Source organism: Effusibacillus dendaii (genome assembly GCF_015097055.1).
Taxonomy (GTDB): domain Bacteria; phylum Bacillota; class Bacilli; order Tumebacillales; family Effusibacillaceae; genus Effusibacillus; species Effusibacillus dendaii.
Genome location: NZ_AP023366.1, coordinates 2,418,233 through 2,648,918, shown reverse-complemented (window position 1 = coordinate 2,648,918; position 230,686 = coordinate 2,418,233). Strand labels below are relative to the sequence as shown.

Genomic DNA, 230,686 nt, shown 5'->3' with positions numbered 1-230,686 from the left:
AACAGAAAATGAAGACATATTACCAAAATATACACATGCAGTAAAACAAAAATATCAAACTAAATTGGGCCGGACGCATTAAGTAATTCAGAATATAGAAAATATCCGATTCCAGTGACTAAAAAAAGGTGTACCTATCCCGTTTTTCATATTGATGAGTGTGATTTTCTCCTAACCCAAACTTCTTTTAATAAAAACTAACCAAGGTTCGTCTTGATGTGCTGAAGCAGCCGGATCTGATACAGCAAGAGTATCCGTGTCACAAAATATTTGCGGCCCATTTATGGCTTATTCGCTTTGCGACAAGGTAAAACTTTGAAATACAATTAGATAAAAAACATGAGTGGAGCTATCAAGAGAAATACCCATATTAGCCAACGATTCTTGTTGAAAAGATTACGTTTTCTAGCATGAATACCTCCATTTGTTAATGAACATATCTACTTAACTATCTCACAGGAACCCCTAACGAAAAATCCTCTCGATCTAGTGTTAAGTTCGGATTGTAGAACGGGTCATTTAATAGAAGATCACCCCATCGTTCTTTCATAAGGTCAATCTCTTTCCGAAATCTCAATTGTTTTTCCGGGGTATCTTCGTGTCCCCTACTTTTGGATTCATAGTGATAAAGTCGAACATGAGGTAACCATACATTATAAAGTCCCTTTTCACTTAGTTTCAAACAGAAATCAACATCGTTAAAAGCTACTGCCAACTCCTCATCCAATCCTCCTATCTGTTCAAACACTTCTTTTCTTACCATTAAGCAAGCTGCTGTAACTGCGGAATAATTTGTTACTAAACGCAAGCGATAAAAGTATCCAGGACTCTCAGCGTCAAAATGTTTATGACTGTGGCCAGCAACACCACCAACCAGTATTACACCCGCATGTTGGATCGTTTTATCCGGGTAAAGTAACATCGCCCCAACAGCGCCAACACTTGACCGTTGAGCTTGACCTGCCATTTCCTCCAGCCAGTCAGGAGAAATGACTTCCACATCATTATTTAATAGTAAGATCAACTCACCTCTCGCCAACTTAACCGCCAAATTATTTAATCGTGAGTAATTAAAGGGTATCTCCATACGTTCTACCCGTACACGTTCCGGTTCCCTTTCAATCCATTTTTCAAAAGTATCAAATGTTTGTTGTTGCTCGCTGCCGTTATCAATAATGATAACTTCAAAATTTTTATAGGTTGTCTTTTGAAAAATAGAACTCAAGCATATATCAATGACATCAGCCATATCTCGAATCGGGATTAAGATTGAAATGAGGGGCACTCCCTTTGGACGGTGATGAACCCGATAAACATTCGGAGTATCTTTCACCGCTTCTACCCACCCGTCAATTTTTCTGCGAACCAAGGCCTCTTCAATAGCACGCAAACTGGCGTCTTGAGTATATCCTTTTGAAACAGCGCTTGACGCCGTTGATTGAGGAATAGTTCTCCAATGATATAAGATTTTAGGAATATGAAAGATTCGATCGGTCTTCTCAGTCAAACGAAGGACCAAATCGTAATCTTGGCTTCCCTCAAATCCTTTACGGAACCCTCCTACACTACGAACGAGACTAGTCCGATACACCCCTAAATGGCAGGTATACATCTGAGACAAAAATGTATCTGGTGACCAATTAGGCTTAAAAAACGGTGAATGCCTTAGTCCATCTGGACTAATCTTATCTTCATCACTGTAGATCATATCTGCATCAGGGTATCGATTAAGTAAAATAACATTTTCATAAAGAGCATCAGGAGTTAATTCATCATCATGATCCAATAAAGCAACGAATTCTCCTGTTGCAAGTTCTAAAGCTGAATTGGAGGCCTCTGAAATGTGTCCGTTAGCTTCCCGAAAGACCACCTTTATACGGGGGTCTTTTGTGGCATATTCTTTTAGGACTTTCTTTACGTGAGACTTAGGAGAAGCATCGTCAGCAATGCACAATTCCCATTTAGGATAGAGTTGGTTTCGTACCGATTCAATACATTTTCGCAACCAACGTTCTTCCACGTTATAAACGGGTACAATTACAGAAATCAAAGGTTGATATGGCAATGTTGCAATATCATCCAAAATCTCTTGTCTTTTCTCGTTTGTCAGCTTCGTTAATTTCAGCCACTGTTCATAGTCTTTAAACTGATCCCTTAGTATGTCACTTTTTGAAGGACACTTGGCCCTATTCCAAAGACCACGAATCCCCTCATTCGAATAAATTCTTAACGCTTTTTGAACAAGGTTGATGAGACTGGAAAATGAACTTCCGTGTATCCGCAAATATGATTTCAAAGATTTCTTAACAACATGTAACCGACTAATTTTGACTATTGTTATATCCGATAACATGAATTGGCCTGGTTCTTCCCCAGGATCTAGTCTAAGAGACTTAGCCATGGGACTTAAATTGACGTATGCAGATTGAACATTTCCTTCTGGCAAGATTGAACCAAGATTTAGGCTCTGACTTTCATTGATACCCGCACCCTCGTCCCAGTATATCTTTAAAGGTATTAAAGAATCCGCCATTGAAACCCACGAAATTTCTACCCACCCAACCGGGAAACTTCCCTGAAGAAGAAACTGAGGGTCATTCCCAACCGATTGCCAAACGCCCGCCTGACTCCCAGGTTGCAATTGATTAACGGGTATAAGTTGCAAACGATACTTTCTACGGAGAAGTATTTGAAGACTGTTTTTGGTTGCCTGCTTCATCTTTCGGGCTTTGGTACCCAGCCAACGGAAAGGAGCGGTAGCCTTCCATGAAGTAGAACCAAGCAGGTCATCTAGCTGATGGCCTTTTTTCTGCAAGTCAAATTTTAAACTCGACAATTCATTAGTTAGATGAGACAACTGATCTTCTTTTTCCGTCAGTTTCATCTGTATTCTCGATAACTCATTGGTTTGTTCAAGCAACTGTTCTTCTTTTTCCGTCAGCTTCATCTGTATTCTCAATAACTCATTGGTTTGTTCAAGTAACCGTTCTTCTATTTCCGTCAGTTCAATCATCATTTTCGACAACTCAACGTCCTGTTGACTTATCTGCTTTTGTTTATTCACTAACTCTGCAGCATATTGATTTAATTGTGTCTTCTGGTTATTGAGCTCACTTTCCAACAGTTTTGTTAAATCAGAGGAAATTTGTTCCTCTGCTTTCATGACCAGTCGTAGTATTACAGGTCCCTTATCTAAAATCGTGACCCCATTAATAAAAAGTTGAGGATCCTCATTTATTGAAAGGAATTTGAATGTGCCCTTGGTTGTCAGTGGCAATACACCAGTCCCTGCAGATAATCCTTCAAAGTTATTGTCTGAAGAGCAGTTTTTCAATAACTCAAGTTTCTCTACTTTTTGAGTTTCTTTAAAAAGTTCTATTGATTTGATCTCAACAAACGCAGGGAAGTTAACTGGATCTATTCGTAACGAACCTATTACACTGGATGGTAGAGATAATTCATAAGTATGCAACATGCCATCAGGATTCACACTGACGATTTTAGATTTTTCTTCTGAATACCCACCGTTATCGTTCCAATAAATTTGCAAACTTTGATGTATATTATTTGTAGGATTAAAGCTCGAACTTATCATTTTAGTATAACCGACATACTCATTGAAAAGCTTATGTATATTATTTTTGAATTCAGCTGATTGAAGCACAGGATGAGTCTTTTCTGCTTCAAGACAGTAACGGTAAGTAGATAGTACTGAACTTGGGACTTTCTCATCTTCCATTAACTTTTCGACATTAGATTGACTATGTCGGAGACTGGGCTTAAGAAATTTCTTCATCTCGTCTCTCAATTTAAAGTCATCTTCAGGCCAAGGAATATTACAAACTGTCGCGACATCCTTTAAAGTGGAATTCCAGTCCTCCAAAAACCGATCATAGTGAATTACGATACGATCTGAGTCGTTCGAATACATTAGGGAGGATAAAGTATATAAAGTCCAAATTCCTAAAGACTTTTCTTTCGAAAAACCGTCCCTCTTTTCAAGAGAAGCCGCCACATCTAATGGGTTTCTCAACGTTATGACATAGGAGACATCAATATTCAACTCTTTAAATATCTCTTTCCAAAGAGGCAGTAACAAACAAGATCTTGGATCTTTCCACACCCATAAGGGATACTGTAAAAACTCATTATGAATTAAGTTAACCAACTCGTCTTTAAGAGGTTGAATTTCTGGCAGTTCCCACCACTTGTCTGGAAGTGGAATAGTTGTATCCCAATTAGAGGATAATCTATGAAGTATCTGTTCATGGATTTTTACTATCCCCATATGTTCCCAAAAACCTTCTGGATTGTTACCTTCCTTCGGCGGCATTAATTGTTCATGTTTACCAATATAAGCTCCAATTAAATTTAACGCACGAGTAATTGTGGATGTTCCACTTCGATGCATACCTAAAACGCATATCGCTTTTGATCTTTGAACACTCATGAAGTGTAAACCTCCCAGTTTACGTAATGGGGGGGAATTTGATAAAGTTCCACCACGACTTGTTATTTCTTGAATTATTTTTAACATTCATGCAAGGAGTGCAGAAAACCTTCGATTTTACTTTCTGGAATATCTGGACCGGCTACTTCTATAACTTCAGGAACTACGCTAAAGTCTACTATGGATGTCATTAAAGAATCTTCATTATGGAGTATTTTGAATGCAGCCAAATCAATTCCTCTATCAAGATAAACTTCACCTTCTTCAGTTAACCCCAATACTCCCCCATTTAGAAAATAGGTTCCCGTGTTTAATCTAGGCGTAAAGGTAAATTCAACTTTAACTATATCCCCACTTTGTAAAAAAGATACCCCCTCACCCGAGAACGATGAAACAGATCCGCCTAACTCAAAGCCACTCGCTGTCTTAATCAACATCCCAAACCGAAGGTTTTGACACGGTTTGTGAAATTTGACATAGTAACGCCAGATATATCTATCGCCTGGAATTAAAAGATTTACTTTTTCCCCGGTTAGAGTCGTGATTTCGGGATTATATATTTTAGCTCCACGGGATTCATATTGGAGTGTTTCTTTAGGAACCAAAAATGGATCGTACATAGCTCTCTGGCGAACTTGTTTTGCTTCTGAACTTTGTTCAACACGTTCTGCTCTCTTTTGAGTGCCAGCCAATTGTACTTTAGTATTCACTTCACCCGAAAACTGTTGAGATTGTTCTATCATCTCTTGACGTATTAATTCTTTTTTCGAAGCAGGTGCATAGATATATTTCTGATACAAGTTTACGACTCTTTTGCTTGGACCTATTAAGAGAGACTCACCAGAATCAAGCAACATGGCACGGTCACAAAGCTCAATGATCGTTGAACCGGAGTGAGAAACGAAAAGAATCGTGCCGCCTTGTCGCTTAAACTCTTCGATTTTGGCGTAACACTTACGTTGGAATAGTTCATCACCCACTGCAAGAGCTTCATCGACGATAAGGACTTCTTTGGGGATCATAGCTTGTACTGCGAAGGCCAGCCGAACTGCCATACCACTGGAATAGGTCTTGACTGGTTGATCGATGAAATCACCAATGTCTGCAAAGGCTACTATATCTTCAAAGAGAGAATCTGTATCTTCCTTGCTTAGACCAAGAATAGCACCGTTCATAAAGACATTTTCCCGCCCCGTGAACTCGGGGTTAAATCCGCTACCCAGTTCCAAAAGAGCGGCAACTCTTCCGTTCACCTGTACTTCCCCCTCAGTAGGGCTCAGAGTGCCGGCTATAATCTGTAATAATGTACTTTTACCGGATCCGTTGCGACCGATAATCCCTATAGTCTCTCCTTTTTTAACTTCGAATGACACATCCTTTAACGCCCAGAACTCCCGGTAATATTGCCGGCGACCTCGAAAAATACTTTGCTTTAAACGATCCTGCGGTCGATCATAAATTTGAAAACACTTACCAACATTTTTAACCGAAATGGCAATATTACTGGTAGCGTTTATATCAGCCGATTTTTCCGCTTGTTTAGTACTATTCAATTGATCAACTACTTTCACATCAGAGGACATCCGCAAACCCCCCTCTTGTACGCTGAAACCAAACATATCCCAAAACAGTAAACAGTCCACCAAGCAACGTACCAAACAATAACCAATTCCAATCCGGAAACTGTCCCCACACCAAAATTCTTCTCATATCCTCGACCACAAAACTTATCGGGTTCCAATAAAAGAACTCCTGAAACTCCTTAGGAATGGATGAAATCGGATAAAAAATCGGGCTCATAAACATCAAAATTTGAATGGCCACACCAATGACTTGCCCGATATCCCGAATATAAACACCTAAAGATGCAAGAAACCAAGCAAACCCCGTTGTAAATAAAACCAATGGCAGCAAAACCAACGGTAATAACACAATGGTCCAATGAAATGTCTGCAACAGAATTGCCAAACCCACGATCAAAATTACCAAACTAATCGCAAGGTTCACTAACGCCGAACCCAATGCCACTACAGGAAGAATTTCCAACGGAAACACGACTTTCTTCACATAATTCACGTTAGCCAGAATCAAACTGGGTGCCCTTGAGACCACTTCCGAAAACAAATTATAAGTAATAAGCCCACAAAACAAAACAAGTGCAAACTCCGTCTTGCTATCGCTTCCGACACCCCACTTCGCTTTAAAAATAACGCTAAATACGAATGTGTAAATCACGAGCATCAATAATGGGGTAAGAAACGACCAAGCTATCCCTAGATAGGAACCTTTGTAACGAGCTACCACTTCCCGTTTTGTTAATTGTTTAATTAATTCCTTATGTTTTATCAGGTTTGAAATTATTGAGAGCGGGTTCCAAACTGCTTGTTTTTGTTTGGCCACCTGAAGATGGGTTTGCATATGTTCCTCCAAATATAATGAAAATCGACTATACCCGCACACTTCGACACCATTCTACCATTCTTTTTCCTTGTATTCGATAGAAATCAGTTAACATAACAGGAATTTTCAAACAAACACCGAAGTTTTTGTTTCCTCCACAATCTTTTCATGCGTCACATAGCATGGATTGACCAAGTTTTATAAAATGGAAGTTTCCAAGTAATCAGAGTCCTTTTCATTGGTATCCATCAATTCATTCTCCAACATAAACCGCTCGCTCTGAGCCAACTCATCTACTAACTGAAACAAACCAGAAGAGCCTGCCCCGAAGTGAAGAATAGGCTCTCGCTTATTTTTCCGGCTTGCTCGGTCGCTTTCTAAAGTTCGTTTTCCAATAGGTCAATCACCCGTTTTTCCCACCAACCTCAGTACTCCAGTACAATGAACCCATAAGGTGAGACACAAGGAGGCGATAAATAAGTTATACTCAAGTTTGAAACGACACACAAAGGATTAGCCCATAATCTTTTGGATTAAGGGATTTCCTTGATTTCCCTGCCACTACACTCTTTCCTGCCATGTATCTGTCATTACTCTTGGCGGGGCTTGGGTTCCAATCGCCACAAAGGCTGCATTCGCTTCACCATGAAGTTCCGTGCGAATGATTTGCTCTTGACCTTCTACACGGATGAGAGATGCCTTCATCTGGCTGACATCGTGCAAGACATCTTTGACACTCGTGGTGCATCCCGTTTCTTTCAGACGCAACGCAAGATACGATTCCATGACCAAAGCGAAAAAACACACCATGATGTGCCCCCGAATCCGGCTTTCCCGGCGATGATACATCGGTCGAAGCTCCAAATTGTCTTTGAGGTTGCGAAAGGCTTGTTCCACTCGCCACAGTTCTTTGTACACCAACGCCGCCTCATCCGGTGTCAGCGACGAATTCGTGCGAATCGCATATTTGCCGTCGAACTTGGTATCTTCTTCGACTTTTGTTTCGTCGATTCGGGCGGATGCTTTGTCGATGGTGAGATATTGGGAGTACGCCCTGTTCTTTACAAGGCCGGAAGGCCCCAATTGGTCCAGCTTGCTTTGCAATTTCTCCAGGATCACTTGCCGGGAGGTCTCATCTCGTAGGGCTGCATCCGGATTATAGCAAAGAACATAGGTCTCTCCGTTGATTTCCTTCGACTTGATTTCGAGGTTCTTCCGGATTTTTTTGAACCGGCCGCGGATAGAAAGGAGTTCTTGCGCCTGTTGTGATTTGCGGAGTTTGACACCCACCACATATTCCATGCCCAGGGTACGGATTTGTTCCCGGTTGGCTTCACTCACCATTCCCCTGTCTCCCACAAGAATCACTTTTCGAACGGAGAACCGTTTTTTCAAATCCTCGATCACCATGCCAAAGGTTTTGGTGTCATGCAGGTTGCCCGGGAATACCTGATGGGCAATCGGAATCCCTTGTTTGGTCATGAGCAGGCCGATGACGACCTGCTTCCGATCCCCGCGATGATCCTTGGAATATCCGTATTGGGCAAGGTCATCGGTTTCCTCGCCTTCAAAGTAAGTGCTGGTCGTGTCATAAAACACCAAATCGAGGTCCAGCGTAGTGAGATCGGTGAGCCTGCCGTAAAGCTGCTGTTCAATCAAATCTTTGTGCTCAGTCAGAAAATCCAGAGCACGATAATAGTGGTGCAATGGGATGTCATCGAATCCCTGCGCATAGACCGTCTGTACCCACTGCCGAAAGATACGGTACTTGCTGAAGGGATCCATCAAGCGATTGAGGACCATGGCAAAGGTGGCTTCCTCGTACTGGACCGGAATCTCGGCATCATCCAACAGTTTCCGCAGGAATCGCCCCATCCCAAGTTGCTCCCAGATCTTGCGAAAGAGATACGCCGGTCCAAACTCTTTCGTCCACAAGACAGCGACGGAAGAGGCCCCTTGCCCATGAATCCGTTGCGCATAACGCTCTGAAAATTTGGCCAACCCCTCGATTAGGGTATCGAGCGAGCCCTGTTGTAAATCTTCCAGCCTCCCGAGAGTCAAGAGCGTTTGCTGACGAACTTTCTGATCGACACGGAATGTCTGGCAAAGTTGAAGATATTGACGGATGGAACCATCCTTGTTTTTCTGTTTGTTGATTCGAATAAACATAGCATCAATTGAATACCATTTATTTCAATAAAAAGAAACACAAAAGTTATCCACATAACACTACAAAGATGCTATAAAAAACAAAAAATGTGGATAATCCTTGTGCTTATCACACTCCGTTATCCACAGGCAGTGGTTTGGTGTCAAACTTGAGTTTAAGAATTAGGTAATATATAAGGCGACCGAAATTAAGCCGCCTTGCGTACACTAAGCCGCTTGCCAGATGAGATGGTAAGCGTGTTACTTCTTAGAATTTGACTTCAAATTCTCCGTATAATTTGTATAGAATGCCATCGCAATAACTGTAGACAAATAATCTTTTTGTACTACTCGGTATCTCCTTTTTATCAATATATATTTCCCAACCAGATATATTCATTTCAGCGCTATTATATGCTTGACCAACATCCTCACGTACAACGTCTATCTTTGTTTGGGAAATTATTTGGTGATTTTCATTTGTTACGATTACTTTTTCTGATGGTCTTTGAGTAATTGGATTCCTCGACCAACCACGTAATATATATTTTCTTCCGAGTAAATGCATAGAATCGAATGACCCAACAGATTCATTGTGCTCATCTATAAATTGATCCACTTTTATGAGTGGTAATTGTTGTCTTGTATCTGTTATGAGTTTATACGTAGGATCGGGTACTTCGTTATTGTTATCCTTATGATAAAATAAGCTCCAAGTTTGGCCATTTGGGTGAGGCCAATCTATAATTTTAAATTCCAGACCGCTTGCATTAGCAAGTTTGGCCATTGTTTTTTCTGTATAGTCTACACATCCAGGATACACCCATTCTGTTCCATCATAATCAGTGTCGCCTGAGATAAATGTTGCCGCAAGAATACCATGCGGAGCTAAACATTTCTTGACTTGATCTAAACATTGTGAAATCTGTTGTTGACTAGCATGGGAAAAAATAGATTGAGCGATTGCATAATCAAATACAACACCGAATTCACTTGCAGGGAAATCAGTTCTATATAAAAAACTTGGTAGTTTTAATTCTATTAAATCATCGCCTAATTGTTTTATTCCTTCCTTTACTAACCACTCCTCAGGTTCTATTCCGAAATAATTACCTGGTAAAAGATATGGCAATAACAATCTCCCAACTCTTAAGGAACCGCATCCAATATCTAATAGACGATGATGTTCCCTCAAACCTAAAAAAGTAAGCAGGTTAAATTGCATTGCCGAAACAATATCATATTTTTCCGGTGGACCAACAAAAGCGCGATAATGCTTTTCCCCTGCACTTAATCCAATACCTAATTCTTTTTTTGAAGTCAAATTCATTTCCAAGTATACTCCTCCCTCAATAAATTAATGTTTTCTACGTTTTTCTCGCACTCTCACAATATTTCACCTTTGATCTAAAGATCCCCAGATAACATATGCGTCAGCTGTTTACCCAACCTTGTATCTCCACTTCGACACCATTCTACCATTCTTTTTCCTCTTGTTCGATAGAAAGTAGTTAACATAACAGGAATTTTCAAACAAAAACCCGGAGAGTTCACCGCATCCGCCGCCAAAATAGCAGAAACGAAACACTCCGAGCACCTTATAACTCCATCCCCAAATTAATTTCCTCATAATCCGTTCAATACCGATCTGCCTCCGCCCCCTGCGGCGGCACCCTTTGTCCTTACCTAATGAGATCTGCTCTTGCCCTCCGTATCATACAGATCCCTTTTCCCTTACGTCTTAATGCTGTTCTCAATCCCATTCCACTTAAACGATCTCCAATCTCCCCATCCCCGCTTCTCATCCGCAAACACCCGAACCTCCGTTGCTTCTGGCACCCATCATTTTTCGAAGCAGCCGCATTCCAGACCACCGATACGTGATCGCCTGCTTTCAGGTCTGCCGCTGTAATCGTTTTTCCGCCTGCAAGCAGCAAGGTATGATCTGTGATGTTGACAGTCACTTACTGTCAGTTCCGTCCGCCCGGTTAGTAACCGAATCCAGTATCGTATTCCACATGTCTTGTACCTGATTCCCGTTGCCTATATCGACAACCAGCTGTTTGCCATCGTTTCGTACCTCTTTCACTTGTCCTTCAACCCGCACAACAACCGCTTGCTCATCTATTTGGGCCTGACTGGACAGGTAATTCCTTTTCCTTTCGCTTGGTCCACGATCACGTCAATTGTCCGCACGGTCGTCGATTGGAGAGAAAACCGTCCGTTGTCTGCCGGATACCCTACAATCGTCCATGCTGTACCGCTACTTGCACAGAAGGAGCCGCCCACGCGGGAATATCAGCCGCATCCACAAAAGAAAGCCGTGGATACTGAATCGCCTTCGCATCTTCTTCATATCCCAACACCCTTACCAGCAGGACGGCTGCCTCTGTTCGTGTAACCGCGTCGTTCGGGCGAAAACTGATGCCGTCGCCTCCCACCATAAGACCAAACCCGTTAACGATTTTAAGATAATTCAACTGTGATTCCGATAAATTTGCCAAATCTTTAAATGCAAGCGATTGATTCACCACATCTTTAGCGGAAAGCAGCGTTTGCAATCCAAGACCTTTGACCAACATAATCGCCACATCGAGGCGGCTCATTGGCTGGTCCGGCCGGAACGTCATATCCAAGAATCCGTATGCAATGTTTTGTCATCGCTCCCACTCTCCTTTGCATCTTATGTAACTTGGCTTCGCCAAGCCAAGCCTCTGGCGTAGGCGTGCCTTAGTTTCCCTTCTCCCCCACGCTACATGGTTTCGGAAATCTCTGGAAACTTGTGTCCGTACCCCCTCACATGATTCTCTCATTCAAAATTAATAAAAGCTTCATAATAGTTTTTTATACTAATAGTGTGTCAAGCTTTGCCCTGAATGTGACATCAAACGTGCAAAGTTCCCGTATCATGTTTCATACAATCGTTTTGAAATTTGATGTGAAAATTTGGTAGCATAGAAGTAACAGGGAGGAGAGGGTTATGACAGATTCTTTGTCGAGTAAAAGAATTCTGCTACTGTCCTCGAATTATGGAGACGGTCACCAGCAGGCAGCAGCCGCCCTACGGGAGGCGATTCGCTTGGGAAATCCGGATCACAAACCGATTATGTTGGATTTCATGCGTTGGTTCCACCCTTACGTCTATCCGATCAGTCGTTATGTGTTTCTGCGCGGTGTCCAGAAATTCCCTTCAGTCTACGGATACCTGTTTCAAAAAACACGCGGCGTTCATTCGTCCGCCATACTGAAAACGTTCAACCTGCTCAGTATTCGCCGAATGGTGCGGATGATTGAAGCAGTGAGGCCATCTGTCATCGTCAGCACGTTCCCCCTGGCAGCCGCAGCCGTATCTCTGCTTAAAGAACAGGGGTTGATCGATCTGCCGACTGTAACGGTCATTACCGACCATACGGATCATAGTTACTGGATCCACCCGTTTACGGATCAGTACATCGTAGGTTCTGAACCGGTTCGCCGAGCCTTGATCCGCTCCGGAGTCGAGCCGTCCAATATCTCGGTTACGGGCATTCCGATTCGGCCTGAATTCTCGCGATTACAGCCTAAGAAAACGATCCGGGAAAAACTCGGTCTGGATCCCAACTTGCCCACTGTGCTTATGATGGGCGGCGGAGTTGGAATTTTGGGTGAAGGTTTGATCGACCTGGCATCCTTTAACCATCTTCCGCATAACATTCAACTGATTATCGTATGCGGACACAATCAAAAATTGCTTCATCGTTTGGAGGAACAGCTTCCCGCCTCCAGACATCGGGTGATTCTCACGGGTTACATCGATTATGTTCATGAGTTAATGAACGCATCCGACCTGTTAATCACAAAAGCAGGCGGATTAACTACTTCGGAAGCCGTTGCCCAGCAACTTCCGATGCTGTTTTACAAGTCGCTGCCGGGACAGGAACGGGACAATGCCAAGTTCTTTCTGAAAGCGGGAGTCGCCACCGAAGCAGCAGATGATCGTGATCTGTTGGAAAAACTGGCGCATATTCTCAGTAACCCGCAAATGCTTTGGAAAATGGAACAAAATGCTCTCCGCTTCAACACGAAACGGTCAGCATTCGATGCAGCAGACATCATCCTGCAGGTCGCACGCAGACCGCAGACTCCATACTATTCGAATCAGGAATGGATTGCACAACTATGAATGATTCTCGCATATTGATTCTGTCATCCAGTTACGGTGACGGGCACTCGCAAGTATCACACGCATTACAGGCCGAATTTCAGGAAAAAGGAATCGCATCGGTAACCGTAGTGGATTTATTCGGGGAGGCGCATCCATGGATTAATGCCTGGGTGCGTCTTGCTTACTTGAAAAGCTATACGCTTGCCCCATCCCTCTATGGAGAGGTCTATGACAGAACGAAAGACCTGCCCTACGACGCACTTTTTTTTAAATGGTTGCGGTTATTTGGCAAGCGGAAATTGCAACATGTAATTCATAACGAACGCCCGGATGCTGTAATTCATACGTTTCCGATTCAAACGTTGGCCGCCATGCGGGACCGACTCGGCTTCCCGCTTTATCTTTACACGGTGATCACCGATTTCTCCCTGCACCAACGCTGGCTGCATTCGGGCATCGACCGATTTTACACAGCAACAGATGATTTACGGCAGAAGATCATGGATCGCGGGATACCGTCCGATAAGATTTATGTAAGCGGTATCCCGCTGCGCAAGGCATTCACGTCCATTGCGGACCCTAACATGATTTACCAAAAATACGGTTTGGCCCCCGCCAAAAAGACGATCCTCCTGCTGGCCGGGGCCTACGGTGTGATGCAGGACCTGGAAACTGTGATCGAGACAATCATACAAATCAGGGATTTGCAAATCATAGTGGTATGCGGTAAGAACCGCAGCCTGCTGGAGCATCTCAGGAACCGTTATGCGAAGCACCCTTTCGTATACCTGTTCGGGTTTACGGATCAAATACATGAACTCATGCAAATCTCGACCTGCATTTTTACAAAAGCAGGCGGCGTCACCCTGGCGGAAGCGATGGCGGTCAGTGTACCGGTCATTATTTTTCAACCGGTTCCAGGGCAAGAACGCGATAACGCGGAGTATTTGTCCCAAAAAGGAGCCGCCTGCATTATTCAAAACATATCGGAAGCCCGGAATAAACTGCCAGTTTTATTATCCGATACACAGCTTTTATCTGAAATGAAAGCGGCTGCCAGACAGCTTCAGAAACGGAACGCCAGTCAGTCCGTAGTGGAAGATATCTTGCAAATGATGGAAAGGCGTTGATTATGAGTATCACGATCATTCTGTTTCTCGTTGAATTTGTACGCGGCGCCTATCTGATCGCCTTTCTGCCGACCTATTCGGTGGATGAGCTCGGATTGCCCATATCAATTGCCGGTACGGCTATAACAGCTCATTACCTGACAGACACGGTTTTTAAAATTTGGATCGGCTACCTGCTCGACCGTTTTTCGGCGCGGACGATTGTGTTCGCAGGATTACTCCTGTCGGCAATCGGTTTATTTGCCACACAGTACGCACATCTTGCCTGGATTCTAATACTGTCCTCTGCCTTGTTTGGAATCGGGGCTTCTCCCATCTGGATCGTCTGTCTCAGCCAGGTCAGGCAGAACGAGCGGGCAACCAGAATGGGGATGCTCTATACGTTATGGTTAATTGGCCTGGGTGCGGGGCCGGTAGCTATTAATTTTCTCATAGATTATAGTTACTCGCTTTCCTTATTTGTCCTAATCGGTCTCTGGCTCATCGCCTGGCTGATTTCATTCCGTCTTTCTGACGAACGGATTTCAACAGGAGACACACCCTCGTTTGGGCAACAGTTGAAACGTCTCTGGGACCGCCTGAAAAAATTAAAACCTCTGCTGCCCGGCATGGTTCTGCAGACAGCGGCAGCCGGCATGCTGGTTCCCGTCATGCCTACATTTACAACAAAAGTTCTCGGCTTTTCTCATGCTACGTATTCCTATACAATGATTGCAGGGGGTGTTTTTGCAGTCGCAGGATTAATCCCGATGGGAAAGCTGTCTGACCGATTCAATAAAAAATGGTTTCTGGTTCTGGGTTTTGGTCTGTTAGCTTTCTCCCTGTACGCACTGCTGTTCGTCTCCCAATTAAATCAGGCGCTCTTTCTGGCCGCCGTAATGGGATTGTCCTATTCGGCTGTACTCCCTGCCTGGAACGCCCTTTTATCCTATCATGTACCGGATGACCAGCAAGGCGTTGGATGGGGGATTTTTTCCAGCGTGGAAGGAATCGGCGTCATGTTCGGGCCAGTGATTGGCGGTTGGATCGCTGACTGGCTGTATGAATCGGCAACGATCGCAATCAGCGCCGTATTGCTGTTAGGCATCTCTATTTTCTATCTGCTGTACCCGTTTCAACGTCTGTTGCCGCCGAAACCCTAATACGGGGAGGAGAATCGGATGACAGGTCTATTTGTAAGTGGACTCGTCCTTATGTTTCTACTATACGGGCCGATCCCGACTGTACTTGTTCGATCCTGCAATTTCATCCGTTTTCGCAAACGAACCAAAAACGGACGCACCGTGGCATTTACGTTCGACGATGGGCCGCATCCTCAATATACACCGATGCTGCTTGATCTTTTGAAGGAACACCATGTGCAGGCCAGCTTTTTTGTCGTGGGCGAGAAAGCAGCCCGCTATCCGGAAATCATTGAAAGAATCCACCGGGAAGGTCATCTGATCGGAATTCATAACGAGAAACACCAATCAAACTGGTTGCTGACTCCCTGGCAAGTACGCAAACAGGTCCGCACAACGGCCGACACGATTGAGCGGATTACGGGGCTGCGGCCTGTTTACTATCGGCCGCCCTGGGGCATGTTGAACCTGTTCGATTTCACTTTGCGACAACACTGCCGGATTGTGTTATGGTCGCTTCTGACTTATGACTGGAGCCGAAAAACAGGTTCTGAATCGATCAAAAACAAATTGCTGACTGGAATCACGGACGGCTCCGTGATCCTTTTGCATGATTGCGGAAGTACACCTGGAGCCGACCATGACGCACCGGAACAGATGCTGTCGGCCCTCCAACAGGTGTTGCCGCAAATCCTCTCAAAAGGGTTTGTCCCGGTTCGCATTGACGAAATGATAAAAGCGCCTGGCCGCCTGTCACCCGGCCGACTGGCGCTCAGTTACCCAAAACGGCTCCTTGTCTCCGTCTGGATGAAGTGGGAAAGGCTTTTTGATAAATGCTTTCATCTGCAGCCGATTGATCCGTCCAATCCACTGTTGAAGGTACGGGTTCGCACGTATCGCGGACAGACCATCCGCTTTGAAAACGGGGAAGAAATTCATACGGGGGACCGTGTGGCGGAGCTTCATTTAAACAACGAGATTCTCTTTAAATATGGGGCGCATGCCCGTTCCCCGTTGCAGTTGGCGATTCGCTTGGTGCGCCTGACGGAACAGGTGATGCCGAAAGCAGCTCAATTGTTAAAACACCCGCGCTTTCAAGATGTAAAGGGATTTTACGGCATTTCTTTGATCAACCGGGGACCCGATCAGTTTGGCTTCCGGATTCTTGATCTGCCAAAAGGGGTGTTTACGTTCGCCACCCGCATCTATTTAAAGATCTTGCTGTATGTGATGCACCCGCAAGGAAAGCAACGGATTCAAACGAAAAAAGAGTTATTAATTCCCAAATTGATCGTCATCTCCACTAAAGAGTTGCGGGAAAAATATTCAAAAATGGGTTAGATATTCTCTTGGGTGGACAGTTTACATTAATTTGGAGAAAATAGAAATCTACCAAAATTGTTTGTAAGTTACGTGCCCGCCGTGAGGCGGCTTTTTTACTGGCTTTGCAGCAGTTTACCAGAATTTACAGGCTGAAATCCGGTTGGAAACTATGGTAAGGTTGTCACAACAGCCGAAGCCCAGAAATCGGGCGCGGGGGAACCAGTTATCCGGGGTGAAACCAATTTTGGTCGGGTAAATCCCTTCTATCCGAACCCGTCAGCTAACCTCGCAGGCTTCACAAGGGAGGTATTTCATGTTTAAAAAGAAAGTTGTTTCTTTGTTGGCCATCGGAATGCTTAGCGCAGCGTTTGTCAGTCCGTCTTTTGCGGCTACGCGCCATATGGCGACGCACCAGGGAGCAGTGACTAGCCATACGGCGGCAACCCGGTCGGCATCATTCAATCTGCCGCCGGGTGTCACATATGACCAGTCGGTTCAACCACAAGCGCCGCTCGACGCAACGCGGCAGGACAAAACAAATGCGGTACTGATGGTAGCAAGAAGCCAGCTGGGTACTCCTTATATCTGGGGAGCCAGCAAAGACCGGGGGGGAAGTGGATTTGACTGCTCAAACTTTACCGCCTATGTATATCACCATGCACTGGGCTACAAAATGAGCGGAGCATCCAGAGTACAGGCATCTTCGGTCGGGAACCCTGTCCCGAAAAGCCAGATGCAGGTCGGCGACCTTGTCATTTTTAACAACGGAAGCCATGTCGGGATTTACGCGGGCAACGGACAGATGATACAGGAAGGCGGCGGACTTGGGAAAGTCGGCTACCTGCCGCTGAAACCAGGTTCTTACTGGTACAACCATATCACTTCGGTCAAACGAATGTATTAATCTGCAAACGGGTTTTTTAGAATCGTGAAATCCCTCAGGATGGGCTTATCAGCCCCTGGGGGATTTTGCTTATCCCTTAGTCGAAAAATGAGAGAATTTTCATCTGGCTCTCAGAGATTTTCTCACTCCCGGTGATACAATATAAAGAAAACTTGGCTTTCGCCAAGCCTCTGGCGGAGGAACCGATGAAAAACATTTTGGTCATTGAAGATGAAAAAAATCTGGCCCGGTTTATCGAGCTGGAACTTCAGCATGAAGGATTTGTGGTGACATTGTCCTATGAAGGTCGGGATGGTTTGCAGAAAGCGCTGAACGGCCAATGGGACCTCATATTGCTTGACCTGATGCTTCCCGGCTTAAACGGTCTGGAAATCTGCCGGCGAGTCCGCAGTGTCAAGGATACGCCCATTATTATGCTTACAGCCCGTGACTCTGTGATGGATCGGGTTTCCGGATTGGACAGCGGGGCAGACGATTATATTCCAAAGCCGTTTGCGATTGAAGAGTTATTGGCGAGAATGCGGTCGCTCAGCCGCCGAATTGAAAAACCAAGCCACACCGCTTCTTTCCTGCAAATGAAAGATTTGATCGTGGACCTAGAATCGCACAGCGTCAAGCGCGGCGATACGCCGATCGAGCTAACCAAACGGGAATATGACCTGCTCGTCACCTTTCTGAAAAATATCAACCGTGTTCTCACCCGAGAAATCCTGCTTGATCTCGTATGGGGGTACGAGTCGGTGGTGGAAACCAACATTGTCGATGTATATGTGCGGTATCTTCGAAACAAAATTGACCGCCCCGGCGAAGACAGTCTGATCCAAACCATAAGGGGCGCCGGATATGTGATGAAATCATGAACCGATTACGAATACACCTCTCCCGTCTGCCGATTCAATTTAAACTGACTGTCTGGTCTTCCCTGCTGCTCTTTGTTTTGTTTATCGCATACAACTTCGTTCAGTATTTGGTGGTCAACAACTGGATGTTCCACCAAGAGCAAGTTCGCATGGAACAGGTCCGGACGGAAGTTCTAAACTATTTGTCAAAACAGGGCCCGCTTTTGAATCGGGGTAACCTTGATAAAACCCGCGAGTTTTTGAGTATACGGACAGATCCGAATCAAATGATTCGGATTTTGGACAATCAGGGCCAGCCCGTGCTGACCGTATCCAATCAGTTTTCTGCAGAACAGGTGAAGCCTCAGGTTGCAACATCCGCACAAACCGCAATGACCGAACAGTATGATGGGAACTTACTCATAAGCCGTATTCCCTTGCAGAGCGCTTCTTTCTCAGGAACCCTGGAGATTGTTTGGGCTTTGAAAAGTTTTGATCAATTGGTTGAATTGGCATTTGCCATTATGGTGATCGGCGGCGGTGTAGCAGTGGCCATCAGTGGTTTCGGTGGATACCTGCTGGCCAGGCAGCTCGTGAATCCGGTCAAGACCATAACGGCTACGATGAGGAAAATACGGGACAACGGCTTGGGCGAGCGGGTACAGTTCCATGATAACGGGGATGAATTGTCTGAACTGGCGCTGATTTTTAATGAAATGATGGATCGGTTGGAACGCTCATTTCTGCAGCAGAAACGATTTGTGGAAGACGCTTCTCACGAGCTGCGGACGCCCATCTCAATCATCGAAGGTCATCTTTCCCTGCTCAATCGGTGGGGAAAGAACGACCCTAATATTCTGGAAGAATCGCTCGCTTCTGCCACTCAAGAAGTGAAGCGGCTCAAACTGCTCGTGATGGAACTGCTCGATTTGAGCAAATCAGACTCATTGCCTTCTCTATCCGAAGTGCCCGCCATTCAGCCGGTTGATATAATCCAACGGACGGTTGACAGCATGCAATTCTTGCATGAGGATTTTACCTTTGATTGTGAACTATCGGCAATTGGAACGGCCACCATTCGAATCAAACCGAATCACTTGACACAAATTTTGTTGATCCTCTTGGACAATGCGGTTAAATATTCGGATAAAGAAAAGAAAATTGTGGTTCACGGTTCACGTGCGAATCATTTTCTTTCCTTGCAAATCCGTGATTTCGGAGAAGGGATTCCGGAATCCGATCTGCCTTACGTGTTTGATCGTTTTTATCGGGTGGACAAGTCACGCAGCAGAGAAAAAGGCGGCAACGGATTGGGACTGTCAATTGCGAAGCGGCTTGTCAGTCATTACCATGGCGATATTCGGATCGAAAGCAAGTTGGGCACAGGAACGACGGTAACCATGCTGTTTCCTATCACCCAGGATGAAAAGTGATCATAAACTGTTCATGACCATATCAAAAAGAAGGGACGTCCTTGAAACATAAGAAATGTTTTGCCATTGTGACGACCAGTGTTCCGAGCCGAACTTCAAAACGTTCCCAATTTCGCCCAGGTTATGCATTCCGAATGATGGCTTTGGAAGGAGAGAAACGGGAACTGCTTACCGTTTTGGTTCATCCGAAAGATTTCGACTGGGAGACCCGACGTATTTTCGGGTGGGTAGGGCTACAGATTGGAACCGAAGCTGAATCCTGGAAACAAGTGAAGCTTCGTTTGCCTGACGTCGTCTATGACAATGTGTATGTTCATTTGGTGAACAAAGGAATGACTCGAACCATCCGAAATAACTGCCGGCGTTTGTGCATTCCACTGTTCAACCCTTTCGTCCCGAACAAATTGCGTGTAAACCAGTTTTTGATTGGCAAAGAAACGGTAAAGTCCTATATACCGGAAACAAAGTACGCCCGTAAGCCGCAAGACGTTTTTACCCTGTTGGATCGTTTTCATTCGGTCTACGTCAAACCAACAGGTGGTTACGGAGGCAAAGGTGTAACTCGAATCTCCCATGCAGGCACCGGACTGTATCATCTTAGAGCGGACCGTTTATCTGACAAACAGGGTCACTTTGAACGTACGATGAATCGTTCCGAATTACAAAGTTGGCTGAGTCACCGCTTACAAATCCGCCACATTGTCCAACAGGGCTTGAATCTGATTCAAGTGGACGGCGGTCAAATCGATTTTCGCGTAGTGGTACAACGGAACGATCAGGGAAAATGGCAGCTTGTCGGCATCATACCCAAAATTGCCGCCGCCGGAGGGGTCGTTACCAACCTCATCGCAGGCGGGCGCAAAACATCCTTTCAGGAACTGATGCTAGGCCATCCTGAACTGAGCCATGTAGGCCCTTTGTTGGAGAAGGCAGCGATCGAGATCGCGCAGGTACTTTCCATACGCTACCCCACTCTTTGCCTCTTGGGATTTGATATGGGTGTTGACCGTGAGGGAAAGGTCTGGATGATCGAATTGAACTCGAAACCGGCACGCTCGTTGTTGGCTCCTTCCATGCAAAGACTGTCCAGCCAACTGGTGACCGCTTTTGCCGATTATTTGTAAGCAAAGCCGATGTTTCTTTTTTAGAGGATCATCGGCTTTTACTTGTTATGACCATATTTAACCGTATTTTCATCAATTTCTCATGGTCTTCTCCGTTCCATTTCATGTTAATCATGCACAATACAAAATGTAAGGCAAAATACAAAAGGAGGAAGTACAAATGAAAAAAGCATGGATGGCACCTGCATTCGCACTCACTCTGGTAGGGAGCGGGATTGCCGGAGCGCTTACGCTTGCACACGCGCAAACAACTGGCACAAATGCGGTACAAGCCCAAGACGCAGACCAAGAAACGGCTGACGACCAGGCAACAGCGGACAATAACGCCCAGGATCAAGAAGTAAATGATCAGACCGAACAAACCCAGGCTCAACCGGCTACTGCAATTACACAACAGCAAAGTACTGATAATCAGTCGGACGGCGAACAGCCGGACGATGCATCAAACAACCAGTAATTTCTATGGGCCTCCTAAGGAGGCCTTTCTATCTTTCTCATCCAATTCTCATTTTTCTTTCCCTGTCTTTTCAGATACAATGGGCATAATAGAAATTGTACACAATATCCCTAACCCCCAATGTGGCAGAGCCCCATCCTCAGGAGGGGCTCCCTTGCACGATCGGGAAAGGAGACGCTGTAAAAATGAAACTCTCCGCCCTTGACTATTCATTCGATAAACTGCTGTTTCTTTCCAAATTTGTCCGTTCCCCACGTACGGTGGGCAGCTTGGTGCCCAGTTCCCGGTTTTTGGCCAACGCCGTTCTGGCCCCCATCAACTGGGACGAGATCTATTCGATTGCGGAACTGGGTGCGGGCACGGGCGCTTTTACCCGTTGTATTGCGGAAAGAAGAAGATCAAGCTGCATATCCCTTATTTTTGAAAGGGATGACGATATGCGCGCACGACTTCAATTTCAGTATCCCGCAGAAAATTACTTTAAAGAAGCAGTCAATCTGTCCCACGCGCTGGACGAATTCCATTTGAAATCTGTCGATTGCATAGTATCGGGACTCCCGTTTGCCAATTTTACACAACAGAAACGGGCTGAAATCCTGCAGCAAGTCAAATCCAATCTAAGTTCCGGCGGACAGTTTATTACGTTTCAATATTCCCTTCAAATGAAACAGCAATTGTCCGAAACGTTTCGTTCTGTCAAAATCGGCTTTGTGCCTTTTAATTTTCCGCCTGCTTTCGTGTATTATTGTCGTAAATAGGTTCTGCAGGAGGTCCTATGTTCCACCTGATACGGCATATACTCGATCAATACGGCTATATTGTGCTTTTTGTATCTTTGCTGCTGGAACTGTTGGCTCTTCCGCTGCCGGGAGAAGTCCTGATGAGTTACTGCGGATTTCTGGTATTCAGCGGCCAATTGAATTTGTATGGCAGTATCCTGTCAGCAACCGGCGGAGTGGCCGTGGGTATTACACTATCCTATCTGCTTGGCGCCAAATTGGGGTATCCGTTTTTCCGCAAATACGGTCCTCGAATACATTTGTCACCCGAAAGATTGGATATGACATCCCGCTGGTTTGAACGATACGGGAATAAACTGCTGCTGTTCGCTTATTTTATTCCGGGCGTCCGCCATTTTACAGGTTATTTCAGCGGAATTACCCGCATCCCCTACCCTGCGTTCGCTTTATATTCCTATCTCGGGGCCCTTATCTGGACGAGTACATTTATCCTGTTAGGAAGGACGCTGGGTCCAAAATGGCAGGAGTTTGAAGGAGCCGTTTCCCATTACCTGGTGATTGGCGGCGCTGTACTGGTTGTCGCTTTGCTTTTGTTTCTTCTTTACCGCAGCTATAAGCAACAGATTTATGCCAAAATCGGCCAGATACTTGAAAAAGCTCTTAAGGCCCTGCAGTCACTTGGTAAACTGGAAGCCCTCCTACTGGGGCTGGGTCTTCTTTTCATCGTACTGTCAGGCCTTATGATCGGCTTTATGACAGAGTATCTGGAAAAGGATTTGATCCGCTTCGACACGATTGTGCGATACGTGGTATCCGCCTTATTCGGACCTGAATGGACTGAATCAATGACCTTTTTCACCCGGCTGGCCTCTGTGCCCGCACTGGTAGGGGTGACCGCTCTTGCATGGGTCTGGATTGTCGTGAAAGGTTCGGATCGTGTTCTGGAGACCGGCTTTCTGTTGTTTACGATTGTGGCAGGCGAACTTCTGGAAGAAAGCTTTCATCGATTTTTCCATCGGGTCGGGAGCCCTTCCGGACTTGCGCCACCCGAATGGGGCATTCCTTCCGAACAATCGATGGTTGCACTCTACGTTTATGGATCGGCCGTATTCCTTCTGATGCGGCACTCCCGGCCAAAATGGATTCGTCCAATCGCATCCCTTGCCTTGCTCGTGATCCTGCTGTTGACCGCCATCAGCCGCATCTTCCTGAACATTCAACTGCCTAGTGACATCGCAGCAGGAATGGTGCTTGGCGGTACCTGGTTGCTTTTTAACTTGATACTGCTGGAAATCTTTCGTCGTTTGCGTCAAATTGGGTCAAATAACCTTACGGGAAACAGGTGAATCTAATGAACTTCGATTTTCAACTTTTTCAAATGATAAATGGGATAGCTGGCCATAACCACGCGTTGGATCGGTTGGTTGCCCTTTTTACAACGTATGGGCCGACACTATTCGGTTTGCTTCTGGTATGGATCTGGTTCAGCAGAAAGGGAAACCTGATCAACAACCGCAAGACTGCGATACTGGCCGTTTTGGCTGCCTTAGTGGCTCTTGCCATAAACCAGTTGATTGGAAGCATCTATTCTCGTCCTCGGCCTTTCGTCAATCATACTGTCAATCTGCTTGTAAGCCACAGTGCGGACTTCTCGTTTCCCAGCGATCACTCGGCTGGCGCCTTCGCCCTGGCGTTCGCCCTGTTGCGGTTACGTAACCGTTTCGCAAAACCGCTGCTTGTGCTGGCCGTGCTGCTCGGACTGTCTCGCATTTACGTTGGCGCCCACTACCCGACCGATGTGCTGGGCGGTGTTGGAACAGCGGCTATCGCCAATCTGCTCGTCTCTTGGCAACAGGAGCGTCTGCAGCCTGTAGTCCGGTTTCTGCTGAAGATTTGGGATCGGTTGTTCGGTCGTTTTTCTCCTTCCGGGAAAACGCCTTCCGATTATAAGAATGAGGATTATCGGGCGTGAGTGACGAAAAAAAACTTTTGGTATATACTATGTATAAACAAAGAGGTGAGTAGAATGCAAACCTATGTAACAAAATGGGGTAATAGCTTAGGGATTCGCATCCCTGCATCGATGGCGGAACAGGCTCACATCGAGAACGGGACACCCATAGAAATTCAAATCAAAGATGACATGATCATTATTCGTCGCCAAACCTATACGTTAGAAGAACTTTTGGCGCAAATTACCCCTGAAAATTTGCATGACGAAGTAAATACATCAGATCCGATAGGTAACGAGATATGGTAAGCAGTACACCACATGCGTATATACCAGAGCGGGGAGATATCATTTGGCTTCAGTTTAACCCCCAAGCCGGGCATGAACAGGCTGGAAGGCGACCGGCTTTGGTGGTTTCCCCCATAGGATATAACCAAAAAGTCGGACTAGCCATTGTCTGCCCAATAACGAATCAAATAAAAGGCTATCCTTTTGAAGTGATCCTACCCACTGACTTGCCAGTCACCGGTGGTATCCTTGTTGACCAAATTAAAAATTTGAATTGGAGAGTAAGACAAGCACAATTTGTTTGTAAAGTACCTCCTGAAACGATTACCGATGCACTCCTCAAATTAGGTACACTCCTAAAATAGGCCCTACCTTTAACTTATCGCGAATTTGATAGTACCTGGTTCACTTCATGTACCGTTTAAGTTCCTTGTAAAAGTTTTCCCGAGTTCCGGCCATCATTACCACGACAATTTCACCCTCGTCATTCTCCGTCAATCGGTAAGCCAGTTCATAGTTCGTCTTTTGGTGGTAAATGTCATAGGAATAGATCCCGGCCAACTCACCTGTTTTGGCATCTCCTACGGTCGGATCCGAACAGATCTCCCGGATGGCTTCGAAGTATTTCTTTTTGAGCTGCTTGTCTTTTAATTTTTTGAAGTATTTTTCGGCTGGGGGCAAATAGTCGACTCGTAACACACTCAATCCTCCATGACATCACCAAAGATCTCTCGCGTCTTTTCAGTTCCGGTTCCTGACGTCTTTTGTGCAATACGGTCGGCTTCTTCAATCATCCGGACAACAGCGGGACGAACCTTAGAACTCATCTTGATAAACTCTTGGACAAGTTCTTGTCCTTGAAATCCTTGATTCACCAGATCCTTTAAAATTTCTTCAGCAAACTCATTAGTCCGGATTGGGCGAATTACCAGCTCGTCGCCGCGAATAAAACAATCTACTTCACTACCAATTCCCAATTTTTCAAAGAACTTTTGCGGTATAGTGATCTGTCTCTTAGCGGACACACTAATTCTTTTTGTTTCGAAGTCCATTGTATGGATTCCCTCTCTTTTTACAATTTGGGTACCCATAGTATATTCCCTCCCGGAAAAAAGTATTCTTTGTCTTCATAATTTCTGTGTTTCCTTGTTTCTTTGTTAATTATAGCATTTTATAATGAGAATAAACAGAGCACTGACGGAGATTCAAAAACTCCACATAAATCAATAAATTTAACAAGGTCCCTTATCGTTATTGTTTGGCTATTTTCCGATAACGTATTTTAACTGCCTGCTATAGAATATCATGCGCTCTTGTTTCAAAATTAGAATGAGGAACCTTGAAAGGGGAGTCCAGATATGCAGTGGTCCGAAGTTTGCAAACTGTATCCGGATCAATGGGTACTTGTGGAAGAATTAAAATCATACGAAAAAAATGACAAGATATATGTTGAAGAGGTTTCCGTAATCAAACCGATCCCGGATTCAAAAGAAGCCATGAGAGAACTCATGATTGCTAAAGGTGATCGATTTGTGTATCACACATCTAAAGAACAGATTGTAATGGAAGTTAGGACAAAGCCTTCCATCAGGAGGCACGCCAATGGTAATTGAGTTCATTGATGGACTCTTATTTACTTCTATCACCCTCATGCACCAAGGAAAATTTAAAACACTGGAGAATGTCGTTATCGACACCGAGCCACAAAATCGATCATTTCCGCAGATGCTGTAGAAGAGCTGAACATTGGTCCTGAAAAGGATGATAAAATCGTAGTAATGCGTGGAATCGGTGGAAAACAACGTTCTCTCCGTAAGAAAGTTGATGGGGTTCGTTTCGGAAGTTTTGAGATTAATGAAATGTATGTGGATTTTGGGCTTTTGGATTCTGACATTGACGGACTGATCGGATTAGACATTCTCTTAAGTGGACGGTTCATAATTGACTTGGCGAATATGGAGATTTATCGAAATCGTTCATGAGTTTATATGGAAAAAGGGGCTTGTCCATTCACCTTGGACAGGCCCCTTTCGTCTTGTATAGTTTTATTGCAACGGTTCCAGTTTCGCGAGTCCCTCGAAATATTGTTTCAGCTTTGGATCCGTCAGAGTCGGCGCCAACAGGTTCAAGTCAACCGACTGCCCTTGTCTCTTCTGGATAGCTGCCAACATCACTTTCGCACGATTTTGATCCTGCTGCTGTGCCGCAGTCAACAAAGGTTCGAGAACCTTCTTCGCTTCCTCATACTTTCCGAGGTACACGTTGGCTTCCCCGTAATACAGCTTCATTTCCGGAGTAATGCTGTAATCGTATTCCGGTTTCAGTACAGACGGCAAATTCTTGAAATCAGCGATACGCTGCTCAATATTCTGGTACGTACTAATAATGTCAGCAAAAAACTGTTTTGACTTTCCTTTGTCTTTACTGTACTCCTCTGCACCATGACTGCCTGCCACGCGCATATAATTTTGTGCGAAGTCCATGGCATAGGGGTCATTTTCCCACGCTTGTTTTGCCAAATCGACCGCTTTCACTGGATCCCCGAACCGTGTGTAATAATCGGAGGCTCTAACCAGATTATCCGGCTGGTACGGGGCTTTCGCCACCGCGCTATCCACGTTTTCCTTAATCTGTGCAGCGAGCTTTTGATCCTGATTGTCTTTATAAAGCTGCGTCTGAAAATCTGCCAGCTTCAAATACGCTGCTGGACGGTATGGTGCAAAAATGGTAGCGTTTTGCGCCGCCTTCAGACCGACATCCGGTGTTTTGGCTGCATTCGCTATCGCCATCTCACGATCGGACAGCAGGAACCCGCCAGCTATTACAGCACCGATTACCGCTACGACAACTCCTCCGTAATTCCAAGTTGTTTGTGAGGAGGATATTTCTACATTCCGCGTAAGAATGCTTGGAAATTTAACTGTAAACGGCGGAACCAACATCCCCAACAAAGCCCACATTAAATAATTGTTCGTTCCATAGGACATATCAAAGTCAATCAAAGAGTGCCCCAGCAACCCAACTAATCCACAGAAGATCGCACTCTGCATAACCCGGTTTTTAAAATCGAACATGCGCAAGGATTTAATCCCCTGCCAAATCGCCATACCGATCATCGTCAACCAGACTAATGTTCCCAGCACCCCTACACTCATAATAATATCGATCAGGTAACTGTGCGACTCGTTACTGATATAGGGATAGGACTGGTAGCGGAGATGGATGGCCTTCCATGCATCCCATCCGGCTCCCAAAACCGGGAAATCATGCAGCACTTTTAAGCCGTCTTTGTAAAAGAGAAAGCGCTGCACAACTGAAAACTGCTGCAAGTTAATGGACGAAATACGTTCTGCCAGATTTTGCGGAAGTCCCACTTTCAGAACGACTCCGGCAACCGCCAAAACAGCCACCAATCCAACTACTGCTGCCACTGTTACACGCTGCTTCTTATTGAGTCGGTTCGTCAATTTACGTATTGCCGCTTCAAACAGCCAAGACACCAAAACAGCAAGAATAGTTCCGGACATTGTAATTTCCCATCCAAAGACCGATTGCTTCTGCAATACCGCTTTTGAAAGAAAGGCGATAGTAGCTGCCAATCCAACCAATGGAACCGCTGTTTGAATCACAACTCGACGTCTTGTTCCTTTCGGATAAATCAGGAATAACAACAGGACCATTCCGGCAAGTACGAGCCATGTACCGCGTGAATATGTCAATATAACAGACGAAAGGAGAAGGTAGGCAACTGCCGGATAGATCCGTTTCATAATTTTTCCCGTTTCGACGGTGGAGGCGGCAACGGCAATGACAAACAATACCGCCTGATAAATAGCGAACGCGTTTGGATATTCAAAGTTTGACGCTAACCGCCGCAAGTTTTCATCAAAAATGGTGCCGTTCACATTCAAGGTACCAAATCCGTTCGCCAGACCGTAGAGGCTGAATACCACACCTGACAACAGCAATCCGTTTAACAGCGATTGCCTGTTTCGGTCAATGCTTGTAATCACCCGCACGATCAGATAAACCAGCGTATAATCAAACTGACGGATCAGTCCCGTTACTGCGTATTCCTGATTGGCAGGGGTAAATGTGGTCAACAGCACCATTAAAAAATACCCGCCGACAAACAGGTCGGTCATTTGCCAGCCGCTTACCTGCGCTCTCGACATGCGCAGCCATGCCAAGACTACAATCGAAACTGCGCTGACATACAGTGAGGAGATCATAAACGACGGGTTGAAAAACAACCCGTTCTTGAATGAAAAACCCACAAACAGGATTGTCATCAGCAAGTAAAACAGTTTATTTGTTCGATAGGCTTGTGCCGTCTCTATGTTGACACGCGCCCCTATCACTCCGGTCAATTGTGTCATCGATCTGTTTCCTCCATTATTTCTTCTCTATTATGGTTCTACATAACTATCCTCAATTGTAACAACCTCCCCGACAAAAATCGATAGAAACTTGTTCCTCTCTATACAGTATCGATCATCCAAACAAAACAGCAGATCGGCAAATCTGCTGTTATTGGCAAACTTAGATTGTATACACCGCATCCAATTTCCATATTCAAAGCTTGCTTACGATCTTTTCAATCCTTTGTTTATATGAGGCTGGACAAGCAGCCAAAACTTGAAGGTAATGCTTTTTCGCTTTATCTGTCTCTCCCGACAAACGATAAAGATCCGCCAGAAGGAGATCGGCTTTCCACTTTACAATGTCACTGTTAGGGGAAACCAAACCCCGATATTCTGCAAATAACGCTTTCGATTTCTTTAAATTTTCTTCGACTTCTTTATAGAATTGTCTTCCCTTTTGAATTTGAATATACCCCAAATAGTAATAACTGTCAGGGAATGTCGGATTCGCTTCCACCATTCGGTCACATACCTTTTCCGCTTCCGACAATTCACCTTTTGCCAGATAGGCGGACACTAACAAATTTAGAACCTCGATAAGAGACCCAAATCCCCGAAACGTTTTCGCCTTCTCTTCCGCTTTCCGTAAGGCTTGTATTCCCTTATCCAAATCTCCTTTGTTTAGCGATTCACGCCCAAGATACAACCACCAGGTCGGATCATCTGGCTCATCCTGAGTCATGTTCTCCAAAAGTTCGATATTCCGTCGTAATTTTCTCTCCATATTCGTTTTTTGAGGATCATATCCGTCATGAAACAATCGAATCCGCACAAAAAAATCATGTGTCCCGAGGTCCGTATACCGGTTCCCCCGGATGGGACCCAGTTGTTCATGGATTCTCCCATAATACCGTAAATGGCCTCTTATGGGAAAGAACCGAGGTAATCCATAATTGATGGAAATCCGATCCCCCATTTGATTTAGCATCATGATATGCAAAAGAGGGTGCGGCTCATAGTCAGCCAATAAGGAAGCGGTATAGTGAAGAAGAGGGACATCATCCGGGTGCAAATGTTTATCCGCATCCACCCACAAAACCCAATCGCTCTCCATTTGTGACATGCCAAAATTGCGTGCTGCTGAAAAGTCATCACACCATGCAAAATGAACCACTGTTGTTTTCGGAAACGATTTCGCAATTTCGATTGTCCGGTCCGTTGACCCTGTATCGACAACCAGGATCTCATCCACCGCATGAACCAAGCTTTCCAAACATCTGCCAATACAGCTTTCTTCGTTTTTAGCTAGGATAGCCGCACCAACTGAAGTCTTGTTGCGAACCTTGAGCAAGTCCTCGACCTCTTCTTTTATGATTCCTTTCGGCACGCTCTCAAGCGATTTTAATTTCTGATCGATCCATGTTGCTTGTGGATGGAATAAACAAGCACGCGTATACACTTTATGAGCCATCAACCCGCACCCTTGATAATAAAGAGAATCCCCCAACAAGATCCAGGCTTCCTCAAATAGCGGGTATCTTCTTACAATATCGGATGCCAATCGTTCCGCGAGCAAATAGTTGTGATCCTGAATCGCATATTGTACGGGTTGAAGTAGGGTGTTTGAGTCCTGCATGTCCATCATCCCCATCATTAAATATCTTTAGGACGACTTACTGTTATACCTAATTTTTGAAAATCCTTTATATTGAAGGTTGCAACGTGATCTGGCGGATTCGCACGGCTGTGCGCTGCCATATAAGCATCAGTAAAATCAATCCCATGTGCTGCATAATTCTGTAAGGACTCTAAAATGACACTTTTCTCGTCTACTTCAATGCCATCCGCATAAATAAGATGTGTCAAAGTAGTAGCAATGTCAGATGGTGTATATCCAAAACGAGGCCCTTCTAAAACCCAACAACACTCAGCAATAACAATTGACGGTACTTTTAAAGTAACTTCACCACTTTGGACTTTTTCCATCAGCTGAGCCGCTTCGATGCCATTGGAGTCTTTAGTTAAAAAGCTAATAATTACATTTGTATCAACCCATACTTTATGCGCCAATTATAAACCTTCTCCTTTAGAGAATCTCTTCTCTGTCATCGAATAACGGGCTTGCCTGCGAATCTCTTGAAAGTCCATTTCTGGTTGATTTGGACGTGCCGACAAAGCTCCAAACAATGACATTAAAGGCTTAGTTCTTATCACCCGAACACGTAAAGTGCCCTGGTCAATTACCTCAAATGCGAGACTATCGCCCTCCTCCACCTTAATGGCCTTTCGAATTTCTGCAGGGATAACAACCTGCCCTTTCGATGAAACTTTAGTAGTGACCGACATATTTTTACTCCCTCCGAATGACACATGCTCGAAGGGACTAAAGCAGTTCCCCTTCTGATTTACGGGTTTCAATCCCTCTTTCATATTCCTCATCGTCATCCCCCAACTCCCCCTCTTTCAATTTTATCTTACTTTATACAATATGTAAAACATTTTATTTCGTCTTACCTAATATAATTGACTTACCTCCAGTTTTATATACGGGCAGAGACAACATTTTAACGGTTTTATACGTTTAAGCAACTTGTGGACACGTAATCGCCCCGATCCTGTCCGCCTTATCGGGCGACTTAGAGTATGAAAAAAACGACTGTTCATGTGTCGAATCCTCCTTCACGAAGAAGGATTAGTGAAGCTTGAAGACAACGCCAATAAATATACCTTTGTCCGGAAGAGATCTACCCTAAAGTATGATCAAAAGCTGGATGAGAAGTTCCATCAGATAGCCTTTCCCATGTCGGGGCCGTACCAAAGAGGATGAAGAAACCAAACGTCAGTATAAAGATGCCACGAGCGATGACAGGCAAAACGAAACGGTCTTAGTCCAATCGAATTTAGGACCAAGACCGCCTAACTGATTTTTATTATTTGTACTGTCTACTTGACGGGGTGCCAGTTCACTTTTTGGGACAGCCTCTTACACGCTTCGGATCTATCTATTGACCGCCGCCTGATGCAGCCCAGGGCTTATCAAATGCCATCAGGTTGTTGTCATGCTGTGCAGCCAAGCTGAGCATCTGTTGTTTGATCTGTTCAACAGCCAATTGTGCGGCTACCACATCAGCCTGGATACCCGTTCCGTTATCATACTTCACTTTCGCAACGCGAAGGTTGTCTTCGGCAGCCTGCAGTTTGCTTTGCAACCCTTTATATTGGTCTTCCTCTTGCTTAATCGCGTTGTAGAGAGAACGAACTGTTTTTTCCAACTGATCTTTCAGTTGACCGACCGAAAGCTTCGCTTTTTCCACATCGATCTCTTTGGCCTTGTACGGATCAGCAGATGGATCGTTAAACGTATACAGATCGACCCGGAGCTGAGCCAAATTCACATTCTGCTCCGCTTGCCAAATGTTTGGACTGTCATTGATGACCTGATTCACTTTCACATCTGCATCAATCGAGCTGTTAGTCATCTGGGGTACATCCACCAGACTTGGGCGTGCATCAACTGGCAGGCCCAACAATTTATCCAGCTTTTGGTACGCGTCATCCATCGCTTTTTTCGCCGCAGATAATGAAGTATCGGCGTTTTTAAAATTGTTTTGTGCCTGAAGCTGATCATTTGTGCTCGCCATTCCCTGTTGGAACTTGGCTTGTGTGATCCGGTTTTGCTGATCGGCGTTTTGATAGGCGATCTGTGCCAAGTTTAAAGCTTCCTGTGCCTGGAAGACACCATTATACGCCTGTTTCACCGCATAAGCAATCGCGTCCTGCGCCATTTCATAACTTTTCTTCGACATCAGGTAACTGGTCTGAGAAGTGGCGAATGAGGAATACAATTTCGCAGCTGACGCGTTATCCCCCGATGCCGGGATCCATTTCACATCATCCGAAACATTGTCCATCACTTCTTTAGAACGCTCGATATCTTTGGCGGCATTTTTCAAAGAGTAACTGCTGTTCATTGCCATGGTGACCGCCGCGTCATACGTCAGCTGGTTCGTATTGCTGCTATCGGCAGACGTACCATTCGAAACTGCGGCAGTCTGTGTGGTATTGCTTGCAGAAGTGTTCCCAGCCGTGTTGGACTGTGATGCACTGCCCGCCGGGTTAGTCGCCGAAGATGCACTATCTGTTGAGTTGGATACAGATGAGCCTGGAGTCAAGTTTGCAGATGATGCAGCCGCAGTATCGGACGTGATCACGGCGGAACGATCATTTGCGTTCCAGTCCACTTTCGCACCCAGCGATTCACTTACAAAACGAAGCGGGACCATCGTTCGATCATTGATGATTTTGGGCGGAACATCCAGATTGATAGAAGTCCCGTTCTTGGTAGCAACCAGCGAATTGATCTGAAGGTTGACCTGCAGATTGGCTTTTGTAGCCGTTACCGTTTGTGTGGCATCATCCCAATTGACCTGCGCCCCAAGTGCCTCAAAGATCCCCCGCATCGGCACTAACGTCCGGTCGTTGACAATCACCGGCTGCTGATCAAATGTTCGGGTCTGACCATTAATGACTACCTGAATTGCTGATTCCGCCGCAGACACGGTACTCGCTGCACTGGTCAACAACAAAGTCGCAAAAAAGACCGATAGTTGTCTCTTCACGAGAAACCCTCCACATTCTTTTCCCATTGTGGGGAAACATACTTTTTAGAAAAAGAGACCCCCTTGCGGGGGTCCCAAATTCTTACTCGAGAGAGCAATTACTTAACGGTTACAGTTTGAGCTGTTGCATCCCACTGTATGTCTGCACCGAGTGCCTGACCAACCGCGCGGATCGGGAGCATGGTACGACCGTTATTGATTTCCGGAGCTGCATCAATCGTTACAGCTACGCCGTTTACATACATGACGTTGCTGTCGATCGTCATTTTAACAACCCGGTTGTTTTGGAAGATCGTTACAGAACGATCAGCGTCGCTCCACAGGATGTTGCTGGACGATACGCCCAGAGCTTGTGCTACATAACGGATCGGCAGGTACGTACGATCGTTTTTGATGTACGGAGCTGCATCCATCGTTTGTTCCGAACCATTCACGGTGTAGGAAGTAGCACCGATCTTGAATACAGCGTTGCCTCTTTGATCGGAAGCTGCCGGAGTAGCAACGGTAGCGATGTCAGCTTTAGCTGCCGTCGTATCGTTGGTCCAGTCAGAGTACTTGGAAGTGTAAGCAACCGGTTGACCTTTAACTTTCAAGGTAATCGGGCCTTCAGCAACCGTACGGTCTACTTTCAGCTTGATGTTCGAAACCTTGATCGTAGACGGAGTTGTGCTTTCACCAGTAACTTCGAATGTTACACGGTTGTCGCTTGTTCCGTTGTCAGCAGCCGTTTGGATGTTGTCGATCGTCAGGTCACCAGAAGTAACTTGAATGGTCGGCTTGCCGTCGAACGCTACGCCATCCGGCAGGTCAAGGATTACTTGGTTGTTGTCATGCTTGCTGTCTTTGCTGAATCCACCAGCGATTTGTTCTGTGATGGTGAAGTCGCCAGCTGTTTGACCAGCAGCACCGATATTTACTTTCGGAGTTGCAGAAGAAGAAGCTTTAATAGAACCAGCTGCTTTTGCAACTACTACTTCGCCGGTTACAGATGCGCTGCCGCCAACTTCAACCTTAACATCACCGGTAAAGGTCGGGTCAACTGCGATTTGCTGATTCTTGATCGTTACTTTACCCGGATCTTTGCTGTTTGAAGAATCACCGGTAACTGTGAATTTAGCAGTCCGGTAGTTCGTTCCTTTGTAACCAGTGAACGTGAGATGCAGCCCGTTTTCACTCGTGGTGGTTGCATCGGTGGATGCACTTGCCGGATCAGTAGAACTGAGTCCATCCGTATCTGCTTTGAATTCCGGCTGCCATCTAGCACCTTCCGGCAGTGTCAATTCAACGGTACGGCCGGAAACCAGAGCGCCCGGAATTCCTTCTTGGATAGTGATATCCGCGATATCCTGCTCATCCTGACCGGAGATTACATTGGTCGGAGTAGCAGCCGTTACGGTAGCATTGTAATCGCCATAGCGGCCAACTACGATGTTGCTTACATCTGTATCGGATTGACCGGATACAGTAGCAGTAATATCACCGTATTTTGCTGTATTACTGTCATCCACGTAGAAGTTCAGTACCAGTTCAATCTGAGTTGCCTGCGAACGAGTACCGGCTGCAGTCTCATTGTAGCTGACTCTCAATTCTTGATCGTTCGGAACAATGGTTAAAGCATTAGCGGTAACTTTATTAGTGTTGGGATCGATGATTGTACCATCAACAACACCCGAATCCCCGTACAATACAGATGCCTTATTACCAGTAGAGCTCCACTTATAGCCAGAAGGCAGTTTGAACTTAACCGTATCTCCGTTTCGGAACGCACCTGCAACATCTTCCGCCAGGTCAATTTTAACTTGGAACTTGTCGTTCGAAGACTGCGTGTCAGCTACAGCAACGGAAACGGTACCGCTGTTAGATATTTTCGCAGCCGTTACTTTACCATTCGGGAAACCGCTGTTGGGAGAAGCATCAAATACAACATCCAACGGACCGCCGCTTGCACCCGTAACGTCTACGCCGTACAGTTCAACGTAGAATACAGCGTCGAACGGTTGTACAGAGCTTACCGCTTTTCCATTGAGGGAAGCATCAGCACCCGTGTTTCCGCCGTAGAGAAGATCTTGGCGCACCGTAATTTGGAGGCGGTCATCTCCTAATTGTTTTACACTAAAGATCCCAGTATACGGACTTATATTAGAGGCAGCGTTCGGACTAATGTTTTGATCTGGAGTGCCGGTAGGATCATTGGTTCCAACAAAACCGTTCTTATCACCTGCGTTGTTGATGATGGTCGGAACCGACACAAAGTTTTTGTAAGTTTTACCACCTACAGATGCAGAACTACCACCAGATTGAACCGATTGCGGAGCTACTGAGTTATCCGGCAGTTTCACACCGCTCGGAAGTTTAACCGTTACCACGTTGCCCGCTTTCAAGGAACCTGCAGCAACCGAAACTTTAATTTTCCCAAGAGCTTGGTCAGTGGTAGCTTCCGTCGAAATCGTCGGAACCGTTACTGCAGTGATGGTGCCTGCGCCAGCAGCGAATACGGAAGAAGCAGCCGGAGCTACAACTGCTACCGGAGTAGCGATTGCGGTTGCAGAAAGAACCGCAAGAAGTTTTGTGCTCTTTTTCATAACTCTTATTTCTCCTCCTCTTAAATCCTTTAGTACTTACTGATAGGTTGTGTGTTGTAATTCAGAGCCAAACCTTTCCCTATATATGTTCAACCCCACTCAGTCTCTGCCCAACATGCTTGAATTTCGATTCTGCGACCTTCCCAATTCCCGTTCCCTAAGGTTCGCATGACGAATTCCACGCAATTCGCTGAGCCTCTGCCCAAGCAGGACAACATCACTCCCTTCAGTGAAATTCACCTTTACAGTCGGTGAAGCTGGAATTTCACATTAAGTATACGACACAAATCAAGCAATTCCTCTTATATGGATTCGAAATTTGTCGGAAAACTATGAGGGTCGTTCCAACTTGTCTATCGAATCTATGAATCTTTTGTTTGGCTCATGAACCGATTATACTTGCCTGCAAATAGAAACGTAAAGTAGTAAAGATTTCTTGCTTTGCCATCACTTTGCCATCCATATGCGCAACGTCTCGGTTTTATACCTGCGGTTTTTATAGCTTACAGAATGGCTTTAAACGTGTAATGGTTTGTTTTACACTATGATAGACGTAACGAAACATAAAAAGGTTACACCCGATTCATCATTTTTTTATAAATTTCTTCGGTTTCCTGTACAAGACGTTGGAGAGAATAGTATTGAAATACTTTTTGCTGCCCGGTTTGCCCCATTCTCTTCATCTGTTCGGGAGTCGATAACGCGGACTGGATGGCGCTGCAAAGCGCATCGGCATCCTGTGACGGGACGAGCATTCCGTCTTCGCCCTCCGCTACGACCTCCGGATTTCCACCCACCGCGGTGGCAATCACGGGCACTCCTGACATCATAGCCTCCAATAATGCAATCGACAATCCTTCCGAGACGGAAGGAAGCACAAACAAATCGAACTGCGGCAGCAATTCGGCTACATCCTGGCGTACGCCAAGAAAATGAATGCGCTGCTGCAACCCGGCCTCTATTGCCGCCTGTTTTAACTCCGCTTCCAGTTCGCCGCCGCCGATCCAGACATAGTGTACATCCGGAAACTGATTCTGCAGCATTCCCGCCGCACGCATCAGGTAGGAATGGCCTTTCACCTTATGGAGCCGAGCCACGGTTCCGACCAGCACCGCGTCCTGTGGCAGTTGCAATTCTGCGCGAAGCCGGGAAAAGGACGGTCTTGCGGGAGGCTGGTCCGGCAGGCGAATCGCATTGTGAATCACACTCGTCCGGTTTTGCGGCAATCCTTTCTGATAAAGTGTTTGCTGCATGGCGCGGGACACCAGAATAAAATGGTCGACCAGAAACCAGGTGCGCTTCTCAAGAAAACCGAAAATCGCCCGTTTCCAGGGCACCGGATAGTCCAGTTCGAGAACGCTGTGAATGGTAGTGATGAGTTTAAATCCGGACGGCAAGGACAGTTTCGCAAGTCGTCCCGCCAAATTGGCACGGACTCCATGCGTATGCACAATATCCGGGTGAATCGCACCAATTAATTTACGAACGGCCCGCAGACCAAACAAGGTTCGGGCTGTCTGAAGCGAGATCACCGAAACTGGAATTTGCAGTTGTTGCAGCCGTTCCGCTAATTCCCCCTGGTAAAACACAATAACATGAGGTTCCCATTGCTCCCGATCCAGTGATTGTATCAGTCCGAGAAGATGCTGTTCCGCCCCGCCAAACTCGCCGCCGCCAATTATGTAAAGGATTTTTGCTGGAGCTGCCATCTGCATCCCTCCACGGACCCTTTCGGTCATCTTCATTTATTTATAATAACAAAAAGCAAGATTCGCTTACAATCATGTATCCGAACGGGATTGCCGCCAGAACGCAAGTCCGGTTCGCAGCGATTGCCAAATCGATACGAGAGCCACACCGATTGCCAGATAGAGAAACGGCATCAAAGGCTCGTTATACCGCCCGAAAACAAAGTAAACGCTGTACACCACCGTAAAATAGCCCAGCAGACTGAAGAGCAGGAACAACTCTTTCCTGCCTTTCCTATTTAATAAGAAGGAAAGCAGGAAAGCCAGCAGCCCGAATTTGACAATCCGCCACTGCGCTGCATGTACATCCGCTTCCTTTATATGAAAGATCTCCACCCAATAAAACGAATCTTTCCATAAAATCTTCGGTTTCAACCAGGCATAGCTTTCAATAAACGAATTCCGGTCGGTTTCCCACCACAATTTAATTCGCTGTTTCGCAACCTCGGCCTGTATCTTCTGAAACTCAAAGGAAGTTACGTTTGCATATTCCGCTTTCAAATTCTTCATAAGTTCATCCTGCGGAGGACGATTCGGATACCCTTTTCCCTGATAGGAACCCAACAGCAGAGGATTCCCCTCACCCGCCGTCAGAGGAATAAACGTATGATAATGCACATAATTGCGAATCCACCAGGGAGACAGCACCATCAGCATGACGGCAGCCGCAATCGCCGCCTGTTTCATCAGCAAGCGAAACGGATATTTTTGCAGCAGCAAGTAAATCAGAAGCAGGACCGGATAAAGCGCGACGGTTGTTTTGAACATAAGAGCCGCCATATAACACAGCAGCAAGCTGTAGAAATGAACCGGTTTCCGTTCACGCGCCAATCGAACGGAGAAGTAAACCAGAAACACAAGGCTTGCAAAAAACGGCGTTTCTGTCAGCAATAAGTTGTCGGTTACAATATGCTCGATGGAAACAGCCAGCAAAAAAGCGGCGATCACTCCAACAGCCGTTCCCCAAATATAACGGCCCAGCAGATAGATTCCATAAATGCCAAGCAACCCGATTCCGATCATAACGATCTTCGCCGCGTACATTCCTAGCGTTCCCGATCCGAACAGCAAAAAAACGGCCGCCAGCAGAAGCGGCTGACCCGGCATAATTTTGACAGTCGGTTCAGTTGCGAAATGGGCCGGTTCCGTAGGCCCTTTGTACGTTAACATCCCCGTTTCCAATAACCGAATGGCACCATTCGTATAGCCTACGTCATCGCTATGCAGGCTGAGGTGATCCAAGCCATATATCGCCAGCGCGGAAAGCCTGAGCAGAAGCGCGATCAATAAAACCGTTCCGATCCACATGCGGTGTTTTGGCATCGTATAATTTCCTTTTTAATAAATGGAGTTGTAATAATCCGATGGTACAGTGGTAATTATAAACAACCTTGCCGTTATTGGACAAGTCTGTTTCGATTCGGATTGGGATGGTATAATTTTGGCGTTGGAAACGTTATGTCCTGGAAGGAGAAAACAAGTTGTGATACTAAACATCAGGAAATTCGAAAGGTTGCAGATGTGGGCATTGATTTCACTTGCCTGCTTTCCCATCGTTGACTACGTACTTCGGTTGCTGCCTATTGTCGGTTCCATCTGGGACAAGTTGATTTTGCTCGGTCTGGCATTGATCGCCGTCTATCGATTTGTGGCGGGAGACCGGTTTGAGCGGTTGCCGTACCACCGGGTCATGATTGCATTTCTTGCACTGGGCGCCGCCTATGTGGCGATCGATCTTCCTTTTTTTGCGGCCGATTTCGAAGGGTTTCGCGCCGTTTACTGGTACATGCTGTTCGTTTTTGTTCTGCCGTTTGTAGTTCGGGAGCGGGAAACAGCGCTTCAACTGGTGCGCTTTTCACTATACGCAGGTCTCTTGATCAGTTTGCACGGGATCTACCAATATATTGTCAAAACGCCGATCCCCCCCAATTGGATAGATGCGGGAGAAAGTTTACGGACACGCGCCTTTTCCTTATTCGGCAGCCCCAATATTATGGGCAGCTATATGATTCTGCTGTTTCCCACAGCGGTCGGAATGGCCTGGTCGGCCTCCAGCTGGAGGCAGCGGATTTTGTTTGGCGGAATCGCGCTTGCCGCTATGATGGCCTTATTGTTTACTTTCACACGGGGCGCCTGGCTCGCGTTGTTTGTAGCTCTGGTTATTACCGCTGCGCTGATTGACCGCCGCCTGCTGATCCTGATTCTGGTCGCTGCGGTCGCCGCCTTTTTCATTCCGAAAATCCACACCCGTGTAACCCAACTGTTTGATCCGCTCTATTGGATGAAAGCGGCAAAAGACGGACGCGTCTACCGCTGGCTGCTGGCTTATGACGTAGTCCGCAACAACCCGTTTTTCGGAACGGGGTTGGGACATTTCGGTGGCGCCGTGGCAGCCCGCCGTTTTAACGCCATGTATGTGGACAACTATTACGCCAAGACTATCGGAGAAATGGGGCTTGTTGGCCTGTTTGCGATGTTGGCGCTTTTCTGGACCGTGATGCAAAACTTGTACAAGCGAATTTTCAAACCGCTTCGCAGCCGTCCCAACTGGCCGTTGCTGGCAGGCATGTTCGCCGGTCTCCTGGCGCTTTTGGTGCAAAATGCGGTGGAAAACGTATTTGAGGTACCGGCGATGAACTTTCTCTTCTGGTTTTATGTTTCATTACTGGTTATTCTGACCCGAACCGGGGATACCCACACAGTCGATACGAGTCTTACAAGGGAGGAATATACAACATGAGGTATGTAACAATCGCTCTTTACTCCCTGTTCCTGACCGCGATCTATCAGTTGGTGGCGATTCCGCTCGTACTTGATTTTTCTTATTATGGGTTCGCCGTTTTGATAATCGGTGCGTTATTAGGCTATTTCTGTGTGCCGAAACCGCAGCGCCGATTTGTGTTTTTGCTGTCTTTGCTGATTTTGCTGCTAAGCTATGGGGTGCAGCGAATCTATCTCGACAGCCTCGCGTGGCGGTTTATCGAGTTCCCTTTCTTGTTCCTGCTGCTTGGCGCCCTTGCCGCCTGGTACGGAAAAATCCGCTGGCGTGACTTTACGGTTGTATTTCTCGCACTCACACTGTTTCTTCAATGGATGCCGTTTTCCAGCCTTGCGTTTTATTCGCAATTTCAACTGGTTTACAATAGCGCAGCGTTGGACCGTTTCCCGACATTTCCTGTATATCCTATCGTAAACCGGGGGACGGATCTTTATACGCTGGGAGATTTGAAGCCGCTGACCGACGATGAACTGAAAAAAGCAACAGTCGGTCCGGACGGAAAAGGAAATCTGCTTGCTGTATTCGAACTGCAAAAGCGGCTGCTGGAAGGCGTTGATATTCTCCGTTTTTCGCAGAAGGACGGATACCTGAAACATCCGGCTACGAAAGAAGAAGTCGCAGCCCTGCCGTTCCCATCGCTCGCTTTGACCGGTTTCCCATACTATATTTCGAGCTGGACCGTGAACAACGAAGCCGTTCGCCAGCACTTTACACCTAGTGTAGATCCAAAGCGGGTCTTGACCAGTTTTTTTAATCCGTTGTCCATTACGGCAGCCATGGATAAACAGGCGGAAGACGCGTTATCCGCCACCCGCAAAAACTGGTCCGATGCGTTCGGGCGTTCCAATTCCCCCGCCATTCCAAACGGCGCCCTGGTGGGCAAAGGTAAATTCATGCCCGGCAACGACTCGCAACTGGTAGTTGTCAAAAACAATGAAGTGCAGTTGATTGACGGAAACAACCCTTCCGAAACACCGATTGCCGCTTATAAAGGATCTTGGGATGAGCCGGTCACTTCCAATTTGGTGATTGGAGACGTCGATGGGGATGGGATCGACGAACTTTTATTGAACACGATTCCCGCCAGGATTCTTAAACTGAACGCAAACCGTACATGGAATACGATATGGGAAAGCGGGACGGATTCCCTGCGCTTCGAGTTCGTTCAGCCGGGCGTGAAAGCAGGCTCGAAACCGATGATCGTCACAAACGACCCCAGTCTGGTGCGGGACAAACCGGATCGTTATTTGACCGGGTATACATGGCAAAACGGTCAGTTGATTCGCGATTGGCGCGTATTCAAAACCAATCTGCTGTTCCCGTTTCCGATTGACAACCAAACTTGGGCCAGCGGATTTTACGGCACGCCTAATCTGTTTGTAATCAGGCCGCTGCCCGTTTCCTTGCAGACTGTTCTGGCAGGCATGTATGCGCTGCTTATCGTCGGCGGATTCGGCTATCAGCTTTTGAAACGGGGGAGACTTCATGAATAAACGATTCATCGCCGCACTCAGTTTAGGGTTGGCATTGCTTATGTCCGGCTGCAGTCTGCCCCTTTCGGCGCCGAACAGCACCGCAACTCCTGCCAAACCGGAAGAGAAAACGATGGATCCAGACGGCTGGAACCAAATTCTTGATTCGGTAGACAAAAACCAAACGGTTACCGACTTCGGCATCCAAGCCAGCTTGGAAACGTTTGAGCGGAACAACAAACATGCAGCCCGGTTATACGGTGATATTATCTTGCCGGATCAGGCAGTAATATCCCAAACGATCGACAACCAGTCCTATTACCTGTATCAGGATAAAAAAACGGCCTATTACAGGGAACTGGGGGTTTGGCGACCGACAGAACGGGTAGCCATCCCGAATGTGTGGCAATCCTTGTTGTCTTTAAAAAAGTTGCCTGCGCCACCTGTTTTCCGGTTGCCTGATCTTTCCCTCCTGACCAATAAGGACACGGAAGTGTACCAGTTTGAAGCGGATGCGATTCGATTTGCCGATTGGCTGCCAACAGCGAATAAAACGATTCCCAGCCGCTACACCATTTACGTCGACAAAAAAACACGCTACATCCGACAGATTGATATTGTTTCCACCAGTTCCGTATCTGACATCGGAACGATGGTATCAAACGCTTCCATTAAGTTTTTCAATCTCGGCAACAAGCAAACGAAAATCGAGATGCCGGAAGGATTGAAACAGCAGCTGAAAAATCAGCAGCTGAGCACGCCCAGTCAATGATCGTGTGATGTGCTGTATATTGACAAGGGGCTGTCCCAAGCGGGTAGCGCCGAATAGTCACACCCCAAATCGGGCTAAAAAATACCCCGTATCCCTATTAAAAGTGGTACGGGGTAACTGCTTTTCATACAAATTTAATTACTGGGCGGCTATAAATTTGAGAAAATGACTGTTGGAACAGCTTTAAAACCTAACAGACTTTTTAAGGATCTCAATTTCTTCTGTGTTTTCGCTAATCTTATTCGCTGAAAATCTAAGCGCATTTCTATTCGGCTCAAGCGATCTTTAATCTCAAGTTGTCCATCTTTAAGCGATTTAACATCTTCTTTTATTGAAGTAATATCCTCTTTAAGCGATTTAACGTCCTCTTTTAGCAATTTAATATCTGCGCTTGTTTCTTCAAGCCTTCCCAAAATCGCTTTTAATAGCTCCTTTGTTTCGTCCATATGAATCCTCCCTCAGATTCGATTATAAACGACTTTCCGATGGCGTTATCAAAAAATTTTTATGGACCACCGATTTGCCAAAATGGAAAATTTTTTTATATTTAACCCTAGTAAATTGGCTATTTCTAGCGAATTTTATAGTAGATAGTGTAGGATTTGCTCAATTTTTGTCGAAGTTCTACATAATGCTTTTATTGGGAGGATGTAGAAACGTGAAAATGCCAGTACCCTCACGCCGACGCCTGTCGCGCAAAGCCCTTTCGGGCACCATCGCAATTTCGCTGCTTGCCCCGCTTCCGCTGCTGCCAACCGCTTACAGCCAAACGGCTTTGGCCGCTGCTGCCAAATCCGACTCGCAATCACAGGGCCAATATACTGATGTGCCACCGGGACATTGGGCGTTTTCCGCCGTTCAGACATTGTCAAACATGGGAATCGTACGGGGGAAAGCCACGAATTTGTTTGCCCCTTCCGACACGATTACCCGGGCCGAATTCGTAACCCTGCTGTTACGCGCTTTAAAGACACCGCTTGACCCGGACAGCACTCCGGTTTTCGATGACGTTCCAGCTTCCTATTTTGCCTTTAAAGAAATTCAGACCGCCTCGAAACTGAAAGTGTTTGGCGATGCGTCCGTCACCTCTTTTCAACCGGATCAGCCTATTACGCGCCAGGATATGGCCTATTTTATAGCCAATGCTTTACAAATTCCTGCCGTTTCTGACGCAGTTTTAAAAAGCACCGGTTCATTCGCCGATGCGGACCAAATTTCGCCTGACGAGCAAAAAGGAGTGGCGATCGCCAGCCAGTTAAAAATCATCAACGGTTATCCCGACAGTACGTTTAAACCGCTTGCTACCGCTACCCGTGCAGAAGCGGCCGGCATGATTTATAACCTGTTGCAAGTACCTGCCGCAAAAATTAACGATCTTAAAACCAGCGTACAGGTAAGCCGAATTCAGATTACACCCGATCAAGTGAAGTTGGTCGCGGGAGAAACCCTCTCCCTGACTGCGCAACTGTTCAATAAGGCGAACTCTACCGTTTCGGGTATACCCGTTGTATGGAGCGTAGATGGGCTCGTGGGACAGATTTCATCAGACGGGGTTTTCACCGCGCTGGTACCTGGCAGCGGAAAAATAACCGCGACTGTTCGCCAGCCCGGGCAATCCCCTGTTACAGCAAGTGTCAACGTCACTGTTGAGGCACCTAAACATTTGGCGTTCTCGAATGACGATTACGGTTCACACAAACCAACCGAAACGATCAATTTGACCGTTAAGGTCAATGACGAAAACGGGAAATTCCTGCAGACGGACAATCTCCGTGCAGTTACATTTACGATAACGGGACCGGATGGGACGTTCACCACGCAAGCATCTACCGTTAATGGCGTCGCTCAGTTGCAGACTTCCAAAACCAAAGCAGGAACATACACGGTTACAGCGTCTGCCAGAGGCACCATCTTGGATAAACCGGCCACATTTGTTGTAACGCCAGGCGATCTTGCGAAACTGGATGTTCACGCGGCTCCTTCTACATTTGTCCGTCCCGGTCAGGATGTACAGATCAGCGCCAAGGGACTGGATATGTGGGATAATGAGATTTCCACTTTCCCCGTTACGTTCAAGGTCAACGACAGCCGGTTGGGTTCAATTTCTTCGAATAGCAATTCGCCCATTGGAACCCTGAAGGTGGGCAATACGCAAGGAAGCTACACGATCACCGCACAGTCGGGATCCATCAGCGCCACTCAACAACTGACCGTATATACATCAGCTGCTGATCTGTCGAGCGGAAAAGGAGAATGGATGATGTACAGCGACTGGAAAAACTATCCGGTCGATCAAACCATTCAACGGTTAAAGGATGCCGGGGTTACACATGTGTATATGCTCAACTCGACGACAACAGACGGGTTCTTTGGACAAGACGCGATTGACGATTTCCTGCCGAAAGCCCATAAAGCCGGAATTGCCGTAGTGGGCTGGATTTATGCGGCAAACAATGATCCCTGGAAGGATGCCGGTCAAACCATTCAAGTCATTAATTATACGACTCCTACAGGTGACAGATTCGACGGAATTGCAGCCGATATCGAAGAAAACCTGGCGGCCTATCAACAAGAGGCATTTGCAAAAGGAATCCGGGATGCCACAGGTCCCAACTATCCGCTGTTTGGAGTCATTTATCCGGCTACTTGGAAGCCAAACCAGCCGTGGAGCGTCTACTCCAAATATTACGATGTATTGGAACCGATGGTCTATTGGCATTTCAAGTCAAAACCATACACCTACAAAGAAGCGTACGACAGCATCGGTGCTGAAATCACAAAACTGCGCCAGTTGACCCGACAAGACATGCCGATTAAAATCGTCGGCCAGTCCTATAACATGTTCCCCGGTGACGCAGGACAGTATCCGCAGCCTTATGAAATTCGCGGCGCCATGCAGGCTGCTAAAGATTACGGCGCAATCGGCTATTCGACCTACCGGGGCAGAACGGCAACACCGGCCGAATGGAACGAATTCGCGAGTTTTAACTGGTAATCCTCTCTTAGTAAACAATCAGCCTCTTGTCCGATTGGATGAGAGGCTGATTCGTTATTTAAGGAATTCTATGGCGTTTCGGCAAATACGATCCTGTTTTTTCCGCTCGACTTGGCTCGATAGAGCGTTTGGTCCGCCAATCGTACCCATTTGCTGGCCAAGTGAGCAGACGACACACCCGTAACGACTCCCATACTGACCGTCACCCCCTGCAGCACTCCCGCTTCCGTATCGATCGTCAATTCTGCCAACGATTGCTGTATAGAAACCAGCAGTTTCTGTACCTGCTCCTCCGATTTGTCAAACAGCAAAATCCCAAATTCCTCTCCCCCGTATCGGGCCGCTATATTCGGAGCCACCAGCCGTTCGCGGAGCAGCAAACCGATTTTGCGCAGTACTTCGTCTCCCACCAGGTGCCCGTACATGTCATTAATCTTTTTAAAATCATCAATGTCTGCCAGTATGATCGTAAGCCGAGAGATTCCGGTATCTTCCAGCGACTGTATGAGGGTTTGATAAAAATAACGATGATTGTAGAGCCCTGTCAACCAGTCGACCTTCGATTCGATGCGATATCGGTTGCTGCGGGCCACGACATATAAAACCGAAAACGAAATGAGCACGAACAGGGTTCCGGTTAATACGGTCTCAAAGAAAGCGTCTGTTGCGCTGACAGTCCCTCCTGCATAGGAAACCATCAGTCCGCTGAAATAAAAGATCAGTATGGCAATCGTCAACAATACCCCAGCCATGACTAACCCGCCACTGAGAATACCAATCAAAACCACCAGCAGATAATAGCTGTTGAAATTAAAAAGGTCCATTGTCAACCGTGCCATCACTGACATGCTGCCAACTATGAACAGCTCGATAATCCGCAGCATGCAGGAATAGGATTTAGACCAATTCTTCGTATTCCGCAACAGGAAGTAAACGATTCCGTTGTAGATCGCCAGCACGGACATGGAGACAAGCATCGGGACGAAGTACGCTTGTCCCACCCACATATAGTAAACCGGCGGAAACAGGAACATGATCCATTTGCCGTAGAGGAAAGCCGCTTCCAGCTTCGGAAGATCCCGTGATTCCAGAAGTCCGTTCCCTCCATACTGAACAATCAGTTTCCAGATGAACCGAATGCTTTTTGTTGCGTCGCTCATTTTCATCACCTTTAAATATTCCGAATCGTCCTATCATGCGATACATGGGTAAATTTTTATTGAAATGTGATACAATCTAGAACGAACAAGGAGGGCGAACCATGCTGTCAAGTTATAAAACGATCAAAGGCTATGGGGAAGACATGTTAACGATCAAAAAATCCCGCTTCATCAGTTATGCGCAGCCAGTCGAAACAGAAGAAGCGGCGATTTCCTTTATCGAGTCGATCCAGAAAAAGCACTGGGACGCTACTCATAATTGTTATGCGTATCAGATTGGTCCGCACGACGAGATTCAGAGGTCGAACGATGACGGCGAACCTTCCGGTACCGCAGGAAAGCCTATTTTGGAGGTAATCAAAAAAGAAGGACTTAAAAACGTGGCCATTGTAGTTACCCGTTATTTTGGCGGCATCATGCTTGGCTCGGGAGGTTTGGTACGAGCCTACGGGCAAGCAGCGACAGCCGGATTGCGTGCCGCCGGGATCGTGACCCGTTCCCGCTTCCAATCGTTTGCCGTCAAAATTGACTATACATGGCTGGGAAAGTTAGAAAATGAGCTGTTACAACAGGGATACTTTATCGTCAATACCGAATACACCGATCTGGTCTGTTTAACGGTGCTTGTCCCAGCAAATGAAACGGAACATTTCCGGACGTTGGTGACAAACGCGACCCATGGACAAGCGAGCCTGCAAGAAGGAGAGGTCGTTTATGCAACCATTCAGGACGGCAAGGTGATCAGTTAGTCGCCCAGAGCGAACATCAATTCCGCCTCGCAAGCTACTTTATCGCCTACCATAGCCACTGCTTTCCCCTTGCCAATATTCCGTCTGAACGAAAGAATCTCGACTTCCATGTGAAGCGTATCACCCGGTCGGACTTGTTGTCGAAAGCGGGCACCGTCAATACCGGCAAAAAACGCCAGCCGCCCTTTGTTTTCCTCGACCGACAACAAAGCAACCGCGCCGACCTGTGCCATCGCTTCAATCACCAAAACTCCCGGCATGACCGGATACTCAGGAAAATGCCCGGCAAAAAACGGTTCGTTTGCGGTCACGTTTTTGATTCCAACAGCCCTTTTTCCCGCTTCCACTTCCAAAATTCGATCAATCAGCAAAAACGGATACCGATGTGGGATAATCTCTTTGATTTGATCAATGTTTAACATAATTCCCTCCGTAGTGAGACCTGCCCCGCGTACTATCGATTGAGTGCACGGATTTTACGCAGATAGACAATGCTGGTAAGAAAAGAAAAGGCGATTGTGATCCAAAGCAACCAATCGGATATGGCCCATTTGAACAGAATGCTGATTACCATTGCATAGTACAAAACGGTGGTGAACTTTCCCCACCACACGGCCGGCACAATCTGCTTGTCGCGAAAATGAAAAAAAGCCGAGCCCACAATCATCGCAACGTCACGAAACACAAGCAGAATGGCTGCAATCCAGGACATTCGTTCGGACAGTATAAAAGACAGGATGACAGACAGCATCATCAGTTTATCAGCCAAAGGGTCAAGAATTGTGCCGAGCGGGGTAATCAGATGGTACTTGCGCGCCAAATAACCGTCCAGCAAATCCGTCAATCCAGCCGCTACCAAGATCGCAAACGCATATCCCATATTCCAATCGCTATCTGAAAAAAACGCCAGAAAATAGCAGGGTACAAGGCATAACCGCACTGCAGTCAGTATGTTGGGCAATTGCTTCAATCGGATACCCCCTCTGCTGCACTAATTCCAATCATAGCATCAAATGGAAAGCAAAAAAAGAGGCCGCTTGTTCGACCCCTTCGGCATATACCCGTTGTTACGATCGCAGATTATTTGCCAGTCCCATCATCGTGTCGATCGTTGCAACTGATCGCGCATTAATCTGATAAGCCCGCTGGACTTCCATCAAATCAGCCATTTCCTTCGCAAGGTCAACGTTTGCCATTTCCAACGCCCCCTGCCGGATTGTCCCGATTCGATCCAAATCGGATTTTTGAGTTAGTTTGCCGAGCGAATCATTTAAAGGATTATAATTGGTTCCGGGTGCTATACGGTACAGATTGTCTCCGACTTCCTGCAGATTTTCTTCCGGATTCCGAACCAGTACCAGATTAACCGTATCGACATAGGCCGGTCCATTCCCGCTATCGGCCAAAATTTGCCCATCGGTCTTCACCGACATCGATTGTCCATCTACCCCGGCTGGCAACCGGATCGGTTGTCCCGACTGATTCAAAAGGGGGTATCCCTCATCCGTCACCAACATTCCATTCCCATCCACATGAAAATTCCCGGACCGGGTGAACGCCGTCTGGTAAGGCGAACCGGAACCGTTCGAGGGAATGCCGATCGTAAAGAACCCTTCCCCTTGAACCGCCAAATCGGTATTGTTGCCTGTTGTCTGAATGCTGCCTTGCGAAAAAATCTGCCCCAAATGAGCCGCATAAGACCCGTTTCCGATCCGTAATCCGGCTGCGGAAGCTCGGCCCTGCAATTGAAATTCATCCGGCTGCGTAAATTCAGAACGCAGCATCTCAGCAAATTGACTTTGTTTCTCTTTAAACCCTACCGTATTTAAATTTGCCATATTATGACTGATCACATCCAGCCTGGTTTGCTGTGCGGTCAAGCCGGATGCTGCCGTATAGAGCGCTCTCATGTTGCGGTCTCCTTTCCTGTTAGATCCGTCCTAATGAATTGACCGCCTTATCCAAAGTACTGTCAAGCGTCCGAATCATTCGTTGATTTGCTTCATAACTGCGCATTACAGCCATCATATCGGTCATCGCCTGGGCTACATCCACGTTCGACGTTTCCACAAACCCTTTCTTCAGTTCACCGGTTCCCGTAGCCACGGACGCGGGGTTGTACCGGTATGAACCGGTTCCCGCCTGCTGCAATTGATTGGTATCTTGTATATCAATGATTTTGAACTGTAAATTCGTATTCAATTGAAACCCTCCGACACCCACTGCCATGCCAGCTACCAAACTTCCCGATTGCTCGTCGAACTTGACACGGGAATTGGGTATCGGTTTACCGGTCGCGTCAACTGCCTGCACAAAGAACCCGGCAGAATTGACAAGATACCCTTGTGTGTCCAAATGAAAGTCACCATCCCGCGACACATAGGAATTGCCCTGTGCGTCTTCCATCGGGAAAAACGAAGCACGCCGCGGTTCTCCCGGATGCTCCACATCCTCAATCGCATACCCATATTTGTTATCGGTGGCTTTTAAAGGGCCTTGCGAAAAACGGGTAAGTACCTCTTCTAAAAAGGCACCCGTCCCAACACTGCCGATATTCGGCATGCCCGGACTGATCGATTGAGGTCCGCTGCCCGTATGGTCATTCAAAGAATACAACAGCATCTCGGGGAACGAACGCATTATGCTGTCATCTTTTTTGAATCCGATCGTATTCACGTTTGCCAAATTGTTTGAAATCACATCTTGCCTGCGTTCTCCGGCAACCATTCCGGACGCTGCCGTATAAAGCCCACGGATCATTTCTGTTCACCTACTCCTTAGAGGTCTTTTGCCCGTTGTCCGTATCACTTGCGACAAGTTGTCCAAGACCATTCCCGTTCCACGCGCCACACACGTCATGGGATCGTCTGCAATATGAACGGGGATTTGCAATTCTTCCCGCATCAGCTTGTCCAAACCGAACAACAAGGCACCGCCACCCGTCAACACAACACCTTTGGTATAAATATCGGAAGCCAGTTCAGGGGGAGTCCGCTCCAATACACTTCTCGCCGCCGAAATCAGTTGCGCTACAGGTTCTTCCATCGCCAACCGGATCTCTTCCGAGTTGACCTCAATCGTTTTGGGAAGGCCGGTCACCATATCGCGGCCCCGGATATCCATTTGTTCATGGCGTGCATCCGGGTAAACCGATGCAATTTGCATCTTTATTAGTTCTGCCGACCGTTCACCAATCAGCAGATTGTGTTGTTTTTTGATATAGCGAATGATCGATTCATCAAACTTGTCCCCCGCAACTCGAATAGAAGAGGCGGTGACGACGTCTCCCAACGAGAGTACCGCAATGTCCGTCGTACCTCCGCCAATATCCACCACCATCGATCCACTCGGTTGAAAGATGTCCAGTCCAGCACCGATCGCGGCAGCGCGAGGTTCTTCAATTATATATACATCACGAGCCCCCGTGCGTTCTGCTGCTTCACGCACCGCTTTCTGTTCAACGGACGTAATGCCAGCTGGCACACAGATCACGATTCGGGGCCGCATCAGGATTCCTTTTCCGACCGTTTTGTTTATAAAATGACGAAGCATCATTTCCGTTACATCGAAGTCTGCGATGACACCCTCGCGAAGTGGGCGAATGGCGATAATGTTTCCAGGGGTGCGCCCAAGCATTTGACGAGCTTCTTCTCCAATTGCCACCACTTTTTTGGTTTGGCTTTCTATAGCTACTACGGACGGCTCATTAAGTACAATTCCTTTCCCTTTGACATGGATCAGGACATTGGCCGTTCCTAGGTCTACACCAATATCTCTACTGAACATTTAAAACGTTGTCCTCCTTCGTATCCGATCTCCAGGCTTCTATAACCGATATATGATACGTGCTGTATGAAAGAATAGTGGTGTTTCCCTACGGCCCCATTCCACGTTAAAAAAATTCCGGATTTTGTTATTAGTAATATTCTACAGTGTCGTAGAAACTCCTTTTTCCACGCCGACATTTTTTGACAATTTCCGTTTTGGTTCCTCTCTATGATATTTCTTCTTGGTTGCTTCTCCACCCCTTAAATGGCGTATAGACTTGTGGTATTCGAGGATTTCTTTCACACGGTTCGCTAAATCAGGGTTAATATCAGGCAGACGTTCGGTCAGGTCTTTATGCACCGTGCTTTTAGAAACACCAAACTCCCTTGCGATTGTGCGGACGGTATTCCTCGTTTCAACGATATACTCGCCAATCTTTAGGGTGCGCTCCTTGATGTAGTCGTGCACTCCCTTTCGCCTCCCCCATCCTTCAAGTGTCTGATACATTATATGAGGGTGTGTACCACATATGCCTAAATTGGCCCACTGACAAGCCTAAGGTCTGTTTTTCCTGATTTTTCTCTTTTTTTCTCAACTTGACAAGCTCATGCTTGACATACTATTGGAAGTAAAAAGACAAGGCATATCCTCTCTAATGGAATGAAAAGAGACAGTGTGAAAGACATCTGCGTTTTGAATTCTGAAAGAGGGGGGCTATTTCTTTTTCTGAAGGGAAAGGAGCAAGATGTCAGTCAAACGGCTGACACGCGGTGGCTTTACCGCAGAACAAAGAGCCTCTTTTGCAAGAGACTCTTTCACGCGACTTCGACTTTGAACTTATTGGCCGCGAGGCGGTAGAACGCTTTGCGGATTGATGTATTTGGAATCTTTCTTCACTTCAAAATGAAGATGATTCTTTTGGTCCGCCTCCAGTTTGTTGTTTCCCGACTGGCCAATCGGTTGGCTTTGTACCACTTTGTCTCCCTGCTTGACTTGCACATTTTGCAGAGACGCATAGTAGGTTACATAGCCGTTGTCATGCGCAATCTCGACAACCTGTCCCATTAACGGATCATTTTCCACACGGGTTACTGTACCGGATGCCGCTGCCACGACCGAGAACGGTTTATCGTCCTTTCGCCCAATTACCACACCGTTTTGCGTGTAGAAATTGTTGTCAAATCTGACGATCGAATTCGCTTTTGTTTTCTCGTCTTTCGAATCGTCGTAGAATGACATGGTGACTTGTGCATCTGTACCGTCTGCCGCCATAGGCCAGATCAGATTTTGGCCGGCGGTTACCGGTTGTGTGTCTGTGCCTGCGCTCGGATCAGTCAGCACGTTCCCTTGCGGAGCCGGTGTCGCGCCTTCCTGGTGTTTGTACTGGGTTCCTGCTACCACGATACCGATAATGACTGCTGCTGCGCCAAGATAAAGTGCCGGAAACGTCCACCGTTTGGCAAACAAAGTCTTCCAGAATCCCGGCTTTTTCTGACTCCGAGGAGCCAAATTTTGCAACTGGTTTTTTTCTTCATTCATCTTCTCGATCACCTCATTCCCCATTCTCGCCATGAATAAGAAAGCTTATACAGGGAATACTCAGTTGATCGGAATTTTTTATAGTACATTCATTTAGATTGATAGTTTGCAATACTTGTTCCTTGATAGTAATATGCAAGGATATCCTCTGCCCGCTTGCCTTCCTTCGCCATTCCTTCCGCTCCGTATTGGCTCAGGCCCACTCCGTGCCCATAGCCGTGTGTGGTAAATATAATCGAGTCTCCGTCTATCTTCCATGAAAAATCAGTCGAATACAGCCCGAGTTTTTCTCGAAAATCAGGGCCGGTCATCACCTGATTCGCCACTTTGATTTTCTTGATGCGGTTGGTTTGTGAAGTTTCCAGAACTTGCAGCCATTGGCCGTTGCCAGCCGATGCAGCTACCGCATTGATTCCCAAGAGCTTGCTCATATCCTTCAAAGGGATCGTTTTCGTATCCGTTGCATGTTTGGCCTGTTTGTCCCAGGGACTGTCCACGGTACGCAGGTAAGGCAGCGCCCTTCCAAAATAATCCTGCGCATTTTCTGTTTTCCCGTTTGATGTGGAGAAAAACAGTGCCTCAATCGGCTGCTGCTGATAGGTCAAAATCTTTCCCCTTGTCTCGTTGACCGCCTGCATGATTTTACTCATATTCACTTCATAAGAAAGCATGCCCCAGCGTTGTTTCAATTGTTCATCGGTGCTATACGCCTGAATCTGCCGGTAATCGTCCGTTACATTGGCGCCTTCCGGCGTTAATGTATGGCTTTCGATTTTCTTGACCGCGTTGGTTCGGGCCGCAATCGCCTGTGCTTTCAATGCTTCCAGCGGAAATGTCACCGGCATCTCAGCGGCCACCACTCCTTTGACATATTCTTCAAGCGGCATTTTCACAATCTGTTTGGTTTCTTTCAGGTATACGTTAATGGACGGTTCATTTGCGTGGATAGAGGGAACGGTTTTCGTCGGTTGGCCATGGGACATGAGACGGATAAGACCTGCAGGAAGTACCATCATCAGCACAATCGTTAGAGCGAATAACAGCAATATTGGTTTTTTGGACATTGCGGCTTGGTTCAATACTGCTCCTCCTCCGTATGACTTGGCGCTTTCACAATACGGTGCCAGTACAAGATGTATATGTTCCGCAGCCAAAAGTCATGTCCCCAGGAAAAGAAAACAGCAGCCGTTTCCAACGATTGCTGTAACTTCTTAATCGATTCTTTCTATATCGGCACCAATCAGCCGCAATTTTTCTTCCAGTCGGGAATATCCCCGATCAATATGATGCAAGCCCTGGACTTCCGTTTCCCCCTGCGCACCCAGTCCGGCAATGACAAGCGCCGCCCCGGCCCGCAGGTCGCTGGCTGTTACGCCGGCCCCTGACAGATAGGGAACACCGGTAATCAAGGCTGTTCGACCTTCTATCTTGATGTCAGCTCCCATTCGCTGTAACTCGCCTACATGCATATACCGATTTTCAAATACGCTCTCCGTTACCAAGCTGTTACCCGGCAGAACCGTCAGCAGCGCCATCATCTGCGCCTGCATATCGGTTGGAAACCCCGGATAAGGGAGTGTCTTCACATCAAGCGGTTTGCTGCCCGGGCCGCCGCGCGCCCGAACCCCGTTAATATCTTCCAGTATCTCAACGCCAGCTTCTTTCATTTTGGCAAGTATCGGCTTAAGGTGGTCGGAAATGGCTCCCTCCACGTAGACGTCTCCACCAGTCATTGCAGCAGCAAGCAAAAATGTTCCTGCTTGTATGCGGTCCGGAATCACAGTATGGTTGGCACCGTGCATCCGGTCGACGCCTTCGATCCGGATAACATCTGTTCCGGCTCCGCGTACATTGGCCCCCATTGCGTTCAAATAGTTCGCCAAATCAACGATTTCCGGTTCCTTAGCAGCGTTTTCAAGGACCGTTCGTCCTTCTGCAAGACAAGCCGCCATCATGATATTCTGAGTGGCTCCCACACTTTGAATATCCAGATAGATTCGGTTCCCCTTTAACCGTTTCCCATTTGTGCGGACTTCTACATGCCCGCGACCAATTTCTACTGCGGCACCAAGTGATTGAAAACCTTTTATGTGCTGGTCTACAGGCCGCGCGCCGATCGCACAACCACCGGGCAGCGACACGCGCGCTTGTCCCATACGGGCCAATAACGGGCCCATGACAAGAAAGGAGGCTCTCATTTTTCGGACAAGCGATTCCTGAGCCACCCATTGATTTACATTTCGGGAGTCAACAAATAATGTGCTGGAGCTTTCCCGCCGAACTTCAGCGCCTAACGCGCTAATCACTTCACTAATCGTTTCCACGTCTGTCAGCCAGGGAACATCTTCAATCAGACTGGTTCCTTCCGAAGCCAATATCGAGGCCGCAAGAATCGGCAGAACCGCATTTTTTGCACCTTCCACTTTTACGCTACCCGACAGGCGATTCCCGCCACGTATTAAAAACTTCGACAATGTTGCAACCTCCGGAAACGGGCATTCGCCCTAATTGAGAAATTCTTAATACTCGATAGTAATGATGGGCGATCCGATAAGAAAGCGGGTCTCGTTTCGGTATTCATCCGGGTAGACCGCTATTTGCAGATTCATTTGCTGCTTACCGGTTGTAATCGTATCTTTGACCAAGTAAGAACGGCCCGATACGCTGGTCAGGGACTGTGTATGTATCCCTTCAATTTCTGACGCTTGCACCGCCGCAAATACCTGTTGTACAAGCATATCACGATTGTTTGTTTCAATTCTATCATTGAAAAAACCCTTGATACAAGTGCTAATATGTGCCGTTGCACCAATCCTGTTTACCGTATTCTTAACTTTCTCTACCGATTGGCCGATATCCTGCAATCGGTTTGTCTCTCCTTTTATTTTAATTACCATGACAGTGCTCGGTTTCTGATTTTTTATTTTTATGGAAGTCAAAAGCAGCGACGTCTGCGTCTGACCTCCCCAATTTCCGTTGATTTGATAAGTCCTTTTTTCGCTGTCCTCTCTTTGTTCCGCAACAGAATCTTGGATCTGAATCGTTTTATTTAACCGGTCGGCCATTTCGGCAAGCTGCCCCATATCCATCACTTTATCATTCAGGATTGACCAATTGTGCACTTCATACCCCTCAAGCTTTGCACCCGATATCTGAAATGCGCGAATCAACATCTCGTCTGGCTGCATGTCTCTTCCTGCCAACGAATCGGCCGGCAGGGCCGCAGCCGTTCCTAAAAAAACGAACAGAGTCAAAAGCAAAACGGTCCAACGTTTCATCCCTGTTTCCTCCCAAAGGCAAATCTAGTACGTTATCAACCAGTTTGGCCAAATTGAGAGGATCTATACAAAAAACCGGCGTTGGAAAACGCGTTCCACGCATTTTCCGACAACCGGTTCTAAAGAAAACTTGGTTTTCGCCAAGCTGTTAAAACAGATTTTTCAATAAGAGTGATGCATTTAGGTACTGTAAAAAAAATTGTCCGACGAGAAAACCGACTGTAATAGCCAGCAACAATCGCAATACCAACGCCTGCCCGGTTCGGTGATTCCGGAGGAACAAATCCCATTTCACACTGCCAAGGCCGTACCAGGCCACCACAATTGTGATCAGGAAGATCAGCAACTGCATCAAGCTGTAAATTCCTGTCAAAGTGGAAAGTGAAGGGTTCGGATACATGTTACGCTGTCGGGCCGAACCATTTCAGATTTTGAAGTACAGTCAGCAGGACATTGGGTACAACTCCGAGGCCAAGTATCCCGATTAACGCAACTCCGATTAAAAATGACAGATTGCCCGGCGTCCGCATAGGTAACGAAGTTCCGTTCGAAACGCTTGTAAAAATCGCTCGCATGACTCCAAAGTAATAGTAGAAGGAGATGACGGAAGCCGCGAACATAATTCCAGCCAACCAGAATGACTGCGCATGGATGGCACCAAGGATAATTATAAACTTGCCAAAAAAACCTGCCGTAATGGGCATTCCTGCCATCGACAGCATAAAAACGGTCATTGCAATCGCCAGAAAAGGCGATCTCTGATACAATCCGCGAAACGAATCAATATCTTCTGAACCGGTTTGCCGTGTGACATACGAGATTACCGCAAAAGCCCCCATCGTCATTAACACATAAACCCCTAAGTAGAATACCAGTTCTGACATCGACTGCAGCAGATTTAACAATGTTTCGGATTTTCCCAATACCGCTATCGGCACCAGCAGATAGCCGGCCTGCGCAACGCTGGAGTAAGCCATCATCCGCTTGATATTTTTTTGGGTGAGAGCCGCTACGTTTCCGATCACCATGGTTAATATCGCGATCACAACAATGATCATGTACCATTCTGAAATAAACCCGGAATAGAGGAACAAGAGAACCCGGAACAGAATGGCTAATGCAGCCGCTTTGGAAACGGCAGACAGAAAGGCGGTGATCGGTGTGGGCGCCCCCTCATAAGTATCGGGCGTCCACATATGAAACGGTACAAGCGATAGCTTGATGCCAAGTCCCGCCACAATCATTACCAGGGACAGCAGGAAGAGAAAATGAAATTCTCCCCAAAGCGCTGAAAACGATTGAATGGCTGCTGAAATATTGGTGGTGCCTGTCAGCCCGTAAACAAATGACATTCCATAAAGCGTTAAGGCAGTAGAAATTCCGCCAATAACCAGATATTTCATGGCGCCTTCCGTTGATTTTCCATAATTTCGGCGAATGCCTACCATTACGTAAGAAGCGATTGACAACAGTTCCAGCCCGACGAACAACGTGATCAAATCTAATGAAGATGCCATGACCATCGCGCCGACTGTGGCAAACAGCAGCAAGTATGTGTATTCTCCACGCGGAATCTGTACTTGTTTCAGATAATCGACCGACATCAAGAGCGTGAAGAACGTTCCCATTAACACAATCAGTTTAAATATGTTCCCATAGTCGTCTACGATATAAAGGAAATCTGACAATGCTTTTATGTCTTTGGCCGATTGCAGGTGCACCATGTTCGCAATCACCAGTCCACCTGCCACAAGCACCGCCAGCATTCCGAGCCAAGGAAGCACCCTTTTTTGCTGTTCTTTCAGGAACAAATCGATCACTAACAGAATGAACCCGCCAAGCACCATAACCACTTCAGGCGCCATTACATTCCACAACGAAACAAAGTTGATCATTTGCACAGTTGTCTGTTGCATCGTCTACCCCCCTATCCTTGCGACCAATTGGGTCAAGGCCGGATTTATCAGGTCGCCCAAAATGGACGGATAGACACCAATTAGTACAACGGTCGCCAGAAGCAGCACCATCGGAATGTATTCGGCTGCCTTCGCATCCTGTATTCCCTCAGCCGCAAGGGCTGTCGGGCCAAACGTCGTTTTCTGCATCGCCCAAAGCATATAAACGGCTGCCAGGATAATGCCGGATGTTCCAACAACGGACAGAACAGGAAACTTTTGAAACGACCCAATAAACGAAACCAGCTCCGATACGAATCCGCTCATGCCAGGCAAACCGAGCGATCCCAGTGCACCCGCCAGCAAAAACCCGGATAAAACAGGCATCTGTTTGGAAATGCCGCCCATCGCATCCACGAATGTTGTACCGGTGCGTTCTTGTATCGCACCCACCAGGAAAAACAATAAGGCGGAAAGAAGACCGGACGAGATTGTCATGAAGACCGCCCCCTGTAATCCGGCAACTGTCAGCGAAGCGGTACCTAACAGCATAATTCCCATATGGGAAATGGTTGAAAATGCCAACAAACGCCGCCAGTCTCGCTGCACCATCGCAACCAACGCTCCGTATACGATGTTGATGACGCCTATGACCGCCATCCATTTGCCAAAATAGGCCACCATGTCCGGCATAATTCCGACTCCAATCCGGAACAGGATGTACGCCCCCACTTTCATCAAAACGCCGCCCACAATCATCGATACCGCCGGTGTCACTTGCTCATGGGTATCGGGCATCCACGTGTGGAACGGAAAGAATGCTTCTTCGATCAGAATCGCAATCAATAGAACCGCAAAAATCCATCGTTTGATTTCTAACGGAATTTGCGATGCAATATGGCCGAATGAAGCTGCAATCTGGCTCATATTGAAGCTCATCGAGCCGCTTCCGTAACCGGCAAAGTAGGCTAACGCAATAAACGAAACCAGAATTCCGACTGAGGCCAGTCCCCGATAAACAAGAAACTTGACAGCCGTTTGCCGGCCTTTTTCAGCTCCCCAAATGCTGATCAGGAAATACATCGGGATCAACGTCAGTTCAAGGAACAGGAAGAACAGGAATAGATCAAGGGACACAAACACGCCATACAATCCGGTAAGCAGCAGCAGATACCAGACGAAGTACTCTTTTGTACGAAGCGATGTGCGCCATGCAGCCAACATGGCTAAAACGCTCACGATGGCTGTCAACAGAACGAACGGGAGCGACAAACCGTCCACGCCAAAATCGAGTCCGATCCGCAAGGGGCCATCTGTGTATGCAAACGGCACCGCGATCCAATTTTTCGAGAACAAATATTGCATGCCGCCGGTCGTCTGGAAACCGCTTGCGATTACAATTGCAGCCAAGGCAGGCAACAAAGTTGCCAATAAGGCGACTGCCTTAATTTGTGAATTGGCGTTGCGTGGCACAAACAGCAGCAAAATCGCTCCAATTAACGGCAGGAGAGGTAAAGCGACCAGTAAACCGTTCATTGCAACACCCCTCCTATATAAAGACTGATTGCTACCAGCAGCAATACTCCAAGCGATGTGACCAATCCGTATGTTTGAATCTGACCGTTTTGCGCGTTCCGCAGAATGAGCGATGCGGATGCTCCCATCCGTCCAACGATCATTACGATTCCGTCAATCACCCACCGATCGACAAAATCCAACCCTTTTCCGATCAGAACAACCGGTGTCACAATGATTCCTTTGTACAATTCATCGATAAAAAATTTGTTGAAAGACAAATTGTACAACGGACCGCTCGCCTGCCGCACGGAACGGGGATTCAGCACGCCTTTTCCATACATCAGATAAGCCAACAGTATGCCCGCCAGTCCTACTACTACGGAAATAACAGCCGTTTTCGCATCAAACGAATAGACGGCGCCGATTTCACCCGTCCCTTGCAAGAAATGTTCGAACGGACTTCCCAAGAAAGGCGCATTCACAAATCCACTGACAAGCGCTAAAATCGCCAGCAGGACCAGCGGAATTGTCATCACGGCACCGCTTTCGTGCGGATGCACTTCCGGATTTCCCCGATAATTTCCGGTGAACGTCAGGAAAAACACCCGGAAGATATAAAACGCCGTAAAAAATGCAGCAATAGTTGCCAATACGCCTAACGTTACATGACCACTGCCATATGCGGCCGTCAATATTTCATCCTTTGACCAGAAGCCGGCAAACGGCGGAATTCCCGATAAGGCAAGCGCACCAAACAAAAACGTCCATGTAGTTACAGGCATCTTCTTCCACAGCCCGCCCATTTCGCGGATATCCTGTGTCTGTACGGCGTGGATAACCGAACCCGCACCCAGGAACAACAATGCTTTAAAGAAAGCATGTGTCATCAAATGGAAAACGGATGCCGCATAGGCGCTTACACCGAGCGCCAACATCATGTACCCTAACTGGGACACCGTGGAATAGGCGATCACACGCTTGATATCGTTTTGCGTCAGGCCAATTGCCGCCGCAAAAATCGCGGTAAAGCCACCGACTATGGCGACAACCGTCAATGCGGCAGGCGCTGCGGAAAATAACGGAAATGTGCGAGCTACCAAATACACTCCGGCGGCCACCATCGTCGCCGCGTGGATCAACGCCGAGACCGGTGTCGGACCTTCCATTGCATCCGGCAACCAGACGTGCAACGGGAACTGGGCCGATTTTCCAACCGCTCCGATAAAAATCAGAATGGCAGAAACGGTAACCAGTTGCTCCGGACTCATACCGAACGGAGGGTGGCTCGCAAACCATACGGCAGACTGCGGCGCACTCGAATACTGAGCCACATAACCGGCAAATTCGAAAATCGGCTTGTATTCAAAACTGCCTGTTGATAAAAACAGCAGAATGATGCCGATAAACAAACCGACATCGCCAATCCGGGTCACCACGAATGATTTTTTGGCTGCGGAAGCTGCTTCCGGCTTGAAATACCAAAAGCCCACCAACAGGTACGAACAGAGTCCGACAAGTTCCCAGAATACGTACAGCTGCATCAAATTTGGCGAAATAACAAGACTCAACATGGAGAAAACAAACAAACACAAGTACTGGTAAAACACCCTGAACCGCTCATCTCCGTGCATGTATCCTTTGGAGAACAGAAGCACCAGTGTGCTTACAAAGCTTACCACCACCAGCATGATGGCATTTAGCTGCGTCACTTCAAAACCAATCGATAATGTCGCGCTTCCAAATTGTAACCAGCGGAAATTATAGGTTCCACTATAACCGTTCGCTGCTACATCTCCAAATATCAACAAAGAGACGATCAACGATAACAGAGTGGCAATTACTCCTAGAGCGGCAACAATACCCTCCTGCCCGCGACGGCCAAACAGGAATAACAGCGCATATGCTGCTAACGGAAAAAAAGGAACCAGCCAAGCATAAGCTACCAATCCGATCACCTGCCCCGTTACCATTTCGTAAGATTCATATCTTTAATATCGCTGGAACTGCGATTGCGATAAATTGCAATCAAAACTGCCAAACCGACCGCTACTTCACAAGCTGCTATTACCATAACAAACAATGCGAATATTTGACCGTTTATATTGGGCGATAAACCAAGCCTTGAAAATGCGACCAAATTAATATTAACCGCATTCAGCATCAACTCGATCGAAACCAGCACGATGATAATGTTCCGTTTCCATAAAACCCCGAACAGCCCGAGGCAGAACAAAACCGCCGCCAACAGGAGATATCGAACAATTGTCGGTTCCATCATTCTTCCCCCTTTCGAGCAAGAATGACTGCCCCAACTAACGACACGATCAAAACTACCGAAATTAATTCAAACGGAATCACGTAACTGGTGTAGATTGCATTTCCGATCGCCTGCACCGAGTTGTCTCCCCAAACAGGATTGGGAGTCTTCGGGGACAACTGATTCCATTTTGACCAGTCGATGCTGTTGAATCCCCAGTACAGCAAGACAAGCAGACCTCCCGCCGAAATGACGGCAAAAACGGTATGCCCTTTTCCCTGTTTCTCGTTTTGCTCCCCATGATGGGTCAACATGATCGCAAACAGCATCAAGATCGTAATCGCGCCCGCATAGATCAGTATCTGGGCGAACCCGACAAAATCCGCATCAAGCAAAATGTAGATCGCGGCTGCACCGATAAAAACGCCGCCGATCAAGAGAGCCATATAGATTACTTTTCTGGAAAACAGCATAGCGACCGCCGAACCAATCAGTACCAAACTGATCAGAATGAAAGCAATCATTTGACCATTAAGGACAGGCAACATCATTCGGCGTCACCCGCCTTTTCTGCTTGATTTTGCGGTGTTTCTGCAGGTTTGGATTCTGCTGCCGGTTTCGCAGCCGGCTTAGCGGCACCCTCCGCTTTCGCTCCACCTGCGGCTACCGGTGTGGTGGACCCTCTCAACGTACGGGAATTACTCAGCATCGCCGGGGTAAATTGAGCGGCAAACTCGTCTCCAGGCGTATCCTGGTCATATCCTTTCCGTTTGTCATACTGTTTCCCATTTTCTGTCAGCCAATCGATTGTTTTATAAAGCGCATCTCGATTGTATTCGGCCAATTCAAACGTATCGGACATCTGAATCGCTTCCGTCGGACAAACTTCTGTGCACAAATCGCAAAGAATGCAAATTTCGAAATTAATGTCGTACGTTTCGATGTGCAGCTTTTTGTCCTCTCCGCGGCTGCCTGACAATGAAATACAGCTTGTCGGGCAGATGCGCGCACATTGGTTGCACACGATACAAAGCTCCGGGTAAAACTTGTGGATGCCGCGAAAACGATTTGGCCATTCCGGCTTTTGTTCAGGGTACATCAGGGTGTATTTCTTTTTGGGAATTTGGCTAAGCGTTACGCTTAACCCTTTCAGCAGTCCAAACATCGTATCACCCCTTACATCATGGCGATCTTAATGATCGCAGTCAGAAAAATATTTAGCAGCGCCAATGGGATCAACACTTTCCAACTGAACCCCATCAGTTGGTCATTCCGCACACGCGGGTAAGTGGCCCGCAGCCAGAACATCAGGAAAATAAACGCGCTTGCTTTAATCGCGTACCAAAGCCATCCTGGCAGCAAAGGTCCTGACCAGCCGCCAAAAAACAGCGCGGCTGCCAACCCGGCCATTGCGGTGATGTAGACATATTCAGCTAACATATAGAAGGCAAAACGAAAACCGGAATATTCGGTGAAGTACCCGGAGACCAGCTCCGACTCTGCTTCCGGCAAATCGAAAGGCGTGCGGTTCAATTCCGCTGTAGCGGATATAATAAACACAACAAAACCAAGAATCTGCGGCACGACATACCAAACATACGGAAAATTCTCCTGTGCCTTGACAATATCGATCAGGTTCAGGGAACCCGCCATCAGTACCACGCCCAACATCGACAATGCGAGCGGGATTTCATACGAGATCATCTGCGCAGCCGAACGAAGTCCGCCAATCAACGAATACTTGTTGTTTGATGCCCATCCACCCAATACGATCCCTATAATGGAAATCGAGGACAACGCAATATAGTAGAGAATCCCAACGTTCAGTTGTGCGGTAAACCAATGCTGCGCCGTGTAGGGGATGACAGCCAACACCATAAATGAAGGGACATATGTGATCATCGGCGCCACCAGAAACATCAGGCGATCCGCTTTTGCCGGAACAATGTCCTCTTTAATCAACAATTTCAGAATATCGGCGAATGATTGGAACAATCCAAATGGTCCTACCCGGTTAGGCCCAATCCGTCCCTGCATCCAGCCAATGATTTTCCGTTCAAAATAAATGCTGTAGGTTACTACGCCAAGAACGACCGCCAGAACAACAACAGCACCGATAATCATAAAAAGCGCTGAAGTGGCGGTTAAAGGCTGATCAATCCATCCCCAAAGCAGGTTCCACATTATGCATCAACCTCCCCCAGCACAATATCAACCGCTCCGAGTATTGCAATGAAGTTCGCCATATTCTGTCCCTTTAGGAGACTCGGCAAAATTTGCAAATTGACAAAAGAAGGCCGTTTTATTTTGAGACGATACGGTTTGTCTTTGCCATCCGAGACAATGTACACTCCCAATTCCCCTTTGGCTCCTTCCACTGCCGCATAATATTCGCCTGCCGGGACGCGCAGGATTTTCGGTACTTTCCCCAAAATCGGACCTTCCGGGATCTGTTCCAGCGCCTGTTCGACGATTCGGATCGACTGCTCAATTTCCAATACATGCAGATAGAAACGGTCGAAGCAGTCACCGTTCTGGCCGACTGGGATTTCAAAATCAAATCGATCATAAATCGAATAGGGTTTGTTTCTGCGCAGGTCCCACTTGAAGCCGGTACAGCGCAAGTTGATGCCCGACAACCCGTAATTGATTGCCGTTTCACTGTCGTACACGCCAATCCCTTTAACCCGGCTGAGGAAAATTTCATTTCCTGTCACCAGATCGTTATACATTTTCATCTTTTCCCGCAATCGGGGCAAATACGCTTTCAGATTGTTCAGCCAGCCGACCGGAGCATCCCATTTCACGCCGCCAATCCGCATATAGTTGTATGTAAGTCGGGCGCCGCTGATTTCGTTAAACATTTGGCAGATCGTTTCCCTCTCCTGAAACGCATACAAAAACGGACTCATTGCGCCAAGATCCAACAGATAGGCTCCCAAAAACAATAAATGGGAGGCAACCCGGTTCATCTCGCCCACAATAATCCGAAGATATTCGGCTCGCTCCGGCACCTGCACATCCATTGCCTGTTCAACAGAATTGACAATTGCATGGTTGTTAAGCATCGCCGCCAAATAATCAAGCCTGTCAAAGTAAGGAATGATCTGCGGATACTGCAGATCTTCCGCCAGTTTTTCCGTTCCCCGATGCAAATACCCGATTACAGGGGTAGCATCCGTTATCATTTCACCGTCGATTTTAACGACTACCCGAAACACTCCATGCGTACTGGGATGTTGAGGGCCGACGTTCAAAAGCATTTCTTCTGTTCGAATTTCAGCCATTGTTCCCCTCTACTCCTTCCATACACTGAAGTCTTTCCGCAGCGGATATCCCTCATAATCTTCCGGCATCATAATTCGTCTCAGATCCGGGTGATCGGTAAACGTAACTCCCAACAAATCATAGATCTCCCGTTCCTCCCAATTGACTCCGCCATAGATCGGAGTTACAGAAGGAACTTCCGCATTGTCGCGAGGGGCACGCGTCTTCAATGTGACAAAATAGCCATGCTTCATCGAATACAGATACAGAACAACCTCGATATAGCCTTTGTCCGGATAGTCGGTTCCCGCCATCACTTCCGGATAATCAAACAGCAAGCTCTCGTCAAACCGGAGATATTCTATCACATTCCGCCAATCTTCCCGTTTGATTACAAAGGTAGGTTGGTATTTGGCGAGCACTGCTTCTTCTAATACGGATTCCCCGAATTTCGCCACAATCTGCTGTCGAAAACGGTCCAACTCTTTCTGCGCGGCTTCTTTTTTCGGATCCGGTTTCTGAGGCGCCGCTTCTTTGGCTGCGGCCGGTTTCTCAACGGTTGGTTTGGCAGCGGCCGGTTTTACAACCGGTGTCTGTTCCGACGCTGCCGGTGACACCGGTTTTTCCGATGCTTGTTTTTTCGGATCTGCTTCCTCCGAAGTTGGCTGATTGTTCGTCAAATCCACATTCTTGTTTTCATCCGTCATGTACGAGGCACCTTCTTCCCTTTGGCCTCCAGGCGGATTTTTTCCTGCAGTTTGTTAAGGCCATAGATCAACGCCGGCGGCGATGGCGGACAGCCTGGAATATATACGTCAACCGGAATATACTGGTCAACCCCTTTGACAACGGAATAAGAGCGTACATACGGTCCGCCGGCCGTTGCACAAGATCCCATCGATACAACCCATTTCGGATCGGGCATCTGTTCATACAAACGTTTGATCAAGGGTGCCATTTTCTTTGTCACCGTACCGGAAATGATGATACAATCCGATTGCCGGGGCGACGCGCGAAAAATGATCCCAAACCGGTCCAAATCATAATGGGAGGCACCTGTTCCCATCATTTCAATGGCGCAGCATGCCAAACCAAACGTCATTGGCCATAATGAGTTGCTTCGTGCCCAAGCCTTAATCTGTTCCAGGCCGCCAACAAAAACGCCAGCCTGCTGCAGTTCCATCGACTCTTCCGGTGTAAACCCTTCAAATTCTACACGAGGCTGTTGACTATAGCCATTGATTACGTCCATTCCAACACCTTCTTCTTCCAGGCATAGGCCAATCCGATGACAAGCAGTACGATAAAGATAAATGCTTCCACCAGCCCAAATGCGCCCAGTTTCATAAATGACACTGCCCAAGGATACAAGAAGAGAATTTCCACGTCAAACACAACAAATAGTAGGGCAAACAGATAATACCGAATGTTGTAACGAACCTGTGCTTCTCCAAATGGCTCAAGACCGCTTTCATATGTTGACAGTTTCTCGGCGGTGGGTTTTTTCGGACGCAAAAGAGGCCCGAGCACCATGAGCGAGCCAACTGGAAGTGCAATGCCCAGCAAAAGGAACAATGTTACGAATAAATAACTGTTCCAATACGTGAACAAGCGGCATTCCTCCAATATTGAGAAAGTTTTCACACAAACGTATTATAACATACTTGCTAGACTGGCGATACTTTCCACTTCACCAAAAATATGTAGGATACAAAATAAAAACCCTGTTTGAACCGCCTTACTCAAGGTAAAATCGGTTTCAAACAGGGGTTTATTTACCTGCGGACGTTCCCTTTCGCCACTTGCAAACGGGTCAATGCCCGCTGCAACGCAAGTTCTGCACGTCGATAGTCGATGTTTTCCGCGCCGCTTTGAGCCAGTCGCTGTTCGGCACGTTCACGGGCCCTTTCCGCCCGGTTCACATCAATATCTTCCGGCATTTCGGCCGTTTCCGCCAAAACCGTTACATGTTCCGGTTTGACTTCCATAAAACCGCCGGAAAGCGCCACATGTCGCTCGCTGCCATCCTGCATTTTGATCCGCAAAGCGGATATTTTTAAGGTGGTCACAAGCGGAGTATGCCCCGGAAGTATACCGAGATCGCCAGCGCCACCGCGCGCGATGACCATCTGTACATCCTCCGCAAACACTTTCCGTTCCGGTGTTACAATTTCCAAAGGCACAGTTTTCATATTCTTTCCCTCCTACAGCCTCATGGCCTAGGATTACATTTTCTTCGCTTTTTCCACCGCTTCGTCGATCGTTCCTACATAGAGGAAAGCACCCTCCGGAAGATCGTCATGTTTACCATCCAGGATTTCTTTAAACCCGCGAACGGTTTCTTTCACAGGAACATAGGCGCCCGGCGTACCGGTAAACTGTTCCGCCACAAAGAATGGCTGCGACAAGAAACGTTGGATTTTCCGCGCCCGAGCAACAGTCAATTTGTCTTCGTCGGTCAATTCATCCATACCCAAAATCGCGATAATATCCTGCAGTTCACGGTAACGCTGCAGAACTGCCTGAACACCGCGCGCCACCTGATAATGTTCTTCGCCAACAATGTCAGGAGACAATGCACGGGAAGTGGAAGCCAATGGATCCACCGCAGGGAAAATCCCCAATTCCGCAATTTTCCGTTCCAGGTTGGTCGTTGCATCCAAGTGAGCAAACGCAGTCGCTGGCGCCGGGTCGGTATAGTCGTCGGCCGGAACGTAAATCGCCTGAATCGATGTGATCGAACCTTTTTTAGTCGACGTAATCCGTTCTTGCAACTGACCCATTTCAGTCGCCAAGGTCGGCTGATAACCCACGGCAGAAGGCATCCGTCCAAGCAGAGCAGACACTTCGGAACCTGCCTGCGTAAACCGGAAGATGTTGTCAATAAACAGCAGAATGTCACGGCCTTCCGTATCACGGAAATATTCAGCCATTGTCAGACCGGTCAATGCCACACGCGCACGGGCTCCCGGCGGTTCGTTCATCTGACCGAACACCATCGCTGTTTTATCGATAACGCCGGAATCTTTCATTTCATGGTAAAGGTCGTTCCCTTCCCGGGTCCGCTCTCCAACGCCCGCAAACACGGAGAAGCCGCCGTGCTGCTTCGCAATGTTGTGAATCAATTCCTGCATCGTAACCGTTTTACCAACACCAGCACCGCCGAACAGTCCGATTTTACCGCCCTTGATGTACGGTGCGAGCAAATCGATAACTTTAATGCCTGTTTCCAGAATTTCCACTTTCGTCGAGAGATCTGTATATTCCGGTGCCGGGCGATGAATCGGATGTCTTTCCTCTGTTCCCGGATCGCCAGCTTCGTCAATCACTTCTCCCAATACGTTGAAAATTCGGCCAAGAGTGGCTTGCCCTACCGGAACGGAAATCGGGGCACCCGTATCCACCACTTCCATACCGCGTACCAATCCGTCCGTAGAAGACATCGCAATCGATCGCACCACATTGTCTCCCAAATGAACAGCCACTTCACAAGTCAGCTTAATGTCGACTTCTTTCTCATTTTGCGCCTTATAGTTTATGGTCAAGGCATTGTTCAGTTCAGGTAATTGCCCTTCCGGAAACCGGACATCCACCACAGGACCCAATATCTGAACCACTTGTCCCCTGTTCATCGTTTTCCCTCCAATCGTCAAACTACTTTAACGCTTCCGCCCCACCGACAATTTCCGTAATCTGCGTGGTAATGGCCGCCTGTCGAGCTCTGTTTAACGCCAATGTCAATGACGAGATCATGCTGGATGCATTGTCCGTCGCATTGCCCATCGCTGTCATTTGGGCTCCATAGAAAGAAGCTCTTGATTCAAGTAACGCAGTGTAAATCAGCGTTTCTGCATATTTCGGGAGGAGTACGTCGAGTACGCCTTCCTCCGACGGTTCGTAGAGGTAATTGGCTTTCGTTGCGGTTGCCGCTTCTCCGCCAACATCTTCTAACGGGAGAATCTGCTTTGTTACAGGAACTTGCGAGATCGCCGAATTAAACTTGTTATAAATCAAATGCACCTCGTCATAGGTTCCTTCTTCATACATTTTCACAACAGATTCTGTCACCCGTTTAATATCCGCAAATGTAGGGAAATCGGGCAGCCCGGTAATTTCGCCAACCACCGGATATCCCCGCTTCACGAAGAAGTCACGGCTTTTCCGACCAATCGCAAAGATTACATATTCATCTTTTGACTTGTTGTGAAACTCGTTTAACGCGTGTCGAACCAACTGCGCGTTGTAGGAACCCGCCAGCCCTCGATCTGATCCGATCACAACATAACCGATTTTTTTCACCGGACGCTTGACCAGCATAGGGTGCCGCGCACCCCCCGCTTTCGCGATGCTGCCGATTACCTCTTCCAGCTTTGCCGCATACGGGCGTGCCATTGTAGCCCGTTCCTGGGCACGCCGCAACTTCGCCGCAGCAACCATCTTCATCGCCTTTGTAATCTGCTGCGTGTTTTTCACACTGCGGATCCGCCGACGTATGTCACGTATATTAGCCACTTCGTTTCACCACCTTGCAGGAAAGATCAATTCTACCATTACGCAAAGGTTGCTTTAAACTTGCTGACCGCTTCTTTCAGCAAACCGATCGTATCATCGGAAAGATCTTTCGTTTCCGCAATCGTTTTTGGAATCTGCGGGTAGTTTGTATCGATATAGGCAAGAAAATCTTTTTCAAAGCGGCGTACATCTTCTACCGCAACGTCATCAACCGCACCATTGGTTGCCGCCCAAATGGAAATGACCTGTTTTTCAACCGGCATGGGTTGATATTGGCCTTGTTTCAAAATTTCCACCAAACGCGCACCGCGATTCAAACGAGCTTGCGTCGCTTTATCCAAGTCGGAACCGAATTGGGCGAACGCTTGCAGTTCGCGGTACTGGGCCAAATCAAGCCGCAGCGTACCAGCCACTTTTTTCATCGCTTTGATTTGCGCCGAACCGCCTACCCGGGATACGGACAAACCGACGTTAACAGCCGGTCGGACACCGGAGTAGAACAAATCGGATTCCAAGAAAATCTGACCGTCCGTAATGGAAATCACGTTGGTCGGAATATAAGCGGAAACGTCACCCGCTTGTGTTTCGATAAACGGCAACGCGGTCAAAGAACCTGCACCACGTGCGTCAGACAGTTTGGCAGCACGCTCGAGCAAACGGGAGTGCAGATAGAACACATCACCCGGGAACGCTTCGCGTCCGGGAGGACGGCGCATCAACAAGGACATTTCACGATAGGCAGCCGCTTGTTTGGAGAGGTCGTCGTAAATGCAGAGAACGTGGCCGCCGTTATACATGAAATACTCACCCATTGCGCATCCGGCATATGGAGCCAAGAAAAGCAGCGGCGCCGGATCCGATGCAGAAGCAGTTACCACAATGGTATATTCCATCGCGCCATGCTTACGCAGCGTTTCCACTACCTGTGCAACGGTCGATTGTTTTTGTCCGATAGCTACGTAAATACATACAACGCCTTGCCCTTTTTGATTGATAATCGTATCGATCGCAACCGCTGTTTTACCCGTTTGACGGTCACCGATTACCAGCTCCCGTTGCCCACGACCGATCGGAATCATTGCATCGATAGCTTTGATACCCGTTTGCATCGGTTCATGGACCGACTTACGATCAATTACGCCAGGTGCAGGAGATTCAATCGGACGAAACTCTTTCGTTTCAATCGGACCACGTCCATCAACCGGTTGACCGAGCGGATTTACCACCCGTCCAATCAGCGCTTCTCCGACCGGAACCTGTGCGATTCTGCCGGTACGCTTGACCGTATCTCCTTCTTTAATACCGACAACGGTACCCAATACCACACAACCGATATTGTCTTCCTCTAAGTTAAACGCCATCCCGACCTGACCGTTCGGGAACTCGAGCAACTCGCCGGCCATCGCCTTTTCCAAACCATGAATCCGCGCGATACCGTCACCTACCTGAATTACGGTGCCGACATCATACACTTGGATATCAGACTGATAATTCTCAATCTGTTGCTTTATCAACGCACTGATTTCCTCAGGACGAATGCTCATTTTTTCACCCCTATCTACCGTACTTGATTCCGTTTCAACGTCTCACTGAAATGAGCCAGCTTGCCTTGCACGCTCGCATCGATGACGCGATCGCCAATCGTCAGCCGGGCACCTGCAATCAAGCTTGAATTTACGGAAGCTGTAAGATCTATTTTTTTGCCAAATTGAGTGGTCAAACGATTATTCAATTCTTCCAGTTCGGTTTCCGTTATCTGTGCAGCCGTCTCAATGTGAGCTTTAATACGACCGCTCGCCTCGTCTACCAGACGGGAATATTCTTTATAAATCCCCGCCAATTGGTTTTCACGATGGCGATCCAGCAACAAACTCAGGAAGTTGCTGACAACGCCGGAAACGACTTGTCCGAAAACTTCCTTTGTTTGCTTCTTTTTGACTTCAACTGAAATAGCGGGATGCTGCAAAATCCGCTTTAACTGCGGATGTTCCTCCAGCGCATTTACAATCAAAGAAAGCTCGCTTTTGATTTCATCCAGCTTGTTTTGCTCTTTTGCGATCGAGTAAAGCGCATCCGCATATCGCTTGGCTACGGCACCATCTATCATACGCGTTCACCCATCTCTTTTACCGCTTCTTCTAACAGTGCTTTATGCTTGGATGAATCAATTTCTTGAGCAATGATTTTACCAGCCAACTGTACAGACAATGCGCCGACTTGCTCACGCAATTCCGCAATGGCCTGTTCTTTTTCGCGATTGATATCGGCAACCGCTTGATCCTTAATACGTCTTGCTTCGGCCTCTGCGGCGGCAATGATGTCAGCCGCCTGCCTTTCACCTGTACGGCGCGCGTTATCCAAAAGTTCAGCCGCTTCTTTCTTGGCTGACTGCATGGCATCGCGATGCTCTTGTGCCAATTTCTCAGCTTCCTGCCGATTTTGTTCCGCAGTCGAAATTTGGCTTTCGATATATTGCTGGCGGTCGTTCATGGTTTTCATCAACGGCCCCCATGCAACTTTACGCAGGAAAAGAAACAACAGTATGAATATGATTAATTGTACGATCGAACTACCAAGTTGAAACGACACTCATGTTCACTCCTTTCTTCAGCGGTAGAGGACAAAAGGAAGGCGAGGTACAAGTCTGTCTTGCCCCGCCAATCAACGAGACTGTACCGTCCCGCTTTGCTCCTTACCTAAAGAACATGATCAAACCAATTGCAACAGCGATGACTGGCAACGCCTCGACGAGACCCAGACCGATCAAAGCTTGCGTGAACAGAAGACCACGCGCTTCCGGCTGACGAGCGATCCCTTCAATAAAACGACTCATAACCAAACCGTTACCGATACCGGCGCCAACAGCTGCCAAACCCAAGGCAATACCTGCCGCAAAAATATTTGCTTCCATTCTCAAACTACCTCCTTAATTTTTCGCTTGTTTAACTATACATCGATAATTGCGATCCAACTATTTTTAATGATGTTCTTCGTGAGGCATTTTCTGCCCGATGTAAACCAGTGTTAACACGGTAAACACGAACGCCTGGATCGTACCCACCATCAGTGAATAACCGATCCACACGAGCAGCGGTACACCGGCTGCCAAACCACCGGTAACAACCCCCAATGTATGCGTCATTCCCAACAAAATCCCAATCATGACTTCACCGGCAAAAATATTGCCGAACAGACGCAAACCGAGTGTCAAAAACTTTGGCAGTTCTTCGATCAGATGCAACGGGAACATCCACAACGGAGTTACCCAATGTTTAAAATATTGTCCCGGATGTCTCAGACCTACGATATGACTGAGCAGTACCATCGAAATCCCCATCGTCATCGCCACCGTAAAATCCGCAGTGGGAGACATGAAGAACGAGTAGCTGACTGCATGGCCCTGCGCGTCCCCCGCCTCAGCTGTAATGTTTGTAATCAGCCCAAGCTGGTTCGCCACAAACATCCAGATAAATAAAGTCAGCGCAAACGGCACCCAAGCATCCGCCCGTTTTTGTCCCACCGTATCGCTCGCAAGTCCTCTAACAAAGTCCACAATCATTTCAAAGAAAGTTTGTAGTTTTCCCGGCCGCCGAACATCAGCGCCCCGCACAGCCGCCATTACAATAACGGCAACCAAGATCGCCGCAAGCAGGGACATTCCGACAACTGTCAAGTTCACCGTCAAACCTTCGATCCCGAATAGAGAGACCGTAGGATAAGAGTGCTCCACCTATTTCACCCCTTCCGGTTTGGACTCTTGTTGTTTTTTCCTATTCAAAACGAAGCCTGCAAAAATGACGAGCTGATACGTAAAGAACGCTGCGATCATCAGCAGAGCATTCGGATAGGACAGTTTTTTGACAACCATTACCGCCAAAGCGATTACCGCAATTCGAGAGACTAACGGGAATCCCGGTTTTCGCTTCTCATCCCGCAAGGCAATGGTGACTGCCGCCTGCAACTGGCGTCCCATGCTGACGGCAAAGTAAACGCTTACCAGAGAACCGATTGCCAATCCGGAAAAAACCGATTTCCACCCCGGGACAACCGCCCACAACACAGCCCACACCAAGGTGATATAAGTTGTGTATTTCACCGTTTGTCGAAGAAAACGATTTGCTTCATCCATATTCGAACGACCCCCGGTGTTTCACTATACGAAACAGTTGTACCTCTTGGTGAAACCGCCTAACCAATCGTACAATAGACGTGTTTTGATTGTCAACGAATTCGAAATCATGTTTTGCTTGATTTATTCTAGCTTCACGCAAGTTTCACATTTCTGCCAAACTTCCCCACTTACCTGTCGTATACGAAATATTCCGACGCTTATCTTTCGACCAGCAAGGAAACCCCCTGCCCGCCCCCAATACACAAAGTGGCAATCCCTCGTTTTCCATTGCGTTTTTCCAATTCATGCAATAATGTCACTAATATACGCGCCCCGCTGGCTCCGATCGGATGTCCCAACGCGATGGCGCCTCCGTTTACATTCAGCTTTTCACGCGGGATTTCCAAATCTTTGCCGACTGCCAGCGACTGTGCCGCAAACGCCTCGTTTGCTTCTATCAGATCAATGTCGCTGATCGACAGTCCTGATTTTTCCAATACTTTGCGAGTGGCAAAAATCGGCCCCAGGCCCATGATCGACGGATCCAATGCGGCAGACGCATACGCCACAATACGAGCAAGTGGCTTTAAACCGAGCGCAGCGGCTTTGTCGGCAGACATGACCACCAATGCGGCAGCCCCGTCGTTAATCCCCGATGCATTGCCGGCCGTGACCGTGCCTTCTTTCTTGAATGCAGGGCGCAGTTTTGCCAGCCCTTCCTTTGTCGTGCCTGCCCTCGGAAATTCATCCGTATCAAAAATCACCGGATCGCCCTTTTTGGAAGGCAGCTGAACAGGAACAATTTCCTCTTTAAAACGGTTGTTTTTGATGGCCGCCTCCGCTTTTTGCTGACTCCAGGCAGCAAACTCATCCTGTTCGTCGCGGCTCAACCCGTATTTTTCGGCGACGTTTTCCGCCGTGATTCCCATATGATAGTCAAAGAACGCACACCATAAGCCGTCACGGATCATGGAATCGACGGCTGTTGCATCTCCCATCCGATAACCGCCGCGAGCGCCTTCCAATAAGTAGGGGGCACGACTCATGTTCTCCATGCCGCCCGCCACGATCACATCCGCATCGCCAGCCCGGATTGCCTGAGCCGCCAACATAACCGCTTTCAATCCGGATCCGCACACTTTGTTAATCGTCAAGGCAGGAACCGCCTCATGATAGCCTGCCTTGATCCACGCCTGTCTGGCCGGATTTTGTCCGAGTCCCGCCTGCAGCACGTTGCCGAGAATCACTTCCTCCACCTGTTCATGACTGACGCCCGCCCTTGCAAGCGCTTCTTTCAATACGATACTGCCAAGCTCCGTTGCCGGAATCCCCGACAGAGCGCCCTGAAAACTGCCGATCGCCGTACGCACGGCGCTTACAATTACAGCGTCTTTCATGTTAGATCCCTTCCTCTCTCCCAAAATAGAATTTTTATACCCATATCTTCTTTATTCTGTCTGCCAACTCTTCCCGTCATGCAAACGAACAAAATCAGGATTTAAATTCGTCCGGCGGTTCCCCTTTCCCATAATGATGGAGGATCGCCCGTACGATCCGTTCTGACGCCCGGCCATCCCCGTAAGGATTCGCCGCAATCGACATTTCACCGTGCGCCTGCCGGTCGATCAACAGCTGCTTGGTTAACCGGTAGACATCCGCTTCCTCTGTCCCGGCCAATTTCAACGTTCCCGCCGCGATTCCTTCCGGTCTTTCCGTCGTGTCCCGCAGAACCAATACAGGCACACCAAGCGACGGGGCTTCTTCCTGAATGCCGCCGGAATCGGTCAAAATCAGGTAGGAGCGCGACATGAAATTGTGTGTATCTACTACATCCAACGGATCAATCAAATGGATACGCGGATGATCACCCAGAATTTCACGGGCTGGCTCCTGCACGGCCGGGTTTAGATGCACCGGATAGACCAGCACCACATCTGGCTGTTCCTCGACAATCCGACGAACAGCACGAAAAATATTCCGCATTTTTTCCCCGATATTCTCGCGCCGATGAGCAGTCATAAAGACCAGACGCTGATCGGCTTGCAACGAATCCAAAATCGGATGGCGGTAATCGGCTCTCACCGTCGTTTCCATCGCATCAATGGCCGTGTTTCCGGTGATAAAAATAGTCCCTCGGGTTTTCCGCTCTTGCAGGAGGTTGTCGGCCGATTGACGGGTCGGCGCAAAATGCAAATCGGCCATAACGCCCGTCAACTGGCGATTCATCTCTTCCGGAAACGGAGAATATTTGTCATAGGTTCGGAGGCCTGCCTCCACATGCCCAATCGCAACCTGTTGGTAAAAGGCAGCCAACGCAGCCACGAACGTAGTGGTGGTATCACCGTGAACCAGCAGGATATGCGGCTTTGTATCGGCAATTACCTGTTCCAATCCTTTTAACGCCTTGATGCTGATGCTCGTCAATGTTTGACGCGGTTCCATGATGTCCAAATCGTAATCCGGCCTGATCTGAAAAATATCAAGGACCTGGTCAAGCATTTGCCGATGCTGCGCGGTAACACAGACTTTCGAATCGATCAGCGGAGAGGCCTTTTGCAGCGCTTTGACAAGCGGCGCCATTTTGATCGCTTCCGGTCGTGTGCCAAAAACAGTCAGAACCCGAATTGCCTCCATACAATATCTCCTTCATGATGCTTGTTAAATATGTATCGAATCGTCTTACTTTGTGCCGAACAGTCGATCTCCTGCGTCCCCCAGTCCCGGTACAATGTATCCGTGATCGTTCAGTTTCTCATCCAACGCCGCCGTGTAAATGTCGACATCCGGGTGTTCCCGCTGCACGCGGGCCACACCTTCCGGCGCTGCGATCAAGCACATCAGCTTGATGTTTTTCACACCCCGCTGTTTCAAAAATGTAATCGCAGCCGCCGCAGATCCCCCGGTCGCCAACATGGGGTCGATCACGATCAAGTCTCTTTCATGAACATCGGTTGGCAGTTTGCAATAATACTCAACAGGCTGCAACGATTCTGGATCCCGATACAATCCGATATGCCCGACCTTTGCCGCCGGGATCAGTTTCAGCACTCCGTCGACCATGCCAAGACCGGCCCGCAAAATCGGCACCAAACCCAATTTTTTCCCTGAGATTACACTGGCCTTCGCTTCCGCAACCGGCGTCTTGACAACCGTTTCTTGCAGAGGCAGGTCGCGCGTGATTTCATAGGCCATCAGCATCGCAACTTCTTCCACCAATTCGCGAAATTCCTTTGTTCCTGTAAGCTCGTCCCGAATATAAGTCAGCTTATGCAAGATCAGAGGATGGTCAAAAACATGCAATTTGCTCATTTTTATTTGTTCTCCTTCAGTTAACGGGGGTTGTCCCACAATTACTTTCCCTATTATAGCAAAGCGAATTTTGCCTTGCTACTTGCCTGTCATTTCAATCGGTCTTTATAATACTATTAATGATTAGAGGTTGTACATACAAATGGAGGTTTCTTATTATGAACCGTTTTGAAATTGCTGTCATACCAGGCGACGGAATTGGAAATGAAGTAGTACCGGCAGCCATTCGCGTGCTCGACGCCGCAGCCGAGATTCACGGCGGTTTGTCCTTTGCCTGGACACATTTCCCGTGGAACTGCGAGTATTATCTAAAGCACGGTGAAATGATGCCGCAAGACGGAATCGCCACATTGCGAAATTTTGACCAGATTTTCCTGGGCGCGGTCGGTATGCCAAACCTCGTTCCTGATCACGTGTCGCTTTGGGGATTGCTGATCAAAATCCGCCGTGAGATGAACCAGTCGATCAATGTTCGGCCGGCCAAACTGCTGCGTGGTTTGCAGTCTCCTTTACGGGATCCGAAACAGTTTGATCTGATCGTGGTACGCGAAAACTCGGAAGGTGAATATTCAGAAATTGGCGGTCGCATCCATAGCGGCAGCGACGACGAAATGGCCATCCAAAATGCGGTGTTTACCCGCAAGTCGACAGAACGCGCGATGCGTTACGCGTTCGAATTGGCAAAACAGCGCAGAGGTCATGTAACAAGCGCCACCAAGTCAAACGGAATCTCACACAGCATGCCGTTTTGGGATGAGGTGTTCAGACAGGTTCAACAGGATTACCCGGATATTCAAACTGCCAGTACGCATATTGACGCATTGGCTGCGTTTTTTGTAATGAAACCGCATATTTTTGATGTGATCGTAGCGTCCAATCTGTTCGGCGACATACTGACCGATTTGGGCGGCGCGATTATGGGAAGCATCGGAATTGCACCTGCCGCAAACCTGAATATCGAGCGAAAATTCCCTTCCATGTTTGAACCGGTTCACGGTTCCGCCCCTGATATTGCGGGACGCGGGATCGCCAACCCGGCCGGACAAATCTGGACTGGCAAAATGATGCTTGATTTCTTAGGGTATCAAGAGCTCGGCAATCTGCTGCTTGATGCGCTGGAAGATACGCTGGAAGCGGGAATCAAGACCGGTGATATTGGCGGCCGCGCCAACACAGGAGAAGTCACCAACGCGGTGATCGAGAATCTGAAAAAACGGGCCAAATGATACGTATAAAGATGACAGTCGGCAGCCGCCGACTGTTTTTACTCTATTTTAATACAGACACGACTGACCGCATTTGTACCCGTAACCCTTACGGTTCCAAAACGTTTCAAGCGGCTGTATATCCGCTTCGCCTCCATCCACCTTTATCCAGCTGGCACTACTAGATCGAACAATTTGTACCTATCCCCCAAAAATAAAAGCAGGCCGCCTGCTGCGACCTGAAACGATACCGATAAATGAGATTGGTGCAATTTAGCTTACAATCCGCATGCTTCGTGCAGCAAATCGACAATATGCGCCGCGTCCATCCGCCCCTGCAGGTTCTCCCTCTGAATCCCCATTCGCATCTGCAGCAGGCAGCCCGGATTGGACGTTACAATCAGCACCGCATCGGTTTTCTTTACCGATTCCATCTTTTGATCCAACACTTTCATTGAGGTGTCGTATTGCAACAAACTGTAAATCCCTGCCGAACCGCAGCAGCTGTCGGCACCCGGCAGCTCCACATAATCAATGCCCGGAATCGCCTGCAAAAGCTGCCTTGGCTCTGAGGAGACTTTCTGCACGTTACGCAGGTGGCAGGAATCCTGGTACGTAATTCGTTTATGGATCGGTTTGCAAAACGGCAGCGGCGCCAGATCGGCCAAAACCGTATTGATGTCACGGCTTTTCCGCACGAAATTACGCGCCCGTTCTGCCCATTCGGGATCATCCGCCAGCAGTTTTTCGTACTCCACCAGCATGGCGCCGCAGCCCCCTGCATTGTTGATATACCAGTCCGCCCCACTCGCTTCAAAAGCCGCAATGTTTTTCTTTGCCAGTTCCTTCGCTTGATCCAGTTCTCCCGCATGAGCATGCAGCGCCCCGCAGCATGTTTGCATATGTGGAATTGTCACGTCACACCCGGCTGCCGCTAACAGCTCTACTGTCTTGCGGTTTGTTTCATAAAAAAGGGAGTCCATCACACAACCGGAGAAAAAAGCCACCTTCGCTTTCGGTTTCCCCCCATGCGCGTAAACCGTTCGCCGTTTGCCAAGATAAGCAAACGGCGAAACGACATCAGGCAATGCCGCTTCAAATTCACCCAGATGGTAAGGCAATTTGTCTGTAATACCTAACGCGCCTGCCGCTTTCCGCAGACCGGATTTGTGATAGAACCAGAACAATCCACCGATTACTTTCAAACGCCCCGGATAGGGGAACAGGCCTCGAAACGCAAACCGCCGCAACGAACTGACGAGCGGTTTGTGCGACCGTTTGCTTTCAAGCGTCCGTTTGGCCCCTTCCAGAATGGTTCCGTATCGGACTCCGGTCGGACAGGCCGTTTCACAAGCCCGGCAGCCCAGACAGAGGTCGATGGGCGAAGCCAAGTGTTCCGTTACATCAATTTTCCCTTCCGCCGCCGCCTTAACCAGAGCAATGCGCCCGCGCGGGGAAGCGGATTCCTTTTCCAACACCTTGTAAGTCGGACATGCAGGGAGGCAGTATCCACACTGGACACAATTAAATGTCTCATCATATTCAAGCATTTTTTGCAGTTCGTTCATTCGCTCAGCACCACCCGCGTCTGCCCCGGCTGTGGAAAAATTTTATACGGATTGAGAATGTTGTCAGGATCCCATGCCTGTTTGATTCGCCGCATCATATCCAGCCCCACCGGCCCCAATTCCATCTCCATGTAGGGGGCTTTCATCGTACCGATGCCGTGTTCTCCTGACAATGTTCCGCCCAATTCAACAGCCGCTTTAAAAATTTCGCCAACCGCCTCTTCCACCCGGCGCATCTCGTCTTTATCGCGAATATCGGCAATAATATTCGGATGCAGATTGCCGTCACCCGCATGACCGAACACCACCAGATGGATGTTGTACTTGTCGCGGATCTGGCGCAGCCGTTCAAACATCTCCGGAATTTTGGCGCGCGGCACCGTGGCGTCTTCCGAAATTTTGGTCGGCTTAACCTGTGTGATGGCGGGTGATACCAATTTTCTCGCTCGCCAAAGTTCTTCCCGCTGCCGCTCGTTCTCAGCCACACGAACTTCTTTCGCACGGTATCGCCTGCAGATTTCGGCCGCCCGGTTGATTTCGTCCTCGACTGCAGCCGGATGACCGTCTACTTCTATTAAAATAATCGCATCCGCCTCCACCGGCAGACCGATAGGTTGATAATTTTCTACTGCCCGAATCGACGGATTGTCCAAAATTTCCATTTTGGCAGGCAAAATCCCGTTTGTCAGTACCCCGCTGATCGCCCTGCCGGAATCGATCAGATCATTAAACACAGCCATTAAGGCCTTTCTTGCGCGCGGTTTCGGAATCAGGCGCAGAATCGCTTTTGTAATGACGCCAAGCGTTCCTTCCGATCCGACAATCAGCGGCGTGAGATCATATCCGGTCACATTTTTGACGGTCATGCCGCCTGTCCGAATGATTTCTCCCTGTGGAGTTACCACTTCCAAACCGATCACGTAGTGTTTCGTTACACCGTATTTCAGCCCATGCGGACCGCCGGAATTCTCCGCCAAATTGCCGCCGATTGTGGAGACATTCGAACTGCTCGGATCCGGCGGATAAAATAAGCCTTCCGCTTCCGCCCTTCTTTGCAGTTCCGCCGTGATCACGCCCGGCTCGACAATGGCCACCAGATTGTCCCGATCGATCTCCAGCAGTCTGTTCATGCGGGTCATAACAAGGGCGATGCCGCCCGCCACAGGCAGCGGCCCACCGCTTAAAGAAGTACCTCCGCCACGCGGCGTAACGGGGATTTTTTCGCGGTTCGCCAGTTTTATTACATTCACCACTTCCTCCGTCGTCACGGGAAACACCGCCACATCCGGCAGAAATGTCCCGAACGAAGCGTCGAACGAATAACTGTACCGCTCATCCAATGAATCCAACACGCGGTCGTCGCTCAACATCTCTTTTAATTCTCGGATCAGTTCCGGTTTCACCTGGATTCCCCCTTGCAACACCCCATATAGGTAACGGATAAATCCCCCGCCACACAGCGTGGCGGGGGAACAGGCCGATTTTACGCTTCGAGTTCCCGACCTTTTGTTTCAGGCAAGAAAAATAAAACCAACAGCGCAGCTGTCGCAAACGCGATCGAAGTAATGCTAAATGCCGCCCCCAAACCGTACGTGTTGGCTAATGCACCCACTGTAAACGGGGCAGACGCAGCCACCGCCCTGCCGAAGTTGTAAGTAAATCCCTGACCCGTAGCCCGTATGGCCGTTGGAAACAATTCCGCCAAAACGGCTCCAAAGCCGCTGAAATAACCCGATCCAAAGAAAGCAACCAGCGGTCCCAACAACAACAGCCGGGTCGGATCATGCGAAAAACCGTAAAACGGTACCAATGCGGCAGCCAGTGCAAAAAACAGGATAAACGTAATTTTACGGCCAATTTTGTCAGCCAGCAACCCAAATATCACATATCCCAACCAGGCGCCCACCTGCATAATGACAATCCAACTGGTTTGTTTCAGAACCGTCAGCCCGGCTCCTCCCTGCGCGACCGGTGTACCCAGATACGTTGGAATCCAGGTAAACAATCCCCAGTAACCAAATTGTGCGCAAACGCTTAAGAGGGAACCTAACACGGTCCAGCGTACCACTTTCTTTCCGAAGAGTTTGCCGACCGAACCCTTTTCGATTGTTTCGCCCGCCGCCTGATCGGCTTTCCGCTGGCTCCAAATCTCCGGTTCATCCGTTCCCTTCCTTACCCAAATTGCAATTAAAGCAGGAACAATTCCGAAGAAAAACACGCCACGCCATCCGAATAACGGTAGCAGCACACCGGCCACCACCGCTGCCAGTCCATATCCAATCGCCCAGGAACCCTGTACGATTCCCATCGCCTTGCCGCGATGTTTGGCCGGCCATGTTTCCGTGATCAAAGCAGCCCCCGCTACCCATTCACCGCCCATTCCAAGCCCCAGCAGCAAACGAAGCACTGCCAGTTGCGTGACAGTTTGCGAGAAACCCTGAATGGCAGTAAACAGCGAAAATACAATCATGCTGATCATCAGCGAGCGGGTTCGCCCGTATTTGTCGGCCACCACTCCGAAAATAATGCCGCCTAGCGCGGAGCTGAGCAAAGTTAAGGATGCCAGCAGCCCGCCGATCGATTTGTCCATATGCAAATCGGCCATCACATTGACAAGCACCATTGCATACAGCGTAACATCCATCGAATCCAACATCCACCCCAAACCGGATGCCAGCAGTGCCCGCCACTGTTTAGAATTGATTTCCCGATACCAGGGGAGATCGGTTTGCACACTCGCGTTTTTTCCTAATTCCACCATTCGTTTTCCTCCTTTAAGCCAATCTTGATGTTTGAATCACGGCAGACCGAGAAGATGAGCCGGATTCACGCACGCCATTTTGCGTACGTCCGATTCCTGCAAGCCGTGCTGCAGCAGCAGTTCAGTAAACTGTCGATACCCCTCGACCGGTACCGGGTGGTTGATTTGGCCAAAATCGGTTTGCAGAATGCATCTGTCCGGGCCAATTTTTCGGATACCGTTTACCAGCTCCTCCGGTTCGATCGATTTCCAGCCAGGCATTAACGTCAGCATCGACTTTTCCACATAGGCGCCGAGCCTCACCAATTCACACTGCAAATCGAGATCCATCCGGTTGATTTTCAAATCGGGATGCGCTACAAGAATCTTTTCAACTCCCCGTTCGACAGCCGCCTTTACTAAAATTTCAGTCTCCTTTGGCGACAGATGGCCTGTCGCAAGCACCGCATCCGATTGTTTTAACAGATCGATAATTTCAAAAACTACAGGCAAAAGCTTGCCATCCTCGGATAAAACGGAAATCCCTTTTTGCGGCAGCAGACGAATGATTGATTTTTGTTCCTTGTAGTCGCTTTTCCCGCCATAATGGTCAATGTGCTGTTTGGCGGAACCGGTAGGCATCCAAATGATTTTTGCACCCGTTTGCAGCGCCATATCAACCGCGTACGGGTTCAGTCCGCCAACATACTCGTTTAGCACCAATGAACCGTATACTTCAATCCCGGCCACTATTTTACTGACCAATTTTGCCCTGGAAACGGTTGATTCTTCATGCGCTTTCAGTACGATCGCCCTCATCCCGGCAGATTTCGCCTGTTCCGCCAACTCAAAATCGTCGACAGAACGCGGGAATATACTTGGGCTCGAATGCACATGGATATCGATTGCTCCATCCAACAAATTCACAACGATTCACCTCCTTGTCCACATCTGGATTGCAGTTCTCGCCGATTCAGACCGTATCGGCGCGGAAACCCGTTTACGCTTCCAGTACAAATATTTTCGTTTCCGGAATCCCGTTTTGCGGAATGGAAATCGTTACGGTACTTGATGTAACCGGACGAATCTCGATCCCATCAGGACCGCGCTCAATCCGAACCGCTCCGGAATGGCCGGGGACCACTACATCCGCCCAATCCCGAATCAATGCGATGCTTTGTTCACCACGTTGCGGGTCCCATGTCATCGCCGCTTTCCCACTGATCAGTTCAGCCGGATTTTTCACCGCATCGGACGCCAGTACCCATCGTTCAGCCTGATATTGAATAAAAATGGAGTATAATCCAGGCGTATGTCCAGGTGTATGAACCCATCGGATCCCTTTCGTTTCGCCTGAACTCCCGCTCAAAATCGAGAGTCGGCCGGTGTTTTCCAGCGCGGAAAACATTTCATACGGTACGGCCAGGTCTTTTTGGCCGTTCTCCTTCACATGCCGAACCTCTTCCTCGTGCAGATAAAAGGTGGCCTTCGGAAACAATCCGAAATTGACAGCATGGTCGAAATGGAAATGACTGAGGAAAACGCTTTCAATCTCATCCAGACGAACCCCCAGCGCCGCCAGCCGTTCCAGCAGGACGAATCTCTCATTGAAACCGACTGTATCAAACAGTACAGGGCGCTCTCCCGGTATACGGATCAAAACACAACTGCTCCATCCCAAAAATCCACGATCCGACTTACCGGGAAATCCCTCAAACAAAATATCAATTTGCACGACCCATCCCCCTTGAAAACTTGTCAGGCAAATTTTGCAGAATAGTTATTGCTTTTTCATTTAAAAAAAGGTTAATATTTTTATAAAATTAACATACATTATCGTTCTTTATTTGTCTACATGGTTTTTTTAACCTTAAAAATTTGTCTAGCAAATCTTGTTGTCTAGCAAATCTTGATTGCTATCTTCATTCAAATGAAAGTTGGAAAAGGGAGGTCGTCTCTTTGTACGATTACGCAATTGTGGGCGGCGGCATTGTGGGGCTGTCAACCGGAATGGCATTGGCTCAACGCTACCCCCAGGCCAAACTATTGATTCTCGAAAAGGAGTCCAGCCTGGCATTTCACCAGACCGGCCATAACAGCGGCGTGATCCATTCCGGAATTTATTACAAGCCGGGCAGCCTGAAAGCAAAATTTGCAAAGGAAGGCAGTCGGCGGATGGTCGAATTTTGCGAAACGCATGGTATTCAACACGAGATCTGCGGCAAGGTGATCGTCGCCACCCAGAAAGAAGAACTGCCTCTGTTGGATAACCTGTATCAGCGGGGATTGGCCAATCAGCTCGACGTCAGGAAAATAGATGCGCGTGAACTGAAGGAAATTGAACCGTATGCAAATGGCCTGCAGGCAATTCACGTGAAAGCGGCCGGCATTGTTAACTACAAACAGGTTGCGGAGACATTCGCCGCTATCATCCGGGAGCAAGGCGGTGACATTCGGCTTAATTCGGCGGTTCATCGAATCACGGAAAAGGGACGGGAAATATCAATTGAATCGGAAAGCGGGACCTACCACGCCCGTTATCTCATCAACTGCGGCGGACTGCATTGTGACCGGATTGCCCGTCTTGCAGGGCTTCGCACCGATATGAAAATCGTCCCGTTCCGAGGCGAATATTACGAATTGCGACCGGAAAAAAATTATCTGGTCAACAATTTGATTTATCCCGTCCCGAATCCGAACTTCCCGTTTCTTGGCGTCCATTTCACAAGAATGATCGACGGTCATGTTCATGCAGGACCGAACGCCGTGCTCAGCATGAAACGGGAAGGGTATAAGAAAACCGATTTTAATTTAAAAGATTTTGCGGAAGTGTTGGCATATCCCGCCTTTTGGAAAATTGCCCGGCAAAACATAGGGGAAGGCTGGAAGGAGATTGTCCGCTCTTTCAGCAAAAAAGTGTTTGTGCGCAATCTGCAGCGGTTGATTCCAGAGGTGACGGAGTCGGACGTCGTCCCCTCCCAAAGCGGGGTGCGTGCCCAGGCGTTGACGCGCGACGGTAGCCTGATCGATGATTTTATGATCGTGACGCAGACACGCTCGACCCATATTTTAAACGCTCCTTCACCGGCGGCAACCGCTTCCATTTCGATTGGGGAATCGATTGCGGAACAGATTCCGGAACCGAGCCTCCTCTAATGCGGAAAACGGAGGAGTAACCATTCTATGGGAAAGAAACCGAAAATCTCACAAACCATATCCCAACAGCTGCTGACCATGATCAACACCGGTCAATTTCCGGCCGGATCCCGACTGCCGAGCGAGATGGATCTGGCTGCCCATTTTTCGGTAAGTCGGGCAACAATCCGGGAAGCGCTGAGCGTATTGAATGCACTGGGCATCCTTTCGTCCCGCCAAGGCGGCGGCAATTATGTGGAAGAAGTCGACGTTTCGTCATTGTTGACACAGATGCAGGTGCAGGCGACCGACTTGCAGCAGATGCGCCATCTTTTTGAAATCAGAATCATACTGGAAACAGAAGCCGCTTATCTTGCGGCGTTGCGGCGGACGGAAAGCGATTTGGAACAAATGCATAACGCCCTGCAAATTTTAAAATATGACTTTTCAACAAATGACAAGTCAGGTGATGAAGCGGATTTCAGTTTCCACCAACAAATGGTTCGAGCGGCCCACAACCCGATCATGCTGCATACAATGACTCATTTGTCCGATTTATATCGTAAGGTTTTGGCCATAACGCTAAAGCAAAACATCGGTTTGCCGCGAAAACGGCAACAGGTATACAAGGAACATGAAGACATCTATCTGGCGATTGAAGCCGGCCAGCCGGAATTGGCCAAGGTACAGTGCCGGATCCACTTGCAAAACGTGCAAAAGAAACTGGATTTGATATTGTAGACCAGGCTGGGGCTAGGTTGACACGCTATGTACACATTGATGGAATAGAGTTGAAGAATGATCCGGATGGAGCCTGTCAACCGGACACCCGTTAAACAATTGGGATAGAGCAGTACCCGACCCCATTGTTGCCATGCTATCGTTGGGTCCGATTCCATATGTACTGGGTCGTTCGGACCTATCCTAATTCTAAATTTAGTGCATAAATTTCCAGTACATCTAAAAATACTCTTATTGATTTTTAACAGGAAAATCGTTTGAAAAACCATCAATGGTTCGGCGGTACTAACGGCAATCTCCAACCTTACAGAAGAAAGTTTACATGCATTTAGCATCACATGTTATGATTAGTATCTCTCTTAAAATTCAGGTACACCGAGAGAAACCGACATAAAGGTGGAATCAACAAGAAGGTCATGATAATTCGTAACGTTTGGGCAGATGCTACAAAGGGAACATTCTCTTGCAATGACAGGGCTGTTACCGTCATTTCCGCCACGCCACCCGGTGCAAAAGCTAAAATGGCCGTTAGATAAGAAATACCAGAGTTACTGGATAATAAATAAGAAAAGAAAACCATCAAAACTAGCAGTGCGGATGAACTGAATATCCCTAACAATGTGATTTTACCTAGTCCTTTGAACATTTCTTTTTTTATAGACAATCCAAGGCTCGCCCCTAATATAATTTGTATGATTACTTTTAGCTCAGCCGGGTACCACGGAACTAGATCTGTATCAGTGATGGATGTTGAAATGAGTTGACACAGTGCTACACCTATAATTCCACCTATCATTCGTGCGGCCGGAAACCTCAACCTTTTCATGATAAGGTAACCAATCTGGGCAGCGAGGAGCAAGCAACCCGCCCACCACATCGAAACATTCGTCAAAGTATCCACTCCAACACTCGTTGTAATCATATGGTTGTTATGATCTTCCACCCTAACGAAGATAGGAATTAATCCAACAACCACCAAAATTCGAGTAACCTGGACGATTGTTACCACCACCGTATTTGCTCCAACCTCCTCTGCAATGGCAGGCATGTTATTCAAACCTCCAGGCGCAGTCGCATATAAACTGGTAATAACTCCCACATTACTATAACGATTCAGAAAAATGCCCGACAAAACAGAAAAGACCATGGATAGGACTAACATTCCAGTTATGATGAACCATGAGTGGGCAAAAATGTCCCATTTCTGGGCGGTCATTTGCTCACCAATTTGAACTGCCAATATCAACTGCGCCAGATTTTTCCAACGGGGGCTAAATCCACTTTCCGGCAAGATTGATGCAAACCATGAGGGTCTTGCTATAGATAATGCACCCAACAGGATCATCGTTCCTATCATCCATCCAATCGAAACCCCTGTTAGAGAAAATAAAAAGCCAAAGGTACTTCCTAATAGGAGGAGTATAGTGCTTTTAAAGACACCTCGCCCTATTCCCTTCATATCACCTGTTAATTTCGATATGTATAGGATATATTTTTGCATGAACTCCCTCCAACTGGCGCGCCCGATTCAACTGGTCGTGTTTTACGTGCAGACTACAGGAACAGAAAAAAACGATTTTTCCTACATAGGAATCGTCGGCTTTAGATGGTTGGACATTATAAATTGTCTATATCATAATCAATGTTCTTGTCCTCGATGTCTACGCTATACCGCATGATATCACTACGAATGATAGACCTTGTAATGATAATTACATCCTTATTTGAACTGGTTATTCGGTCCACTAAAAGTCCTTGAGCCCGATAATGAACCTCAAGATACTTTGCTTCATAATCGCCTATAATCACTGGTTCAATAAACTTCTTTACCTTTGTGAAGCAAAACCCCTGCTCTCGCAATAATTCGATTAACCAAGATCTCCCCAACTCACTTATTTCAAGATTTGGCACGTACTTTACAGGGATAAAAATGCGATCAAAAATGCAAGGTATCTGATCAATGTATTTAATTCGTTCGATTCGCCATAAATCGGTACCTTCTGGCAGCCCAAACACCTTACTCAATGCTTTATTGCATGAAATTTGCTCAAGGCTTAAAATTTTGAAGGAAACCCTCCTTCCTTCCTTTTCAGCATCATAGGCGAAACTATGAAAATCATCCAGGCTTTGTTCAATCATTGGAGATGAAACGAACGTCCCAGCTCCTTGAATACGCTCGATTAATCCGTCCTCTTCCAAAACATCCATGGCTCGTCTTGCCGTTGCTCTACTTACCTGGTATTTTTCAATAATTTGGGTTTCTGAGAGAAAGCTACTTCCCTTTTCCCACTTTTCTTCCATAATTTCATTCCGTAGTTGTTCTGCTACCCATCTATACATGGATACACCTTCAGGAACGGACCGCTTGGAAAGCAATATGTTCACCACCATTTGTAAATTCTTTGATTAATGTTCACTTATACGGATAACTTGATATCAGTATAACTAATGCACCTTATAAATTCAATAAACACCCAAGTTTGGCGACAATTTTTTCCAAACATTGATGCAGCTAGGCTTTGTGGCTTCGTGGAATTAAAATGTAGTACCTAATTTAGCTCTGATAAAATAGCGGTTTTTGTGGTAATTTACCACTTGTTTTGGCATGATTTTCGTAGTCCCGTAATATCGGAGTTTGACTACGTTGTTTCTGAAAAAATCCAGCACAACCATTAACGGAAAAAGATATCATCATTATAAAATTGTTGAGTCCTATCGTGATGGTAACAAGGTGAAACACCGCATCGTATTTAACATCGGAACACTCACTGATGAGCAGGCAGAACAATTGAGGCTGGCATTACAGGTCCAAAGCAACCCTTCCCTTGTGGTAGCTAAGGAAAATGACATTGTAGTGACGAAAAGTCTGTCCTACTTGAATGTCATGATGTTGTATCAATTATGGCAGCAATGGAATTTAGGGCAGTTCTTTCCTGAAGATCGATGGGTGGAAGCTTTGGTTATTAATCGCTGCATTGACCCTACCAGTCAGATTCAGTTGCAGTCCTGGACTGCCAATACCATTCTGCCTGCGGTGATCCCTGCTTTACGAACCTATGATGAGTATGATGTTTATCGGGAACTCGACCGACTTACCAAGCAAGAAGATGATTTGCAAGTCTTCTTGTACGAACAACTAAAGAAACGTCAGCGTATCCATTCGGAGGCTTTCTTTTACGATATTACTTCTTCCTATGTCGAGGGAAGCCGATGTGTGATGGCCAAGTTAGGTTACTCCCGTGACCATCGCCCGGACCGGGAACAAATTGTCATTGCGTTGATGATTACTCCTGAAGGATATCCCTTTTATTGGCGTGTTTTGGAAGGCAACACCCAAGATATCACAACGGTTGAAGCGTTGGTGCAAGATGTCAGAAAGCGGTTCGGCATCGAACGTTGTACATTAGTCTTTGACCGAGGGATGGTTTCTGCGGACAATCTGAAAGCAATTGGACAACAGCAGTTGAAGTACGTGTCCGCCATGGATAAAGATGAAATTCGTACCACTTTACTCGACAAAATCATGCCAGATGCCGCAACCTCCGAGGACTGGGAACAGGTCGTTGCAATGAGGGAATTTCGCCCGTGGGACGAGAACGAGTTCCTGTTTTATCGCCCTGTCGTACTGAGCGACAGGCGCTACATTGTAACTTTTGATGTACAACGTTTTCTGGATCAAACGAAGCATCGAAAACGTCAGATGCAAAACGTTGAACAATCCATAAACCAGATCAATGAAAGTTTGCGAAACGCCAGGAAATCACGCAAATCTGAAGTGGTAGAACAAGAAGTGAACCAACTCCTTTCCCGTAAAGGATTGAAAAAACAAGCGAAAGTTACCATTGAACCCCTTTCTCTAGCTGTTACGACATCCAAGGGGAACACTCGTACAGTGAAAAGTTTCCAAATTCAATTGGAATGGCTGGAGGATCAAATCCAAAATGCCGCCCGGCTCGATGGATTGACTTGCTTCATCACGAACATGAGTATGGATGAAGCAGATGATCGTGAAGTAATTGAATTGTACCGGCGAAAAAACAAAGTAGAAGAAGCGTTTCACGAAATCAAATCACATCTGCAATTGCGCCCGATGCATGTCACACGTACGGAACGAGTCAAGGCACATGTTACGGTCTGTATGCTGGCGAATTTCCTCATGAACGACATGGAAGTTCAGCTAAAAGCCGCTAATCACAACTGCTCTCCAACCGATGTTCTAGACGATTTGCAATCTTGTCAACTTCATCGACTTGAAATCACAACGTCTAAGAGAAAAATGCTGAAAGTACAAGAGGTTTCAGAACAACAAAAACAATGGTTGCAGGCATTACATTGTGAAAAAGTGGTGCAGGAAAAATTCAAAAAACAAGTGTTGAAAAATGCCGAAAGCTGGTTGTAGTACCTAAACGATAAACCCAAGGTGCTACAACCCTTGCTACGACTAGTATTGGAAAATTATGTCGCCAAACCTGGGTAAATAGTTCAAATTTTTAAAATTTAACTTAATTTTTAAATTAAATTACACGTAAATTTACTAAAACGGAACAAAAGAAGTACTCTTATTTACCCTAATTGATTTATCAGTCGCCCTAGCCCACTTATTTCTATTACCATTTCATCCCCGGATTTCAACCAATGCTGATCTTCTTTGGGGTATCCGAGAATAACTCCTTCTGGAGTCCCTGTCATGATGATATCTCCTGGATTCAAGGCCATGTAATGAGAAATATAGCTAATCAGTTCGTCACAATGGAAAATCATATCTGCAGTATTTGAGTTTTGACGAATCTCCCTGTTTACATATGTTTTCATATCCAGGTTGTTCGGATTTTCAATTTCATCCGCCGTTACGAGATAAGGGCCTATAGGACAGAAACCGTCTGACGTTTTGCCCAGAAGCCACTGATTGGTACGGAATTGAAGTTCGCGTACAGACAGGTCATTCCCATTGCAATAACCTAATACATAATCAAGTGCATTCTTTTTTGCTACTTGTTTTGCCTTTTTGCCAATAACCATAACCAACTCTGCTTCATAATCGATTTGCTCCGCATTATACGGAATAGGGATGACCTCTTTATGTGCCGATATGGAATTATCAAACTTATTGAAAAGGACCGGATACTCTGGAATCCGCATATTGGATTCCACAGCGTGCTTCCTATAATTCAAACCGACGCAAATGATTTTTCCTGGGTTCGGTACGCAAGGGCCAAAAACGGTCTCCTCTTCGCGCAGAAAACATTCGTCAGCTACTTCTTTTAATATTCTATTCACGAATGACTCTAGTTCCTGCAAGTGTGTTTCTCCACCGGCAATCAATTGTTCCATAGTTTGTGGAACCGAAGGATTTGGAAAACTTTGCAGGACTTTAGTCAAGTCTAAAAGACCTTTTTCCGTATTTATGCCTAATTTTAATCGTTTCCCATCATTAAATGTAAATAGTTTCATAGTATTACTCCTTCATTTTTAAGTGTTAATCACTAATAATGACTTCACTTGAGTGTTTCTTTTTTTGTTTACCTTTAGTCCCATTTTTCAGTAATGGATACACAAGTCCAATGACGATAAATAACAAAATGACTAATGAAATCGGTCTAGTAAGGAATATTTCAAAGCCATTACCGGACATGATTAGTGCTCTTCTAAAGTTATCCTGCATAAGTTGCCCTAGGACCATCCCCAAGATTAATGGAACAATCGGGTATCCGTATTTTCGCAGAACAAAGGCAAGAATGCCCGAAGCAAACATAATCCAAACATCCATTAAACTATTTTTCAGAGAAAAAGCACCAACGACAGACATGGTCAAAATAATCGATACAATCAATCCCTTAGGGGCTTGCAACATTTTTACCCAAAATTTAACTCCAAAAGCACCAACGATAAACATAATAGCTATGATCACGAACAAAGCAATAAAGACACTGTAAACCAAATCCGCATTTCGGGTCATCAATTGCGGTCCCGGAACAATTCCATGCATAATTAATGCTCCAATCAAAACTGCGTCGGTCGTCGAACCTGGAATTCCTAACGTAAACATCGGGATCATCGAGCTGCTTACGGTGGCCATAGCACCTACTTCGGAACTCGCAAGCCCTTCAATAGATCCCTTTCCATACATTTCCGGTTCCTTTGATATTCGTTTGGCTTCGTTATAAGTGACCCAATTTGCCGTTGCAGCCCCAATTCCTGGCAGTGCCCCGAGGAATGTTCCAATCACTCCAGCGCTCGCCATCGGTTTTACCATCTGCTTCCACTCTTTGCGATTTGGCCAGTTATTGTTAATGGTGCCGCTTTTATACGGATTCTTCTGATCCAGAGTGGTTATCATGAATAAAGCCTCACTGATGGCAAACATGCCAATCATAACGGGGATGTAAGAAATCCCTTCCATTAGCTCCATAAACCCGAAGGTAAACCTGGGATATCCAGTGAATGGATCTAAACCAATAACTGTGATAAAAAGTCCTACAATAGCCATTGCAATCCCTTTTACCCTACTATTTCCAAGTAATCCTCCAATGATCAAAAGACCTATAAGCGCGAGCATAAAGTATTCGGGTGCACTAAACTTTACAGCAATATTGGCTAACGGAGCGGTAAGCGACACCAATGCAACAGTTCCAATCAATCCACCGATAACCGCACTTGAAATCGAAATCGCCAATGCCTTTCCGGCTTTTCCTTGCTTATTCAACTCATACCCGTCTAATACAGTGGAGGCGGATGCAGGTGTTCCAGGAATCCCTACTGTGATGGCCGTGATTGAACCCGAATAGGTTGCGGCCATATAGAGTGCACATAGAAAAATCAGGGCTGTCTCTTGACTCAGTGAATAAGTGAATGCCAGCAACAGTGACGTTCCTGAGGTAGCATCCAATCCGGGAGTTACTCCGAACAGCATGCCTAAGACTACACCTGCCACAATGGCCAGTAAATTATACCAAGTGAAAACCATATCAAAAGAGCTCAACAGGTGATCCACATTCATTCAACTCCTTAATCTTACAAAATACCACTCGGTAGTGGAACGCCTGATACTTTTTCGAAAAAGTACCAAATCAAACCGCTCATCGCAAGAGAATAAAAGACACTTACCATCCAACTCTTTACCTTAAGGAGTCTAGAAAGAATAACCAAAAACAATGGAGTAACAAGCAAGTATCCCAGAATAGGGATGAGTAAGATATAGAGCAACAACAGACCACCGGCAACGATCTGAAGTTTATTATCGACTAGCTTAACCAAAATAGATTTTCCACGTATGGACATAAACAGTTGAACAATACTGAGAATCAACAGAACTCCGAGCAAGATACCTGGGAACAATGCCGGTCCGACATCTTCTTTGGATAATGCTGGGGGGAAATCTCTAAGCATCCACAAAAATACTATGCATAACGAAATTATGATGATCGAAATCATCATTTCCCCTTTTTTCATGTCCCATCACCTCCCTAACTGTCAAACGAGTGAGTAACCACCTAATTAAGATTTAGGGGAGTTACATGGATTCCCCAAATAACTACTGTGCCAAATTTAATTTCTTCAACACCGTCAGATCTCCAGAAGCTTGGTTATTAACGATCTTCTCAAAGTCATCCCTGGCTATTTCACCGGATAAATTACCAACGGTATTGAGATATTTCTGGAATTCGGGGTCTTTTACGGCTTTATTAAAGCCATCCGCTAACCGATCTACAATTTCCTTGGGGGTTCCAGCTTTCACAAACAGGCCTCTCCAATGATATTTCACAATATCGAATCCTTGATCTTTAAAGCTTTTAAGATCAGGATATTTGCTGATTGGTTTCTCAGAAGAATGGGCTAGCACTTTGGCTTTTCCTACAAAACGTTCAATGGAACTGGTGTTGGTTAATGCTGCATCCAAGCTGTCTCCCATAACCGCTGTAATGGCATCTGTTCCACTATTGAAGGCTACCCATTTTACATCTACGCCCGCTTTTTCTGCGAAATCCATGGCAACAATGTGATGAGGTGTCCCAGTACCATATCCTCCGATGGTAATTTTCCCTGGATTTTTTTTCGCATCATCAATTAAATCCTGCAGGGTCTTATATTTTCCACCCTCCTTCACAAATAAGGCGAAGGGATCCAATTCAATTCTTGAAACAGGCACAAAATCTGAATACCTAAATTGAGCGCCTTTCATTTGCAACACAGAGGTAATTCCAGTCGCTTCACCGTGAAGGGTATATCCATTAGCTGGCTGGGACTGTGTATACGCCATGGCGACCATTCCAGAGCCACCGGTTTTGTTGACGATATTGATAGGAACATTGTTTAAATATTTCGATGCCACCTCGGCCAATTTCCTCGCCATCACGTCTATAGGTGCCCCCGCACTGGATGGAAGAACGATGGAGATAGGCTTATTTGGAAAATCCGTAGAACTCTTTTCTTTTGATTCAGAAGAAGCAGCTGACTTTCCTGACGAGCAGGCAACGGAAAAAACGGCTAAAAAAGCAACAAGAATCAAGCTAATCCACTTTTTCAACGCAATCCCCCTATTCATAAATGGCTTGATGGATGATAAACGGACTTATCTTACTAATATCCACTTTAGGAAGGAAGTCGGGTGAAACGACCAAGTAATTTTTATCATAATGGATGGATCTATCAGAAACGGGTGTGATCGTCTTAAGAAAACCGTTCATTTCCCCTGCGGTCTTCAGACACAAGTTCGCCGATAAAACGGCTTCCTGATAACAGCCAATATCGGTCGCTATCCCATTCCCTAACACAGCTTTCATGCAATGATCTTCGATCTTTTGAACCATTTCCCGGAGTAGCGCTGCGCTCGATGCTTTCATTAATTTCAACTTGATATAGTCTGAACATTGAAGTTGAATCGCTTTATCAATATCATGGGTGTCATAGATGGATTCATCCAGCATCAGAGGAATGGGAGAGTTATTTGAAAGCCTTTTCATATCTTCCCAATTACCCTCCTGAAATGGCTGTTCAAATAATTCAATATGATCAGGAGGAATAGAGGTCACAAACTTATAGGCATCATCATAACGATAGGCTTGATTGGCATCAATTCGAATTTTCATGCCCTTGCTGATTCGAGCATGAATGAATTTGACCTTTTCAAGATCCTTATCCACGTCCCAACCGACCTTCACTTTGATTGTTTTATATCCACTTTCCTTAAGGCGAGCCAGTTCACAATCAATTTCTTCATAATCGCGGCTATTGACAATCCCAAGTAATTCCACTTGTATAGGGCGATCGATTTTATATAATGGATCGCCATTAAGCTGCTCAAAGGCGGTTAAGAAAGGAGTGGTGGAAAAAGGAAGCCGACTGAACTGTGTAGTGAGCCAGCGGCTTGCATCCGATATGTTTTTATGGATTAGCTGATTTGCGTAAGATTCACCAAAGTTCCATACATCATATGGACTTTCCCATGAATAGCCTAAGACAGCTGTACTTTCTCCAATGGCACTCATCCCATCTTCAGCTGTTACGATCACGAAAACCGAATCATAGTAAGTAAATTCGCCCAGCGAGGTAAGATAAGGTTTTTTTAGAGGTAACTTTACTCTCAACATTTCTATCTGTTTTATTTTTTTCATAGAAATCTCTATAATTCCACTACTACATTTTCTTCTTCTACAAAGACCTTATATGTTTTCATTTTTAGCTTTGAATTAAAGACAGTGCAGCCGGATTTGGTATCGAATTCAAAACCATGCCAAGGACACCGGATCATTTCATTTTCATTGCATATTTCATATTTTCCAGGTTCATCAGAGGCTGTTTCATAGGTAAGGAAGCTTCGATTCAAATCTGCACCACGATGCGGGCAGCGCCCGTAGAACGCAGTCCATTCCTCGCTTGAATTTCGAGCGACAATCACAGGAACCCGATTAACGTTGATTAATAATTTACCACCTGGCTGGACATCAGTCTGTTTGCAAACAACGTGTTTCAAAGTGATCCCTCCCATTTATTCTTTTTTATTCATAAAATTGTAGAATTTTCCAGCATTTTGATAGAGAATTTTCTTTTTGATATCTTCCGGTAAACCCGCAGGTAAGGCTCTGGTCGGTGCATCAAAATCGTAGTGTGGATAGTCTGTGGCAAAGCAGAGCATTTCATCGCTCCCCATCAGTTCTATCACCTTCATCCATTCTTGTGCACTAATGTCTTCGGTTGGTTGAATCGCAAGGCGTACTCGCTCACGTATATATTGACTGGGCAGATTCTTTACCCATGGCACTTCCGCCCGAAGTGACTTATATTCACGGTCTGCCCTCCAAATCAAGTGAGGAGCCCAAGTGAAACCGCCTTCCAGAAAGATAAATCCTAATTTCGGGAATTTATCAAAGATCCCATTGCAAATGAGACTAGTAAGCATGGCCATGGTAAGCTGCGGTAAATTCATATGCCTTTCAATGGAGTAATTTCCAATGCCTAGTCCACTGTAAGCAATCGTAGTATGGTGAAATGCCACTTTTAAGTTGTTTCTTTGCGCAGCTTCAAATATCGGATGATAATAAGGATCGCCATATGCTTTAAAATCAATCGGCAGCATGACTTGAATCATTCTCGGGTGGGATGCAAGCCGATCAATCTCTAAAGCTGCCGATTGAGGATCTTGTGGTGCAATTTGAATACTTCCGAAAAAACGATCATCTTTTTCCAACCAATTTTCAATCATAAAATCGTTATATGCGGATGCTAAGGCGGCGGCAAATTCACGCTGGGTTTTTAACATGGAAGGATAGAAATAACCGGTAAGAATTGCGTATCTGATATCATATTCATCGAGTAACTCGGTCTGGGTTCTCTTATAACTTGAAACACTTTGCGACGTCCAGTCAGTTGGATTATACCAATACAAAAAATCAGTAGAAAACCCCTTCCAGTTCCCCCCCTCTAACAATCGCTTCCAAGGCTCTTTTAAATAAGGAACCAGATCTTTTAAAGACCCAAATGATTCGTGAACATCGGTATCAATGACCAAGCTTTTGGTTTTCGTATCTTTCTCTAATTCTAAAACTCTGGTATTCATATCCATGTTGATTCCTCCGTCTACATTATTTTTGTGTAATGATTCGTAATTTCATTTTGTGTTGTTCAGCTACCCATCTGTACATGGGGACACGATCCGGGAATAACGCTTTGGAATCAATAATGACCACCACCATTTTCGAAGTTTTTTATAAGCCAATCACAGGTTATACGGATAACCTGATATCAGTATAAATTAATGCTCTCTAAAAAATCAACTGAATAGTGAAAATTTTTATACTTTTCAATGATTAGTTTTTAACAACTTCAAGATAACGTATCGATATAGAAAAATACAATGAACCCATAAGGTGAGACACAAGGAGGAGATAAATAAGTTATACGGAGGACATGGAGAAACGAAATCGATATACGGCAGAATTTAAGACGAAGGTCGTACTGGAAGTGCTGAGGGAAGAGCAGACGGTGAATGAAATTGCCGGGAAGTATGAAATCAGTCCGGTGATGTTGAGCCGGTGGAAAGGAGAATTTTTGGAGCGAGCCTCCATGGTGTTCGGACGGGAAAGCAAGGCAGCTGAAAAGATGAAAAGGAGCTATGAGGAGAAGCAGGAACAATTGGAGAAGCTGGTCGGCCAACTGACGCTGGAAGTCAATTGGCTCAAAAAAATCTGGCCTCTAAGACGTCCGCAAGAGAGCGGCAAGCTATGGTGGAGAGGGATCACCGGGAGATCAGCATCAAGCGCCAGGCGGAGCTTTTGGGGATCCACCGTACGAACGTGTACCGGCAGCGAGAGCCGCGGCAGGAAGCGCCGGAGAATGTGCAGTTGATGCATGAGATAGACAAATTGTACACGAAGCATCCGTATTTCGGTTATCGGCGGATGACAAGCAAACTGCAGGAACAGGGAGGGGACGTGAACCGCAAACGGGTCCGGCGGCTGATGCGCGTGATGGGGATCGAAGCGATCTACCCGGGGCCGAATCTAAGCAAGCGGTACCATGCCCAGTACATCCGGCCCTACCTGCTGCGCGGCCTCAACATGGATCGCCCGAATCAGGTGTGGGGAGTCGATATCACGTATCTGCGGATGGGCAAGGGGTTTATGTATCTCTTTGTGATTATCGACTGGTACAGCCGCAAAATCATCGATTACGCGCTTTCCAGCACGTTGGAGAAGGCCTTCGTCCTGACGTGCCTGAAACGGGCGCTGGCGCGCTGTCAGCCTGAGATCATCAACAGCGATCAGGGCAGCCATTTTACGATCCTGACTACTTGGATTTGCTTTCGAAGCATCACGTGAACGTGTCGATGGATGGCAAAGGCCGCGCGCGGGACAACAGCCGTACAGAACGCTTCTTCCGCTCGCTCAAATACGAGTTGATCTATCTGAATGAATACGAGAATCCACGAGCGCTTCGTAGAGCAATCACGGCCTATCTAAGATTTTATCACACCGAACGCCCACATCAGGCGTTGGGGTATGCTACGCCAGAAGAAATCCATGCGCGGGTCGCTTAAATCGCGCCTGCGTCCCATTACAATCGAAGGAGGACATAACTTATTTTTTTCGAAATTGTGTCTTGACAATGGGGGGCATTACAAAATACGGATGCTTCGTGTACAATTTGTCTATCTCATGCATCAACTGCACATTCTCCGGCGCTTCCTGCCGCGGCTCTCGCTGCCGGTACACGTTCGTACGGTGGATCCCCAAAAGCTCCGCCTGGCGCTTGATGCTGATCTCCCGGTGATCCCTCTCCACCATAGCTTGCCGCTCTCTTGCGGACGTCTTAGAGGCCAGATTTTTTTGAGCCAATTGACTTCCAGCGTCAGTTGGCCGACCAGCTTCTCCAATTGTTCCTGCTTCTCCTCATAGCTCCTTTTCATCTTTTCAGTGTTACTGCTAAAGCATAATGTCCAGAAGTTGACGGCGTAAGTTGTCCTGCTGATGACGGACAATCTGTCCGGCTCTAAATAATCATAAGGGAGAATCAAGACAATTCTCCCTGGATAACACGCTTGACCATATGATCGTCAATGATGCGATGTTTGTTCTGTGCGCCATAGATCAGGCAGTGCGTACACACCTTGTTAATGAGTCGGGCCGTACCGCTAGAGTAACGGTAGATATCGTCGATCGCCCCGTCCGAGAATATGTCATGCTCCGCTCCGGCGTAGGCCATATGTCGCTGGATATAGGCTTCGGCTTGCGCACGATCGAAGTGCGACAGTTTGCACTGCAGGTCGATACGCTGGCGGATCGCGGCGTAAGCTTGAAGGGAGAGACGATCCTACAGCTCGCTTTGTCCTACAAGAATGAGCGCCATAGGGCTTTGCGCATCCATCCTGAAGTTAAGCAGAAAGCGTACTTCTTCCAGCATCTCTCGGTCGAGCAGATGAGCTTCATCCACCACAACAACCGGCTGGAGCCTGTGGATGCCGCACATGAGCTCAATCTCTCGATGCAACTGGCGCTTGGCGTCACCTCGGTAGAATTTCTATTCGCATCCAAGTTGTTCGAGTAGCCCCTTGTAGAAATGACGTGGTGTAAGCTTAGAGTCGGACAGATACAACACCTTGAACTTCGCGGGGTCGAGTACCTCGGTGAACTTCCGGATTGTCGTCGTCTTTCCGGTGCCGCAGTCGCCGGTAACGACAGCGAACCATTGACGCTCGGCGGCATATTCGAGTCGCCCGAGCGTTTCTTCCAACGTGACCGATGCATACAGTTCGCTCGTCGGGATGTCTCGCGAGAAAGGGGAACGGCTGAGACCGTAGAACGACTTAAACATGGCCGTCCTCCTTACTGACCCGGCGGTAGGCGACCGCTGGAGCTTGCTGTGTTTTACGCACACGGCTACGCTCTTCCGCTGCAGCGAGCAGCCTTGACGTATCTGCCGGTTGCGGCCCAAGATGTTCCGGCAGTGGCGGACGTTTCCCGGCACGCTCGCCGATCACAAGTTCCCGCACCGTCCACGGCGCATGTCCTTCGTACTCAATGGTGAGCTCCGATATATCTGCCGGGTCGAACACGACATCGACCGTGCAGCCGATGAACGGAAGGCCTACTTCATACTTGCGGTCCATGAAGCTGATACAGCCGGATTTGTCCACTTTACGCGTTTCGCAATGCAGGAAGGCGTTCGCCAGTTCGACGGGATCTACAAACTGGAGCGCTTTCTTGTCGCTGCGATACGCCGTTTCCGGGCTGCACTTGTTCTCCAGGGCGGAATGCGGCTTGTTCTGATAACATTCCGACAGCCACCTTGGAACAGTTCGTTTAACCGCTCCAGCGTCTTCGGCTTCTCCAATGCCACCTCGCTTAGGAACGCATCGACGACACGATTGAACCGCTCCACCTTGCCTGTTGCTTCCGGCGAATAGGGCTTTGCAAACAACAGCCGAATTCCAAGCTTGGAACAGATGCGTGTCATGGACTTCGTGCGGTACTGCTTGCCGTTGTCGAAGTAGACCGCTTCCGGCACGCCAAACTTCTGGATGGCCTTGCGAAAACAATCTTCTACGATGGTCTTGTCCATGACCGGATAGAATTCGCCGTGCAACACAAAGCGTGTCGCGTCGTCAATAAATGTCACCAGAAACACCTGTTTCATGGCGCCACCCGGTCCGATAGGCAGGTACGGACCGTACTTAAGATCCGAGTGCCACAACCGATTGCGGTGGCGCTGCTGAAAGCGCCGTGCGGAGACACCGGACTGGGCGTACATCCGCATATGACGCGTGCTATAGCCGCGCTCTGCGAGTTTTTCCTGCAACGTACTGCGTTTAACCTCGCCAGGTTGAACGCGGCCTTCCCACTCCAGAATTTGAATGATCTGCGCCACGCTTCGACTTGGCACTTCCCGGCGTAGCAGGATGGCTTGTTCCAATACATCCGGCGGGATGGTTGGGCTCGACGGCTGTCGACCTTTGCCTTTGGGCTTTAAACCGGCAAACCCGTCCTGCCGGTACTTGGCCAAATACCGGCGCAACGTCCGCTCGGAAAGTCCTGTCTGCTCACAGATCCTTGCTTTGATTTCCCTGGCCTTGGCCGGGTCGAGTCCTTCGGCCAAAAGCGGTGACAAAAGCTGCATCCGCTCTGCAGCGATGGCCTCGGCTTTCTTCTGATCTTTCATCCATTTCACCTTCCTTGATAGACTTCGAGACGAGTCTATCGCAAGGAAGGTATGGACAAGAATGCAGAACGGGTATGTACCCATAAATTTGCATTGGCGATTGGGCGGACAATTCTCGCCAGCCAACCGGGGGCGTCCCCGACAAGGTGTCCAATCTTATGGTGTGCAGACTGTGAAGAGGTGGACGAACGCTTCACAGAGTCTTGGTCAAAGCGGATGGCGATGGATGAAAGACATCCGAACAAGTAAGTCGACTGTTCTTGAAACCAACGTCGCCAGCGCTGCAGCGTGGAGTCGTCTGCTGCAACGGATAGAGTTTCTGACATGGAAACCGCTTGCTCTATACATTCGGACTCATAACGTTTATAGGGCACGATGCAATCCGGGAATTCATGATGAATCCGACGACACCGTGAACAACGAAGCCTCCGTATGATGAACTGACGGCTTACTCCACAACTGCTTACCAGCTTACGCCGTCGGCTTCCAATAACAATAAGCTCATCTCCGCAACAAGGACAAGGAACCGCTTCTGCACACCGAACAAAAAACACCAGGGCTCTTCTCAACCAACTCATACTCTGTTACAATGACCATAGCTTGTGATGCGGGATGCTTCCGGTGAGTCTGCTCCTAACAGACACACGAACAATGGAAGCATCCTTTTCCTTTTTCTGAGATACGGTCATTATATTCGTCATCTCTCGGACAGGCAATTCCGTCAGCTTTCGGGCATTATGCTACAGCGGCAACATTTCAGCTGCCTTGCTTTCCCGTCCGAACACCATGGAGGCTCGCTCCAAAAATTCTCCTTTCCACCGGCTCAACATCACCGGACTGATTTCATACTTCCCGGCAATTTCATTCACCGTCTGCTCTTCCCTCAGCACTTCCAGTACGACCTTCGTCTTAAATTCTGCCGTATATCGATTTCGTTTCTCCATGTCCTCCGTATAACTTATTTATCTCCTCCTTGTGTCTCACCTTATGGGTTCATTGTATATAGTCCTCCAAGTTTTAAATTGAATTTTATACAATATTATAATACTTTTCGCAAAAAAAATTAAGAACAGGTTACTAAACCCTGCTCTTTTAATCAAATATTTTCTCAAGTTGCTGGTTTCAAATAGTGTTTATTTTCGATATAGTTTTGAAATACCATAATACAATAAGTGCAAAATTCATTAATATCCTCAAACCTTTTCTGAAGATCGTCTGGAGTAAATCTTTTGCCAATTTCTGAAGGTGATTCATTTCCGTGGGCAATAGCATTTCGTAAATCTACTAATTCCTGAATTCTACCGCCTATCTCTGGCCTTGGTAAAATGGGCTCTTGAATAGAGAAAGAATTCCAAATACTTTCAAGTTGTTTATATCTTATGTTCTTTCCATCCGTAGGAATTAAGTCATTAGGAAAATTAATAATATTATCTTGATCAAACAAATCAAAAAACTTCCATCTTCGTTCCCATTTTTTCTCGTTACCAATCATTGTTAAGGAAACAATATCATTATTTAGTGCAATACTTAAAAACCTTGGTCTGAACTGACTTATTTTTATATTTTCATTACTGATAATTTGTAAGGTAGTTGAAATACATGAACTAAGAGTGTATTCATATATTCCATATAACTGAACAAAAAACAAACCCTTCATTGATGTTATTGCAATATTGGGGGGGTGAACCCTTTTACGATTTTCCGAAATTCTGATATATTTTATTGTTTCCCTAACTTCAATTAATCTTCTGGTGGACTCTGATTTAATATTCTCAAACATTACTTACCCTCAAATTTAGATAAACAATACTCAATTCTTCTTCTTACTTTAGGATTAGAATTCGTTGCTCCTGAAGTTAGCGTTTTTAATTCAGAAGATTGAATCCACTCTTCAATACCATCTGTAACAATCTTACCATTTTTTTTGTATGCTAAAGCAGCCCCTACTGAGACCGCTTCAAACAAGTTAAAAGGAGTTGTCTTTAATCTTCTGGTAATTCCATTGGGAAGCGCAACAGCTAATTCTGAAAAAACAGCCATAAATAAATTTCTATTATATTCATAATCAAATTTTATACTTGCATTCTTCATAAAATCATTTAAAAAACCCACAACACTATGTTCAAAATTTTGGTAATTATGAAGGTATGCAAAAAACCGCAACACCAATTCTTCAGGTGTCCCATCATTTTCTTTTTCTTTAGGCAATTTAACAACTTTATTAAATTCCTCTTTTTGTGCCATTTCTTTCAGGAAATCATTAAAGGGACCACGAAATATACAACTCCTAATTTCTTGATCACTTAATCTGATCCCACCAGTATTCAGCCTTTCAAAAAGGTCAAATCTGACATTAAGGTCACTTTTATCACTGAGTGTTGTTATTTTTAGAGGTTTAAGAATAAAATTTAATTTTATTGAATTAGGTAATTCATGGAATGTCAACCCATTTAAAGTTGATAATTTCTCTAACCCCGTAATGGTAAGTGGAGCATTTAACCCTACTTTTGCTAATGCTTTTTCATCGCCAGCAAAGTGAACAATAGTACTAATTCTCTGAACTCCATCAATTACTTCCCAAGTACCATCCGCATTTGTGGCCATAAACAAATTAGGAATGGGAATACCTAGAAAGATAGATTCTACGAGAACCGATTGGCGTTTTTCATCCCAACGAAATTGACGTTGGTATTCTGGCGCTATGTTTATTATGTCTTCAGAAACCATGTTTATTATTTCTTTTACACTAAAATCATAAGAATCGAAATCAACTTTTAGCTTTTGCTCGTTAAGTTGATTCATTAGATTTTTCATAATATAGCACCCCATTCAAATAATCCCTATAACAATCGTACCACAATAGAGACTTGTTTATAACACCTGATTATTCAAACATGATTTTCTGCTTGAGAACTTTATATATAAAAACACTGAATTCTATTCGTAACTAAATACGCATAAGGTACAGTCAATTTCCTTTACCATCACTTGTGATACGGTTCTGCGCTCCTTTTTTGCTGGTAAACATATATCGTCACCGAGCCATAGGGAGATTTGCTTAAGTTCTTTCCGATCTTTGGACACATGAATTTCCTTAATAATTGCCCTAATCAACTCTTTCTTCTCCTGCTCATCAGCTAGGTCAAACAGTTCGTTGAAGTTCGCCAATATTTCCACCACTAAATTGGCGTTAATATCCACCCTTGATTGAAGTTTTGTTAGTTCTCTTTCAACTTTCTCTATCATTTCGGTCATTTCGTCAATCTCTGATTGAAGTTTACTCGAAAGTCGATTGAAATTGACTGCTTCCAGTTCCCCGGCAAGATACTTTTCATCAAGACTGTTTATTTTTTTCTCATGTTCAGCCTTCCTAAGGTTCAGTTCATTAAGGTTTGCTTCCAAGGGGGTTTTATCCCTTTTGTATCCTTCATCAATTTTGTCTAAAATATCTTCAACTAAATCCATATCGGCTATAAGTTCTTTCAGCACATTTAATACTTCCTGCTCTATCCAATCCGCAACAACAAGATTTGAAGAACACGCTACTTTTCCTTTTTGATGGTATGCCTGGCACATATAGTAACGATAGAAACCTTTATCCCCCCGTTTCTTGTTCTTACTCATAACCATTCCAGCACCGCATGCAGGACATTTCAAGACACCGGATAGGAAAAAGTTACCGCTATACGATTTGATAGGGGTAAAAACTTCAGCATTAGCCTTATTCACAGCCTGAACTTTCTCCCATAGTTCCATTGAAATTATAGGCTGATGACTACCTTTACGCTCAGGCATTACCTCTACCTTACCTTTCCTGCGCTTTATGTTCCAGTCCTCTTTCTTCCCCCATGTATTTAATCCCGCATATTCCTTGTTATTCAAAATCGTTTTAATTGCTATTGTACTGAAATTGTTTCCCTTTTTTGTCTTGTGACCACAGCTATTCATTATGTTTGCAATTGTCTTGTATCCATGTCCTTCTGCTCTAAGTTCAAAGATTTCCCTAACTATTTTCGCCTCTAACTCATTAGGCACGAGTTTTTTATCCACAACATCATATCCAAGCATTAATCCCCCGTTGAACTCACCGTTGCTTGCCCTCTTTTTCATTCCACTCTTGACCCTGTTTATTATCACTTTCCGTTCATATTGAGCAAATGTGCCTTGAAGACTAATGAACATTTGTCCTTCAATGGTGGATGAATCAATATCACAAGTACTCACCAATAATTTCATATCTCTGGGAATCAATTCATCTTCAATGAGAATTAGTATATCTTTATTACTTCTGGAAAGTCGGTCGAGCCGCCAAACAATGATTGCATCAAACTTCTTGTCGGCCATGTCTCTAAATAATCGTTGAATCTCAGGTCTATTGTAATCTTTTCCTGAGTATCCACCATCGGAGTACACATCATATATCGTGTACCCCTTTTTCTGGGCATAGCTGATAAGCTCCTCTTGTTGAGCTTCAAGTGAGTATCCTTCATTTCTTTGTTCTTCCGTACTTACTCGTGTATAAATGGCTGCAAATTTCTCTTGTTTCATCGTTTCCATCTCCCATCTTTATATGAATGAAAAGGATAGACGCTTTAATAATTCAAACGTCTATCCTTTTAAATTTATTTTTCCGTTACTATTTGTTGAGCATACTTTCTAACAAGTTCTGCAAGTGTTCTTATTGCCTCTAATCTTTTGATTTCTGCCTCAGTCAATTTTACTAACGAGTTTTTCTCGGTCTGCATCTGGCGCTCTCCTTAGTTGTCTTGTTCATTACCGATACTGTTACTGTTAGAATTTTTCTTGCCGCGAGACTTAAGACCGTTCATCAACGTATATAATATATCCTCCCTAGTAATCTGAAGCATTTCTTCTTCGAAGCGTTTAGATTCATTGAGTGAGGAAAGAAGACTCTTGATTATATAAAAATTAACATTATGATCGTGGGGGGTTCTCTCAAATCTTGCTAAATGCCTAATAGCTGCATCGAGCGCATCAATTCGTGCCTTTGTCTCCTCCTCCTCTTGATACAACCCTTCTAGATATTCACGCACTTCTTTAGTTTTCTTAGATTCTTGCAATTTTGGATTCATCATATTTTTGGCCTCCTTGAAATTGAATTCATAGGATATATATTTTTTGAGGCCATTTTTTTAGGACTCCAGAAAAAAATTTGAAACTTTTTTCGTAGACCACTTATCTAGCAAAGGAAAGTGTTAACACGAATTATAGGATTTTTCGCAAAATCAACACAACCCATCTTATATTGTGAAAAACACTGTTGTATCTCTTCCCGTACGGTCTTTTACTTAAAAATGATTTGCACCAGTCGATTAAGCAGCCAGCAATATCAAACTCGGTTCCTCAATTAACTGTCCCCATTGTTCCATTGCCAACCGGTTGAAATCAACGTGATACGGGTGAGCAAGGGTTTCTCTTACCCTTTCTCGTATATGATGGATGTACATATCGATTCCGTCTCTCATGTTTCGAGCCTGTCCTGACCGTTTCTTAGGAAGTTTACTCCAATCTAGTACCGCCGCCGCAAAATATTTCTCGTTCCGCTCCGGAAGATACCTGTCCACATCCGAAAGCAAGATGTTCTTGTCAGGGTTGTATACAATCTCAATACAGCTGAACTCATGGTCAATCGCAATGCTTTGCTTCTCGAATCGATGGTGACGGTGTTTTCCATAATCTGCACAATTCTCATTTTTTCTGTCGTTTTCTTTCTTGGGTTCATCGTATACTGTATTTGTTACTGCCATTTGTAACGGTCGCTCTTGAACTTGTGGTTCCTGCTGCCCAAGCAATAACCCACATAGTTCTTCTAACAGCGGCTTCCATGCTTCCCTTGCTAACTCGTTGAGATCCACTTGAGACGAGGGAGCAAGGGTTTCTTTTACCATTTTCCGTATATATGGCGATACTTTCTTACTTTCTTCCTTTTTCATCAGCATACGCGCCTGTTCTGCCCGTTTCTTCGGAAGACTGTCCCAGTCAGTAATCACCGCTGCAAAGTATTGCTTGTTTTGCTCAGGTGGATGATGCAGCAATTCTGCTAATGGTATTCTCTGTTCTGGCTTGTAAACTATTTCGATTCGGGTCAATTCGTGGTCAATTACTATGTTTTGATTTTCTAACAATTCCAACTGCTTGTTATATATCTTGCAATGACCATTCGTCTTCCGTTGATGCTTCTCCCCGATATAGAGTGTCTCTTTGAATTCCCCCAATTTTCGACGACCATCATGAGGAATAACCACCACATTATCCATTGAAGTCTTTACATCGTAGGCAATATCACAGCTAACAAAGTAAATGCCGCTGGCAACACGGCGCAGAGCATCCAGCAATTCCTTAAAATGAAAGTAATACTCAGGTCTTGTTTCTAACCGCAACGTGTATGACATGCCTTCCGGCTCAATCCAGTTTCTATAAAAAACATGCAAATAAGCACCGTCTGCCTTCTTCAAATGCAATTGATAACTGTACCCTTCACAATAAAAATACTGTTTATACAACTCCCCACTCTTAACAGCCTTGCCCACTAAAGCATAGTAGGCGCTTAACGGCACATCTGTATATTCCATTACGAATTTGTCTATTGATACCTTTGCTTTCATAGCTTGCTGCCCTCCCATTCTCCTACACTTTTTACTGACTACGATTTGTATTTTTTAAGACTTACTCGACTAATTAAGTAATTATCGGACACCTTGCCTTTCAACGTGTGAAAAACGCAAAAAAGCACTTGAAATCACCAATAAAAGTGTTTTCCAAGTGCTTTAAGTGTGTTTTCTAGGTTTTCAGAGTTTGGGCAAGTTAGCAGTATCCCTTAACCAAAATCGAATACTGTACGAACAGTATGACACATGGGTTGTCTAGAGTCAATAAGAATTTTCTGACCTTACGAGATGGTTCGCTCTCGTTTATTTCTCTCTGGCTCGGTGTCATTTGTGGTATGCTCCCAAAAAAATGTCATCTCGCCCGGTTCTCGTTGGTCTGCGTATAGCCTTCCAGTTTCCTAGTCGATAACTCCAAGCATCCGACGCATCTCTATCTCCATTTCTCGTAGACACTTTTGCTTTTTTTGCAGTTCGTCAAACCATTCCATGTCCTTGGTTACTAATGCCATGTCAATCAGTTCATTGTAGTCTTCTGAACGCATCATCGTCGGCTGTTTGGGTTCACTCATCTGCTCATCCTCCCATCTTTCTTTCGATCAGCTTATCTGTCTAGCCTTGTTCCACAACTGGCGGCTAATGATACGAGGAAATACGTCTTTCTGCCGAATTCCGTTCCGCTCCTTTAGCCCGTTGTACATATTGAAACCTGTATACGTCTCGTTGTTCAAAATGTTTTGTACCTGCACCACTGTCCAAGCCTTCCCTGTCTTGGTTGGTATGCCTGATTGGTTCAACTTGCAAGCGATTTTGTATGGATTATTCCCCTCAACATAGAGTTGAAATATGTTCTTTACCGTTTGTGCTTGTTGCTCGTCTACGATAATCACACCATTTTGTACCCGATACCCATAGGCAGGTGCGCCGCCAGCATATTTATTTCCCTTGGCAGTGGCAATCCGTCCGACTTTTGTCCGCTCATTAATGGTCTTCCGTTCAAACTCTGAAAAAGACCCTATCATTTGCAGGAACATCATTCCCGACGGTGTAGATGTATCAAAATTTTCCGATACACTAATGAAGGCAATTCCTTTCGGTTCCAGTTCATCCTCTATCAATAAAATCAAGTTTCTCAACCTTCTGTGTATACGGTCTGCCTTCACCACGACAATTCCCGTCACTTCATTTTCAACCTGCTGAACATATTGCATCATATCCCTGTATCCGTCTCGTTCGGTCGTACTACCACTTTCTCCTTCATCCTTAAATATTCCTGCCAGTTCCCAACCTTGGCTAATACAGTACGCCTCAATCTTTTTTACCTGTTCCGCTATGGAAGTATTCTCGATCTGGCTATCTGAAGAAATACGAGCGTATCCAACCACTTTCTTCATTGTCACGTTACCCATGTCCAGTGCCTCCTTTTTTGTAAACACTATACGACCCAGATTAAGGAAATTACAATTACTTTTACGAATATTCGCCTTGATACACCATAACAAAGGGATTTTAATAAATATTTCGGCACACAAGGTTATACGTTCTCACCGTCAAAAGCTAAACAAAAAAGGAGCCGACAAAGCTAAACGCCTTGTGCCCCTATGCTAATTGCCATGTTTGTGTCTTGCTTGTCGGATTATCTCTGCCAGTTTATCTAATGCACCATCGCTTTCAGTTACGTTTAGTTCTAACAGCCTGCTGTTTTCGCGTATCAGGTTTGCTTTATTCAACTGTACCTTTGTAATTGCTTCTTCCAGTGCATTGATGCGGCGCATATCCGGCTTATCTTTCTGTTCCTCATTTCTAATCCGTTGCATCATACGCCTAATGCGTATTTCACATAACCGGAACTCATTTTCAACCTGTGCTTTCGGGTCTGTTGCCACCTGGGCAAATAGCTCCCGTTCTTCGTCCGTCAAAGTATCTAGCCAAATGGTTTCATACAGTCCGTGCTTCAATGCGTTTGTATTGGCTTTTAGCTTTGAAGGGTCTTTCGGTCCCGTGGACTTTCCGCCATGTAATCGACACCTTCCATTCTTTAGAGCGGCTTTCTTACAAGGTTCTCCGCTTCTCGTTTTGGCTCCACATAGCCTTATCTCCATTTTTTCACCGCCTAACCTCAATTCATGGGGTTCGTTTCCCTAACCGAGGGGAGGGGAACAAGTCCCCAGCCCTTTAACCTCATGTCTATTTCAACTCATTTTCAGCTTGTTTCTTTTGGACTTTTCTCGCTAGGTAGGCATTAAACTCATCTTGCAATCCTACTCCTGCAACAAACTCCATATAGCTTTCTAAAAGATTGAATAATCTTGTGTGACTTTCGTTTGCCAAGTTTAGTTCTTCAAGTAAGAATTGCTCCATTGTTTGTTCCATTTGTCTATTCCCCCTGTGCATTTTGTTGTGCCTTGCGTTCCCAATATCGCCGCTCGTACTCTTTTTGCTTCGCTTTATTTTCTGGCTTCTGCCGCCACTTCCGCTTATATTCCCTTTCATATTTCCTTCTGTATTGTCGCCTTGCTTCTAGCGCTTGTGGGCTTAACTTGGACATACCTAGTCCTCCACTTCAATTTCAATTAAATCCTTGTCGTCCACTATTTCAATTTCTACCTTACTCAACTCGGTTTCCCTCCAATTCTGCTAGTTGCTCTACCGCACAAACTAAAAGCTGTTCCGTTACTTGTACTCGTTCCTCTGCTCGTTTTACTATCAGGATCGCTTCTTCCTTCGCTCCCTCGAGTTCCCTTTGTTGTTTAGCTAACACGCTTTCGTTGTAACTAATATTTGCTTTTAACGCAGATGCTTGACGTTGTAAATCATCAATCCGGCGAAGTGCTTCCAGTCTTGGGTGTCCGTCTTTTTCGTCGCCTAACTGGTCATAGTATTCAGCCTGCTCTAACAGCCGCTTTGCTTCCACCGCTGCTTGCGAATCCCTGCTTTGTCTCAATTGTTGCGCTTGTTCCCTTAACTCCTTTGCCTTCTGCCAATACTCTCTGATCTCATCCATAATTGCGTCATACTCTGCTTGCGCCTGGGCAATCAAACCCACTTTCTTTTCCTTTACCGCTTGTACTTTCCTTGCCATTGTCTTTTCCTCCTTAGTGTTTTTTGACATGCAAAAAAGGCTCACTCCAATGCAAGGTGGAATAAGCCTTCTAAGTTTTTGCAAGCATTTATCTCAAGGTTTCTAAGTGTGTATTGTTTGTTGATTGTATTTTAAGACCTTTTACCTTTGATGTAAATATCTTCTCACTTATTGTTTTTTAATACCGGATGCTCCCAGTATGTATTTACTACATTTTTTAGATTATTCCGGTCAAAGTTTGACCAATTAATTTTTGCTGCCTTTTCTTTATCTATCGTTATCTTTAAGACTGGCTCCGTTTGTTTATTCCCGTATGCATCAACCAGCGGCAACTGCCAAATTAACGTAACTTCCTGAACTTTATCAATAGTGAACAGTTTTTTCAATACATTAGTTGATTCTAATAGTATTCCGCCTTTCGTCATGTTGTTTGTCAGGTTTTCGTTGGCATGAAGTGTAGCAACCACAATCTTATCATTTCCATCCGCAGTTCCTAAATGATCATTCACTTGCAAATTGATTATTTTCGGCTCCCCGGTATTGGCTGTTTCCCCTAAAGTGTCAACGATAACTTGCCTCACTTCAGCTTGTACATTGTCTTCTACCTGCTGACTGTTCCCTGTCACTATCTTTTCTTGCCGTTTTGGTGAATCATCAAGTGCTGAAAAAACTAACGCCACTGCCGTAGCCGCAATTGACAATAGTACTATGATTCCTAAACACCCGAGACATCCTTGCAGAAAACTATTGCTTTTTTTTCCTTCCTTTTGTGTACTTGGGTTCATTGAAGCGGCTTTGTTTGCCGCTTTGTCATTAGTTTTGTTTGCGCTGTTGCTCACAGTTCTAGCAGCATTTTTCCCCTGACTCATTAATCTGCATCCTCTCTCCAGAAAAAGTTTCCAAACACAAGCACTATTATACGAGCTTTCGATACTTTTTAGTATTATTTTTTAATACTTATAAACCTATTACCTATGCTTATCCCATTGTCTACACTTCTTTTGAGGTGTTCAAAATGGCAGATATCCTAGAATTCGTAGGTAAACGAATAAGAGATATACGCAAGACTAAAAATTTGTCCCAAGAGCAACTTGGTGAAAAGTCAGGGTTTCACTTTACTTATATAAGTGGGCTAGAGCGTGGCGAACGGAATATATCACTGGTTAACTTAGCGAAGATTGCGAAAGCACTTGAAGTTAACATTCACGACTTTTTTAACTTTGAGCAAGAGTTAAGCGAGGAAAAACAAGCAATCATAAATGAGATCGTACTGTTGCTAAGTAGTCGTGAGGAAAGACAGGTTACAATGGCAAAAAACATTTTGTCTGAAATTTTCCGCACTTTCCCCCAACATAAAACTTGAGGTCTGGATTGACTTCGTTTTACAATTCCCCAAACAAAAAACTAAGCTGTTGGGATAATTCCCAACAGCCTATCAACTACTCTAAATCAGCTAAAAGAGTACTTAGATCATTGAAAATTTTAGGTTTAATTCCACCTAGGTATTTCCTGATAAGAGTATATCCACTTTGACCTGTCCTTACCCACGACTCTCCATTTTTTTCATAGGTTCCGTCAAGAACAAGTGCAATTTTTACTCCAACTTCACTTATATCCAACATTTTTGAAGCCAGAGTGCCTTCAAGAAGATGTTTCCCCTTTGGGTCTATTGCCCAAATAGTTTTTTGACCCCATAAAAGAAAATCCGGTCTAAACGTACCACTATCTACTCCATAAACAGGAATTGGAATACCGTAGCCAAAATTAGTTCCTGGGTTCCTAGTCCATAACCTGCCAGTTTCATCAAGGGCTTCTGCAACACGAATTTCAAAAGGATTCATCCCATTATATTCCGGATGAACAGCGTTTTTATATTTTCTGACTTTATATCGATCTTCTTTGGCGCTCCCCACCCCCTTTACGTCTGGACTAATAAGTCTAAAGGGTGGTACTTTATAAGATTCGATCCCTAAACTGATCAGTTGTATTTGATTTTCTAAAGCATCCTTTATCTCTTTTACACATCTCTCTAGGTAGCCGATCGCAGGTGATCCCCATTGTATTTGTTGATTCATTTGTGGTGACAACCGCAAATCATTAGTAAATATTGTTCCAGTACTATTAACAATCCTAGAATCTATTCGCTGAAGACGGTTTACAAGAAATTCCCATACAGTAATACTGTCACCATAATCTTTCGACTCTTCTCTTATTAGGTCAGGGTTTTCGCCCTTAGCAACCTCATAAACCCTTGTTAAGAGATGGCCTTTCGCTTGCCGTTCTGCCTCATCAAGCAATTTCACCGCATCAAGAACTATTTTATCATTTTCTGATGGTTTGCCTCTGGACATATAAACAACGGGAACTTCCGCCGTAACTCGAGGAACAACTTCACGGCTAGGAGGTAGAGGTAGATCCTCCTTAATCCTTAATATTTCATGCCCCTCAATTTCCAGTTCACTCTGGGTTTGTTCAATAAGTTTTGCGAACTCCTCATCAGGGATATTAAAGTAAAAATATGCTGAATTCAAATCTGGATCACTAAAAGGATTAGCATTAGGTTGACGAATGAATCTACCTATCTTTTGAACAATATCTGTTTGGGATCTTCCTCGATCATCAATGTAAGCCACATAGGCTAACGGCTCGTCCCACCCCTCCCGTAAAGTGAGATTCCAAATGATATGTGTAAATCCGCCTTTCCTTAAAACCTCAGGAGATCTTTCTACTGCCTTTTTTCCAGTGTAAGTATCTATAATTCCCAGATAGGAACCATAACGCTCATATAAAACATCTTTTGCACCATTTAGGTGAACTGCAACTTTATCTTTCTGCACTCCAAGCTTTATTAAAGCCTCCCATACATCTATTCCACGTTGGGTAGTATTAACAATGAAACATGCGATAGGAGAAAGATTGTGTTCTTTCAGTTTTTCTGTTAACTCGTTGTATTTAGTTTGTGCTTCTTGAACAGCACTTTCAGTCGATGTATTACATTCTGTGAAATAAAGCCTATTCTTAAGGAGTCCTGCTTCTACAACCCATTTTGTTGGAACAGCAACAGTCCGTTCTTGCAGAGAAAACTCTCTCTCTTCCTGGCTTTCGCCAGGGAGGAGATAAGCCAAATCAGAAGGAAACGGGCTGGCAGAAGCAAGAATAAAAGCCTTAGGATTAATATCAGCTAAACGTCTAAATTGTTCAGCAGTAGCACCATGACCCTCATCATAAAACACATATAGATTTCTATGCCGTGATTCAACTCCCTGATTTATCTTTGAAAGCATTTCCCAACGAGAAAGGGCTCCATAAACACCACGATGATGAATACGAAGACTATCTCCGTCCTGATTAAAAGATGCAACTGTCGCCAAAAGGATAGTTAGTCCTTCTTTAGCTGCCATTGTATTCATCCAATCAGTTACGCTCATTTCACTTAAGAGATAGACTTGTGTTCCTTTTGGAAGTAGCTCGGCATACTTTCCACCGGGGCGTAAATTTTCGTATGTTTGAGAAATAACTGCACCACGAGAAGTTGTCCACAAGATAATACCAGTTTTGAGATGACCTGCCGTAACAGCAAGAATTGGTGTCTTACCTGCTCCTGTAATTGCCTTAAGACGACTAACAAAAGGCTCTAACATTCCCGTTGTTCGGCTATATACAGGTTTAAACTTTTCAGATGGATACTCCTGAACCATTGTAGCTAGTTCACTTGCTGCTTTTACTTGATAAGGTTTTAGATCATCTAAAGTAATTTTCATTCACATTCTTCCTCCGCTTCCCCATCGAAACCCGTTATTCCAAGTTTAGCTAATATTGCATCTGGGATCTGGTGAAATCTATATATATTGTCTGCAACGGGCCCCTCGTTAGCTGCGGCATAAATGTGAATCGGCTTGGAACACCCTTGAGACTCTGCCTCTTGAATAATTTCCTTTAACACCTCTATTGTTAATGTTCGTCCATCTTTACCGGATTCCCATACAAGGGCAATGCCGAACCCTGATCGTGTTTGTCCAATTAGATAACGATGTCCTTCAATGCGACAGTCGATTCGATTAGATTCTTCCTCAGCAACTTGTAATATCACATCGGCAAGGCTCTCACGATCAGATGCCAAAATATCTTTTTTAGTAATGGCTTTATCGGCACGAAAATAAGTAAACCCTGTATCATAAGTAGAATGCTTCTTTTTATCTGCCCACTTACCAGTTATTACTCTACGGATTCGTTCTGCAGTAATTTTATCAGTATAATCTTCTTGATTAATTTTAGTGTTTTTACCGACGAAGCCTCCCTCAATAAGGATAAATCTGCGATTTCCACCATATTCATGGTTTAATTCTATTATTGCATGAGCTGTTGTTCCTGATCCTGCATAAGGATCAAGAACAATACATTCAGGATCTCCCCAAGTAACTAGATTGATGAGCTTTTTAAGGATCTCGTGATCTTTAGGATTTTTAAAAGCATTTTCGTCACCAAAAATAGACTTTACCAACATTACCGAGCCGCGAGCATCCTTATTGATCACCGATGTAAAAACATCTTTTTCTCTTCCCTCAAGCAGATATTTTTTAATTTTCGGTGTACCCTTATCAACCTTTTTCCATATTATTCTATCATCATCTATGAGTTTTTGAAATTCTTCAGGGGTAGACACAATCCATCCTTTCGGTGGCTTTCTAACTGGACGCCCAGTTTCGGGATGAAATACATCATAGTCCGGACCTCCTCCACCTGGCCAAGAAGGATCATCCTCCTTATAAGGGCCAAGTAAATCGCTCTTTGAATCAACACCTACGTATTGCCTTACTGTCCATAAGGGGCTATCTTTCTTTATACCTTTTACCGAATGTTTAAGACCTTTTATAATTGCTTCATAATCATCACTATGAATCTCTCTCAGCCGTCTGTACTCTGCTAAATGGTCTTCAAGCCCTGGTTTTACTTCTCGCCACTTTCCCTTTTCCTTTACTTTTGCATCCAATTCATCTACATTGCGTGCCCATACAAGCATATATTCATGTCCTTCAGAAAAGTAAGTTGCATCATTTTTTCTTGATCTCTGCCAAATTAATGTAGCAAGTCTGTTTTTTGGTAAAAAAATCTCCTCCATTAACATCCACAATCTTGGAAGCTCATGTTCATCAATTGAAATAATAATTACTCCAGTTGGTTTCATAAGTTTTTTGGCTGCCCATAATCTAGGAGCCATATGATTAATCCATTTAGTATGACGGTTAGGGTCATCAAGTGAAACAATCTCACTACTGCGCCCGTGGGTTTTCCTATTTCTCTTCACTTCTGATTTCGACAACATAAAATCATCATTATAAGTGAGAGAATCGCTACCCGTATTATAAGGAGGATCCATATAAATCACGTCTATTTGTCCACGGTAATCTTTTAAGAGAGAAGTCATAACTGATAGATTCTCACCATCTATTATTAAGTTATCACCTTTTGATGGATTGAGTGACTTCTCAGGAACGGGAATCAATTTGACGGGCCGTACTTTTTCAGCCAAAAAACGCTGCCTTCCCCTCCATTGAAGAGTAGCATCCAAATTTTCCTCTGTTGATATAAACGGTGTAAACACTTTGCTTAAACGCAATTCTTCCTCTTTCTCTATCAACAGTTTTATAAGTTCATCATGGGAAAGATTATGATATTGTTTTTCTGGATTTCCAATTATAAGTTCTTTCATATTGGCCTCCAAGCCCTTTAGCATGTTTCACTATATTTAAAAAACCTAACAAACATAGACGTTTGATTCTAACCATGCGGCAACTAACACTTTTGCTCAATTAGAAGAATTTTGACACTTATAATATAATTTCCTTCTTTATTTGTCCTTATCATTGACTAATTTATTTATCATTAATTCGTCAACTGTAAATTCAAACCTTTGTTTTACCATCACTTGTGATACGGCTCAGGACGGTTGATCTTAATCTATTCTATCAATTAGAGAATATGAAGAAGCTCGTTATCAAGACACAATGACAGTAAGTTCATGCATAATCAAAAATATATGGATGGCGACTCTTATACCTAAAACAGCTCAAACCCAAGATTGATTTTTTATGGAGTGAATCATAGTACGAACTCTACTGTACGTATAAACAAAGAAGCCTCAAAACCACCGGCAGCATGGATCTGAGGACTTCCGTTTACAAGTCAACGGCTTCCTTCACCGCTGGTTTTAGGAATGCCCGTTGGCCGATTCGTATTTTCCTGACCAACGCCACCTTGTTGCTGTACCTGTCCCTTGTGCATTTGACTGCGGTCGGGATGAACCATCTTTCCGCCAAGATGTCCCGTGTAAGAAAGCAACCCGACTCCCACCAACATAACAAGCAGATACACGAGATTTTTACCGATATCTACTTTCTTTCTCCAAAGAATCCCCAATCGAACTAACGTTAACAAGATGGAAAGCATCATCGTCAATTTTCCGAACAGCTCATGTTGGGGAAATAAGGGATTTCGCTCGCCTTCAGGTCCAGTAATCACCGCTGCGATGGCGCCCAACGTCCCAATAACCAGACAAAAGAGACCTGCGATATGCCAATCCTTCTTCTTTAAAATCGTGGCAAGAAGATCGAACACAAAGCTGAACAACAACATGGCAATCGGGATGTGGATCACAAGAAAATGCGCATTTCGAATCAGATAACTCATGGCTCCCTTTTTCCTCTCCTCATACAAAATTTAACTATACATTTCCATGGACGTTGTACCATCTAAAAATTAAAATTTCATGAATGCGATGCAAAAGGTTTTTTAATAGAGTTTAAATTTTTCCATTTTAATGCCCAAGAATTCAGACATGATACTCCGTATAAACGAAACAAGCTCTTCACCTAAAAGGCGAGAGCTTGTCTTTCATTACCGGGATGCTATAGTGCCTGCATGATATTGTGAGTATATATAACTGATAAAGACTGAAGATGGATTACATGTGAATCACGCTCGCTGGGGAGCGCTTCCCTCCAGATGGGTAAAGAAGAATTGCTGCCGCATGTTGCTCGGGGGTAGATATTCCCAGGCAATGGCGGATCATATCGACTCGGACTAACGGACCAGGTGTCTCACAGAAAAAACCGCCTCAAGCAACTGAACCAGAGTCAGATTGCCCGAGGCGGTTTGTTATTCTTTGTTCAGATTACGCTTCTTCGATTCCTTCATACATCGGGTATTTGTCGCATAGAGCACGAATCCGCTGCATCGCTTCATTCAACCTCGGCTGATCGGCGGCACTCCGAAGCGTCAGACTTATGATATCAGCCACTTCCACCATATCCTCTTTTGTAAATCCGCGCGTTGTGACAGCTGGCGTTCCCATCCGAATGCCGCTTGTTACAAAAGGACTTTGCGGGTCGTTTGGAATCGCATTTTTATTGACGGTGATGCCCACTTCGTCCAGCAATTTCTCCGCTTCTTTACCGGTCAGGCCAATGTTGCGCAGATCCACCAGCAGTAAGTGATTGTCGGTTCCGCCCGACACCAGGTTGAAGCCGCGTTCCGTCAAAGCATCTGCAAACGCCCGCGCGTTGTCAATGACCGCTTGCGAATAATCGGCAAATTCCGGTCGCAGCACTTCCCCAAATGCAACCGCTTTGGCAGCGATCACGTGCATCAAAGGGCCGCCTTGCGTACCTGGAAAAATCGCCTTGTCAATCTCCTTGGCGTACTGCTCCTTGCAGAGAATCAACCCGCCGCGCGGTCCGCGCAGCGTTTTGTGTGTGGTAGATGTAACAAAATCCGCATACGGAACAGGGTTCGGATGATGTCCGGTTGCTACAAGTCCCGCGATATGCGCCATGTCAACCATCAGGTAAGCGCCCACCGAATCTGCAATTTCCCGCAATTTGGCAAAATCAAACACGCGCGGATAGGCGGAAGCACCCGCCACAATCATTTTCGGTTTGTGTTCTTCCGCCAAACGGCGCACCACATCATAATCGATACGGTGTGTGTTGTCATCCACTCCGTAAGGCACGAAATTATAATACTGACCTGAAATGTTGACCGGACTTCCATGCGTCAAATGACCGCCGTGCGCCAGATTCATACCGAGTACTGTATCGCCCGGCTTTAGAAACGCGAAATAAACAGCCGTATTGGCTTGTACGCCGGAATGAGGCTGTACGTTTGCATGCTCGGCGCCAAAAATTTTCTTAACCCGCTCACGCGCCAAATTTTCCACAATGTCTACATACTCACAGCCGCCATAATACCGTTTGCCTGGATAGCCTTCCGCATATTTGTTGGTCAACACCGTACCCATTGCTTCCATGACAGCACGGCTGACGAAGTTCTCAGAGGCGATCAGTTCGATTTTCGAACGCTGCCGCCCCAACTCTTTCTCAATTGCTTCCGCCACTTCACGATCCACCAAATGAAGATGTTTCATTTCTTAAGCCCCCTCAAATGTTCATTCCGATTCTTCCAGTATGTAAACGGTTCTTCCTCCACCGATCAATTTCGGACGGGTTGTAGCCAGCGTGATGTGCGCTTGTCCAATCGATTGGATCTTGGAGCGCAGCGGGACGGCCACCGGACGCAGATGCATGCCAATGAACGTGTCCCCGATGTCTATACCGGCATGTGCCTGAATATGCTCCGCCAAAACCGGTTGCTTCAGTCTGCGAAAAGCTTCCGACGCCACCGCGCCGCCCGCACGCGGCACCGGAACTGCCATCACTTCCTCAAGCCGGTATTCTTGTAACGTACGGCGTTCCACCACCAAAGCCCGATTGAGATGTTCACAGCATTGAAACGCCACCTGAAATCCGAATCGGTCGCGGGCCGCCAATACACCGTCCACGATTGCTTTCGCCACGTCAACCGAACCGGCCGTACCGATTTGACGGCCGATCACCTCCGAACTGGAGGCTCCGACCACCAAAATCTGATCCGGCCGCAGATTGGCCGATTGTTGCAGTTCTTCCACCAATTGCAATGTCAGCTTCGCGATTTCCGCTTGCTCTAGCATCCCCGCACGCCTTCTTCTTGCCTGAATTTCCCTTCCAGTTGACGAATCTTGTCCAGCCGTCTTTCATGCCGTCCGCCTGAAAAATCGGTCGTCAGCCAAATGCGAACAATCTCTTCCGCCAGACCCGGTCCGATTACCCGCGCACCCATCGCCAGCACGTTGGCATCGTTATGCTCACGAGTCGCTTTTGCAGTAAAACAGTCGTGCACCAACGCGCAGCGAACACCTGGCACTTTGTTCGCTACAATCGACATGCCAATTCCTGTTCCACATACCAAAATTCCGCGGTCAAACTCACCTTTTGCCACCGATTCCGCCACCTGTACACCGTAATCGGGGTAATCGACCGACTCCTCATTATGTGTTCCATAATCATGAAATTCCAGATTCATTTCCTTTAAAACGTTCTTGATCTGTTCTTTTAAAGCGTATCCGCCATGATCAGCCGCAATTGCAATTCGCACCGTACTCCCCCCTTTTGCACATTGTACCTTTCTCGTTAGTCATGCCGCAATCGGACTGCTAACCGGTTATGTGTCGAATTTTTGAAGAGTGGGTACTATCTTTAGAATCGCCTGTTCAATTTCATCAGCCGATTGATTATAGTCTTCTTGTCCACCGCCAAACGGATCCGCAATATCCCAGTCTGAGTAGCCTCCGGCATACTCTTTCAACGTGAAAACTTTGTCCAGAAACTGCGGAAAACGATTTCCCACCAGCTGTTTGTGAGAAGTCGTCATCGTTAAAATCAGATCCGCCCAATTTCCCAACTCTTCCGTAAACATCTGTGACATATGTTCTTGTCCGGGAATCTGGCGTTGGGACAACGCGTGCAAAGCCCCTTCCGACATCGGAAAACCTGTGCCAGCCGCGACACCAGCCGATTTTACTTCAATGTTTGGGATTCCCGCCTCCAATAGTTGTTGCTTCAAAATGGCCTCTGCCATCGGGCTGCGGCATGTATTCCCCGTGCAAACAAAAAGAATGCGGTACACGTAAACCTCCCCCGTTCACTCGCTTATCCCTGGTTTAAAGTATACTCGTCCATCGCGGATCATGCAAAAATTATAACAGGAACTGAATTCCGAAGAAAATCAAAATGCCGCCGCCAATAATCGTCATAGAATCCCCTAATACACGTCCCATCACATTTCCAATCGATAAGCCAATTGCGGTCATAATTGCGCCAACCACTCCAAATATTAAAACTGTCAATCCAAGCTTGGCGTCCGATAAACCGAAACTAAAGCCGACCGACATCGCATCGATGCTGACACTCAACGCGAACAAAAACAAGCCGATCCCGACCGACCTGTTCATAGCAAATTTAGGGGGTTCATCGTTCCCTTTCCAAGCATCCCAAATCATATGGGCGCCGAAGCCAATCAATAAAATGGACCCGATGACTTTTGCCACATCCCCCATCAATCTGTACAGGTACAACCCGATTCCCATGCCGATTAAAGGCATGATCACATGGAACAGCCCCACCGTTGAGCTGACCCGGAAAATGTCCCGCTTTGTCAGCCTCTGCATGCCAAGCCCAATGCCGATCGACATCGCGTCACTGCCTAAGGCGACAGCCGTTGTAAAGATCGTAATAAATTCGCTCAGTTTGATTTCAGCCATTGAGTCGCCTCCCATTTGGTAGAAAGGGCCATTTCCTTGCCATATGTATGCGACTCGTCCCAGAAAGATACGAACAAATTGCCACCGATTCGGAGGATATTCGATATAAAGTCCCGCCCACTAAAAAAGGCTGCTCCAATAGGAGACAACCTGCTAAAGGACCGGCCGGACAGCACCCGCTATACAGTGCACAGAACCGTAAGATTTTATTATGAAACCACCCGGTAGCCAGCCGCTTTTCGCATCCGGTTCATAATGGCAGCACCCAGCCCGGTTTCCGGAAAGCTTTCCGCATAAATCCGTTGAACGGGCGTTTGATCAAACTGCCGCAGGGCCCGATACAATTCGCCCGCCACTGTCTCCGGTTCGGATCGTCTGCCGCAGGCAATGACCAAATCGGCATGGTACAGATGTTTTTGCTCCTCGGTAGTCAGTACCCCTGTTTGAATCCCGTTCGCCCGGGATTGGTCGACCAGCGCCTGAATCCGCTTCCGCTGTTCATCCTCTTCACCTTCGACAATCCACATTTCCGCTTTCGGCGCGTAATGGCGATATTTCATCCCCGGCGCACGGGGAACTGGTTCGTTTGCCGTATCAGAAGCTTCGCCAGCCTGTGATGGATCCAGGTCAGCCGAACGGCTGCGCAAAGAAGGATCCTCTTGCACCTGTCCGATCGCTTGCTGCAGCATTTCCCGGGTTACACCGCCGGGCCGCAAAATCATCGGCGGATTCACCGTTACATCCAGCACGGTAGATTCCACCCCGATTCCTGTAGTTCCCCCATCGACAACCGCCGCCACTTCCCCCTGCAAGTCTTCCAAGACATGTGCCGCTTCCGTCGGGCTGGGACGGCCGGATCGGTTGGCGCTTGGCGCGGCGACTGGTACACCCGATTTTTCCAACAGATGCAAGGCAGCCGGATGGCTCGGCATGCGGATCGCGACTGTGGGAAGTCCTGCCGTCACCCGATCGGGTACTTCGCTTCGTTTCGGCAGCAATAACGTTAGAGGCCCCGGCCAGAACAGGTCGATCAACCGTTCCGCTGCCTCCGGTACATGGGTCACCAGTTCCGCCAACTGCTGTCTGCTCGCAATATGGACAATGAGAGGGTTGTCAGACGGACGCCCTTTCGCCGCAAAAATCCGTTTGACCGCCTCTGCGTCCAACGCGTTCGCTCCCAACCCGTATACCGTTTCGGTTGGGAATGCCACCAATTCTCCCTGCCGCAAAAGTTTGGCAGCCCGTTCCAGATCATGTTCACTTGTCGTCAGTTTTACCGTATCCATAAAAATCCTGCCTTATCAAGGGTCTAGTTCTTGCGACTTATTTTACCATTCCTAATCGACAAGTCCAATCCGGGACTCTTTTCACGGAACGACTGTTCTATGTTATGCACATTATTCACAGCCGCTTGTGGATAACTTCTTAATGAATCGTTCCCCGCATCACAACAGCCTTTTTCCGATTTCTTATAAAATGCTCGGAAACCAGCATCTCCAGCGGGGTTTCATGTGCTTCCACAGGAACAAATCCCATGTGGACAAATATAGTTGGGGATTCTGTGAGTAAATACAGTTTCGTCCGGCATTTCGGCAACCAGATAATTTTCAATCCACTGTTCCAACCCTTCCGGATCCGCGCCGGATTCTTCCAACATTTGCGCAATCGTTGCCCGGTCATTGACAGTCGCCCGCCGAATCGCTATATTGTTCGTCATAAAGTCTCCTCCCGAGTCTATCAAGCTTTCTATACTTTATTCTTTTCTTTGCTAGATTAGACCAACCGGGACTGGAACTTCCTGTCTGCGGGAAATGATACAATAAACCGTGGATAACGAAAGCACACTACGTGCGTGATGTACAACTTGGCAACCTGTTGCCTCAAAGGAGGATTTGCATGAGAATTCGAGTGTCAGCCGTGCAATACCATCTGCATACAATCGGCAGTTTCCAGGAATTTGCCGACCAGGTCGAACATTATGTAAAACTGGCAGCGGAGTTTTCGGCCGAATTTGTACTGTTCCCGGAATTTATGACCACCCAGTTGCTTTCCATCGGTGACGGAACGGGCAAATCGCTGCCGATTCACAAACTGCCTCAGTTTACCGAACAGTACCGTTCCCTGTTCACTTCCCTCGCGCAAAAAACGGGTATGCATCTGATCGGGGGCACGCACGTGACAGAAAAGAACGGGCAGCTGTACAATACCGCCCATTTGTTTTACCCGGACGGACGGATTGGAGAACAATCAAAACTGCACATTACGCCAACCGAAGTGAACGAATGGAACATGGCCACAGGGGACAGTTTTCAAGTATTTGAAACAGCGAAAGGAACCATTGCCCTGCTGACCTGTTATGATATCGAATTTCCGGAAATCGTCCGGATTGCCAAAGCAAGAGGGGCGGATGTCATATTCTGTCCGTCCTGCACCGATGACCGGCACGGTTTCCATCGGGTGCGCTATACCAGCCACGCGAGAGCGATCGAAAATCAGGTCTATGTGGTCACCACCGGCACTGTCGGATCGCTGCCGACTGTCGATTTTATGCGGGCCAATTTTGGTCAGGCGGCGATCATTACACCAAACGACATTCCGTTTCCGCCGCATGGCATTCTGGCAGAAGGGGAAATCAACGATGATATGCTGATTACCGCCGATCTCGACCTGGAATTGCTGTATCAGGTACGCGAAAAAGGTTCTGTCGCTACCTGGCGCGACCGCCGAATCGATCTCTATACAGATTGGAAATAGTATGAAATCTTGCAAAGGAGGTCTGCCAAATGGAATATATACGGATTCAAAGCCTCGACGATCCGCTGTTTGGCCGTATGCATCGTTTGATGCAATCTGTGTTTCCGCCGGAAGAGGTACTTGAATTTTCACTTTGGAAAGAACCGCTGGAAGACCCGGACATACGGGTATTTGTCGCTGTACACGAGGGAGAAGTGGTAGGCGCTACCGAATACAGGTATTATCCCGATTTGAACGTGGCCATGACCGATTTTACGATTATCGGTCGGGAGGGACTTGGCATCGGCCGTTTTCTGGTAGAGAACCGGCAGAACGATCTGTTTGCTCTGGCTGCTTTAAGCGGCAACGAACTGTTTGGCATGTTCGCTGAAATTTACGATCCGTATCGTGCAATCGATCATTCGTTTGGCGGGATCAAGCCAATGGATCCGTTTGTCAGGCGGGAAGTGTTGTCGCACTTGGGATATCAGCGGATCGACTTCAACTATGTACACCCTTCCTGGAACAACGATGGGGAAGCGGTAACCGAGCTGGATCTGTGCTTTCTTCCTTACGATCGAACCGTGAGCGAATTGCCTGCCAGACTGGTAGTTCACTTCTTGACCCGTTATTATGCGGTCCTGCCTAACAAACCGGCTGCTTGGCTGCAAATGATCGAACAGCTTGAATCGCGAAACACTCTGCGATTGCTGCCCATTTAGAATTTTCACGCATGTAGGGGCCACTGGCTGGTCGGACACAGGGGCGAACCGCCACCTCCGACTAAAGCGGTGGCTTTTTTTACGCTTTCAGACATTCACGCCTTCAGGGATTCAAACCAGCCTCGGATTTTGGCAAATAGAGAACGTATCGCGTCGACAAGTCCCAGCCGAACCTGAACTTTTTCCACTGCGTTCCCATTGCCGCTCGGCACGCTGATTGTCGTTAACGGCTTGCTGTCCATATTTTTCGCCTGCACCGCATCCCCGTTCGCCAAATCTACGAAACAGAGCGGCGGAAACAGTACGCACCACCAGTTTTGGCCCTTTCCTTCCCCGATTACGATTCGAAGCGCTTCATAATTACCGGCCGGATATACGTTGTTGCCATACATCTTGGTGGGAAACGGAACCATCCCGTAATCGGTCCGGATCGGATAGGAGTATCCTTTCTCCTTTTCCATTTTCTCCGCCACCCGATTCATGTCAGGCACCGCCTGCCGGATGACGGTACGCGCCTCTTCAATATTCTCAACGCCTCGCAGCCGGGTTCCCACTTCCTGAATGATTTGATCCCGAATCTGCCTTTTTAACGTTTGGTCCTCTGGAGAATCGGAATTGGCGATAATTCGCAAGCGGACTGCCTCTTTCGGAATGATCCCCGCATTTCCGGAAAGCAAATCCGATTTATCCTCCGATTGGCTATCCGCTTGCCCGATCGAATCTGTACGCGTGACAGTCTCCGTTTCATTGAAAGCGGCTGCCGCCAATGATGGGTTGCCGCTTCCGCTTAAAAATCGGATCTGCGCAGCCGTTTGCCACCAACCTGCCACCCCCGCAGCTATGATCAAAGCGGCGGCTGCCGCCACCCATTTCCGTTCCATTTCGCTCTCCCCCGTTTTCTACCATTCGAAACCTTTTGATAGAATCCAGTATTGTCTGATAGAAACGGGGTTATACCTGATTGCGGATATTTTCCCGACGTTATTCTCCTTTCGCCTGTCGGCGGATCGCTTCCACCGCTTCCGGATTCTCCAACGACGACAGATCGCCCGCGTCTTTGTCCAGATAAGCAGCCCGAATCGCACGCCGCATGATTTTTGCGTTGCGAGTTTTGGGCAGATCCGTTACAAAGTAGAGAGCTTTTGGCCGAAGCGACTTGCCCATTTTTTCAGCGACAAGATCCAACAGTTCCTGCTGCAGCGCCTGATCCGGTTTCAAATCGGGCTTTAACACGGTGAAACAGACAGCCGCTTCCCCTTTCAACTCGTCCGGTACGCCGATGGTTCCCGCTTCTACCACAGCCGGATGACCCACCAGCACAGACTCGACTTCGGCCGGCCCCACCCGTTTCCCTGCAATGTTTAGCGTGTCGTCCGAACGCCCTGTAATCGTCCAAAATCCCTGATCATCGCAGATTACCCAGTCTCCATGTACCCATGTATCCGGCCAGCGGTTCCAGTACGTCTCTTCATACCGTTCCGGTTCCTGCCAAAATCCGTTGGTCATACCTACCCACGGTTGCCGAATCACCAATTCGCCCACTTCATTCCGTACCGGTTGGCCGCTTTCATTATAGACTTCCACATCCATCCCGGGCAGCGGAGAATTAAACGTGATCGGGGCGATCGGTTTTACCAGCATATTGCCGAGAATGCCGCCGGAAATTTCAGTTCCGCCCGAATAGTTGATAATTGGAATCCGGCTGCCGCATACTTTTTCAAACAACCACATCCACGGTTCCGGGTTCCACGGTTCGCCAGTCGAACAAATGCAGCGAAGACTGCTTAAATCGTGTTTTTTCACCCAAGAATCCCCGTGTTTCATCAATGACCGGACCAGTGTAGGCGAGATGCCGAGCTGCGTTACCCGGTGTGTTTCGACCATCTGCCATAACCGGTCTGCTTCCGGGTAATCGGGCGAACCTTCGTACAGGAAAACGGCCGCTCCATTCAACAGTGCCCCAAATACCAAAAACGGCCCCATCATCCAGCCCATATCGGTAAACCAGAAAAACGTGTCGCCTGGCTTGACGTCCATCCCAAAACCGGCATCGAACGCCGCTTTGATCGGGAATCCCGCATGTGTATGGACAGCCCCTTTCGGTCTGCCGGTCGTACCCGATGTATACAACAGCATCAGCGGGTCCTGGCTTACCATCGACTCCGTTTGAACAAGCGGTTCTGATTTCGACGGAAAGTCCTTCCCGCCATTCGGGGTGCTTGCTGTCCCGACCATGTCATTCCAATCGATATCCCGGTCGTTCCATGGGATCTCCCGCCCCATTCGGCGAACGACGACCACTTTTTGCACGGAAGGAGCCATGGCAACTGCTCGGTCGGCTTCTTCTTTCATCGCCACCACTTTCCCCCGCCGCAAAAATCCGTCTGCTGTCACAATCATTTTGGCTGTTGCCGCATCGGCCCGCTTGCCGACCGCGTCCGCCCCGTAACCGGAAAATGCGGGTGAAAACACAGCCCCAATTTTGGCTGCCGCTAACATAACAATAACCGTTTCCGGAATCATGGGCATGTAGAGGGAGATGCGATCCCCTTTTTCAATTCCGAGCCGGCGCAAACCATTGGCGGCCAAATCAACCTGCAGGCGGAGTTCCGCAAACGAATACTGCCGGACGTTGCCTTCTTCCCCTTCCCACAGAAGCGCGGCGCGATCGCCATAAGCTGCATCGTTTGCCCATTTGTCTACCGCGTTATGCACAACGTTTAAGCGTCCATCCACAAACCAGTTGGGCCATTTGATTCCGTTCGAAAGATCAAGCGTTTTGGCATAAGGGTGAAACCATTCAATTCCCAGCGCCTTCTCGGCTTCCTGCCAGAACCATGCCACATCCTTGATAGACGCTTGAAAAAATTGATCATACGAAGCAAACCCCAATTGCTTCATCCACTGGTACAGTCGAGTCGATTCAAGTTCCTGTTGATTCGGAACCCACACCGGGCGGTTGTTCATTAGTTATCGCCTCCCCCAAAAACAATTACTTAAATTGTAACATAATTTTGAGTATTGGAAATCAGTCTCTTTTCCGGTACATCCGGGACAGACGCCGTTTCCAAGGTTTTGATCAGGTCATAGCATACAACATATCCAAACAAAAGGAGTGAATGAAAATGTACGGAGTATTTGGTGGTTACACACGTTGGGCGGTTGTGTTCCTGATCATCTTTGTTCTGTTCATCCTCTTGGTTCCTTATGATGGCGCTGCCTATTAATTCGCTCTGCACAGCTAAAGAAAAGACCCCCGGGTTTCCGGGGGTCTACTGTGTTTGTCTCCACGCCAGCACGACGCGGCCAATGCCTTGCAAGTCGTTTACAATTTCGGTCCGGCAATCGGGCCAGTTTTGTTCCAGCAAAGTTTTAACTTCCTCCGCCTGTCCAAACCCGACTTCAAACGCAACCAGCCGAGGACCTGTTTGGTTCATGACAGTCGGCAACCGTTCTGCCATTTTTCGATAGGGATCCAGTCCGTCTTTTCCTCCATCCAGCGCCAGACGAGGTTCATGTTCACGCACTTCCACCGCCAGACCGGCAATATCCACAGATGGGATATAGGGGGGGTTGGACACCAGCACATCAAGCCGAATCTGCCGGTCAATCAGCGGCTGCAGCAAATCCCCTTCCAAGAATCGGACTTCTGCTCGCAACCGATCCGCATTCTCCCGCGCAGTCCGAATCGCATCCGGCGATATATCGACCGAATAAACGGCTGCTTCTTTCCATTCAATCGCCAATGTAACAGCAATCGCACCGGAACCGGTCCCCACATCGGCAATTACCGGTCGGACAGCAGACTCTTTCCCCCACCAACTCTTTCGTTTCAAGACTTCTTCCACCAGGATTTCCGTTTCTGGACGGGGAATCAAAACGGAAGGATTCACCTTAAAATCACGTCCATAAAACTCCTGCAAGCCGATAATGTATTGCAGCGGCTCCCCGCGCAGACGCCGGTCCACCCAGTCTTCAAACAAATCCCTCTTGTCAATAGGGAAAACCAATTGATCTTCCGTAAGCAATTTCACTTTTGTAAAGCCCAGCAGGTGCTGAAGCAACACTTCTGCCTGCAGGCGAGGATATTCTACGCCACGACTCCCAAATAGAAGGGAAGCCGTTTGCAGGGCTTCCCGTATGGTTGACTTTGCAGACCATTCAAATTTATGCAGACTCATTGTCTGTTTGTAAACGGGCGGTACGTTCCGCCGTAATCAGTCCGTTAATAATTTCGTCCAATTCTCCTTGCAAAACAAAATCCAATTTGTGCAGTGTCATGCCAATCCGATGATCCGTCACGCGGCTTTGCGGGAAGTTGTAAGTTCGGATTCGTTCCGAACGATCCCCTGTTCCCACTTGACTTTTCCGTGCATCCGCCAATTCTTTTTGCTGTTCCTGCATCTTCATTTCATACAGGCGGGCACGCAGTACTTTCATCGCTTTTTCCTTGTTTTTCAACTGGGATTTTTCATCTTGGCAGGAAACCACCAAACCGGTTGGCACATGCGTGATACGAATCGCCGATTGTGTCGTGTTCACAGATTGTCCCCCCGGACCCGTGGAGCAGAACGTATCAATCCGCAAGTCCTTTTCATGAACTTCCACTTCCACTTCTTCCGCTTCCGGCAAAACAGCGACAGTTGAAGTCGAGGTATGAATACGGCCGCCCGACTCGGTGGCAGGAACCCGCTGCACACGATGCGCGCCCGATTCGAATTTCAACTTGGAGTACGCCCCTTTACCGGTAATCATGAAAATAATTTCCTTGAAGCCGCCCAATTCTGTCGGGGACGATTCGATAATTTCAATTTTCCAACCCTGCCGTTCCGCATATCGGCTGTACATCCGGAACAAATCACCGGCAAACAACGCCGCTTCATCGCCACCTGCCGCACCGCGAATTTCCACAATGACGTTTTTATCGTCATTTGGATCTTTCGGCAGCAGAAGAATCGTCAATTGACTCTGCAATTCCTCCTGCTTTTCGCTCAACTCCGCGATTTCAAGTTTCACCAGTTCGCGCATTTCATCGTCCAATTTCTCAGCCAGCATCGCTTTCGCATCGGCTAACCCTTGAACTGTCTTCTTATATTCACGGTACACCATCACCGTTTCTTCCAGGTCTGATTGTTCCTTCGAATACTCCCTCAATTTGACCGGGTCGGCCAGCACATCGGGATCGCACAGCAAATCTGTCAACTTATTGTAGCGATCATCCAAAGCCTGCAATCGCTCTAACATCTTTCCTCACTTCCTGTTTGTAAGACATATAATTGAGTATAGTATAGAAGCATTTTTACGTCAAAAAAAGCTGTTGACAAAAAACCCGTCAACAGCCAAGGGATCGTTAGCCTTAGCGCGGCAAAACTTCCGGAACGGTTTTCACCAATTGGGAAAATTCCTGATCCGTCGCAGAAATCGGATGCCCGTTGCGCGCGTTCTGAGCAGCGTCAAAGATGCGGCGTGATAACGCATTGTCCGTTGTTATACGAACGGACCGAAAGACCGGTGCCTGAATCATAAGCAATCTCCGGACTTCCTGTTTGATCGCTTCCACCCGATCTTGTGGAACATTGCGCTGCAGAGTCAAGCCCACAATTGCCGTTTGATCGGCAATCACGACACTGGCATCTCGTACGCCTTGTATGGACTGCGCCAAATCAGCGACTCGGTCGGCCGTAACACCCCCAGAATAGGTTTGCGTCATATCCCGGTAGCCGCCCGAACCGGACGGAGCATAATCGCGCAGATTCACAGGCGGGTTGTTTAGATTGTTATGACCGGACAACCATGCTCGGTCGCCATCCCCGTCAACATCAATGCCTAGATTTGCGTTGCGGGGTTCCGCGCCCTGCGTGTTCATCCTTTTCACTGAACCTGCGTTGCTGCCGCCGCCGCACCCCGACAGCATTCCCGCAGTCAAGCTTGCGAGAACCGTCCATGCGATCCATTTGGTTCGCACAACACCACCTCCTTCGGGTTAGCTATAGCTTTCCCAGAGTCAGTGATGCATCATTAAAGAAAAAATTGGTTAGGCTTCCATTCTGATTTCGCGCGGCACTTCGTGACAATGACGGCTGGCGGGATTCCCGCATTTTACGCAAATCGCCTGCAGCTTATCACTCTCCCGTCCCTGACCGTTTCCCTTTACATTCGACAGAATACCCCAAAAACCTCTAAAGAAAACTTGGCTTTCGACAACCCCCTGGCGCAGGCGAACTGCACTCGGAAACGTCCACCAAACAACACAAAAAGACGCTGCACGAAGCAGCGCCCGTACTCGTCAAAATCGCAGTGCACGCGATTAACGATTGTATTTTTTCTTGAATTTGTCCACGCGACCACCAGCATCAACAAACTTCTGTTTGCCGGTAAAGAAAGGATGGCAGTTGGAGCAAATTTCCACACGCAGATTTTCCTTCACAGAACCTGTTTCAAATGTATTGCCGCACGCACAGGTTACTTTTGTCACTTTATAATCCGGATGAATTCCCGTTTTCACTTCATTTCACCTCTTTCCGGCTATAGATGTGGCCATAGCCCTGAATAAATCGTATCGATACACGTCTGTAACAGACACTCGAATATTATATCACCTGACGTATTTCGTTGCAATGGGTGTTATGGATTCACATCAAAAGCGGCCATTTGAAAGCGCGACAACGCATCAGGCGATTGCAGCGATTTCAAGAAATCGTTTGCGACATCTGGCGTTTTGCTTGATTTCAACACCGCCATCGGATACCGGATGGGGTCGTGCAGACGGGGATCCACCTGTAATCCCGAATACACATTATCATCGTCAACCACATCCGATTTGAATACCAGACCGACATCGGCCGCTCTTCCTTCCGCAACATAAGCCAATGCGTTTTTGTCCGTGCTTGCGTACAAGATTTTGCTTTCAATATCTTTCCAGACACCCGCTTTTTCAAGTGACTGTTTGGCGTACAAACCGGCCGGAACTGTCGCCGGGTCGCCGATTGTTATTTTTTTGTATTTCGGATCTTTTAACTGATCCAGATTTTTTAATAACAAATTGCCCTGCGGCACGATAACAACCAGCTGATTTCCCAAAAACCGCTTTACAGCGGACGGCTCTACCAGGTTTTTCCCGACCAGTTGCTGCATTTCGTTTTCGCCCGCCGTAAGAAACAGGTCAAACGAACCCGTTTGCTCGATCTGTTTCACCAGTTCACCGCTCGCCCCCGATGTAAGCTGTACTTTGACACCCGGGTGATTCGATTCATATGTCCATGCCAGATGCCGGACAATCGATTCCAATGAGGAATCGCAAGCCACTGTTATGGTTTTTTGCGGTTGGCTGCTGTTTGCAGTTGCACCGCACCCCACCAGCACAACACATAGAAAACTTACCAGCCAGGCAAGACTTTTTTTCACAGTCTTTCTCCTCCCCTAAAGAAAACTTGGCATTCGCCAAGCCTTTGGCACAGGAAAGCCAAGTTGTCTAACGCATGGATGCGCTGATGCCGACGTTGCGACAAGGATGTCGCGCCTTTAGTCGGCCTTCCTCTATGTCGATAGGATTAAAATATATAAATTCCTATCGACTTGAAACCCCTTACTCGATACGCGATCCAGATCGCACCCGGCGAAACTCCTGCGGCGGCACGTGCGTAAACGATCCGATTCGGGTGTTTGGACATTCTTCCCGAAAAATTTCCATCATTCGTTTCATTCCGAATATCTCTCCCTGCGGCCTCGGAATATGCGCCAGATAATAATCCGGATCAATGTTGAGATTTCTCATCTGAATCAGCCGGACTCCATTTTCATTTATAAAATGGATCATGGCTTCCATCTCTTCTTCCCGATCGGTGACACCCGGGAACACCAGATAGTTGATCGATACGTAAACCCCTTTTCCAGCCGCATAGCGGGCGGAAGCAGCCACATCCTCAACTCCGTAACCGCGCGGTCGGTAGTAGGCGTTGTAATGTTCAGGAATCGCCGAAATGGTAGAAACCCTCATCAAATCAAGACCCGCCTTGACAATTTCTCGGATCATTGGCGTCAAACCGGCATTTGTATTGATATTGATAAATCCTTTGTCTGTAGCAGCTCTTGTTCGCCGAATCGCTTCCGCAATATCGGTTCCCCGCGTCGACGGATCGCCTTCACAGCCCTGTCCGAAAGAAATGATCGCATCGTCGGAAGCGGTCAAATGATTGATCATCAGCTCACTCATTTCCTCCACAGTCGGCTTAAAATTCATACGCACCTGCGGGGAAGGAAACAGGGAGTCTTCCGGTTGTTCCGAAATGCAGCCGACACAGCCGGCGTTGCAAGTCGAAGATACGGGAAGCGCACCTTCCCATCTGCGGAGGAACGTATTTTGCGATGTCAGGCATCCGTATTCAAGAGAACAATGGCTCAAATGCTGATAGATTCGGTTTTCCGGATACGCCTGCAGCATGTCCTGCACTTTCGCTTCCACATCGTGAAAATTCAGCGGATTCCAACGCTCTTTTTCCAGATCGGTCGCATCGGCTGCCACATAAAACCGACCGTCATGCCATACGACCGCTGTATATCCGAATAACGGAAGGGGGTCGGCCCCCTCACGTTTCGTGTAGCCTGGCAGCAAAAGCCTTGTATATCCCTGCGGCAACAGCGCCCCCACCGCAGTTGCCTGTCCTGGCAGAGTGATCATTTTGCCTGTTTCCCGATGGATGCCTGCCGCTTTCGTACCCGGCAGCAAAACAAGCGTCGCCCCTTCTGGCAACGGGATCAATTCCTCTTCATAAATATCGGTCAGCAGATCGCCCGTTCGCCCCAATGGAATCAAGTCGGGATGATCAAAAATCTGCCCGCTTTCGTCCGCATATACCAGATGCATCATGCATCTTCCTTTCTGGTTTGTGTACCTATTACTATACCATATAAAGAAAACTTCGCTTTCGCCAACCCTTGGCGCAGGCAGAAACCAAAGTTGTCTTGCGCATGGATGCGCGACTGCCGACGTCGCTTCGCGGTTACACTCTCCAATCGCAAAGAAAACCGCCAAACTTGGCGGTTTTGCCATATTATTTTTTCCGCGCCACCATTATTTTGCCCGTGAAAGTTCTTTCGACTCTTTCAACCCTTCCAGTGTAGCAAGAAATTCCTGATTGGTTTTGGTGTCTCTTAATTTCCGAATGAACACTTCTGTGAAGTCCCCATTTTCCGACATCGTTTTGCGGAGCGCCCAGATTTTGTCCAGTTCTTCCGGCGTCATCAGCATTTCTTCGCGGCGGGTACCGGAACGGCGAATATCGATAGCGGGGAACACCCGTTTTTCCGCCAATCGACGGTCAAGCATCAATTCCATATTGCCCGTTCCTTTAAATTCTTCGTAAATGACGTCATCCATGCGGGATCCGGTATCGACGAGCGCCGTTGCCAAAATGGTCAACGAGCCGCCTTCTTCAATGTTTCGCGCCGCGCCAAAAAATCGTTTCGGCCGGTGGAAAGCAGCCGGGTCAATCCCGCCGGACAGCGTTCTGCCAGACGGTGGAATCACCAGGTTATAGGCACGCGCCAGACGGGTAATCGAATCAAGCAGGATTACAACATCCCGACCATGCTCAACGAGGCGCATCGCCCGTTCCAACACCAATTCCGCTACTTTGATATGATGTTCAGGGACCTCATCGAAGGTGGATGCCACCACTTCTCCCTTCACGGAACGCTGCATATCGGTCACTTCTTCCGGACGTTCGTCGATTAACAATACAAACAGTTCAACATCAGGGTGGTTGGCAGAAATAGAATTGGCAATCTCTTTCAGGAGTAACGTTTTACCTGCTTTGGGAGGAGCCACAATCAATCCGCGCTGACCCAATCCGACGGGCGAAAGTAAATCAATGATTCGAGTTGAAATCTTATCGGGAGTTGATTCCAACACCAATTTTTTCTGAGGGAAAAGCGGGGTAAGGGCAGGAAAGTGCACTCGTTCCGACGCGGATTGCGGTGTCGTTCCGTTGACCGCTTCCACTTGTAACAATCCGTAATATCTTTCGTTCTCTTTCGGCGGTCGAACCTTTCCGGATACTTTATCACCCGTCCGCAGATCAAATCTTCGAATCTGGGAAGCAGCCACATAAATGTCCTCATTAGAAGGAAGATATCCAATCGGCCTCAGGAATCCGTATCCCTCATGCATGATCTCCAAAATCCCTTCCATAAACATGAGGCCTTCCTTTTCGGTCTGTTTCCGCAGGATCGCAAAGATAAGCTCTTTCTTTTTCAAATTGCCGTAGCCGGGAATTTCATACTCTTTAGCCATTTTATAAAGCTCCGGCAATTTTTTGTTTTCCAATTCTTGAATTAACAAACAGTTCACCTGCAATTCTTTAATATATATTAAAAAATAAATTGCTGCTGGACGTATTTTCTATTATATCATGTTTACCTTGTCTTTCCCATCTTATTCAACGACAGGCCGCAACTTGTCACACGAAAACCAAATGCGGTTTTTTATCCAGCTGATGGCGCGCTTCGACAAATCTTACAGTTCCTGTTTTAGCCCGCATGACAATCGAATGGGTGGTCGCTTGATTGTGCCCCAAAAACCGGACTCCACGCAATAACTCTCCTTCTGTGACGCCTGTCGCCGCGAAAATCGCGTCATCTCCGCGAATCAAGTCTTCCATCAACAAAATTTGCTCCGGGTTCGTCAGCCCCATCTTTCTGCACCGTTCCACCTCTTCCGGTCCGGACGGCTTCAGGCGGCCCTGCAATTCGCCGCCCAAACATTTCAGCGCGGCAGCCGCCAGCACTCCCTCCGGAGCACCTCCCGAGCCAAACAGAATATCGACGCCCGTGTCTTCGAAAGCCGTATTGATTGCTGCCGCCACATCTCCGTCAGAAATCAGCTTGATTCTCGCTCCGGCAGAACGTATCTCTTCAATTATGGGCTGATGGCGGTCCCGGTCCAACAAGATAGCGACAACGTCTTTGATATCTTTCCCATTTGCCTTTGCTACCGCCTGCAGGTTTTCCTTGACGGTGGCGTCCAAGTGTACGTGACCTGCCGCCTTTGGCCCGACTGCTATTTTTTCCATATACATATCTGGCGCATGCAGCATCGTACCGCCGGGCGCTATCGCGACTACTGTAATGGCATTCCAAAGTCCCTTGGCCACGATGTTGGTTCCCTCCAACGGGTCCACCGCGACATCCACCTTAAAACTGTCGTTGCCTGCTTGTCCCAGTTTTTCCCCTATGTAAAGCATCGGCGCTTCATCCATTTCGCCTTCGCCGATCACAACCGTCCCATCCATGTTTACAGATTCAAAAACGGCCCGCATCGCGGTAGTAGCTGCCTGATCTGCCTCGTTTTTCTTGCCGAGACCCATCCATCTTGCAGACGCCAATGCGGCTGCTTCAGTTACACGCACAATTTCTAGCGCAAGTTCACGTTCCAATCCAAATCCCCCCGCTGCATTTCTTCGCTTCAGTATACCACATCTTTGTGCAAACTGTTGGATGAACCAAATCGCGAATTTCGGCAGGAATCGACAACATTTTGTGGAAATATTTTTAAGTTACTTAAAGAATCGGAAAGGAGGGACCACCTTGTTCAGCAGCAAGAAGCAACTTTTTTTTTACCAACTGATTTTGTCTTTTTTCGCAACTGCCATTATTCTAGGCATTTTCTTGCGGCCTGCGCAAGGATGGATTGCCTACCTCCAGTCGCAATGGAACCACTGGCAGTCATCCTCCCTATTCGTATCCAATCAAGCTGTAACCGATGCACACGTAAAGTATCAAATTGATGCGGATCTTGACACTGCAAACTCGCTGATTACGGGGACAGCAGTCGTCGCCATCCCTTCCGTTCCAACTGACAACCTGATGTTTTACCTGTTTCCCTCCACATATAAACCGATTGCGATTGAACAGGTGCAGTTAAATGGAAAAACGGTTCCATTTAACGCAAATGCATATCAATTAACGATTCCGCTTGGTGGACAAAAAAAATCGGTTCAGGTCAAAATCCACTTTTCCACCCCCATTCCGGCAGCCGGGACACGACTTGGAGAAACACAGGGAGTCTGGTCTTTGACCTATTGGTATCCGATTTTGGCCGTTTGGCAAAACGGAAACTGGATACCGCGGCCGCACCCCTATCCATTCGGCGATCCGTTCCTGATGGATTTGGCCGATTATCAAGTACGGTTAAAATACCCGTCTCATTTTAAGTGGTATACAAGCGGTACACTCGTCTCCGCTGAATCGCAAGGCAATCAATCATTTTCTGAATGGAAAGCGGACCGCATCCGCAACTTTGCTTTAATTGGCGGAACCGGGTGGCATGAAACCTCTTGGCAAACGTCAGAAGGCGTCAAGGTCGCGGTAGCTGTCCGCAATGAATCGAACCTGCAGAAACTGAAGACGATTGTGGATAATGCGGTCAAAACCTATACGATCCGTTTCGGCAACGATGCGTATCCGTCTTTGTCCGTGCTGGAGATGCCAACCGGTACGACATTCGCGCATGAATATCCGAATTTGGCATTGTTTTCCGACGATATATGGAATTGGAAAAATGGGGAACATTGGATCGCTCACGAAATTGCGCATGCCTGGTGGTTTTCGTCTGTCGGCACCTACAAGGCATTAAACCCCTGGCTGGATGAAGGGTTAGCTGATTATTCGGCGCTTCTGTATACGGAACGAACAGACGGTGCCGCTGCCTATCGTCAAATGATCGCCGACGATTGGGCCCTTTTTCGCGATGGTAAAAGTTACGCGCCCAATCGCTACGGAACTCCTGTGCAGGTAACCGGTCAACCGGCCGACCAGCCTTATATGAATTTCACGAACGAGACGACCTACTATTATCTGATGTATCTGCGGCCTGTTCTGATGTATCATGATCTCCGCAGCGTGCTGGGCGATCAGAAATTTTTCAATTTTTTGCAGCAGTTTTATTTGAAAAATCGGCTCCGCACCGTGAACCGTCAAAACCTGGAGCAAGCGCTGACCGATGTCGACCCGAATGCTCTCCCACTGCTTCGCCTTTGGCTGGATACACCAAACGAGCAGGTGATTGCACAAGTTCGGGGACGGTTTGAAAAGTAACCGGCGCCAATCCGGCTTTTTCGGGCGTCAAACCTATAGTACAATAAAATCCTGAACGTTTTGCGAAAGCAGGTAATCAGTATGGAACATCTCCTCAACAAACGAGTGAAAGACATCCAGATTTCCGGAATCCGGAAATTCTCAAATCTGGTGGCGAATTATCAGGATGCGATTTCCCTGACCATTGGACAGCCTGATTTTTACACGCCGGAACATATTAAAACTGCGGGCAAACAGGCGATTGATGCGAATCGGACGGTTTACACAGCGAACGCAGGCTTGTTGGAATTGCGACAGGCAGCCGCCGATTTTGTAAAGAAAAAATACGACCTGATCTACCAACCGGACACCGAAGTGATTGTCACAGCGGGTGCCAGTGAAGCGATCGATATTACATTTCGTACGATTCTGGAAGAAGGATGTGAAGTACTTTTACCGGGGCCTGTATACCCTGGTTATGAGCCCATCATCCGGCTGTGCGGCGCCGTTCCTGTTTATCTGGACACGACCCAAAACGGGTTTAAAGTGAATCGTCAAATGATTGCGCAAAACATTACAGAGCGGACCCGCTGCATTGTGTTGCCCTACCCGTCCAATCCGACCGGCTGCATTTTGAACCGTGCGGAGTTGGCGGAGATTGCGGAACTGCTGCAAGACAAAGAGATATTCATCGTTTCCGATGAGATTTACAGCGAGTTGATCTATGACAGTGAGCATATTTCCATCGCGTCTTTTCCAGGTATGCGGGATAAAACGATCGTTATTAACGGATTGTCCAAATCCCACTCGATGACGGGCTGGCGAATCGGTTTCACGTTTGCTCCCGCTTACATCTCTCAGCAAATGGTAAAAGTGCACCAATATAACGTTACCTGTGCCAGCACGATCAGCCAGTATGCTGCACTCGAAGCGTTGACAAACGGAATCGACGATGCATCGCTGATGCGAGAAGAATATCAGATCCGCCGCGACTATGTATATGATCGGCTGCAGACGATCGGACTGCCGGTGGTGAAACCGCAGGGCGCTTTTTATATTTTTCCATCGATTCAGCCGCTTGGATTATCCTCATTCGAATTTGCCGTCAAACTGTTGGATGAACAGCGGCTCGCAGTTGTTCCCGGCGACGCCTTCTCCCCTCTCGGGGAAGGCTACATCCGTATTTCCTACGCGTATGCAATGGACGTTTTGAAGGAAGGGCTTGACCGGCTGGAGCGGTTTGTTGGGGGAACTGTTAATTGAGCAGGAGGGGGTGACTAGCCCCCGACCTCTCACCACCGTAGGTACCGTTCGGTTTAGGGCGGTTCATATTGTGCATCGAAGCTCATCAAACTTTTCGACTAAGCTGACCAACCCTTGGTTTTCCATTCTTTTTCCGATGGTTAATGCGGTAAGGTCTCCTTTTTCATCTCACATTTATTTGTGGTACGATAAAGTTACTCTTATGTAGTTGACTGGAATGAAGCAGAGCTCACTAATTGGGATTGGAGAGGGCTCCTTTACCATCCATTCGGGTTTATAGATAACTACAAACATTTGTTTCTACCACGGTAAAATTATTAAAAAGCAGCCCTTTGGCTGCTTCGTTTTATATGTACAGGCGGGAGGAGCCCACACTCCAATGAGTGCTGCCACGAGAAAAGGAGCTCATCGCTCAGACGTGACCTGCCGTGCCACTATTAAAATATAACCTGTAAAATATGCACGTATTCATATTTTTATTCGACAATATTCGACAATCCCGATTAGATGCCTTTAAGAAGAATTATATTACGAACAAACGTTCCTGTCTAGTGCTTTTGTTTCACTTTATTCAGAAGAAACTGTTTCGATAACGCCTGTATTGAATCCTTCTTTTCACACCTAAAGACAGAGAGTATTTATATTCAGAACCCTCAGAGTCTAGGAGCACTTGAGCAGGTGGTGGAGAACTACAATCAGTCACTATAACCCTATCGCTTACAAAAAATGGAACAGGTTTATCACCAAACCCCAACACGGCATGCCTCTTTTCCAATCTGTTAGCGATTGTTCGATTTCCACTCTATGAACCGGCAAATCAGATCGATTGCAAGATCGATCGCCTGTTCGTTTGGTTCAATTTTGGCGTGATGCAGCCCGTAGGGCGTATCGACACCCAACCAGAACATAAACCCGGGAATTTCCTCCAGAAAGTAACCGAAATCTTCTCCTGTCATCGCTTCCCTGCATTCGATCAGATTGTATTTCCCCTCTGATCTTACCCAGTTCATAAATTCGCTTGTCAATTGTTCGTTATTATATACTTGGCAATAATTCGAGCCGTAGTCAATCTCCGCTTTGCAGACAAACCCCGCTTCAATTCCCTGAATGACCGATTCAATGCGCGACTTTATTTTTTGCATGGATTCAATCGACAAAGTCCGAATCGTTCCTTCCAGACGGGCTTTATCCGCTATAATGTTTTGCCTGGTGCCGCTCTCAATCCGTCCGATTGTAATAACTGCGGAGTCAAGCGGATCGACGTTGCGCGCCACGATCGACTGCAATTGTGTGACCAAATGGGCGGCTGCTACCACCATATCATTTGCCAAATGCGGAAAAGCAGCATGCCCGCCGGTGCCTGTCAAATCGATAAACAACTCCGACGTATTGGCAAACAGAATCCCCGGACGTGTGGCTATGGTACCCACCGGATATTCAGGTGCAATATGCAATGCAAATATGATATCCGGCCGCCATTTTGCAAATTCTTCACTTTCCAGCATCGGCTTTGCCCCACCCGGCCCTTCTTCCGCCGGTTGGAACACGACAATTACATCATCGTCAATCGGATTTCCAACAAAATAGGTGACAATGCCGAGCCCAATCGTCATATGCAAATCATGCCCGCAAGCGTGCATAAAGCCCGGGTGTTGCGAGCGGAATTCGTATGAGGTGTCTTCTTCGATCGGCAGCCCATCCATATCAGCGCGCCAGCCGATTTTTTTCACGGGATTGCGTCCCTTAATCTTGACGAGAATCCCAGTCCGCCATGTTTTGATTTCCAATCGTTCCTGCGGAAGCGAAGCCAAATAATCGAGCAAAAACTTTTGTGTCTTAAATTCCTGAAAGCCGGGCTCTGGAATCTGGTGCAACTGCCGCCGGATTTGGATAAAAGGATGCGCGGTTGCCATTCAAACAACCCCCTCTATTTGAATTGCAAGGCCGCCCCTTTGGGAACGGCCGCACTTCACAAGATTTTGTCTGGTTTGGTTTTATAACTGACGAAGTTCCTGCTTAATCTCCGTTTTGGACTTTGTCTTGTCGTCAATCTGTTTAATAATGCGGGCAGGGATGCCTGCGACAACCACATTTTCAGGCACATCGTCAACCACTACAGCACCGGCTGCGACGACCGAACCTTTACCCACGCGCACCCCTTCCAGGATCACCGCGTTTGCGCCTACCACCACATCATCTTCGATTACAACCGGTTTGGCAGACGGCGGTTCCACCACACCTGCGATCACAGAGCCAGCCCCAATATGGCAGTTTTTCCCGATTGTGCCGCGGCCGCCGACCACTACATTCATATCAATCATGGTGCCTTCTCCAATAACCGCCCCGATGTTAATCGAAGCCCCCATCATAATTACCGCATTGTTCCCAATCGAAACCTGATCGCGGATAATGGCGCCCGGCTCAATCCGTGCATGAATGTTTTTGATATCAAGCAGTGGAATAGCGGAATTCCGCCGGTCATTTTCCACCACATAGTCCTCGATTTTATCTTTGTTGGCTTCCAATGTGGGTTGTATGTCTTTCCATTCGCCAAACAGTACACCGGTATTGCCGGAAATAAACGTTTTTGTCCCGGCGCCAAAATCGATTCCCGCCAAATCGCCTTTTATGTATACTTTAACCGGAGTTTTCTTTTCGCTTGTACGGATAAATTCAATAATCTGATTTGCATCCATCATTTCCATTCTTTTTCCTCCTTGTAAACTTGTACTTATTATAACAAAGGCTTCTGCCGAAGCATATAAAGAAAACCTGGCTTCGCCAAGCTTAAGCGCCGGCGAACCTTAGGTTGACTTGCGCATGGATGCGCTGATGCCGACACGGATGTCGCGCTTTTAGTCGGCCTTCCTCTATACTATCGCACGCTTCAAAGTTATACTTTCCGATAGTGCTAAAAAAAGCACCCACCAGCGGCAGGTGCTTTTCGGATTACGAATTCATTTTGCCCCAGTCAGCCAGAAAACGCTCAATTCCTTGATCGGTCAATGGATGTTTAATCATGCGCTCGATCACCCCATACGGACAGGTTGCAATATGAGCACCTGACAACGCCGCTTGCGTGACATGCACCGGATGTCTTACAGATGCGGCAATAATTTCCGTATCGATATCGTGAATATTAAAAATTTCTGAGATGTCGCGAATCAACTCCATCCCATCCTGCGAAATATCATCCAACCGACCTATAAACGGGGACACAAAGGTAGCGCCTGCCCGCGCTGCCAGCAGCGCTTGGTTTGCCGAAAAAACCAGCGTCACGTTGGTTTTGATTCCCTTGGCCGCAAACTGTTTTACCGCTTTCAGCCCTTCGGCCGTCATTGGAACTTTAACAGTAATATTTTCGTGCAGTTGGGCAAATCGCAGCCCTTCTTCCACCATTCCTTTCGCATCAAGCGAAATGACTTCGGCGGAAACCGGTCCATCCACAATTGCCAATATTTCTTTCAACACCTGAACAAAATCGCGTCCTTCTTTGGCCACGAGGCTTGGGTTCGTCGTTACACCTGACACAATTCCCATTTCATTGGCCAATCGAATTTCCTCGACATTTGCTGTGTCGATAAAAAATTTCATCTGTTTGTCCCCTTTGCGAAAGGATGGCTACGCTCGGTTATTGGAACCGAATAAACGGATTTTCTCACGAACGGTTGCTTTAATCGCTTCTCTTGCGGGACCCAAATATTTGCGAGGATCATACAATTTCGCGTCTTTCTCAAGCAGTTCCCGGACTTTGGCCGTAAATGCAACCTGATTTTCCGTGTTCACATTGATCTTGGAAACACCAAGTGAAATCGCTTTGCGAATATCTTCATCCGGAATACCCGATCCGCCATGCAGCACAAGCGGAACTCCGGTCAGATCGCGAATCGTCTGCAAACGTTCAAAGTCCAGCTCCGGGTTCCCTTTATACATGCCATGCGCAGATCCAATGGCAGGCGCCAATGCGTCAATTCCGGTTTCCTTCACCAAGCGGACCGCTTCGTCCGGCCGCGCCAATGTGGCGTCCCGATCGTCAACCGCTATATCATCTTCCACACCGCCAATTCGGCCAAGCTCCCCTTCCACTTCAATACCGATCGCATGGCAGGCATCGACCACTTGCTTTGTTTTTGCAATGTTTTCTTCCAGCGGATAATGGGAAGCGTCAATCATAATTGAAGAAAATCCGGCTCGGATACACTTCAGAACCACTTCATAAGAAGAACCGTGATCCAGATGCAGAATAACCGGCACACTTGCCTTTTCGGCGGCCGCTTTAGCCATTGCCACCGTGTACTCGATGTTCATGTATTTCATTGCGCCTTCGGAAATTCCCAAAATCACAGGCGAACGTTCTTCCTCCGCCGTTTCCATGATGGCTTGCAGAAACTCGAGATTGTTCACATTAAACTGGCCAACCGCATAACCGTTTTTTAACCCGTCTGTCAACACTTGTTTAAACGAGGCGAACGCCATTATGTACTCCCTCCAACTTCACGTTATTCCTTGAATCATGCTAACAGGTTTATTAATATTTGGCAACTCTACCGATCACATTTTGCAACCTGCTTTTTTACATTCCCCATCGGTTTATAAACTATGCCCATCATAGCAAAGAGAGCTTCGATCCCCCATCGGGAATGAAGCCCCTCATATCAGCATCGACCCTTATACTTCCTGCGGTGTCAGTTGATAGCTGACTGTCTTCTTCAACTCATCAATATCAAACGGTTTCGTAAAATGGGTTAATGCTCCCAAAGCCATCGCTTCTTTGATTAAGTCGAGCTCCCCGTAAGCGGTCATCATAATCACTTTCAATTCCGCTTCCGTTTTCCGGATATGGCGCAAAATTTCCAATCCATCCATTCCGGGGATTTTCATGTCCAGCAATACCAGATCCGGCTTGTAATCTTTTACAATTTGCAATGCGGTTTGACCGTTCGGTGCTTGATGGACTTCATAGCCCTCTTTTTCAAGGACCTCGTTCAACAACATCCGGATACCATATTGATCATCCACAATCAGAATTTTCTTTGCCATCGTAATATCCCCCCGAATCGTTGCCCCAATTGCTATTCTTTACCAACATATTCGATTTGCCCTGGTAAAATCCTTTTTTCGCCTTTTGTCTAGTTATGTCGAATTGTCTGTTAATTCCTCGAATTCAAAGAAAAAACCCGCATATACAGCGGGAATTCGTTGATTACAAAGCAACTAACGTGAATGTGCCAGTGCTGCCTGGATAAAATCCCGGAACAACGGCTGCGGACGGTTCGGACGAGAAGTGAATTCGGGGTGGAATTGAGAGGCGACAAACCAAGGATGGTCGGCCACTTCTACAATTTCTACCAGTCTGCCATCGGGCGATGTGCCGGATATTACCAGACCTGCTTTTGTCAGTTTGTCCCGGAAATCATTGTTGAACTCGTACCGATGACGGTGCCGTTCTTCAATTGTTTCCGTTTGATAAGCTGCATGCGCTTTCGAACCTGGTTCCAACTTGCACGGGTAGGATCCGAGACGCATTGTGCCGCCTTTGTCCTCAATATTTTTCTGTTCCGGCAACAAATCAATTACCGGGTAGTCGGTCAACTCGTTAATTTCCGAAGAGTTTGCACCCTCTAATCCGACTGCATGTCTTGCAAATTCGACGACCGCTATCTGCATGCCTAAACAAATACCCAAATACGGAATTTTATTTTCACGCGCATACTTGGCAGCCGTGATTTTGCCTTCAATTCCCCGATCGCCAAAACCGCCCGGCACGAGGACTCCATCACAACCCGCCAACAACTGCTTCACATTGTCCGGCGTGACATCCTCCGAATGAATCCATTCGATTTCCACCTGTGAATCATTTGCGTAACCGGCGTGATAGAGTGCTTCTGCAACTGAAATATAAGCATCGCGCAGAGCCACATATTTGCCCACCAAGCCGATTTTTACTTTATGTCTCAGGTTTTTCACATGATGAGCCAACTGCTTCCATTCGGTCATTTCCGCAGGCGGACAATCCAGACCGAGATGTTTCACTACAATTTCATCCAGTCCCTGCTCTTGGAACATCAGCGGCACGTCGTACAATGATTCCGCGTCGCGTGATTCAATCACCGCTTCCGGGTCTGTATCGCAAAACAGCGCGATTTTCCGTTTCACATCCATTGATAACGGGCGCTCGGTCCGGCAAATGATTACATGCGGGGTAATCCCGATACTGCGAAGTTCCTTCACCGAGTGTTGCGTCGGTTTCGTTTTGATTTCACCCGCTTTCCCCAAGTAGGGAATCAGAGTGACGTGAAGATACATCACGTTATTGCGGCCTACATCCGTTTTCATCTGGCGAATGGCTTCCAGAAAAGGCAAACTTTCAATATCGCCAACTGTTCCGCCGATCTCGGTAATCACCACATCAGCCGTTTCGCCAGCCAAAAAAATTCGTTCTTTGATTTCATTGGTAATATGCGGAATTACCTGTACGGTGCCGCCCAGGTAATCGCCGCGCCGTTCTTTTTGAATCACCGACCAGTAAACTTTGCCGGTCGTTACATTGTTGTTTTTGGAGAGATTGATATCAATAAACCGTTCATAGTGACCAAGATCCAAATCGGTTTCCGCACCGTCCTCCGTCACGAAAACCTCGCCGTGCTGGTATGGGCTCATCGTACCCGGATCGACGTTAATGTACGGGTCGAATTTTTGTATGGTCACACGCAGTCCACGGTTTTTTAACAACCGTCCCAACGACGCTGCCGTAATTCCTTTGCCAAGGGAAGATACTACTCCGCCCGTTACAAATATATATTTCGCCATACCAATTGCCCCCAAACATATCTGTATTGCATGAACGGTCGAAACAAAAAAAAATAAAAAGCCGAATGAACAGATTGTTCAAGCAAAAATCGGCTTTTTAGGTTTTCGCCCCTCTGCTGTTCCCCAGCCATCTTATCTCGGGGAAAAAGAGGTTGTCAAGTGACGCAAAGACGGGTCAAAACTCCTCTTCCTCATCTTCCGGCTGTTCTTCGTCTTCCGGTTCTGCGTCGTCATATTCATCGTCAACTTCTTCATCGATTTCTTCCACATCGTCGAACACGTCTTCGTCATCCACCAACTCGATCTCATCGACATCCACTTCATCAAGCTCTTCTTCCAAATACAATTCTTCATCTTCGTCTTCAAACAGGTCATCATCATCTTTACGAATGAACCGCTTGCCGTCTCCAACAGTTTTCTCAAGCGTCTTATCAACCGGATACCAACGTTTCAACCCCCAACTGTTATCTCCTAAACAGAGAAACCGTCCATCCACATTGACTTCTGTATACAAAATCGCAATCGACGCTTTAATCTCTTCTTCTGACATCTGCCGATACTTAGCGACTTCTTGCATGATTTCACGATAGTGAAGCGGTTTATTTGTTTCTTTGAGAATCGCGTATGCAAGATCAACGAGCGAATTTTCTCTCGCTTCTTCTACGCTCAGATTTGAGAGCGTAATTACTTCTTCCGCCATTCAAGTACACTCCTCACGTCTCTATCACACGATTTCACCGAACATTGGAAATTAATCACAATTAGACGTATTATACCATTCGAGGATTAGATCTGCAACTTGATAGGGATTCTTCTCTCCTGCTTCCACTTCTGTCAAAATCTGCTGCCAAGATGGATTCTTTTCTATCCAGTGACGGATCCGGGATTGAACCCGATCTTCAATGATGCCAACGATCTCATCCTGCCTCCGCTGTTTACGGCGCTTCTCCCAAAGTCCGTTTTCTTGCAAAAAGGTCCGGTGCTGGCAGCATGCCTCCCACATTGCCTGAAAACTGGCAGGTTGACTGACGGTTGTTTTTAAAACGGGCGGACGCCAATCGAAATCATGAATAAAATCGAGCATATTGTTGATTTCCCGTTCCGTTTTGTCAGCTCCAGGGAGATCCGCTTTATTGATCACAAACAGGTCGGCGATTTCCATAATGCCCGCTTTCATCGTTTGAATGTGATCGCCCGCCGACGGATTCAAAACGACAGTGGTTGTATCCGCTACATTCATAATGTCAAGTTCCGATTGCCCTACTCCGACCGTTTCAATCAGAATAACATCAATACCATACGCGTCCAATACCCGCGTTGCCTCCTTGGTCGCTTTCGCCAACCCGCCCAAACTTCCTCTTGTCCCCATGGAACGAATAAAAACACCTGGATCCAGCGCATGGTCGTTCATTCGCACACGATCGCCCAGAATCGCGCCACCTGTGAAAGGAGATGTCGGGTCAACTGCAATCACCCCGATTTTTAATCCCTGTTTACGCAGCAAAAACAACAGTTGATCGGTCAATGTGCTTTTGCCTGCCCCAGGCGGACCTGTAATCCCGATCAAATACGCGTTTCCCGTGTGTTTGTGGAGTTCCTGCAACAATTCGTCTTTTTCTGTTGCATCGTTTTCGATCAGCGTGATCGCACGGGCCACCGCCCGCCGATCCCCTTTCAAAATCCGCTCTGTCAGTTCCATCCGCTCACCCGTTTCCCATGGAATTCTTCTCCCTTTCGCACGTTCCCCCTCCGTAATGGCAATTCGGATGCAGGTGCTCGCAAGGAGCCTCGCATCCGAATAGACCAGCAGGATTGTTCAAGTGCGCGACAGGTCGTGCGCCTTATTCTTTTAACAAGTAACCGGATACCACCACACGCTGGATTTCGTTCGTACCCTCGTAAATTTGCGTGATTTTCGCATCCCGCATAAACCGTTCAATCGGATATTCCCTTGTGTATCCATATCCGCCAAATATTTGCACCGCTTCCGTCGTTACGTCCATAGCGATATCGCCAGCAAACAACTTCGCCATCGCGGACGCCTTGCCATAAGGAAGCCCGTTGCTTTCCAACCATGCGGCCTGATAGGTCAGCAGCCTTGCCGCTTCGATCTGGGTCGCCATATCGGCCAATTTAAACTGAATCGCCTGGAAGGTCGAAATCGATTTGCCGAATTGTTCCCGCTGTTTCGCATAATCGAGCGCCAGATCCAGCGCCCCTTGCGCAATACCTAGCCCCTGTGCGGCAATTCCGTTACGTCCGCCGTCAAGGGTCATCATCGCCACTTTAAAACCGAACCCTTCGTCACCTAAGCGGTTTTCTACCGGCACCTTGCAGTTGTCAAAAATAATCTCGGTGGTCGGCGACGATTTAATCCCCATTTTCTTTTCCTTTTTCCCCACCTGGAACCCCGGAAAATCCTTTTCCACGATAAACGCCGTGATGCCGCGCGTCTTTTGCGAACGGTCGGTAGCAGCAAACACCACATATATGTCTGCTTCACCGCCGTTTGTGATAAAAATCTTCGAGCCGTTCAGGATATAATGTTTGCCGTCTTCAGAGAGTACAGCGGTTGTTCGCATGCCGCCCGCGTCCGAACCGGAACCTGGTTCCGTCAGGCAGTAAGCGCCTATTTTTCTGCCTTCTGCCAATGGCCGCAAATATTTCTGCTTCTGTTCTTCCGTTCCGAATTTGTAGATCGGCCAGCTTGCAAGCGAAATGTGAGCAGAAAGCGTAACTCCAATCGACGAATCGATACGGGACAACTCTTCAATCGCAATCACATACGATACAAAATCCAGCCCGGCGCCGCCGTATTCTTCCGGCCAAGGGATGCCGGTCAAACCGATTTTTGCCATCTTATCAAAAATGGAACGGTCAAACCGCTCTTCCTCATCCCGCAGAGCGGCAGTCGGCTGCACTTCCTTAATCGCAAAATCGCGGACGAGTTTGCGGATTTCTTCTTGTTCGGGCGTCAATTGAAAGTTCATATTTTCCGACTCCTTATCTCGATATATCGGTCAATTATTTTTTTCGGAAAGATGCCGGCCGCTTCTCAACGAATGCGGACATTCCCTCTAAACGGTCTTCCGTTCCGAATAACGTGCCGAATACTTCCGATTCTAACGCAAGCGCCCGGTCAAGGTCTACATTCATCCCTTCATTTACCAGTTTTTTGCTGAATTGCACGGCATAAGGCGCTTTTGAGAGCATCTTTTTCGCCATTTCCTTCGCCTTGTCCAACAATTGATCCGCTTCCACAACATGATTCACCAACCCGATCTGAGCAGCCCGCTCCGCCGAAATCATATCGGCCGTCATCAGCAACTCCTTTGCAATGCCGACTCCCACCAGCCGTGGCAGCCGCTGTGTACCGCCGAACCCGGCGACAATCCCCAAATTCACTTCCGGTTGGCCAAATTTTGCATTCGGGCTGGCCAGACGAATATCGCAAGCCATCGCCAATTCACAGCCGCCGCCCAACGCAAATCCGTTCACAGCAGCAATGACCGGCTGTGGCAAGCGTTCGATTTTGGTAAATATGGCATTGCCCAACTGCGAAAATGCTCTTGCTTCAAGCGGCGTCTTGCCCTTCATTTCGGCAATGTCGGCACCCGCCACAAACGCCTTGTCCCCCGCTCCGGTGATAATCACCGCTTCTATCGAATCGTCTTTCCCGACAGTGTCCACCAGCTGTGACAATTCACCCAGCAAAGCGGAATTAAGCGCGTTTAACGCTTTGGGCCGGTTCAATGTGACAATCGCAATTTTGTCTTCGACTGCAAAAATCAGATTTTCGTAGTTCATTCTTATCCCTACCCCTCGTATACATAGAATCCTCGTCCCGTTTTCTTCCCTAACCAACCGGCTTTCACATATTTGCGAAGCAGCGGACAGGGGCGATATTTGGGATCGCCCAATCCTTCGTACAGCACTTCCATAATCGATAAACAAGTATCCAACCCGATAAAATCAGCCAATGTCAAAGGTCCCATCGGGTGGTTCATGCCCAGTTTCATCACTTCATCAATCGCCTCTTTGCTTGCCACCCCTTCGTAAAGGCAATAGATCGCTTCATTTATCATCGGCAACAGGACCCGGTTCGAGACAAATCCCGGAAAATCATTCACTTCAACAGGCGTCTTGCCCATTTTTTTGGCAAGCGCATCCACTGTCTGGTAGGTCTCGTTCGATGTAGCCAGGCCGCGAATCACCTCTACCAGCTTCATCACCGGCACCGGATTGAAGAAATGCATGCCAATTACCTGTTCCGGCCGCTTCGTAACGGCTGCTATTTCCGTGATGGGAAGCGAAGATGTATTGGTCGCTAAAATCGCACCTTGCGGCGCATATGTATCCAGTTTGCGAAACAGTTCGCTCTTTACTTCCATGTTTTCGACAGCCGCTTCCACGACAAATTGCACATCTTTGGCATCCGCAAGGTCGGTGGACGGTTGAATACGGGCCAAGATCGCCTGCTTTTCGTCTTCCGTTTTACGGCCTTTTTCCACGTCACGGGAAAGGTTTTTGTTGATTACGCCGATTCCACGTTGAACATATTCTGCCTTAATGTCATTCAGCACCACCTGCAGACCGGCTTGCGCGGCAACCTGCGCGATGCCTCCGCCCATTTGGCCTGCGCCGATGATTAATATTTTTTCGATATTCATAGCTACCTCCTATTTTTCGTTTCGAATTGGACAAGCGATTGCCGTCGTATAAGTATCCAGAATCCGGTAATCGGCAAAAAATCGAAAAGGGTCGGTTTCCGCCATCCTACTCTACACGGAGCAGAATGGCATCGCCCTGTGCGGCTCCGGAACAGATGGCCGCAATTCCTAATCCGCCACCGCGCCGCCGCAGTTCATGGATCAGGGATCCGATGATGCGGGCGCCGCTTGCCCCAATAGGATGCCCAAAAGCGATGGCGCCTCCGTTCACGTTTACAATCTCCTCATTCCACCCGACAATTTTTCCCGATGTCAGCGTAACGGCCGCAAACGCTTCATTCACTTCAAACAAGTGGATGTCAGATAGTTTATACCCTGTTTTCTGCAGTAATTTTTGAATGGCCAGCCCTGGAGTTGTCGCAATGTAGGGTGCTTCTGCGGCCACCTCGGCATGACCGAGGATCGCAGCCAGCGGTTTCTTCCCTTCCGCCGCTGCCCGATCATGTGACATGAGAACCAACGCAGCCGCACCATCGTTGACCCCCGGTGCATTTCCTGCTGTAACGGTTCCTTCTTCCAGATATAAGGCAGGCAATGCGGCCAATTTTTCCAACGATGAGTCGGGGCGAGGCGCCTCATCACAATCGACTGTCATCGTTCCTTTTTTGCCGCAAACTTCAACAGGCACTATTTCATCTGTCAAAATTCCGCTTTGTAAGGCAGCTACCGCTCTTTGATGGGAACGCAACGCCCATTCATCCTGTGCCGCCCGATCAATCCCGTATTCGGCTGCTACCAGCGACCCGTGCACCGCCATCGGGACATTATGGAATGCGCAGCGCAATCCATCATAGGTCATTAAATCGATCAGCGCCGAATCTCCCATCCGCATCCCCCAACGTGCCTGCGGAATCGCATAGGGAGCGTTCGACATCGATTCCATGCCACCTGCTATAATCACATCTGCATCACCTGTCCGGATGATCTGGTCGGCAAGCGTGACGGCACGCATACCTGACGCGCAAACTTTGTTGATGGTTTCCGTTGGAACTTCCCAAGGCAGCCCTGCTTTGATAGCAGCTTGTCTGGAGGGGATCTGACCCGCTCCTCCTTGCAGCACCATTCCCATAATCAGTTCTTCCACTTGACCGGCAGATATCTGAGCCCGCTCCATTGCACCGCGAATCGCAATGGCACCCAATTCAACCGCTGGCAACGCGCTCAACGCCCCTCCCAACCTACCGAACGGCGTTCGCGCCGTGCCGACAATTACCGTTTGCCGCACGACAATCCCCCCTGTGACACAGCCATCATAAATACAAGTTTCTGTTAATACATATACCGCAATATGCGAAATTTTGCGAACAGAATTTTGCGTTAATAATTAAAGAAACCTTTGCTTTCGCCAAGCCTTTGGCGCAGGCGGAAGCAAAGGTTCACTTAGGTCGACAGGATAACATATATCAATTCCTATCGATCAAAAAAACTCCCGCCCCCAAAAGCAGGAACGAGAGTCGTTTTAAAAATGAATCAGTAATTAACAGGACCTCTGTTCGGCATCTGTTCGAGCACTCGCATCATCACAACGGCCGCCTGTGCTTTTGTCACAGGATCTTTCGGATGGAAAAGTCCATCGGACCCTGTTAAAATGTGAAGTCCGCTGACAATGGCAATATCCCCCACATACTTGCCATCTTCCGACACAGATACATCTTGGTAAGGATTCTGGAAAATGCCCGTTGCATCTGAAAGCTTGCCGTATCCTAACACCGCTGTCGCGAGATCCGCCAATTCTTCGCGGGTGATTATATCGTCAGGTCGGAAATTATCCGTTTTCTGATCAATCCACTTTCGAAAATAGGCTTCTCTAATATAGTCAAAATTAGGATCAGTTTGCGGCACGTCCTGCATCGCCGCACTTTTTTGCGCACCCGCCATCAACGGGCGGTCCGTTGCCAGAATCATATATTTGATCATATCTCCGCGTGTTACCGGATCATCCGGCTTAAGCTTGCCGTCCACCGTTTTAAAAATGCCCCGATTTAAGAAATATTGCAATTCTTTTTCCGCCCAATTCCCTTTAATGTCTTCCGCTTCTGCCTGCTGCGGCACCGGTTCGCCCCAAACCGACACCCATTCCCCCGTTATCGCATTTACCGATTGTGAGCCTTCAAGCCCGAACGGTGCATAAACCAGTTTGATTTTCGGAGAATTGCCGGGCGCATACGGCGGTACGCCGGATTTAAAGGGAGTATTGGCGTGTTCATACACGGGAATAAATTGCAGCTGCAACCGGCTTTTCTCCATGTACTTCGCTGCTGCCGACGCCAAATCGATCGCTGGTTGGGGCGATGGGAACCTGATCTTCTCGTTCCAACCCCAACCTATGTTGAAATTCCGAATTTCTCCCGTATTGGCGTCAACTGTAACGTTGAACGACAAGTCCTGGAAGGGAATTCCATTCACCAATTGGACAAATTGGACGTAATATTCCGGTCTGTCCGCAGATGAACTGGCAGATGTGAACGCCACCCGATTTGTAAGTGTGGGAACCGCATTTTTCACAAAATCAACGGCACGTTCTACCGCCTTGTCTTTGGAAACTGCGGGGTCTTTCGGAAATCCCTCCGGTGCTTTTTGATCCGCTTGGTAGATATAATACTCCATCAGTTCGCCTGTAGCGGCATTTATCGTCACGTTTACGTTTTTAATGGTCAGGTAGTCCTGCGGGTTCCCTTTTTGGTAGGAAAACCGCCAAACAGGAGCGCTGTTTTCATTGTTTTCATAGGAAGAATTTTGCAGTGTGTATCCATCTAACGCTAAATGATAGTCTGCCAGCAACTGTAACGCTTTTTCTTTGCTGATCGGACCGGCAGCTTTTGCCGTTCCGGGCTGATCCGTCAACGGCTTGTATTCCGCTTTAGGACTATCCGTAACCGGATTTCCATCCGGCCCCAGCACGCCCCCGCTAACCGCATCGATTACAGGCAAGCTTGCCGGTGCAAAAGAGGGACCGACGGGACTGTATACCAAATAGGCTTCATCGATTGATTTTTGATACGGAGTCCGTTTGGGGATGTATTGCAGATGCAGATTTAACGCAGTTTCAAACTTTTTGCCAGCCTCTTGCATAGGCAGGGGTCGATCTACCGCCGGAAACTGCACTTCATCCGACCAGTTGCGGTAATAGGCTCGCAGCTCTCCTTTTCCGTTTACCGTAATCGTTATGGAATCGTTTGGATATGCCACCTGCCCTGCATTTCCGGCGTTTACCATCCGTACGAAGCGAAATTGGTGCATCATTTGGCTTCCGTAAGGTTGCTTTCCCTTATACTGCGCTTCCATTGGCTGCTCCTGCACCTGTCCGGATTTATCGGGCGCAAATTGTTCCAGGTATTTCTTGGCAATGACTCCTGCTTGATCGCGCGAAATCGGACTTACAATCTGCTCATCATCTTGGCTAAAAATGTTAGCATCGAGCAGCACACCTGTTTTAGCATCAATCGCCGCCGTGATGTTTCCCCGGTCAAACGAATTGACCGGACCATAGTTGATTCGCCAGGCGCTGCGCGGAACAGACGCCACTCCATTGCCTTTGTCTTCATATAAAGACGCGTTTTTCAGTTCATATCCATCCGGTATGGCAAGCATTTGTTTCAGTTTTTCGACAGCCTGTTCCTGTGTGAGAACCGTTACTGCCGCCACTGTTGGTTCGGCCGCCAACGCGGCATAAGGGACCGACGCCAACAAGAGTCCGGACACCAAAGAGAGTACGGCCACACGTTTTCTGTTCCCCATTTTTTCTCCTCGCTTCCCAAATTGATCATAGGCGGGATGACCACCCGGTCCCGCTGTTAAACACCCTACTTATTTAGACGACAAAAGAGAAAAAATGTTACACAATTCTGGCAACCGAGGATATCATTACTTTCACTGCCATAGCCGACTCATCCAGTTATAGAGAACGCCCCCCGCCCAAATACCGATAATCCCTAACACTCCGGAAAAAACGGGCGGTGCAGGCAAAGGCAATTTAATTGCTGAAAACAGAAATCCGACAACCACCCCAGTCAACACCGACAACCCCCAAACCCGCAAATCCATCACGATCAACCCCTTTTTCCATCGCGGTTATGTACTTCCTTATGGATCTCCGACAGCACTTTTACCTGGATATCCAATTCCATCTGACTGATTGCCCCTGACATATCCATCTGATACGCAACCCGTAAGCTGCCGCCATTTAAGGAAAGATTGTGGCGCAAATAGGACGTTTGAATTTCGATCGGCCACGTTCCGTGCTCCGTAACAAGGGCCGTTCGATCAACCGCTCCCTCTTCGAATCTCGCCCGCAACCCCGTCCCGCCCTGCCGAATCAAAACGGCCTCTGTTGGTTTTACTTTCCAGACAGTCCGGATTTCCTTCCGATCATCGTTAGATTCATGATAGGTCAGGTAGATGGCGTTTTCTTTTTGATACAACAATCCTGTTTCGTAAGTCTGAAATCGATCCGTATGCTGATCGAATGCCTGTTTCGTGTCAATTTGAATTCGAACAGGAATCTTCTCCATCCGCCCGCCTCCTGCACACACACTTATTTTTACTGTACCAAAAATGGAAAATGCCTGCCATTTGAGGGAGACCCCGAACGGCAGGCGCCATGGCCCGTTGTTTCCAACTTCAGTTTCCTTGCTTCAGTCCGGCTGTTTACCGAACAAACCCCAACAACACTTCCCGGATCACTTTTGAAGCGACGATCTGTGACAATTCAGATGGATCGATACCAGGCGATACTTCTACAATATCAAATCCCACCACATCCAAGCCTGCCTCTGCAATGGCATGGACAGACTGCATCAATTCAAGCGATGTGATCCCGCCCGGCTCTGCGGTCCCTGTACCTGGCGCAAAAGCCGGATCCAATACGTCAATATCAACTGTAACATAGACAGGACGGCTTTTTAATTCCGGCAGCACTTTTTTTAACGGTTCCAACACCGTAAACGGATAAAAATTGGTATTCTGCCGCCCCCATTGAAACTCTTCCCGCGTGCCGGACCGAATCCCGAACTGGTAGACGTTTTTAGGGCCGATCAATTCCGCTGACTTGCGAATCACCGCTGCGTGAGAGTACTCTTCCCCTTCGTAATGCTCACGCAGGTCGGCATGTGCGTCGATATGGATCAACGCGAGATTCGGATACTTCTTGGCGACAGCCTGAATCGGTCCCCACGTCACCAAATGCTCGCCGCCAATCCCGAGCGGAAACTTGCCGTCCGCCAATATTTTCTCCACATACTCGTGAATCTGTTCGACGGAACGTTGCGGATTGCCGAATGCAAGCGGAATGTCGCCCGCATCAAAATACTTCACATCTTCCAAATGCTTGTCCAGATATGGGCTGTATTCTTCCAGACCGATCGATACTTCCCGCACACGGGTCGGCCCCAACCGGGTACCCGTTCGAAACGATACGGTCCAGTCCATCGGCATACCGTAAATGACCGCTTTTGCGACCGCATAATCCTGTGTAGCACCGATAAATTCATTGCCATTATAGGCAGGATCAAATTTCATAGGATGAAACGTCATACCTGAACCTCCCTTTCCGCTGGCCCTACTTCAGTAATTCCTCGACAAATTTAGGCAAGCGGAATACTGACTTGTGAATGTGTGGCGAGTAATACTTCGTTCCCGGCGGGTCAAACAGTTTGGATTCGTCGACTGCCAGTGGATCGTGCTTTTTCGAACCCAATGTAAAACTCCAAAGTCCTGACGGGTAGGTCGGTATCGCCGCCGTGTAGTAGCGTGTGACCGGGAAAATCGACGCAATATCTTTGTAAACCCGACGAATCAAGTCTTTGTTGAACCAGGGGGATTCCGACTGCGCCACCATGATGCCATCCTCTTTTAACGCCTCATAGATCCCCTGATAGAAATCTTTCGCAAAAAGCCCTTCTGCCGGTCCGACCGGTTCCGTGGAGTCAACCAGAATCACGTCATACTCGTTTTTGTGTTCCATTACATGTTTGATGCCATCAATCACCTGTACATCCACTTTTGGATTGCCTGTCAGTTCACATGCAATTTGCGGCAAATACTGTTTCGACACTTCAATCACGCGACCGTCGATTTCGGCCAGCACCGCTTTTTCAACAGACGGATGTTTAACGATTTCGCGGATTGCGCCGCCATCGCCGCCGCCAACCACCAGCACTTTTTTCGGGTTGGGATGCGTGTTCATCGCCACGTGCGAAATCATCTCGTGATAGACAAACTCATCCATATCGGTAGTCATTACCATGCCGTCGAGAACCAGCATTTTGCCGAACTGAAGCGTATGGATCATATCCACTTTTTGAAAATCGGACTGTTCCGTATGTAAAGTCTTATCAATTTTCGCTGTAATTCCAAAGTTCTCCGTTTGCTTCTCCGTATACCAAAGTTCCATTCCGTTCCATCCCCCTCATTATCATTCTGATCCTAGTCTAGGTTTTCGTTCCGAACGGAAACCTATCCAAAATCCACCATCCGTTTTTCGACAAACTGTGCATTATTATACCGCAACGTTTAATCTCTTGCAATTTCGCCCATACTGGTTGCTAGAGTCAAAGGAGCAGGTGAAAATGACAGATAAATCAATCGATTTAATTGAAGATATAGAGCCGGTTGACCCTGTAACGCCTCCGCCTGACAGTGAACGGATCCGTCAAAAGAAAATCCTTCTTCTCAAGTTGGCTCTTTTCTTTATGGTTATCACATTTCTATCCGGCAGCCTCTTTTATCTATACGTACGGTTTGCCCCGCTGCCGGACAGTGACCTGAACAGCCATTCGCGCATCCTGTCGGCAGACGGCAGCATGCTGGCTGATCTGACCGATAACGGGCAAAACCGGGTCAAAGTGCCGATCAGCGAAATTCCTGTCTATCTTCAGCAAGCTACCGTAGCGATTGAGGATGCCCAATTTTATAATCACGGAGGGTTCAATTTCCGGGGCATCGCCCGCGCGCTCTATGTCGATCTGAAAAATGGCGAGATTGTCGAAGGCGGCTCCTCCATCACACAACAGCTTGCGAAAGTACTGTTTCTCTCACAAGATCGAACTTTTTCCCGTAAGTTGCAGGAAGTTCTATTGACCATCCAGTTGGAAACCCGTTTCTCCAAACAGGAAATTCTTGAAAACTACCTGAATGCGGTGTACTACGGAAACGGAGCAAACGGAGTGGGAGCGGCAGCCAAACTGTATTTCAACAAACCGGTCAGCCAATTGACGCTTGCAGAATCATCCCTTTTGGCCGGTTTGCCGAAGGGACCGTCGATCTATTCTCCATTTGATCACCTGGATCAGGCAAAAGCTCGTCAACACCAGGTATTGGAGGCAATGGTTCGAAACGGGTACATTACCGGACAGCAAGCGGATGAAGCCTATCAACAGCCGCTCACCTTGTCCTCCCAAAAAAATATTGAGACGGGCGCCGCCCCTTACTTTTCCCGCTACGCCGCATGGTCGGCATTAAATCAGAACGGAGTTCCGGAAGATGAGCTTTACCGCGGGGGCGTGACACTGCAAACCACTATCGACCTGTCCATGCAAAAAGCGGCGGAAGCGGCTGTTCGGAAATATCTCCCCAATACGCCCGGATTGCAAACGGCACTCATCGCACTCGATCCCACCACCGGGGAGATCAAGGCAATGGTCGGGGGCCGCGCTTTCGAACAATCCACGCTGAACCGAGTGCTCTCCAGACGGCAGCCCGGTTCTTCGTTTAAGCCGTTTGTTTATTTGACAGCACTTGAAAGCGGAATTACACCTGTCAAAATGTACAAAAGCGAACAGACCTCCTTCCCGTACGATAAAGACAAGGTGTACACCGTCAAAAATTTTGACAATATTTATGTGCATGACTATATCAATATGCGGGAAGCCATAAAACGGTCTGACAACGTATATGCCGTGTCAACCGAAATGGAGGTAACACCGCAGCGAGTGATCCAAACGCTTGACCGCTTCGGGTTTGCAACGCAATTTCAGCCTTATCCGTCACTGGCGTTAGGCGTGTTTCCTGTTTCCCCGTTGGAAATGGCCCGTGCCTATGCGGCTCTGGCCAACGGCGGCACATTGGTGGAGCCAACCGCCATTCGTCAGGTAACCAACGCCTACGGTCGTGAAATTTACCACCGGGAGAGACAAACCCGACAGGTTGCATCACCGCAAAACGCTTTCATTCTAACCGACTTAATGAAAAGTGTGTTTGACGTCGGCGGTACGGCAGCCCGTATTCAGCCGGACGTGGCGAATCGAATCGTCGCCGGAAAAACTGGTACGACCGATACCGACGCGTGGATGGCCGGATATACACCCAACCTTGTGTGTGTCGTTTGGGTCGGGTACGACAAAGATCAATTGCTCGGCCCGGTCGAATCGCGTGCCGCCTCACAGATTTGGGGCGATTTTATAAAAAATGCGCTGGCAAACGAGCCGGCTGCCGATTTTCCCCGACCGGACGGGTTGCTTGAGGTAAACATCGATCCCACAACCGGGATGATCGCTACAGACAATTGTCCACGCGTCGAACGGGAGTTTTTCCGAATCGGTACGGAACCGCTGCAGGAATGCACGGTTCATAAAGGCTCACCTATCCGTTTGGATAAGACACCAGACACCCGAACAGAATCCAGCATAGAAAAAATTTGGCGCTGGTTCAAAGGATCCAATGAACGATAAACGACTCCCTGTTGACTGCATCTCTTTCATAGCGTATCGTATGAATATTGAAGGAGAACTTTAGGGGGAATTTCTATGCCGTTTGGATTATCTGACCGCGTGAAATCGATTCCGCCGTCACCCACTCTGTCAATCGATGCAAAAACCAAAGAGTTGGTGGCACAAGGTATCGATATTATCAATCTGAGTGTGGGGGAGCCTGATTTCGGCACACCGGAACCGGCCTGTCAGGAAGGCATCACCGCCATTCAGGAAGGATTTACGAAATATACTGCTGTTGCCGGTATTAACAATCTGCGCAAAGCGATCGCCAAAACCCTGAAAGAGGAAGACGGCGTTGAATATGAAATGGACGACATTATTGTTTCAAACGGCGCCAAACATTCTCTGTTTAACGTTTTTATGGCTGTTTGCAATCCGGGCGATGAAGTCATTTTGCCCGCTCCGTACTGGGTCAGCTACCCGGAAATGATCCGTCTGGCCGGAGCCACGCCAGTGATCATCGAAACGGATGAATCGACCGGTTTTAAAATTACGCCCGAGCTTTTAAAAAACGCGATTACATCGAAGACGAAAGCGCTGCTGCTGAACTCGCCGAGCAACCCGACTGGCGCTGTCTATACGCCGGAAGAACTGCAAGCGCTGGCGAAAGTCATTGAGCAGCACGACTTCTATGTCATTTCTGACGAAATATACGGAAAACTGGTTTATGATGTTCGGCAAGTTTCGATTGCCTCTCTATCGGAAGCAATGAAACAGCGTACATTGCTCGTCAACGGTTTTTCCAAAGCGTTTGCCATGACCGGCTGGCGATTGGGATATGTAGCGGGAGATCGTGCCGTTATTAAAGCGATGACCACCTTTCAGAGTCAGTCCACTTCAAATCCGTCATCGATTTCACAGCGCGCCGGCGTGAAAGCGTTGGAATGTTTCGATCCGCAGGTGGTCGAGGTTTTCCGCCGCCGCCGCGATTATATTTTGAAACGAATTGAGGCCATGCCTTATATTCAATGCATTGTGCCAAACGGTGCATTTTATGTATTCCCAAACGTATCGGGGGTTTTTGGCAAAACGTATCAGGACGTAACGATTGACTCGGCCAGCACGTTTGCCACGCTCTTGTTAGAGAAGGCCAATATTGCTTTGGTTCCGGGCGAAGGATTCGGCGCCCCCAACAACATACGGATTTCGTATGCGGTGTCAGATGAGGATTTGACAAAAGCGATGGATCGGCTGGAAACGTTTCTGCAAGAAGTCAAGTAAGTAGAGCAACCGTAAAAAAGTACGTTCTTCAAAACGAAGGACGTACTGTTTTTCTATGCAGTGCCTGGATTTCGGAAGCTGACATCGGTTTTCCTAACAGATGTCCTTGCGCCACATCACACTGATTCGCTTCGAGGAAACGAAGCTGCTCCACCGTTTCGACTCCCTCGGCAATCACTTTTAACTTTAAGTTGTGCGCCAACGCAATTATAGCCTGAACAATCGCTGCATCATCAGGGTCATTTGTAATTTCACGGATGAACGACTGATCGATTTTTAAGGAATCAACCGGAAATTGTTTTAAGTAGCTTAGGGATGAATAGCCGGTTCCAAAATCGTCGATTGAAATATGGAGGCCAATGCTTTTCAGCTTTTTTAACGTTTCTGTAACTGAACCGGTATTTTTCATGGAAATGTTTTCAATCAGTTCCAACTCCAGATATTTGGCTTCCAACCCGGTTTCTTGCAGCACTTGCTCGATCAAATCGACAAAATTTCGCTGTTGAAACTGGCGGGTAGAAATATTAACCGCCACTCGCAGCGGCGGAAGCCCGGCGTCTTGCCAAATCCGGCTTTGCCTGCACACCTTCCGCAGTACCCATTCCCCTATTTGGATGATCATACCCGTCTCTTCCGCTAAAGGAATAAATTCTGCCGGAGTAAGTAACCCTCGTTTTGGATGCTTCCAACGAACCAGTGCCTCCAACCCGACTGTAGAGTTGTGAGACACATCGATTTGCGGTTGATAGTAGACAACAAACTCTTCACGTTCCAGGGCCCGTTGCAATTCGCTTTCCAAGGTTAACCTCTGGAATACACCCGTATCCGTATTGGGCATATACAACTGATACGTGCTCTTGCCTTGCTCTTTCGCCGTGTACATGGCAGAGTCAGCGTTTTTCATAAGGGTTTCCATATCTTCCCCGTCATCCGGGTAGATCGCTGCCCCGATACTGGTGGTGATTAAAAATTCACTGCCCTCCATGTTAATTGGATACCTGAATGCGTCAAAAATTCGGTCCACCATCGCGACCAGCTCCTCCGAATCGGAGATGGAAGGCATCAATACAGTAAATTCATCACCGCCCATGCGGCCAACCACTTCATCGTTTTGGATACATTGCCGCAACCGATCGGCCACCGTTTGCAGCAGCAAATCGCCGACTGCGTGTCCCAACATGTCATTAATGTTTTTAAAGTGGTCCAGGTCGAGAAAAATTAACCCGACCTTATGCTGCCTGATCTTCGCATCATGCAGCGCAGTTAACAGTCGTTCCTGAAAATACCTCCGGTTCGGCAAATCCGTCAGCGCATCATGATAGGCCATGTGGTTAATCAGTTCAATCGCGCGATTGCGTTCCGTAACGTCTTTCGCAATACCGTAGATCCCTGTCACCTTGTTATCTGCGGTAATGGGGAATGAGGTTATCTGCGCGATCAACCGTTTGCCGTTTTTGTGTAGGACTGTCACTTCATATTCCTGCGGCTGACCCTTTCTGACATTATCCATACGCACCCGCAAGCTTGGCCATTCTTCCGGACAAACATAAGAAATGACATCCTGACCAATCAATTCCTCCATTTGATATCCGAGAAACTTCTCAACAGCAGGGCTCATGGTCAAAACCTTTCCATCGATAGAAACGGAGAAAATCATATCGGTGTTATATTCCACAATGGATCGGTAGCGTTGTTCGCTTTCTTCCAGACGCCGTTCCGCTTCCTTGCGCTCTGTAATATCCCGGCAGATACCGCGAAAACCGGTCGGTTCCCCTTTCGCATTGCAAATCAGAGAAATGGAGATATCTATAAACCGTTCTTTCCCCTCTTTTGAGTTCATTTTAAATTCATAACTAGTGACCGGTTCACCGGTCCGAAAAACCCGGTTAAATGTTTCGTATATTTCAGCAGAAGTTTTCTCGTCCGTATAATCGCGGTTGTTCATATTCAACAAATCCTCCCGCGAATATCCGAAAATCTCGCACAATGATTGATTGAGTTCCGTAAACTTACCTGCCAGATCGACTTCATAATAGCCGTCCCTGATATTGTCCAGAACGGCCTGATACTTCTCTTCACTTTCCTGCAGCTGCGCCATGTTACGACTGATCAATAAATGAAGCATCCAGGAGGTGACCAACACAAAGAACAGACCGTTGAAAATCTGTAAAAACAGCACCTTTTCCAAATTTTCCACAAAGAAATTCAAAATCCGGTCAGAGATAACGAACCAACCGATCGAAGCCAAGATATATAAAAGCATTATTCGAAAGGGATTCAAAGACTCACTTCCTAACCCCCAATATTACAAGGGGACGATTTCGTATTTGTAAAAAATTCGACTCTCTGAAAACGATTTCCTTTATATTAACAATTAGTCAGCAGAATTTATGAAAAACTTATTAATATTAAGATTTTAACAAATTCTCTCTTATTTGATAAGTCTGTAAAGTCTGGAAATAATGTGTGAAAACAGAAGAAGAAGAGGACAATGGTCTGCCTGGCAGCCAATTGGTTCGTTCGGAGGATCGATCTGGAGTATCATAATGGGGCTATCCCGGAAGAAACAACACGATGCAAGCTGGTTTGATTCGGTGTTCCTTCCAGGACAGTAGGTTTCATGCGGGTTACTTGATGATCAATGCGAACACTTTCTTTGGCCCATGCACACCGATGGAAAGATCGTTTTCGATATCGGAACTGCGCGAAGGACCCGTTATAAAATTAACGCCTGCTGGCAAAGAACCATTCCGGTTCATCTCATCGATCTTGACCATCACTTCACCAATTCTTGTGACCAGTTGTTTGGCTCGAAACACCGCGATGTGAATGGGAGGCAAAAGACTGACGGAACGTGCTTTTTCACGGGATGAAAAGAGACTTAACGTTCCCGTATCCGCGACTGCATAATCGGCCCAGGTAATGCCGGCTTCTGCTTGATTGGCAATCTCTTTCATTGACTGGGGGTCACCGTGTCCCCATACGTTCACCGTTATTCCGGATAGCCGCAATGGTTCATCAAGTCCGAGCGATTCCAATTCCGGGTGGTCCCAGCGAATGAGATTCGTAATGTTTTCTTCCTGAATCCAACGTTTCAAAACGTCGACCGCTTCCCATTCGGACTGTACTGTTTCCGCGACGCCTGTTAACGCCCGCCAACTTTCACAAAACCTCTCGATCTTTTCCTCTTGTGACAATTGAAATTGACGCCAAAAATCCGGTGGGCCGATCACATCCCGCGACGGTTTCTCGGTAAGCGGCTCAGACCTTCCCAAGCGGCCCGCGATACGTTTCAGCAAAGCAAATTCTTGCTCAGTCAGATTGCTGCTCATTTCGAATCTCCCCCCTTCGGACCTTCCAGTTCCGCAGAAAGCTGAGCCCATTTTTCACGGAACGATTGCGGTGCCGGTGAGGGAAAATGACGTGCGTTTGTCCATCCCAACATATGAAGCGGACCTTTTTCGATATAGCCATCTTTCGCCATAAACGGCACCATCAGTTTAGCCGCACGCATTGACAACCGATAACGTCCCGGATTTGCAAACGAGCCTCGATACATGCGAAACGCCATCCGTTCCCAACCGGGAGTTAACCCCAATTTCACTTTTCGCGCGCGCAAATGGACCAGCATGTCATGCAGCGGAATTTTCACCGGACAGGCGTCCGTACATGCGCCGCATAAACTGGATGCATAAGGGAGATCTCCCCACACCTTCATATCGTCCCGTAACAATGGGGTAATCACAGCGCCAATCGGTCCGGGATAGACATCGCCGTAAGCGTGTCCGCCGATATGACGGTACACCGGGCATACGTTCAGACAAGCGCCGCAACGGATACAGTTCAACACTTCCTGAAATTCGTCATCCCCTAAAATGTTGCTGCGGCCGTTATCTACGATGATCAGATGGAATTCCTGCGCCCCGTCCAAATCCTCTTCTTTACGGGGGCCGTTGATTACCGACACGTAGGAGGTGATTTTTTGCCCGGTGGCACTGCGCGGCAACAAGTTCACAAATGTCTCCAGATCCTCAAATGAAGGCAGCAAACGTTCCATTCCCATAAACGCTACATGGACGGGAGGCAACGTCGTCACCATTCGGCCATTTCCCTCATTCGTAAACATCACAATGGAACCAGATTCGGCAATTGCAAAGTTGCATCCGGATACCCCAATATCCGCTTCCAGGAACTCTTGCCGCAGCTTTCGACGGGCAAATGCGGTCAGTGTCGGTGTGTCCTCGGAAATCTGCTCTCCGCTGATTGCTGAAAATTTGTCTGCAATCTGGTACCGGTTTTTGTGAATGGCCGGTATGATAATGTGTGAAGGCGCTTCGCCAAACAGTTGGATGATATACTCGCCCAAATCGCTTTCCAGCACTTTCACGCCGATCTCTTCCAGCGCTTTGTTCAGATGCACTTCTTCTGATACCATCGATTTTGATTTGAGGACGCTCTTCGCGTTTTTCTGTTTGGTAATGTCCAGAAAAATCTGTACGGCATGCTCGGCAGTATCGGCAATGTGCACATGACCCCCGCGTTTTTTTACGTTTTGGATCAATTGCCCCAAGTAATAATCAAGATGCTGCACCACATGCGAACGAATGCGGCTGCCCTGTTCCCGCCATTCCTGCCAATTGCCAAGCGCCTCGGAAGAGGCCAGCTTACCCCCTTCCAGTCGATCGGTCGTTTTTTTAACCGCTTCAATTAATGTTTCATCGGCAATCGCATGCTTCATCCGTTCCTTAAGCGGCATGGCCGGTTTTACGCTCATGATTTCACTCCTTCCCACAGCAGTTCCGCTACATGCATCACCCTTACAGGGGCGCCTTCATAGCGCAACCGACCGCCGATATTCATGAGACACCCCATATCCGTGCCTACCAGAATTTCCGCATTTGTTTCTTTTACGTGTTCCGCTTTTTCTGCCACCATCGCACCTGATACTTCGTGCATCTTGACCGCGAACGTGCCGCCAAATCCGCAGCAATCTTCCGCAAAAGGAAGATCAACCAGTTCCAACCCCTGCACATTTTGCAGCAAAGCCAACGGCTCATGTTTGATGCCCATCAGCCTCATGGCGTGGCAAGAAGGGTGATAGGTCACTTTTGCGTTCATTCGGGCTCCCAGATCCTGCTTACCCAATACATTCACAATAAACTGGGATAATTCAAATGATTTGCTGACGAATTTTTTTGCCCGTTCCTCCCAGCGGCTATCCCCTTCAAATAAAAGAGGGTAATAGTGGTGAATCATGCCGATGCATGATCCGGACGGTCCCACCACGTATTCACTTTTTTCAAACGATTCTATCAACGTTTTGGCCACATCTCTCGCTTCATCCCGATATCCGGAATTAAAAGCCGGTTGGCCGCAGCAGGTTTGGCCTTCCGGAAAATCGGCCCGTACACCGAGCCGGTCCAGCAAACGCACCGTACTCTCTCCGACATTCGGATAGAACGTATCTGCCAGACAAGTGATAAACAGGGAAACGTTCATATGTAATTCGACTCCTTATGCTTTATACATCCATTATACCGTAAATGGTTCGCCAGAGGTATGACGACATACATATGTATATAAAAAACCACTCATTCCGGTTGAACTGCTCCTGCACAGGCCGTTTATGAGTGGTTGTCCCTTTTTTATTTTTCAATACGCACTTAACAGTCGTCACTGCCCTGCAGATTTCCTTCTCCGTCTGCGAATTTTCCATCATTTACGACAGCGATGAGCCCGGCTTGTTCCAGCTCGGAAAGCACTTCAAACAGGCTGTCTTTTTTGGCAGCAGGCAAACTGGCCACGTAATGTGCCCAATCTGTAGGGTTTTACACACTCCCGGGAACCCAACCCCATAGGATGAAGAAATGAGACGTCTAGTTACAGATGCCTTACGAGGAGGTGTACATGTGGACAGACTCAAATCGACTCCAGCCGCCGCCACTCGGAAGTCGAATCGCATATCGACCGCAGACAGACGCAAATCTCCCAACTCCACAACCCGAAAAAAATCGGTTGGCCGCAAATCGGCCATCTCCCGCCAAAATGCGGCAAACTCCGGTTCCTCAAAAGCATCGGGGTTGCTTTCGCTTTCCAACTTAGGTAACTTAAGCGCCATGTGCAAACAGTGCCTTAAATATTTACAGCAAGCGGACGTTTGGCTGGAAACAATCAACAAAGCCTCTACCTCGTTGAATGAGGCGGGATTGCTGCAAAAGCTTATCAAAACCAAGGGAAAGGGACTATCGACCGGGGATATGGCCAGCGTCTTAATGGCCTTTATGAATACACCACTGGCAGACCAATTTTTCAAAGGGGGTTCCAGCGAAGAAGATTCCTCGACTGCAAACAGGCAACCCGCGAATCAATCAGGACACCCGGAACAGAACCCATCTTCTCCGCCGGCATCGTCTGCGCCGTCGGCAGGACATCCCGGTTGGCCCCGATACCCCGGAATGCCGCCTGGTCCGCCAACATTTGGACAGCCTGCCCCTCCCGCTTGGCCAGGTTATATGCAGGGCTACAATCCGCCGCCGCCAACTTTTCCGCAACCGCACTCCTATCCCGCTTACGGATATCCGCCAGCTCAGCAACTGCCTGCCAATCCGCCGGACAGCTAACGGTGATAAAAAAAAGACTGCGAATCGCTCGCAGCCTTTTTTGTTACTTGATAAACTTTTTAAATTCGTTGATCGAATTCGGGTCGATTTTGCCTTGGCCATACTTTTTAATCAACTCTTCCGGATCCTGCGGCTGACCTCCTTTTGTTGCGTCTTTATAAGCTTTTGCAAATTGGTTCAACCGTTCTTCACTAACCGGCAGCTTAAACTCGGTCGCCAATCTTTTTGCCAACTCTTTTACTTTATCCGCATCTTTCCAGTCTTCCGGTTTCGTGTTCTTAACCTGATTCAGCACACCCAGCAATCCGCCTTTGTTGGCTTGCGAAATCCTCTGCTTCAATACATCCATGGCATTGACTGGTACAGCGGGTGCAGCAGGTTCAGCCGATTTTGCCGCTTCGGGGGCGGGGGCTTTGGCTTGTTGCGACGCACTGGTTGTGCTTTTACGATTTTTTTTAGGCACAATGCAGCCTCCTCCATACAAAGATCTGAGAAACTATCCCTACATACTACACTCGGGATAACAAATTTGACCCGTACACCCGCCCAACTCACAATGTCATTCCTATAATCAGCCTTTATCGAAGCAACCTTCAGGAGAGGATTTGCTCTCTCCCTTTCCATGCTGTTTAAAAAATAGGCGCTTGCCAAGCGCACGATTGAGAATGGGCAAGTTCCCATTTCTCGTCTGAAAAATACATTATAAGTGATCATCAATCGATTCACATGAAAAAGGGAGTGAAAAAAGTATGTATTATTTCCCCTATCAACAACCGTTTTACCCATATGCCGGGACTGCGCAGCCAGGCGCTGCAGCCGCAGCTGTTCCAAGACCCAGCGGCGCCCCATTCCCCGTTCCGTCGCAAACGGTGCCGCTTCCCATGCTTCCCGATACAGGTGTTCCTGGCACTGTGGAAGAATCCTATATTGAAAACATCTTGCGGTTTAACCGCGGTAAAGTCGGTAATTTCTATTTTACGTTTGAAAACAATCCGGAATGGAACGCACGGGTGATTCGCGGAAGAATTGAAACAGCGGGACGCGACCACCTTATCCTGAGTGACCCTACAACAGGCAAACGCTATCTCATGCTGCTCGTCAACTTTGACTATGCGGAGTTCGATGAACCGTTAGCCTATATTCCGCCGCGACTGCCGCCCGGTGTGCAGCAAGAACTGACAACAGGTACCGGAGCACGCTAACCTTTCTATTCGTGTAAAGAAAACCTGGCTTCCGCCAAGCCCCCGGCGCAGGCGGAAGCCAGGTTTCACCCGCCAAAGTGACAAGCCCTTTCACTCACGAGTACAAACGGTCAACGGGCATTTGTCACGACGACCATGGACGGTCTAGTGTCGACGATGCAACATGGACGTTGCGTTTTCGTCGACGGACCACCATTGGGACTAGTTTCCTTATCTACAAGAGGAGTTAGGATTTTTGTTAAAATATAAAAGAGAAAAAGATACACCAGGAAGGACGGAGTCTATGTTTCCACTACCAAATGAGCTACAAGATAAGATCAAAAAAAGAAAAGAAAAAATCACTTTACAGATAAAAGGCGGATACCTCTCCGACGATGAAAGCATCTTTTATGATGCAGCCATGTCCTTATCGCTTGGAAAAAACATTTTGCTAAAAGGACCGACCGGATCCGGAAAAACCAAATTATCCGAAAGCATCGCCGCGTTCTTTCATCTTCCCGTGCAACAGGTCAACTGTTCGGTTGATTTGGATGCGGAAGCTCTTTTGGGTTTTAAAACGCTTGTAAATGGAACCATTGAATTTGTCGAAGGACCGGTGATCAAAGCGATGAAACAAGGTCACCTGTTATACATCGATGAAATCAATATGGCAAAACCGGAAACGCTTCCGATCCTAAATGGGATTTTGGATTACCGCAGAACTATCGTCAATCCGTTTACCCAAGAGAGCATTACTGCACATGAGGATTTTTGTGTGATCGCCTCCATCAATGAAGGCTATATCGGAACAACACCGCTGAATGAGGCGTTGAAAAACCGCTTTATCGTGATTGAAGTGCCTTATGTATCCGGGGAGATTTTAAGAAAAATTTTCATCGAACAATCCAAACAAAAAAACGATGATCTCTATGATCCGTTCATCTCCTTTTCAAAAGATGTTATTCAAGAAGTTAAAAACGGACATCTCTCGGAAGAGGCTGGGTCCATTCGAGCCTTGATCGATGCATTGGATCTTACGCTCTATCTTCCGCCGCTTCGAGCGATTAAACGAGCGATTGCAGATAAACTGGAAGATGAAAAAGAAAGAGAGCTTGTCATCAATTTATCCGAGACATATTTTGAAGGAGAATAAAATCATGAAATTTTTATCCTTCTCCGACAACCGATCCAACACATCGCTTGTTTCAATGTTAACGAATCTTGCAAAAGCTTTGGCAAAAGAAAAAGAGATACAGGTAAAAATCGGCTATCACAGCTACTACAGTCCCAGCAGTAAAACCTTTTATCTGCCTTCCCTTTGGGAAAGTTATCCGATCGAAAAACAAAGACGTCTTTTAAAAGCAGAGCTGTATTTAAAAGCATTTGGAGAATGGCATTTTTCAGATCCGCAAATCACGCAGGATTATCTGCAAAGCATTAAAGAGCAAAAACTTACGACGCTAAAAAAGCATCTTTATCTTCTGCTGGAGGAATATCGAATTGAAACGCTCATCAAGAGCCTGCGACCTGGAATGAAGGCCTTTTTAAAGCAAAGAAATGATGAGCTGGTCATTACCCTAAACCGGGAAATCGTATCCGCTCTACAGAACAAACAGGATGCAGAGGCGTTTTATTTTTCTCTCTCTCTGCTTACAAAAAATCAATTCGTTGAAACAAAATGGGATGTAAAGCTGCCAAAATTTACATCGCAACGCGAGGTACAGCCATTTATTGAGAAAATCTTAACAGAAAACCTGCTCGATCAAGATATGAAAGCCCAATATCGCACATATGAAATCGGGCATCATAAAACATTTGATGAACTCAAAAGAAAACCGAATCCAAAACAATCCGGCTCTGTAGAAACAAAAGAGAACGGTGGCGTAAAAGAAAAAATGCCCACCTGGCACCGGGAAAGTCAAACGCCAAATGAATCGTTTCTTCAATTTGATATTAATCAAGGCTCTTCAAGTAAATTATTATCCGATACAGAAAGAGTAAGTGATTCGGGAGATCAGGTGCTTGCCGTCATTCAAGGAATGGCAGCAAGAAGCAAACAAAACATTTATACCGATCAAATGCCTGAAAAAATTATAAAAAAGGAAAAATTGCACCCGTACGGTATTGAAAATCAACATGCAGAGCTCACGATTTTAAATCCGAAAGAGGCAAGTGAAGAAGAGAAAATCAAATATGGACAAATCCTGCAAGAAATTGCCGTTTTTCGAAAAAAGCTTGAAGCAAGCATTCAAAAAATGTTGGAGAAAAAACAAAATGACAGCCAAAACGACCGGTTAATCGGAAGATTGGGAAAGAAACTCATCCGGTTCTATACAGAAGAAAATCCGCGTCTTTTTTATAAAAAACAGGCAGAAAGCAAACAGATCGACGCCGCCTTTTCCATTTTAGTGGACTGTTCTTCTTCTATGATGGATAAAATCGAGCCGGTCCAAAAAACGATCGCACTTCTGCATGAGGTGTTAAAAAGACAATCCATCCCTCATCAGATAAGCGGTTTTTGGGAAGATGGGATGATGGCGGACGAGAAAAAACAGCCTAATTATCTAAAACGGATTTTCTCCTTCCAAAATTCTCTGCAAGAAAGTGGATCGCTTATCCTGCAGCTTTCAGCAAAAGAGGACAATCGCGACGGCTATATTATCCGCAAAGAAACAGAAGGTTTTTTAAAACGAAGCGAAAAACGCAAATTTATGATTATCTTCACTGACGGAGAGCCAGCAGCCTTTAATTATGTCGAAAATGGGATTAAAGACACATACGAGGCGGTTTATGAGGCAAGAAAAAAAGGAATGGAAGTCATCGGTGTGTTTCTTTCCAAAGAAGAGATTACAGAGCGGGATGTTGATGTTATGAAAAACATCTACGGCAGATCGCACCTTGTCATCTCGGGAGTGGAAGAATTCGTCTCTTCTCTTACCCCGCTTCTCAGAAAAATTTTCAAACAAATTATCTAACAGGTGAAAATGGACAAGTTAAATTCCTGATTATAATGGCGAAATGACTGCAAACTAATGCAAGGACATCTGATTTTATTTTCAAGCCCCGCAAGGGCTTTTTTTCATCGATCGACAACTCTGTTTACTTTTTAATAAGCAGATTTAGGGTTTCTGTTCACTTTACTTTTTGAAAAATTTCCGCAAGAAAAACACTTGCCACAATCCGGCAGTCGTGTTATAGTACACACATAAACAATTTTAGTGTTATATAATACACAAGGGGCAATTCATTCCAGGAGGAGAGGAAAATCATGTCACGCGAACAAGAAATTCGTGAAGTTCAGGAAAGCTGGAAAGCAGATCGTTGGAAAGGAATCGAACGTACCTATTCCGCTGAGGATGTAGTTCGTTTGCGCGGTTCTGTCCAAATTGAACACACGCTTGCCCGTTTGGGAGCTGAGCGTTTGTGGCATCTGCTGCACACCGAACACCATGTGCACGCTCTCGGCGCACTCACCGGCAATCAGGCGGTGCAACAAGTAAAAGCCGGTTTGAAAGCCATCTATCTGAGCGGCTGGCAAGTAGCAGCTGATGCAAATCTGGCAGGCCAAATGTATCCTGACCAGTCATTGTATCCGGCAAACAGCGTGCCACAGGTTGTAAAACGCATTAATCAGGCGCTGCAGCGTGCCGATCAAATTCAACACTCGGAAGGCAAAGGGGATATCCACTGGTTCGCACCGATCGTTGCGGATGCAGAGGCAGGTTTTGGCGGGCCGTTGAACGTATTCGAACTGATGAAAGCGATGATTGAAGCAGGTGCGGCAGGCGTTCACTTTGAAGATCAGCTCGCATCTGAGAAAAAATGCGGTCACATGGGCGGTAAAGTGTTGATCCCGACGCAAGCCGCTGTTCGCAATCTGGTTGCAGCTCGCTTGGCTGCAGACGTAATGGGCGTACCCACCATTCTGGTAGCACGCACCGACGCAAACGCTGCGAATTTGTTGACCAGCGACGTAGATCCGCGTGACCGTGAATTCATTACCGGCGAGCGTACAACAGAAGGATTCTTCCGCGTGCGGGCTGGCCTGGATCAGGCAATTGCAAGAGGACTCGCTTACGCCCCCTATGCAGACCTGATTTGGTGTGAAACGTCTGAACCGAATCTGGACGAAGCACGCCGTTTTGCGGAAGCGATTCATGCACAGTTCCCCGGCAAACTGTTGGCATACAACTGCTCCCCCTCCTTCAACTGGAAGAAAAAACTGGATGATGCAACCATCGAGAAATACCAATATGAACTTGGTGAAATGGGCTATAAATTCCAATTCGTCACACTGGCTGGCTTCCACGCCCTCAACTACAGCATGTTCGAGCTCGCCCGCGGGTACAGAGATCGTGGCATGGCTGCCTATGCGGAGCTGCAGCAAGCAGAATTTGCAGCTGAAGTTCATGGTTACACCGCTACGAAACATCAGCGTGAAGTAGGTACAGGATACTTTGACGAAGTTTCACAGGTAGTATCGGGCGGAACCTCTTCTACAACGGCTCTCACCGGTTCCACAGAAGCAGAACAGTTCTATGAAGAAGTAACGAAGTAAGATCATACGCGTTTAGCAAATCTATCAAACAGGCATCACGTTTCCGAAAGGGATCGCGGTGCCTGTTCTTTTCTGTTTTTCCATCTGGCGTATAATCTTGCAAGTTCCTGACTAGACTGCTAGTAACAGTCTTTTGGGAGAGTGATTGCAACGGGTAAAACCAACTCTAAAAAATCGGCCAACAAGCTGGACACCAACCTCATTATGGCGTTCGTACAAGGCAAGATTAGTGAAACCGCCCTACGCAAAGCGATAAAAAAAACTTCTGCCAAGGCGTAATTCAATATATAACCTTAGTAGAGGGAGTGATTCCCCTACTCCAACACTACTTCAAACTTAGCTTTGAACAGCACTTCGGCAAGGTGCTCAAGCGGCGTATCCTGCACCTGTCGGTAGATTTTTCGCGTATACAGATGTTTGGCGTTCGGGAGTTCCCTTTTTAGTTGACTGCGCAGTTTGTTTCCCGAATCGTCGGCATCCACGAATATGTACACCTGTTCTTCGTCCTGTAACGGCCAAATCAACGATTCCAATTTTTCTTCACTTAACGTCCCGTTTGTGCAGACGAACGCAACCGGTTCATCAAGCACCTGCAGCAGCCGTTCCTTGTCTTTTTTACCTTCCACCACGATGATTTTCATTGCTCTTTGCCATTTGCAACCGGATTTTCAGGATAGGTAATCCAATCGCTCCAACTGCCCGCATACAAACGAACATTCGGAAAACCAGCCTGTTTCAGCGCCAGAATATTGGGACATGCGCTGACACCCGATCCGCAGTACACAATCACTTCATCTGCAGGGTTGAGGTCCTGAAACCGCTTCTTTTGTTCGTCCACCGTTTTCCAAAAGCCTTCTGGATTCAAGGATTCTTTCCAGAAATAATTGACGGCTCCCGGGATATGCCCCGCCACGCGGTCGATCGGTTCCTCAATACCCAAATATCGTTTTTCTTCCCGCGAATCAATCAAGACGGTTCCCGCTTTCCCCAGTTTCGCTTTTACTTCCTCCATAGGCACCACTGCGTCCCGTTGAAGCCGGATGCGGAACGTTCGTTTCTTTACAGGTGCAGGCAATTCCCGCGTAACCGGATACCCGTTGCCTTTCCACTGCGAGAAACCACCGTCCATCACATACACTTTTGGGTGCCCCAGATAATGCAGCATCCACCAAAGACGGGACGCCATCATACCACCCTGGTCGTCATATGCCACAACGGTGAGCGTATCATCGATTCCCGTTTCGCCTAGTAATTCGGCGAATTTTTCCAGATCTGGCAACGGGTGACGTCCTCCGTGCGTTTGAACGCTGCTTGCCAAATCTTGATCCAAATCAAAATGAAATGCACCCGGCAAATGTTCTTTCCGATAATCCTGTTTGCCGATTTCCGGCTGCCCCAATACAAACCGGCAGTCAATCAGACGAACTTGTTCCCCGACATTCTCTTTTGCGATCTGATCTTTCACCCATTCCATCGATACGATATATGTATCACTCACGCTGATCCCTCCTGCCACAGACACCGTACACCAGATTTTTCAACAACAACTATTCTTTTATTCGACGTTATCCTATTATTCCCTTTTGAGGGGAAGTTCGTTCATCTCCCAATAGGCCCGCTCATGAAGAAAGCCTCCTGCCGGAGGCTCCTTATATTAGGATTCGATTTTGATTGAATTATTGTTGACGGCCAGATAAAGCTTGCTCTGCAAACTTCACCAGGCGCTTCGTGATTTCTCCACCAACCGAACCATTTTGGCGGGAAGTTTGGTCTGCACCCAGTTCGATTCCGAACTCTTGAGCAATTTCATATTTCATTTGATCAAGAGCTTGCGCTGCACCGGAAACCAGTTTTTGATTACGATTGTTTGCCATGTTTACTTCCTCCTTTTCAGTGGTGTAATTCTATAATGCGCAAATTACTGATATATAAACCTGGCAGTTTTTGGTTTAATGCGTCATGCTGCCGCTCATATTGCCGTAAGGAAACTGAGACGCATAGTTTTGGAACTGTTGAAGCGTCTGGTTCACCTTTTGCTGATCTTCCGCCTCAAGCGTATACCATCCCTTTTCGAACATCTTATTGAAAATGTTGCGTTGGCATTGATGCGTTTCATTTAAAATAGTCATCATCGTTTGATGCAGCGTATCGTGACTTGCTTCCCGCACCGCTGTGTTCAAGCTGTCTGTCATATATTTCTCCATCGCCAATATATCATTGATCCGGTCCCGGTCATTCATCTGCGGCCCTTTTGCCTTTGGTTCACCGGCCGGTTTCGGGTTTTTAATCTGGTTGGCCTGTTGCTGTGTCATGTTCTTCCTCCTTTCCATTTACATTAAGGGCGGATACCCCGTTTTTTGAAAATCGGACGGTTGCTGGCTTGCTGTCTGCCCTGCCGATTGCGGCACCTGCTGCATTCCCTGCCGGTTGTTCGTCATCAATTGCTGCAGCAGCATGTTATAGTGGCGAAGATGCATTTGACCCGTCTGATCGATTAACTGGCGAATCTCCTGATCCTGACATTCCTGGGCAAAATGGGCACATTTCTTCATGGCCAGCAGTGTCCATGACAAGGTCTTTCAAATACATATGATCTTTGGTGGTGATCACCTGCGGTGGCGTTTTCATGCGCGGCTGAGTGCCGGTCTGCGTTTGCAAGGGCTGACTTTGTCCCGTCTGTTGCTGCATGCATCCGATCTCCTTTCACAAACAGGATTTTCTAGACACAAGTAGTTTGTGCAATCACAGTTTCTTCATGCGGCTTAAAAAGGATATAATGAATAGAACCAATCAATGAATGGAGGAACCGGTATGTCGCTTGTTTCCATCATCATCGTGATTTTGTTAATTTATTTTCTTATTATCCGTCCCTTGACGCGGAACCGGTATTCCGGCAGTCAAACATACTCACAACCCCATTATGGACCGAATATGTATCCGCCAAATGGATTCGGCGAAGGCATGGGCAGCGGCCTGGGAATGTTTGCCGGCGGCATGGCCACGGGTGCGCTGCTTTCCTGGTTGTTTGAACAGGGCCGCATAAACGCAGAGCAATATAATTATTTCAACTCTCTGGATGAAGATCGCATGTTACAGGAACTGCAGCAACAAAACATTTTGCAGCAGCATGAGATTGACGATCTGATGAACCGTCTGCCCGCAGACGGTGGATACGACCCCAATGCCGGAGGTTGGAATCACGCAGATGATTCCGGTTATAACGATAGCGGCAGCTACGGCAATGACGGCGGGTATGATAACGGCGGTGGATATGATAATGGCGGCGGTGGTGACAACTGGGTCTAAAGTGATAGCGGCTGCTTACCAGGCAGCCGCTTGACCGTCCGTGCGGGGTTCAGATCCTCCCACCAACACGCCGTTCTCTAATCTGTGTATGATTTGTCCCCGTCCAAAATGGTTGGAATGAAGCGCGTACTGAATATCATGTCCCCGTCCTGCCAACGCATGGGCTAAATGCGGCGGAACGGTGTGTTCCATTTCAACTCTTTTCCCTTCCATCCACTGCCATCTGGGAGCGTCCAGCGCCGCCTGCGGATTCAGGCCAAAGTCCACCATATTCATAACGACCTGCAAATGACCCTGCGGCTGCATAAACGCACCCATTACACCGAACGGCCCCACCGGTCGGCCGCCTTTTGTCAAAAATCCGGGAATGATCGTATGATACGGCCGCTTACCCGGTTCCAGACAATTGACATGATTTCGATCAAGTGTGAAATTATGTCCCCGGTTATGCAGACTGATTCCTGTTCCGGGCACTACAAGTCCAGAACCAAATCCCATATAATTGCTCTGAATATAAGACACCATATTCCCTTCCCCGTCAGCCGTGCATAAATAAACGGTCCCGCTCTGCGGCGGCTTGCCGGGCATCGGTTGCAACGCCTGTTCTCCTATCAGCTTTCGTCGTTCCTCTGCATACGCTTCCGACAGCAGATCATCCACGCTTACTTTCATGCTGGAACGTTCCGCGATGTAAGTTTTTCCGTCCGCGTACGCCAATTTTATCGCTTCGATTTGTTTGTGCAGCGTCTCCACCGTATCTCGCTCCGCAAAATCAAACCCGTTCAATATGTTAAGCGCCATCAACGCCACCAAACCGTGCCCGTTCGGCGGGATTTCCCACACTTCATGCTCCCGGTATTTGACATGAATCGGTTCCACCCATTCCGGCTGAAATGCCGCCAGGTCATCAAACTGCAAATACCCCCCATATTGTCGGAAAAACCGGTCAATCTTTTCAGCCAACTCCCCACGGTAAAACGATTCCCCATTCGATTCGGCGATCAGTTGCAGCGTACGGGCATGATCGGAAGAACGCCAAATTTCACCGATATGCGGGGCTCTTCCGCGTGGGGCAAACGTGTCAAACCAACTTTTAAACTGTTCTCCCTGCAGTTGAGTGCGGTACTGACTGTAGGCCTTTTCCCATAAAAACCCACACAACGGAGATACAGGAAACCCCTGTTCGGCGTATTCGATTGCCGGTCGCAACAGTTCTGCAAATGACAGCTTGCCAAATCGCCGCGACAGTTGCGCCCATGCACCCGGCGTACCGGGCACCGTCACCGGAATCATACCGGTGGTCGGGAGTTGTTTAATGCCCGCCTTTTCCAATTCATCGACGGAAAGACGTTTTGGGGCCGGTCCGCTGGAATTCAGTCCATACAGCTTTCCTTCTGCCCAGACCAGTGCAAATGCATCTCCGCCAATTCCGTTCTGCGTCGGTTCAACCACTGTCAGACAGGCGGCTGTCGCAATCGCCGCATCGATAGCATTGCCGCCTTTTCGCAAGATTGCCAGACCGGCTTCTGCGGCAAGCGGTTGCGAAGCGGCCACCATTCCATTTTTGGCATAAACGGGCGTACGCCTGGAAGGATACGGCTGATACATCGGGTCGAAATTCATTCAGAAGCCCCCTCTTTTGAAAAAGCCCGCATCCTTGTCGATGCGGGCTGTGTCATTATGCGTTTATCCCAGGAATTCGTATGCCGGAGTAGTCAAGAAATCATAAAATTCTTCCGTAACTACCATTTTGCGGAACAGGTCTGTCGCCACGTCGAATTTACCTGCGTTATAACGCTGCTCACCGATCGCGGTTTTCACTTTTTCCAGTTCTTCTTTGATCAGTTGGTCAACCAATTCCACCGTAACTTTACGGCCGTCATTCAAAACGCCTTTCGGATGATGGAGCCACTGCCATACCTGCGTCCGGGAGATTTCAGCCGTTGCTGCATCTTCCATCAGGTTGAAAATCGGCACTGCACCGGAGCCGCGCAACCAGGCTTCTGTATATTGGATGCCTACGCTGATGTTGTTGCGGAGACCCGCCTCCGTGATCATCCCTTCCGGAACGGCCAACAGTTCTTCCGCCGTTGCAGTAAAATCGTCCAACTGCTTGTCGACTTGATTCGGCTGCGGCATGACGCGGTTGAACACTTCCAATGCCACTGGCACAAGCCCCGGATGCGCCACCCATGTGCCATCGTGACCGTCGTTTGCTTCCCGCTCTTTATCGGCGCGTACCTTTGCGAACGCTTCTTCGTTGGCAACCGGGTCGTTTTTCACCGGAATCTGCGCAGCCATACCGCCGATAGCAAATGCGCCGCGCTTGTGGCAGGTCTTGATTGTAAACAGGCTGTACGCTCGCATGAACGGAACGGTCATCGTAACCTGTCCGCGGTCGGGCAGAATCACGTTCGGTTGGTTGCGAAGCTTCTTGATGTAGCTGAAAATATAGTCCCAACGGCCGCAGTTCATACCGGCAATATGTTCACGCAGTTCATACAGGATTTCATCCATTTCAAACGTTGCCAAAATCGTTTCCACCAGAACCGTAGCCTTGATTGTCCCTTGCGGAATTCCCAGCTTGTTCTGCGCATCCACGAAAATGTCGTTCCACAGGCGAGCTTCCAAATGGCTTTCCATTTTGGGCAGATAGAAGTATGGGCCAGAACCGCGGCTGAGCAGTTCTTTTGCATTGTGGAAGAAGTACAGAGCGAAATCGAAAATGCTGCCGGAAACCGGTTGACCGTCAACGAGCATGTGTTTTTCCACCATGTGCCAACCGCGTGGGCGAGCAATCAGAACCGCCACTTTTTCGTTCAGTTTGTATTCTTTTCCTTCCGCACTTACGTAGTCAATTTGGCGGCGAATGGCGTCGCGCAGATTAATTTGTCCTTGCAGCTGGTTATCCCATGTCGGAGAGTTGGCATCCTCAAAATCGACCATGAAGACTTTGGCGCCCGAATTCAGCGCATTAATCACCATCTTGCGGTCAGCGGACGGGCCTGTGATTTCCACCCGGCGGTCTTGTAAATCGGCCGGTATCGGAGCTACTTTCCAATCGCCTTTTCGAATATGCTCCGTTTCCGGCAGGAAGTCTGGAAGCTTGCCAGCATCGATTTCCTTCTGCCGTTCATCCCGTTTTTTCAGAAGTGCTTCCCGCGTCGGATTATATTTGCGATGCAGTTCGGCAACGAAAGCAACTGCCTCCGGAGTCAGGATTTCCGCAAATTCTGGCGTGATGTTCCCTTTAAATTCAACGCCTGCAGGGTAATTGTTTGCCATGGTTAAACCTCCCACAAAGTTTTTAATTGCAACAATCGTTATTTTTGTTCCGAATTACGGAACGGTGTTCCTAAACTATAAAAATCATATCATTTGTGAGTTAATTCGTAAATAGAGATTTTTTTTTACTACTTACGAAGTTGCATACAACTTGTTGATTTTGATATGCTCCCCTCGAGGGAAGGTGTCATCAAAATGGAAGACGGGGTCAAATCAGTAGAACGAGCCATGCACATTTTGGAGCAGGTAAGTCTTGCCCGAAACGGGGTTGGCGTAACAGAACTGGCAAACGAAATGAAGATGCAGAAAAGTACCGTTCACCGTGTCCTCTCCACATTGTCCCGGCTCGGTTACATCCAACAAGACCCGGAAACGGAACGATACAAACTGGGATACAAACTGTTGGAAGTATCGTCACGACTGCTCAGCAGTTTGGATGTCAGACGGGAGGCAATGCCCTATCTGCAGCAACTGGCCGATCTGACAAACGAAGTTATCCACCTGGTTGTATTAGACAAAGGGGATGTCGTATATATTGAGAAAGTGGAAGGTACGGAAACGATTCGCATGCACAGCCGCGTCGGTCATCGTGCTCCCGTTCACTGCACAGGGGTCGGCAAGGCAATTTTGGCTCACCTGCCGGAAGCGCAGGTTCGTGAAATTATCCGCCAATATGGGATGGAACCGCATACCCCACATACAATCGCCAACCTCGATGATCTGTTGGACAACTTACAACTGATCCGTGAGCAGGGGTTTGCGTTAGACCTGGAAGAAAACGAATTGGGGATTACCTGTGTCGCAGCACCGATTCATGACCATACAGGCAAAGTCGTCGCATCGATTTCCGTTTCGGCCCCCACGCACCGGATGCAACCTGGCCAACTGGAACTCCGCGCCCAGCAGGTTCGCGATATCGGACGCAAAATCTCCGCCCGTTTAGGATACTCCGCACGCGAATGACCTATGCAAAGCAACCTGGCCAACGCCAAACTTCGGCGTAGGCGGCGGTTGCCTTGTTGCCCTTGTACTGTCAGCCGATAGAAACAGTTTCTGGCAACGCAAAAACGCCCCTGTACAGGGGCGTTTGTTCTTTACACTCTTTTTCCTTTTGGCAAACCTATTTCCTGCTCGAAAGCATATCCAAACCGGTAGAGGTTCGCTTCCTCATATGGCTTTCCAATCAACTGCAGCCCAATCGGGAGTCCGCTCTGAGAAAACCCGCAGGGCACCACAAGACTTGGCAAACCCGTTACGTTGGTGGGGCCTGTCAAACGGGTGATGACAGCCCGTACATTATCGGTTTTTCCCCCAAACAAAATGTCACGCTGTCCAATTGGGGTAGGCAAAATGGGGGTAGCAGGCGCCAGCAGAAGGTCTACTTTCTGCAGCGTTTCAAGATATGCCCGTCTCCCTGCTTGCCGCAGTTCCTGAGCATCCACATATTCATACGCCTTCGTATCAATGCCGGTCAATAGCCTTTCTTTTACTTCTTCATCGTATTCAGTCCCCCGCTCCTCCAACAACTGTCTGTGGATCGCGTACGCTTCTGATTTGATCGTAATCTGTTGCGCCAATAAAGTATCGGGCAGCTGGGGGATTTCAATTTCCCGAATATCAGCACCCAGACGACGGAACAGTTCAATCGCTTGGCGAACTTCCCGTTCCACCTCCGGATCCAAGTAATCAAAATAAAAATTGCTCGGGACGCCAATCACAGAATTCTTGACACCCTGCTCCAGAAGGCGTGTAAAATCTTCCGTTTCCAACTGAACCGTGTAGGGATCTTTCGGGTCATAACCTGCTAATACATTCAGCAAAATCGCATTATCTCTTACCGTACGGGTCATCGGTCCGATGTGGTCCAATGTCCAGGCAAGCGGATACACGCCATATTTGCTGACTCGTCCGAATGTCGGCTTCATGCCGACAATCCCACAGTGAGCCGCCGGAATCCGAATTGATCCGCCTGTGTCAGTACCAAGAGCGGCAAACACCATTCCGGCAGCCACCGCAGCACCCGACCCGCTGCTCGAACCTCCTGTAATTTTTTCCAGATCATAAGGGTTTTTGACAGGTCCAAAAAACGATCTGTCACCTGTTGGACCGTACGCAAACTCATGCGTATTTAATTTGCCAAGCAGAACGGCGCCCGCTTCCTCAAGTTTGTTAACAACAGTGGCGCTGTAATCCGGTATGTAATCTTTAAATATACGGGCCCCCATTGTCGTTCGAACCCCTTCTGTGAAAACCAGATCCTTTAATCCAATCGGAACTCCATGCAATGGCCCCCGCCAATTCCCCTCCACAATCTCCCGTTCTGCTGTCCGGGCATTTTCTATCGCCTTTTCCTGCAAAACGGTAATAAACGCATTTAATTTGGGATTGGTTTGCTCAATTCTGTCAAGCGCCTGCTGCGTTACTTCAACCGGTGAAACGCGTTTTTGACGAATTGAATCTGATAGATCCGTCAAACTCCCCAGCAAGATATCGCTATTTGATGCCGTCATGATATTCACCCTCCCCGTTTCCATTATCTCGCAGACATTATACTACATCGAGTTTACCGCTTCATCTGTTGCAATAAAAAGCAGTCAGGACGTTCCGTCAAAACTTCGGATCGAATCGTTAGAACCGCGCTTTAGACCATTCATTGAAATTGTATTAACCAGGCCGTCGTTTTCTCACCAACGGCTGTCGATGCCCAAGCCGGAATTGGTGTAGAACCGATAAAAGGGGAAGTTGCGGAAGCGGGCTTCCATTCCCTAAACGCCGCTTCCCCTTCTTCCTAATTCCAGTCATACGGATGGCTGTTCATTTTCTACACCCTTTGGCATGCAACGTTCGATCAACCAACGAAACGGAATCAAACCCTCCGGATTTGTAACCGCTATCATTTCTGGATGCCATTGCAAAGCCAATAATTGAGGGTGGTCAGGATGCAAAAGCGCCTCCACAATGCCGTCTTCCGCTCTGGCCGCGACTTTCAGTCCTGCCCCGATGTCTCTTACAGCCTGATGATGAAAGCTGTTCGTCGCAATCTCATTCGCCCCGTAAAGCGCCTGCAAAATAGGGGATAGCAATTTGACACGATGCGCCGGATACCAGCGGGGACACTTGGAAAACTGATGGGCCAACACCTTTTTCGAAGATTTCGACAAATCCACATGCAACGTACCGCCAAAGTAGACATTCACGAGCTGCATTCCCCGACAAATCGCCAATACCGTTTTTTGTTGGCGAAGTGCTTCCTCCAACAAATCCATTTCAAACCGATCCCGTTCCGGGGCCAGAACACCGCAACGGCGGTTAGGATGACTTCCGTACAAAGTCGGATCCAGATCTTCTCCACCGCTTAACAACAAGCCATCCACCGCTTCCACAAGTTGGGCACAATCCTCCTTTTCACCGACTGGGATACCAATCGGAATACCGCCGGATTGTATAACTGCCCGAATGTAGTCATGCCCCATCACGCTAAATCCTTGTCCGGGCAATCCACGAAACGTCCCTCCATAACCTTCTTCGCCCCGCACGTGATAACCCGTGATTCCTATAATCGGTTTGCGAGCCACTCTCTCACTTCCTTTCACACATTGCTACATCATACGTTCACCGATTTAAACACGTGTTCGTAAAGAAAACTGACGAATCAAATCGTCAGTCATACCAGATGCTGCTTTAACACCCCGGCAAAATCATGCGGCGGAACAGGCGGGCTGATGAAATATCCCTGCACTGCGTCACACTGTTTGTCCCGTAGAAAATGAAGCTGTTCTTCCGTCTCCACTCCCTCCGCAATCACTTCCGCATTCAAATTATGGGCCAGTTGAATGATGGCGGAAGTAATCGAAGCGTTGTCCGGATCATTTGTAATATTATTGATAAACGACTGATCAATTTTCAGAACATCAATCGGGAATTGTTTCAAATAACTCAGCGAGGAATATCCCGTACCGAAGTCGTCGATTGAAATGAAAACTCCCATCTCTTTAAAGGTACGCAGAACCTGGTGTACGGTCTCCTCATTTTTCATCAGTACGCGTTCCGTGATTTCAAATTCAAGATATTCACCTGACAAACCGGTTTCCTGCAAAATACGGCGCACCGTATCTACAAATTTATCATCTTGAAACTGCTGCGGGGAAAGATTGACAGACACCCGCAACGGTGGATATCCCCCTTCCAACCAGTGCTTCATTTGTGTGCATACGTGTTTTAAAACCCATTCGCCAATCGAACTGATCAGACCTGATTCTTCTGCCAATGGGATAAACTCTTTCGGGGGAACCATCATGCCAGTATCCCGGTCATACCAGCGCAGCAGCGCTTCCATGCCAGAGATCTGGCCGCTTGCAATTTGAAACTTGGGTTGATAGTAAATCAACAGTTCATCGTTTTCCAGCGCCCTTCTCAGTTTCCTGGTCAAACTCAGCTTTGATTCCGTATTGGAATTCCATTCTTTTTCAAAGAAACAATGACTGTTTCCCATTTGTTCCTTCGCTTTGTACATGGCAGTATCGGCATGCTGCAGCAGGCTGTTGCCATCCTCCCCGTCATCAGGGAAGATACTGATGCCGATGCTCACTGTGACAAAAAATTCGCGGCCTTTCAATTCAAACGGCTCGGCAAACTTTGACATTAAATTTTCGACCGTACCAACTACGTCTTCTTTACTGTCTATCTCCGGTATAATTACTGTAAATTCATCGCCGCCAAGGCGATACAGAAACAGCGGCGACAACTCGTTGAACCGCTTTCCCACCTCGACCAGCAGTTGGTCCCCCGCCTGATGGCCTAAGGAATCATTTACTTCATAAAAGCGATCGAGATCCAAAAACAATACGGCTGCTTTTTTTTGGCGCAGATTTGCTGTTTGCAAAATTCGTTCCAGATGATCCTTAAACAACGTCCTGTTTGGCAATCCTGTCAAAGAATCATGGTACGCCTGATATTCGATTTGTTTCCTGGAATCGCGAATGGTGGCAATCATCTGGTTGAACCGTCTTGTTAGCTGACCCAGTTCCGTTTGATCTTTTTCCTCAAGATACAGCTCATAGTTCCCTTGTGTGACTGCTTCCACAGCTTCATACAAACGACGTATCGGCCGCAGTGTCTGTTTCGTAAAAACAGCTGTCAAGAACGACAGAAACAGAAATGACAACACCGCCATCACCCATACGCTCTTTTGAAAATCGCGAAAAGAGGCGTAAATCTCCTGTTCCGGAACTTGCGCCACAATCCCCCAGTCAAGACGGGGCAGATAGGTATAGGAGGCATACATGCTGACGCCTTTCGAATTAACGACTTTCTCATAGCCGGATTCTCGCTGTGTGACCTTCTGTACGACCCGGTTAACGGCCAGTACATTGTCACCGATTCTTGAAATGTCCGGGTGTGAAAGAATACGGCCGTTACCGTCTACGATATAGGCATAACCCCCGCCGCCAATATTTACACTCTGAAAAATCGACTGAAATGGACCGTTTTTATCCATCTGAACGAATAAGCAGACAATTCGTTCCTCCCCGTTTTTCAGGTTAAACACCGGAACCGATACCACAATTACCCGCTTTCCGTTCAAATCCTCAATAATGTTACTGATGTAGGTAGTTTTTGTCCGAACCGCTTCTGTAAAATAGGGCTGGTTTGCCAGATTGACTTTCTCATCTGTGGCTTCTCCTTTATAGGAGATCAGTACATCCCCATTTTGATCCAGGATCAGACCCTGATCAAAGAATCCGGAAGAAAGGATCAAATCTCGGATGGCTTCGGTCATCACGTCCGAATCGTTGGAAAGAAATTCTTCTTTTCTCTGTACCAAAGCGGCAACTTGATATAAATTGTTTGTCACATTGGTTATCTGTTGTTTGAGCCGAACGACTGTCTCATCTGTAATACTTCGATTCTTGACCCTGGACATCTCAGGTAAACTGTAATAAGCGGTAAACATAAGGGTGCTCAATAAGAGCACCATGATCACAATATGAATCAGGTAGACTTTCCAAAAAAGTCCCGATTTCTTCCTTTTCAATAACGATCACTCCAAACGTCCCATTGCATGACGAACGGTCTCCCAAATAAGGCATTCATCAAAAATACACTTTTCGATCTTTTTCGACATATTTATACAAAATTTAACACCATTATATCCAATTTATCAAATAAAAGGAGTATTTCTTTAATTTTTTTAATAAAAAAACTGCCCTAATTTCGGCAGTCAAGGTGTTACATTTCAAGTGGAGATGTCCGGAACGCGCGACCCCATAGAGAGCCGGGAATAGGATGCGGCAGGGCGCTCCATGCGCCGACGGCAAATCCACCCCATCCATGCGCAGCGCCAACAAAACATCGGCCGCTTGAAACTGTTGAAGTGTATAGCTGTCCGTATAGAGTCCGTCAAACGAATAGACGGTCATATACCGGGCTGTTGGCAGCGGTTTGGCTTGCTGCAAAATAAAAGACAACGGTACACCAATCCACTCTACATTCGTGACGCTCCAGCCCGTAATACAGTGAAAATCCCGCACAATCGAACTCTGCGGCAGTGACTGCAGTTCCGAAAGACTGTACTGCAACGGCCTGCTTACCAATCCATCAACCACAAGCCGGTACTCTTCCGGATTCATCCGGGATGCCTGATCGGCTACATTATAGAGCCGAAATACCCCTTTTCTTTTTGGTTCGGTCAACTGTATCGGATTTAAAATCGGCCAATACTACTTTACCAGCATGCCTGCAACCAGCGAAACAGCCGCACCGCCCGCAGCCAAAAGAAACTGCCGCCGCGACTGGTGAATTCGCCACATTACGGTCCCTGACAGCGCCCATGCCAGGAACGCCATACATACAGCGGCGATATGAACCCGCTTGAAGGCTAATTTATGAAGTCGCCTGCCATAAGCCACAATTCTTCGGATGGAAGTGATGAACAACAGGATATATAAGAACCCCGCCAATAAATGCCCGTTTCGAATGAGCATATGGTATTCGATAACGCCGGTTCGAAGGGAAGGAAAATAAAGCAACGCCCCTGTTCCCAAGCATTCCGCCGCTTCTTTAGAACGTAGGACCGATCCGCCAGATTCCAAAATCATGCTGTTTGAGAATTTCCGATTTGGTCAGCTTGCCGGAACTGACTGCCGCAATCTCGGCAAAAATCCGCTGCCCGACCGATTCGATCGATTCGGACCCGTCTATGATCGTACCGGCGTTCAGATCCATATTTTCGTTCATTTTTTCGAACATGGCCGTATTCGTGGCAATTTTGATTACTGGTACAATCGGAGAACCTGTCGGTGTGCCGCGGCCGCTGGTGAATAACACCACCTGTGCTCCGCCTGCCGCCATACCGGTCAATTGCTCTATATCATGGCCGGGTGTATCCATCCAGACCAGCCCTTTTTTATTGGGAGTCTGCGCATATTCAATCAATTCCTGCAGCGGTCGGCTGCCCGCTTTTGCAGCCGCTCCCAGCGATTTTTCTTCCAATGTGGTAAGACCGCCTTTGACGTTGCCGGGACTCGGATTGCCGGTCCGGATATCCACGCCCATTGCGATCGCCCGATTTTCCATCGCTTGAATCACTTCATACACCCGTTTCGCAACCGTCTCATCGACAGCCCGGTTAGCCAACAGATGCTCCGCCCCGATCAGTTCTGTCGTTTCAGCCAAAATAGCGGTTCCCCCGCGATCCACGATCATATCGCTTACCACGCCAACCGCCGGGTTGGCCGACAAGCCGGAACAGGCGTCCGAACCGCCGCATTCCGTTCCGACGATCAACTCGCTGAAATCAAAAGGTTCCCGCATCAATGCGGAAGCGTCCTGCACCATCTTAGCGGCAATCCGGGCACCCTGTGCAATCGCCCCCAACGTACCGCCATGGTCTTGGATGGAGACAACCTCAACAGGTTTTCCCGTTTGGGCAATATGATCCGCCACATTGCGGGCCTGATGCGTTTCACAGCCCAAACCTAACACCACAACACCGTAAACGTTCGGATTCATGCCCATGCCGGCATAGGTGCGAAATGTCTGCTCGTAATCCACACCTACCTGCGCGCAGCCATGCTGATGAATAAACGAGACGGCCCCCTGTACAAGTTCTGTGATCTGCTTGGCCGCCTGCGTGGCGCAAGTAATGGTCGGCAAAATCAGGACGTGATTGCGCACCCCCACTTTACCGTCAGGACGCCTGTATCCCCAAAAACCGGCTTCATTTGGCATTCGCTTTATCTCCCCTTCCCCGCTTCCCCTCTACATTGTGCACATGGACATGCTGACCGGTGGCGATATCCTGTGAAGCAACCCCGATTACCTCACCGTATTTGATTACATCTTCCCCTTTGCGTATCGGTGCGACCGCAAACTTATGACCAAATTCAATCGGATCGATCAGTTCGAGATCAAACACGCGATCCTGACAGGTAACCCGGACAGTTGTTCCCGAGGGAATTTCACCGAGCGCAACAGCCACATTGTCATCCGGCTTCATCATGACCACTTTCCAATTGTTTTCCATCTTGGCCTCCCTTACCCCGCCTGCTGCTCTACAGGTGCTTGCGCCTGGACAGGATTATGCAACATGCCGATGCCGGAAATTTCGATTTCAATTCGGTCCCCGTCCTGCAGCGTAAATTCGTTCGGCGGTACAATACAGGTTCCCGTCAACAAAACAGTCCCGTCAAACACCACATTGTCACGTGTCAGATAAGATACCAGTTCCGGCAACTTTCTTTTTAATTGCCGGGTATTTGCGGCACCCTCAATCGCCAGCTGACCGTTTCGGAAAATGCGGCAGACAATTTCAAAATCGTATGGATCCTGAACGGATTCCGCCAGCCGGATCGCAGGTCCGATCGCACAGGAGTTTCGCCACACTTTAGCCTGCGGCAGATAAAGCGGGTTTTCTCCTTCAATATCGCGCGAACTCATGTCATTACCGATCGTGTAACCAAGAATACGTCCATTTTGATCAATCACCATACCTAATTCGGGCTCCGGAATTTGCCAATTTGAATCACTTCGCAAACATACCGGCTGGTTGGGTCCAATCGTCCGGGCCGCTGTCGATTTTAAAAACAGCTCCGGGCGCTCCGCTTCATACACTTTGTCATAAAAAGTGGTGGTATCTAATTTCCCGCCCGTAGATTCATAGTTTCTTGCTTCCTTGCTTCTTTCGTAAGTCACACCGGCCGCCCATACTTCCGGCGCTTCTATCGGCACCAACAGATCCAGCTGTTCCAACGTAACAGCAAGCGGTTCTGTCTCTCGCAAAATCTGCCAAACCCGTTCGATCGGCCGAACCTGCTCCCTGTCCGCATCCTTGACCATTTCCAGAAAGTCTTTGTAAGGCAGCGAATATATATGATCCTCGTCAGTAACCGCCGCAAGCACAGCCTTTTTTTCATGTTTCCGAAAACGAATGATGCGCACCTGATACTCCCCCTCTGTTACAACCCATCACTTAAGTACAGGTTGCTGAATTCCATATCCCAGCTGCTGTGATACTTTATCTGCCATTTGCTTTAATAACGACAACAAATGGTCCGTTTTTTCATTTGCGATACCGGTGACCGGAGTGGACATGCTGACGGCTGCCGCCACTTGCCCGGTATGATCCCGGATCGGCACCGCCATACAGTACACACCCAACTCATTTTCCTGGTTATCAATCGCGTAACCGAGCTCGCGCACTTTCTGCAGCTCTTTCAAAAAATCCGACCGGTTCGTGATCGTATTTTCCGTCTGCGAGAAGTAAACATATCCGTCGAGGAATTTTTCCAATTCTTCCGCTTCCTTGAACGCAACCAGCACTTTTCCGACAGCGCTGGAGTGCACCGGCACCCTCCGGCCAATTCTGGAATACATGACAATACCGGATATTCCTTCCACTTTGTCAATATATACGCCTTCTTTCCCGTCCAAAATAACCAGATGGACGGTGAGCCCCGTTTTTTCCGAGAGATCCAACAGATATTTTTTTGTAACCGTGCGGATATCCAGTGAGTGGATGACAAAATTGCCGCGTTCGATCAGTTTCAGACCCAATCGGTATTTTCCGTTTTCTTGGTTCTGATCGATGTATCCATGCGCCTGAAGTGTTTTTAGCAGCGAATGCACCGTACTTTTGTGCAGCCCCATTCGGTCGCTGATTTCGGTTATTTTCAATTCGGTATCGCGTTGATCGAACAGATCGAGAATTCGCAACGCACGCTCCACCGCTTGAATGATTGGCAATCCGGATCACCTCCTCGCGTTGCGAACAGCCGCCACATATTGTTTCGCCGTTTCTGTCAATTTTTCAAAATCGGACTGTGCAATCGCCTGCCGATCCAGCAGATTTCCGCCAATCCCAACGGCGGCCGCTCCTGCCTCGATAAAGGAAGCGATGTTTCGCAAATCAATTCCGCCTGTCGGGATTACCTGAATATGAGGGAACGGCGCTTTTACGTCTTTTATATAGGAAGCGCCCAATCCGGCCGCCGGAAACATTTTGACAAAATCGGCGCCCCATTCCACCGCCGTAATCATTTCGGTCGGCGTCATTACACCAGGCACCGCAATCTTGCCATAGCGCAGGGCGGTTCGAATCACATCCTGATGCAAACTGGGCGAGAGTAAAAAATCCGCTCCACTGTCAATCGCCAAACGCGCCGATACGCCATCCAATACGGTTCCGGCGCCAACAACCGCTCTCTCTTTCAACTTTGCAGACAGCCTGCGAATCGTCGACAACGCATTTGAACTGTCAAGTGTCACTTCCAACGCCGTGATGCCTCCCGCAACAAGGCTTTCAGCGACCTGCTCGGCCGATTCTTCCGGTATGCGGCGCATCACCGCAATCACACCGCTCCCGACCAATTTTTGCAGCAATTCCACTTTAGGCAGCAATACCGTAACCTCCCTGATTATCGGCACACGTCCGGTTTGTTGGGTCGATCCATGTCCAAACTGATTTGTGACCAAAACGGCAACCCCTCGATATCTCCCACAACAGTCAGGGCGTAAGCACCGACGCGGTTCCCCAGTTGGACCGCTTCCCGATAGGTCCAGCCTCTTAGCAGCCCGGAAATGACTCCGGCCGCAAAAGCGTCGCCCGCACCAATCGGGTCGATAATCTGTTGAACAGGGTAGCCCGCCACATAGTCGGCATCTTGTTTCGTTGCGTAGTAGGCGCCCCGCTCACCTGTTTTAATAACGGCCAGCTTGGAACCGTTTTCCAGCAAACAGGCGGCGATCCTTTCCGGTGACGTTTCCCCTGTCAAAATCTCGCCTTCTTCCAACCCGGGCATCACAATATCGCTCTGTCTTGCAATCTTCATCAGCACTTCCCGCGCTTTTTCCTTCGTCCAAAGTTTTAATCGTATGTTTGGGTCAAACACCACCGTCACCCCATTCTCTGCAGCCAGTTGCAATGCGTACTCGACAGTTTTGGCGCATGAATCGCTGAGTGCCGGTGTGATCCCGGTGATGTGCAAATACTTTGCGCGCTTGAGATAGGAAGGGTCAATATCGGCCGGGGTCATCTGACTCGCCGCCGAGCCTTTGCGGTAATAGTACACATTCGGTTCTCTTCCGATCTGCCGTTCTTTAAAAAAGACCGCCGTCGGATGCTGATCGTCAAACACCACCTGCGATGTATCGACTCCTTCGCCGCGAATGAAATTGTGGACGAAAAGACCGAACTCATCATTTCCCAAACGGCTGATCCACCCCACCTGATGCCCCAGGCGGGTCAAACCGATGGCCAGATTCGATTCAGCGCCGCCAATCGTTTTTTCAAATTGGTTGGCATATCGCAGCGGTCCGACCGATACCGGATTAAAAAGCACCATTGTTTCCCCGAATGTTACGACATCCAAACCGCGTTTCGCCTGGCAAACCGGCTCCCCACTTAACACTGCGGATGTGGATTCCAAATGAGTTCCCGACGGCATTTGCATCCTCCCCTCTATCTGCCATTCAAAATCGGAATCAGTTGATCGGCGCTTGGTTGGCGGGCAGCAGAATATCTGTCCTGTAATCGAGTTCCGCTTCTTCTGCCACCGCCACCGGCACGACTCCCTGTGCGGCATCCGTATGTCCAATCATGCGATTGCTGGCTGCCACCAACCGCTGCCGGTGCCGCATGCGTGCCATTCTTTCGGCCGCCAGATCAAACCGCTTTTCCCGAACCGAATCAAATTCGTATTGCAAGGAGCCGTTTTGAAACTCCGCTTCATTTAAAAATTGGATCTGCGATTCCCGCAGATTCAGAACTAACAGATCACCGGTCTTCAGATAGAGAATGCCGCCACCGCAAAACGCCTCCGGCGTCATATGCCCAATTGCCGCACCGTACGTTACTCCGGAATATCTGCCATCGCTAATGATCGTTGCCAGCCGTTTGAGAAACCGGTTCGCGTTGATATGCTGCATCGGGGTAAACATTTCCGGCATGCCGAACGCCACCGGTCCCTGCCCGGAAATGACCACCGCAATTTTGAGAATGCCCTTTTCAACCAAATGGTCAAACAACGAATGATAGTCCTCGTCTCTCCACTCCTCAAACTGATCAGGACCGTTATGTTTGAGAACAGCCAGCAGATTCTCATGGCTGAAACAACGTTCCTGCTTCAGCCGCTCCATCAGGTTGGAATCCAGCAGACTGCGGTTCGCATCGTCCTCATTCTCATAGTAAAGAACAAACGCTGCTTTTCTATCGAATTCGTCAAGTTGTGAGGTCGACATGCCGCTGATTTTGACAACTGCCGTTTCGAAGAAGTTTCCTGTTAGCACATCCACACCGCTGAACGGCCGACGCGGCGTCGCCAAGATGATCGGATTGTCGGTCACATGAGTGGCTGCCAATCGATCCGTGTTCTGCAGCCGTTGCCGCCAGGTAGTGCCTGTTACTGTAGGCGCGTCGACATCCATCTGCACCCCATTTTCAAGCAATTCATAAAAGAGCGTCTCCATACCACGGCTGTCGCCACTGCAGCACTGTGACGCAAGAACAAATATGTCGCGCCCCTGCGTCAGGCTGTAATCGAAAAGATCCGGCACAGGGAATTCATGGTGGATTTGATCCACATCATGCAGGCTGAACCGATACCCGCCATACAACATGGCTGCCACCATATGCATCATCAGGTTGGTCGAACCGCCCGACGCACTGTGAATTCGGATGGCATTTCGGATATTGGTGGCCATAATATTGGAAACCCCAAACACCGGGTCGTTAATCATCGCTGCCAGACTGTCCAGCGCGGTGTTGATGGCCGCCTGACTTGGCGGATCTGTCAAAAGTTCCAGGACCGGATGAACAAGACCCAGGCCGGCTACCAGATGCCGGGAACTGTTTCCCGTTCCGTTAAACGCGCAAACGCCGCCTTTTCCGTCACATGTCGCAACAGCCAATTGTTTCTCAAACTCTTTATGAGCCGCTTTTGTCAGAATGCCTCGTTCCACGGCACGCTCGAATACACCTTGAAACGCCGTATTGGAAGAACACTGCAATATATAGGCCATCGCATCACGAAGATCGTAGGCAATATCCGGTGCGCCTGCCTGTTCGGCCCGCTTCGCGGTTGCCTCCAATTCATCCATCAAATCTTTCGGGATTTCTCCGCCCTTTAACACGTGGGCAGGCGCAAACGTCGCAAAAAAAGGAGCTTCTCCTCGATTCCGCCGGATGCGATCCAGATGCGCCAACGCACTGACCACTCCCAACGGTTGTTTATCACATCCCTGTATCACAAACGCCCCATGATAACTGTGTGCTTCCAGTTGATTGACCACCATTTGCGCAACCGCATTGCGGCTTTGCAGCGAATAACTCATCCCCTGATTGCTCTGCGCCGTTCCGTCACACATGACAGGGGTAGAAAAATAAAAAGGAACGCCCCCGTTTTGCCAGATGCGGACAGCCGCTCTGGCCGATGTCTGAAAATCCATGATATGAGCCGGATGATCGGAAGATCCTCCGATGATCGCAATACGCGGAGCGTTCTGTTCCAGCCGGTCATAAATGCGGTCAAGCGTCCAATCCGGGTCTGAACCTTCGTAACTGGAACCAAGAATTTGTTTGGAACGGTCGAGCAGACCCGCCACACAGATGGGCTCATTTGCTTTTCCCTGGACATTCTCACGATAGGGATTGACCGAATTTCCGATTGCGGGATATTGGACAGTCAAATGAATACCCCCTTTCAAAATCGACCGGATTCGTCAGAATTTCGATTCATTCCATTCCTCTCACCTCTTCCAGCTTGCTTTCCGAAACCAAATCTCTTTTAATTCCAGTGTGTTGCGGAGACGAACCAGACGAACTTTTGTCAGATCCTAAATATAGCTGGTCTTAATCGCCGCTTTTACAGCCAGTTCAGCCGTTTCCAGACACATCGGCAATTTAACCGTATCCACCACCACCAATACATCAATTGGATCGAACAAAATACGCGGCATCAACGATTTTGCTTCTGCCAGCAGAGGCGGTTCTGCCTCTTCCAACTTCTCAGCAGGCACCGCAACAATTTTGGCCGGTCTGTCATATGCGTTTTCAATCGATCCCAGCCCCAATACAATCGGCACTCTGTTCATGACCATCTTGGCCATTTCGGGAACATGTTCCGCCATGTACTTGAAACTGTAAGCATGGGCGGCCTCAGCCCCTTTTTGTTTGCCAAGACCCATCGTGATCATCTTCATCAGTCCGCTTTCAACCGGTCCGCGAAATGCGGTATGCGGTTTAATTCGATTGATTACGATCACTTTATCCGCTTCATACGCACACGCTGTCCTTCAGACGTCACTCCACCGTGACTCCCCATAGCCGGTATCAGAAATGGCTGACCTCCTGCCGATTTAACCGCATTTACGACTTCCCTTGCCAAAATCGGGATATCTGCCACTTCCGATGCACGAAATTTCTGTTTGACTTTCACCATCCGGGGAAGCGGCACTCCCGCAAGCAATTCCTCCAAAATTTTCATGCCATCCTCCGCGCATTTTATTATTTTTGGCTGCGAATTTGCTTTAATTGATCATTCATTTCTTTCACCAGATCTTCGCCAAACTTTTTTGCATACTGATCGATGACCGGTTTTACAGCCGCTTGAATTCTTGCCTTTTCTTCATTTGACACTTCATTGATTTTCATGTTTTTCGCTTTCAAATTGTCAAGAGACTTTTGGTTTTGCTCACGGTTCAATTGGCGCTCGTATTTGCCAGCCTCAACGGCCGCGTCCTGAAGAATTTTCTTCTCCTCATCGGACAGTTGATCCCAAAACTTTTTGCTGACCAGGAATGCGAACGGTGTATACACATGGTTGGTCAAGCTGAGATACGGCTGTACTTCGTAGAATTTGTTCGATTCGATTGTCGCCAGCGGATTTTCCTGACCATCGACCGTTTTGCTTTCCAGCGCATTGTATACTTCTGAAAACGCCATCGGAGTCGGATTGGCGCCCAACGCCTTGAATGCGTCAAGATGAACGGTGTTCTGCATCGTGCGGATTTTTAATCCCTGAAAATCTTCCATCTTGGCGACCGGATGTTTACTGTTCGTCAAGTTCCGGAATCCGTTTTCCCAATAACCGAGACCGATCAAACCGTGCTCCGGCAATTTGTCAAGTATCTTCTTGCCGATCGGTCCGTCCAGTACGGCATCCGCTTCTTTTTCGTTGTTAAACAGAAACGGAAAATCAAAAATGCCAAATTCCTTCACCGTACCCACCAGCGGAGAAGTGGAAGGAACTGTGATTTCCTGTAAACCGCCCTTCAGCGCTTCTGTCATTTTCTGATCGTCACCCAACTGTGCGGCATAGTAGTTTTGTACCTTCAGTTTTCCGCCGCTCTTCTGTTCTACGATTTCTTTAAATTTTTTCAGTCCCTGTCCCTCTGGATGATCTTCGTTTAAGCCGATGCCCGCTTTAATCACACGTTCCTTAATACCGCCAGCCGTTGTTGTCGATTGCGCCGTTTGACTGCCGCCGCCCCCGCAACCGGCAACAGCCGCCAGCAAACCGGGAATTAAAACGCTGACCCCCAACCGTTTCACCCATGTTTTCATCTGTACTTGACCCCTTTCAAAAACTTTTTTTGTATCAGGTTCATTGCAGAACAGAATACAACCCGGATTCATACCGAGTATCCGACTGCCTATCCCGCAACGGAACTTTCCCTTTCAATTGATGGTTGACCAAATATTTCGGATATTCGCCATATAGCAGTACGTCTGCGATTCCGAGCGCTGCCTTGCACCTCATTTCGGCGGCAGATTCTTCCGAATACCAGGCAACATGCGGTGTCAAAACCACGTTATCAAATGACAGCAACGGATGTTCCGGGTGAATCGGCTCTTCTTCCACAACATCCAATCCTGCTCCTGCAATAGACTCTTTCCGCAGCGCTTCGATCAACGCAGCTTCGTCAATCACCGGTCCGCGTGAAGTATTGATGATAAAAGCGTCCTGTTTCATCTGAGCAAACTGCCTTTCACCGATCAATCCTTGTGTTGCCGAAGTAAGCGGAGCATGCACCGAAACGATGTCAGATGTTTGACAAAGCTGATCCAAGGTGACCAATTCCACCCCTTTTTCGATCGCCACCTGTTGTGGTACAAACGGATCATAGGCAATCACTCGCAAACCCAAAGGCCTTACTTTCTCCGCCAGCGCTTGCGGGATTCGGCCAAAGCCGACAAGGCCGAGCGTTCGGCCCCGCAGTCGGTAGATCGGCTGTGTTAACTTGAAATCCCATTTTCCCGATTTTACAAATTGATTGGCTGGCGCAATTTTCCTTGTCACAGAGAGCAGCAAACCAAGCGCATGGTCGGACACTTCATCCATACAGTAGTCGGGCACATTCGCTACACAAATTCCTTTCTCCGTTGCCGCTTCCAGATCCACTGTATTGACGCCGACGCCGTAACGGGTAATGACTCTACACCGTTCCAATGATTCTATTACTTTACGGCTGATCGGCGCATACTGGTTAATCAATCCGTCTGCATCACGGCAAATATCAATCATGTCCTGCTCCGTCTTGCATTGAGCAGGAATCAGCTCGATTCTGGAATCAGACAATACCTTCTGCTCGTAACGCAGGTCCTCATATTCCCAGTCAGTTACCACCACTTTCCACTTTTCCAAACGATTACCCCCTTACTTGTCATAGAACCAGTGCAATGGAACCAATGTCAGGCCCGGGAACAATGTGAGCAGCAGCAATACAAAACATTCCGCCAGCAAAAACGGCCAGACGCCTTTCATAATGTCGTCCATTGTGATTTTTGCCACGCCGCACGCTACGTTCAACACCGTTCCGACTGGTGGCGTCAACAGTCCGATACAATTGTTGAGAATAAAAATGACACCAAAGTACACCGGGTCAATTCCCGCTTTTGTAATAATCGGCATTAACACAGGCGTCAGAATCAGAATCGTGGGTGTCAAATCAATTGCCGTACCGACAATTAAGACAATAATGTTGATGGCGATCATCAACCACATCGGATGGTGGATAAACGGGCCTAACAGCGCGGTCACTTCCTGCGGAATGTTTGCCACCGTAATCAGCCAGGCGGATACCATCGCGGCTGCCGCAAGAAACATCACGACACTGGTGGTTTTTCCAGCCCGAATCAACAATTTGTAAAGATCTTTTAGCTTTAACTCGCGGTAGATAAACATCCCTACAAAAAACGCATAGAAAGCGGCGACCACTGCTGCCTCAGTGGGAGTGAATACGCCGAACCGCAGTCCGCCGATAATAATGGCCGGCAGGATTAACGCCCAAAACGCCTGTCTGGTGACACCCAGGATCTCCCGTACCGATTTGCGGGGATATACCCGCAAGTTGTCTCTGCGCACCACCCACAACCAGGTCAGCACCAGTGCAAGCCCGATCATTAACCCCGGCACAATTCCCGCCATAAATAGCTTCGTGATGGATACATTGCTGGTTACACCAAAAATGATCATCGGAATACTGGGCGGGATAATGGGCGCGATAATGCCGCCCGCCGCCAGCAACCCGGCGGAACGATTTGTATTATAACCGGCCCCCACCATCATCGGGATCAGCAGTGCCCCCAAGGCAGCCGTATCGGCGACCGCCGACCCGGACAGTCCCGCAAAAATGACGCTGCCGATAATCGCAACATACCCAAGTCCGCCCCGAATGTGCCCGACCAAAGCCATCGCAAAGTTGACGATTCGGGTGGAGATGCCGCCTGCATTCATGAACTCACCGGCAAGAACAAAGAATGGGATCGCCATCAACGGAAAATTGTCGGCGCCGTCAATCAGGTTTTGAGCAATAATCTGGCTGTCAAAATTGCCCATTACAAACATTAAGCAGACACCGCAAAACAAAAGCGCGATTGCGATGGGAACACCGAGCGCCATTGCGCCTAACAAGGATCCGATAAAAGTTGCCAAGACCACACGATCCCCCCCTTTTCGATTGTTAATTCCCTGTCGTTACGTGCAGTTCGTCTTCTGAATCACGAGTCATCACCAATTCGCCATCTGTCGTCCTGTTCGTGAACAGCCGGAACAAATTGATTACCACAATCAGTCCCATAGAGACTCCAACAACGATCCCAATGCCGTAAATGAAGGCCATGGGCAATCCCGTTGCAGGCGCTTTGCTGTCAAAATTGAGCAGCGTCATTTTCCAACTGCCTTCCAATACCAGCCAAAGTGTGTACAGAATAATCAGGTTACTGACAAGATAAGCCGCTTTTTTCATGCTCCGCGGCAGTTTTTTGATCAGTGAATCGACTCCCAGATGTTCATGATCCCGAAACGCGGCAATGCCCCCCAGGAAGATCATCCAGATAAACAGGAATCTGGCCATCTCTTCCGACCATGTAATTCCGGAGTTGAACACATAGCGCAGCACTACGTTGCCGAACACAAGGATACACATGATTGCCAATGAAAACGCAATTAACAGATTCAGCAGACTGTCGATTGATTTTGAAATTTTTTGCATGCGTGTTGCATCCCCCTTTTATGGCCTTCCTTTGGATTTGTTTTATAATATAAAACTCGGTTTTCAGTACTTCCCAAAATGGAAAACGAAACCCTGACTGCCGCTTGAACTAACTACCGTTCGATTTGTTTTATAATGTAAAACTATGTTTTGGTTAATTTATTTTAAAATAACGTAATTAAATATTATTAAATAACTATCAATACAGATATTTGTGTATATTCTGATAATTATTATCTTGAATTCGAATTTATGTGTCAACGAAAATATTCTTTTCGACACCGCCCATAAAAAAACAACAGAGCTGATTAACCATATGGCATACCATGATACGTTAACCTCATTGCCGAATCGACGCCTGTTACAAGAACAGCTCGAAATCGCCTTATTTCAGGCAGAATCTTCCGGCAGCAAGTTGGCGCTCGTATATTTTGACATTGATCGATTTAAAATCATAAACGATTCCTTAGGGCACGGAACCGGCGATCTTCTGTTAACCGCTGTGGAAGAACGTCTCAGCCAACAACTGGGCGACTCAGAAACCTTGGCAAGAATGGGCGGAGACAAATTTGTCCTGCTGCTGCCGGGGTCTACAGTAGAAGAAGCAATTTTTGCGGCAGAAAATATCATTGAACAGTTTAACCGGCCTTTTTACATAGAAGATCGTGAATTACACGTTACAACAAGCTTGGAAATCGCCATCTATCCGAATGATGGAACAGATTCATTGACACTTTTAAAACATGCGGATGTTGCCATGTATCGGGCATAGGAACAGGGCCGCAACAATTATCAGTTGTACTCTGACCGTTTTGGGCACTTGCAGTGCAAATCTCAATCGACGATTTCGGAACCGGGTATTCTTCATTAGGTTATTTAAAACTGTTTCCCATTCAGACGCTCAAAATCGACCGCTCCTTTGTGGCCGATATGATATTTGTTCAGTCCACCTTTGCCACCGGACAAAATTGAGCATCTGTTGACTGCATCGGAATCTCATCCCCTTTAACCGGCCACCCTTTTTAGGCGGCCACCCATTTTAAACCGCCGCCCCCCTAAACGGCGGCGGTACTTCCTTGCTGCAGCAGATACATCTTGTAATAAAGCCCCTCTTTGGCTAACAGTTCCTGATGTGTCCCGCTCTCCACAATCTCCCCGCGGTGAAGCACCAAAATCAAATCGGCATCCTGAATCGTCGATAAACGGTGTGCAATGGCAATTGTGGTGCGGCCTTTCCGCATCTTTTCGAGAGCGGTTTGAATCGCTTCCTCCGTTTCCGTATCCACGTTTGCAGTTGCCTCATCCAGAACCAGAATCTTTGGATTCCTCGCCATCGTCCTCGCAAACGACAACAGCTGCCTTTGCCCACTGGAAAAATTGGCCCCCCGCTCGCTGACCGGTTCTCCGTAACCATTCGGAAGCTTGTCAATAAACGAGTCCGCCTGCACAAATTTTGCGGCCTGTACAATGTCCGCATCGGAAATCTCCTGATTGTGAAGCCGGATGTTCTCACTTACATCGCCAACAAACAAAAACGGATCCTGCAGCACCAACCCTATTTTCCCGCGTAGTTCTTCATCGTCATAGGCATCCAGAGGCACCCCATCCAGTCGAATGCTTCCCTGTGTCACCGGATAAAAACGCATCAACAGGTTAATCACCGTGCTTTTGCCGCTCCCCGTATGCCCCACCAATGCAATGGTTTGTCCCGGACAGGCCGTAAACGTAATATTTTTCAACACATCCGTCTTTCCGTCATAGGAGAAACTCACGTTTTGAAACTCGATCATTCCCTTCCCGATTTTCGGATTCTTCGTTCCCTGTTTAACAGGCGCCAACCGTTGGTCATCCATCAATTGAAAAACCCGTTCAGCCGAAACAACCGCCTGCTGCAGTTGGGAAAGCCGCTGCATCATCGTATTGACCGGTTCAAAGAAGCGGTCCAGATAATTGACAAATGCATACAGAACCCCGATTTGAACAGGGCTGTCTTGTGTGTGGAAGCCGAAGAATCCCAGCACCAGTATGAGTGTGAGTGTATAAATAAGATCGACTGCCGGACGCAACAGTAAACTTCCCAGCCGAATGTTTCTTCTTGCCGCCTGGTAATTCTCGCGGTTAATTTGACCGTACTCTGCAAGGACCCGCTTTTCCTGACGCATGACCTGAATGACGTGCATCCCCTGCAGCGACTCATTCAATTTAGCGTTCAATTCGCTGAGCTTGGATCGCAGCACACGATAGATTTTGGCGCTGGTCTGCCGATAAACCTGCATCAGCAGGAGGATAGCCGGCAGCAATAACAGACACAGGGAGGCTAACCGGACATCCAACAGGAACATAGCCGCGAATATTCCTAACAAAAACACGATATTCTGCACAAACGTCGACAACACACTGACAAACAGGTCTTTGACCGCTTCCGTATCATTTGTGATTCGTGAGATAATCGAACCGGTCGGCGTCTTGTCAAAAAACTCAAGACCCAACCGCTGCACATGACTGAATACGTCAATCCGCAGCCGCTGTATGATTTGAAGCGCAATACGCTGAAAGGAGACCAATTGCCAATAATGCATAATTGCGGATAAAACCAGTAAAAAAAGATAAGTGCCTGCAAGCCATGCCAACTGTGAAATCACCCAATGGTGCGGAATCAAATATCGGTCGATAAAAATCTGGATCAGCTTGGGACCCGCCAGATCGGACGCCGTCGCAATCAGCAGCAATCCGAACGCTATAACCAACTCTTTACGGTGTGGTTTCATGTAACGGATCAGCCTGTACATCACCATCTGTCCCAACCCCCTGTTCGACCAACGACTCCAACAACTGCCGTCCGTACATCTCCGCATACCAGCCGCCTTGTTGAATCAGATCCTCGTGCGTGCCCCGTTGGCTAATGCCGCCTTCTTCCAATACCAGAATCTGATCCGCATGTTCCACCGCGCTTAAACGATGCGTTGCGATCAACGTGGTCTTATTTTTCCGATTCTCCCGCAGCCCTTCCAGGATCGCTTTTTCCGTCCGGGCATCCACCGCCGAAAGACAGTCGTCCAAAACAAGAATTTCCGGGTGAAGCAGCACAGCGCGGGCAATTGAAATTCGCTGTTTTTGTCCGCCTGACAGCGTCACGCCCCGTTCCCCGACAACGGTGTCATATCCGTGTTCAAAATGAAGAATGTCAGAATGAATAGCAGCCAAACGGCTGGCCGCTTCGATTTCCTGAAAGGAGGCATCCGGCTTTCCAAACGCGATGTTTTCTCTTACCGTACTGGAAAACAGATACAGATCCTGCGGAACATAGCCAATGGCAGAGCGGAGCGCATGCAGTGTATAGTCGTAAATGGAACGTCCGTTTATCTCAATGTCCCCGTCGATCACATCAAACTCCCGTACCAGCAGGCGCAGTAGCGTTGATTTGCCGCTTCCCGTTTTCCCGACGATGCCAAGCGTCTGCCCACGCTTTACTTCCACGTCAATGTTTCGTAAAGCCGCTTCCGTTTTTCCCGGATAGGCGAAAGACCGTATCTGAAAGTGGATATCCCCTGCCGGAATCTGCTCGGCAGCCCCTTGTCGGTCATACACATCCGGTTGAATCGCAAGCAGTTTTTGTACCCGGTCATAGGAAGCCCGCCCCCGTTGCATAATGTTAATTAACCACCCGAACGCCAACATCGGCCAAATCAAATACCCCAGATACATGACAAACTGGGTCAACTGCCCGATTGTAAGCTGACCCCGTTCCACAAACCAGCCTCCCACCGCTAATGAAACAAAGAAGCAGGAACCAACGATCAGTTTAATGACAGGGTCATACAGGGAATCGATTTTCGCCACAGCCATATTCTTCTCCACGACCTGTGCCGACAAATTTTCAAAAGATGCCGTCTCCGCCATTTCCTGGCCAAACGACTTGATGACGCGCACACCGGATATATTCTCCTGCACCTTCTCGTTCAGTTCGGAAAAAGCGGCCTGTGCCTCAAGAAACCGTTCATGTAGCAGCGTGCCTAACCGGCTTGTTGCCCACCCCATAATCGGCATTATGAGAAGAGTGAGCAACGTCAACTTCCAACTGATAAACACCGCCATCGAGAAGATGACCAGTCCGCCCATCGTGGTCGAGTCCACTAACGTGAGAATCCCTTCTCCTGCAGTCATCTCAACCGCCTGGATATCGTTTGTCGAATGGGCCATTAAATCCCCAGTCCGGTGTTGATGATAAAACTGCGGGGATTGCTTTGTAAAATTTTCATACAACCGATCCCGCAGCAATAGCCCCAGTTTCGCAGCCGATCCGAATATCAGGTTGCGCCAGATGTAACGGAGTAAAAATGTGACCAAACCTGATGCCAGCAGCAAGCAAAGCCATGTTATAAGCGATTGACGGCTGATAGAATGTTGCTGGATGCCGTCGACAACGAGCCTTACGATATAAGGCGGCACAAGTTCCAGCAAGGCGACCATCACCAATATGACCACACCGATGCCGTAACTTTTTTTCTCCATTCGGAAAAACCACCATAAATCCCGAAAAACACTCATCACGAATCCTCTCCAAAATAAAGAACCACCGGGCAATTCCCATGGTCGTGTGTAGTTATTATATACGTGTGACATGCATGTAACAAATCATTTTCATTTTCTACGAAAATCTGATTTTATCGTATGATAAAGGCCGCTATATATCTAGTCGTTATGTTATCGACCGAATTTCGTGGAGAGATGGTTGGGGGAGCCGAAAATTTCCGCGAACTCAGATCATTCGGATGATGGATGCGGGAATTGAATGCCGGACGATATTTCCATTGCGCCTCCCTTGGTTTATGCCCAATTTGACTTACCGGGATCATTGTAAGATCGTCGCGATCGACGGAAAGGAAGCTTTTACAGGTGGTATCAACATCGGAGAGGAGTATACCGGATTGAAGCCGAACGTAGGGTTCTGGCGCGACACCCATATGCGAATCGCAGGTGAAGTTGCAGAGGATTTGCAGGCGATTTTCGACGTCCATTGGAACATCGCTTCGCCGGACCGGATGAAGGCGAGGACACGCGGGAACTCAAAAGCTGAGGATACGCGAACGCCCATTCAGGGTTCAGGGCGCAAATCACTGCACATCGCAACCGGCAGGGCCGCTCTTTCCGGATGGTCGGCGGAATTGGGCACTGAGCTTGGCAGAATGGATGGGGCCATGGATGGCACCAGCGATGATACCGTTCCAAGCGCAGAGGCGTTGCAGAAAGCGTACGTACAGACGTTAGAAGGCAATCCTGGAATTCCTACCCAAGGCATCCGGGAGGCTTACTTCATTTGCCTGACACAAGCGACCCAGACTATTGATATCACCAACGATTTGAGAAGTTATCGCCTGAATTATGAGGTGTGCGAAATCGTGTACAGTGAAGACGTGGCGCGGCAACTCACGGAGCAATTCGAGCGTGATCTGACTGATTCCGTCCCGTTGCGCATGGAGGAGCTGCTGCAGCGCCCCCTTTCACAACGCATGATTGATCAGGGAGCTCGCCTGTTTTCCCCGTTGTTATAGCATGCACATGTTCCGTTGTTTCAACAAAAACAAAGAGGACTGACCCCCAAGTCAAACTGCTATGGGTTCAGCCCTCTTTTTATGTTAGTAACATATTTACGGCAGGAACGTTTCTCCCATCAAGAAGCGATCCACTTCTCTGGCTGCCGCACGTCCTTCATTGATTGCCCAAACAACCAAACTTTGTCCGCGCCGCATGTCGCCAGCTGCAAATACACCTTTCACGTTAGTGGAAAATTGGCCGTATTCCGCTTTCACATTGGAACGTTCGTCCCGTTCGACACCCAATTGAGAAAGAACCGTGTCTTCCGGCCCTAAAAATCCCATTGCAAGCAATACGAGCTGTGCCGGCCAGACTTTTTCCGTTCCGGGAATCTCAACAGGAGTCATCCGTCCATTTGCCTCTTTTTCCCATTTGATTTCCACCGTATGCAGCTCTTTTACATGACCGTTTTCATCACCCACGAATTTTTTTGTGGTGATTGAGTATTCACGAGGATCACAGCCATAAACGGCTTTTGCTTCTTCCTGTCCATAATCCATTTTGTAAACGCGGGGAAACTGCGGCCACGGATTGTTTGCGGCACGCGTTTCCGGGTTCTTGCCCATGATCTCCAACTGCGTTACGCTGTTGCAGCCGTGGCGAAGTGAAGTTCCCACGCAGTCTGTCCCCGTGTCGCCGCCACCGATCACAATCACGTCTTTTCCTTTAGCCGAAATATAGTTGCCGTCTTCCAGATTGGAATCCAACAAACTCTTTGTGTTGGCTGCCAGGAATTCCATCGCAAAATGAATTCCCTTCAGATGCCGCCCTTCAATCGGCAGATCGCGCGGTTTTGTCGCACCGCCGCAAAGCACCACCGCATCAAATTCTTCCAGCAGCTTCTCAACCGGATAATCCTTGCCAACTTCCGTTTTCGTGACAAATCGGATACCTTCCGCCGCCATCAGATCGATTCGGCGCTGCACCAAAGTTTTGTCCAGTTTCATATTCGGAATGCCATACATCAGCAATCCGCCAATCCGATCTGCCCGTTCAAAGACAGTCACCAGATGCCCTGCTTGATTCAATTGATCGGCACAAGCCAGCCCGGAAGGCCCAGAACCGACAATCGCCACCTTCTTACCGGTCCGCTTTTCGGGAGGCTGCGGCTGAATCCACCCTTCCTCAAAACCCCGATCGATAATTTCCCGTTCAATCGTTTTAATCGTCACAGGCGAATCAATCAGGCCTACCGTACAGGATCCTTCACAGGGAGCGGGGCATACCCGTCCTGTGAACTCTGGAAAATTGTTCGTTTTCTGCAAACGATCCAACGCCTCTTTCCACAGTCCCCGGTAAACCAAATCATTCCACTCGGGGATCAGATTGTTGACGGGACAACCAGCCGCCATCCCATTGATGACAGCGCCCGTGTGACAATAGGGAATACCGCAGTCCATACACCGCGCTCCCTGTTTGCGCAACTCTTCTTCCGATAAATGTTGGTGGAACTCCTGCCAGTCAAGAATCCGATCCAGCGGATCGCGATCGGCCGGGAGCTCACGTCTATATTCCATAAATCCGGTAGCCTTACCCATCGTTTTGTCTCCCCCCGATTCCTTAATTTCCACCGACGCGCGATTCGTCGTTCTTATTCGCTTCAAACGCGGCCATAACCGCTTCTGCACCGCTCAATCCGGCCTGTTCTACACGTTCAATCGCTTCCATCATCCGCTTGTAATCTTTCGGAATGACTTTTACGAATTTAGGAACGATTTGGTTCCAGTTTTCAAGTATCCGCTTGCCGTTATCACTGTCGGTGTAGCGGACATGATTCAGAATCATCTCTTTGACTTGCGAGATTTCATCCGGATTTTCCAACGCTTCGAGCAGGACCATCTCTTTGTTTACTTTGTCGCGGAATTCGCCATCCACATCTAACACATAAGCGATACCGCCCGACATACCGGCTGCAAAATTCCGGCCGGTCAGACCGAGCACCACCACGCGTCCACCTGTCATGTATTCACACCCGTGGTCGCCTACACCTTCCACTACGGCAGTTGCGCCACTGTTACGAACACAGAAGCGTTCACCAGCAACTCCCTGAATGTATGCTTCCCCAGAAGTTGCACCATAGAAAGCCACATTGCCGATTATGATGTTTTCTTCCGGAACAAAGGTCGATTTCTTCGGCGGATAGACAATAATCTTTCCTCCCGACAATCCTTTTCCGATATAGTCGTTTGCATCACCTTCCAACGATAAGGTCATCCCCTTTGGCACAAATGCGCCAAAACTCTGACCAGCGGATCCCTGGAAGTGGAAACGAATCGTATCTTCCGGCAGCCCCTCGGCACCGTAACGTCTTGTTAATTCACTGCCCACAATCGTACCGACCACACGGTTTATGTTGCGGATCGGGAATGTCGCCTGCACAGGTTCTTTTCGTTCCAGAGCCGGTTCGGCCGCCTTCAAAAGTTGCTGCATATCCAGCGATTTATCCAATCCATGATCCTGTTTGGTACTGCAGTATCTGCCCACTTCTGCCGGAACATCCGGTTGATAAAGGATCGCCGACAGATCCACCCCTTTTGCTTTCCAATGGGAAATCGCCTTGCTGGGTTCGAGCAGATCGGAACGGCCAACCATTTCGTCAATTCTGCGGAAGCCTAATTCTGCCATATATTCGCGTACTTCTTGCGCAATAAACCGCATAAAATTGGCCACATGCTCAGGATCACCCATAAACTTTTTGCGCAGTTCCGGATTTTGCGTAGCGACACCGACCGGGCAGGTATCCAAATGACAGACGCGCATCATCACGCATCCCAAGACCACAAGAGGCGCTGTTGCAAAGCCGTATTCCTCTGCTCCCAGCAAAGTCGCAATGACAACATCCCGACCGGTCATCAATTTACCGTCTGTCTCTACGACAATACGGTCACGCAGTTTATTGAGCATAAGCGTCTGATGGGTTTCCGCCAGACCTAACTCCCAAGGCAATCCGGCATGCTGGATGCTTGTTTGCGGCGATGCGCCCGTACCTCCATCATACCCGCTGATTAACACCACATCGGCGCGGCCTTTCGCAACCCCGGCCGCAATTGTGCCAACTCCTACTTCCGACACCAGTTTCACGCTGATTCTGGCAGACGGATTGGCGTTTTTCAAATCATGAATCAGTTCTGCCAAATCCTCAATCGAATAAATATCATGATGCGGCGGCGGTGAAATCAGACCCACACCAGGGGTAGAATGTCTAACCTCCGCTACCCACGGGTACACTTTGCGGCCTGGCAGTTGTCCGCCTTCGCCCGGTTTTGCTCCCTGCGCCATTTTAATTTGAAGCTCATCCGCATTCACCAAATAATGGCTGGTAACACCAAACCGGCCTGACGCCACCTGTTTGATGGCACTGCGACGCCAGTCTCCATTCTCATCCGGAATGAATCGTGCCGGATCCTCGCCGCCTTCCCCTGTATTGCTCTTGCCTCCAATCCGGTTCATAGCGATAGCCAGACTTTCATGCGCTTCTTTGCTGATGGAGCCGTATGACATAGCTCCTGTTTTGAACCGTTTCACAATCGAATCAACCGATTCCACTTCTTCAATCGGCACCGGCTGCCGAGTTTTCTTCAATTCCAGCAGGCCTCGCAGGGTGTAATGTTCTTTTGTCTGATTATTCAACATTACGGAATACTGCTTGAACATACCGTAATCGTTTTGACGGCATGCCTGCTGCAGCATATGGATCGACTGCGGAGTGTACAAGTGCTTTTCACCGTCGCGGCGCCACTGCAATTTGCCCCCCGAATCGAGTACACGATCCACTCCTTCACGTTCCGTATATGCCCTCTGATGCCGCATGAGAACTTCTTTTGCCACTTCTTCCAGCCCAATCCCTTCAATACGGGAAGGTGTCCATGTGAAATATTGGTCAATGAACTCCTGGTTCAGACCGACTGCTTCGAATATTTGCGCGCCGCGATAACTTTGAATCGTCGAAATTCCCATTTTGGAAAGGACTTTCACAACGCCTTTCGTTACCGCTTTGATATATTTCTGAACTGCTTTCTCATGCGTAAGACCTGTCATCATATTCTGGCGGATCATGTCATCGAGCGATTCGAGCGCCAAATACGGATTGATGGCACTGGCCCCGTATCCGATCAACAAGGCGAAATGATGTACCTCGCGCGGTTCTCCCGACTCTAAGAGCAGTGCTACCTTGGTGCGCGTACCTTCCCGGATCAGATAATGATGCAGACAGGATACGGCCAACAATGCTGGAATCGGCGCGTTTTCCGCGCTTACGCCACGGTCGGACAGCACCAGCAATGTGGCGCCTTCTTCGATTGCACGGTCCGCCTGCTTGCACAGTTCATCGAGCGCCTGCCGCAATCCTTCACTGCCTGCGGCAGCCTTGAACAATATCGACAAAGTGGTTGACTTGTATCCAGGCCGTTGAATATGCACCAGTTTGGCAAACTCCTCGTTTGTCAAAATCGGCGATTTCACTTCAATCTGGTGACAGCTTTCCGGCTCCGGATGCAAGAGATTCCGTTCCGGCCCCAACGTGGTGGTAGTTGCGGTCACGATTTCCTCACGAATCGCATCAATCGGCGGATTTGTCACTTGCGCAAACAGTTGTTTGAAATAGTTGTACAACAACTGCGGTCTGTCCGATAAGACAGCAAGCGGCGTATCGATACCCATGGAACCGATCGGATCTACTCCCTCGTTGGCCATCGGTTTCAAAATCTTGTTCAGTTCCTCGTACGTATAACCAAACGCCAACTGACGCTCCAGCACGGTTTCATGTTCCGGTTCCGGAACATGCGGCGCTTCCGGAAGTTCTTCCAAAGCCACCAAATGCTGATCCAGCCACTCTTGGTAAGGATATTCCGATGCGATTTTCTGTTTGATTTCTTCATCCGTTACGATTCGCTGTTCGTCCAGATCGACAAGCAGCATGCGTCCGGGCTGCAACCGCTCTTTGCGAAGCACATTTTCTGCGGGAATATCGAGCACGCCTACCTCGGAAGCCAGTACGATCATATCGTCTTTCGTTATATAATAACGAGCTGGACGCAGACCGTTACGGTCCAACGAAGCCACAATCTGTTTGCCGTTTGTCATCGCCATCGCGGCAGGGCCGTCCCACGGCTCCATTAAACAGCTGTGATACTCGTAAAACGCTCTCTTTTCCGAGCTCATGCTTTCATGGTTTGACCACGGTTCAGGAACCATCATCATCGCAACATGCGGCAACGAACGGCCCGACAAATACAAAAACTCAAATGTGTTGTCAAACATTGCCGAGTCGCTACCGTCCGCTTCAATAACAGGGAGCAGCTTTTTCAGATCTTCCCCGAAAAGTTCCGAATCGCACATGGCTTGACGCGCATGCATCCAGTTTACATTACCGCGCAATGTATTGATTTCCCCGTTGTGAATCAGGTAACGGTAAGGATGCGCACGCTCCCAACTGGGGAATGTATTGGTGCTGAAGCGCGAATGCACCAATGCCAAAGCCGTCTCGACAGCAGGATCTTTTAAATCTTTGTAATAAACGTCAATTTGCTCGGTGGTCAGCATTCCCTTATACACAATCGTCCGGCAGGAAAAGCTTGCAAAATAGAAAAACTCTCCGCCCGCCATACTTGAATACCGGATCGCTTTTTCAGCCCGTTTGCGAATCACATACAGTTTCCGCTCAAAGCTTTGCTCATCTTGAACGTCAGATCCTCTACCGACAAATATCTGCCGAATAAAAGGTTCATTCGATTTGGCAGTTTCCCCAAGATCTCTGTTATCAGTGGGCACATCGCGCCAGCCCAGAACAGTTTGGCCCTCTTCACGAATGATCTTTTCCAGCGTTTCTTCACTTTTCTGACGATTCACCGAATTAGGAGAAAGAAATAACATGCCGACCCCGTATTCTCCGGCTTCAGGAAGTTGAATACCCAACTTTTCCGATTCACGCTTAAAAAAATGATGCGGAATTTGCAGCAATATACCAGCACCGTCTCCTGTGCTGGTCTCAGAACCTTGACCGCCCCGGTGGTCGAGATTACGGAGTACCATCAATGCTTGCTGGATGATTTTGTTCGACTTGGCACCCTTGATATTGGCTACAAAACCTATACCGCAAGCGTCATGTTCGAACTTTGGGTCGTATAGCCCCTGTTTGGCAGGAAGTCCGTGATTGTTCATTTTACTTTCAACCTTTCTATTAATCTGTTTTTCTTTTTGTTATTTGCTAGAAAACGCGGGTATTTCTGGGGTTTTTCGAAAATTCAATGTTTCTACATCATACCACTCTCAGAAATTTATATCAATTTGAATCAAAATGATTCATATAAATGTCAATCAAATAAAAGCCCAGTTGTCATGACTGAACCAACTGGGACAAACATTCTTCGGAGCAGAAACCCTGATGTTTTTCTTCGCATTCCTCGCAGCAAATGTGCTGCAGATGACACAAGTCGTTCGCGCAATTAATGTAACGATCCTCCGGTTTGCCGCAATGATGGCACCTTCCGACGATCACATCTTCGACCTGATTGACCGGGACGGAAATTCTTTCGTCAAATACGTAACATTTCCCATCGAAAAGTTGCCCTTTCACTTCGGGATCTTTCCCGTATGTGACGATGCCGCCTTCGAGTTGGGACACATCTTTGAACCCTTCCCGCAACAAGAAGCCGGACAGCTTTTCACAGCGGATTCCGCCTGTGCAGTAAGTCAAAATTTTCTTGTCTTTATATTGACTCATATTTTCACGAATCCACTTCGGAAATTCGCGGAATGATTTTACTTCCGGACGGATCGCGTTTCGAAAGTGTCCGATATCATATTCATAGTCGTTTCGCCCATCCAGAATAACCACATCGTCCTGCTGCATCGCCTCATAAAATTCCTTGGGGGTCAAATGTTTCCCCGTTAACTGGTTCGGATCAATATCCTCTTCCAGTCGGAACGTCACTAACTCTTTCTTGGGGCGGACGAACATTTTCTTAAAAGCAGGTTTATCCGCATCGTCGATTTTGAATACCATATCGGCAAAGCGGGAATCCTTCCGCATTTCCTCTATATAACGGTCCGTTTGTTCAACTGTTCCCGAAACGGTGCCATTAATCCCTTCCGGCGCGACAAGAATGCGTCCTTTTAAACCAAGCTCCTTGCAAAATGCCAGATGTTGCGCCGCAAATTCCTCCGGATTTTCAATCGGAACATACTTGTAATACAAAAGAACCCGATAGGGTTTTGCTCCTTCACTCACGATGACCGTCACCTCCGTAATCCCCATCTGTGATTATTGTCGTGGTCTTATACTGAAATAATAATATAGCACATTCCCTTGCAGCTTGTGAAGAGAACCTGCCAAACTTCACCCTATTTATTGGTCTGCTTGTTCCGTTGCAAGGTATCTGTCAACTCCAGCAGATTATTCATCAACTGCAGCAAAAATTCGCGGGTTGTTTCGTCTGTCAGTTTGCCTTCCGCGTCAAATTTCAGATTAATTTGCCCGATTTTAACGATTTATCCATTCTAATTCCCTCCCCCGTATTTATTCTAATGGTTTTGAATGGAAATAAACAAATTCCGCATGTTAGAATAAACTCATTCATTCCCATAAACAGAGGTGATCGTCCAGCTTATGAAAAATTCGGGAGAGAAACGATATCTACTGCTGCTCACCACCGTTGCACTTGGTACCATGCTCAATCCGCTTAACTCCTCCATGATTGCGATTGCCCTGGCTCGCCTGCAGGAAGAGTTTCACCTCACTTTTTCGGATGCCTCCTGGCTGATCTCGACCTATTATCTGGCAAGCGGAATCGGGCAGCCCGTAATGGGGAAACTGAGCGACATATACGGCCAAAAGCGGCTTTTTTTATGGGGCTTGTTTCTGATTGCGGCTGCGTCCCTGCTGGCTCCTCTTTCACCCAACTTCGGTTGGCTGCTTGTGTTTCGGATTGTGCAGGCAATCGGCAGTTCCACTCTATTTCCAGCCGGGATGGGCATTGTCCGCCGCATAATCACCACCAATCAGGCAAAGGCGCTGGGGGTTCTATCGATCTTTTCCTCAACATCTGCCGCGTTCGGACCGTCTGTCGGGGGCTTCCTTTTACATTTCGGAGACTGGCCTGCCGTTTTTTTAATTAATTTGCCATTTATTCTTTCCTCATTTATCTTGGCAATTCGGATTTTGCCGAAGGATTCCGGCATGCCGAAGCAAAAAGCGAGAATTGACCTGGCTGGCGTTGCCCTTTTTTCCGCCATGATCATCAGTTGGCTGCTGTTTTTGCTCTCGCTCGAACAAACGGTCAATTGGTGGATGCTTATCGCAGGCATTTTGCTTGCCGGTTTCTTTTATAAACTTGAATCGACTCGGGAAGATCCGTTTATTGATGTAAAATCTCTTCGCAAGAATGTAAATGTCACGCTGATCTATGCGCAATTTATTTTGGTAAACACGATTTTTTATTCGGTGTTTTTCGGCGTCCCTTCCTATTTGCAGAATGTGCATCATTTTGACGCCAAAAACAGCGGTTTGATGATGCTTTCCATTGCCGGTTTTGGTGTCATTATCACGCCGCTGGTCGGACGCTGGATTGACCGCAGCGGCGCGAAACCGGCGCTAACGGTTGGCGCTGCTGTTTTAACGATTGGTGTTTTACTCATGCTGTCGGTTCATGATCAGACATCTGCCGTCTGGATGTTCCTTATCTTTTCCGTGCTGGGCATCAGCAACGGATTTAACAATTTATCGATGCAAAGCGCTCTGTACGCACATGTAGAACCATCCGAAACGGGAACTGCTTCCGGTTTGTTCATGACATCCCGTTATATCGGAACAATTTTGTCATCCAGCTTGCTGGGTGTTTTATTCGGGAAACAGATTACGACCGCTCATTTTCATGAAATTGCGGTCGTTTGTGCCGTAATTGCGGCAATCGTACTGATGCTGACCATTCGTATGCCAAATGCGGTCGCCAGACAAAAAGCAGGAAGCCGTTAATCGGCCCCCAGTCGCTTTTTATGACGCTATCCAATTCCACTTTATACTTTGAGCCTTTCCACGGTCTGTTTCAAATCGTTTGTCATGGCGGATATTTCCTCCGAACTTGCCGCAATCTCTTCCACTTCCGCGGAAAGGCGTTCAATTGACTGGGTCACTTCCTGTGAGCCGGCCATCGAATGATCGATGATGGTGGCAACCGATTGAATCAATGATACGATCTTTTCAGAAGTGGAAACCTCTTCGTTGGTCACATTTGTGATCTCCTCTATATTTTTGACGGTACCGTTGACCGCCCCCAAAATATTTTGCAGCGCCTCGCCCGCCGTTTTAGCGGCTGTCACGCCTTGTTCCACTTCTAACCGGCTTTGTTCAGTTGCCGAAACGGCCATTTCAATGCTCTCGGAAATTTTCCGAACCAGATCAGCCACCTCGGATGCTCCTCGGTTCGATTGTTCCGCCAGCTTACGGACCTCTTCCGCTACGACGGCAAATCCCCTGCCCGCTTCGCCTGCTCTAGCGGCTTCAATTCCGGCGTTCAACGCCAGCAGGTTGGTCTGATTGGCGATGTCGGTGATGGTGTTGGTCATCAAACCGATTTTCTTTGAATATTCGTCGAGAACTTCCATCAGATGTCCCGTTTCTGCTGTCTTACTTCTGATCGTTTCCATACGTTCGATCGTTTCGGCCGTCGTTTTCTTCCCTTGCGATGCAGCCTGCAATGTGATCTTTGAACTTTCTGCCGCTTCATTCGCCTTCGAATGGGCTACTTGTATGAGAGACGACAGTTCCATTAAGACTTTCGACGCTTCTGCAACAGAATGGCTGCCTTGTGCCGCCTCAGACGATACTTCTGCCGAACTTGCGGAGATCTCCGAAAAAGTCAGCGAAATCTGTTCCACCGACTTGGCCATCGATTCAGTCGACTCTGCCACCTGCTGGGCAGCCGCATAGACCTGGTTGTTTATATTTTTCAAAAGATCGCGCAGGCTGTCGACCATCGTATTGACAGCTACAGACAGACGTCCGATCTCGTCTTTGGCTGAATTTTTCACGACTTCCACCTGCAAATTTCCTTCCGCCACTTGCTCCGCTACCTTTGTCAGTTGGGTAAGCGGCTTGATTCGAATACTTAGGTAAATCCATAAAAGAGCAGACACGACAACAACCTCAACCACGACGAATAAAATCACTTGATTCTTAAAACTGTTGGCCATTGCTTCGTAGGGGGAATTTGGAACTCCCACATACCAGATGCCGATAATCTGACCGCTTTGATTTTTGATCGGTTCATATGCTGTCTGGTTGATCGTGCCCACCACGTCGGCTGTTCCGATATAAACTTTCCCTTCTTTCAAAACCGCCTGTGCGACAGCATCCGATACTTTTGTACCGACAGCCCGGCTGCCATCCGGCTTTTTCACGTTTGTGGCAACCCGCGTGTCTCCCATGAAAATGGTAACCGTATCGCCCGTAAGTCCGCCGATTTCATCAACAACCGAAAAGTTACCGTTGATCAGAACATCACCTTTATAAAGCTGATTGTTTTGTACGGACCAATCGCCCGGAAATTTTTCTTCCAATACGGTTCTTCCCAATGCCAAATCGGATTTTAACTTTGATTGTGCACCTGCCAGCACATTGTCGTTTGCCTGATTGACAAGATACATACCTAACAACCCGGTTCCGATGACAATAATAAGCAGCAAATACACAAGAAGTTTAAACTTGAAGCCTAATCTCATGCTGAATCTCCCTTTCACTTGATCGTTTTAAAATAAATTTCTGCCGATCCTGCTCTGGCAACGGCAGCACGTCAAATACTCGCAATCCCCACGGCTAAACTAATATACGTCATGATCGGCCTGTGTTCCTGCACCCTGGACATAACCGCATTGACAACACACAACCGCATTGACGGTAGAAAATACTTTATAATTGACATATCATCTCGGATAGAAGGAGATTCCTCAAATGGAAAAAGTGGTTGTACTCGGAGCAACAGGCGGCATGGGGAGCGCACTGGTGAAGGAATTGGTTGGGCAAGGATTTGAGACGGTTGCGTTTGCCAGAACCAAATCAAAATTGGCTGCCCTGCGGAATAAATGCGGTGACAGGAAGTACCTCATGAGTTATTACGCTGGGGATGTGTTTAACCTTGAGGATCTTGTGAATGCTACACGCGGCGCAGACCTAATTATTCACAGCGTGAACATTCCCTATCCAGAGTGGGAAGCAAAACTTTTAACGCTGGCGAATCATGTAGTGCAAGCGGCTAAAATGAACCGGTCGAAGCTGGTTGTAGTCGACAACGTATATCCCTACGGCCGACCGCAAATGGATCGAGTAACAGAGAATCACCCAAAGGAACCTCACACGAAGAAAGGCAAACTGCGGCTTGAGATGGAACGGCTGATCTTTGCCGCCCATCAGACGGGCCTTCCTGCACTGATTGCCAGACTGCCTGATTTTTACGGGCCGGAAGCGCGAAACACCCTGCTTGATGTGACATTTCAGGCAATTGTCAAAGGAAAATCGGGTATTTTTATCGGCAGTCAGGACCTTCCCCGCGAGTTTATCTATACACCCGATGGCGCCAAAGCGGTGGCGGAACTTTCCAAGCACGCGGATGCATACGGTCAAAATTGGAACATACCAGGCCCCGGCACCATCACAGGCAGAGAAATTATTCAGATTGCCAAAGACGCGGCAGGTACGAACAAACCCGTGCGTTCGATCGGCAAAAACATGATGGCTTTCGTCGGGCTGTTCAACCCTATAGTGCGGGAAGCGGTGGAAATGATGTATTTAAACGAGCAGCCTCTCGTCCTCAGCGGGGAAAAATATGAACGGCAGATTGGACCGGTTCCGAAAACTCCTTATGCAGAAGGAATTCGGATGACGATACGGAGCCTGCAAGAAGCGAACCGATAAACCTACGGGAGAACCGCAATGAAAATAACGATCGAACACAAAATCCCAACCCGCGTTCTGACACCTGCCAGCGGCTATCTGACGGAATACAGCCACACGTTGAATCCGTATGTCGGCTGTACTTTCGCCTGTTCCTACTGCTATGTGCGGCGTATGCCAGTGGCCCTGTTTCGCGGCAGCCCGTGGGGATCGTGGGTGGATGTAAAGCAGAACGCGGCCGATCATTTGCGGACTGAATTAAAACGTGCAAATCAAAAAGGGCCGGTCACGATTTTCCTCTCCTCCAGCACCGACCCCTACCAGCCTGTTGAATATCGTGAGAAAATTACCCGATCCTTCTTGGAAGTTTTGGCGGAAAATCCGCCTGCGTTTCTATTCGTCCAAACCCGCAGTCCGTTGGTTGTGCGCGATATCGATCTGTTCTGCCAGCTGAAAAACCGCATTCGGATCAGCCTGACAATTGAAACGGACCGGGACGACGTACGCCGCGCGTTTGCGCCGTTGTCTCCCTCCATACCAGCCCGGCTGTCTGCCCTGAAAAGGCTGACCGCAGCCGGAGTGCCGACCCAGGCGGCGGTTTCGCCACTTTTGCCTTGTACACCTGCGTTTCCCAAAACATTGTCTGCCGTTACATCCCGCGTCTGCATCGATGATTTTTTCAGAGGAGACGGCAGTGGCGGCAAACGGACGGAGCAGCTTGGCATCCGGCAGATTTTTCATCAAAACGGTTGGGATGAATGGTATGACAAAGAAGCGTACACTCGCCTCATAGCCGATTTTCAACGCGATTTCAAAGGGCAAATTTATCTCAGCCAGACCGGATTTTTGCCTGAAAGTGTTTAACGGGTCTGTTGATGATAATCGGGAACCATTTTAACAGCGGAAAGCTGATCACAAAGCCATAAGCGCTGATCGCAATGCCAGATAGAGTCAACAGAGCCGGGAACAACAGGTCAACCGGATTCCGGTGCGCCTGCTTCCTGTTTTTAAAGCGGAGTACGCGCAGCCCGTACCAGGCGGTGGCTGAACTGAGAATCGCAATAAAGATCAGAAACCAGGAAAACGCCACCCGGTTTGCGTCACTTGTGACATCGAAAAAGATGCGATAAACGGCCAAATACAAGGCAGATAAGGAAACTGCGGACATCGCGGCCACATATATCCAGCCAATTCGATTGTGGAGCTTGCCTCCTTTTTTGGTCACGATCGGTATCCAGAAAATACAAAGTGCCAGAAATCCGGCCAGTATATGAAGCACCAGAAAAATTTTAAACAAGAGCATCCGATCTTCCCCTTTTGCAATGAAGTTGTCTCCCCCATGTACGCAGTTCCTCAAGATGTGCCCCATTTCTCCTTTATTTTTGCGAAAAGCGGCATTCCTCACCAGTGTAACGCGATCTATATTCAGGCATGACTTTTGGCATATTCCGATACGCAAAAACGCCTCCCTGCTGAGGGAAGCGTTTGTTCTACTGCAATCGTTTGCTCTACTGCAATATTTCGTATTACGACAAATCCATTCCGCCATTGACCGGCAGATATACGCCTGTCGCAAAGCTGTTCCAATCGGCTGCCAGACTTAACACGGCACCCGCAATGTCTTCCGGTTGTGCCAGACGGTGCAGCGGCGTCAAGTTCGCCATCATTTCATGCATTTCTTTCGGTTGATGTTTCGTAGCATCAGTCAAAACCAATCCCGGCGACACGACGTTTGCCGTAATATTTTTCGGTCCAAGCTCCTGTGCCAGATACTTGGTGAATGTTACGAGCGCAGCTTTGGCAGAACCATGTGCGATAAAGTTGGGGGACGGAGTGCGTGCCAAACCGCTCGCAATCGTAATGATTTTACCGCCGCCCTGTTTCTCCATGTGCGGCACGACCGCTTGGCATAACCGGAATGCGGTCGCCATCTCGCCATTCAGTTTTTCGGAAAACTCGTCCCAACTCATCTCCATAAACGGTTTATATGCAAAATTAATGTTGGCGTTGCTGACCAGCACATCCAATCTGCCGAACTGGTTGACAGTCGTTTCAACCAGACGTTTGACATCCTCTGCATTTCGAACATCGGCCTGAACGGCAATCGCCTTTTGCCCCTGCTGCTCGATTTGGGCGACCACTTTCGCCGCTTCCGATTCCGAACTGAAAAAGTTGACCGCTACATCAGCACCCGCTTTGGCCATCAAAACCGCAGTCGCCGCTCCAATTCCCCGGCTCGCGCCAGTTATCAATACTACTCTTCCTTGCAATGGTTTCATTTCGATTCCTCCCCGCCACGCATGAAGTGGAATATGTTGTAATGCAAAAACGTAAGCAAAGCACCCTAGAAGTTAAAATGATCCGGGTCAGGTCCCAGCCGTTTGTTTTGGTTCATCGCATCGATCTTTGCCATGTCTTCCGCCGACAGTGCGAAGTCGAAAATATCCGCGTTTTCCCGGATCCGATGTTCCGTCACCGATTTCGGGATTGTGACCACCCCATTTTGCAGATCCCAACGAAGTATAATTTGCGCCGGAGTTTTGTTATATTTCTTCGCCAATTCCACAAAAATCGGCTGCTGCAGCATGTCACCTCCCCGCATCAGCGGAGCCCAAGCTTCCATCTGAATCCCTTCCGATTTGCAGAACTGGAGCAGTTCTTTCTGTGTCAGCATCGGATGCAGTTCCACTTGGTTGACCATCGGTTTGATCTCGCAATCGCTGATCAGATCCTGTAAATGATGCACATGGAAATTGCACACTCCGATAGCGCGTGCCAATCCGTCTTTGCAGATTTTCTCGATCGCTCTCCAGGTTTCCTTGTATTTGCCTTTGACAGGCCAGTGAATTAAATACAAATCCAGATAGTCGAGGCCCAGTTTTTTACGGCTCGTTTCAAACGCCCGCAGTGTCGAATCATATCCCTGATCCGAGTTCCATACTTTCGTCGTGATAAAAATCTGGTCACGCGGTACACCAGATTCTTTTACTGCCTTTCCGACACCCGTTTCGTTCTGGTACATGGCAGCCGTATCGATGCTGCGGTATCCGACCTGAATGGCCGTTTTGACCGCCCGCTCCACCTCGTCGCCATCCTGCGCCTTATAAACGCCGAGCCCGAGCCAGGGCATTTTTACGCCGTTGCTCAACACGGCTGCTTCCGCAATGCTTGTAATCACAGAATCCCCTCCTACAAATTTGGAATTTGCCAATCAATCTCTGTCAGTCCGTGCTTCTTGAGGAATTGGTTTGTGCGGGAAAACGGCCGGCTGCCGAAAAAACCCCGATTGGCCGAAAAAGGGCTTGGATGAGGCGACTCAATCACCAAATGATGCGGTTCCGTGATCCATTGCCGTTTTTCCTGCGCGTTTTTGCCCCACAGCAGGAAGACTGCCGGTTGTTCCCGCCTATTTAATGTACGAATCACCTGATCGGTAAATGTCTCCCAGCCAATCCCCCGGTGCGAGTTGGGAACCCCCGCCCGAACGGTCAACACTGCATTTAACAAAAGCACACCCTGCTCCGCCCACCGGGTCAGATAGCCGTTATTTGGAATCGTGCAACCCAAATCGCTTTGCAGTTCCTTGAAGATGTTTTGCAGGGACGGGGGGATGTCTACGCCCGGTTTGACAGAAAAACTTAACCCATGTGCCTGCCCCGGTCCGTGGTAAGGATCTTGTCCGAGTATGACCACCTTGGTAGCGGAAAATGTGGTAAGATGCAGCGAATTGTAGATGTCGTGCATGTCCGGGTACACCGTCTTCGTGCGATATTCATTTTTCAAAAATTCACGCAGCCGCAGATAGTAAGGCTGCTGAAACTCCGTGTCGAGCAGAGGCGCCCAATCGTTTTTTAAAATTGTCATCCGAATCCTACACCTCTGGAATGTATGCTATCCATATTTTAGCAGTTATTGGTGGAACCCGTCCAATCCGGTGAGAGTCGTCCAATGTAAAGAAGATCCCAACGGTAATCCGCGGGGATCTTCAAACCTATGACCTGCGCCCTGTGCCTGCATGGCAAGATTTTTACTTGTTGTCATCCTTGCCTGTTTTATTGCCCTGCATAAGATCTTGCATACTTGGCAGACCGCTGATGTAGCCGACCACCCCGGAACGCTTGTTGTCAAAGTTTTGGTTGATCCGTTTTTCAATTTCCTGTTTCAGTGGATCCGGAATTTTCGTTTCAAAATCGCCCGGGTGTTGCAAATTGCTCAGGATATAAGTAAATCCGTTGACATCCCCGTTAAACTGTAATCCGGTTGCTTCCGACCCCGCCGGCAATGACAAGATGCGAGACAGTTTTTTCGTATCTACATTGTAGGCCCAAACGAAATTGTTTGTGTGTTTGCCACTGTCTTCCCCAATGAACAATGTACGCAGTTCTTCCGAGTACGACAGATTATCCGGATTTGCCACCTTGTCGACTGCCGCCGTATTTCCTTTATCATCAGCCGCCGCCATATCTTCCCCGACAACGAATCCGCTCATGTCGGTGGCCACATATTGGCTGTCGATCTTGTCCTGCTTATTGTCTTTCTGTCCGCCCGCCAGGGAAAGTGCATATGTGACGCCGGAACTGATTTTTGGCAATTGAATGTCGTCTTGCAGCCCGTCCTGCGCCGTGCTTTTCAACATGTCTTTCTCTACATAAGACATAGCCACATAGAGTTTCTTGTCTTTCGCGTTCAGCGTTACGCCTTCCATTTTGTTGAATTCGTAAGTCGCGCCAAGCATGGCACCGTATCGGCGCGGCTCCAAAAATGCGGCTGCTTTCTCCATGCCAGGTTTTACTTTCAACCATTCGACATTGCCGCTTGGGTACGTTTTGATTTTCGTAAAGCCAGGCGTATCCATCTCCGCCGTTTCAAAGATGTCGCTGAATTTTATGTTGCGGTTGATATAAGTTGCAATTTCGTTATCGGTTGCATGACCAAGCTTGATCCACTTCAGATTCGCTGATCCTCCGTTTTGATCGCTCGTCTGCTGCCATTTCGCCGCGTATAACGTACCACTCGACAAATCTTTCGGCTTATCCGCCACATACATGAACAGCATCGTGTTCGAACCGTCATCGCCGAAGTAAACCGTTTTGTTGTCCGGCATTACCTTTGCCAATTCATGTGAAAAACGTCCCATACTGTAGTGTTTCACAACGGTCGTTTTGCCGTCTTTCGTTACGGAGATTTCCGGAATAAATCCGTACATGTAAGGATTTCCTTGTTTGCTCGCGTCCTGGAAGTAGTTTTTCGTGAAATAAGCTACGTAGGTGTTGCTTGGATTCGCTTCAAAAGCGCGCGCATCCGGCTCATACTCCTCGCTGGTCAACTCTGTATTCCAGGGAGTTACAGATCCGTTGCAGGGAATCCAGAGACCATTCACACCTGAAAAATCAACTTTTTTCAACTCCACCGGGCTCAACTGTCCCGTTTTCTCATCCTGTTTCAGCGTGGTCAGACTGATCGAAGCTGGAATCATTCCATATGCGCTTTTTCCCGAATTGTCACGGGTAATATATTCATAGTTTGTCAGCAGATAAAGCGAGTTGCGATCTTTCCCGTCTTTAAACTGAATCAGACCGTTCGCGTCCGGATCGTCCGACACGAATGGAGTCGGTTGACCAGGCACACTGGTATCCATAATCGGTTTTCCGTATACGTCAACTGCCACTCCGGCCGTAACCCCGCCAACCTTGTCGGTCGACTTAAACAGGGTGTTGTAGGACAACGGGTACAGTTTGGACGAACCGTCATGAAACGTAACTTTAACGCTTGCTGTCGAATAGGCTTTTGCCATTTCTTCCGCTGTTTGCGGTGCATCCATGCCAACAAATTCAATTGATTGAACGCTGGACGGTTTGTCAGTCGCCGCAAAAACAGGCGATACGGTCGTCATCGAAATGGCCAAACCCGCAAGTGCAAGCAATCGTTTCTTACTTTTCAATTGAATCCCCCCCACAATAGTTGTAAAAATGATGAGTTGCTTTTACACATCAGATTTTAGACATTCATTGTTAACCCTTGGTATTTGTTCTGTAAAAAAACGGTTAAAATGAAAATCCGATTTGCGTAAAAGTGGAAACCGGGGTCTTCTTGACATTCCAATCATATCGTGTTATTGTTCTATTGTATTAATCAATTAATACAGTATTACAGTTTGCGTGTCACGCTTTTGGAGGTGCTTATGGAATTTAACGAGAGGGAACCCATCTATTTGCAGATTATCGATGATTTCAAACAGAAATTTGCAAACGGCACCTATCAACCCGGTCAGGAGATTCCGTCGCGCCGGGACTTGGCTGCACAGCTGCGGGTAAACCCCAACACCGTGCAGCGGGCATATCGCGAAATGGAGGAGATGAACCTGATCAAGACGCTTCGCGGGCAGGGCAGTTTCCTGACAGATGATGCATCTGTGGCCCGTACCATCCGGGAAGAAATGGTGAACCGGCTGGTCTCCGATTTTGTCCGGAAGATGTCCGCCCTGGGTCGATCTGCTGCCGACATTTTGTCTGATTTGAAACTCTATCTGGATTCGAAAGGAAGTGATCCTGTTGATCACGATTGATCAAGGAAGCAAACGATTTGGCAGCATCCAGGCGCTTGACGGATTGTCGCTGCAGGTGGAAGAAGGGAGAATTACCGGACTGTTGGGTTTAAACGGGTCAGGCAAATCGACTACCCTCAAGGTAATTGCCGGATTGCTCCATTTGGATCAGGGAGAAATCCGGATAGATGGAGAACCGCCATCGATCAGCAGCAAACAGAAGATCGCCTATTTGCCGGAAATCGATGTGTTGTATCCGTGGATGACTGTGTCGGACGCGGTGACTTATATGAAAGATTTCTACGCCGATTGGGACGATCAAAAAGCAGCCCGTCTGGTCGAATATTTCCAGCTATCGCCTGCCCGGAAAATACGCGATTTGTCAAAAGGCAGTCGGGCGAAAGTGAAACTGCTGCTGGCTCTCAGCCGCCGCGCCAAGTACCTGCTGCTTGATGAACCGCTGTCCGGAATTGACGTGCTGGCAAGAGAGGATTTGATCCAGGCACTCGTCGATGACTTTCTGGAAGAAGGGCAATCCATTCTGATTACGACACATGAAGTGAAAGAAGTGGAACCGATTCTTGACGATGTCCTGTTCATTCGGGCCGGTAAAATCGCCCTGCAAGGGAACCTGGAACAACTGAAAGCAGCGAAGAATCTGTCTCTGGTTGAAATCATGAAGGAGGTGTTTGGCGGTGTCCATCACGTTTAAACGTTTGCTGGCAACCGATTTTCGCAACGTCCGGACACAACTGGTTGTTGCGCTCACAGCACTGCTGCTCCTGCAGCTGATCGCTTTTATCTCACTCCAAACAGCGACGACTCTTCCCGGAAAAATGGGGCTTGCCCTTACGATGAGTTTATCGATGGCAATCGTTATGTTTATTCCTCCCATCCACGCGTATACGATCTGGCATAACGAATGGAAACAGAACAGCATCTATCTGCTGCTTGCCCTGCCCGTTTCGAAAAATTCGATTTTCTGGTCGAAGTTTATCGTTATTTTGAGCGAATATCTGTTGCTCGGAGCCGCTTTCCTGATCCTTATGTGCGGCCAGGTACTGTTTTCCGGCCGGTTTCCGGAGTTGCCCGTTGATGAAATAATGAAAAGATTGAGTGATCCGGTTTTCATTTCACAAATGGTGAGCCTGCCTGTTTCACTGGCCAGTTTTATTCCGTTGATTTTCATGTCGGTGCTGGCGGGTAAAGCGTTCAGGAAACACTCCACCTTTATAACAGGCATATCGATTATCGCTCTATTTATCCTGACCAACAAAATTGATAACTGGCTTTTGGCGGATAAAGCAAACGGACGCGTTTTCGTTCTCCCCATTGCCATCACAGGGCACGTAACCGACGCTCTCATCCAATCGGGCGTTAAACTGATGTTTGCCATTTTATTCTGGTTAGGCAGTGTGTATTTGCTGAAGAGAAAAATCGAACTGTAACAGGTATCTTCTGTTTTTAGTGCAAAGGCGCAACCCTGTTTCCGCAAGGTTGCGCCCCTCTGTTTATTCGCAGCTGTTTTCCCGATTACTCATCGCCGTTTGTGCAGCAGCGAATCGTATCAATCTTGTTGTTGTATTCCGTACCGCAGATCCGACAGGTGAGATCATCCGAAAACTGTTTCAGATCGCGAAAAATCACCAGTTTTCCGGTTGACTGCTCCACATCCAGCCGGTTGCCTGATCGTTTGATTGTGTATAAGGAGTCGCCAAATACGAAATTTGTTCCGTTCATTTCCTCTTCCGACAGGATCCCTTTGTTTCTCTCGATCCACTTATTCACCAGTTCCAATCCGGTAGTCATACGATTCTCACCTTTTTCAAATGGTTTATGTTTGTTTTATTGTACTATAACAGATTTCAATTTTCAATCCTGTTTTATAATGACAAGATTCGACTTTTTGTTCGGGAGGCGATTTAAAAAACTTCGCCGCCCAAGGCGATCAATTGCCTTCCCATTTGAAAGAAGTGACTACCTATCTGCACGCGGCCGTATCAAGGCTCACCCGTATGAATGCACCGGTCATCGCAGCCGTCAACGGCGAAACGACTGCTGCATACTGGTTGGCTGGAAACTTTGGCTTCGCAAATGGAAATGGAAAGCCGTTCGATCGCCGATATGACCCCGTGCATATTGGACGGCACTATCATGTGACATTTTAAGATTATAGCCGTTAAGCTTCAGGAAGACGACAGTTGCGGAAAATGCGGTTCTCTTATTTGCGTTATGATTGGATGATTTTGCGCCAGTGACTCCATCAGAGCGGCAGCATTTAAAAAGATTGTGGGATACAGACTGTTTCCATCAAAAGTAGATTGCGGTCGGGCTACCGCAGATTCTAACAACCCTAAATCTTTCACTCCGACTTGTTCTTTCGGACTAATATGTTTAATAATGGTTGCGTTTAAAAGAATAATTTCCTCAACCGTTAGATATTGTGTCATTTGTCCTTTAACGTCCTCAACACATCATTATATTCTCCATGTCTCATTTCTACATAATATGTTCTAACGTTATAACATATAAAACCAAATTCCTGTGGACTAGCAAAAAACCGGCTGCCGGTGAAAGTTCTGTTTCCACCTGCGCAGCCGGTTTCATTTTTCTGTCCTATGATTTGGGTAATTCAAACGAACTTTTCAGCGATACGATTTGATTGAATACGATCCGTTCGGGCGTCGTATATTTAGGATCCACGCTAAAATAACCATGCCGGAAAAATTGAAATTTATCCAGCGGTTTGGCGTCTTTCATGTTGGGTTCGACAAACCCTTGCAAAATCTCAAGAGAATTCGGGTTAAGCGAATCGAGCAGCGATTTTTCTTCGTCTTTGTCCTCTAGCAGCAGCGAATCGTACAGCCTGAACTCGACAGGCAGCGCCTGTTTCGCATCCACCCAGTGGATCGTGCCTTTTACTTTGCGGCCGGTGAAGCCGGAACCGCTCTTTGTCTCCGGATCATACGTACAGTGCAGTTCCTTCACGCGGCCTTGTTCATCCTTAATCACATCGTTGCATGTTATAAAATACGCGTGTTTGAGACGCACTTCATTGCCGGGGAACAACCGGAAATATTTGCTCGGAGGATTTTCCATAAAATCGTCCTGCTCAATATAAATTTCCCGTGAGAACGGAATCTGACGGATTCCCATTTCGAGGTTCTCCGGATTGACTTCTGCATCCAGCATTTCCACCTGATCTTCCGGGTAGTTGGTGATGACCACCTTCAAGGGACGCAGCACCGCCATCGTTCGAGGCGCTTTCAGCTTCAAATCTTCCCGCACAAAATGCTCGAGCATGCGGGCGTCCACCGTGCCGCTCGTTTTCGAAACGCCGACTTCTCTCACAAAGTTGCGGATCGATTCGGGTGTATACCCCCTCCGGCGCAGTCCGGAAATGGTCGGCATACGCGGATCATCCCAACCGTCAACCACTTTTTCATCCACTAACTGTTTCAAAAACCGTTTGCTCATTACCGTGTTCGTCAGGTTCAAGCGGCCAAACTCGTACTGGCGGGAAACATGCTCCATTTCACATTCCCGGATCACCCAGTCGTACAGCGGACGATGATCCTCAAACTCCAATGTGCAAAGCGAATGGGTGACCCCTTCAATTGCATCTTCCAGCGGGTGGGCATAGTCGTACATCGGATAGATGCACCATGCATTCCCCGTATTGTGGTGCGTCGCGTGAGAGATTCGATACAGCACCGGATCACGCAGATTGATATTCGGGGAAGCCATGTCAATTTTGGCTCGCAGGACTTTTGCCCCGTCCGCAAATTCCCCTTTTCGCATCCGCTCGAACAAATCCAGATTTTCTTCCACTGAGCGATTTCGGTAAGGACTCTCTTTGCCCGGCTCCGTCAATGTACCGCGCATCTCCCGAATTTCTTCGGCGGAGAGGTCGTCGACGTACGCTTTGCCTTTACGAATCAACAATACTGCCCGACGATACATCTCATCGAAATACTCGGACGCAAAAAACAGCCCGTCCCATTCGAATCCCAACCATTTGACGTCTTCTTTGATCGCCTCGACATATTCTGCGTCTTCTTTAACCGGGTTTGTATCGTCAAAACGAAGGTTCGTTTTCCCCTTAAATTCATCGGCCAGTTCAAAATTGAGGCAGATCGATTTGGCATGTCCAATATGAAGATACCCATTCGGTTCCGGGGGAAACCGGGTGACAATCTGACTTACGGTTCCCGCCTTCAAGTCTTCCATTATAATATTGCGTATAAAATTTGACGACTTGTTTTCCATGCGCGCAACCTTTCTTCCTATAGAAGTAGAACGATTTCCTTCCTTTGTCTTATCATACTGACTCCGCCAAGAAAGTTCAACTTGAACCGAATCAGAATGGATAAATGTCTATCTTCCTGCAAAATAGACCTTTGACTACGGCAAATGCGGATGGGTACTCATACAACTATAGTGTATACGCACAGAAGGAGGAGATTCTGTTGAAAAAAGATTCGACTCGTCAAATAGCCGGTTATCCAGGTGTCCCTGGTCAGGTTCAGCCATGGGCAGTTCCCGGCGCGCCCGTTCAACCGTGGGCAACTCCCGGCGTTACCCCTGCTGTTCCAACAGCCCCTGTTGCTGCGGGAGTTCCTGCTGTTCCGCCAGTGGGAATGGCCCCAGCCGCTGCTCTGCCTGGTTTTCCAATGGGTATGCCGGTCACGGTTGCCCCCGTCCGCCGCATCGTACACCCGACCCGCATTATCGAAAGGCATACAACCACCCGCTTCCCGGTCATCAACGTATATCCGACCCATACGAAAAACGTGCATCATAATATTTATGAATATTACTGCGAATATCCGCACACAGCGAGCAACGAGTGCTGCGAACATTGCATTGACCACTGCTGTCCACCGCCAAGCAATCCCTGCTAAATCCGTATTCCTATACAAATTGTGCAAAGGACAGTCGATTCAATCGGCTGTCTTTTTTGTGCTTACATTTTATAAAACTAAAAATCTTGTAGAATGGCGCACTTTTTCAAAAATTGCTGTACGGAAAGCGTAACTTCCTAAAATGTCGATTTTTAGATTACGGGTGAAAAACCTAGGTATATACGACTGCCCAATGGGGTTTACAGATGTACAGCGGGGCCAACATCTTAATGCATGACGATCATAACCCGGACCCCAGGCAAAGCGGGGTATCCAGAAGATGATTACCCCGCTTGCTGTTTTCTTCTTTTCCGCACAAGCACATAAGAGAAACTGACAATGCAATAAAAAAGTAACGCAAAGTAAAATCCCATTCGCTGATCTCGAATTTCCAAAGAGTACACAGTGAGTACCACAATCAGCACCATTACCAGCCATGACGTGTAAGGCGCCCCCCAGGCGAGAACCGATTTTGGCAGAGAGGGTTCTTTCTCCTTGATCCATTTCACGAGCGTCAGGAGGTTGACGGTCCAGTTAAAAAACGTGATAAATCCGCATACACTCGCCAAATACGAATACACTCGGGAGGGCAGCAAATAGGACAGCACGATCGTCAGCGCCACGCCAGTCGCTGAAACAAGCAGCGCCCGAATAGGGACGCCGCGCCTGTCTAATTGGGTCAAAAAAGAAGGTGCATACCCGGATGACCCCAGACTTTGCAGCATCACCGTTACTGAAAATACGGAACTTGCCATCACCGAAAACGCGCTGATTAAGATTACTACGTTTAAAATCGGCCCAGCAAACGGAATTTGAATGGCTGAAAGCGCCGCCACAAACGGGCTGACGTCCGCGTTGTAACTTTGCCATGGTTTCAGCAGAAATAACCCGATCGTCGCTAGCAGATACAACCCTAAAATGATCGTTACCACGGCCACAGCCGCTTGATTTATCGTTTTCTCAGGACGCTCCACTTCCGAACTGGCCATAGCGACCGCACCAATGCCGCTGTAAGAAAAAATCACCCACAGCATCGACTGAAAGACTCCGTTCCAGCCATGCGGAAGAAATCCTCCGTATGCGGTGATTCCCCGCCATCCGACCATCCCTGGCGCGGGCAAAAGTCCCGTAACCGCCAGGACCACCGCTATTATAAATCCAACCAAAGCGGAAATCTTAATGATCGACATCAGACTCTCGATCCGTCCGAAATTCTTCACGCCAAACGCGTTTAACAGAAAAATAATCGCTGCATAGGCGGCCGACAATATCCAAAGCGGAATATGAGGCCACCATACCCGCGAAAATATACCCATAGCCACCGCTTCACTGCCGATTCCAAGAATGCCACTCATCCAAAACAGCCATCCGAGTACATACCCAATGTAGGGACCCATTGTCTGCTCCGCGTACACGCGGAAAGAACCCTGAACCGGATGTGCCGCGCTGATCGACACCATCGCCCCGAGTACTTGTGACATGATAAACGCCCCTAAAATGTAGGCCAATAAAACTCCCGGGCCAGCGACTGAAATAGACAATCCGGAACCGAGAAAGTACCCGGCCCCCACGATTCCTCCCACCCCGATCATCGCCAGTGTACTCGCCTTTAAATTACCTTTTGGTTTTTGTCCTGCGCCCTGGTCCGCTACCTGCCCAATCTGAATCCGGGGAACTTTGGCCGAACAGCCAAGCGCTCCCCGTTTAGCTGATTTTTGATCAAACATCGGCATCGTTATCGGTCGACTGGTGATATGGAGCCAGCCGATTCGGCATCCGTATCCAGTGCAAACGGTGACACTGTGGCGCTCACGTTATCTCTTTCAAACTCCTCTTTGTTGCCGTTATCTCCATGCTTTTTCTGCTGCTTTTGTTTGTTTATTCGGTTCTGTTGGTCCTTCATACAAGAAACCTCCCTCAAGCACAATTTCAATCTGTTGTTACTTTTTGCAAAAAAGGAGGTTTCCATGTATTTTTTTTACATTATGTTGGTCTGTTTTCGTTCTGAACAATCGGTAACCTGATGACAAACCGGGCTCCCCCATCGTCCCGGATGATTGCAGAACGAGACTTTCCAACCGTTTTTCCGCATCCTGCAAAATCTTCAGAGGTCTTGTTACCGACCGCATCATTCCATATGCGATAAACAGCATGATTACTGCTGTAATCACAAATCCCTGCAGCAAAACCACCAGCAGATAACCCGTCGCATCGCGCAAATTTTGCAGCCCCGTAAAAAGGACAAGCGCATCGGGTGCCTGCACACCCCCTCCAAAATTAACGGGTATGACAACATAAACAACGTCCCTGCCAGCCAACTCCTGTTTTCCCTCTACCTGTTTTTCATCCAGATTGACAAACAAATCACCTGTTCGTATAGTCCGCTACATTTCCTGCCGACCGGTTCCGTTTCCCGCATCGCCAGCCATTACATCAATTCTGCGAAACAGCGTTTTCACCTGTGCCACCAATTCCCGAGGCGAAAACGGCTTTGACAGATAGTCATCGGAACCGAGTTCAAGACCCACGATTTTGTCT

The 230,686-nt window shown here is 47.6% G+C and carries 219 protein-coding genes, 6 pseudogenes and 1 riboswitch (1 of these 226 only partly in view); of the genes and pseudogenes, 53 read left to right on the top strand and 172 right to left on the bottom strand.

Annotated features, from left to right (window positions below; all coding sequences use genetic code 11):
• Window positions 1-448: 448 nt before the first annotated feature.
• From skT53_RS18585 to skT53_RS14190, 7 genes are all read right to left on the bottom strand, one after another.
• Window positions 449-4,450 carry a glycosyltransferase gene (locus skT53_RS18585; protein ID WP_226375224.1) on the bottom strand — a complete coding sequence of 1,334 codons (4,002 nt, stop codon included), beginning with the start codon at window positions 4,448-4,450 and terminating at the stop codon, window positions 449-451.
• Window positions 4,451-4,530: 80 nt separating this feature from the next.
• Window positions 4,531-6,033, bottom strand: coding sequence for an ABC transporter ATP-binding protein (locus tag skT53_RS14210; RefSeq protein WP_200758168.1), 1,503 nt, complete (start codon window positions 6,031-6,033; stop codon window positions 4,531-4,533).
• Complete coding sequence (locus tag skT53_RS14205) at window positions 6,023-6,868, bottom strand: ABC transporter permease (protein WP_200758166.1); 846 nt, start codon at window positions 6,866-6,868, stop codon at window positions 6,023-6,025. The genes skT53_RS14210 and skT53_RS14205 overlap by 11 nt, the downstream gene beginning before the upstream one ends.
• A gap of 543 nt (window positions 6,869-7,411) precedes the next feature.
• The gene (locus skT53_RS14200; RefSeq protein ID WP_200758164.1) at window positions 7,412-9,019 is read right to left on the bottom strand and encodes an IS1634 family transposase; all 1,608 of its coding nucleotides are present in this window, start codon (window positions 9,017-9,019) and stop codon (window positions 7,412-7,414) included.
• A 247-nt stretch (window positions 9,020-9,266) separates the two neighbouring features.
• Complete coding sequence (locus tag skT53_RS14195; RefSeq protein ID WP_226375451.1) at window positions 9,267-10,328, bottom strand: class I SAM-dependent methyltransferase; 1,062 nt, start codon at window positions 10,326-10,328, stop codon at window positions 9,267-9,269.
• Window positions 10,329-10,958: 630 nt separating this feature from the next.
• Window positions 10,959-11,087 carry a hypothetical protein gene (locus skT53_RS18900; RefSeq protein ID WP_264175972.1) on the bottom strand — a complete coding sequence of 43 codons (129 nt, stop codon included), beginning with the start codon at window positions 11,085-11,087 and terminating at the stop codon, window positions 10,959-10,961.
• Between the two features lie 151 nt (window positions 11,088-11,238).
• Complete coding sequence (locus skT53_RS14190) at window positions 11,239-11,628, bottom strand: S-layer homology domain-containing protein (protein ID WP_200758160.1); 390 nt, start codon at window positions 11,626-11,628, stop codon at window positions 11,239-11,241.
• A 350-nt stretch (window positions 11,629-11,978) separates the two neighbouring features.
• Here skT53_RS14190 and skT53_RS14185 point away from each other — a divergent pair, with 350 nt between their 5' ends.
• The 14 genes from skT53_RS14185 to mazF all read left to right on the top strand — a co-directional run bounded on the left by skT53_RS14185 (window position 11,979) and on the right by mazF (window position 24,817).
• Window positions 11,979-13,160, top strand: a complete 1,182-nt coding sequence (locus tag skT53_RS14185; RefSeq protein WP_200758158.1) for an MGDG synthase family glycosyltransferase — start codon at window positions 11,979-11,981, stop codon at window positions 13,158-13,160.
• A complete protein-coding gene (locus skT53_RS14180) occupies window positions 13,157-14,272 on the top strand; it encodes an MGDG synthase family glycosyltransferase (RefSeq protein ID WP_200758157.1) in 1,116 nt (371 codons plus the stop codon). Before skT53_RS14185 ends, skT53_RS14180 begins: the two co-directional genes overlap by 4 nt.
• Before the next feature lie 2 nt (window positions 14,273-14,274).
• Window positions 14,275-15,414, top strand: a complete 1,140-nt coding sequence (locus tag skT53_RS14175) for an MFS transporter (protein WP_200758155.1) — start codon at window positions 14,275-14,277, stop codon at window positions 15,412-15,414.
• Between the two features lie 18 nt (window positions 15,415-15,432).
• Window positions 15,433-16,734 carry a polysaccharide deacetylase family protein gene (locus skT53_RS14170; protein WP_200758153.1) on the top strand — a complete coding sequence of 434 codons (1,302 nt, stop codon included), beginning with the start codon at window positions 15,433-15,435 and terminating at the stop codon, window positions 16,732-16,734.
• Between the two features lie 160 nt (window positions 16,735-16,894).
• A riboswitch (cyclic di-AMP (ydaO/yuaA leader) is annotated at window positions 16,895-17,027 on the top strand.
• A gap of 2 nt (window positions 17,028-17,029) precedes the next feature.
• Window positions 17,030-17,620 (top strand): C40 family peptidase, encoded by a 591-nt coding sequence (locus skT53_RS14165; protein ID WP_200758151.1) that lies wholly within the window; start codon window positions 17,030-17,032, stop codon window positions 17,618-17,620.
• 185 nt (window positions 17,621-17,805) lie between these two features.
• Window positions 17,806-18,480, top strand: coding sequence for a response regulator transcription factor (locus tag skT53_RS14160; protein ID WP_200758149.1), 675 nt, complete (start codon window positions 17,806-17,808; stop codon window positions 18,478-18,480).
• Window positions 18,477-19,892, top strand: a complete 1,416-nt coding sequence (locus skT53_RS14155; protein WP_200758147.1) for a HAMP domain-containing sensor histidine kinase — start codon at window positions 18,477-18,479, stop codon at window positions 19,890-19,892. The genes skT53_RS14160 and skT53_RS14155 overlap by 4 nt, the downstream gene beginning before the upstream one ends.
• Window positions 19,893-19,933: 41 nt before the next feature.
• Window positions 19,934-21,016: a YheC/YheD family endospore coat-associated protein gene (locus skT53_RS14150; protein WP_200758145.1), complete on the top strand. Its 1,083-nt coding sequence runs from the start codon at window positions 19,934-19,936 to the stop codon at window positions 21,014-21,016.
• A 160-nt stretch (window positions 21,017-21,176) separates the two neighbouring features.
• Window positions 21,177-21,473: a hypothetical protein gene (locus tag skT53_RS14145; RefSeq protein WP_200758143.1), complete on the top strand. Its 297-nt coding sequence runs from the start codon at window positions 21,177-21,179 to the stop codon at window positions 21,471-21,473.
• A gap of 185 nt (window positions 21,474-21,658) precedes the next feature.
• Window positions 21,659-22,231 carry a class I SAM-dependent methyltransferase gene (locus skT53_RS14140; protein ID WP_200758141.1) on the top strand — a complete coding sequence of 191 codons (573 nt, stop codon included), beginning with the start codon at window positions 21,659-21,661 and terminating at the stop codon, window positions 22,229-22,231.
• Window positions 22,232-22,248: 17 nt separating this feature from the next.
• Window positions 22,249-23,559: a VTT domain-containing protein gene (locus tag skT53_RS14135; protein ID WP_200758139.1), complete on the top strand. Its 1,311-nt coding sequence runs from the start codon at window positions 22,249-22,251 to the stop codon at window positions 23,557-23,559.
• Window positions 23,560-23,564: 5 nt separating this feature from the next.
• A complete protein-coding gene (locus tag skT53_RS14130; protein ID WP_200758131.1) occupies window positions 23,565-24,185 on the top strand; it encodes a phosphatase PAP2 family protein in 621 nt (206 codons plus the stop codon).
• Between the two features lie 54 nt (window positions 24,186-24,239).
• Window positions 24,240-24,473: an AbrB/MazE/SpoVT family DNA-binding domain-containing protein gene (locus skT53_RS14125; protein WP_200758125.1), complete on the top strand. Its 234-nt coding sequence runs from the start codon at window positions 24,240-24,242 to the stop codon at window positions 24,471-24,473.
• Window positions 24,467-24,817 carry an endoribonuclease MazF gene (mazF, locus tag skT53_RS14120; RefSeq protein ID WP_200758117.1) on the top strand — a complete coding sequence of 117 codons (351 nt, stop codon included), beginning with the start codon at window positions 24,467-24,469 and terminating at the stop codon, window positions 24,815-24,817. The genes skT53_RS14125 and mazF overlap by 7 nt, the downstream gene beginning before the upstream one ends.
• Before the next feature lie 40 nt (window positions 24,818-24,857).
• Here mazF and skT53_RS14115 read toward each other — a convergent pair whose 3' ends face one another.
• Window positions 24,858-25,151: a type II toxin-antitoxin system RelE/ParE family toxin gene (locus skT53_RS14115; RefSeq protein WP_318978560.1), complete on the bottom strand. Its 294-nt coding sequence runs from the start codon at window positions 25,149-25,151 to the stop codon at window positions 24,858-24,860.
• A gap of 2 nt (window positions 25,152-25,153) precedes the next feature.
• Complete coding sequence (locus skT53_RS14110; protein ID WP_200758113.1) at window positions 25,154-25,543, bottom strand: AbrB/MazE/SpoVT family DNA-binding domain-containing protein; 390 nt, start codon at window positions 25,541-25,543, stop codon at window positions 25,154-25,156.
• 267 nt (window positions 25,544-25,810) lie between these two features.
• On the opposite strand from skT53_RS14110, the gene skT53_RS14105 reads away from it, so the two are divergent.
• Window positions 25,811-26,065 (top strand): hypothetical protein, encoded by a 255-nt coding sequence (locus skT53_RS14105; protein ID WP_200758111.1) that lies wholly within the window; start codon window positions 25,811-25,813, stop codon window positions 26,063-26,065.
• Between the two features lie 99 nt (window positions 26,066-26,164).
• Window positions 26,165-26,434, top strand: a complete 270-nt coding sequence (locus skT53_RS14100) for a retropepsin-like aspartic protease (protein WP_200760995.1) — start codon at window positions 26,165-26,167, stop codon at window positions 26,432-26,434.
• 63 nt (window positions 26,435-26,497) lie between these two features.
• On the opposite strand, the gene skT53_RS14095 is transcribed toward skT53_RS14100, so the two are convergent.
• From skT53_RS14095 to skT53_RS14060, 8 genes are all read right to left on the bottom strand, one after another.
• A complete protein-coding gene (locus skT53_RS14095; RefSeq protein ID WP_200758109.1) occupies window positions 26,498-28,831 on the bottom strand; it encodes an O-antigen ligase family protein in 2,334 nt (777 codons plus the stop codon).
• A 196-nt stretch (window positions 28,832-29,027) separates the two neighbouring features.
• Window positions 29,028-30,452 (bottom strand): glycosyltransferase, encoded by a 1,425-nt coding sequence (locus skT53_RS14090; RefSeq protein ID WP_200758106.1) that lies wholly within the window; start codon window positions 30,450-30,452, stop codon window positions 29,028-29,030.
• A gap of 17 nt (window positions 30,453-30,469) precedes the next feature.
• The gene (locus skT53_RS14085; RefSeq protein WP_200758104.1) at window positions 30,470-30,886 is read right to left on the bottom strand and encodes a type II toxin-antitoxin system VapC family toxin; all 417 of its coding nucleotides are present in this window, start codon (window positions 30,884-30,886) and stop codon (window positions 30,470-30,472) included.
• Window positions 30,887-31,261 (bottom strand): AbrB/MazE/SpoVT family DNA-binding domain-containing protein, encoded by a 375-nt coding sequence (locus tag skT53_RS14080; RefSeq protein WP_200758094.1) that lies wholly within the window; start codon window positions 31,259-31,261, stop codon window positions 30,887-30,889.
• 557 nt (window positions 31,262-31,818) lie between these two features.
• Entirely contained in the window at window positions 31,819-33,435 is a 1,617-nt protein-coding gene (locus skT53_RS14075) for a stalk domain-containing protein (protein ID WP_200758092.1), read from the bottom strand.
• Between the two features lie 98 nt (window positions 33,436-33,533).
• The gene (locus skT53_RS14070) at window positions 33,534-36,017 is read right to left on the bottom strand and encodes a copper amine oxidase N-terminal domain-containing protein (RefSeq protein WP_200758090.1); all 2,484 of its coding nucleotides are present in this window, start codon (window positions 36,015-36,017) and stop codon (window positions 33,534-33,536) included.
• A 572-nt stretch (window positions 36,018-36,589) separates the two neighbouring features.
• A complete protein-coding gene (locus tag skT53_RS14065; RefSeq protein WP_200758088.1) occupies window positions 36,590-37,726 on the bottom strand; it encodes a glycosyltransferase in 1,137 nt (378 codons plus the stop codon).
• Window positions 37,727-37,798: 72 nt separating this feature from the next.
• Window positions 37,799-39,088 carry an ArnT family glycosyltransferase gene (locus tag skT53_RS14060; protein ID WP_200758086.1) on the bottom strand — a complete coding sequence of 430 codons (1,290 nt, stop codon included), beginning with the start codon at window positions 39,086-39,088 and terminating at the stop codon, window positions 37,799-37,801.
• 196 nt (window positions 39,089-39,284) lie between these two features.
• Between skT53_RS14060 and skT53_RS14055 the strand changes: the two genes are divergently transcribed.
• Genes skT53_RS14055 through skT53_RS14045 form a run of 3 tightly spaced genes read left to right on the top strand, consistent with a single transcriptional unit; the run spans window position 39,285 to window position 42,788 of the window.
• Entirely contained in the window at window positions 39,285-40,505 is a 1,221-nt protein-coding gene (locus tag skT53_RS14055; protein WP_200758084.1) for an O-antigen ligase family protein, read from the top strand.
• Window positions 40,502-42,037: a hypothetical protein gene (locus skT53_RS14050; RefSeq protein ID WP_200758082.1), complete on the top strand. Its 1,536-nt coding sequence runs from the start codon at window positions 40,502-40,504 to the stop codon at window positions 42,035-42,037. Before skT53_RS14055 ends, skT53_RS14050 begins: the two co-directional genes overlap by 4 nt.
• Window positions 42,030-42,788: a hypothetical protein gene (locus tag skT53_RS14045; protein ID WP_200758080.1), complete on the top strand. Its 759-nt coding sequence runs from the start codon at window positions 42,030-42,032 to the stop codon at window positions 42,786-42,788. Before skT53_RS14050 ends, skT53_RS14045 begins: the two co-directional genes overlap by 8 nt.
• A 149-nt stretch (window positions 42,789-42,937) precedes the next feature.
• Here skT53_RS14045 and skT53_RS14040 read toward each other — a convergent pair whose 3' ends face one another.
• Window positions 42,938-43,234 carry a hypothetical protein gene (locus skT53_RS14040; protein WP_200758078.1) on the bottom strand — a complete coding sequence of 99 codons (297 nt, stop codon included), beginning with the start codon at window positions 43,232-43,234 and terminating at the stop codon, window positions 42,938-42,940.
• A 218-nt stretch (window positions 43,235-43,452) separates the two neighbouring features.
• On the opposite strand from skT53_RS14040, the gene skT53_RS14035 reads away from it, so the two are divergent.
• Complete coding sequence (locus skT53_RS14035; RefSeq protein ID WP_226375450.1) at window positions 43,453-45,783, top strand: S-layer homology domain-containing protein; 2,331 nt, start codon at window positions 43,453-43,455, stop codon at window positions 45,781-45,783.
• A 68-nt stretch (window positions 45,784-45,851) separates the two neighbouring features.
• On the opposite strand, the gene skT53_RS14030 is transcribed toward skT53_RS14035, so the two are convergent.
• Window positions 45,852-46,943, bottom strand: coding sequence for a GGDEF domain-containing protein (locus tag skT53_RS14030; protein ID WP_200758074.1), 1,092 nt, complete (start codon window positions 46,941-46,943; stop codon window positions 45,852-45,854).
• A gap of 101 nt (window positions 46,944-47,044) precedes the next feature.
• Between skT53_RS14030 and skT53_RS14025 the strand changes: the two genes are divergently transcribed.
• On the top strand, window positions 47,045-47,692 hold the full coding sequence (locus skT53_RS14025; protein ID WP_200758072.1) for a YigZ family protein: 648 nt from the start codon (window positions 47,045-47,047) through the stop codon (window positions 47,690-47,692).
• Here the strand turns inward: skT53_RS14025 and fabZ are convergent.
• The 34 genes and pseudogenes from fabZ to upp all read right to left on the bottom strand — a co-directional run bounded on the left by fabZ (window position 47,689) and on the right by upp (window position 77,146).
• Window positions 47,689-48,114 carry a 3-hydroxyacyl-ACP dehydratase FabZ gene (gene fabZ, locus skT53_RS14020; RefSeq protein ID WP_200758071.1) on the bottom strand — a complete coding sequence of 142 codons (426 nt, stop codon included), beginning with the start codon at window positions 48,112-48,114 and terminating at the stop codon, window positions 47,689-47,691. The two genes, skT53_RS14025 and fabZ, sit on opposite strands and share 4 nt — an antisense overlap.
• Before the next feature lie 32 nt (window positions 48,115-48,146).
• Window positions 48,147-48,662 carry a CDP-alcohol phosphatidyltransferase family protein gene (locus skT53_RS14015; RefSeq protein WP_226375222.1) on the bottom strand — a complete coding sequence of 172 codons (516 nt, stop codon included), beginning with the start codon at window positions 48,660-48,662 and terminating at the stop codon, window positions 48,147-48,149.
• A 97-nt stretch (window positions 48,663-48,759) separates the two neighbouring features.
• Window positions 48,760-49,602, bottom strand: a complete 843-nt coding sequence (locus tag skT53_RS14010) for a flagellar hook-basal body protein (RefSeq protein WP_200758067.1) — start codon at window positions 49,600-49,602, stop codon at window positions 48,760-48,762.
• 19 nt (window positions 49,603-49,621) lie between these two features.
• The gene (locus skT53_RS14005; RefSeq protein ID WP_200758065.1) at window positions 49,622-50,452 is read right to left on the bottom strand and encodes a flagellar hook-basal body protein; all 831 of its coding nucleotides are present in this window, start codon (window positions 50,450-50,452) and stop codon (window positions 49,622-49,624) included.
• Between the two features lie 6 nt (window positions 50,453-50,458).
• On the bottom strand, window positions 50,459-51,478 hold the full coding sequence (gene mreB, locus skT53_RS14000; protein WP_200758063.1) for a rod shape-determining protein: 1,020 nt from the start codon (window positions 51,476-51,478) through the stop codon (window positions 50,459-50,461).
• Between the two features lie 141 nt (window positions 51,479-51,619).
• Window positions 51,620-51,928, bottom strand: a complete 309-nt coding sequence (gene spoIIID / locus skT53_RS13995; RefSeq protein WP_226375221.1) for a sporulation transcriptional regulator SpoIIID — start codon at window positions 51,926-51,928, stop codon at window positions 51,620-51,622.
• 369 nt (window positions 51,929-52,297) lie between these two features.
• Window positions 52,298-52,999, bottom strand: a complete 702-nt coding sequence (locus skT53_RS13990; protein WP_200758059.1) for a M23 family metallopeptidase — start codon at window positions 52,997-52,999, stop codon at window positions 52,298-52,300.
• Between the two features lie 89 nt (window positions 53,000-53,088).
• Entirely contained in the window at window positions 53,089-54,078 is a 990-nt protein-coding gene (gene spoIID, locus skT53_RS13985; RefSeq protein WP_200758057.1) for a stage II sporulation protein D, read from the bottom strand.
• A 132-nt stretch (window positions 54,079-54,210) separates the two neighbouring features.
• On the bottom strand, window positions 54,211-55,473 hold the full coding sequence (gene murA, locus skT53_RS13980) for a UDP-N-acetylglucosamine 1-carboxyvinyltransferase (RefSeq protein ID WP_200758055.1): 1,263 nt from the start codon (window positions 55,471-55,473) through the stop codon (window positions 54,211-54,213).
• Between the two features lie 45 nt (window positions 55,474-55,518).
• Entirely contained in the window at window positions 55,519-56,277 is a 759-nt protein-coding gene (locus tag skT53_RS13975; protein ID WP_200758039.1) for a YwmB family TATA-box binding protein, read from the bottom strand.
• Window positions 56,278-56,425: 148 nt separating this feature from the next.
• The gene (locus tag skT53_RS13970) at window positions 56,426-56,629 is read right to left on the bottom strand and encodes a DUF1146 domain-containing protein (protein WP_200758037.1); all 204 of its coding nucleotides are present in this window, start codon (window positions 56,627-56,629) and stop codon (window positions 56,426-56,428) included.
• Between the two features lie 49 nt (window positions 56,630-56,678).
• Window positions 56,679-58,193 carry an NADH-quinone oxidoreductase subunit N gene (locus skT53_RS13965; RefSeq protein WP_200758035.1) on the bottom strand — a complete coding sequence of 505 codons (1,515 nt, stop codon included), beginning with the start codon at window positions 58,191-58,193 and terminating at the stop codon, window positions 56,679-56,681.
• A 3-nt stretch (window positions 58,194-58,196) separates the two neighbouring features.
• Window positions 58,197-59,708 carry a complex I subunit 4 family protein gene (locus skT53_RS13960; protein ID WP_200758033.1) on the bottom strand — a complete coding sequence of 504 codons (1,512 nt, stop codon included), beginning with the start codon at window positions 59,706-59,708 and terminating at the stop codon, window positions 58,197-58,199.
• A complete protein-coding gene (gene nuoL, locus skT53_RS13955; protein WP_264175971.1) occupies window positions 59,705-61,660 on the bottom strand; it encodes an NADH-quinone oxidoreductase subunit L in 1,956 nt (651 codons plus the stop codon). The genes skT53_RS13960 and nuoL overlap by 4 nt, the downstream gene beginning before the upstream one ends.
• Entirely contained in the window at window positions 61,654-61,965 is a 312-nt protein-coding gene (gene nuoK, locus skT53_RS13950; RefSeq protein ID WP_200758031.1) for an NADH-quinone oxidoreductase subunit NuoK, read from the bottom strand. Before nuoK ends, nuoL begins: the two co-directional genes overlap by 7 nt.
• Complete coding sequence (locus tag skT53_RS13945) at window positions 61,965-62,498, bottom strand: NADH-quinone oxidoreductase subunit J (protein ID WP_200758029.1); 534 nt, start codon at window positions 62,496-62,498, stop codon at window positions 61,965-61,967. Before skT53_RS13945 ends, nuoK begins: the two co-directional genes overlap by 1 nt.
• Before the next feature lie 218 nt (window positions 62,499-62,716).
• Window positions 62,717-63,112 (bottom strand): annotated as a pseudogene (locus skT53_RS13940) (NuoI/complex I 23 kDa subunit family protein); the annotation flags it as partial.
• 11 nt (window positions 63,113-63,123) lie between these two features.
• Window positions 63,124-64,131, bottom strand: a complete 1,008-nt coding sequence (gene nuoH, locus skT53_RS13935; protein ID WP_200758027.1) for an NADH-quinone oxidoreductase subunit NuoH — start codon at window positions 64,129-64,131, stop codon at window positions 63,124-63,126.
• On the bottom strand, window positions 64,131-65,234 hold the full coding sequence (locus skT53_RS13930) for an NADH-quinone oxidoreductase subunit D (RefSeq protein ID WP_200758025.1): 1,104 nt from the start codon (window positions 65,232-65,234) through the stop codon (window positions 64,131-64,133). Before skT53_RS13930 ends, nuoH begins: the two co-directional genes overlap by 1 nt.
• Before the next feature lie 9 nt (window positions 65,235-65,243).
• Complete coding sequence (locus skT53_RS13925) at window positions 65,244-65,921, bottom strand: NADH-quinone oxidoreductase subunit C (RefSeq protein WP_200758023.1); 678 nt, start codon at window positions 65,919-65,921, stop codon at window positions 65,244-65,246.
• The gene (locus skT53_RS13920; RefSeq protein ID WP_404828874.1) at window positions 65,918-66,466 is read right to left on the bottom strand and encodes a NuoB/complex I 20 kDa subunit family protein; all 549 of its coding nucleotides are present in this window, start codon (window positions 66,464-66,466) and stop codon (window positions 65,918-65,920) included. Before skT53_RS13920 ends, skT53_RS13925 begins: the two co-directional genes overlap by 4 nt.
• Window positions 66,457-66,825 carry an NADH-quinone oxidoreductase subunit A gene (locus tag skT53_RS13915; RefSeq protein ID WP_200758021.1) on the bottom strand — a complete coding sequence of 123 codons (369 nt, stop codon included), beginning with the start codon at window positions 66,823-66,825 and terminating at the stop codon, window positions 66,457-66,459. Before skT53_RS13915 ends, skT53_RS13920 begins: the two co-directional genes overlap by 10 nt.
• 164 nt (window positions 66,826-66,989) lie before the next feature.
• On the bottom strand, window positions 66,990-67,406 hold the full coding sequence (locus skT53_RS13910) for a F0F1 ATP synthase subunit epsilon (RefSeq protein WP_200758019.1): 417 nt from the start codon (window positions 67,404-67,406) through the stop codon (window positions 66,990-66,992).
• A gap of 33 nt (window positions 67,407-67,439) precedes the next feature.
• Entirely contained in the window at window positions 67,440-68,846 is a 1,407-nt protein-coding gene (gene atpD / locus skT53_RS13905; protein WP_200758017.1) for a F0F1 ATP synthase subunit beta, read from the bottom strand.
• Window positions 68,847-68,868: 22 nt separating this feature from the next.
• A complete protein-coding gene (gene atpG, locus skT53_RS13900; RefSeq protein WP_200758015.1) occupies window positions 68,869-69,726 on the bottom strand; it encodes an ATP synthase F1 subunit gamma in 858 nt (285 codons plus the stop codon).
• 38 nt (window positions 69,727-69,764) lie between these two features.
• On the bottom strand, window positions 69,765-71,270 hold the full coding sequence (atpA, locus tag skT53_RS13895; protein WP_200758013.1) for a F0F1 ATP synthase subunit alpha: 1,506 nt from the start codon (window positions 71,268-71,270) through the stop codon (window positions 69,765-69,767).
• Window positions 71,271-71,284: 14 nt separating this feature from the next.
• Window positions 71,285-71,833, bottom strand: coding sequence for a F0F1 ATP synthase subunit delta (locus skT53_RS13890; protein ID WP_200758012.1), 549 nt, complete (start codon window positions 71,831-71,833; stop codon window positions 71,285-71,287).
• Window positions 71,830-72,315, bottom strand: coding sequence for a F0F1 ATP synthase subunit B (gene atpF, locus skT53_RS13885; RefSeq protein ID WP_200758010.1), 486 nt, complete (start codon window positions 72,313-72,315; stop codon window positions 71,830-71,832). The genes skT53_RS13890 and atpF overlap by 4 nt, the downstream gene beginning before the upstream one ends.
• Before the next feature lie 103 nt (window positions 72,316-72,418).
• Window positions 72,419-72,637 carry a F0F1 ATP synthase subunit C gene (atpE, locus tag skT53_RS13880; protein WP_200758008.1) on the bottom strand — a complete coding sequence of 73 codons (219 nt, stop codon included), beginning with the start codon at window positions 72,635-72,637 and terminating at the stop codon, window positions 72,419-72,421.
• A 66-nt stretch (window positions 72,638-72,703) separates the two neighbouring features.
• Entirely contained in the window at window positions 72,704-73,456 is a 753-nt protein-coding gene (gene atpB, locus skT53_RS13875) for a F0F1 ATP synthase subunit A (protein ID WP_200758006.1), read from the bottom strand.
• Window positions 73,457-73,855 carry an ATP synthase subunit I gene (locus skT53_RS13870; RefSeq protein ID WP_200758004.1) on the bottom strand — a complete coding sequence of 133 codons (399 nt, stop codon included), beginning with the start codon at window positions 73,853-73,855 and terminating at the stop codon, window positions 73,457-73,459.
• A 200-nt stretch (window positions 73,856-74,055) separates the two neighbouring features.
• Window positions 74,056-75,234 carry an acetyl-CoA C-acetyltransferase gene (locus tag skT53_RS13865; RefSeq protein ID WP_200758003.1) on the bottom strand — a complete coding sequence of 393 codons (1,179 nt, stop codon included), beginning with the start codon at window positions 75,232-75,234 and terminating at the stop codon, window positions 74,056-74,058.
• A 94-nt stretch (window positions 75,235-75,328) separates the two neighbouring features.
• Window positions 75,329-76,471, bottom strand: a complete 1,143-nt coding sequence (gene wecB, locus skT53_RS13860) for a non-hydrolyzing UDP-N-acetylglucosamine 2-epimerase (RefSeq protein WP_200758001.1) — start codon at window positions 76,469-76,471, stop codon at window positions 75,329-75,331.
• A 45-nt stretch (window positions 76,472-76,516) separates the two neighbouring features.
• Entirely contained in the window at window positions 76,517-77,146 is a 630-nt protein-coding gene (gene upp, locus skT53_RS13855) for a uracil phosphoribosyltransferase (protein ID WP_200757999.1), read from the bottom strand.
• A 158-nt stretch (window positions 77,147-77,304) separates the two neighbouring features.
• Here upp and skT53_RS13850 point away from each other — a divergent pair, with 158 nt between their 5' ends.
• Window positions 77,305-78,372 (top strand): tartrate dehydrogenase, encoded by a 1,068-nt coding sequence (locus skT53_RS13850; protein WP_200757997.1) that lies wholly within the window; start codon window positions 77,305-77,307, stop codon window positions 78,370-78,372.
• A 257-nt stretch (window positions 78,373-78,629) separates the two neighbouring features.
• On the opposite strand, the gene skT53_RS13845 is transcribed toward skT53_RS13850, so the two are convergent.
• From skT53_RS13845 to skT53_RS13825, 5 genes are all read right to left on the bottom strand, one after another.
• Window positions 78,630-79,919: a (Fe-S)-binding protein gene (locus skT53_RS13845; protein ID WP_200757995.1), complete on the bottom strand. Its 1,290-nt coding sequence runs from the start codon at window positions 79,917-79,919 to the stop codon at window positions 78,630-78,632.
• On the bottom strand, window positions 79,916-81,289 hold the full coding sequence (locus skT53_RS13840; RefSeq protein ID WP_200760991.1) for an FAD-binding oxidoreductase: 1,374 nt from the start codon (window positions 81,287-81,289) through the stop codon (window positions 79,916-79,918). Before skT53_RS13840 ends, skT53_RS13845 begins: the two co-directional genes overlap by 4 nt.
• Window positions 81,290-81,402: 113 nt before the next feature.
• On the bottom strand, window positions 81,403-82,680 hold the full coding sequence (locus skT53_RS13835) for an MFS transporter (protein ID WP_200757993.1): 1,278 nt from the start codon (window positions 82,678-82,680) through the stop codon (window positions 81,403-81,405).
• 36 nt (window positions 82,681-82,716) lie between these two features.
• Window positions 82,717-83,586, bottom strand: a complete 870-nt coding sequence (locus tag skT53_RS13830; protein WP_200757991.1) for a DUF6282 family protein — start codon at window positions 83,584-83,586, stop codon at window positions 82,717-82,719.
• 73 nt (window positions 83,587-83,659) lie between these two features.
• Window positions 83,660-84,394 carry an MBL fold metallo-hydrolase gene (locus tag skT53_RS13825; RefSeq protein WP_200757989.1) on the bottom strand — a complete coding sequence of 245 codons (735 nt, stop codon included), beginning with the start codon at window positions 84,392-84,394 and terminating at the stop codon, window positions 83,660-83,662.
• Between the two features lie 224 nt (window positions 84,395-84,618).
• On the opposite strand from skT53_RS13825, the gene lhgO reads away from it, so the two are divergent.
• Window positions 84,619-85,815, top strand: coding sequence for an L-2-hydroxyglutarate oxidase (gene lhgO / locus skT53_RS13820; RefSeq protein ID WP_200757987.1), 1,197 nt, complete (start codon window positions 84,619-84,621; stop codon window positions 85,813-85,815).
• A gap of 27 nt (window positions 85,816-85,842) precedes the next feature.
• Window positions 85,843-86,535 (top strand): FadR/GntR family transcriptional regulator, encoded by a 693-nt coding sequence (locus tag skT53_RS13815; protein WP_200757985.1) that lies wholly within the window; start codon window positions 85,843-85,845, stop codon window positions 86,533-86,535.
• Window positions 86,536-86,869: 334 nt separating this feature from the next.
• Here the strand turns inward: skT53_RS13815 and skT53_RS13810 are convergent, their stop codons facing one another.
• Complete coding sequence (locus tag skT53_RS13810; protein WP_200757983.1) at window positions 86,870-88,036, bottom strand: AbrB family transcriptional regulator; 1,167 nt, start codon at window positions 88,034-88,036, stop codon at window positions 86,870-86,872.
• 116 nt (window positions 88,037-88,152) lie between these two features.
• Window positions 88,153-88,875: a GntR family transcriptional regulator gene (locus skT53_RS13805; protein ID WP_200757981.1), complete on the bottom strand. Its 723-nt coding sequence runs from the start codon at window positions 88,873-88,875 to the stop codon at window positions 88,153-88,155.
• 304 nt (window positions 88,876-89,179) lie between these two features.
• Here skT53_RS13805 and skT53_RS13800 point away from each other — a divergent pair, with 304 nt between their 5' ends.
• A complete protein-coding gene (locus skT53_RS13800; RefSeq protein WP_200757979.1) occupies window positions 89,180-90,934 on the top strand; it encodes an IS1634 family transposase in 1,755 nt (584 codons plus the stop codon).
• A 164-nt stretch (window positions 90,935-91,098) separates the two neighbouring features.
• Here the strand turns inward: skT53_RS13800 and skT53_RS13795 are convergent, their stop codons facing one another.
• From skT53_RS13795 to skT53_RS13765, 7 genes are all read right to left on the bottom strand, one after another.
• A complete protein-coding gene (locus tag skT53_RS13795; protein ID WP_200757977.1) occupies window positions 91,099-91,986 on the bottom strand; it encodes a fumarylacetoacetate hydrolase family protein in 888 nt (295 codons plus the stop codon).
• 25 nt (window positions 91,987-92,011) lie between these two features.
• Window positions 92,012-93,526 carry a tripartite tricarboxylate transporter permease gene (locus tag skT53_RS13790; protein WP_200757975.1) on the bottom strand — a complete coding sequence of 505 codons (1,515 nt, stop codon included), beginning with the start codon at window positions 93,524-93,526 and terminating at the stop codon, window positions 92,012-92,014.
• 20 nt (window positions 93,527-93,546) lie between these two features.
• The gene (locus tag skT53_RS13785) at window positions 93,547-93,984 is read right to left on the bottom strand and encodes a tripartite tricarboxylate transporter TctB family protein (RefSeq protein ID WP_200757973.1); all 438 of its coding nucleotides are present in this window, start codon (window positions 93,982-93,984) and stop codon (window positions 93,547-93,549) included.
• A gap of 82 nt (window positions 93,985-94,066) precedes the next feature.
• Window positions 94,067-95,059, bottom strand: coding sequence for a tripartite tricarboxylate transporter substrate binding protein (locus skT53_RS13780; protein ID WP_200757971.1), 993 nt, complete (start codon window positions 95,057-95,059; stop codon window positions 94,067-94,069).
• Between the two features lie 10 nt (window positions 95,060-95,069).
• Window positions 95,070-96,146, bottom strand: coding sequence for a mandelate racemase/muconate lactonizing enzyme family protein (locus skT53_RS13775; RefSeq protein ID WP_200757969.1), 1,077 nt, complete (start codon window positions 96,144-96,146; stop codon window positions 95,070-95,072).
• Between the two features lie 8 nt (window positions 96,147-96,154).
• A complete protein-coding gene (locus skT53_RS13770) occupies window positions 96,155-96,505 on the bottom strand; it encodes a Rieske (2Fe-2S) protein (protein ID WP_200757967.1) in 351 nt (116 codons plus the stop codon).
• Window positions 96,506-96,520: 15 nt separating this feature from the next.
• Window positions 96,521-97,594 carry an amidohydrolase family protein gene (locus tag skT53_RS13765; RefSeq protein ID WP_200757965.1) on the bottom strand — a complete coding sequence of 358 codons (1,074 nt, stop codon included), beginning with the start codon at window positions 97,592-97,594 and terminating at the stop codon, window positions 96,521-96,523.
• Between the two features lie 344 nt (window positions 97,595-97,938).
• Between skT53_RS13765 and skT53_RS13760 the strand changes: the two are divergent.
• Window positions 97,939-99,067, top strand: a pseudogene (locus skT53_RS13760) (IS3 family transposase).
• A 40-nt stretch (window positions 99,068-99,107) separates the two neighbouring features.
• Here skT53_RS13760 and skT53_RS13755 read toward each other — a convergent pair.
• A complete protein-coding gene (locus tag skT53_RS13755) occupies window positions 99,108-99,365 on the bottom strand; it encodes a hypothetical protein (RefSeq protein ID WP_200757963.1) in 258 nt (85 codons plus the stop codon).
• Window positions 99,366-99,576: 211 nt separating this feature from the next.
• On the opposite strand from skT53_RS13755, the gene skT53_RS19315 reads away from it, so the two are divergent.
• Complete coding sequence (locus skT53_RS19315) at window positions 99,577-100,074, top strand: hypothetical protein (RefSeq protein WP_449757738.1); 498 nt, start codon at window positions 99,577-99,579, stop codon at window positions 100,072-100,074.
• On the opposite strand, the gene skT53_RS19310 is transcribed toward skT53_RS19315, so the two are convergent.
• The 18 genes and pseudogenes from skT53_RS19310 to skT53_RS13680 all read right to left on the bottom strand — a co-directional run bounded on the left by skT53_RS19310 (window position 100,048) and on the right by skT53_RS13680 (window position 112,262).
• On the bottom strand, window positions 100,048-100,341 hold the full coding sequence (locus skT53_RS19310; RefSeq protein WP_449757737.1) for an AAA family ATPase: 294 nt from the start codon (window positions 100,339-100,341) through the stop codon (window positions 100,048-100,050). The two genes, skT53_RS19315 and skT53_RS19310, sit on opposite strands and share 27 nt — an antisense overlap.
• Window positions 100,334-101,685, bottom strand: a pseudogene (locus tag skT53_RS13745) (DDE-type integrase/transposase/recombinase). Before skT53_RS13745 ends, skT53_RS19310 begins: the two are co-directional and overlap by 8 nt.
• A 35-nt stretch (window positions 101,686-101,720) precedes the next feature.
• Window positions 101,721-102,011 carry a hypothetical protein gene (locus skT53_RS18895; protein ID WP_264176031.1) on the bottom strand — a complete coding sequence of 97 codons (291 nt, stop codon included), beginning with the start codon at window positions 102,009-102,011 and terminating at the stop codon, window positions 101,721-101,723.
• A 9-nt stretch (window positions 102,012-102,020) separates the two neighbouring features.
• Window positions 102,021-102,263, bottom strand: a pseudogene (locus skT53_RS18890) (DUF6431 domain-containing protein); the annotation flags it as partial.
• Window positions 102,264-102,446: 183 nt separating this feature from the next.
• Window positions 102,447-102,629 (bottom strand): annotated as a pseudogene (locus skT53_RS13740) (transposase); the annotation flags it as partial.
• Between the two features lie 164 nt (window positions 102,630-102,793).
• Window positions 102,794-103,465, bottom strand: coding sequence for an MAE_28990/MAE_18760 family HEPN-like nuclease (locus tag skT53_RS13735; protein ID WP_200757961.1), 672 nt, complete (start codon window positions 103,463-103,465; stop codon window positions 102,794-102,796).
• Window positions 103,465-104,499, bottom strand: a complete 1,035-nt coding sequence (locus skT53_RS13730; protein WP_226375218.1) for a DUF262 domain-containing protein — start codon at window positions 104,497-104,499, stop codon at window positions 103,465-103,467. Before skT53_RS13730 ends, skT53_RS13735 begins: the two co-directional genes overlap by 1 nt.
• A gap of 123 nt (window positions 104,500-104,622) precedes the next feature.
• Window positions 104,623-106,233: a recombinase family protein gene (locus tag skT53_RS13725; protein WP_200757960.1), complete on the bottom strand. Its 1,611-nt coding sequence runs from the start codon at window positions 106,231-106,233 to the stop codon at window positions 104,623-104,625.
• 74 nt (window positions 106,234-106,307) lie between these two features.
• On the bottom strand, window positions 106,308-106,430 hold the full coding sequence (locus skT53_RS18885; protein ID WP_264175969.1) for a hypothetical protein: 123 nt from the start codon (window positions 106,428-106,430) through the stop codon (window positions 106,308-106,310).
• Window positions 106,431-106,442: 12 nt separating this feature from the next.
• Window positions 106,443-106,781 carry a hypothetical protein gene (locus skT53_RS13720; RefSeq protein ID WP_200757958.1) on the bottom strand — a complete coding sequence of 113 codons (339 nt, stop codon included), beginning with the start codon at window positions 106,779-106,781 and terminating at the stop codon, window positions 106,443-106,445.
• Window positions 106,782-107,018: 237 nt separating this feature from the next.
• A complete protein-coding gene (locus skT53_RS13715) occupies window positions 107,019-108,311 on the bottom strand; it encodes a replication initiation factor domain-containing protein (RefSeq protein WP_200757956.1) in 1,293 nt (430 codons plus the stop codon).
• A 401-nt stretch (window positions 108,312-108,712) separates the two neighbouring features.
• Entirely contained in the window at window positions 108,713-108,883 is a 171-nt protein-coding gene (locus skT53_RS13710; protein ID WP_200757948.1) for a hypothetical protein, read from the bottom strand.
• Between the two features lie 27 nt (window positions 108,884-108,910).
• Entirely contained in the window at window positions 108,911-109,720 is an 810-nt protein-coding gene (locus tag skT53_RS13705) for a recombinase family protein (RefSeq protein WP_226375217.1), read from the bottom strand.
• A gap of 195 nt (window positions 109,721-109,915) precedes the next feature.
• The gene (locus skT53_RS13700; RefSeq protein ID WP_200757946.1) at window positions 109,916-110,413 is read right to left on the bottom strand and encodes an HGGxSTG domain-containing protein; all 498 of its coding nucleotides are present in this window, start codon (window positions 110,411-110,413) and stop codon (window positions 109,916-109,918) included.
• Window positions 110,414-110,498: 85 nt separating this feature from the next.
• A complete protein-coding gene (locus skT53_RS13695) occupies window positions 110,499-110,684 on the bottom strand; it encodes a hypothetical protein (protein ID WP_200757944.1) in 186 nt (61 codons plus the stop codon).
• 4 nt (window positions 110,685-110,688) lie between these two features.
• A complete protein-coding gene (locus skT53_RS13690; protein WP_200757942.1) occupies window positions 110,689-110,859 on the bottom strand; it encodes a hypothetical protein in 171 nt (56 codons plus the stop codon).
• 60 nt (window positions 110,860-110,919) lie between these two features.
• Window positions 110,920-111,393: a hypothetical protein gene (locus tag skT53_RS13685; protein WP_200757940.1), complete on the bottom strand. Its 474-nt coding sequence runs from the start codon at window positions 111,391-111,393 to the stop codon at window positions 110,920-110,922.
• Between the two features lie 164 nt (window positions 111,394-111,557).
• Window positions 111,558-112,262: a hypothetical protein gene (locus skT53_RS13680; RefSeq protein ID WP_200757938.1), complete on the bottom strand. Its 705-nt coding sequence runs from the start codon at window positions 112,260-112,262 to the stop codon at window positions 111,558-111,560.
• 146 nt (window positions 112,263-112,408) lie between these two features.
• Between skT53_RS13680 and skT53_RS13675 the strand changes: the two genes are divergently transcribed.
• Window positions 112,409-112,756, top strand: a complete 348-nt coding sequence (locus skT53_RS13675; protein ID WP_200757936.1) for a helix-turn-helix domain-containing protein — start codon at window positions 112,409-112,411, stop codon at window positions 112,754-112,756.
• Window positions 112,757-112,832: 76 nt separating this feature from the next.
• On the opposite strand, the gene skT53_RS13670 is transcribed toward skT53_RS13675, so the two are convergent.
• The 10 genes from skT53_RS13670 to skT53_RS13625 all read right to left on the bottom strand — a co-directional run bounded on the left by skT53_RS13670 (window position 112,833) and on the right by skT53_RS13625 (window position 123,743).
• A complete protein-coding gene (locus skT53_RS13670) occupies window positions 112,833-115,154 on the bottom strand; it encodes a DEAD/DEAH box helicase (protein ID WP_200757934.1) in 2,322 nt (773 codons plus the stop codon).
• Window positions 115,151-117,103 carry a site-specific DNA-methyltransferase gene (locus skT53_RS13665; protein ID WP_200757932.1) on the bottom strand — a complete coding sequence of 651 codons (1,953 nt, stop codon included), beginning with the start codon at window positions 117,101-117,103 and terminating at the stop codon, window positions 115,151-115,153. The genes skT53_RS13670 and skT53_RS13665 overlap by 4 nt, the downstream gene beginning before the upstream one ends.
• A gap of 473 nt (window positions 117,104-117,576) precedes the next feature.
• A complete protein-coding gene (locus skT53_RS13660; protein ID WP_200757930.1) occupies window positions 117,577-118,080 on the bottom strand; it encodes a DUF2231 domain-containing protein in 504 nt (167 codons plus the stop codon).
• Between the two features lie 484 nt (window positions 118,081-118,564).
• Window positions 118,565-119,815, bottom strand: coding sequence for a serine hydroxymethyltransferase (locus skT53_RS13655; protein WP_200757929.1), 1,251 nt, complete (start codon window positions 119,813-119,815; stop codon window positions 118,565-118,567).
• 21 nt (window positions 119,816-119,836) lie between these two features.
• The gene (locus skT53_RS13650) at window positions 119,837-120,397 is read right to left on the bottom strand and encodes a TIGR01440 family protein (protein WP_200757927.1); all 561 of its coding nucleotides are present in this window, start codon (window positions 120,395-120,397) and stop codon (window positions 119,837-119,839) included.
• On the bottom strand, window positions 120,391-120,861 hold the full coding sequence (rpiB, locus tag skT53_RS13645) for a ribose 5-phosphate isomerase B (RefSeq protein ID WP_200757925.1): 471 nt from the start codon (window positions 120,859-120,861) through the stop codon (window positions 120,391-120,393). The genes skT53_RS13650 and rpiB overlap by 7 nt, the downstream gene beginning before the upstream one ends.
• Before the next feature lie 66 nt (window positions 120,862-120,927).
• Entirely contained in the window at window positions 120,928-121,392 is a 465-nt protein-coding gene (locus skT53_RS13640) for a low molecular weight protein arginine phosphatase (protein WP_200757923.1), read from the bottom strand.
• A gap of 70 nt (window positions 121,393-121,462) precedes the next feature.
• Window positions 121,463-122,026: a manganese efflux pump MntP gene (locus skT53_RS13635; RefSeq protein ID WP_200757921.1), complete on the bottom strand. Its 564-nt coding sequence runs from the start codon at window positions 122,024-122,026 to the stop codon at window positions 121,463-121,465.
• 209 nt (window positions 122,027-122,235) lie between these two features.
• Complete coding sequence (locus tag skT53_RS13630; RefSeq protein ID WP_200757920.1) at window positions 122,236-123,312, bottom strand: L-threonylcarbamoyladenylate synthase; 1,077 nt, start codon at window positions 123,310-123,312, stop codon at window positions 122,236-122,238.
• Between the two features lie 221 nt (window positions 123,313-123,533).
• Window positions 123,534-123,743, bottom strand: a complete 210-nt coding sequence (locus skT53_RS13625; protein ID WP_200757914.1) for a hypothetical protein — start codon at window positions 123,741-123,743, stop codon at window positions 123,534-123,536.
• Window positions 123,744-123,922: 179 nt separating this feature from the next.
• On the opposite strand from skT53_RS13625, the gene skT53_RS13620 reads away from it, so the two are divergent.
• Window positions 123,923-124,780, top strand: coding sequence for a carbon-nitrogen hydrolase family protein (locus skT53_RS13620; RefSeq protein ID WP_200757912.1), 858 nt, complete (start codon window positions 123,923-123,925; stop codon window positions 124,778-124,780).
• Window positions 124,781-124,809: 29 nt separating this feature from the next.
• A complete protein-coding gene (locus skT53_RS13615) occupies window positions 124,810-125,481 on the top strand; it encodes a GNAT family N-acetyltransferase (RefSeq protein WP_200757910.1) in 672 nt (223 codons plus the stop codon).
• A gap of 95 nt (window positions 125,482-125,576) precedes the next feature.
• On the opposite strand, the gene spoIIR is transcribed toward skT53_RS13615, so the two are convergent.
• From spoIIR to glpX, 10 genes are all read right to left on the bottom strand, one after another.
• On the bottom strand, window positions 125,577-126,362 hold the full coding sequence (spoIIR, locus tag skT53_RS13610; protein WP_200757908.1) for a stage II sporulation protein R: 786 nt from the start codon (window positions 126,360-126,362) through the stop codon (window positions 125,577-125,579).
• Between the two features lie 100 nt (window positions 126,363-126,462).
• A complete protein-coding gene (locus skT53_RS13605) occupies window positions 126,463-128,448 on the bottom strand; it encodes an AMP-binding protein (protein ID WP_200757906.1) in 1,986 nt (661 codons plus the stop codon).
• Between the two features lie 305 nt (window positions 128,449-128,753).
• Window positions 128,754-129,662 (bottom strand): peptide chain release factor N(5)-glutamine methyltransferase, encoded by a 909-nt coding sequence (gene prmC, locus skT53_RS13600; protein ID WP_200757904.1) that lies wholly within the window; start codon window positions 129,660-129,662, stop codon window positions 128,754-128,756.
• Complete coding sequence (gene prfA / locus skT53_RS13595; protein ID WP_200757902.1) at window positions 129,649-130,725, bottom strand: peptide chain release factor 1; 1,077 nt, start codon at window positions 130,723-130,725, stop codon at window positions 129,649-129,651. The genes prmC and prfA overlap by 14 nt, the downstream gene beginning before the upstream one ends.
• Before the next feature lie 112 nt (window positions 130,726-130,837).
• Window positions 130,838-131,446 carry a YhcN/YlaJ family sporulation lipoprotein gene (locus skT53_RS13590; protein ID WP_200757900.1) on the bottom strand — a complete coding sequence of 203 codons (609 nt, stop codon included), beginning with the start codon at window positions 131,444-131,446 and terminating at the stop codon, window positions 130,838-130,840.
• Window positions 131,447-131,788: 342 nt separating this feature from the next.
• Window positions 131,789-131,986 carry a 50S ribosomal protein L31 gene (gene rpmE, locus skT53_RS13585; protein WP_200757898.1) on the bottom strand — a complete coding sequence of 66 codons (198 nt, stop codon included), beginning with the start codon at window positions 131,984-131,986 and terminating at the stop codon, window positions 131,789-131,791.
• Window positions 131,987-132,105: 119 nt separating this feature from the next.
• Window positions 132,106-132,885, bottom strand: coding sequence for a molybdate ABC transporter substrate-binding protein (gene modA, locus skT53_RS13580; RefSeq protein WP_200757890.1), 780 nt, complete (start codon window positions 132,883-132,885; stop codon window positions 132,106-132,108).
• A gap of 181 nt (window positions 132,886-133,066) precedes the next feature.
• Complete coding sequence (locus skT53_RS13575; protein WP_200757888.1) at window positions 133,067-134,344, bottom strand: radical SAM family protein; 1,278 nt, start codon at window positions 134,342-134,344, stop codon at window positions 133,067-133,069.
• 207 nt (window positions 134,345-134,551) lie between these two features.
• A complete protein-coding gene (rho, locus tag skT53_RS13570; RefSeq protein ID WP_200757886.1) occupies window positions 134,552-135,820 on the bottom strand; it encodes a transcription termination factor Rho in 1,269 nt (422 codons plus the stop codon).
• Window positions 135,821-135,938: 118 nt separating this feature from the next.
• The gene (glpX, locus tag skT53_RS13565; RefSeq protein WP_200757884.1) at window positions 135,939-136,913 is read right to left on the bottom strand and encodes a class II fructose-bisphosphatase; all 975 of its coding nucleotides are present in this window, start codon (window positions 136,911-136,913) and stop codon (window positions 135,939-135,941) included.
• Between the two features lie 151 nt (window positions 136,914-137,064).
• Between glpX and skT53_RS13560 the strand changes: the two genes are divergently transcribed.
• The 3 genes from skT53_RS13560 to skT53_RS19240 all read left to right on the top strand — a co-directional run bounded on the left by skT53_RS13560 (window position 137,065) and on the right by skT53_RS19240 (window position 140,523).
• On the top strand, window positions 137,065-138,573 hold the full coding sequence (locus tag skT53_RS13560) for a M1 family aminopeptidase (RefSeq protein ID WP_200757880.1): 1,509 nt from the start codon (window positions 137,065-137,067) through the stop codon (window positions 138,571-138,573).
• 81 nt (window positions 138,574-138,654) lie between these two features.
• Window positions 138,655-139,815 (top strand): aminotransferase A, encoded by a 1,161-nt coding sequence (locus skT53_RS13555; protein WP_200757878.1) that lies wholly within the window; start codon window positions 138,655-138,657, stop codon window positions 139,813-139,815.
• Window positions 139,816-140,451: 636 nt separating this feature from the next.
• Window positions 140,452-140,523 carry a hypothetical protein gene (locus tag skT53_RS19240; protein ID WP_404828966.1) on the top strand — a complete coding sequence of 24 codons (72 nt, stop codon included), beginning with the start codon at window positions 140,452-140,454 and terminating at the stop codon, window positions 140,521-140,523.
• A 71-nt stretch (window positions 140,524-140,594) separates the two neighbouring features.
• Here skT53_RS19240 and skT53_RS13545 read toward each other — a convergent pair whose 3' ends face one another.
• The 17 genes from skT53_RS13545 to speE all read right to left on the bottom strand — a co-directional run bounded on the left by skT53_RS13545 (window position 140,595) and on the right by speE (window position 157,746).
• Complete coding sequence (locus skT53_RS13545) at window positions 140,595-141,728, bottom strand: N-acetyldiaminopimelate deacetylase (protein ID WP_200757876.1); 1,134 nt, start codon at window positions 141,726-141,728, stop codon at window positions 140,595-140,597.
• A gap of 81 nt (window positions 141,729-141,809) precedes the next feature.
• On the bottom strand, window positions 141,810-142,520 hold the full coding sequence (gene dapD, locus skT53_RS13540; protein ID WP_200757874.1) for a 2,3,4,5-tetrahydropyridine-2,6-dicarboxylate N-acetyltransferase: 711 nt from the start codon (window positions 142,518-142,520) through the stop codon (window positions 141,810-141,812).
• A gap of 244 nt (window positions 142,521-142,764) precedes the next feature.
• Entirely contained in the window at window positions 142,765-143,409 is a 645-nt protein-coding gene (fsa, locus tag skT53_RS13535; RefSeq protein ID WP_200757872.1) for a fructose-6-phosphate aldolase, read from the bottom strand.
• Window positions 143,410-143,436: 27 nt separating this feature from the next.
• Entirely contained in the window at window positions 143,437-144,291 is an 855-nt protein-coding gene (gene fba, locus skT53_RS13530; protein WP_200757870.1) for a class II fructose-1,6-bisphosphate aldolase, read from the bottom strand.
• 192 nt (window positions 144,292-144,483) lie between these two features.
• Window positions 144,484-144,855, bottom strand: coding sequence for a response regulator (locus skT53_RS13525; protein WP_200757868.1), 372 nt, complete (start codon window positions 144,853-144,855; stop codon window positions 144,484-144,486).
• A 174-nt stretch (window positions 144,856-145,029) separates the two neighbouring features.
• Window positions 145,030-146,625 (bottom strand): CTP synthase, encoded by a 1,596-nt coding sequence (locus skT53_RS13520; protein WP_200757867.1) that lies wholly within the window; start codon window positions 146,623-146,625, stop codon window positions 145,030-145,032.
• A 175-nt stretch (window positions 146,626-146,800) separates the two neighbouring features.
• Window positions 146,801-147,325: a DNA-directed RNA polymerase subunit delta gene (gene rpoE, locus skT53_RS13515; RefSeq protein ID WP_200757865.1), complete on the bottom strand. Its 525-nt coding sequence runs from the start codon at window positions 147,323-147,325 to the stop codon at window positions 146,801-146,803.
• Window positions 147,326-147,376: 51 nt separating this feature from the next.
• The gene (meaB, locus tag skT53_RS13510; protein ID WP_200757863.1) at window positions 147,377-148,324 is read right to left on the bottom strand and encodes a methylmalonyl Co-A mutase-associated GTPase MeaB; all 948 of its coding nucleotides are present in this window, start codon (window positions 148,322-148,324) and stop codon (window positions 147,377-147,379) included.
• A 142-nt stretch (window positions 148,325-148,466) separates the two neighbouring features.
• Window positions 148,467-149,615, bottom strand: coding sequence for an acyl-CoA dehydrogenase (locus skT53_RS13505; protein WP_200757861.1), 1,149 nt, complete (start codon window positions 149,613-149,615; stop codon window positions 148,467-148,469).
• A 34-nt stretch (window positions 149,616-149,649) separates the two neighbouring features.
• Entirely contained in the window at window positions 149,650-150,432 is a 783-nt protein-coding gene (locus skT53_RS13500) for an enoyl-CoA hydratase-related protein (RefSeq protein WP_200757859.1), read from the bottom strand.
• Between the two features lie 8 nt (window positions 150,433-150,440).
• Window positions 150,441-151,295 (bottom strand): 3-hydroxybutyryl-CoA dehydrogenase, encoded by an 855-nt coding sequence (locus skT53_RS13495; RefSeq protein WP_200757857.1) that lies wholly within the window; start codon window positions 151,293-151,295, stop codon window positions 150,441-150,443.
• A 106-nt stretch (window positions 151,296-151,401) separates the two neighbouring features.
• Window positions 151,402-152,580, bottom strand: a complete 1,179-nt coding sequence (locus skT53_RS13490; protein ID WP_200757855.1) for an acetyl-CoA C-acetyltransferase — start codon at window positions 152,578-152,580, stop codon at window positions 151,402-151,404.
• Window positions 152,581-152,825: 245 nt separating this feature from the next.
• On the bottom strand, window positions 152,826-155,093 hold the full coding sequence (locus skT53_RS13485) for a YcdB/YcdC domain-containing protein (protein WP_200757854.1): 2,268 nt from the start codon (window positions 155,091-155,093) through the stop codon (window positions 152,826-152,828).
• 132 nt (window positions 155,094-155,225) lie between these two features.
• A complete protein-coding gene (locus skT53_RS13480) occupies window positions 155,226-155,399 on the bottom strand; it encodes a DUF1427 family protein (protein ID WP_200757845.1) in 174 nt (57 codons plus the stop codon).
• Between the two features lie 5 nt (window positions 155,400-155,404).
• A complete protein-coding gene (locus skT53_RS13475) occupies window positions 155,405-155,866 on the bottom strand; it encodes a YwiB family protein (protein ID WP_200757843.1) in 462 nt (153 codons plus the stop codon).
• 136 nt (window positions 155,867-156,002) lie between these two features.
• Window positions 156,003-156,872 (bottom strand): agmatinase, encoded by an 870-nt coding sequence (gene speB / locus skT53_RS13470; RefSeq protein WP_200760988.1) that lies wholly within the window; start codon window positions 156,870-156,872, stop codon window positions 156,003-156,005.
• A 40-nt stretch (window positions 156,873-156,912) separates the two neighbouring features.
• Complete coding sequence (speE, locus tag skT53_RS13465; protein WP_200757841.1) at window positions 156,913-157,746, bottom strand: polyamine aminopropyltransferase; 834 nt, start codon at window positions 157,744-157,746, stop codon at window positions 156,913-156,915.
• Window positions 157,747-157,921: 175 nt separating this feature from the next.
• Between speE and skT53_RS13460 the strand changes: the two genes are divergently transcribed.
• A complete protein-coding gene (locus skT53_RS13460; protein WP_200757839.1) occupies window positions 157,922-160,021 on the top strand; it encodes a transglycosylase domain-containing protein in 2,100 nt (699 codons plus the stop codon).
• Window positions 160,022-160,096: 75 nt separating this feature from the next.
• Complete coding sequence (locus skT53_RS13455) at window positions 160,097-161,284, top strand: pyridoxal phosphate-dependent aminotransferase (protein ID WP_200757838.1); 1,188 nt, start codon at window positions 160,097-160,099, stop codon at window positions 161,282-161,284.
• A gap of 28 nt (window positions 161,285-161,312) precedes the next feature.
• On the opposite strand, the gene skT53_RS13450 is transcribed toward skT53_RS13455, so the two are convergent.
• The 5 genes from skT53_RS13450 to skT53_RS13430 form a co-directional block, all read right to left on the bottom strand.
• Window positions 161,313-163,565: an EAL domain-containing protein gene (locus tag skT53_RS13450; RefSeq protein WP_200757837.1), complete on the bottom strand. Its 2,253-nt coding sequence runs from the start codon at window positions 163,563-163,565 to the stop codon at window positions 161,313-161,315.
• Between the two features lie 346 nt (window positions 163,566-163,911).
• Complete coding sequence (locus skT53_RS13445) at window positions 163,912-164,616, bottom strand: LutC/YkgG family protein (protein WP_200757836.1); 705 nt, start codon at window positions 164,614-164,616, stop codon at window positions 163,912-163,914.
• Window positions 164,613-166,058, bottom strand: coding sequence for a LutB/LldF family L-lactate oxidation iron-sulfur protein (locus tag skT53_RS13440; RefSeq protein WP_200757835.1), 1,446 nt, complete (start codon window positions 166,056-166,058; stop codon window positions 164,613-164,615). The genes skT53_RS13445 and skT53_RS13440 overlap by 4 nt, the downstream gene beginning before the upstream one ends.
• Window positions 166,055-166,783 (bottom strand): (Fe-S)-binding protein, encoded by a 729-nt coding sequence (locus skT53_RS13435; protein WP_200757834.1) that lies wholly within the window; start codon window positions 166,781-166,783, stop codon window positions 166,055-166,057. The genes skT53_RS13440 and skT53_RS13435 overlap by 4 nt, the downstream gene beginning before the upstream one ends.
• 164 nt (window positions 166,784-166,947) lie before the next feature.
• A complete protein-coding gene (locus skT53_RS13430; RefSeq protein WP_200757833.1) occupies window positions 166,948-167,088 on the bottom strand; it encodes a hypothetical protein in 141 nt (46 codons plus the stop codon).
• Window positions 167,089-167,193: 105 nt separating this feature from the next.
• Here skT53_RS13430 and skT53_RS13425 point away from each other — a divergent pair, with 105 nt between their 5' ends.
• The gene (locus skT53_RS13425) at window positions 167,194-167,904 is read left to right on the top strand and encodes a hypothetical protein (protein WP_200757832.1); all 711 of its coding nucleotides are present in this window, start codon (window positions 167,194-167,196) and stop codon (window positions 167,902-167,904) included.
• 43 nt (window positions 167,905-167,947) lie between these two features.
• On the opposite strand, the gene skT53_RS13420 is transcribed toward skT53_RS13425, so the two are convergent.
• Complete coding sequence (locus skT53_RS13420; protein ID WP_200757830.1) at window positions 167,948-168,367, bottom strand: hypothetical protein; 420 nt, start codon at window positions 168,365-168,367, stop codon at window positions 167,948-167,950.
• Between the two features lie 286 nt (window positions 168,368-168,653).
• Between skT53_RS13420 and gerQ the strand changes: the two genes are divergently transcribed.
• From gerQ to aceA, 4 genes are all read left to right on the top strand, one after another.
• On the top strand, window positions 168,654-169,106 hold the full coding sequence (gene gerQ / locus skT53_RS13415) for a spore coat protein GerQ (protein ID WP_200757828.1): 453 nt from the start codon (window positions 168,654-168,656) through the stop codon (window positions 169,104-169,106).
• Between the two features lie 283 nt (window positions 169,107-169,389).
• Window positions 169,390-170,238 carry an ATP-binding protein gene (locus tag skT53_RS13410; RefSeq protein ID WP_200757826.1) on the top strand — a complete coding sequence of 283 codons (849 nt, stop codon included), beginning with the start codon at window positions 169,390-169,392 and terminating at the stop codon, window positions 170,236-170,238.
• Window positions 170,239-170,242: 4 nt separating this feature from the next.
• On the top strand, window positions 170,243-172,060 hold the full coding sequence (locus tag skT53_RS13405) for a vWA domain-containing protein (protein ID WP_200757824.1): 1,818 nt from the start codon (window positions 170,243-170,245) through the stop codon (window positions 172,058-172,060).
• 293 nt (window positions 172,061-172,353) lie between these two features.
• The gene (aceA, locus tag skT53_RS13400; RefSeq protein ID WP_200757822.1) at window positions 172,354-173,643 is read left to right on the top strand and encodes an isocitrate lyase; all 1,290 of its coding nucleotides are present in this window, start codon (window positions 172,354-172,356) and stop codon (window positions 173,641-173,643) included.
• Window positions 173,644-173,957: 314 nt separating this feature from the next.
• Here the strand turns inward: aceA and skT53_RS13395 are convergent, their stop codons facing one another.
• The 5 genes from skT53_RS13395 to skT53_RS13375 all read right to left on the bottom strand — a co-directional run bounded on the left by skT53_RS13395 (window position 173,958) and on the right by skT53_RS13375 (window position 176,195).
• Window positions 173,958-174,284, bottom strand: coding sequence for a toprim domain-containing protein (locus skT53_RS13395; protein WP_200757820.1), 327 nt, complete (start codon window positions 174,282-174,284; stop codon window positions 173,958-173,960).
• The gene (locus tag skT53_RS13390; RefSeq protein WP_200760987.1) at window positions 174,281-175,117 is read right to left on the bottom strand and encodes a sulfurtransferase; all 837 of its coding nucleotides are present in this window, start codon (window positions 175,115-175,117) and stop codon (window positions 174,281-174,283) included. Before skT53_RS13390 ends, skT53_RS13395 begins: the two co-directional genes overlap by 4 nt.
• Window positions 175,118-175,319: 202 nt before the next feature.
• Window positions 175,320-175,517 carry an alpha/beta-type small acid-soluble spore protein gene (locus skT53_RS13385; RefSeq protein WP_200757818.1) on the bottom strand — a complete coding sequence of 66 codons (198 nt, stop codon included), beginning with the start codon at window positions 175,515-175,517 and terminating at the stop codon, window positions 175,320-175,322.
• A gap of 75 nt (window positions 175,518-175,592) precedes the next feature.
• Entirely contained in the window at window positions 175,593-175,955 is a 363-nt protein-coding gene (locus skT53_RS13380) for a spore coat protein (protein ID WP_200757816.1), read from the bottom strand.
• Window positions 175,956-175,973: 18 nt separating this feature from the next.
• Window positions 175,974-176,195, bottom strand: a complete 222-nt coding sequence (locus skT53_RS13375; RefSeq protein WP_404828869.1) for a hypothetical protein — start codon at window positions 176,193-176,195, stop codon at window positions 175,974-175,976.
• A 259-nt stretch (window positions 176,196-176,454) separates the two neighbouring features.
• Between skT53_RS13375 and skT53_RS13370 the strand changes: the two genes are divergently transcribed.
• The gene (locus skT53_RS13370) at window positions 176,455-176,949 is read left to right on the top strand and encodes a hypothetical protein (RefSeq protein ID WP_200757814.1); all 495 of its coding nucleotides are present in this window, start codon (window positions 176,455-176,457) and stop codon (window positions 176,947-176,949) included.
• A gap of 15 nt (window positions 176,950-176,964) precedes the next feature.
• Here skT53_RS13370 and skT53_RS13365 read toward each other — a convergent pair whose 3' ends face one another.
• Both skT53_RS13365 and aceB read right to left on the bottom strand, forming a co-directional pair.
• A complete protein-coding gene (locus skT53_RS13365) occupies window positions 176,965-178,572 on the bottom strand; it encodes a gamma-glutamyltransferase family protein (protein ID WP_200757812.1) in 1,608 nt (535 codons plus the stop codon).
• Between the two features lie 63 nt (window positions 178,573-178,635).
• Window positions 178,636-180,234 (bottom strand): malate synthase A, encoded by a 1,599-nt coding sequence (gene aceB, locus skT53_RS13360; RefSeq protein ID WP_200757810.1) that lies wholly within the window; start codon window positions 180,232-180,234, stop codon window positions 178,636-178,638.
• 195 nt (window positions 180,235-180,429) lie between these two features.
• Here aceB and skT53_RS13355 point away from each other — a divergent pair, with 195 nt between their 5' ends.
• Entirely contained in the window at window positions 180,430-181,197 is a 768-nt protein-coding gene (locus skT53_RS13355; protein WP_200757808.1) for an IclR family transcriptional regulator, read from the top strand.
• A 131-nt stretch (window positions 181,198-181,328) separates the two neighbouring features.
• On the opposite strand, the gene skT53_RS13350 is transcribed toward skT53_RS13355, so the two are convergent.
• From skT53_RS13350 to skT53_RS13270, 18 genes are all read right to left on the bottom strand, one after another.
• A complete protein-coding gene (locus tag skT53_RS13350) occupies window positions 181,329-182,744 on the bottom strand; it encodes an amidase (protein WP_200757806.1) in 1,416 nt (471 codons plus the stop codon).
• 288 nt (window positions 182,745-183,032) lie between these two features.
• A complete protein-coding gene (locus skT53_RS13345; RefSeq protein WP_200757804.1) occupies window positions 183,033-183,809 on the bottom strand; it encodes a gamma-glutamyl-gamma-aminobutyrate hydrolase family protein in 777 nt (258 codons plus the stop codon).
• Window positions 183,810-183,898: 89 nt separating this feature from the next.
• Window positions 183,899-186,268 (bottom strand): bifunctional diguanylate cyclase/phosphodiesterase, encoded by a 2,370-nt coding sequence (locus skT53_RS13340; protein WP_200757802.1) that lies wholly within the window; start codon window positions 186,266-186,268, stop codon window positions 183,899-183,901.
• A 112-nt stretch (window positions 186,269-186,380) separates the two neighbouring features.
• Window positions 186,381-186,863: a molybdopterin-dependent oxidoreductase gene (locus skT53_RS13335; protein ID WP_200757800.1), complete on the bottom strand. Its 483-nt coding sequence runs from the start codon at window positions 186,861-186,863 to the stop codon at window positions 186,381-186,383.
• A gap of 90 nt (window positions 186,864-186,953) precedes the next feature.
• Complete coding sequence (locus tag skT53_RS13330; RefSeq protein ID WP_200757798.1) at window positions 186,954-187,277, bottom strand: hypothetical protein; 324 nt, start codon at window positions 187,275-187,277, stop codon at window positions 186,954-186,956.
• A 16-nt stretch (window positions 187,278-187,293) separates the two neighbouring features.
• Window positions 187,294-188,463 carry a UxaA family hydrolase gene (locus skT53_RS13325; protein ID WP_200757797.1) on the bottom strand — a complete coding sequence of 390 codons (1,170 nt, stop codon included), beginning with the start codon at window positions 188,461-188,463 and terminating at the stop codon, window positions 187,294-187,296.
• Window positions 188,453-188,758, bottom strand: coding sequence for a UxaA family hydrolase (locus skT53_RS13320; protein WP_200757795.1), 306 nt, complete (start codon window positions 188,756-188,758; stop codon window positions 188,453-188,455). The genes skT53_RS13325 and skT53_RS13320 overlap by 11 nt, the downstream gene beginning before the upstream one ends.
• 11 nt (window positions 188,759-188,769) lie before the next feature.
• Window positions 188,770-189,672, bottom strand: a complete 903-nt coding sequence (locus skT53_RS13315) for a fumarylacetoacetate hydrolase family protein (protein WP_200757793.1) — start codon at window positions 189,670-189,672, stop codon at window positions 188,770-188,772.
• 27 nt (window positions 189,673-189,699) lie between these two features.
• On the bottom strand, window positions 189,700-190,476 hold the full coding sequence (locus tag skT53_RS13310; protein ID WP_200757785.1) for an IclR family transcriptional regulator: 777 nt from the start codon (window positions 190,474-190,476) through the stop codon (window positions 189,700-189,702).
• 6 nt (window positions 190,477-190,482) lie between these two features.
• A complete protein-coding gene (locus tag skT53_RS13305; RefSeq protein WP_200757783.1) occupies window positions 190,483-191,130 on the bottom strand; it encodes a bifunctional 4-hydroxy-2-oxoglutarate aldolase/2-dehydro-3-deoxy-phosphogluconate aldolase in 648 nt (215 codons plus the stop codon).
• A 17-nt stretch (window positions 191,131-191,147) separates the two neighbouring features.
• Window positions 191,148-192,176, bottom strand: coding sequence for a sugar kinase (locus skT53_RS13300; protein WP_318978526.1), 1,029 nt, complete (start codon window positions 192,174-192,176; stop codon window positions 191,148-191,150).
• Between the two features lie 37 nt (window positions 192,177-192,213).
• Complete coding sequence (locus skT53_RS13295; protein WP_200757781.1) at window positions 192,214-194,415, bottom strand: dihydroxy-acid dehydratase domain-containing protein; 2,202 nt, start codon at window positions 194,413-194,415, stop codon at window positions 192,214-192,216.
• Between the two features lie 147 nt (window positions 194,416-194,562).
• Window positions 194,563-194,991: a hypothetical protein gene (locus skT53_RS19030; protein ID WP_318978525.1), complete on the bottom strand. Its 429-nt coding sequence runs from the start codon at window positions 194,989-194,991 to the stop codon at window positions 194,563-194,565.
• Entirely contained in the window at window positions 194,988-195,212 is a 225-nt protein-coding gene (locus skT53_RS19025) for a hypothetical protein (protein WP_318978524.1), read from the bottom strand. Before skT53_RS19025 ends, skT53_RS19030 begins: the two co-directional genes overlap by 4 nt.
• 20 nt (window positions 195,213-195,232) lie before the next feature.
• On the bottom strand, window positions 195,233-196,291 hold the full coding sequence (locus skT53_RS13285; RefSeq protein WP_200757779.1) for a TRAP transporter substrate-binding protein: 1,059 nt from the start codon (window positions 196,289-196,291) through the stop codon (window positions 195,233-195,235).
• Between the two features lie 40 nt (window positions 196,292-196,331).
• Window positions 196,332-197,372, bottom strand: coding sequence for a C-terminal binding protein (locus skT53_RS13280; protein ID WP_200757777.1), 1,041 nt, complete (start codon window positions 197,370-197,372; stop codon window positions 196,332-196,334).
• Between the two features lie 12 nt (window positions 197,373-197,384).
• Window positions 197,385-198,668: a TRAP transporter large permease subunit gene (locus skT53_RS13275; RefSeq protein WP_200757775.1), complete on the bottom strand. Its 1,284-nt coding sequence runs from the start codon at window positions 198,666-198,668 to the stop codon at window positions 197,385-197,387.
• A 22-nt stretch (window positions 198,669-198,690) separates the two neighbouring features.
• Window positions 198,691-199,221, bottom strand: coding sequence for a TRAP transporter small permease (locus skT53_RS13270; protein ID WP_200757773.1), 531 nt, complete (start codon window positions 199,219-199,221; stop codon window positions 198,691-198,693).
• A gap of 316 nt (window positions 199,222-199,537) precedes the next feature.
• Between skT53_RS13270 and skT53_RS13265 the strand changes: the two genes are divergently transcribed.
• Window positions 199,538-199,993, top strand: coding sequence for a GGDEF domain-containing protein (locus tag skT53_RS13265; RefSeq protein WP_200757771.1), 456 nt, complete (start codon window positions 199,538-199,540; stop codon window positions 199,991-199,993).
• Window positions 199,994-200,046: 53 nt separating this feature from the next.
• A complete protein-coding gene (locus skT53_RS19235) occupies window positions 200,047-200,193 on the top strand; it encodes an EAL domain-containing protein (protein WP_200757769.1) in 147 nt (48 codons plus the stop codon).
• A gap of 83 nt (window positions 200,194-200,276) precedes the next feature.
• On the opposite strand, the gene skT53_RS13255 is transcribed toward skT53_RS19235, so the two are convergent.
• Together skT53_RS13255 and skT53_RS13250 are read right to left on the bottom strand one after the other, a co-directional pair.
• Window positions 200,277-202,016: an ABC transporter ATP-binding protein gene (locus skT53_RS13255; protein ID WP_200757767.1), complete on the bottom strand. Its 1,740-nt coding sequence runs from the start codon at window positions 202,014-202,016 to the stop codon at window positions 200,277-200,279.
• Window positions 201,973-203,769 (bottom strand): ABC transporter transmembrane domain-containing protein, encoded by a 1,797-nt coding sequence (locus skT53_RS13250; protein ID WP_200757759.1) that lies wholly within the window; start codon window positions 203,767-203,769, stop codon window positions 201,973-201,975. The genes skT53_RS13255 and skT53_RS13250 overlap by 44 nt, the downstream gene beginning before the upstream one ends.
• 263 nt (window positions 203,770-204,032) lie before the next feature.
• Between skT53_RS13250 and skT53_RS13245 the strand changes: the two genes are divergently transcribed.
• The gene (locus skT53_RS13245) at window positions 204,033-204,773 is read left to right on the top strand and encodes a phospholipase D-like domain-containing protein (protein WP_200757753.1); all 741 of its coding nucleotides are present in this window, start codon (window positions 204,033-204,035) and stop codon (window positions 204,771-204,773) included.
• 96 nt (window positions 204,774-204,869) lie between these two features.
• Here skT53_RS13245 and skT53_RS13240 read toward each other — a convergent pair whose 3' ends face one another.
• The 3 genes from skT53_RS13240 to trhO form a co-directional block, all read right to left on the bottom strand.
• Window positions 204,870-206,354, bottom strand: coding sequence for a glutamate synthase subunit beta (locus tag skT53_RS13240; protein WP_200757751.1), 1,485 nt, complete (start codon window positions 206,352-206,354; stop codon window positions 204,870-204,872).
• Between the two features lie 22 nt (window positions 206,355-206,376).
• Window positions 206,377-210,975 carry a glutamate synthase large subunit gene (gltB, locus tag skT53_RS13235; protein ID WP_200757750.1) on the bottom strand — a complete coding sequence of 1,533 codons (4,599 nt, stop codon included), beginning with the start codon at window positions 210,973-210,975 and terminating at the stop codon, window positions 206,377-206,379.
• Window positions 210,976-211,150: 175 nt separating this feature from the next.
• Entirely contained in the window at window positions 211,151-212,044 is an 894-nt protein-coding gene (trhO, locus tag skT53_RS13230; protein ID WP_226375216.1) for an oxygen-dependent tRNA uridine(34) hydroxylase TrhO, read from the bottom strand.
• A 378-nt stretch (window positions 212,045-212,422) separates the two neighbouring features.
• Between trhO and skT53_RS13225 the strand changes: the two genes are divergently transcribed.
• A complete protein-coding gene (locus skT53_RS13225; RefSeq protein ID WP_200757746.1) occupies window positions 212,423-213,787 on the top strand; it encodes an MFS transporter in 1,365 nt (454 codons plus the stop codon).
• Window positions 213,788-213,828: 41 nt separating this feature from the next.
• Here the strand turns inward: skT53_RS13225 and skT53_RS13220 are convergent, their stop codons facing one another.
• On the bottom strand, window positions 213,829-215,532 hold the full coding sequence (locus skT53_RS13220) for a methyl-accepting chemotaxis protein (protein ID WP_200757744.1): 1,704 nt from the start codon (window positions 215,530-215,532) through the stop codon (window positions 213,829-213,831).
• Between the two features lie 229 nt (window positions 215,533-215,761).
• On the opposite strand from skT53_RS13220, the gene skT53_RS13215 reads away from it, so the two are divergent.
• A complete protein-coding gene (locus tag skT53_RS13215) occupies window positions 215,762-216,721 on the top strand; it encodes an SDR family NAD(P)-dependent oxidoreductase (protein WP_200757737.1) in 960 nt (319 codons plus the stop codon).
• Window positions 216,722-216,739: 18 nt separating this feature from the next.
• On the top strand, window positions 216,740-217,564 hold the full coding sequence (locus skT53_RS13210; RefSeq protein WP_200757735.1) for an SPL family radical SAM protein: 825 nt from the start codon (window positions 216,740-216,742) through the stop codon (window positions 217,562-217,564).
• On the opposite strand, the gene skT53_RS13205 is transcribed toward skT53_RS13210, so the two are convergent.
• From skT53_RS13205 to skT53_RS13185, 5 genes are all read right to left on the bottom strand, one after another.
• Window positions 217,530-218,003, bottom strand: coding sequence for a DUF2306 domain-containing protein (locus tag skT53_RS13205; protein WP_200757725.1), 474 nt, complete (start codon window positions 218,001-218,003; stop codon window positions 217,530-217,532). The genes skT53_RS13210 and skT53_RS13205 overlap by 35 nt on opposite strands.
• A gap of 223 nt (window positions 218,004-218,226) precedes the next feature.
• Window positions 218,227-218,979 carry an SDR family NAD(P)-dependent oxidoreductase gene (locus tag skT53_RS13200; protein WP_200757723.1) on the bottom strand — a complete coding sequence of 251 codons (753 nt, stop codon included), beginning with the start codon at window positions 218,977-218,979 and terminating at the stop codon, window positions 218,227-218,229.
• 65 nt (window positions 218,980-219,044) lie between these two features.
• On the bottom strand, window positions 219,045-219,830 hold the full coding sequence (locus skT53_RS13195; protein ID WP_404828965.1) for an aldo/keto reductase: 786 nt from the start codon (window positions 219,828-219,830) through the stop codon (window positions 219,045-219,047).
• Between the two features lie 59 nt (window positions 219,831-219,889).
• Window positions 219,890-220,564, bottom strand: a complete 675-nt coding sequence (locus skT53_RS13190; RefSeq protein WP_200757716.1) for a uracil-DNA glycosylase — start codon at window positions 220,562-220,564, stop codon at window positions 219,890-219,892.
• Window positions 220,565-220,727: 163 nt separating this feature from the next.
• A complete protein-coding gene (locus skT53_RS13185) occupies window positions 220,728-222,641 on the bottom strand; it encodes a PhoX family protein (protein ID WP_318978521.1) in 1,914 nt (637 codons plus the stop codon).
• Between the two features lie 240 nt (window positions 222,642-222,881).
• Here skT53_RS13185 and skT53_RS13180 point away from each other — a divergent pair, with 240 nt between their 5' ends.
• From skT53_RS13180 to skT53_RS13170, 3 genes are read left to right on the top strand one after another with little or no spacing between them, the layout of a single operon-like run.
• Entirely contained in the window at window positions 222,882-223,265 is a 384-nt protein-coding gene (locus tag skT53_RS13180) for a GntR family transcriptional regulator (protein ID WP_200757714.1), read from the top strand.
• Window positions 223,252-223,956, top strand: coding sequence for an ABC transporter ATP-binding protein (locus tag skT53_RS13175; protein WP_200757712.1), 705 nt, complete (start codon window positions 223,252-223,254; stop codon window positions 223,954-223,956). Before skT53_RS13180 ends, skT53_RS13175 begins: the two co-directional genes overlap by 14 nt.
• Window positions 223,940-224,692, top strand: a complete 753-nt coding sequence (locus tag skT53_RS13170) for an ABC transporter permease (protein ID WP_200757710.1) — start codon at window positions 223,940-223,942, stop codon at window positions 224,690-224,692. The genes skT53_RS13175 and skT53_RS13170 overlap by 17 nt, the downstream gene beginning before the upstream one ends.
• 85 nt (window positions 224,693-224,777) lie before the next feature.
• Here the strand turns inward: skT53_RS13170 and skT53_RS13165 are convergent, their stop codons facing one another.
• The gene (locus tag skT53_RS13165) at window positions 224,778-225,053 is read right to left on the bottom strand and encodes a hypothetical protein (RefSeq protein ID WP_200757708.1); all 276 of its coding nucleotides are present in this window, start codon (window positions 225,051-225,053) and stop codon (window positions 224,778-224,780) included.
• Window positions 225,054-225,151: 98 nt separating this feature from the next.
• On the opposite strand from skT53_RS13165, the pseudogene skT53_RS13160 reads away from it, so the two are divergent.
• Window positions 225,152-225,412 (top strand): annotated as a pseudogene (locus tag skT53_RS13160) (hypothetical protein); the annotation flags it as partial.
• Window positions 225,413-225,430: 18 nt separating this feature from the next.
• Here skT53_RS13160 and skT53_RS13155 read toward each other — a convergent pair.
• Both skT53_RS13155 and skT53_RS13150 read right to left on the bottom strand, forming a co-directional pair.
• A complete protein-coding gene (locus skT53_RS13155; protein ID WP_200757706.1) occupies window positions 225,431-225,694 on the bottom strand; it encodes a type II toxin-antitoxin system death-on-curing family toxin in 264 nt (87 codons plus the stop codon).
• A gap of 166 nt (window positions 225,695-225,860) precedes the next feature.
• Window positions 225,861-227,513, bottom strand: coding sequence for a glutamine--tRNA ligase/YqeY domain fusion protein (locus skT53_RS13150; protein WP_200757697.1), 1,653 nt, complete (start codon window positions 227,511-227,513; stop codon window positions 225,861-225,863).
• Window positions 227,514-227,713: 200 nt separating this feature from the next.
• Between skT53_RS13150 and skT53_RS13145 the strand changes: the two genes are divergently transcribed.
• Window positions 227,714-228,148 (top strand): CotD family spore coat protein, encoded by a 435-nt coding sequence (locus tag skT53_RS13145; RefSeq protein WP_200757695.1) that lies wholly within the window; start codon window positions 227,714-227,716, stop codon window positions 228,146-228,148.
• A gap of 284 nt (window positions 228,149-228,432) precedes the next feature.
• Here the strand turns inward: skT53_RS13145 and skT53_RS13140 are convergent, their stop codons facing one another.
• The 4 genes in view from skT53_RS13140 to skT53_RS13125 are tightly spaced (at most 37 nt apart) and all read right to left on the bottom strand, a layout consistent with a single transcriptional unit that may run on beyond the window.
• The gene (locus tag skT53_RS13140) at window positions 228,433-229,875 is read right to left on the bottom strand and encodes an amino acid permease (protein ID WP_200757693.1); all 1,443 of its coding nucleotides are present in this window, start codon (window positions 229,873-229,875) and stop codon (window positions 228,433-228,435) included.
• Window positions 229,876-229,883: 8 nt separating this feature from the next.
• Complete coding sequence (locus tag skT53_RS13135; protein ID WP_200757691.1) at window positions 229,884-230,051, bottom strand: hypothetical protein; 168 nt, start codon at window positions 230,049-230,051, stop codon at window positions 229,884-229,886.
• A 37-nt stretch (window positions 230,052-230,088) separates the two neighbouring features.
• On the bottom strand, window positions 230,089-230,511 hold the full coding sequence (locus skT53_RS13130; RefSeq protein ID WP_200757689.1) for a hypothetical protein: 423 nt from the start codon (window positions 230,509-230,511) through the stop codon (window positions 230,089-230,091).
• 21 nt (window positions 230,512-230,532) lie between these two features.
• A protein-coding gene (locus skT53_RS13125) for a response regulator transcription factor (protein ID WP_200757687.1) crosses the window boundary here: on the bottom strand, window positions 230,533-230,686 show its end. It continues 266 nt past the right edge of the window; the window shows 154 of its 420 coding nt (coding positions 267-420); the start codon falls outside the window, past its right edge; it ends in the stop codon at window positions 230,533-230,535.

Bases quoted from the DNA above. Each gene is read 5' to 3' on its own strand.
- skT53_RS18585 (WP_226375224.1), bottom strand. From the start codon at position 4,450: ATGAGTGTTCAAAGATCAAAAGCGATATGCGTTTTAGGTATGCATCGA.
- skT53_RS14210 (WP_200758168.1), bottom strand. From the start codon at position 6,033: ATGTCCTCTGATGTGAAAGTAGTTGATCAATTGAATAGTACTAAACAA.
- skT53_RS14205 (WP_200758166.1), bottom strand. From the start codon at position 6,868: ATGCAAACCCATCTTCAGGTGGCCAAACAAAAACAAGCAGTTTGGAAC.
- skT53_RS14200 (WP_200758164.1), bottom strand. From the start codon at position 9,019: ATGTTTATTCGAATCAACAAACAGAAAAACAAGGATGGTTCCATCCGT.
- skT53_RS14195 (WP_226375451.1), bottom strand. From the start codon at position 10,328: ATGAATTTGACTTCAAAAAAAGAATTAGGTATTGGATTAAGTGCAGGG.
- skT53_RS14190 (WP_200758160.1), bottom strand. From the start codon at position 11,628: ATGACGTTCCGGCCGGACCAGCCAATGAGCCGCCTCGATGTGGCGATT.
- skT53_RS14185 (WP_200758158.1), top strand. From the start codon at position 11,979: ATGACAGATTCTTTGTCGAGTAAAAGAATTCTGCTACTGTCCTCGAAT.
- skT53_RS14180 (WP_200758157.1), top strand. From the start codon at position 13,157: ATGAATGATTCTCGCATATTGATTCTGTCATCCAGTTACGGTGACGGG.
- skT53_RS14175 (WP_200758155.1), top strand. From the start codon at position 14,275: ATGAGTATCACGATCATTCTGTTTCTCGTTGAATTTGTACGCGGCGCC.
- skT53_RS14170 (WP_200758153.1), top strand. From the start codon at position 15,433: ATGACAGGTCTATTTGTAAGTGGACTCGTCCTTATGTTTCTACTATAC.
- skT53_RS14165 (WP_200758151.1), top strand. From the start codon at position 17,030: ATGTTTAAAAAGAAAGTTGTTTCTTTGTTGGCCATCGGAATGCTTAGC.
- skT53_RS14160 (WP_200758149.1), top strand. From the start codon at position 17,806: ATGAAAAACATTTTGGTCATTGAAGATGAAAAAAATCTGGCCCGGTTT.
- skT53_RS14155 (WP_200758147.1), top strand. From the start codon at position 18,477: ATGAACCGATTACGAATACACCTCTCCCGTCTGCCGATTCAATTTAAA.
- skT53_RS14145 (WP_200758143.1), top strand. From the start codon at position 21,177: ATGAAAAAAGCATGGATGGCACCTGCATTCGCACTCACTCTGGTAGGG.
- skT53_RS14140 (WP_200758141.1), top strand. From the start codon at position 21,659: ATGAAACTCTCCGCCCTTGACTATTCATTCGATAAACTGCTGTTTCTT.
- skT53_RS14135 (WP_200758139.1), top strand. From the start codon at position 22,249: ATGTTCCACCTGATACGGCATATACTCGATCAATACGGCTATATTGTG.
- skT53_RS14130 (WP_200758131.1), top strand. From the start codon at position 23,565: ATGAACTTCGATTTTCAACTTTTTCAAATGATAAATGGGATAGCTGGC.
- skT53_RS14125 (WP_200758125.1), top strand. From the start codon at position 24,240: ATGCAAACCTATGTAACAAAATGGGGTAATAGCTTAGGGATTCGCATC.
- mazF (WP_200758117.1), top strand. From the start codon at position 24,467: ATGGTAAGCAGTACACCACATGCGTATATACCAGAGCGGGGAGATATC.
- skT53_RS14110 (WP_200758113.1), bottom strand. From the start codon at position 25,543: ATGGGTACCCAAATTGTAAAAAGAGAGGGAATCCATACAATGGACTTC.
- skT53_RS14105 (WP_200758111.1), top strand. From the start codon at position 25,811: ATGCAGTGGTCCGAAGTTTGCAAACTGTATCCGGATCAATGGGTACTT.
- skT53_RS14095 (WP_200758109.1), bottom strand. From the start codon at position 28,831: ATGACACAATTGACCGGAGTGATAGGGGCGCGTGTCAACATAGAGACG.
- skT53_RS14090 (WP_200758106.1), bottom strand. From the start codon at position 30,452: ATGCAGGACTCAAACACCCTACTTCAACCCGTACAATATGCGATTCAG.
- skT53_RS14080 (WP_200758094.1), bottom strand. From the start codon at position 31,261: ATGACGATGAGGAATATGAAAGAGGGATTGAAACCCGTAAATCAGAAG.
- skT53_RS14070 (WP_200758090.1), bottom strand. From the start codon at position 36,017: ATGAAAAAGAGCACAAAACTTCTTGCGGTTCTTTCTGCAACCGCAATC.
- skT53_RS14065 (WP_200758088.1), bottom strand. From the start codon at position 37,726: ATGGCAGCTCCAGCAAAAATCCTTTACATAATTGGCGGCGGCGAGTTT.
- skT53_RS14060 (WP_200758086.1), bottom strand. From the start codon at position 39,088: ATGCCAAAACACCGCATGTGGATCGGAACGGTTTTATTGATCGCGCTT.
- skT53_RS14055 (WP_200758084.1), top strand. From the start codon at position 39,285: ATGTGGGCATTGATTTCACTTGCCTGCTTTCCCATCGTTGACTACGTA.
- skT53_RS14050 (WP_200758082.1), top strand. From the start codon at position 40,502: ATGAGGTATGTAACAATCGCTCTTTACTCCCTGTTCCTGACCGCGATC.
- skT53_RS14045 (WP_200758080.1), top strand. From the start codon at position 42,030: ATGAATAAACGATTCATCGCCGCACTCAGTTTAGGGTTGGCATTGCTT.
- skT53_RS14040 (WP_200758078.1), bottom strand. From the start codon at position 43,234: ATGGACGAAACAAAGGAGCTATTAAAAGCGATTTTGGGAAGGCTTGAA.
- skT53_RS14035 (WP_226375450.1), top strand. From the start codon at position 43,453: ATGCCAGTACCCTCACGCCGACGCCTGTCGCGCAAAGCCCTTTCGGGC.
- skT53_RS14030 (WP_200758074.1), bottom strand. From the start codon at position 46,943: ATGAGCGACGCAACAAAAAGCATTCGGTTCATCTGGAAACTGATTGTT.
- skT53_RS14025 (WP_200758072.1), top strand. From the start codon at position 47,045: ATGCTGTCAAGTTATAAAACGATCAAAGGCTATGGGGAAGACATGTTA.
- fabZ (WP_200758071.1), bottom strand. From the start codon at position 48,114: ATGTTAAACATTGATCAAATCAAAGAGATTATCCCACATCGGTATCCG.
- skT53_RS14010 (WP_200758067.1), bottom strand. From the start codon at position 49,602: ATGAGAGCGCTCTATACGGCAGCATCCGGCTTGACCGCACAGCAAACC.
- skT53_RS14005 (WP_200758065.1), bottom strand. From the start codon at position 50,452: ATGATCCGTGGGCTTTATACGGCAGCGTCCGGAATGGTTGCCGGAGAA.
- mreB (WP_200758063.1), bottom strand. From the start codon at position 51,478: ATGTTCAGTAGAGATATTGGTGTAGACCTAGGAACGGCCAATGTCCTG.
- skT53_RS13990 (WP_200758059.1), bottom strand. From the start codon at position 52,999: ATGAATGAAGAAAAAAACCAGTTGCAAAATTTGGCTCCTCGGAGTCAG.
- skT53_RS13975 (WP_200758039.1), bottom strand. From the start codon at position 56,277: ATGAAACGTTGGACCGTTTTGCTTTTGACTCTGTTCGTTTTTTTAGGA.
- skT53_RS13970 (WP_200758037.1), bottom strand. From the start codon at position 56,629: ATGCAGTTGCTGATCTTCCTGATCACAATTGTGGTGGCCTGGTACGGC.
- skT53_RS13965 (WP_200758035.1), bottom strand. From the start codon at position 58,193: ATGCAACAGACAACTGTGCAAATGATCAACTTTGTTTCGTTGTGGAAT.
- skT53_RS13960 (WP_200758033.1), bottom strand. From the start codon at position 59,708: ATGAACGGTTTACTGGTCGCTTTACCTCTCCTGCCGTTAATTGGAGCG.
- nuoL (WP_264175971.1), bottom strand. From the start codon at position 61,660: ATGGTAACGGGGCAGGTGATCGGATTGGTAGCTTATGCTTGGCTGGTT.
- nuoK (WP_200758031.1), bottom strand. From the start codon at position 61,965: ATGGAACCGACAATTGTTCGATATCTCCTGTTGGCGGCGGTTTTGTTC.
- skT53_RS13945 (WP_200758029.1), bottom strand. From the start codon at position 62,498: ATGATGTTGCCTGTCCTTAATGGTCAAATGATTGCTTTCATTCTGATC.
- nuoH (WP_200758027.1), bottom strand. From the start codon at position 64,131: ATGTGGAACCTGCTTTGGGGATGGATTGATCAGCCTTTAACCGCCACT.
- skT53_RS13930 (WP_200758025.1), bottom strand. From the start codon at position 65,234: ATGGCTGAAATTCGAACAGAAGAAATGCTTTTGAACGTCGGCCCTCAA.
- skT53_RS13925 (WP_200758023.1), bottom strand. From the start codon at position 65,921: ATGACGGATGAAAACAAGAATGTGGATTTGACGAACAATCAGCCAACT.
- skT53_RS13920 (WP_404828874.1), bottom strand. From the start codon at position 66,466: ATGGACGTAATCAATGGCTATAGTCAACAGCCTCGTGTAGAATTTGAA.
- skT53_RS13910 (WP_200758019.1), bottom strand. From the start codon at position 67,406: ATGAAAACTGTGCCTTTGGAAATTGTAACACCGGAACGGAAAGTGTTT.
- atpD (WP_200758017.1), bottom strand. From the start codon at position 68,846: ATGAACAGGGGACAAGTGGTTCAGATATTGGGTCCTGTGGTGGATGTC.
- atpA (WP_200758013.1), bottom strand. From the start codon at position 71,270: ATGAGCATTCGTCCTGAGGAAATCAGTGCGTTGATAAAGCAACAGATT.
- skT53_RS13890 (WP_200758012.1), bottom strand. From the start codon at position 71,833: ATGATAGATGGTGCCGTAGCCAAGCGATATGCGGATGCGCTTTACTCG.
- atpE (WP_200758008.1), bottom strand. From the start codon at position 72,637: ATGGAAGCAAATATTTTTGCGGCAGGTATTGCCTTGGGTTTGGCAGCT.
- skT53_RS13870 (WP_200758004.1), bottom strand. From the start codon at position 73,855: ATGGATGAAGCAAATCGTTTTCTTCGACAAACGGTGAAATACACAACT.
- skT53_RS13865 (WP_200758003.1), bottom strand. From the start codon at position 75,234: ATGAAAGACGCTGTAATTGTAAGCGCCGTGCGTACGGCGATCGGCAGT.
- wecB (WP_200758001.1), bottom strand. From the start codon at position 76,471: ATGGAGGCAATTCGGGTTCTGACTGTTTTTGGCACACGACCGGAAGCG.
- upp (WP_200757999.1), bottom strand. From the start codon at position 77,146: ATGAGCAAATTGCATGTTTTTGACCATCCTCTGATCTTGCATAAGCTG.
- skT53_RS13850 (WP_200757997.1), top strand. From the start codon at position 77,305: ATGAACCGTTTTGAAATTGCTGTCATACCAGGCGACGGAATTGGAAAT.
- skT53_RS13845 (WP_200757995.1), bottom strand. From the start codon at position 79,919: ATGAACGAACTGCAAAAAATGCTTGAATATGATGAGACATTTAATTGT.
- skT53_RS13840 (WP_200760991.1), bottom strand. From the start codon at position 81,289: ATGTTGAGCGACGACCGCGTGTTGGATTCATTGGATGAGCGGTACAGT.
- skT53_RS13835 (WP_200757993.1), bottom strand. From the start codon at position 82,680: ATGGTGGAATTAGGAAAAAACGCGAGTGTGCAAACCGATCTCCCCTGG.
- skT53_RS13815 (WP_200757985.1), top strand. From the start codon at position 85,843: ATGGGAAAGAAACCGAAAATCTCACAAACCATATCCCAACAGCTGCTG.
- skT53_RS13810 (WP_200757983.1), bottom strand. From the start codon at position 88,036: ATGCAAAAATATATCCTATACATATCGAAATTAACAGGTGATATGAAG.
- skT53_RS13805 (WP_200757981.1), bottom strand. From the start codon at position 88,875: ATGTATAGATGGGTAGCAGAACAACTACGGAATGAAATTATGGAAGAA.
- skT53_RS13795 (WP_200757977.1), bottom strand. From the start codon at position 91,986: ATGAAACTATTTACATTTAATGATGGGAAACGATTAAAATTAGGCATA.
- skT53_RS13785 (WP_200757973.1), bottom strand. From the start codon at position 93,984: ATGAAAAAAGGGGAAATGATGATTTCGATCATCATAATTTCGTTATGC.
- skT53_RS13775 (WP_200757969.1), bottom strand. From the start codon at position 96,146: ATGAAAAAAATAAAACAGATAGAAATGTTGAGAGTAAAGTTACCTCTA.
- skT53_RS13765 (WP_200757965.1), bottom strand. From the start codon at position 97,594: ATGGATATGAATACCAGAGTTTTAGAATTAGAGAAAGATACGAAAACC.
- skT53_RS19315 (WP_449757738.1), top strand. From the start codon at position 99,577: ATGATCGTCAATGATGCGATGTTTGTTCTGTGCGCCATAGATCAGGCA.
- skT53_RS19310 (WP_449757737.1), bottom strand. From the start codon at position 100,341: ATGTTTAAGTCGTTCTACGGTCTCAGCCGTTCCCCTTTCTCGCGAGAC.
- skT53_RS18895 (WP_264176031.1), bottom strand. From the start codon at position 102,011: ATGTCAGAAACTCTATCCGTTGCAGCAGACGACTCCACGCTGCAGCGC.
- skT53_RS13735 (WP_200757961.1), bottom strand. From the start codon at position 103,465: ATGTTTGAGAATATTAAATCAGAGTCCACCAGAAGATTAATTGAAGTT.
- skT53_RS13730 (WP_226375218.1), bottom strand. From the start codon at position 104,499: ATGAAAAATCTAATGAATCAACTTAACGAGCAAAAGCTAAAAGTTGAT.
- skT53_RS13725 (WP_200757960.1), bottom strand. From the start codon at position 106,233: ATGAAACAAGAGAAATTTGCAGCCATTTATACACGAGTAAGTACGGAA.
- skT53_RS18885 (WP_264175969.1), bottom strand. From the start codon at position 106,430: ATGCAGACCGAGAAAAACTCGTTAGTAAAATTGACTGAGGCAGAAATC.
- skT53_RS13720 (WP_200757958.1), bottom strand. From the start codon at position 106,781: ATGATGAATCCAAAATTGCAAGAATCTAAGAAAACTAAAGAAGTGCGT.
- skT53_RS13715 (WP_200757956.1), bottom strand. From the start codon at position 108,311: ATGAAAGCAAAGGTATCAATAGACAAATTCGTAATGGAATATACAGAT.
- skT53_RS13710 (WP_200757948.1), bottom strand. From the start codon at position 108,883: ATGAGTGAACCCAAACAGCCGACGATGATGCGTTCAGAAGACTACAAT.
- skT53_RS13705 (WP_226375217.1), bottom strand. From the start codon at position 109,720: ATGGGTAACGTGACAATGAAGAAAGTGGTTGGATACGCTCGTATTTCT.
- skT53_RS13700 (WP_200757946.1), bottom strand. From the start codon at position 110,413: ATGGAGATAAGGCTATGTGGAGCCAAAACGAGAAGCGGAGAACCTTGT.
- skT53_RS13695 (WP_200757944.1), bottom strand. From the start codon at position 110,684: ATGGAACAAACAATGGAGCAATTCTTACTTGAAGAACTAAACTTGGCA.
- skT53_RS13690 (WP_200757942.1), bottom strand. From the start codon at position 110,859: ATGTCCAAGTTAAGCCCACAAGCGCTAGAAGCAAGGCGACAATACAGA.
- skT53_RS13685 (WP_200757940.1), bottom strand. From the start codon at position 111,393: ATGGCAAGGAAAGTACAAGCGGTAAAGGAAAAGAAAGTGGGTTTGATT.
- skT53_RS13680 (WP_200757938.1), bottom strand. From the start codon at position 112,262: ATGAGTCAGGGGAAAAATGCTGCTAGAACTGTGAGCAACAGCGCAAAC.
- skT53_RS13675 (WP_200757936.1), top strand. From the start codon at position 112,409: ATGGCAGATATCCTAGAATTCGTAGGTAAACGAATAAGAGATATACGC.
- skT53_RS13670 (WP_200757934.1), bottom strand. From the start codon at position 115,154: ATGAAAATTACTTTAGATGATCTAAAACCTTATCAAGTAAAAGCAGCA.
- skT53_RS13665 (WP_200757932.1), bottom strand. From the start codon at position 117,103: ATGAAAGAACTTATAATTGGAAATCCAGAAAAACAATATCATAATCTT.
- skT53_RS13660 (WP_200757930.1), bottom strand. From the start codon at position 118,080: ATGAGTTATCTGATTCGAAATGCGCATTTTCTTGTGATCCACATCCCG.
- skT53_RS13655 (WP_200757929.1), bottom strand. From the start codon at position 119,815: ATGAAACATCTTCATTTGGTGGATCGTGAAGTGGCGGAAGCAATTGAG.
- skT53_RS13650 (WP_200757927.1), bottom strand. From the start codon at position 120,397: ATGCTAGAGCAAGCGGAAATCGCGAAGCTGACATTGCAATTGGTGGAA.
- skT53_RS13635 (WP_200757921.1), bottom strand. From the start codon at position 122,026: ATGGCTGAAATCAAACTGAGCGAATTTATTACGATCTTTACAACGGCT.
- skT53_RS13630 (WP_200757920.1), bottom strand. From the start codon at position 123,312: ATGGATACGGTAAAACTGACGACAAGTGAACATGATCTGGAACGGGCT.
- skT53_RS13625 (WP_200757914.1), bottom strand. From the start codon at position 123,743: ATGACGAACAATATAGCGATTCGGCGGGCGACTGTCAATGACCGGGCA.
- skT53_RS13620 (WP_200757912.1), top strand. From the start codon at position 123,923: ATGAGAATTCGAGTGTCAGCCGTGCAATACCATCTGCATACAATCGGC.
- skT53_RS13615 (WP_200757910.1), top strand. From the start codon at position 124,810: ATGGAATATATACGGATTCAAAGCCTCGACGATCCGCTGTTTGGCCGT.
- spoIIR (WP_200757908.1), bottom strand. From the start codon at position 126,362: ATGGAACGGAAATGGGTGGCGGCAGCCGCCGCTTTGATCATAGCTGCG.
- skT53_RS13605 (WP_200757906.1), bottom strand. From the start codon at position 128,448: ATGAACAACCGCCCGGTGTGGGTTCCGAATCAACAGGAACTTGAATCG.
- prmC (WP_200757904.1), bottom strand. From the start codon at position 129,662: ATGAGTCTGCATAAATTTGAATGGTCTGCAAAGTCAACCATACGGGAA.
- prfA (WP_200757902.1), bottom strand. From the start codon at position 130,725: ATGTTAGAGCGATTGCAGGCTTTGGATGATCGCTACAATAAGTTGACA.
- skT53_RS13575 (WP_200757888.1), bottom strand. From the start codon at position 134,344: ATGCATCTGGTATATGCGGACGAAAGCGGGCAGATTTTTGATCATCCC.
- skT53_RS13555 (WP_200757878.1), top strand. From the start codon at position 138,655: ATGGAACATCTCCTCAACAAACGAGTGAAAGACATCCAGATTTCCGGA.
- skT53_RS13545 (WP_200757876.1), bottom strand. From the start codon at position 141,728: ATGGCAACCGCGCATCCTTTTATCCAAATCCGGCGGCAGTTGCACCAG.
- dapD (WP_200757874.1), bottom strand. From the start codon at position 142,520: ATGGAAATGATGGATGCAAATCAGATTATTGAATTTATCCGTACAAGC.
- fsa (WP_200757872.1), bottom strand. From the start codon at position 143,409: ATGAAATTTTTTATCGACACAGCAAATGTCGAGGAAATTCGATTGGCC.
- fba (WP_200757870.1), bottom strand. From the start codon at position 144,291: ATGGCGTTCGCCTCGTTTAAACAAGTGTTGACAGACGGGTTAAAAAAC.
- skT53_RS13525 (WP_200757868.1), bottom strand. From the start codon at position 144,855: ATGGCAAAGAAAATTCTGATTGTGGATGATCAATATGGTATCCGGATG.
- skT53_RS13520 (WP_200757867.1), bottom strand. From the start codon at position 146,625: ATGGCGAAATATATATTTGTAACGGGCGGAGTAGTATCTTCCCTTGGC.
- rpoE (WP_200757865.1), bottom strand. From the start codon at position 147,325: ATGGCGGAAGAAGTAATTACGCTCTCAAATCTGAGCGTAGAAGAAGCG.
- meaB (WP_200757863.1), bottom strand. From the start codon at position 148,324: ATGGAACTGACAGAGCGGATTTTGAAAGGGGATCGGCGGGCGGTGGCC.
- skT53_RS13505 (WP_200757861.1), bottom strand. From the start codon at position 149,615: ATGAACTTTCAATTGACGCCCGAACAAGAAGAAATCCGCAAACTCGTC.
- skT53_RS13500 (WP_200757859.1), bottom strand. From the start codon at position 150,432: ATGAACTACGAAAATCTGATTTTTGCAGTCGAAGACAAAATTGCGATT.
- skT53_RS13495 (WP_200757857.1), bottom strand. From the start codon at position 151,295: ATGAATATCGAAAAAATATTAATCATCGGCGCAGGCCAAATGGGCGGA.
- skT53_RS13485 (WP_200757854.1), bottom strand. From the start codon at position 155,093: ATGGGGAACAGAAAACGTGTGGCCGTACTCTCTTTGGTGTCCGGACTC.
- skT53_RS13480 (WP_200757845.1), bottom strand. From the start codon at position 155,399: ATGGATTTGCGGGTTTGGGGGTTGTCGGTGTTGACTGGGGTGGTTGTC.
- skT53_RS13475 (WP_200757843.1), bottom strand. From the start codon at position 155,866: ATGGAGAAGATTCCTGTTCGAATTCAAATTGACACGAAACAGGCATTC.
- speB (WP_200760988.1), bottom strand. From the start codon at position 156,872: ATGAAATTTGATCCTGCCTATAATGGCAATGAATTTATCGGTGCTACA.
- speE (WP_200757841.1), bottom strand. From the start codon at position 157,746: ATGGAACTTTGGTATACGGAGAAGCAAACGGAGAACTTTGGAATTACA.
- skT53_RS13460 (WP_200757839.1), top strand. From the start codon at position 157,922: ATGACAGATAAATCAATCGATTTAATTGAAGATATAGAGCCGGTTGAC.
- skT53_RS13455 (WP_200757838.1), top strand. From the start codon at position 160,097: ATGCCGTTTGGATTATCTGACCGCGTGAAATCGATTCCGCCGTCACCC.
- skT53_RS13445 (WP_200757836.1), bottom strand. From the start codon at position 164,616: ATGAGCAGCAATCTGACTGAGCAAGAATTTGCTTTGCTGAAACGTATC.
- skT53_RS13440 (WP_200757835.1), bottom strand. From the start codon at position 166,058: ATGAGCGTAAAACCGGCCATGCCGCTTAAGGAACGGATGAAGCATGCG.
- skT53_RS13435 (WP_200757834.1), bottom strand. From the start codon at position 166,783: ATGAACGTTTCCCTGTTTATCACTTGTCTGGCAGATACGTTCTATCCG.
- gerQ (WP_200757828.1), top strand. From the start codon at position 168,654: ATGTATTATTTCCCCTATCAACAACCGTTTTACCCATATGCCGGGACT.
- skT53_RS13410 (WP_200757826.1), top strand. From the start codon at position 169,390: ATGTTTCCACTACCAAATGAGCTACAAGATAAGATCAAAAAAAGAAAA.
- skT53_RS13405 (WP_200757824.1), top strand. From the start codon at position 170,243: ATGAAATTTTTATCCTTCTCCGACAACCGATCCAACACATCGCTTGTT.
- aceA (WP_200757822.1), top strand. From the start codon at position 172,354: ATGTCACGCGAACAAGAAATTCGTGAAGTTCAGGAAAGCTGGAAAGCA.
- skT53_RS13395 (WP_200757820.1), bottom strand. From the start codon at position 174,284: ATGAAAATCATCGTGGTGGAAGGTAAAAAAGACAAGGAACGGCTGCTG.
- skT53_RS13390 (WP_200760987.1), bottom strand. From the start codon at position 175,117: ATGGAATGGGTGAAAGATCAGATCGCAAAAGAGAATGTCGGGGAACAA.
- skT53_RS13385 (WP_200757818.1), bottom strand. From the start codon at position 175,517: ATGGCAAACAATCGTAATCAAAAACTGGTTTCCGGTGCAGCGCAAGCT.
- skT53_RS13380 (WP_200757816.1), bottom strand. From the start codon at position 175,955: ATGACACAGCAACAGGCCAACCAGATTAAAAACCCGAAACCGGCCGGT.
- skT53_RS13375 (WP_404828869.1), bottom strand. From the start codon at position 176,195: ATGAAGAAATGTGCCCATTTTGCCCAGGAATGTCAGGATCAGGAGATT.
- skT53_RS13370 (WP_200757814.1), top strand. From the start codon at position 176,455: ATGTCGCTTGTTTCCATCATCATCGTGATTTTGTTAATTTATTTTCTT.
- skT53_RS13365 (WP_200757812.1), bottom strand. From the start codon at position 178,572: ATGAATTTCGACCCGATGTATCAGCCGTATCCTTCCAGGCGTACGCCC.
- aceB (WP_200757810.1), bottom strand. From the start codon at position 180,234: ATGGCAAACAATTACCCTGCAGGCGTTGAATTTAAAGGGAACATCACG.
- skT53_RS13355 (WP_200757808.1), top strand. From the start codon at position 180,430: ATGGAAGACGGGGTCAAATCAGTAGAACGAGCCATGCACATTTTGGAG.
- skT53_RS13350 (WP_200757806.1), bottom strand. From the start codon at position 182,744: ATGACGGCATCAAATAGCGATATCTTGCTGGGGAGTTTGACGGATCTA.
- skT53_RS13335 (WP_200757800.1), bottom strand. From the start codon at position 186,863: ATGAATCCGGAAGAGTACCGGCTTGTGGTTGATGGATTGGTAAGCAGG.
- skT53_RS13325 (WP_200757797.1), bottom strand. From the start codon at position 188,463: ATGCCAAATGAAGCCGGTTTTTGGGGATACAGGCGTCCTGACGGTAAA.
- skT53_RS13320 (WP_200757795.1), bottom strand. From the start codon at position 188,758: ATGGAAAACAATTGGAAAGTGGTCATGATGAAGCCGGATGACAATGTG.
- skT53_RS13300 (WP_318978526.1), bottom strand. From the start codon at position 192,176: ATGCCGTCGGGAACTCATTTGGAATCCACATCCGCAGTGTTAAGTGGG.
- skT53_RS19025 (WP_318978524.1), bottom strand. From the start codon at position 195,212: ATGAAAATTTTGGAGGAATTGCTTGCGGGAGTGCCGCTTCCCCGGATG.
- skT53_RS13285 (WP_200757779.1), bottom strand. From the start codon at position 196,291: ATGAAAACATGGGTGAAACGGTTGGGGGTCAGCGTTTTAATTCCCGGT.
- skT53_RS13270 (WP_200757773.1), bottom strand. From the start codon at position 199,221: ATGCAAAAAATTTCAAAATCAATCGACAGTCTGCTGAATCTGTTAATT.
- skT53_RS13265 (WP_200757771.1), top strand. From the start codon at position 199,538: ATGGCATACCATGATACGTTAACCTCATTGCCGAATCGACGCCTGTTA.
- skT53_RS13255 (WP_200757767.1), bottom strand. From the start codon at position 202,016: ATGGTGATGTACAGGCTGATCCGTTACATGAAACCACACCGTAAAGAG.
- skT53_RS13250 (WP_200757759.1), bottom strand. From the start codon at position 203,769: ATGAGTGTTTTTCGGGATTTATGGTGGTTTTTCCGAATGGAGAAAAAA.
- skT53_RS13240 (WP_200757751.1), bottom strand. From the start codon at position 206,354: ATGGGTAAGGCTACCGGATTTATGGAATATAGACGTGAGCTCCCGGCC.
- gltB (WP_200757750.1), bottom strand. From the start codon at position 210,975: ATGAACAATCACGGACTTCCTGCCAAACAGGGGCTATACGACCCAAAG.
- skT53_RS13225 (WP_200757746.1), top strand. From the start codon at position 212,423: ATGAAAAATTCGGGAGAGAAACGATATCTACTGCTGCTCACCACCGTT.
- skT53_RS13220 (WP_200757744.1), bottom strand. From the start codon at position 215,532: ATGAGATTAGGCTTCAAGTTTAAACTTCTTGTGTATTTGCTGCTTATT.
- skT53_RS13215 (WP_200757737.1), top strand. From the start codon at position 215,762: ATGGAAAAAGTGGTTGTACTCGGAGCAACAGGCGGCATGGGGAGCGCA.
- skT53_RS13210 (WP_200757735.1), top strand. From the start codon at position 216,740: ATGAAAATAACGATCGAACACAAAATCCCAACCCGCGTTCTGACACCT.
- skT53_RS13205 (WP_200757725.1), bottom strand. From the start codon at position 218,003: ATGCTCTTGTTTAAAATTTTTCTGGTGCTTCATATACTGGCCGGATTT.
- skT53_RS13200 (WP_200757723.1), bottom strand. From the start codon at position 218,979: ATGAAACCATTGCAAGGAAGAGTAGTATTGATAACTGGCGCGAGCCGG.
- skT53_RS13195 (WP_404828965.1), bottom strand. From the start codon at position 219,830: ATGCCCTGGCTCGGGCTCGGCGTTTATAAGGCGCAGGATGGCGACGAG.
- skT53_RS13190 (WP_200757716.1), bottom strand. From the start codon at position 220,564: ATGACAATTTTAAAAAACGATTGGGCGCCTCTGCTCGACACGGAGTTT.
- skT53_RS13180 (WP_200757714.1), top strand. From the start codon at position 222,882: ATGGAATTTAACGAGAGGGAACCCATCTATTTGCAGATTATCGATGAT.
- skT53_RS13165 (WP_200757708.1), bottom strand. From the start codon at position 225,053: ATGACTACCGGATTGGAACTGGTGAATAAGTGGATCGAGAGAAACAAA.
- skT53_RS13155 (WP_200757706.1), bottom strand. From the start codon at position 225,694: ATGACACAATATCTAACGGTTGAGGAAATTATTCTTTTAAACGCAACC.
- skT53_RS13150 (WP_200757697.1), bottom strand. From the start codon at position 227,513: ATGGAAAACAAGTCGTCAAATTTTATACGCAATATTATAATGGAAGAC.
- skT53_RS13140 (WP_200757693.1), bottom strand. From the start codon at position 229,875: ATGTTTGATCAAAAATCAGCTAAACGGGGAGCGCTTGGCTGTTCGGCC.
- skT53_RS13135 (WP_200757691.1), bottom strand. From the start codon at position 230,051: ATGAAGGACCAACAGAACCGAATAAACAAACAAAAGCAGCAGAAAAAG.